We start from the raw sequence: 228,085 nt of genomic DNA, 5'->3' as shown, positions 1-228,085 counted from the left end.
CCGGACGAGCCCCAGGTCGCGGGTGTGGACGGGGCGTTGGGCGGCCGGGTGCTGGTCTGGTACGGATCGGCCCACGGCATCGCGTACGACACCGAGCCCGCCCAGCTCACCCAGAACACCTCCGGCGTCCCCGGCACCAGCGAGAAGCACGACGCCTTCGGCGGCTCCCTCGCCGTCGCCGACCTCAACCGGGACGGCCTCGCCGACATCGTCGTGGGCACCCCCTACGAGGGTGTCGCCGGCAAGAACCGCTCCGGTGAGGTGACCGTCATCCCGGGCCGGAGGACAGGCGCGCTCGGCGCCGGCTCCTACGCCTTCAACCAGTACACGGCCGGCGTCGGCGGCGGCAACGAACTCGACGACTTCTTCGGTACGACCGTCTCCGCCGGGGACGTCGACAAGGACGGCAGGCCCGAGCTGTTCGTCGGCGCGTCCGGCGAGAACAACTCCACCGGTGCCGTCTGGGTCTTCCCGGGCGGCAGCTCGGGGCCCACCGCCCGGGGAAGCCGTGTGTTCAACGCGTTCTCCGTCAACCTCACCCAGGGCAACGGCACCGGGCTCGGCGGCGAAGGACTGCTCTGGGTGATCTGACGCCGGTCGCGTCCGGGGTCACGACGGCGACGACGTGGCTCCCGGTTGCACCGCGTCGTCCGTGCCGTCGTGCGTGGCCTCGGGGTCGACGCCCATCGTGATCGTGGCGACGACGCCCTTGGCGATGGCGTTCTTGCGGTACTTCAGCTTCAGCAGGCCGCCGGCCGTACCGCTCTGGTCGTAGATCGTGTCCTCGTCCAGCGTGGTGCGGGTGGTCGTGTTGGTGGAGTACGGCTCGACCTCGGCGGAGGCCAGCACGCTCTCCTCGTCGAAGAAGAACTGGCCGGTGTGGCAGGTGGTGCCGCCCTCGTACCCGGCGTCCGTCCAGGTGCCGCTCACATGGACCTTGGTGTGGATGTGGACGCACCGGCCCTGGTACCAGCCGGGGAAGACCGTCCTGAACTCCACGAAGCCGCCGCGGTCCGTCCGCCAGGTGCCGCGCAGATAGCGCTCGTCGTCCGTCGGCTCCTGGTGGACACCGCCTCCGCCTCCGGGCGCGCCCGAGGGCTCACCGGACGGGGGTTCGCCCGTCGGCTCGCCGGACGGCGGGGTGCCGCCTCCGCCGCCACCGCCGCTGCCCATGTCCTCGTATCCGGAGTACACGCCCAGCGCGTTGCAGTGCCAGATGTCGACCGCGGCGTTCCTGATGGGCTTGCACGTCTCGGCGTCGATCACCTTCAGGCGGAGGGTGAGCGGGATGCCCTCCTGGTCCTCGGTGATGTCCTTGCGGAGCTTGTCCGCGTCGATGTAGTAGGGGCCCTCGGTGGTCTCGGAGGTCAGCTTGTAGCAGGTCTCCGACGCAGCACCGCTCGCCGTGGCCGTGGTGCTCTCCGCGCTCTTCTCGCCCGCGAAGGCGCCGGCCGCGAGGGTGCCGCCCACTCCGACCGCGACCGCCGCGCCCGCGCCGGCCACGACGACCTTGCGACGCGTGAGGTCCTTCTTGTGTTTCGGCCCTTCGGCCGTCTGGTTTCCCGTCATGTGCAGGGAAGTTAGGGACGACGCCTGTCAGGAGCTTAGGTAAGGGCTGGGTGAGAGCCCAGCATGTGCCGCATCACGAGAAGTGGCTCGGAACCGACGCCGGTTCCGAGCCACCTCACGACATGCCGCCTACTTCGGCTGCGGCTTGCGCACCGAGAGGTGCAGCTCCTTCAGCCGGGCCTCCTCCAGCTCCGTCGGCGCGCCCATCATCAGGTCCTGGGCGTTGCCGTTGAGCGGGAAGGCGATGGTCTCGCGGATGTTGGGCTCGTCGGCCAGCAGCATGACGATGCGGTCGACGCCCGGCGCGATGCCGCCGTGCGGCGGGGCGCCGAAGCGGAACGCGCGCAGCATGCCGGCGAACTTCTCCTCGACGGTCTCGCGGTCGTAGCCCGCGATCTCGAAGGCCTTCAGCATGATCTCCGGCTCGTGGTTCCGGATCGCGCCGGAGGACAGCTCGACGCCGTTGCAGACGATGTCGTACTGCCAGCCGAGGATGTCCAGCGGGTCCTGGGTCTCCAGCGCCTCAAGGCCGCCCTGCGGCATGGAGAACGGGTTGTGCGAGAAGTCGATCGCGCCGGTCTCCTCGTCCTTCTCGTACATCGGGAAGTCGACGATCCAGCAGAACCGGAAGACGCCGTCCTCGAAGTGCCCGGCGCGCTTGGCGGCCTCCACGCGGACCGCGCCCATGATCTTCGAGACCTCGTCGAACTCACCGGCGCCGAAGAACACCGCGTGACCGGCGGCCAGCGACAGGCGCTTGGTCAGCTCGGCGACGTTCTCCTCGGTGAGGAACTTGGCGATCGGGCCGGACAGCGAACCGTCCTCGCCCACGCGGACCCAGGCCAGGCCCTTGGCACCCTGCGAGACGGCGAAGTCACCGAGCTGGTCGAAGAACTTCCGGGGCTGCGCGGAGACGTCCGGCACCGGCAGCGCGCGCACGTGCTTGCCGGCGAACGCCTTGAACTCCGACCCCTCGAAGATGTCCGTGATGTCGACGAGCTCCAGCTGGGCCCGCAGGTCGGGCTTGTCGGAGCCGTACTTCAGCATCGCCTCGCGGAACGGGATCCGCGGGAACGGCGAGGTGACGTGGCGGCCGCCGCCGAACTCCTCGAACAGCTCCGTCATCAGCTGCTCGATCGGCTGGAAGACGTCCTCCTGCTCGACGAAGCTCATCTCGACGTCGAGCTGGTAGAACTCGCCCGGCGAGCGGTCGGCGCGCGCGTCCTCGTCGCGGAAGCAGGGCGCGATCTGGAAGTAGCGGTCGAAGCCGGAGATCATCAGCAGCTGCTTGAACTGCTGCGGCGCCTGCGGCAGGGCGTAGAACTTGCCCGGGTTCAGACGGGAGGGGACGACGAAGTCGCGGGCGCCCTCGGGGGAGGTCGCGGACAGGATCGGCGTCGCCATCTCGTTGAAGCCCAGCGCCGTCATCTTGTGGCGGATCGCCGAGATGACCGACGTGCGCAGCAGGATGTTCTTGTGCATGCGCTCGCGGCGCAGGTCCAGGAAGCGGTACTCCAGGCGCCGCTCCTCGTTGACCCCGTCCTCGGTGTTGATCGTGAAGGGGAGCGGGGCGGCGGCGCCGAGCAGCTCGACCTCGCCGACCTCGACCTCGATCTCGCCGGTGGGCAGTTCGGAGTTGATGTTCTCCGCGCCGCGGGAGACGACCTGGCCGTCGATCCGGACCGTGGACTCCTTGGACAGCTTGTCCAGGGCCTCGTACGCGGGGGTGCCCGGGCGGGCCACGAGCTGCGTGATGCCGTAGTGGTCGCGCAGATCGATGAAGAGGATGCCGCCCAGGTCGCGCCGATTGTGCAGCCAGCCACTCAGCCGGACGTCGGTGCCGACGTCAGAGGAGCGGAGCTCGCCGCAGGTGTGGGACCTGTACCGATGCATCGTCGTTCATCCAGTCTTCGCGGATCGGGGGCTTCGTTCCCGTGAATCAGGGGCTTTGTTTCACGTGAAACTCCCCCCAAGCCTACCGGGCACCCCAAGATCGGCTCCCCACCATTTCGCGGTGCCCTCCGGCCCGCGGGACCGGGTGCCCCGTACAGCTTCGGTGGCAGTGTGCGATCACCTCTTCTTAGAGTGGGGCAATGCGCACTGGTGAGCCCCTGCCTGCCGTGGGGGAGGTTCTGGCCGCCCTAGCGACCGGACTGTGGCACTGGAACACCGCCACGGGACTGGTCACGGTCGACGCGGAGGCCGCACGGCTGCTCGGTCTGCCCTCCGAACGGGCCACGCTCAGCCAGGCCCAGGTCCGCGCCCGGCTGCATCCGGTGGACTGGAACGAGATCAGCGGAGTGATCCAGCTGGCCGTCGCCGAGGGCACGCTCGGCGAGGCACGGGTGCGGATCATGGACGACCGGGGCCGGGTCGTCCGGGTCGGCCGCAGCCGCTTCCACGCCTCCTACGACCGCGAGAAGCGGTCGTACGAGGTCACCGGCTCCCTCCAGGAGGTCACCGAACCGGTGCCGGGTACCTCCGCCGGGCGTACGGCGGTCACCGGCGACTGGCGGCGCTCGCGGGAGGCGTTCCTGCTGGACGCGGGCCGGGCGCTGGCCGAGGCGAGATCGACGGCCGAGGTGCTGCGGGTGGCGGCCGGTCTGTCGATGCCGGGCTTCTCACCGGACGGGCTCGCGGTGTTCGGGGTGACGGGCGACCGTCTGACGATCATCGGGCACCACGGCCATCAGCCCGGTGACGAGGACCCCTTCACGCATATGGCCCTGGACACGGACTATCCGGCCGCCGAGGTGGTCCGCACCGGCCGTGCCGTCTATCTCTCCTCGCCCGAGAAGTACAAGGAGCGCTACCCGGTCACCTGGCCGCTCGCGGCGCACTTCGACCGGCAGTCCTGGGCGTTCCTGCCGCTCACCGTGGCCGGGCGCACGATGGGTGCCTGGATGGCGGCGTTCACCTATCCGGTCGCCTTCACACCGGACGAGCGCTCCGTGCTGACGACGGTGGCCCGCATGCTCGCGCAGGCCCTCTCGCGCGCCGAGGCCGCCGAGTCCGCACGGGAGCTGACGGACGGCCTCCAGCGCTCGATGCTGCCCAAGCTGGGCCCCGAGATACCGGGCATGGGGGTCGCCGCGCGCTACGTCCCGACCGGCGGGGGCCTCCAGGTCGGCGGCGACTGGTACGACATGATCCCGCTGCCCGGCGGCACCTCCCGCACGGAGTTCGGGGGAGGCCGGTTCGCCCTCGTCATCGGCGACGTCCAGGGCCATGACGTTCGGGCGGCGGGCCTGATGGGCCAGCTCCGTATCGCGTTGCGCGCCTACGCCTCCGAGGGCCACCGCCCCGACGCCGTCCTCTCCCGGGCCTCCCGGTTCCTGCACGGCATGACGTTCGGCTCCCTCGACGAGGACCCGTCCGATCTGCGCTTCGCGACCTGCCTGTACGTCGAGGTCGACCCCGCGTCCGGCCTGCTGGACATCGCGCGCGCCGGGCACCCCGACCCGGCGATCCGGATGGCCGACGGCACGGTGCTGGCGCGTCCGACGGCGGGCGGTCTGCCGCTGGGCATCGACCCGGACGCCGACTATCCGACGACCAGGATCACCCTGGAACCCGGCGAGACCATGCTGATCTGCACGGACGGGCTGATCGAGACCGGCGGCCACGACCTGGAGACCGGCTGGAAGCGCATCCGCACCATCCTGGAGGAGCACGACGGTGATCTGGAGGGCCTGGCCGACGCCCTGGTCCAGGCCGTCCACGGGCCGTCCTCCCACCACACCACCGGCCCGCTCGCCGACCGGCGCGAGGACGACATAGCGGTCCTGCTGCTGCGCCGGGAGGAGGACGGCCACGGCCCAGGTGAGGGCGCGTCCCTGCGGCCGGCGGTCCGGCGCACCGTTCTGTCGGTCGCGCAGGCCGAGCCGGAGCGGGTCGGGGTGGCCCGCCAGCAGCTGCGGGAGCTGCTGCACGACTGGGCCTGGGAGGACCAGGTCGACTCGGCGGTCCTGCTGCTGTCGGAGACGCTGACGAACGTCCTCGTGCACACCGACGCCGACGCGCTGCTGCTGGCGGAGGTGCGGGGCGAGCCCGGGGACCGACGGGTGCGCGTCGAGGTCACCGACACCAGCGACGACCTGCCGCACCGGCGCAGCCCGGGAGAGCTGGCCTCGTCCGGGCGGGGTCTGATGCTGATCGAGCTGCTGGCCCAGGCGTGGGGCGTCGACCCTCGCGGCGAGGGCAAGAGCATCTGGTTCGAGCTCTACGAGTCCGAGGGCGCCGAGGCTTCCGGGGGCGGCTCGGGCCCGGTCGCGGTCGAGGTGGACGTCGAGGTCGAGGTCGAGCTGCCGTAACGCTCCCTCAGCTCATGGGCGACGCCGAACGCGGCGGCGGTGAGCGGGACGGCGAGCAGCATGCCGAGGATGCCGGCCACGGAGGCGCCCGCGGTGATCGTCACCATGACGACGGCCGGGTGCATCTGCACGGTCCGGCTCTGGATCGCCGGCGTCAGCACATGCCCCTCCAGCACCTGCACGGCGAGCACGATCCCCAGTACCCACAGCGCGATGACGAAGCCCCGGTCCGCGAGGGCGACGAGCACGGCCACGGCCCCCGAGATGACCGCGCCCAGATAGGGGATGTAGGCGCCGACGAAGACGAGCGCGCCGAGCCCGATCGCGCCCGGCACATCGAGGATCACCAGCCCGACGGTGATACAGACGGCGTCGATGAAGGCGATGAAGGTGGTCCCCCGCATGAACCCCTCCACGGCCTGGAACGCGCGCCGGGCCATGGCCTCGACGACGTCCGCGCTCCCGTGCGGAACCATGGACCGCAGGGCTCCCGCGGCCCGGTCGGAGTCCCGCAGGAAGAAGAAGACCAGCAGCAGCGCGAGCACGCCGATGGCGATGGTCTCGCCCACGACGCTGACCCCGCTGATGAAGCCGGAGGCGGCCGTCCCGCCGAACTTGGTGAGCAGCTCCTGGGCATGGGCGGCGACGTCGTCCAGCGAGGTCCCGGCGGCCCCGAAGTGGTCCGCGATGTCCCGGCCGGCCTGCTTGAGGGAGGCCACGATCTCGTCGCCGCTGTCCACGATCGCGGCGACGACGATGTAGACGGCCCCGCCGACCACGGCCACCACGGCGACGCAGGTCAGCGCGGCGGCGAGCGACCGGTTGACCTTGGCCTTCACCAGCCGCCGGTGCAGCGGCCCGAGGAGAGCCGTCCCCAGCATCGCGAGCAGGACGGGCACCACGGCCGTACTGAACTCCACGGCCAGCCGGATCCCGACGTAGACCACCCCGGCGACGAGCAGCACGACCACGCACCAGGCGGCGAGGCGCCGTACGGGGTCGGGGAGCAGCGGGGGCGGGGCCTGCACCCTTCCAGCGGATCACGCGCGGGGCGGGGCTGTCGTGCGCGGGCGGCCGGGCGGGTGACGAGCGGATGACGAAAGGCCCGGCGCCGCACCACGCTGTGCGACGCCGGGCCTTTTCGTACCCGGGTGGATCAGCCCTCGGCCGGGCCGTCGCCGGTCATTCCGTGCACGGCCGGGACGGTGCCGAGCCGGCCCTTCTGGAAGTCCTCGAAGGCCTGCATGAGTTCGTCCTTGGTGTTCATGACGAACGGGCCGTAGTGGGCCATCGGCTCACGGATCGGCTGCCCGCCGAGGAGGACGACCTCCAGGTCCGGGGTGTGCGAGTCCTGCTTCTCGTCGGCGCGCACGGTCAGGGAGCCGCCGTCTCCGAAGACCGCCGTCTGACCCGTGTGGATCGAACGGCGCTCGGCACCCACGCTGCCGCGGCCCGCGAGGACGTACGCGAGGCCGTTGAAGTCCTCGCGCCACGGCAGGGTGATCTCCGCGCCCGGGGCGAGGGTCGCGTGGATCATCGTGATCGGGGTGTGGGTGACACCGGGACCCTGGTGGCCGTCCAGCTCACCGGCGATGACACGCAGCAGCGCGCCGCCGTCGGGGGAGGTGAGCAGCTGGACGTTGCCGCCGCGGATGTCCTGGTAGCGCGGCGCCATCATCTTGTCCTTGGCCGGGAGGTTCACCCACAGCTGGAGGCCGTGGAAGAGGCCGCCGGACATGACCAGCGCCTCCGGCGGGGCTTCGATGTGCAGCAGACCGGAGCCGGCCGTCATCCACTGGGTGTCACCGTTGGTGATGGTGCCACCGCCGCCGTTGGAGTCCTGGTGGTCGAAGATCCCGTCGATGATGTAGGTGACGGTCTCGAAGCCGCGGTGCGGGTGCCAGGGGGTTCCCTTGGGCTCGCCCGGCGCGTACTCCACCTCGCCCATCTGGTCCATCATGATGAACGGGTCCAGGTGGCGGTAGTTGATCCCGGCGAACGCACGGCGCACCGGGAAGCCCTCGCCCTCGAAACCGCTCGGTGCGGTCGTGACGGCGAGCACGGGACGGGCCACCGCCTCCGCGGGCGCGGCGACGCGGGGCAGCGTCAGCGGGTTCTCGACGGTCACTGCAGGCATGTCGGTACCTCCTTGTGCGGCCAGTTTAGTTGAGCATTGAACTTCTTGCCACCCCTAACGGGAAAAGCGCGGCAGCCATTCCCGCCGGGCACGACGAAGGCCGGCGCCCGGTACGGGCGCCGGCCTTCATCACGAGGATCCGGTGCTTCGACGGCGGCTCAGTGTGTCAGGAAGAGCCGCCGGGAGGGGGTCGGACGACGGTTCGGGCACGACGCCGGGCCAGGGGCCGCCTGCTCACAGGTGTCGTGCGGAACCGCCGAGGTCAGCCGTACATCCGGCGCATCGCGAACTCGACCATCTGCTCCACGGCCTTCGCGTCGAAGACCATGCGGTGCTCGCCCTCCATGTCCACGACGAAGCCGTAACCGGTCGGCAGCAGGTCGATCACCTCGGAACCGGTGATCACGAAGTACTTGGACTCCTTGCCCGCGTACCTGCGCAGCTCCTTCAGCGAGGTGAACATCGGGATCACCGGCTGCTGGGTGTTGTGCAGGGCGAGGAAACCCGGGTTGTCGCCGCGCGGGCAGTAGACCTTCGACGTCGCGAAGACCTGCTGGAAGTCCTCGGCGGACATCTGCCCGGTGGTGAAGGCCCGCACCGCGTCCGCGAGCGAGGGCGGGGACGGCTCGGGATAGAGCGGCGGCTGCTGGCCGTACCCGCCGACGCCACCTGCCATGGGCTGCTGCGGCGGGGCGTACTGCTGCTGTGCAGCACCGCCATCCATGGGCTGGCCGTATCCATACATGAGCGCAAGCGTACCGAGCGCGGCCGGGCCGCGGACCGGTACCGGGGGGCCGCGGCGAACCGACAGCGACTCGACAGCGACTCGACAGTCACCACGCTGGTTTCGCACCCCGCGCGCTCATAGCGTCGGGCGGGACGCGAGAAGTGCCGCGCACGGCACCGGACCGGCAAGGGGACAGCCATGCACCAGCACACCGACGAGCACGACCGAGGGCTCTCCCACGACCTCCCGGTCCTCGCCCGCCGCCGCATGATCCGGCTGATGGCGGGGGCGAGCCTGATCCCGCTGGCGGGCTGCACGTCCGAGGACGGGACCACTGCCGGCGCCTCCTCCAAAAGCTCCGGCGACCCCGCCGCCTCCTCGTCCGCCGAGTGCGCGACCATCCCGGACGAGACCGCGGGACCCTTCCCGGGCGACGGCTCAGGGGGCGTGAACGTCCTGAAGGAGAGCGGTGTCGTGCGCAGCGACATCACCGGCAGCTTCGGCGACTCCGCGGGCGGCACCGCCGAGGGCGTGCCCCTGACCGTCACGCTCACCGTGGTGGACGCCGCCTCCGGCTGCGGGACGCCGAGGAAGGGCGCGGCCGTCTACCTCTGGCACTGCGACCGCGACGGCAACTACTCCCTGTACTCGGAGGGCGTCACCGAGGAGAACTACCTGCGCGGCGTGCAGGAGACCGACGACCAGGGTCAGGTCACGTTCAAGAGCGTCTTCCCCGGCTGCTACGCGGGCCGCTGGCCGCACCTGCACTTCGAGGTGTACGGCAGCCTCGCGGACGCCACCGCGGCGACCTCGATCACGCACACCTCGCAGCTGGCCTTCCCGGAGGACGTCTGCGACATCGTGTACGCCTCGGACGGCTACGAGAGGAGCGTGGGCAACCTGAGCGGTCTCTCCCTGGAGAGCGACGGGATCTTCAGCGACGGCCACGACCAGCAGATGGCCGCCATGCAGGGGAGTGTGGCGCGGGGATACACGGCGACACTGACGGTTCCGGTGTGACCTGTCACAGATCGCGGATCGGGGTTGCGTCTTATTACTGGCGGGTAGCATCATCGTAGCTACTTGTTGGTACGTGAACTAGCGCGAGGATCCAAGTGCCTCGCCGATCCCTCTACGGAGTCGTCACCATGGGGCACTACAAGTCGAACCTCCGCGACATCGAGTTCAACCTCTTCGAAGTACTCGGACGCGACAAGCTGTACGGCACGGGTCCGTTCGAGGAGATGGACGTCGAGACCGCGAAAAGCATCCTGGAGGAGCTGACGCGGCTCGCGGAGAACGAGCTGGCCGAGTCCTTCGCCGACGCCGACCGCAACCCGCCGGTCTTCGACCCCGAGACGAACACCGCGCCCGTCCCGGCGTCCTTCAAGAAGAGCTACAAGGCCTTCATGGACTCCGAGTACTGGCGTCTCGGCCTGCCCGAGGCCATCGGCGGCACGACCGCGCCGCCGTCCCTGATCTGGTCGTACGCGGAGCTGATCCTCGGCTCGAACCCGGCCGTGTGGATGTACACCTCCGGCCCGGCGTTCGCAGGCATCCTCCACGACGAGGGCACCGACGTCCAGAAGAAGATCGCGCAGATCGCCGTCGAGCGGACCTGGGGCTCCACCATGGTCCTCACCGAGCCCGACGCGGGTTCGGACGTGGGCGCCGGCCGCACCAAGGCGGTCCAGCAGGAGGACGGCTCCTGGCACATCGAGGGCGTGAAGCGCTTCATCACCTCCGGTGAGCACGACATGGAGGAGAACATCCTCCACTACGTCCTCGCGCGCCCCGAGGGCGCCGGCCCCGGCACCAAGGGCCTGTCCCTCTTCCTCGTCCCGAAGTACCTCTTCGACTTCGAGACCGGCGAGCTGGGCGAGCGCAACGGCGTCTACGCCACGAACGTCGAGCACAAGATGGGCCTGAAGGCCTCCAACACCTGCGAGATGACCTTCGGCGACCGGCACCCCGCCAAGGGCTGGCTGATCGGCGACAAGCACGACGGCATCCGCCAGATGTTCCGCATCATCGAGTTCGCCCGCATGATGGTCGGCACGAAGGCGATCTCCACGCTGTCGACGGGCTACCTGAACGCGCTGGAGTACGCCAAGGAGCGCGTGCAGGGCCCCGACCTCGCGAACTTCATGGACAAGTCCGCGCCCAAGGTCACCATCACCCACCACCCCGACGTGCGCCGCTCGCTGATGACGCAGAAGGCGTACGCGGAGGGCATGCGCGCCCTGGTGCTGTACACCGCCTCGGTCCAGGACTCGATCGCCGTCAAGGAGGCCGCCGGCGAGGACGCCAAGGCCGAGCACGCGCTGAACGACCTGCTCCTGCCGATCGTTAAGGGCTACGGCTCCGAGAAGGGCTACGAGCAGCTCGCGCAGTCGCTGCAGACCTTCGGCGGCTCCGGGTTCCTCCAGGAGTACCCGATCGAGCAGTACATCCGCGACGCCAAGATCGACACCCTCTACGAGGGCACCACCGCGATCCAGGGCCAGGACTACTTCTTCCGGAAGATCGTCCGCAACCAGGGCGCGGCCCTGAACTCCCTCGCCGAGGACATCAAGAAGTTCCTGGCGCTCGCAGAGGGCGGCGAGGAACTGGCCGGCGCCCGCGAGCACCTCGCGAAGGCCGCCGTGGAGCTGGAGGCGATCGTCGGTCTGATGCTGACCGACCTCGCGGCCACCGAGCAGGACGTCAAGAACATCTACAAGGTCGGGCTCAACACCACCCGCCTGCTGCTGGCCTCCGGTGACGTCGTCGTCGGCTACCTGCTGCTGAAGGGCGCCGCGATCGCCGCCGAGAAGCTCCGGACGGCCTCCTCCAAGGACAAGGCGTTCTACCAGGGCAAGATCGCGGCGGCCAAGTTCTTCGCGGCCAACGTCCTGCCGGGCGTCACCGGTGCGCGCAAGCTCGCCGAGGGTGTCGACCTGGACCTGATGGAGCTGGACGAAGCGGCCTTCTAGCCGGACCGGGGCGGTGCCGCCGCCCCTTTCCAGCCAGTCGTTCCAGTCACTCACGGACATTCCACATCGCCCTTACGAGGGCCCGCTCCCCTTCTCCGGGAGCGGGCCCTCGTACGTCGTTAAGGTGAACCCATGAGCGAACCCCCCCGCTTCGACCGCGGCCACACCGACGACCTCATGTCCTTCCTGGCGGCGAGCCCGTCGCCGTACCACGCCGTGGCGAACGCCGCCGAAAGGCTGGAAAAGGCCGGATTCAGGCAGGTCGCGGAGACGGACGCCTGGGACGCGACGAGCGGTGGCAAGTACGTGCTGCGCGGTGGCGCGATCGTGGCCTGGTACGTCCCCGAGGGCGCGGCGCCCCACACGCCGTTCCGCATCGTCGGCGCGCACACGGACTCCCCCAACCTGCGGGTGAAGCCGCTGCCCGACACCGGCGGGCACGGCTGGCGCCAGGTGGCCGTGGAGATCTACGGCGGACCGCTGCTCAACTCCTGGCTCGACCGCGACCTGGGCCTCGCCGGCCGGCTGACGCTGCGGGACGGCTCGACGCGGCTGGTGAACGTGGACCGTCCGCTGCTGCGCGTCCCCCAGCTCGCCATCCACCTGGACCGCTCGGTCTCCGCGGAGGGGCTCAAGCTCGACAAGCAGCGCCACCTCCAGCCCGTCTGGGGCCTCGGCGAGGTGCGCGACGGCGACCTGATCGCCTTCCTCGAGGAGACCGCCGGGCTGGCGGCCGGCGAGGTCGCGGGCTGGGACCTGATGGTCCACTCCATCGAGGCGCCCGCGTACCTGGGCCGGGACAAGGAGCTCGTCGCGGGCCCCCGCATGGACAACCTGCTGTCGGTGCACGCCGGTACGGCGGCGCTCGCCGCGGTGGCCGGCTCCGGCGCCGGGCTGCCCTGCATCCCGGTGCTCGCCGCCTTCGACCACGAGGAGAACGGCTCGCAGAGCGACACCGGCGCGGACGGCCCGTTGCTGGGCAGCGTCCTGGAGCGCTCGGTGTTCGCGCGCGGCGGGTCGTACGAGGACCGGGCGCGCGCCTTCGCGGGCACCGTCTGTCTCTCCTCCGACACGGGCCACGCGGTCCACCCCAACTACGCCGAGCGCCACGACCCGACGCACCACCCGCGCGTCAACGGCGGGCCGATCCTGAAGGTCAACGTCAACAACCGTTACGCGACCGACGGTTCGGGCCGGGCGGTGTGGGCGGCGGCCTGCGAGAAGGCCGAAGTCCCCTTCCAGTCCTTCGTCTCCAACAACTCCATGCCCTGCGGCACCACCATCGGCCCGATCACGGCGGCACGGCACGGCATCAAGACCGTCGACATCGGCGTGGCGATCCTCTCGATGCACAGCGTGCGGGAGTTGTGCGGCGCGGACGACCCGTGGCTGCTGGCCAATTCGCTGGTGGCGTTCCTGGAGGGGTAGTTCGGGATACGTGGGGTACTCGCCTCCGACCGGAACCACCGGACAGGGAGGCGACACATATGGGCCTCGGCGGCTGCATCATCCTCATCGCCGTGGGAGCCATCCTCACGTTCGCGACCGACTGGGAGATGGAGGGCGTCAATCTCGACCTCGTCGGCGTCATCTTCATGATCGTGGGACTGATCGGCGTCACGACGTTCAGCAGCATCGCCCGGCGCAAGCGCGTGGTGGTGCCCCCGACGACCCCGGTCGTCGGGGAAGAACCGCACCACCACCCGCGCCGGGACGGATACAGCGACGGCTACGGCGTCTGAGCGTCCATCCCGGCGAGCACCAGCGGGAGGCGGTCCGCGCCCGTCTCGGCCAGGCGGACCGGCACGCCCCAGTCCTGCTGGTGCACATGGCAGGCGGGGTAGGCGTTGTCCGGGTCGTCGTCGCAGGACGCGGCCGTCGCCGAGACGTGCAGGACGCCTTCGGGCACCTCGGGGTCGAGTTCGAGGATCCTCGAGAGGCCGGTGTCCGCGCCCGCCCCGGCTCGCAGCAGCCCGGGCGGCGTCGCGGAGACCAGCAGACGGGTCGAGGGGCCGTACCGGGTGTCGAGCTTCTGGCCCGCCGGGGCCTCGAAGATCACGTCCAAGTGCAGCCTGCCGGGGGTGACTTCGGTCGTTGCGCGACGGGTGCGGTGGGCGACCGCCTCCACGCGTACGGCCTCCTCCGGCAGGCGCAGCCGGGTCAGCCGGTGCCGGGCCGACTCCACGACCACGATGTCGTCGCCGGCCAGCACCGCGTGCGACGGCTCCCTCAGGTCCGTCGCCAGGGTCGTGACCTCGCCGGTCGCCGGGTCGTAGCGGCGCAGGGCGTGGTTGTAGGTGTCGCTGACCGCGACCGAGCCGTCGGGCAGGGCCGTGACTCCCAACGGGTGCTGGAGCAGGGCCTGTCCGGCGGCACCGTCCCGGTGACCGAAGTCGAAGAGGCCGGTGCCGACCGCGGTGTGGACGGCGCCGTCGCGGTCGACCCAGCGCAGCGCCGAGGTCTCCGAGTCGGCCAGCCACAGCCGCTCCGGCGTCGCCGCAAGACCCGACGGCTGGGCGAACCAGGCCTCGGCGGCCGGGCCGTCGACGAGACCCTCGTTGGAGGTGCCGGCGGTGACGGAGACGGTGCCGGCGTCCGGGTCGTACACCCACAGCTGATGGATGCCGGCCATGGCGATCCAGACCTTGCCGTGCCACCAGGCCACGTCCCACGGTGAGGACAGGTTGACCTCGCGCGCGGGGCCGGAGGTGGCGTCGCCCCGCATCCACTGGTCGCCGGTGCCCGCGAGGGTGGTGGTGCGGCCGCTGTCCGGGTCGAAGCGCCGCAGGGCGTGGTTCACCGTGTCGGCGACGACGACCGAGCCGTCCGGCAACAGCGCGAGACCCTGCGGCTCGTTGAAGCGCGCGTGCTGCGAGGTGCCGTCGGCGAGTCCCCGGCCGCCCTCCCCGATCCGCCGGACGACGCTCTCCCCGTCCGCCTCCAGCTCCACGAGCTGATGCCGGGTGGTGTCGCTGACCAGGAAGTTCCCGCTCGGCAGAAGCAGCGCCCGGCCCGGAAAACGCAGCACCGTCGGCTCCGGCTCAGGTGCCACGTACGGTCCGTCGCCGCGCCGCAGGGTGCCCTTCGCCTCGTGCTCCGCCTCCAGCTCGGTCACCAGGCGCTCGATGGCGTGCACATGGCCCTCACCGGCGTGCTGCGCGACGACATAGCCCTCGGGATCGATCACGACGAGCGTCGGCCAGGCCCGCACCGCGTACTGCTTCCAGGTGGCGAGCTCGGGGTCGTCCAGCACGGGATGCCCGACGCCGTACCGCTCCACGGCGTCGACGACCGCCTCGTGCTCGGCCTCGTGCACGAACTTCGGCGAGTGCACCCCTACGACGACGACCGTGTCCCGGTGCTTGTGCTCCAGCTCCCTGAGCTCGTCCAGGACGTGCAGGCAGTTGATGCAGCAGAACGTCCAGAAGTCCAGGACGACGATGCGTCCGCGCAGGTCGGCGAGGCTGTACGGGTGGCCGCCCGTGTTCAGCCAGCCGCCCTTGCCGACCAGCTCGGGGGCGCGGACGCGGACGCGTCGGGGTGCGGAGTCGTTCATGCCCCCAGGGTGCCAGCCGTCACTGACAGTCAGCTCAGGGCGTGCCCGGTGGTGGCGTCCACATGCGCCGGTACCTCCTCGTGGCGGTCGCCGACCGTCAGGGTGCCGGTGGGTTCGAGGAGGAGGATGGCTGTGGGGGCGGGGGCGTACGGCTTGTGTTCGATGCCGCGGGGGACCGTGAAGACCGAGCCCTTGGGCAGGACGACGGTGCGTTCCGTGCCGGCCTCGCGCAGGGAGATGTGCAGTTCGCCGTCGAGGACCAGGAAGAACTCGTCGGTGTGGTCGTGGACGTGCCAGACGTGTTCGCCGTCGACCTTGGCCACGCGGACGTCGTAGTCGTTGACGGCCGTGACGATGCGCGGGCTCCAGGTCCGGGTGAAGGAGGCGAGGGCGGCGTCGAGCGAGATGGGTTCCATGCGCTCATCGTGCGGGGTGGTCCCGGCGGAGTGTGAGTGCTAGGAATCGCATATGGCGCATGGATCCTCTCAGCCGCTGCCCGGGCACCGGGTGGCCGTGATCGTCGACGAGGGCACCAACCCCTTCGAGGTCGGCGTCGCCACCGAGCTGTTCGGGCTGCCGCGGCCCGAACTGGGGCTCGCCGGACCGCTGTACGACGTGACGCTGTGCGCGCCCACGCGCGAGGTGCGGATGAACCACGGCTTCTTCACGATGACCGGCATCGCCGCACTGGACGCGGTCGACGAGGCGGACACCCTCGTCGTGCCCGGCCGCCCGGACAACGTCGTCCCACGCGGGGCCGCCGTACGCGACGCGATCCGGCGCACGCACGCGCGTGGCGCACGCGTGATGAGCCTGTGCACCGGAAGCTTCGCGCTCGCCGAGGCGGGGCTGCTGGAGGGACGCCGGGCCACCACCCACTGGCGCTGGGCCGACGCCTTCCGGGCGCTGCATCCGGGGGTGCTGCTGGAACCGGACGTGCTGTTCGTCGACGACGGCGACATCCTGACCGCCTCGGGCAGCGCCGCCGCGCTCGACCTGTGCCTGCACGTCGTACGGCGCGACCATGGCGCCGAGGTCGCCAACGCGGTCTCGCGCAGGCTGGTGTTCGCCGCGCACCGGGACGGCGGGCAGAAGCAGTTCGTGGAGCGGCCGCTGCCGGACGTGCCGGACGAGTCGCTGGCCCCGTTGCTGGCGTGGGCGCAGGCACGGCTGGGGGAGCCGCTGACCGTGGCGGACCTGGCGGCGCGGGCGGCGGTGTCGCCGGCGACCCTGCACCGGCGCTTCCGTGCGCAGCTGGGGACGACACCGCTGGCCTGGCTGACGGGGGAGCGGGTCACGCTCGCGTGCCGCCTGATCGAGCGCGGCGAGGAGCGCCTGGACGTGGTCGCGGCCCGCAGCGGACTGGGCACCGCGGCGAACCTGCGCGCGCGGGTGCGGCGCGAGACCGGGCTCAGCCCGTCGGCCTACAGACGGCGTTTCGGGCCGGGCGGCGGGGAACCCCTGGTGACATGAGATTCCTCGTACGCGACCGGCTCCTCGGCTTCGGTGACGACTACTGGATCGAGGACGACCAGGGCAGACGGGTGTTCCTCGTCGACGGCAAGGCCATGCGGCTGCGGGACACCTTCGAGCTGAAGGACACACAGGGAAACGTCGTCATCGACATCCACCAGAAGATGTTCGCCCTGCGCGACACGATGGTGATCGAGCGGGGCGGCGGGCCCCTGGCCACGATCCGCCGCAAACGGCTGTCCCTGCTGCGCAACCACTACCGGGTGGCCCTGGCCGACGGCAGTACCGAACTCGACGTCAGCGGCAAGATCCTGGACCGCGAGTTCGCCATCGAGTACGACGGTGAACTGCTGGCCGTGGTCTCCCGCCGCTGGATGCACATCCGCGACACCTACGGCGTGGACGTCGTCCGGGACGACGCCGACCCGGCGCTGCTGATCGCGGTCGCGGTGTGCGTGATCCACCTGGCGGAGAAGGAGCGGGGGGAGGACTGAGGACGGTCCCGGCGGCCGGCGCCGCCGGGGTCCGGGTCAGCGGCGCGGCGGTGCCAGACCCAGCATGCGGTCCTTGAGCGCCGGGAACTGATCCCGTGTCACCGCGACCTTCCCCGGGTCGAACTCCACCGTCAGGACCTGCTCCCCCGCACCGGCCTGCGCCAGCACCTCGCCCCACGGATCGACCACGATCGAGTGACCGGCCTGCGGAACTCCGGCGTGCGTCCCGGCCGTTCCACAGGCGAGCACGAACGCCTGGTTCTCCACCGCCCGCGCCTGAGCCAGCAGCGTCCAGTGCGCCCGGCGGCGCTCCGGCCAGCCCGCGGGGACGACCAGGGTCTCGGCGCCGGCGTCGACGAGACCGCGGAAGAGTTCGGGGAAACGGAGGTCGTAGCAGGTGGCGACGCCCAGCGTGGTCTCGGGCAGCCGGACCGTCACGAGGTCCTCGCCCGCGGCCATCAGCACCGCTTCGCCCTTGTCGAAGCCGAACCGGTGGATCTTGCGGTACGCGGCGGCGAGCTCACCGGAGGGGGAGAAGAGCAGAGAAGTGTTGTAGAGGAGTCCGTCGCCCGTGGCGGAGCCGCTGCCGGCCGGAACCCGCTCGGGGATCGAGCCCGCGTGCAGCCACACACCCGCCTCGCTCGCGGCCTTCGCCATCGCCTCGTAGGTCGGCCCCTGAAGCGGCTCGGCCTCGCTGCCGAACCCCTCGTAGGCGAACGCCCCGGTGGTCCACAGCTCCGGCAGCACGACCAGATCGGCCCCGGCCTGTTCCCGTACCAGCGACGCTACGCGACTACGGCGCGATTCGACCGATTCGCCCTCATTGACGTCGATCTGGAGCAGAGAGGCGCGCACATTACCACCGTCCTGGCATTCGAGCCGTCCATACGGGCCTACGATCGTCACACGAAAGCACTGCCGGGGTGCCTCACAGCAGCGTAACTTGGGGGTCCCCCTGGTTCGAGCGAAGTCGAGAACCGGGGGAGTTCCAAGACACCCGCCGCCTCCCCCACTGGCACCGCCGCCACAACCTGCCCGCGTACCGACGTACCAACCGCCGAGGGGTCCCGTTCCGTGAGTCTGCATCCCACCCTCCAGCCCTACGCCGACGCCTGGACCCACTCCATCGAAGCGATATCCGAGCTGGTGACGCCGCTCGTCGAGGGCGAGTGGAACCGGCGAACGCCGTGCCCCGGCTGGTCGGTGCGCGATGTGGTCTCGCACGTCATCGGCCTGGACTGCGAGATGCTCGGTGACCCGCGTCCCATCCACACACTGCCGCGCGACCTCTTCCACGTCACCAACGACCACCAGCGGTACATGGAGATGCAGGTCGACGTCCGCCGTCACCACACGGCGCCGGAGATGACCTCCGAGCTCGAGTACACGATCATCCGCCGCAACCGGCAGCTGCGGAACGAGTCCCGTGACCCCGGCACCAAGGTGCGCGGGCCGCTCGGCACGGAGCTCACCCTGGAGGACTCGATGCGCGGCCACGCCTTCGACGTGTGGGTGCACGAGCAGGACCTGCGCGCCGCGCTCGGCCGTCCCGGCAACCTCGACTCCCCCGGCGCGCACGTGGCCCGGGACGTCTTGCTGGCCCAGCTGCCCGAGATCGTCGCCGCCAAGGCCGACGCCCCGCGCAGCTCGGCGATCGTCCTCGACGTGCACGGCCCGATCGAGTTCCTGCGCACGATCCGCGTCGACATCCAGGGCCGCGGCACCCTCGAGACGGCCCCCGCCCTCGGCCCCGCCGCCACCCTCACCCTCGACTGGGAGACCTTCGTCCGCCTCGCCTGCGGCCGTGTCACGCCGGAGTCGGTGGCGGACCGGCTGAAGACGGAGGGCGACCCGCATCTGACGGCGGCGATCCTGCGGAACTTCACGGTCACGCAGTAGGGCGCCCGCAGCGGGGCGGGCAGGGGCGACGGGCAGGAAAACCGGTGTCGTCCGCTGCCCGGCCGCGGCTACCGTCCCGGCGTGACCGACACCGAGACACCCACCGCGTCCGCACCCACGTCCCCACCCGCCGGGCCCCCGCGGCTGACCCGACTGACCTTCCACGGCCCGCTGTCCGAGGCCCGGGCGCACGGTCTGGTTCAGCGGCTGACCCACACGGATCCTCGTACGGTCCTCGACATCGGCTGCGGCTGGGGCGAGTTGCTGCTCCGCGTCCTCGCCGCCGCGCCGCGGGCAACCGGCGTCGGGGTGGACCTCAACGTGGAGGACCTCGACCGCGGCCGGCGCAACGCCGAGGCAAGGGGGCTGGCCGAACGGGCCGAGTTCGTCGAGGAGTCCGCGACGGGTACCGCCCGCGGCCCCGCCGACCTGGTCCTGTGCGTCGGTTCGAGCCATGCCCTCGGCGCTGCCGAGCCGCCCGGGCATCTCCCCGAAGCGCTCGGTGAACTGCGCCGTCTGGTCAGCGACGACGGCCGCGTCCTGCTCGGCGAGGGCTTCTGGCAGCGTCCTCCGACCACGACCGAACTCGCCGGCATGTGGCCGCGGGCTGCGGTGACCGACCACCCCGACCTCGCCGGGCTTCTCGACGCCGTGGTCGCCGCCGGGTTCCGCCCGGAGTGGACGGAGACGGCGAACCTCGACGAGTGGGAGGAGTTCGAGTCGGCCTATCAGGCGGACGTCGAGGTGTGGCTGGCGCGGAACCCCGGGCACCCGCTGGCGGACGAGACCCGCGAGCGCCTCGACCGCCATCGCGCCCAGTGGATGAGCTCCCGCGGGGTGCTGGGGCTCGCGTATCTCACGCTCGTCCCGGCCCTCTGACACTCGCGGGCGACCCGGCTCTTCGTCAACTCACGCGCTCACCGGCTCAGGCGGGAACGTGCACCGTCTCCACCCTGCTGGCGACCAGCCGTTCCCGCTCCCTGCGCGCCGCCCGCCTGCGCAGCCGCAGGATCTGGCTGATCCCCAGGGCCTGCAGGACGAAGACGAACGAGAAGGCGACGCTGTAGTCGTCCCCGGTCGCGTCCAGCAGCACCCCGACCGCGAACAAGGTCGTCATCGAGGCCACGAAACCACCCATGTTGGTGATTCCGGAGGCCGTGCCCTGACGCTCCGGCGGATTCGCCGGGCGGGCGAAGTCGAAGCCGAGCATCGAGGCCGGTCCGCACGCCCCGAGCACCGTGCACAGCGCGATCAGCAGCCACATCGGCGCCGTCTCGCCGGGCCAGAGCAGCGTCGTCGCCCACATCGCCGCCGTCGCCGCGACGGTGCCGAGCGCCAGCGGGAGGCGTGCCTCGTGGTGCCGGGCCACGACCTGGCCGTAGACCAGGCCGACCACCATGTTGGACAGGACGACGAGGGTGAGCAGTTCACCGGCCGTGGCCCGGGACAGCCCCTGCGCCTCCACCAGGAAGGGCATCCCCCACAGCAGCAGGAAGACCATCGCCGGGAACTGCGTCGTGAAATGCACCCACAGGCCCAGCCGGGTGCCCGGCTCCCGCCAGGACGCGGCGATCTGACGTCGTACGTACGCCGAGCCCTGGTGCGGCAGCGGCTCCGGCTCGTGCCCCTCGGGGTGGTCCTTCAGGAACAGCAGGGTCAGCACGAGCACCACGGCGCCCGCGCCGGCGCTGCCCGCGAAGGCCGCCGTCCAGCCCACCCCGTGCAGCAGCCGCGCCAGCACCAGGGTGGAGACCAGGTTGCCGGCCATGCCCGCGAGGCCCGCGAGCTGGGCGATCAGCGGGCCGCGCCGGGCCGGGAACCAGCGGGTGCCGAGCCGCAGCACGCTGATGAACGTCATCGCGTCGCCGCAGCCCAGCAGCGCGCGCGAGGCGAGGGCCGTGCCGTACGACGGCGAGAAGGCGAAGCCGAGTTGGCCCGCGGTGAACAGCACCGTGCCGATGGCCAGCACCTTCTTGGTGCCGAGCCGGTCGACGAGCAGGCCGACGGGTATCTGCATGCCCGCGTACACGAGCAGTTGAAGGATCGAGAACGTCGACAGGGCCGAGGCGCCCACGTCGAAGCGGTCCGCGGCGTCGAGGCCGGCGACCCCGAGCGACGTACGGAAGATGACGGCGACGAAGTAGACCGAGACGCCTATGCCCCAGACGGCGACGGCGCGGCGGCCGCCTGGAGGGTCGCCCGGCAGCCCTGCGGACCTCATCGTTCCTCACCCCGCGCGAGGTGCGAGAACCAGTCGATGTGACGGTGGACCAGCCCGACGGCGGCCTCGGTGTCCCCGGAGCGCAGGGCCCGCAGGATCTCCTCGTGCTCGACGAGGGTCTTGGCGATGCGGTCGGGGTGGGAGTACATGACCGCGACGCCCATGCGCAGTTGCCGGTCGCGCAGCTGGTCGTAGAGCCGGGACAGGATCTCGTTGCCCCCGCTGCGGACGATCTCCGCGTGGAAGCAGCGGTCGGTGACGGCGGCTGCGGCGAGGTCGCCGGCGGCGGCCTGTTCCTTCTGCCGGGCGAGCAGTTCCTCCAGGCGCTCGATGAGTCCGGGCGGGGCGGGGACGGCCTTGCGCGCCGCGTGCTCCTCGACGAGGATCCGCGTCTCCACGACGTCCTTGATCTCCTGTGCGGAGACCGGCAGGACCAGGGCACCCTTTTTCGGGTAAAGCTTGATCAGCCCTTCGACCTCCAGGCGCAGCAGTGCCTCCCGCACCGGAGTGCGGGACACGCCGACCGCCTCGGCCAGTTCGCCCTCGGTGAGCAGCGTGCCGCCTTCGTAACGGCGGTCCAGGACACCCTGTTTGACGTGGGTGTAGACGCGGTCGGCGGCGGGTGGCTGCTTGAGGGGTGCGGGCGGGGCGGAAGGCATGCCCACAGCATAGATACAACACGTACGCATGGTGGCGGTCGTCCATCATGCGGACCTCCGGGAAACCCTCCGGCAAAGAAGCAACATTCATGCCAGCCGTGGCACAACCTTGTGTGCTACTTACGTGTCACACACATACGGCCCGGCTTTCTTCCCCTTCCAACGCGGCCGTATATTCGGGGCATTTCGACGCAATCGGGGTATTTAGTTGATCACCGCCACCAAGGGACTCCGTGTCCGCAGAGCCGTCGCCGTCGTCGCGACGGCGGGCGCCATGTTCGCCACCGGCGCCCTCACCGCGGCGCCTGCGCAAGCTGTTACGGCGCCCACCATCACCGCCCCAGGCGGGTATCTGATGAACGGCGCGACCGGTGCGACGCTGTTCACCAAGGCCGCCGACACCAAGCGGCTCACGGCCTCCACCACGAAGATCATGACCGCCAAGGTCGTGCTCTCCCAGACGAACCTGAACCTGGACACCAAGGTGACCATCCGCAGGGAGGTCAGCGACTACATCGTCTCCCGGGGCGCCTCCTCGGCCCGGCTGATCGTCGGTGACAAGGTCACCGTCCGCCAGCTGCTCTACGGGATGATGCTGCCGTCCGGCTGCGACGCCGCGATGGCCCTCGCCGACAAGTTCGGCTCCGGCACCACGGTCAAGGCCCGCACGGCCAACTTCATCGGCAAGATGAACACCATGGCCAAGAGCCTGGGCATGACCAACACGCACTTCGACTCGTTCGACGGCATAAGCAATGGCTCCAACTACTCGACGCCGCGCGACCTGACGAAGCTCGCCCGCAGCGCGATGAAGAGCACTACGTTCAAGGCCGTCGTGAAGACCAAGTCCTACACGGCCAAGACCGTCACCAGTTCCGGGTCCACCCGCACCATGGCGACCTGGTACAACACGAACACCCTGCTCGGCTGGAACGGCACGCTCGGCATCAAGACCGGCTCGGGCACCGAGGCCAAGTACTGCCTCGTCTTCGCCGCCACGCTCAACGGCGAGTCGGTGATGGGCGCCGTCCTCACCGCGTCCTCCGCGGACAACCGCACGGCGGATGTGAAGAAGCTGATCAACTACGGCTACGCCCGTATCAGCTGACGCGTACGTCACATGCAAAGGGGCGGCCACTGAGGAAGTGGCCGCCCCTTTCGCCGTCACCCGTGGCTCACGCCCAGGTGATCAGCCGCTTCGGCTGCTCCAGGATCGCCGCCACGTCCGCCAGCACCTTGGAGCCCAGCTCGCCGTCGACCAGGCGGTGGTCGAAGCTCAGCGCCAGGGTGGTGACCTGGCGGGGCTTGACCTTGCCCTTGTGCACCCACGGCTGGAGCTTGATCGCGCCGACCGCGAGGATCGCGGACTCGCCGGGGTTCAGGATCGGCGTGCCGGTGTCGACGCCGAAGACGCCGACGTTGGTGATGGTGACGGTGCCGCCCTGCATCGCGGCGGGGGTGGTCTTGCCCTCCCGCGCCGTGGCCACCAACTCGCCGAGCGCCTCCGCCAGCTGCGGCAGGGTCCTGGCGTGGGCGTCCTTGATGTTCGGGACGATCAGACCGCGGGGGGTGGCCGCCGCGATGCCCAGGTTGACGTAGTGCTTCTGCACGATCTCCTGGCCGGCCTCGTCCCAGGACGCGTTGACGTCCGGGTTGCGCTTGATCGCGACCAGCAGGGCCTTGGAGATCAGCAGCAGGGGGTTCACGCGCAGGCCCGCGAACTCCTTGTCCTCCTTGAGCTCCTCGACCAGCTTCATCGTGCGCGTCACGTCCACCGTCACGAACTCCGTGACGTGCGGGGCTGTGAACGCCGAGCCGACCATCGCCGCCGCCGTCGCCTTGCGGACGCCCTTGACCGGGATCCGGGTCTCGCGCGCGGTGTCGTAGGTGACCAGCGGCGCCGGAGCGGCGGCGGGCGCGGCGGCCGGGGCCGCGGGGGCGGCCTGCGGCACGGGTTCGGCGGCCGGCGCCGGGGCTGCCACCGCCGCGTGGACGTCCTCGCGGGTGATGATCCCGTCGGGGCCGGTCGGCGTCACCGTGGCCAGGTCGACACCCAGGTCCTTCGCGAGCTTGCGCACCGGGGGCTTGGCCAGCGGCCGGGGCGGGGCCACCTCCGGGGCGGCTGCGGGCCCGTGGCCGTTCAGCTCGGCCTGCAGGGCCTGCGCCGCGGGCTCCTGGCGCGGCACGTCCGCTCCCTTGCGGGGGCGGCGCTTCGTCGAGGTCTGGGCCACGCCGTAGCCCACCAGCACCGGCTGGCGGCCCTCGGGCTTGGGCTCCTCGTCCGCGGCCGGTGCCGGGGCCTCCGGCTGGGCCGCGGGCGCCTCGGCGACGGGTGCCGCCGCGCCGGAGACGTCCACGGCGATGATCGCCGTGCCGACGTCCACCGTCGTGCCTTCGGGGAAGCGCAGCTCACGGACCACCCCGTCGTACGGGATGGGCAGTTCCACGGCCGCCTTGGCCGTCTCGACCTCGCACACCACCTGGCCGTCGGTGACCGTGTCGCCCGGCTGGACGTACCACTTGAGGATCTCCGCCTCGGTGAGTCCCTCACCCACGTCGGGCATCTTGAACTCACGCACGGACGCGTCAGTCATCGTCGTCACGACCCTCTCCTCAGTACGCCAGGGCACGGTCGACGGCGTCGAGCACCCGGTCCAGGCCCGGCAGGTACTCCTCCTCCAGACGCGCCGGCGGATACGGGGCGTGGTAACCGCCCACCCGCAGCACCGGGGCCTCCAGATGGTAGAAGCAGCGCTCCGTGATCCGGGCGGCGATCTCCGCGCCCGAACCGAAGAACACGGGGGCCTCGTGGACCACGACCAGACGGCGGGTCTTCTCCACGGACGCCTGGATGGAGTCGAAGTCCAGCGGGGAGACCGAGCGCAGGTCCAGGACCTCCAGGCTGCGGCCCTCCTCGGCGGCCGCGTCGGCGACCTCCTGGCACAGCTTCACCATCGGTCCGTACGCGGCCAGGGTGAGGTCGGTGCCCTCGCGGACGACCCGCGCCTTGTGCAGCGGGCCCGGGATGGCCTCGGTGTTGACCTCGCCCTTGTCCCAGTAGCGGCGCTTGGGCTCGAAGAAGATCACCGGGTCGTCGCTCTGGATGGCCTGCTGCATCATCCAGTAGGCGTCCGACGCGTTGGACGGAGAGACGATCTTCAGGCCCGCCACGTGCGCGAACAGGGCCTCGGGGGACTCGCTGTGGTGCTCGACCGCGCCGATGCCGCCGCCGTAGGGGATACGGACGACGACCGGCAGCTTGACCTTGCCCAGCGAGCGGGCGTGCATCTTCGCGAGCTGCGTGACGATCTGGTCGTAGGCCGGGAAGACGAAGCCGTCGAACTGGATCTCCACCACGGGGCGGTAGCCGCGCAGGGCGAGACCGATCGCCGTGCCCACGATGCCCGACTCGGCGAGCGGGGTGTCGATGACGCGGCTCTCGCCGAAGTCCTTCTGCAGGCCGTCCGTCACACGGAAGACGCCACCGAGCTTGCCGACGTCCTCGCCCATGATGAGGACCTTGGGGTCCGAGTCCAGGGCGCGGCGCAGCGACTCGTTGATCGCCTTGGCCAGAGCCATGTTCTTGGAAGTACTGGTCTCCGCCATGTCAGGCCCCCTCTACGTCCGCGAACGACGCCTGGTAGGCGGCGAACTGGGCGCGCTCCTCGTCGACGAGCGCATGCCCGTCCGCGTACACGTTCTCGAAGATGGCGAAGTGGTCCGGGTCCGGCATGGCACGGACCGCTTCGCGCACTCGTTTGCCCAACGCCTCGCTCTCGGTCTCCAGTTCCGCGAAGAATCCCTCGTCCGCGTGGTTTGAAGCCTCGAGGTACCGGCGGACGCGCAGGATCGGGTCCTTCGCCTCCCAGGCCTCGCGCTCCTCGTCGGCGCGGTACTTCGTCGGGTCGTCGGAGGTGGTGTGGGCGCCCATGCGGTACGTGTACGCCTCGACCAGCGTCGGCCCCTCGCCGGCGCGGGCGCGCTCCAGCGCCCACTTCGTCACGGCCAGGCAGGCCAGGACGTCGTTGCCGTCGACGCGGACGCCGGGGAAGCCGTAGCCCTGTGCGCGCTGATAGAGCGGCACCCGGGTCTGCTTCTCGGTCGGCTCGGAGATCGCCCACTGGTTGTTCTGGCAGAAGAACACCACGGGCGCGTTGTAGACCGCGGAGAAGGTGAAGGACTCGGCCACGTCGCCCTGGCTGGAGGCGCCGTCGCCGAAGTAGGCGATGACCGCGCTGTCCGCGCCGTCCTTGGCGATGCCCATCGCGTAGCCGGTGGCGTGCAGCGTCTGGGAGCCGATGACGATCGTGTACAGCTGGAAGTTGTTGCTGTTCGGGTCCCAGCCGCCGTTGTTCACGCCGCGGAACATGCCGAGCAGGTTGGTCGGGTCGACCCCGCGGCACCAGGCGACGCCGTGCTCGCGGTAGGTCGGGAAGACGTAGTCGTCCTCACGGGTGGCCCGGCCGGAGCCGATCTGGGCGGCCTCCTGGCCGAGCAGCGACGCCCACAGGCCCAGCTCGCCCTGGCGCTGCAGGGAGGTGGCCTCGGCGTCGAAGCGTCGGGTGAGCACCATGTCGCGGTAGAGGCCGCGGAGCTCTTCGGGGGTGATGCCGGCGACGTACTTGTCGTACTCGGCGTTCTTGACGCGCTTGCCCTCGGGCGTCAGCAACTGAACGAGTTCGGGGTCCGTACTCGTCGTTTTCCTTGCGGTTGTGGTCTTGCCGGCCGTGCTCTTGGTACCGGCGCTGCGTCGCGTCTTTCGCGCGGCAGTGCTCTCCACGGTCACGTGTGCTCCTCCGTCGGTCCGGCTACCCGGGTTCGCCGGGTGCCAGTGCGGCTCACCTGCAGCCCTACGGACGCACAGGGTGGGTGCGGCTCGTTGGGGAACAGGCGTGACAGGTGCCCCGGCGAGCGCCCTGCAAAAGGCACGTTACCCAGTGCTCCACAATTCTGTGAAACCCCTCCTGACCTGCGATTTTGCTTGGATATCCAAGTAAATCGCGAAAGTCGGGAACAACTCCTGGTCACAGCCTTGCAGGGGGCCGGAACAACGGCACGTTATATCGGTGAGCCAGGTCACGGGAAGAGTCGCCGAGCGGCAGATCACCTGACCGGTGTGACATCGCCCTCATGGGCGAAGAAGGAAATGTCCGGGTATTCCCGCTCGGCAAAGAACGATCAAGAATTGCCGGAGGCCGCTGATCGGTCCGGCGACCGGAAGTGACTGACCGCGACTGGCAACGACTGCCTGTGACAACGCCCAGCTCACGGGATCCACCGTTGCCCTAGCATCGGCGCGTGCCGCGCTCCTGTGTACCACCGCTTGTGCCTCACGCGCCCCCTCTGGGCGTCCTTCTCCGTCAGTACTCCGCCGGGTCCGCCCTCGCCTGCGATCCCGTCGACCAGGGCCTGCTGAACCGCGGCTACCGGCTGCGTACGACCCGCGGCCGCTACTTCCTCAAGCACCACCACGACCCCGAGACCGCCGACCCGTCCGCCATCGCCCGCCAGCACCGGGCCACCCGGCGGCTGGCCGACCTCGGCGTCCCGGTGGCCCCGCCGCTGGCCGACCGCGAGGGACGTACGGTCGCCGTCGTGGACGGCCGGGCGTTCGCCCTGCACCCCTGGATCGACGGGCGGCACCGCCACGGCGAAGAGCTCACGCGCGGGCAGTGCGAACGGCTGGGGGCGCTGCTAGGTGTGGTGCACGCGAGCCTGGAGCGCGTGATGCCGGTGGCGGGGCGGGCACCGGCCGAGAGCGCCGACCCCGCCGGCACCTCCGCCCTCATCGGCGACCTGCTCGCCCGGGTCCGCCGCCACCGTCCCGCCGGCTGCTTCGACGAGCTGGCACGCCACCGGCTCGTGGAACGCCGTGAGCTCCTGGAGCGGCACGCGGGCCGGCGGCCCCCGCCGGCTTCCTCGGCCGGCTGGGTGCACGGCGACTTCCATCCCTTCAACCTGCTCTACCGGGGCGACGCGCCGGCCGCGATCGTCGACTGGGACCGGCTCGGCGTGCAGCCCCGCGCGGAGGAGGCCGTCCGCGCCGCCGCGATCTTCTTCGTACGCCCCGACGGCACGCTCGACCTCGCGAGGGCGGCCGCGTACACACGCGCGTACCGGCGCACGGCCGGCGCCACCGCCGCCGAGCTCGCGGCGGCCGTGCACCGCGTGTGGTGGGAGCGGCTGAACGACTTCTGGATGCTGCGCTGGCACTACGAGCGCGGCGACACCCGCGCGGACGCGCAGTTCCCGGCGGTCTCGGCGCTGGCGGTGTGGTGGACGCGGGAGTACGAAGCCGTGCGGGACGCCTTCACGGACTGAGCGGGGCGCGTCCCGGGCCCGTCCCCGGCGTCCGGAAACGGCACGCGCGCGTGGAGCCCGTTTCCGGGCCGCACGCGCGCGTGAAGGGTGGGTGCCGATCCGCCGTCGGCCGACCGGTCAGCCCGTGACCGGTGGCGTGGTCGGCAGCGTCGGCTCCTCGGTGGGCTCCTCCGTCGGCTCCTCGGTCGGCTCCTCCGTGGGCTCCTCCGTCGGCTCGGCCGTGGTCGGGTCCTCGGTCGGCTCCTGTGTGGGCTCCTCGGTGGGCTCCTGCGTCGGCTCCTCGGTCGGCGTGTAGTCCGGGTCGGTGCCCGTGCCGGAGCCGTCGTCCGTGACCTCCTCGGTCGGCTCCTCGGTCGCCTCGTCGGTCGGCTCGTCGGTGGCCTGGTCCTCGTCGGTGGTCTGCGAGGTGGTCGGCGTCTGCTCGGTGCCTCCGCCGCCGCCGTCACCGCCGCCGTTGTTCAGCGCCAGCGCGACACCGGCCGCGATGGCGATCACCGCGAGGACGGCGAGGATCCACAGCTTGCCGCGGCCGCTGCCCCGGTTGCCGTGCCCCTCGAAGCCGCCGTCGTCACCGCCGCCGTAGCCGCCCGGCAGGATCGGCTGCGGGATCTGCGTCGTGCCGGAGGCGGGGGTGCCCGGGTGCCCCATCACGGTCGTGTTCGCGAAGCCTGACGACGGGGTGTGCCGGCCGTCGTGGATGCCCACCGGGCCGGTGTTCCAGGTGCCGGTGTGGCCGCCCTGGTCGTACAGCATCTGCAGGCCGTACTGGACGAGGCCGCGCATCTCCTCGGCCGTCTGGAACCGGTCGTCCGGCTCCTTGGCGAGCGAGCGCATCACCAGGCCGTCGAGCTCCGGCGGCGTGGCGTCGGAGACCTCGGACGGCGGGGTCGGGATGTCCTGGACGTGCTGGTAGACCACCGACAGCGGGGTCTCGCCGGTGAACGGGGGCCGCAGCGCCAGGAGTTCGTAGAGGAGGCAGCCGGTCGCGTACAGGTCGGAACGGTGGTCGACCGCCTTGCCGAGCGCCTGCTCGGGCGACAGGTACTGCGGCGTGCCCATGACCATGCCGGTCTGCGTCATCGTCGACTGCGCGCCGTGCAGGGCACGCGCGATGCCGAAGTCCATGACCTTCACGGCGCCGTTGTTGGTGATGATGACGTTGGCGGGCTTGATGTCGCGGTGCACGATGCCGTGCTGGTGCGAATAGGCCAGCGCCTCCAGGACGCCGGAGACGATGATCAGCGCCTGCTCGGGGCCGGGTGCCTCGGCGTTGAGGAGGAGGTCGCGGATCGTGCGGCCCTCGACGATCTCCATCACGATGTACGGCACGCTGTGCGAGCCCACGACGTCCTCACCGGAGTCGTACACGGCGACGATCGCGTGGTGGTTGAGGCCGGCCACCGACTGGGCCTCGCGCGTGAAGCGGGCCTTCGACACCGGGTCCTCGGCGAGGTCGGAACGCAGCAGTTTGACCGCCACGGTGCGCCCGAGACGCACGTCCTCGGCCGCGAACACCTCGGCCATGCCGCCCCGGCCGAGTCTGCGGGTCAGCCGATAACGGCCGTCCCCGACAAGTCCGCCATTACCCCACATTTCCGGCGCGTCTGACATACCGCCGCCAGCCGCCTCGGGGTCGGACGGGCCCTGAGCGCGCTGCTGCTGCTCCATCAGTCCTCGCCGTCGTTTCTGCCCGCGGTGCGCGCGGTGTTGTTACGGTCTCCGTCGGCCACGCTACAGCCTCGGCGCAAGCCGCCGGTCCGAGACGGAGGCCCCGACCGGACGAAGGCGGACCGGCCATCAAACCGGTACCCCGTCCCCTCGTGCAAATTCTGTGCACCGACCGTACGGCCCCTGTAACGCTTCCGCGACGCTCCCTTCGCGTACGGTCACGGAACGGGCACCGCGCTTGACCTGTCAGTGCCGTGGGGCAGACTTGGCCGGGAATAGCACATTGGATCACTCGGGACCACCAGGTCCCCGGGGTCGCAGGCGCCCAAGAGGCACGGGGGACGCAGAACATGAGCCAGGACGGCGCACAGGGCACGGGCGCGGGGCGGGCGCTGGCCGGCGGCCGGTATCAGCTGCGCGATCTGCTCGGTCAGGGCGGCATGGCCGCGGTGCATCTCGCCTACGACTCCGTGCTCGACCGGCAGGTCGCGGTCAAGACCCTGCACACCGAGCTCGGCCGCGAGCAGGCGTTCCGCGAGCGCTTCCGCCGCGAGGCCCAGGCAGTGGCCAAGCTCACGCACACCAATATCGTCTCGGTCTTCGACACGGGCGAGGACACCGTCGACGGCATGACGACGCCGTACATCGTCATGGAGTACATCGAGGGCCGCCCGCTCAGCTCGGTCTTCGACGAGGACGTACGGCAGTTCGGCGCGGTGCCCGCCGACAAGGCGCTGAAGATCACCGCCGATGTGCTGGCCGCCCTGGAGATCAGCCACGAGATGGGGCTGGTCCACCGGGACATCAAGCCGGGCAACGTGATGCTGAACAAGCGTGGCGTGGTCAAGGTGATGGACTTCGGCATCGCGCGCGCCATGCAGTCCGGCGTGACGTCGATGACGCAGACCGGCATGGTGGTCGGCACCCCGCAGTACCTCTCGCCGGAGCAGGCCCTCGGCCGGGCCGTGGACGCCCGTTCCGACCTGTACTCCGTCGGCATCATGCTGTTCCAACTCGTCACCGGGCGGCTGCCGTTCGACGCGGACTCGCCGCTGGCGATCGCCTACGCGCATGTGCAGGAGGAGCCGGTGGCTCCGTCCGTCATCAACCGCGCGCTGCCGCCGGCCGTGGACGCGCTGGTCGCCCGCGCGCTGAAGAAGAACCCGAACGAGCGCTTCCCGAGCGCCGAGGCCATGCGCGACGAGTGCCTGCGCGTGGCGGCGTCCTTCCAGGCGGCGCCGCCGAGCATCGTGCCGGGTGCGCACACGCAGAGCGGGCAGGGCGTCGGCGCCTCGGTGTTCCCGCCGGTCGGCCAGACGCCGCCGCCCGGTGGCCCGGTCCAGTCGCCGTACCAGCCGACGCCGGCCCCGAACCCGTACGGCACCCCGCCGCCGTCCGCGCCCTCCCCGGCGTACGGCTACCCGCAGCAGCAGCCCGGCTTCCAGACGCCTGCGCCCGCGGCGTACTCCCCGCAGCCCGGCCTCGCGACGCCCCCGCCGTACTCCATCTCCCCCCAGACGCAGACCACTTCGGGCGGCGGCAAGAACAACCGCCCCGTCATCATCGGCTCGATCGTCGTGTCCATCGTCGCCGTGGTCGGCCTGATCGCCGCACTGGCGCTGAACGGCGGCGGCAATGAGGACGACGGCGGCGGGGGCGGAGACGCGACGGCGACGTCGGAGGTGACGAAGAAGGCGGGGTACCGCGAGGGCGACAGCACGAAGACGGTGGAGACGTCCGACTGCACGGAGCCTTCGGAGTCGTACCTGGACCCGGACAAGGCGCGCATGCCTGCCCTGAAGTTCAAGTACTGGCCGTCCGTCGAGGCATGCCTCAAGGCCGCGGGCTGGGAATACGAGAAGACCGACATCGACGAGAACACCTTCGGCCAGGGCATGGTCATGAGGCAGGAGCCCGAGGCCGGCGAGGACTTCGACCCGGAGAACCCGCCGGAGATGAAGTTCACGGTCTCGACCGGCAACCCGGAGTGACCTCGGCGATGTGAAAGGGCCCGGCAGCACCGGCTGCCGGGCCCTTCGCTGATCGTGGGCTGGTGACTACAGGTACGGCCCGCCCGAGCGGCCGCCCGGGTGCTGTTCTCCGTCCTCGCTGCCGCCGACGCCCGGCGGGAGGGCCCGGCGCATCTGCTCGAGCTGGGCCCGCGCGGCCATCTGCTGGGCGAAGAGCGTGGTCTGGATGCCGTGGAAGAGGCCCTCCAGCCAGCCGACCAACTGGGCCTGCGCGATGCGCAGTTCCGCGTCGGACGGCGTCCCCTCGTCCGTGAAGGGCAGGGAGAGCCGCTCCAGCTCCTCCACGAGCTCCGGTGCCAGGCCGTCCTCCAGTTCCTTCACCGAACTGGCGTGGATCTCCTTCAGCCGGACCCGGCTCGCCTCATCGAGGGGAGCGGCGCGCACCTCTTCGAGCAGCTGCTTGATCATGCTGCCGATGCGCATGACCTTCGCCGGCTGCTCGACCTGCTCCGTCACCGGGATCTCGCGGGAGTCCTCGTCTCCGTTGCCGCCGGTGAGCGCCATCCCGTCCTGGCCCACGACCAGGATCTGGGGGTTCTCGGGCGACCTTTCGTTCCTCGGCATCTCCATGCCGCCATTCTCTCGCACGCGTACAGCTCATCATCGTGGTGCCCCCGGTGTGGGGTGATCCACCGTTTACGTCCCCACTGTTTTCGCCCGGCCGCCCGGCGGGGCGTCCGAGTGCGTGCGGAGGACCGCTCGGGCGCCCGACCAGCGGCTCCGCACTTCGGTGCCGGGGTCGCCCGGGCCTCTCCTCGGATGTCGGTGCGCCGGATCCGGTGGGCCGGCGGCCCGTGTCGTGGCGGCATCCCCGGATCGGCCGCCGGATTGGGTCGGGTGGCGGCGCTCGGAATGCCGGGTTCGGCAGGTGCTGTGAGGGTTGTTCCATGACTTCATGGCTGGGGGCGGTGCGTGGGCGTACGCGAGCGGCGTCCGGTCGGTCGCGCACCCTATCGTGGCCCGCGGGAACGCTGACCGTGCTGGCGGCGGGGATGGCCGTAGGGCTGCCGGGAGCCGGTGTGTCGTACGGGATCGACGAGCCGCACGGTGCGCTCGCCTCGGGCCCGTCCTCCGGCTCCCCGGCGGTGTCCGGATCGTCGGGGCCGTTCTGGTCGTCCGGGTCGTCCGGGTCGTCCGGGGTGTCCGGGTCATCCGGGTCGCCATCGGAGCCGGCGGGACCGTCCACGGCGGCCTCCGGCGTGGCGCCGGGCTCCGTGGACGGCACCGAGGCCGAGCCGTCCTCCGAGCCTCCGCCGCAGGACGAGAAGCCCTCCGCGACCGCCCCTTCGCCGGGCGGGACGTCCGAGGAGCCCGTGGAGGCGACGCCGGACGAGGCCGGGGAACGGGACGGGTCCGGTGGGCGGGAGGAGTCCGAAGGGTGGGAGGGGTCCCGGAGGTGGTCCGAGGAGCGCGGGAAGCGGCCACGGGAATCGTCGACGCCCACCGCTCACGGCCCCGCCGCGTCCTCGCCCGACCCCTCCGACAAGCCCTCCCGGGCCGGCAGCCGGGCGGGAGAGGGGCGCCAGCGGCCCGGCCGGGAGAAGGGGCCGCTGGAGGACCAGGAGGCGGCACGGGACGAGCGGGACGGTGGCAAGAGGTCCGATGAACGCGACGGCTCCCGGACGCCGGACGCGGAACGTGAGGGAGAGGACGACGGCGGCACCGTGCCCGAGAGCTCGGACGACGCCGACGCCTCCGCCCAGGACCCCGCGCCCTCCACCTCACCGACCCGTCACGCGCGACCGCCCGCCCCGCACGCCGACGGGCCGGCCGAGCCCGTGCTCGAAGTGCTGCCGCTCGGCGCCGGGCTCGTGCTCATCGGTCTGGGCCTGGGCCTCGCCTTCGTGGGTCTGCGGCTGCGGCGCGGCTAGCGTCCACAGGTGGTGGACACGGCCCGGTGCGCCCTACGGCGCGACGAGCAGCACCTTCCCCACATGCCCGCTCTCCTCCACCACCCGGTGGGCCTCGGCCGCCTCGCTCATCGGCAGCTCACGGTCGACGACCGGCCGTACATGCCCGGCGTCCAGCAGCGGCCACACATGTTCGCGTACGGCCGCGACGATCGCCGCCTTCTCGGCGACCGGGCGGGCTCGCAGCGAGGTCGCGCTGATCGCGCCGCGCTTGCCGAGCAGCGCCCCGATGTTGAGTTCGCCCTTGATGCCGCCCTGCATGCCGATGATGGCCAGCCGGCCGTTGACGGCGAGCGTCTGGACGTTGCGGTCGAGGTACTTGGCGCCCATGTTGTCGAGGATGACGTCGGCACCGGCCCCGTCGGTGGCCTTCTTGACCTCCTCGACGAAGTCCTGCTCCCGGTAGTTGACCAGGATGTCCGCGCCCAGCTCGGCGCACCGGTCCAGCTTCTCCCGGCTGCCCGCCGTGACGGCGACCTTGGCTCCGACGGCCTTGGCGAGCTGGATGGCCATGGTGCCGATGCCGCTGGAGCCGCCGTGCACGAGCAGCGTCTCGCCGGGGCGGAGGTGGGCCACCATGAACACGTTGGACCACACCGTGCAGACCACCTCGGGCAGGGCGGCGGCCTGCGTCAGGCCCACACCCTTGGGCACGGGCAGCAGCTGACCGGCCGGCACGGCGACCTTCTCGGCGTAGCCGCCGCCCGCGAGCAGCGCGCACACCTCGTCGCCGACCGCCCAGCCGGAGACGCCGGGGCCGACCTCGGCGATCCGGCCGGAGCACTCCAGGCCGGGGTAGGGGGAGGTACCGGGCGGCGGGTTGTAGAAGCCCTGCCGTTGCAGGATGTCGGCGCGGTTGACGGCCCCGGCCACCACGTCGACCAGCACCTCGCCCTCACCGGCCACCGGATCGGGGACCTCGTCCCACACCAACGCCTCGGGCCCACCAGGTTCGGGAATCGTGATCGCATGCATGGGACGGACGCTACTCCCCGGGCCCCGCCCCGGTCCTAGGACCTTGTCCCCGGATCTCTCCGTCCGTGCCCCCGCGTCGCTCGGTCCTTCGACGGGTCCTTCGAAAATCCCCGGGCGCCGCCGATGAGTTTGCGCGACCGTAAAGGTCTCCCCATGCGTAGCCCAAGAACGCGGAAGGACCACCCGGAAGGACCCCGAAAGCATGAGCACGCAGACGACGTCCGGTCTCGCGATCGAGACCGCGGGCCTGGTGAAGACATTCGGCGAGACACGGGCCGTCGACGGCGTGGACCTCGCGGTTCCGGCCGGCACGGTCTACGGCGTCCTCGGCCCGAACGGCGCCGGCAAGACCACCACGGTGAAAATGCTCGCCACCCTGCTGCGGCCCGACGGCGGGGAGGCGCATGTCTTCGGACACGACGTCGTCCGCGAGGCCGACGCGGTACGCGGCCGGGTGAGCCTCACCGGGCAGTACGCCTCCGTGGACGAGGACCTCACCGGCACCGAGAACCTGGTGCTGCTGGCCCGCCTCCTCGGACACGGCAAGCCCGCGGCGCGGAAACGCGCCTCCCAACTGCTGGAGGCCTTCGGGCTGACCGACGCGGCCGGGAAGCAGGTCAAGAACTACTCGGGCGGCATGCGGCGCCGTATCGACATCGCCGCGTCCATCCTGAACACCCCCGACCTGCTCTTCCTCGACGAGCCGACGACCGGACTCGACCCGCGCAGCCGCAACCAGGTGTGGGACATCGTGCGCGCGGTCGTCGCCCAGGGCACCACGGTGCTGCTGACCACGCAGTACCTCGACGAGGCCGATCAGCTGGCGTCCCGGATCGCCGTCATCGACCGCGGCAAGGTGATCGCGGAGGGGACCAAGGGCGAGCTGAAGGCGTCCGTGGGCGCCGGGTCGGTGCATCTGCGGCTGCGTGACCCGGAGCAGCGGCCTCAGGCCGAGCGGGTGCTGCGGCTGGCCCTGGACGCGGACGTGCAGCTGGAGCCCGACCCCGTGGCGCTCACCGCCCGCGTCGGCTCCGGGGCCGCCAACGGTCAGGGCGCCGCGGAACAGGCGGGCCGCGCGCTCGCGGAGCTCGCCCGCACCGGCATCACCGTCGACAACTTCTCCCTGGGCCAGCCCAGCCTGGACGAGGTCTTCCTCGCCCTCACCGGACACGACACCCACAAGACGGACGCCGACAAGGACGAGGTGACGGCATGAGCACCGTGACGCAGACCGAGAGCAAGGACCTCGCCCCCGTCAGCGCCGAGTCGCTCGCCGCGCTGCTGGTCACCAAGGAGCGCCCGCCGCGGCCGAGTGCCCTCTCGGCCTCCATGACCTTCGGCTGGCGGGCGGTCCTGAAGATCAAGCATGTGCCGGAGCAGCTCTTCGACGTCACCGCGTTCCCGATCATGATGGTGCTGATGTACACGTACCTGTTCGGGGGCGCCCTGGCCGGCTCCCCGAAGGAGTACATCCAGTTCCTGCTGCCGGGCATCCTGGTGATGTCGGTCGTGATGATCACGATGTACACGGGCGTCTCCGTGAACACCGACATCGAGAAGGGCGTCTTCGACCGGTTCCGTTCGCTGCCGATCTGGCGTCCGTCGACCATGGTCGGCTATCTGCTGGGCGACGCCCTGCGCTACACCATCGCGTCCGTCGTGATGCTCACCGTCGGCGTCATCCTGGGCTACCGCCCGGACGGCGGGGTCATGGGAGTGCTCGCCGGGATCGCGCTGCTGGTGGCCTTCTCGTTCGCGTTCTCGTGGATCTGGACGATGTTCGGGCTGATGCTGCGCTCCGAGAAGTCGGTCATGGGCGTCAGCATGATGGTGATCTTCCCGCTGACCTTCCTGTCCAACGTCTTCGTCGACCCGAAGACCATGCCGGGCTGGCTCCAGGCGTTCGTGAACAACAGCCCCATCACCCATCTGGCCTCGGCCGTACGCGGGTTGATGGCGGGTGACTGGCCCGCCGACGAGGTCGCCTGGTCGGTGGGATGGGCGGCCCTGTTCGTGCTGGTCTTCGGGCCGATCACGATGCGGCTGTACAACCGGAAGTAGAGGTACGGGGCTTCAGCCCTGGGGCAGACGCCGGGCATCGGGTGCGACCTGAGAGCCCGGCGTCGCCCGCACGATGGTGATGAGCCGGTCCGTCAACTCCAGTGTGCCGACGGCCGAATCGTCGTAGCCGAGCACCCGGTGCCCGCGGATGACACTGACGACCAGGTCGTCGGTCTGCCGCGGGGTCTTGCCCACCTCGGCCTTTATGACGGGCCGTTCGATGATGTCGAGCCCGCTGCCCTGATGGATCAGGTCTTCGAGGACCATGCCGGCCGCGGGGCTGAGCACGGACAGGCCCAGCAGCCGCCCGGCGGCGCTGGCGCTGGTGATGACCGCGTCGGCGCCGGACTGCTTCAGCAGCGGCGCGTTCTCCTCCTCGCGGACCGCGGCGACGATCTTCGCGCCGCGGTTGAGCTGCCGGGCCGTCAGCGTCACCAGGACGGCCGTGTCGTCCCGCTGGGTCGCGATGATGATCTTCCGGGCCTTGTGCACCTCGGCACGCTTCAGGACATCGCTGCGCGTCGCGTCGCCGGTGACGCCCGCGTACCCGTCGGCGACGGCCCCGTCGATCACCTTGGAACTCGAGTCGACCACGATGACCTGGTCCCGCCTCAGGCCCGTGGCACAGACGGTCTGGATCGCCGAACGCCCCTTCGTGCCGAAGCCGACGACGACGGTGTGGTCACGCAAGGTGGACCTCCAGCGGGTCAGACGCCATTCCTCCCGGGTCCGTTCGGTGAGGACCTCGAGCGTGGTGCCGACCAGGATGATCAGGAACAGCACACGCATCGGCGTGATGACGAAGATATTGGTCAGCCGAGCGCCGTCACTGACCGGGGTGATGTCGCCGTATCCGGTGGTGGAGAGGCTGACGGTGGCGTAGTAGAAGGCGTCGAGAAGGTCGACGGAGCCGTCGGAGTTGTCGTTGTAGCCGTCGCGGTCGGCGTAGACGATCAGGGCGGCCAGCACGAGCAGCGACAGGGCCAGCAGAACTCGCTTGGCGACCTGCCGGAACGGATGCTCCACGATCTTCTTCGGGAGCCTGACGCGATAGGTGGCCACCCTCTCGTCCGCCCGGCGGGCGATCGCGTCCTGGCCCGGAAGTTTCACGTGAAACACACCTCGATACCGGCCGACGCCCAGGGCAGATCGAGCAGCTCGGCCTCCTGACCTGCGCGTGCGCCGCCCGGCGGTACGACGGCGACGGCATCGGCCGCCGCCATGCCCCGCAGCATGGCCGGTCCCTGGTAGTGCAGCGGCACGGCATGGTCACCGCGCAGCACCACGGGGATGAGCCGGGTGTCGTACGGATGCCCGTGTGCCGCGTCCTTCAGGGGCAGCGTGTACGGCTCCGGCGCCGGGCGGGCCGCGAGGGTGCGCAGCAGGGGCTCGGCGAGGGTGAGCAGGCCGGAGACGGCGGCCAGCGGATTGCCGGGCAGGCCGACCAGGTGCTGGTCCTCCTTGGTGCGGGCCAGCAGCATGGGGTGGCCGGGCCGCACCTTGACCCCGTCCACCAGGAGTTCGGCGCCGATGCGCTCCAGCGTGGGGTGGACATGGTCGACGGGGCCTGCCGCGGTGCCACCGGTCGTCACGATGAGGTCGGCGTCGGACTTGGTGAGGGCCTTGTGCAGGGCCTTCGCGTCGTCGCCGAGCCGGCGCACCGCGGTGACCTCGGCACCGAGCGCGCGCAGCCAGGGCGGCAGCATCGGACCGAGGGCGTCACGGATGAGCCCGTCGTGCGGGAGCCCTTCGGTGAGCAACTCGTCGCCCAGGACCAGCACTTCGACGCGGGGGCGGGGTACGGCGGTGACGGTGTCGTAGCCGGCGGCGGCCGCCAGTCCGAGCACGGCCGGCGTCACCAGGGTGCCCACGGCGAGGAGTTGGTCGCCGTTGCGGCACTCCTGGCCGCGAGGGCGGATGTCCTGGCCGTGCTGGATCTCCCGGGTGGCGTGGAGCTGGCCCTTGCTGTCGGTACGGCCGTGCTCGCTGCGCAGGACGGCGGTGGTGTCCGGGGGGATGCGGGCGCCGGTCGCGATCCGGACGGCCTCGCCGTCGGTGAGCGGTTCGGGCTCGGAGTGCCCGGCCAGGACGCCCTCTTCGCGTACCGCCCACGGGCCGGGGCCCGCGACCGCCCAGCCGTCCATCGCCGAGGTGTCGAAGGAGGGCAGGTCGGTCAGGGCGGTGAGCGGGGCGGCCAGGGTGAGGCCGAGCGCGGTGTCGAGGGGGACGGAGACGGGAGCGCGGCGGGCGGCACGGGTGGCACCGCGGGCGGCGTGGGCGGCGATCTCGCGGGCCTCGGGCCAGGGGGTGGCCCGGTGGTGGCGGTCGGGGTTGCCGCCGGGCCGCCGGTCGGGGCCGTCTCGGTCCGGCGTGCGCGCGCCCCGGTGCTGCGGGGTGGGCGCGGGCGTCTGGTCGCCGGAAGCACGGTGCGCGTGGTCGTTCACGAGGGCGAGCACCTCCTCGACGTCAAGGTCCTCGGCGTCCTCGTCCGTACGGATGCCGCGGGCGGTCATCCGGCGTCCGGGCGGGTGTCGGGGGTGGCGTCGGGGGCGACGTCGGACTGGGCCGCGGCGGCCTCCTCGGCCCAGCGCAGGGCCAGCGCGGCGGCCTTGCGGGAGGCCTCCGCGACGGCTTCCGGGCCTCCTTCGCCGCCCTGGGCCTGTGCCGCCGCGTACCCGACGAGGAAGGTGGTCAGCGGCGCGGCGGGCCGTGCCACGCCGTGGGCGGCGTCGCGGGCGAGGTCCAGCAGCACCTTGATGTCGACGTCGAGATCGATGCCGAGTTCGTCCTTGACTGCGGAAATCCATTCATCCAACACGTGCCCATGCTCCCTGATCCGTGCCCTGGCGGCGGCGATGTCGTCCCAGGTGTCGCAGTCGAAGGACGCGACGGGGTCGGGGACGCGGGTGAGGTCGAGCGCGCCGGTCAGCCGGCGCAGGGGAAGGCCGGTGAGGCCGTCGTGCTCCCGGGCGAGCGCGTCCAGTTCGCGGCGCAGCACGGACGCGCGGTACGCGGCGACGAGGGGCTGGTCACGGCCGTCGGCGTCGGTGAGCAGCGCGCCGTCGGCGTCGCCGGTGCGCAGGGCCGCCAGCAGGCGCAGGACCGTGTGCTCGTCGAGGAACGGCAGGTCGGCCGAGAGGACGACGATCGACTCGGCGGTGGTGTGCCGGATGCCGGCGTCGAGGGCGGCCAGCGGGCCGCCGCCGGGCGGGTCCTCGCGCGCCCAGGTGACCGGCCGCGCGGTGGGCCGGGGGCCGGCGACGACGACGGTGTTCCGCGCGTCGGCGCAGGCGGCGAGCACCCGGTCGAGCAGCGGGCGCCCGCCGACGCTGACGCCGGGCTTGTCCACGCCGCCGAGCCGCCGCGCGGCGCCGCCGGCGAGGACGACGGCGTCGTACCCGACGTCCTGTCCGGCGGTGGCGGCGCCCGGCGCGCCCGTCGGTTCGTACGCGGTCATCCCCCGAGTATGCGTGCCTGGGCGATCACAGGGAACGTGGCGGAAGCAGCCGACCGGGACGGACGGGTCAGAGTGTGCGCAGCAGCACCGCCGGCTGTTCGACGCAGTCCGCCACATACCGCAGGAAGCCGCCCGCCGTGCCGCCGTCGCAGACCCGGTGGTCGAAGGTGAGCGAGAGCTCCACGAGCTGGCGCACGGCCAGTTCGCCCTCGTGCACCCACGGCTTGGGGATGATGCGGCCGACGCCGAGCATGGCGGCCTCGGGGTGGTTGATGATCGGGGTGGAGCCGTCGACCCCGAACACGCCGTAGTTGTTCAACGTGAAGGTGCCGCCCGTGAGTTCCGCCGGGGTGAGAGTGCCCGTGCGGGCCGCCTCGGTGAGCCGGGCGAACTCCGCCGTCAGGGACTCCGCGTCCCGCGCGTGCGCGTCCCGCACCACCGGGACGACGAGTCCCCGCTCGGTCTGCGCGGCGAAGCCGAGGTGCACCTGGTCGAGCTGGACGACCTCCCTGGCCTCCATGTCGACGGTGGAGTTGAGCTCGGGGAAGCGGGCCAGGGCCGCGGTGCAGATGCGGGCCAGCAGGGCGAGAAGGGAGATCTTCGGTCCCCCGGCGGCGTTCATCGCGGTCCGTGCCCGCATGAGCTCCGTCGCGTCGGCGTCCACCCAGCACGTCGCGTCCGGGATCTCCCGGCGGCTGCGGGAGAGCTTGTCGGCGACCGCGCCGCGGACGCCCTTGAGGGGCACGCGGATGCCGCCTGCGGGCGCGGAGGAGCGGACCGGGGCCGGGGCGGGGGCCTCGGCGGGCACCGGCGCCGGCGCCGCGGCCGGCACGCGGGTGTGCGGCTCGGCCACCGACTGCGCGGTACGGCCGTGCGCCTGGGCGGCCCGCAGCGCGTACTCCACGTCGGCCCGCAGGATCAGCCCGTCCGGTCCGGAGCCGTGCAACTCGCGCAGATCCAGGCCGTTCTGGCGGGCGAGCCGGCGCACCAGCGGGGAGATGACGGGTACGGGACCCTCGGCCACCTCCTGGGCGGCGGCCCCGTTGGCGGACACCGGCTCCCCCGGCCGCACCCTTCGGCGTCGCGCGGGCGCCTCGGAGGTGCCGTAGCCCACCAGGACGTTCCCGGAGCCCTCGCTCTCGCCGTCGGCGGCCGGGGCGCCCACGGCCACCGTGATCAGCGGCGCCCCGACGGGCAGTTCGGTGCCCTCCTCGCCGAAGCGGGCCGTGACGACACCGCCGTAGGGGCAGGGAACCTCGACCATCGCCTTGGCCGTCTCGACCTCGACGACCGGCTGGTCGATCGCGACGACGTCGCCGACCTGCACCAGCCAGCGCACGATCTCCGCCTCGGTGAGCCCCTCCCCGAGGTCGGGGAGCTTGAACTCGAGCACCTGTGCCATCAGCTCTCGGCCTCCCACTGCAGACGCCCCACGGCGTCCAGGATCCGGTCCACGCCGGGCAGGTGGTGACGCTCCACCATCGGCGGCGGATAGGGGATGTCGAACCCGGCCACCCGCAGCACCGGTGCCTCCAGGTGGTGGAAGCAGCGCTCCGTGACCCGGGCCGCGATCTCCCCTCCCGGTCCGCCGAACCCGCCCGACTCGTGTACGACGACCGCCCGTCCGGTCCGCCGTACGGAGGCGGTGACCGTGTCGTCGTCGAACGGCACCAGCGAGCGCAGGTCGACGACCTCCAGGTCCCAGCCCTCCTCCCGCGCCGCCTCGGCGGCTTCGAGGCAGACGGGCACGGACGGTCCGTACGTGATGAGCGTGGCGCTCCGCCCGGAGCGCCGCACCACCGCGCGGCCGATCGGTTCAACGGTCTGCGGGTCCTCGGGGTTCCAGGAGTCCTTCGACCAGTACAGACGCTTGGGCTCCAGGAAGACGACCGGGTCGTCGGAGGCGATGGAGGCGCGCAGCAGCCCGTAGGCGTCGGCGACGGTCGCGGGCGTGACGACATGCAGCCCCGGAGTCGCCATGTAGTACGCCTCGGACGAGTCGCTGTGGTGCTCCACGCCGCCGATGCCGCCGCCGTAGGGGACCCGGATGGTGATCGGGAGCGGCATCCTGCCGCGGGTGCGGTTGCGCATCCGCGCCACGTGCGAGATGAGCTGCTCGAACGCCGGGTAGGCGAACGCGTCGAACTGCATCTCCACGACCGGGCGCAGGCCGTACATGGCCATGCCGACGGCCGTGCCGAGGATGCCCGCCTCGGCCAGCGGGGTGTCGGTGCAGCGGTCCTCGCCGAACTCCTTGGCGAGGCCGTCGGTGACGCGGAAGACGCCACCGAGGGTGCCGACGTCCTCGCCCATGACGTGCACGGACGGGTCGGCGGCCATGGCGTCGCGCAGCGCGCGCGTGAGGGCCTGCGCCATGGTGGCCGGCTTGACGGCGACGGTGGTCATCGGTGCGACCCCTCGGACTCGGCGTGCAGCTCCGCCTGCAACTGGGCGCGCTGTTCGCGCAGTTGCGGGGTGGGCTCGGCGTAGACGTGGTCGAACAGGTCCATCGGGTCGAGCGCCGGGTCCTGGTTCATGCGTTCGCGCAGGTCGGCGGCCATCTCCTCGGCGGCGTCGCGGGCGGCCTGCCTGCCGGCGTCGTCGAGCAGACCCCGCTCGGTCAGCTCGTGCTCCAGGAGCGCGATCGGGTCGTGCCCGCGCCAGGTCTCCACCTCGGATTCGCCGCGGTAGCGGGTCGCGTCGTCGGCGTTGGTGTGGGCGTCGATGCGGTAGGTGATCGCCTCGATCAGGGTGGGACCGCCGCCCGCGCGGGCGTGCCGCACGGCGTCGGCGAGCACCTCGTGCACCGCGGCCGCGTCGTTGCCGTCGACCAGCCGGCCGGGCATGCCGTAGCCGACGGCCTTGTGGGCCAGCGACGGGGCCGCGGTCTGCTTGGCGAGCGGGACGGAGATCGCGAAGCCGTTGTTCTGGACCAGGAAGACGACCGGCGCCTGCCACACGGCGGCGAAGTTCAGCGCCTCGTGGAAGTCGCCCTCGCTGGTGCCGCCGTCGCCGACCAGGGCGAGCGCGACCACGTCGTCGCCCTTGAGGCGGGCGGCGTGGGCGAGGCCGACGGCGTGCGGGAGCTGGGTGGCGAGCGGCGTGCACAGGGGGGCCACGCGGTGCTCGTGCGGGTCGTAGCCGGTGTGCCAGTCGCCGCGCAGCAGGGTCAGGGCCTCGACGGGGTCCACGCCGCGTGCGACGGCCGCGAGGGTGTCGCGGTAGCTCGGGAAGAGCCAGTCGCGTTCCTCCAGGGCGAGCGCGGCGGCGACCTCGCAGGCCTCCTGGCCGGTGCTGGACGGGTAGACGGCGAGGCGGCCCTGCTTGGTGAGCGCGGTCGCCTGCACGTTGTACCTGCGGCCCCGGACCAGCTCGGCGTAGAGCCTGCGCAGCAGGTCGGGGTCGGCCTTCGCGGCCGCCTCCGTCCCGAGGACGCGGTAGGGCTCTGCGTCGGGCAGCAGCGGCGCGGGGTCCATACGGGGCTGCCAGGCGGGCGGCGGCGAGGGCCGGTAGGCACCTCGCTGCTCCATGACCGTCATGACGGCACCTCCTCGTGGGAGTGGCTACGGAAGGCGCAGCTCCTGTGATGCGCCTCACCTACCGATTGTTCGGTCGTCGGCACATTTTGGCTACAGGCCCCCCGAGGCTGTGGACAAACGGTTCTCCACAGCCTCCAATGAACGCAGTACGTCCACGGAAGGAAGGTGGGGGGACATGGCGCCTGAACAAATGGCCGAAGGGTCGGACGACGGCATCCTCCTGCCGCCGGCCCGGCCGCTCGACGCCATAGATCAGGACATCCTCCAGATGCTCCAGGCGGACGGCCGTGCGTCGATACGGTCGGTGGCCGAGCGGGTACACGTCTCGCGTGCCAACGCCTACGCCCGCATCAACCGCCTCATCGAGGACGGCGTCATCCGCGGTTTCGGCGCCCGCGTCAACCATGAACGCGCAGGTCACGGCACATCCGCGTACATCACGCTGAAGATCGTCCAGAACTCCTGGCGCACGGTCCGCGAACAGCTCCGCCAGCTGCCCGGCGCCTCACACATCGCGCTGGTGGGCGGCGACTTCGACGTACTGCTCCTGGTGCACACCCCGGACAACCGCGCCCTGCGCGAACTCGTCCTCACCCGCCTCCAGGCGATCCCGGAGGTGCTCAGCTCGCGCACCCTGCTGGTCTTCGAGGAGGAGGACCTGGAGCCCCAGGGCTGAGCGCCGCTTCAGGCGGCCCTGCGCAGGCCCCCGAAGACCAGCCGCACCACCGTCTCGGCGACCTCGCGTTCGTTCATGCCGCGGCCGTCCGGGCGGTACCACTCCACGATGGAGTTGACCATGCCGAAGACGAGCCGGGTGGCCAGGCGGACCTCGACGTCCCCGCGGACCTCGCCCTCGGCGGCGGCCGCCCTGAGCAGGGCGGCCACCTGGTGGTCGAAGTCGCGGCGCCGCTCCAGGGCCCAGCGCTCGGTGTCGGTGTTGCCGCGCACCCGCAGCAGCAGCGTCACGTACGGCAGCTCGGCTATGAGCACCTCGACCATGCGCCGCACGACGTACTCCAGGCGGTCCGCGGCGTGCCCCTCGCGCGCGTGCTCCTCGTCGAGGATGCCGAAGAGCCCGTCGAGGGCACGGCTGACGGCGCGGCGCAGCAGCTCCTCCTTGCCCGTGACGTGGTGGTAGATCGACGACTTGGAGATGCCGGCCGCCCTGGACAGGTGCTCCATGGACGTGCCGTCGTAGCCGCGTTCGTTGAAGACCTGCACGGCGACGGAGAGCAGCGTCTCCGGGGTGTACGTGTCGCGCTTGGCGGTGGTCATGAGGTGCTGCCCTCCCGCTTGTCGGAGGCGTAGGCGTGGCGGTACAGCGCGAGGGAGGGCGCGTAGCGGCCGGAGGGCTCGCGCACGTGCAGCTCGTCCAGGAGGTCGTAGGCCCAGCCGCGGCCCAGGCGGCGGCTCCATTCGAAGGGCCCCATGGGGTAGTTCACGCCGAGCCGCATCGCGGTGTCGATGTCCTCCACGGTGGCCACGCCCTTGGCGACGGCGTCGTGCGCCAGGTCGACGATCCGGGCGACCGTGCGGGCGACGATCATGCCGGGGACGTCGCCGATGACGCTGACGTCCTTGCCGAGCGCCTGGAACAGGCCGATGGCCTCGGCGAGCGTCTGCGGCGAGGTGTCCTGCGAGGCGGACAGGGCGATCCGGGTGGCGCGGCGGTAGTCGACGGCCAGGTCGAAGTAGACGACGTCCCGGAACTCGACGGACGTCTGGCCGTCGGCGAGCGCCAGCTGGCCGCCGCTGGGCAGCACCAGACGCGTGCCGTGGTCCTCTTCCTCCTCGCGCACCGGGATGCCCGCCTCGCGGATCAGCGGCACGAGCTCGGAGGCGGGTCCGAGGTCGCCCTCGGCGACGACGTAGGCGGGCTGCTGCTGCTTCTCCGCGGTGTGCGGCTCGTCCCGCTCGGCGTCCTGCGCGTAGTCGTACCAGCCCTGTCCGCTCTTGCGGCCGAGCCGGCCCGACTCGACCAGGCGGCGCTGGGCGAGCGAGGGCGTGAAGCGCACGTCGTTGAAGAAGGCCTGCCACACGGAGTGGGTGACGGACTCGTTGACGTCCTGCCCGATCAGGTCGGTCAGCTCGAAGGCACCCATCCTGAAGCCGCCGCACTCGCGCAGCACCGCGTCGATCGTGGCCGGATCCGCCCCCTGCGCCTCGTAGACCGCGAAGGCCTCGGCGTAGAAGGGCCGGGCGATGCGGTTGACGATGAAGCCGGGGGTGTCGGCGCAGGCCACGGGCGTCTTGCCCCAGGCGCGTGCCGTCTCGTACGCGCGCGTGGCCGACGTGACGTCGGTCGCGAACCCGGAGACGACCTCGACCAGCGGCAGCAGCGGCGCGGGGTTGAAGAAGTGCAGGCCGACGAAGCGGCCCGGGTTCGCGAGGGCGCCACCGATGGCCGTGACCGACAGGGACGAGGTGTTGGTGGCGAGCAGGCAGTCCTCGTCGACGACGCTCTCCAGCTCGCGCAGCAGCTCCTGTTTGACGTCGAGGCGCTCCAGGACGGCCTCGACGACCAGGGCGCAGTCGGCGAGCTCGGCGAGGGACTCGGCGGGCAGCAGCCGGCCGCGGGCCGCGTCGCGGTCGGCGCCGCTGAGGCGGTCCTTGGCGACGAGCCGGTCGAGGCGGGCGCCGATCGCCTCCGCCGCCGCCCGGGCACGCCCGGGAACGGCGTCGTACAGCCGTACGGGATGGCCGGCGACCAACGCGACCTGGGCGATGCCCTGGCCCATGGTGCCGGTGCCGACGACGGCCACGGGGCTGCTGAGGTCGAGAGCTGTCATGAGCGCGATCCTCCCGCACGGGGTTTTCCACAGATGCGGCGGACCCCCTTGAACCGACCGATCGTTCGGTTACTCTAACTCTGTCTGGCTGTTCCTGCCCCTGTTTCTGCCCAGGTCATGAGCTCGACGGAGAGCTCTGGAATCGAGGAGTTGGTCCCGCATGGCCGCCGAACTGACCGCCCACGAGCTGATCGCCAAGCACCGGCCCACCCTCGACCAGGCGCTGGAAGCGATCCGCACCCGGGCGTACTGGTCCCCGCACCCCGAGCACCCCAAGGCCTATGGCGAGAACGGCAGCCTGGACGCGGCGGCGGGCAAGGCGGCCTTCGACGCCCTCCTGGGCGGCCGTCTCGACCTCGGCCAGCCCGGCACCGACGACTGGGTGGGCGGCGAGACGTCCCCGTACGGCATCGAGCTGGGCGTCGAGTACCCGCACGCCGACCTCGACACGCTGCTGACCGCCATGCAGGCCGGCCGGCGCGCGTGGCGCGACGCGGGCGCGGAGATGCGCGCGGTGGTGTGTGTGGAGATCCTCAAGCGGATCAGCGACCGGACGCACGAGTTCGCGCACGCGGTCATGCACACCTCGGGCCAGGCGTTCATGATGGCGTTCCAGGCGGGCGGCCCGCACGCACAGGACCGCGGCCTGGAGGCGGTGGCGTACGCCTACGTCGAGCAGGTCCGCACCCCCGACACCGCGGAGTGGACCAAGCCGCAGGGCAAGCGCGACCCGCTCGCGCTGAACAAGCAGTTCACGCCGGTCCCGCGCGGAACCGCCCTGGTCATCGGCTGCAACACCTTCCCGACCTGGAACGGCTACCCGGGCCTGTTCGCCTCCCTCGCCACCGGCAACCCGGTCCTGGTCAAGCCCCACCCGCGCGCGGTGCTGCCGCTCGCGCTCACCGTGCAGGTCGCACGCGAGGTCCTCGCCGAGGCGGGCTTCGACCCGAACCTGGTCGCGCTGGCCGCCGAGCGGCCCGGCGAGGGCATCGCCAAGACCCTGGCGACCCGCCCCGAGATCCGGATCATCGACTACACCGGCTCGACCGTGTTCGGCGACTGGCTGGAGGCCAACGCCCGCCAGGCGCAGGTCTACACGGAGAAGGCCGGCGTCAACACGGTGATCGTCGACTCCACCGACAACTACAAGGGGATGCTGTCCAACCTGGCCTTCTCGCTGTCCCTGTACAGCGGCCAGATGTGCACCACCCCGCAGAACCTGCTCATCCCCCGCGACGGCATCCGCACCGACGAGGGGCCCAAGACCTTCGACGAGGTCGTCGCCGACCTCGCCCGCGCGGTCGACGGCCTCCTCGGCGACGACGCCCGCGCGAACGCGCTGCTCGGCGCGATCGTCAACCCCGACGTCAAGGCGCGCCTGGAGGCCGCCGCCGGACTCGGCGAAGTCGCCCTCGCCTCACGGGAGATCGCCAACCCCGAGTTCCCGGACGCGGTAGTGCGGACGCCGGTGATCGTGAAGCTGGACGGCGCCAAGCCGGACGACGAGGCCGCGTACATGAGTGAGTGCTTCGGGCCGGTGTCGTTCGCCGTGGCGATGGGCTCGGCCGCCGACGCGGTGGAGCTGCTGCGGCGCACGGTGCGCGAGAAGGGCGCGATGACCGTCGGCGCGTACACCACCGACGACGAGGTCGAGGGCGCGATCCAGGAGGTGTGCCTGGAGGAGGCGGCCCAGCTGTCGCTGAACCTCACCGGTGGGGTGTATGTGAACCAGACGGCGGCGTTCTCGGACTTCCACGGGTCGGGCGGCAACCCGGCGGCGAATGCGGCGCTGTGTGACGGGGCCTTTGTGGCCAACCGGTTCCGGGTTGTCGAGGTGCGGCGGGAAGCCTAGGAGTTCGGCAGGGGCGGGAATCGCGCGGCTGCCGGTCGTCTGTGGCTCGTCGCGCGGTTCCCCGCGCCTCTCAAGGGGCGCTCGGCGAACCGGCGCTCCAGTGGTACAAGGTCATCGCCACGCTCGTCGCCAAGTTGTAGCTGGAGACCTGGGGGCGCATCGGCAGGGACAGCAAGTGGTCGGCGCGCGCCCGCAGTTCGGCCGACAGGCCGCTGCGCTCCGACCCGAAAGCGAGGACGGCGTCGTCCGGGAGCTTCACGCCCCGGATGTCGTCGCCCTCCGGGTCGAGGGCGTACAGCGGGCCGACCGGCAGCTCGGGCACCGTCAGCCGCTCGACGACGGTCGCGAAGTGCAGGCCCGCACCGCCGCGTACGACCGTGGGGTGCCAGGGGTCGAGGGTGCCGGTGGTGACCACGCCCGTCGCGCCGAAACCGGCGGCCAGCCGGATCACGGCGCCGGCGTTGCCGAGGTTGCGGGGGTTGTCGAGGACCACGACCGGGGCGGAGCGCGGGGTGTGCGCCAGCCTTCCGAGGTTGGCGGCGCGCGGCGGCCGTACCGCGAGGGCGGCCACCGCCGTGGGATGCGGGCGCGGCACCAGGGACGTGTACGTCGACTCCGGGACCTCGGTCAGGTGCGCGGCCAGGGCGTCCCGTACGTCCGGCGCCAGCTCGTCGGCGAGGGCCAGCGTGGCCTCCCGGTCCACGGCGACCGCGAGCGGGACCTCGGCGCCGAAGCGCACGGCGTGCTTGAGGGCGTGGAAGCCGTCGAGCAGGACGGAGGACTCGGCGAGCCGGTTCCAGGAGGTCAGGGTCATGCCGTGAAGCCTACGGGCGTGTGCTCGGGGTTCTCCGGCGTGCGCGGCGCCGGGGGCTCCGCGGGGTCGCCGCCGCGCCGCACCAGAGCCGTCAGCCGGCCACGCGCGCGCGCCGCCCCATCGCCCAGGCGCCGCAGGAACGACGTCGGCAGGAAGACCGCGTCCGCCGCGATCATCGCCAGGGAGAAGAACGGCAGACCGAGGACGACCGCGATCACGGCGTGCTCGGTGATCATCGCCGCGAGCAGGACGTTCTTGACCCGCCGGTTGAAGAGCGTGAACGGGAAGGCGACCTGCACCAGGACCGTGCCGTAGGTGATGAGCATCACCATCGTGCCGCTGGAGGACAGCACGTCGGCGAGCGCGGGCCAGGGCGAGAAGTAGTCGAGGTGCAGCGGGTAGTAGACGGCGGTGCCGTCCTGCCAGCGCGAACCCTGGATCTTGTACCAGCCGGCGGTCGCGTAGATCAGACACGCCTCCGCCATGATCACCAGCAGCGCGCCGTTGTGCACGACGTTGCCGATGACGTCCAGCAGGATGCGGGGCTCAGCGGTCCGCGCGCGCCGGTCCACGATCCACCGCACGGCCGGCGCCAGCCAGCTGATCCACAGGATCACCGGCACGGTCGGATCGCCGTCGAGCCGGCCCGCCGCGGTCACCGCGACCAGCATGAACCCCGACACGCTCCACAGCAGGGGGCCCACCCGGTCCGGCGCCACCCGCTCGCCGCGCGCGCGTGCCCCCCGCCCCCGCCGTGCCCGGCGCTCGTCCAGCGACCAGACCTGGCCGCAACGCGTGAAGACCAGATAGACGCACATCAGGTGCAGGACGTTGTCGCCGCCGTCGCCCATGAAGATGGAACGGTTCTGGAGCGAGAGCACGCCCACCATGAACAGCACGGACATCGCGCGGGTGCGCCAGCCGATCAGCAGCAGCACGCTGGTCAGCACGGCGAAGACGTACACCGTCTCGAACCAGAAACCGCCGCCGAACCAGATCAGTGCGGTGAAGGAACCGTTCGTCCCGATCAGCTGCTGGGCGAGGTCGAAGTCCCAGGGCCCGTCCGGGCCGTACAGCTCCTGGCGGTGCGGGAACTCGCGCAGCAGGAACAGCAGCCAGGTGGCGCTGAAGCCGATGCGGATCACGGCCGTCTGATACGGGCCGAGTGCGGACTCCGTGACGCGGGCGATGGCGGAGGAGACCGCGAGGGCGAAGCGGTTCACCGCGCGCCTCCCGTGCCGGCCGCGTCGGCGGCGGCCCGGTCCTGCGGCACCCGCCACCAGGGCAGCACCCGATAGCTCGGCCTGTCCGAGATCTGCTCGTCGCTCCACTTCGGCGGGGGCACATTGGTGGTGCGCGAGCGGACCTGGACACGTTCGACGAGGCCGCCCTCGCCGGCGGCGTCCGCGCGGTCGAGCCGCAGCTCCACTATGCGCCGCAGATACGTCTCGGACAGGGCGCCCCGCAGCCCCACGGGACGGTTCGCGGTGTCGTGCGTGGCGACGAAGAAGTCCCAGGCCCGGCGCAGCTCGTTCTGCTGGGTGTGGCTGGGCAGCAGATTGCCGTCGATGGCGTCGCCGTCCTGCGCGGAGAGGTCGTACCAGCCGGTCGTGCGGGTGCCGCCGCCGGCCGTGGCGACCTGGGCCCTGACCTGCACCGCGATGTTCTGCTGGAGCGGGTTGGGGGCGAACAGCTTCCAGTTCTGCTCGAACTCCGGGTATATCCAGTCGTCGATCGCCTGGCCGTGCGCCTTGGTGACCGTGTTCGGCGGGGCGACGTGCAGAAAGACCATCCCCGTGTGGACACAGACCGCGATGGCGACCACGGCGACGGCGAGCGCGGCGCAGATCTGGTACTTCAGCGAGAGGGCGGCCACTCCGGTGCGCGGCTCGGGATCGACGGGGGCGGGCGGCGGCGGGACGGTGAGGGGCGGCTCGCCCGGCGGGGCGGGGCGCGGCACGGGGGGCGGCTCCCGGTCCGGCCCCTGCCGGCCGGCCGAGCCTGCGTCGTACGCGTCCATCCTGCCCCGATTCCCGATTCCGGTCCGTCCTGCCTCAGCGCTCGCACGGGAACGGTACTCAGGCCGGCCCGCCGGGCACAGCCCCTGCCGGGCCGACGTTGCCCACACCTTACGGGGGCGCCGACGGGACCATTCCCTTCTTCTAGAACCTGTTCTATCTTGACGCACCGTCAGATCGCCGTGCGTGTGGAAGGGCAGGGACCGTGGACTTCACCTTCACCGAGGAGCAGCAGGCGGCGGCCGAGGCGGCGCGCGGAGTGTTCGCCGGCGTCGCGCCGGACGCGGTGCCCTCTCCCGCGCTCACTCCGGGTGCCGTGGCCGACACCTTCGACCGCCCGCTGTGGGGCCGGCTCGCGGACGCCGACCTGCTGAGCCTGCTCCTCGCGGAGGAGTACGGCGGCGCGGGCCTGGACGCCGTCGCCCTGTGCCAGGTACTGCGCGCATCGGCGAAGGTGCTGGCCCGGGTGCCGCTGCTGGAGAACAGCGCCGCGGCAGCCGTCGTCCAGTCGTACGGCGGCCCGGAACTGAAGGCGGACCTGCTGACCCGCGCGGGCCGCGGCGAGCTCGTGCTGACGGTGGCCGCGCACGGCCGCACCGGCCACGACCCCGCCGAGCTCGCCACGACCGCCCGGCGGGACGACACCGGATGGCTGCTGGACGGCGTGCAGACCGCGGTGCCGTGGGCCTACGACGCCGATCTCGTCGTCGTGCCGGCCCGTACGGAGGCGGACCTGACCGTCCTCGCGCTGGTGCCGCGCGAGGCGGCGGGGGTCTCGCTCGCCGAGCAGTTCTCGACCAGCGGGGAGCGGCTGGGGGAGCTGCGGCTGGAGTCGGTGCGGCTGACGCAGCGGGACGTCATCGACACCGAGGGGGCGTGGGAGTGGCTGCGGGAGCTGCTCGCCACGGGGACGTGCGCGCTGGCGCTCGGGCTGGGGGAGCGGGTGCTGGCGATGACGTCCGAGTACGCGAGCAAGCGGGAGCAGTTCGGACATCCCATCGCCACGTTCCAGGCGGTCGCGGTGCAGTCCGCCGACCGCTACATCGACCTGCGCGCGATGGAGGCCACCCTGTGGCAGGCCGCCTGGCGGATCACCTCGGGGGCACCGGGCGCGCTGCCCGCCTCCGGGGACGTGGCCGTGGCCAAGATCTGGGCCGCGGAGGGCGTACGACGGATCGTGCAGACGGCCCAGCACCTGCACGGCGGCTTCGGCGCCGACGTCGACTACCCACTGCACCGGTACCACGCCTGGGCCAAGCACCTGGAACTGGCGCTCGGCCCGGCCGCGGCGCACGAGGAGGCGCTGGGGGATCTGCTCGCGGCACATCCCCTGGCCTGACCTGCGGGCCCGGGTGCTCTACAGCACGTACCCGGGCTGCCCCTGGTCGTTCACCACAGGACGTCCGGCCGCCGCCCACACCTGCATGCCGCCGTCGACGTTCACCGCGTCGATGCCCTGCTGGACCAGGTACATCGCGACCTGCGCCGAACGGCCGCCGGAGCGGCAGATCACGTTGACACGGCCGTCCTGCGGGGCGGCCTCGGTCAGCTCGCCGTAGCGGGCCACGAACTCGCTGATGGGAATGTGCAGCGCGCCATCGGCGTGGCCCGCCTGCCATTCGTCGTCCTCGCGGACGTCCAGGAGGAAATCGTCGGCCTTGAGGTCCGTGACCTCGACGGTGGGCACGGCAGATCCGAAATTCATGACCCCGACGCTACCTGACCGGTACGGGGGTGTCGGCGGGCTCCCGCGCTGGGCGGGCGACCCGGCCGCCCTCGGACGGTGCGCGCCACGTCGTGGCTTGCGCCGTCCGCAGTCGTGGACATGAACAGGTCCGGGTCGCCTTCGGCAGCGGCCGGGGCAGCCGCGGCATCGGCAAGCAGGTCCGCCCCGCGTCGCGCCCATGCCGCGAAGCCGCGAACCGACACGGCCTCACGCCCCCTGAAGGGCGCTCCGCCCGGTCCCGCCCCTTACCCGAGCAGTTCCGCCAGCTCCGCTTCCCGTGCCGCGACCTGGGCGAGAAGCTGTTCGGCGATCTCGTCGAGGAGGCTGTCGGGGTCGTCCGGGGCGAGGCGCAGCATCGCGCCGATCGCGCTCTCCTCCAGATCCTTCGCGACCAGCGTGAGCATCTCCTTGCGCTGGGCCAGCCATTCGAGGCGGGCGTAGAGCTCCTCGCTGGGAGTCGGGCCCTGCTCCTTGGGCGCGGGCCCGGCGGCCCACTCCACGGCCAGCTCCCGCAGCAGCGCCTCGTCGCCACGGGCGTAGGCGGCGTTGACGCGGGTGATGAACTCCTCGCGCCTGGCCCGCTCGGCCTCTTCCTGGGCGAGGTCGGGGTGCGCCTTGCGGGCCAGCTCGCGGTAGAGCTTGCGGGCCTCGTCGCTCGGACGGACCCGCTGCGGGGGCCGTACCGGCTGTTCCGTGAGCATCGCAGCGGCCTCCGGGAACAGCCCTTCGCCGTCCATCCAGCCGTGGAACAACTCCTCCACACCGGGCATCGGCATCACCCGGGCGCGAGCCTCGTCGGCCTTGCGGATGTCCTCGGGGTCACCGGTCCGGGCGGCCACGAGCTCGGCGATCCGGGCGTCCAGCTCGTCGAGGCGGGTGTACATCGGGCCGAGCTTCTGGTGATGCAGCCGGGAGAAGTTGTCCACCTCGACCCGGAAGGTCTCCACCGCGATCTCGTACTCGATCAGCGCCTGCTCGGCGGCCCGCACGGCCCGCTCCAGCCGCGCCTCGGGGCGCTCGGCCGGCTCTTCCGGCGACTCCCCGGCCGCTGCCGCCGTGTCCTCGGCCGCTGCCGCCGCGTCCTCGGCCGTTGCCGCCGCGTCCTCGGCCGGCACCCGCGCCTCACCACCCTGATCGGCTGCGCCGACGGGCACCTCGGCACCGTCCGGTGCCCCCTCACCAGCGGGCTCGGCCTGGGACTGCTCAGCTTCCGGCGTCATCACCCGCCCAGCGTAGGCCACACCGGGCTCGACGCCTCGAGGACCGGCACCGGCACCGGGACGGACGCCGACATGGAAGGTGGCACCGGCACGGGACGGAGGCCGGCATGGGCGCCGGCACCAGCACCGGGACGGAGGCCGCAACGGACGCCGGCACAGGTGTGGGGACCTCCGCCGGGAAGCTCTCCGGCAAAGTCACCGCCACCTGCACCGCCGCGAGCACGAACACCGGCACAGTCACCGCCACCTGCACCCCCGCCACCGGCACCGGCACGGACGGCGGACCGGCGTTACGGACCCGTCCGCCGGCCGCTCCCCGAGAGGGGGAGGCGTCGGTCACACGCCCATCTCGGCCGCGATCCGCCCGTCCCTCACCGCCGTCACGAGTTCGGCGTGGTCCGCCTCCGTGCGGTCGGCGTAGGTGACGGCGAAGTTGGCGATCGCCTCGTCCAGTTCCTCGTTCTTCCCGCAGTAGCCCGCGATCAGACGGGGGTCTGCGCTGTGCGAGTGGGCACGGGCCAGGAGCGCGCCGGTCATACGGGCGTAGTCATCTATCTGGTCGGCGGCCAGCGCGGCCGGGTCGACGCTGCCCTTGCGGTTGCGGAACTGGCGCACCTGGAAGGGCAGTCCGTCGACCGTCGTCCAGCCCAGCAGGATGTCGCTGACGACCTGCATGCGCTTCTGGCCGAGGACCACGCGGCGGCCCTCGTGGTCCGGGTCGGGCGCCTCGAAGCCCGCCGTCACCAGGTGCGGGACCAGGGCGGAGCGGCGGGCCTCCTTCACCTGGAGGACCAGCGGCTCACCCCGGTGGTCCAGCAGCAGCACCACATAGGAGCGGGTGCCCACGCTGCCGGTGCCGACCACGCGGAACGCCACGTCGTGCACCGCGTGCCGGGACAGCAGCGGGTGGCGGTCCTCGGAGAGCGTCGTGACGTAGCTCTCCAGCGACGCCGCCACCGCGGCCGCTTCCTCGTCCGGCACCCGGCGCAGCACCGGCGGAGCGTCGACGAAGCTGCGGCCGCCGTCCTCGGTCGGGGCCGTCGACTTCGCGGCGAAGCGCCCGCTGGTGTTGGCCCGTGCCTTCTCCGCGACCCGCTCCAGCGTGCCGAGCAGGTCATGGGCGTCGGTGTGGGAGACCAGCTCCTCGTCCGCGATCGCGTTCCAGGCGTCCAGCACCGGGAGCTTGGCCAGCAGGCGCATGGTGCGCCGGTAGGCGCCGACGGTGTCGTGCGCGGCCTTGCGGCACTTGTCCTCGTCGGCGCCGGCCTCCCGCCCCGCGAGCACCAGCGAGGCGGCGAGCCGCTTGAGATCCCACTCCCAGGGGCCGTACAGCGTCTCGTCGAAGTCGTTCAGATCGATGACCAGGCCGCCGCGCGCGTCGCCGTACAGGCCGAAGTTGGCCGCGTGCGCGTCGCCGCAGATCTGGGCGCGGACCCGGGTCATGGGAGTGCGGGCCAGGTCGTAGGCCATGAGGCCGGCCGAGCCGCGCAGGAACGCGAACGGCGTCGCCGCCATCCGGCCCACCCTTATCGGGGTGAGCTCGGCGAGCCGGCCGAGGTTGGACTCCTCGACGGCGGCCACGGCACCGGGGCGGGAGGTGTCCAGGTCGAACACCGCGTGCTCGGCACGCGGCACCCGCCTGCGCAGGGCCTTGCCCTCCTCCTTCGGCGATCCGCCACCGGGCCACTCGGCGAATCCCCGCACACGCGGCAGTCGACGCGCCGCGGATGCCGTGCGCTCCCCGGACTCCGACGCCGCCGCAGCCGCCTCCGCCGCCACAGCCTCGGCACCGACCTCGGTCATACCGACCGCCTCCCCCGCTCACGCACGAACATCAACTCGTGCCGACGTTACAACCGGCGGCCGGAACGCGTCAGACCCTGTGGACAACTCCGCGGGTGTGGAAAACCCACATGGCGGCGCCGGTGGAGATGCCGATGGAGACGCTGACGGGGCTGCCGCGCGACCTCGCACGGCCGACGGCGGGACGGTCGGCCGAACCGGAGCACGCGGACCACACCCCCCCCGCCGAGACACCGGCCCCCGCAACGATCCTCAGCAGCCCTCCGGCCGCTCCCCGTCCCCCAGGTACTTCTTCGCCCACCCGCCCAGCTCGGCCAGCGCGGGCTCCAGTGCCGCGCCCGACTCCGTGAGCCGGTACACCACCCGCAGCGGCGGGCCCTCATAGACCTCGCGCACCACCAGTCCGGCCGCGGCGAGCTCGGTGAGCCGGTCGGAGAGCATGCGCTCGCTGATGCCGGGGATGGCCCGGCGCAGGGCGACGAAGTAGGCGGGACCCGAGGTCAGGACCGACACGATCGGGCCGGTCCAGCGCTTTCCGAGCAACTGGAAGACGCGGTTGATCCCCTCGTCCAGCCGCTTGCACTGCGCCACGTCGTGACTCTGCTCACCCGCCATGCCCTTCAGGGTACTGCCCTGGGATACGGGGGTGAAAAAAAGTAAGTGACTGTGTTATCCATAGTCGAGTACGAACTTTCAGTTCCTGCGGACAGGTACGTCCCTGCACCCGGGTTCCCCCCTGCCCGCTCCCGCCCTTCCTGGAGACCCCCATGGCCACGCTCCTGCACATCGACTCCTCGGTCTTCTCGACCGACGCCTCCTCCTCCCGCGCCGTCACCGACGCCTTCCGTCGCACCTGGGAGGAGCAGCACCCGGAGGGCACGGTGATCCACCGCGACCTCGCCGCGCAGCCGGTGCCGCACATCGACGCCCACTCCCACACGGCGGGCTTCTCCGATCCGGCGACCCACACCCCGGAGCAGGCGGCCGCCTTCGCCGAGCGCGTGAAGCTGATCGAGGAGCTGGAGAGCGCGGACGCCGTGCTGATCGGCGCCCCGATGTACAACCTGACGATCCCGTCGACGCTGAAGGCCTACCTGGACAACGTGGTCCTCATGGGCCGCACCGCGGGCGACACCCAGTCGGTCAAGGGCACCCCCGTCACCGTCGTCGCCAGCCGCGGCGGCGCCTACGGTCCGGGCACCCCGCGCGAGGGATACGAGTACGTGCAGAACTACCTGTCGGCGATCCTGGCCGACTTCCTCGGCGCCGACCTCGACTTCATCGTCCCGGAGCTGACCATGGCCCCCGCCAACCCGCAGATGGCCGAGCTGGTCCCCCTCTTCGAGGCCTCCCGCGAGCGCGCCCTCGACGAGGCCGCCACGAAGGCCAAGGAGCTCGCCCGGAAGCTCGCGGCGTAACTCCGGCGGGTCAACGGCAGCACGCACGCGTGGAGCCCGGCAGCACCCGAGAGGGCTCCACGCACGCGTGACGGTCGAAACAGCCGGCGTCACACCTCAGCCCTTCGAACCGAACCGCCCACGCCGAAGCCGGAACCGACCGGCAGCGAACACCACGCCACGAGCACCGACACCGGGTCCGGGTCCGGGTTGGGTCCGGGTTGGGTCCGGGTTGGGTCCGAGTTCGGGTGCGCGCCAGCCGCGCCCCCCAACCGACCGCCCCCCCCAACCGACCGCCCCCCCCACCGACCGCCCCGCAGCAATCCGCCCCTCAACCCCCCGGCACAATCGCCGCATGCATGCGATCTCCGTCGTTCTCGTCGCCCTCATGGCGCTGCTGCACGTCTACATCCTGGTGCTGGAGATGTTCCTGTGGCAGCGCGGCCCGGGCCGCGGCCTCTCCGGCTTCGACGCCGAGATGGCCCGCGCCACCGCACCGCTCGCCGCCAACCAGGGCCTCTACAACGGCTTCCTGGCCGCGGGCCTGATCTGGGGTCTGATCGCCGACGACCCGACCGGGCGTCAGGTCCAGATCTTCTTCCTGTCCTGCATCGTCGTCGCCGGCGTCTACGGCGCGGCCACCGCCAACCGCCGCATCCTCTTCGTCCAGGCCCTGCCCGCCGCCGTGACGCTCGCCACGGTCGTCGCGGCAGGCTGAGGCCCGCGCCGTGCCCTGAGAGCTTCATCACAGGTCACGGCGCCAAGAGGACCACGCCGCGAGGGTGGTGGAGAGCACAACGTGGCGAACACAACAGAAGAGGCGGCATCGTGTCTACGATGCCGCCTCTTCGAGAGTGCGCGAGGGGGGAGTTGAACCCCCACGCCCTTGCGGGCACTGGAACCTGAATCCAGCGCGTCTGCCTATTCCGCCACCCGCGCATTGGGTGTGTCCTCGGGGCCTTTCCTTGCGGTCCGGCGCCTTCCGACACCCAGAACATTAGCACGCCGGCCAGGGTGGGTTCACATCCCTTATCCGCAGGCAGCCGCCCGCCCAGGCCGGTCCCGGCGCCCACCAGCGCAGTCGGCGAGGGCCCTCGTGCAGTGACCGATCCGGGGTGCCCCCCGCTCCGTATCAGGGAGTACCTGTTCACGTATCAACCTCGTACCGGTCCTGGGCATCTCCCCAGTAGCCGGTCGGGGTCCACAGTCAGGTGCGGGACACTGGTTTGCGGCCGCCTCTACGATCCATGGCAAGACTGTGTCCTCGAGGAGTTCGAAGGGGAGCTCCGGAGGGAACTTCGAGGGCGTCGACACCCGTCGACCGGGCCGACAGGGGGAACCAGCCGATTTACCGGCGCGTGGATACGATCAGTAAGCAGTACCAGGTAAGGCAGTGCCCGCCCGGCGGGATGCAGGACGAAGCAGGCTACGGAGGAGGTGCCCCATGGGAGTCCTGAAGAAGTTCGAGCAGCGTCTCGAAGGTCTGGTCAACGGCACCTTCGCCAAGGTGTTCAAGTCCGAGGTCCAGCCCGTGGAGATCGCCGGCGCGCTCCAGCGCGAGTGCGACAACAACGCGACGATCTGGAACCGCGACCGGACCGTCGTACCCAATGACTTCATCGTGGAGCTGAGCACGCCGGACTTCGAGCGGCTGAGCCCCTACTCCGGCCAGCTCGGCGACGAGCTCGCCGGCATGGTCCGCGACTACGCCAAGCAGCAGCGCTACACCTTCATGGGCCCGATCAAGGTCCACCTGGAGAAGGCCGACGATCTCGACACCGGCCTGTACCGCGTGCGCAGCCGTACGCTCGCCGGCTCCACCGATCAGCAGGGCCAGCAGGCCCCCGCACCCGCCGCCCCTCCCGGGCGGCCCGGCGGTGCCCAGGGCGGCTACGGCTACCCGCAGCCCGCCGCACCCGCGGGAGCCCCGCCCATGCCGCCGTCGCCGCCCGGCGGACGACCCGGCGGCTACGGCTACCCGCAGCCCGCGGGTGGCCAGCGTCCTCCCGCCGCACCCGCGGCAGGCGGCCGCACCCGCTACTGGATCGAGATCAACGGCACCCGCCATCAGATCTCCCGCGCCACGCTCGTGCTGGGTCGCAGCACCGACGCCGACGTGCGGATCGACGACCCCGGCGTCTCCCGCCGGCACTGCGAGATCCGGACCGGAACGCCCTCGACGATCCAGGATCTCGGGTCCACCAACGGCATCGTGGTGGACGGGCAGCACACCACCCGCGCTACGCTCCGCGACGGCTCGCGGATCGTCGTGGGCAGCAGCACCATCATTTACCGGCAAGCCGAAGGGTGAAGCGGGGGCAATGTCAGAGCTGACCCTCACGGTCATGCGGCTGGGTTTCCTGGCCGTACTGTGGCTGTTCGTGATCGTGGCCGTGCAGGTCATCCGCAGCGACCTGTTCGGCACGCGTGTCACGCAGCGCGGGTCCAGGCGAGAAGCCGGACGGCAGCAGCAGGCCGCCCGGCAGGCCGCGGCGCCTCCGCAGCAGCGCGGCCAGCAGGGCGGCGGCCGCCAGCGCCGTAACGCCCCCTCGAAGCTGGTCGTGTCCGAGGGCACCCTCACCGGCACGACCGTCGCGCTCCAGGGCCAGACGATCACCCTGGGCCGGGCGCACGACAGCACGATCGTGCTGGACGACGACTACGCCTCCAGCAGGCATGCCAGGATCTACCCGGACCGCGACGGCCAGTGGATCGTCGAGGACCTGGGCTCCACCAACGGCACGTACCTCGACCGAACGCGGCTGACGACCCCCACGCCTATTCCGCTGGGCGCGCCGATCCGCATCGGCAAGACCGTCATCGAGCTGCGGAAGTAGTACGACAATGAGCGAGCGGAGCGAGCACGCAGCGGTGGCCCACACCACGGGCCCCGGCGCGCTCCCGACCGGAGGGTGGGCACCGTGCGGATGTACCCGGAGCCGACGGGCGAGGTGCGCATGAGTCTGTCACTGCGCTTCGCCGCCGGATCGCACAAAGGCATGATCCGGGAGGGCAACGAGGACTCCGGATACGCCGGACCCCGCCTGCTCGCCATCGCCGACGGCATGGGCGGCGCGGCCGCGGGCGAGGTCGCCTCCTCCGAGGCGATCTCCACGATCGTCGCCCTGGACGACGACGTCCCCGGCTCGGACATCCTCACCTCGCTCGGTACGGCCGTGCAGCGCGCCAACGACCAGCTGCGCTCGATGGTCGAGGAGGACCCGCAGCTGGAGGGCATGGGCACGACGCTCACGGCCCTGCTGTGGACCGGTCAGCGCCTCGGCCTCGTCCATGTCGGCGACTCGCGGGCCTACCTGCTGCGCGACGGCGTCCTGACGCAGATCACGCAGGACCACACCTGGGTGCAGCGGCTCGTCGACGAGGGCCGCATCACCGAGGAGGAGGCGACCACGCATCCGCAGCGCTCGCTGCTGATGCGCGCTCTGGGCAGCGGCGACCACGTCGAGCCCGACCTGTCGATCCGTGAGGTCCGCGCCGGCGACCGGTACTTGATCTGCTCCGACGGCCTGTCCGGCGTCGTGTCCCACCAGACCCTGGAGGACACCCTCGCCAGCTACCAGGGCCCGCAGGAGACCGTGCAGGAGCTGATCCAGCTCGCGCTGCGCGGCGGCGGCCCCGACAACATCACGGTGATCGTCGCGGACGTCCTCGACCTGGACACCGGCGACACCCTCGCCGGGCAGCTGTCCGACACCCCGGTCGTGGTCGGCGCGGTCGCCGAGAACCAGCAGCACCACCTGCACGACAACGGCATCATGCAGACCCCCGCCGGACGCGCCTCCGGGCTCGGCCGCCAGGTGCCCGGACAGGGCGGCGGGGGCGGCGAGTTCGGCCCGCCCGGCTCCGGTGACACCACCGGCTACGCCCCGGCGGGCGGCTTCGGCGACTACACCGACGACGACTTCGTCAAGCCCCGCAAGGGCCGCAGGTGGCTGAAGAGATCCTTCTACTCGGTCCTCGCGCTCGCCGTCATCGGCGGCGGGCTGTACGGCGGCTGGCGCTGGACGCAGACCCAGTACTACGTCGGCGCCAACGAGGAGCACGTCGCCCTGTACCGCGGGATCAGCCAGGACCTGGCCTGGGTCTCGCTCTCGAAGGTGGAGAAGGACCACCCCGAGATCGAACTCAAGTACCTGCCGCCCTACCAGCAGAAGCTGGTCGAGTCGACCATCACCGAGGGCGGTCTGAAGGACGCCCAGGCGAAGATCGACGAACTCCAGCTCCAGGCCACCGCGTGCAAGAAGCGGGCCGAGCAGCAGGCCGCCCAGAGCGAGCAGAACGCCAAGACGGGCGAGGGCGAGGCCGGAGGCACCACGGGAACCACCCGTACCTCTCTTACGTCCAAGGCGACACCGACACCGAATCCGTCGGCGTCCGGCAAGTCCCCGTCCCCCTCCACCTCCCCGACACCGACTGCGACGCCAAGCCCCGGCCCCACCCTCTCGGAGGAAGAGCAGAAGGTCGTTTCGAACTGCGGTACGCAGTAGGCAAGCCGCGAGAGGCCCCGTCACACCATGAGCAGTACTACGAACCCGCCGACGCATCACACTTCCACGATCGGCGCCATCGGTGCGCCGAGCAGGCGCAACACCGAGCTCGCGTTGCTGGTCTTCGCGGTCGTCATCCCGGTGTTCGCCTACGCCAATGTGGGCTTGGCGATCAATGACGAGGTGCCGGCCGGACTGCTCGGCTACGGCATCGGTCTGGGCCTGCTCGCAGGCATAGGTCATCTGGCCGTCCGGAAGTTCGCGCCCTACGCGGACCCGTTGATGCTGCCGCTGGCAACGCTGCTGAACGGCCTCGGCCTCGTCGTGATCTGGCGGCTGGACCAGTCGAAGCGACTGAGCAACTACGCCGACGCCGCACCGCGGCAGCTGCTGTACTCGGCACTGGGCGTCGCCCTGCTCGTGGCCGTTCTGATCTTCCTCAAGGACCACCGCGTCCTGCAGCGCTACACGTACATCTCCATGGCCGGCGCGCTGTTCCTGCTGCTCCTGCCGCTCGTGCCCGGTCTGGGCGCGGACATCTACGGCGCCAAGATCTGGATCAACATCCCCGGTCTGGGCACGGTCCAGCCCGGTGAGTTCGCGAAGATCGTGCTCGCGGTCTTCTTCGCCGGTTACCTGATGGTCAAGCGCGACGCGCTCGCCCTCGCCAGCCGCCGCTTCATGGGTCTGTACCTGCCGCGCGGCCGCGACCTCGGTCCGATCCTGGTCGTCTGGGTCATCTCGATCCTCATCCTGGTCTTCGAGACCGACCTCGGAACGTCCCTGCTGTTCTTCGGGATGTTCGTCATCATGCTGTACGTCGCCACCGAGCGGACCAGCTGGATCGTCTTCGGTCTGCTGATGTCCGCGGTCGGCGCCGTCGGTGTGGCGAGCTTCGAGCCGCACATCCAGACGCGTGTGCAGGCCTGGCTCGACCCGGCGCGCGAGTTCGCGCTCTCCCGGGCCGGCGTCCAGGACGGCATCCTCCACTCCGAGCAGGCCATGCAGGCCCTGTGGGCCTTCGGCTCCGGCGGCACGCTCGGCACCGGTCTCGGCCAGGGCAACTCCGACCTGATCGGCTTCGCCGCCAACTCCGACTTCATCCTCGCCACCTTCGGCGAGGAACTGGGCCTGGCCGGCGTCATGGCGATCCTGCTGCTCTACGGGCTGATCGTCGAGCGCGGTGTCCGCACGGCCCTCGCGGCCCGCGACCCGTTCGGCAAGCTGCTGGCCGTCGGCCTGTCCGGCGCCTTCGCCCTCCAGGTCTTCGTCGTGGCCGGCGGTGTGATGGGCCTCATCCCGCTGACCGGTATGACGCTGCCCTTCGTGGCGTACGGCGGTTCCTCCGTCATCGCCAACTGGGCGCTGATCGGCATCCTGCTCCGCATCAGCGACACCGCACGCCGCCCCGCGCCCGCCCCCGCGCCCAACCCTGACGCCGAGATGACCCAGGTGGTCCGTCCGTGAACAAGCCCCTACGCCGGATCGCGATCTTCTGCGGACTCCTTGTCCTGGCGCTGCTGATTCGCGACAACTGGATCCAGTACGTCCAGGCGGACGAGCTCAGGACGGACAAGAACAACCGCCGCGTCGTCATCGAGCGCTACGGCACGCCTCGCGGCAACATCATCGTCGACGGCAAGGCCATCACCGGCTCGAAGGAAACCGACGGCAGCGATTTCAAGTTCAAGCGCACCTACGCGAACGGCCCCATGTGGGCCCCCGTCACCGGCTACGCCTCGCAGGCCTTCGGTGCCAACCAGCTGGAGTCCATCGAGGACGGCATCCTCACCGGCAACGACGACCGGCTGTTCTTCCGCAACACCCTCGACATGCTCACGGGCAAGGAGAGGGAGGGCGGCAACGTGGTCACGACCCTCAACGCCGCCGCGCAGAAGGCCGCGTACGAGGGCCTGAAGGACCGCGGCAAGGGCGCGGTCGTGGCCCTGGAGCCGTCCACCGGCAAGATCCTGGCGCTGGCGTCCTTCCCGTCGTACGACCCCGCGTCCTTCGCCGGCAACTCCACCACGACCGACTCCAAGGCGTGGACGGCGCTGCAGAAGAAGAACAACCCCGACGACCCGATGCTCAACCGGGCGCTGCGTGAGGTCTACCCGCCCGGCTCGACCTTCAAGGTCGTCACGGCGGCCGCGGCGCTGGAGCACGGGCTGTACACGGACGCCGACGCGAAGACCAACTCGCCCGACCCGTGGGTCATGGAAGGCACCACCACCAAGCTGCCGAACGAGGGCAACATCCCCTGCAAGAACGCGACCCTGCGCGTTGCCCTGCAGTACTCCTGCAACACCGTCTTCGGCAAGGTCGGCTCCGACCTCGGCAACGACAAGATGCTGGAGACGGCCAAGAAGTTCGGCTTCACCGAGGAGCAGTTCACCCCGACCCGCACCAGCGCGTCGGTCTTCTCGGACGACATGAACCCCTCGCAGACGGCGCTGTCCTCCATCGGCCAGTTCAACACCGCCGCGACGCCGCTCCAGATGGCCATGGTCGCCTCGGCCGTCGCCAACAACGGCACGCTGATGAAGCCGTACATGGTCGACGAGCTCCAGACCAACAACCTCGACGCCATCGAGAAGACCACGCCGGAGGAGATGAGCGAGCCGCTGTCGGCGGAGAACGCTCAGAAGCTCCAGTCGATGATGGAGACGGTCGTCGAGGACGGCACGGGTAAGAACGCCCAGATCAGCGGCGTGAAGGTGGGCGGCAAGACCGGTACCGCCCAGCACGGTGTGGACAACAGCGAGAACCCCTACGCGTGGTTCATCTCCTACGCCAAGCTCGACGACGGCAGCGCGCCGGTGGCCGTGGCCGTCGTGGTGGAGGACCAGAACGCGGTCCGCGACGACATCTCCGGTGGCGGCCTCGCCGCACCCATCGCCAAGAGCGTCATGGAGGCGGTCATCAACAGCAAGAAGTGAACCTGCTCACGTCCCCTTCACATCGGTGCACGTTGCGATACCGGTCCTGTATCGGGTTACGGGCTTGGCCAGGTCACACAAGATGAGCCGGGTACGGTATGCCCGGACGGACCACCGCCACACCCACAAGGGTGAGGGCGGGACCGACGGAGAGGGCTGGTAGGTAGCTTATGGAAGAGCCGCGTCGCCTCGGCGGCCGGTACGAGCTGGGCCAGGTGCTCGGTCGTGGTGGCATGGCGGAGGTCTACCTCGCGCATGACACCCGGCTCGGCCGCACCGTGGCGGTGAAGACGCTGCGCGCGGACCTCGCGCGCGACCCGTCCTTCCAGGCCCGCTTCCGCCGGGAGGCCCAGTCGGCCGCCTCGCTCAACCATCCCGCGATCGTGGCGGTCTACGACACGGGCGAGGACTACATCGACAATGTGTCGATCCCGTACATCGTCATGGAGTACGTAGACGGCTCGACGCTCCGTGAGCTGCTTCACTCCGGCCGCAAGCTGCTGCCGGAGCGCGCCATGGAGATGACGATCGGCATCCTCCAGGGCCTGGAGTACGCCCACCGCAGCGGCATCGTCCACCGCGACATCAAGCCCGCGAACGTCATGCTGACGCGCAACGGCCAGGTCAAGGTGATGGACTTCGGCATCGCCCGCGCCATGGGCGACTCCGGTATGACGATGACGCAGACGGCCGCCGTGATCGGCACCGCCCAGTACCTCTCGCCGGAGCAGGCGAAAGGCGAGCAGGTCGACGCCCGGTCGGACCTCTACTCCACCGGCTGTCTGCTGTACGAGCTCCTGACGGTACGGCCGCCCTTCGTGGGCGACTCCCCGGTGGCCGTCGCCTACCAGCACGTACGGGAAGAGGCCCAGGCTCCGTCGGTCTTCGACCCCGAGATCACGCCCGAGATGGACGCGATCGTGCTGAAGGCCCTGACGAAGGACCCCAACTACCGCTACCAGTCGGCCGACGAGATGCGTGCCGACATCGAGGCATGCCTCGACGGCCAGCCCGTCGCCGCCACCGCGGCCATGGGTTCGGTGGGCTACGGCGGCTACCCGGACGACCAGCCGACGACGGCCCTGCGCTCCGCGGACGCCGGCGCCACGTCGATGCTGCCGCCGATGAACCCGGACGACGGCGGCTACGGCTACGACGACCGCCCGGACCGGCGCCGCCAGAAGAAGTCCAACACCTCCACGATCCTGCTGGCCGTCGCGGCCGTGCTGGTCCTCGTGGGCGCGATCCTGATCGGCAAGTGGGTCTTCGACGGCAATACGGCGAGCAACAGCCAGGTGGCCGTGCCGAGCATCGTCGGCCAGACGGAGAGCAGCGCGCGGGATCTACTGGGCAACGTCGATCTCAAGATCGGCAAGGTCACCAAGCAGGAGTGCGAGGACCAGCCCAAGAACAACATCTGCTCGCAGACCCCCGAGGCCAAGACCAAGGTCGACAAGAACACGACGGTCGACATCGTGGTGTCGACCGGGGCGCCGAAGGTGTCGGTGCCGGACGTGGAGGGTCTGCCGTTCGAGCAGGCCAAGTCCGATCTCGAGGACAAGGGCTTCGACGTCCAGCAGAAGACCGAGGAGTCCGACCGCAATCCGGGCGTCGTCATCAGCCAGGACCCCGAGGGCGGCACCGAGCAGGAGAAGGGCAGCACGATCACCCTCACCGTCGCCAAGGAGAAGGAGCAGTCCACTGTTCCGGACGTCCTCGGCAAGACGTGTGACGAGGCGAAGGCCCAGATGGAGGCCAACGACCTGTCCGGCAACTGCCAAGAGGTGGACACCCAGGACCCGAACCAGGTCGGCAAGGTCATCTCCACGTCCCCGACGGCCGGCACCCAGGCCGACAAGGGCGACACGGTGACCATCCAGATCGGCAAGCAGGCCCAGCAGCAGCAGGCCACGGTCCCGACCGTGACCCAGCTGTCGCTCAAGGACGCCAAGAAGGCGTTGGAGCAGGCGGGTCTGTCGGTCGGCCAGATCAGCGGATCCCAGGACGACAACGCGATCGTCATCAGCCAGGACCCGCAGCCGAACACCCAGGTCGCCCAGGGCACCGCGGTCAACCTGGTCGCCTTCGGCCAGGGCGGCAACAACGGCGGCGGCGACAACGGCGGCCAGATCTTCGGAGGCGTGACCGGAACCTCGGCCGGCACGGAGGACTGACCCCGAGCCTCATGACTGAGCCCCGGTTCCCGCTCAGGGAACCGGGGCTCAGTCGTTCACGGGTGCGTGCGCTCGATCAGCGCAGTTCCTCCGGCAGCGTCCGCTGCTCGTCCACCTTGTCCACGCGCTCCAGTTCGCCCCACACCACATAGCGGTAGCGGCTCGTGTAGACCGGCGTGCAGGTCGTCAGGGTGATGTAGTGGCCGGCCTTCGTCCTGCCCGATTCCTTCGGGATGCCGCCGAGGACCTGGACGTTGTACTTCGAGGTCTCGGGAAGGACGGCGTAGACCTTGTAGACGTACCACTTGTCCTTCGTCTCGAAGACGATCGGGTCGCCCTTCTTGAGCTTGTGGATGTTGTGGAACTTCGCGCCGTGGCCGTCCCGGTGCGCCGCGAGGGAGAAGTTCCCCTTCTTGTCCGAGCTCGGCAGGGTCGCCTTGACGGGGTCGGTGTAGTAGCCGGCTACGCCGTCGTTGAGGATCTTCGACGTCGTGCCCTTCTCGACCAGGATCTCGCCCTTGGTCATCGCGGGGACGTGGAGGAACCCGATGCCGTTCTTGGCGTCGAACTCGGCGGGACGGCCGGAGTCCCCGTCCTGGTGGGCCCAGATGTCACGGACCTTGTCGGCCTGTTTGTCCGCCGCCCGGTCGGCGATGACGTTCGTCCACCACAGGGAGTAGACGACGAACAGGCCCAGCACCAGGCCCGCGGTGATGAGGAGTTCGCCGAAGATGCTGACCGCCATCGCGATCGGCCCCATGCGCCGACGGCGAGCCGGGGCGCGTCGTGAGCCGGGCGCGGCCGTGTGGTCTTCCGTGCCCTCGGTGGTCGCTGCCACTTTTCATCTGCCCTTAACTGACGAGCGCATCCGGCTTGCCCTTGCTGCGCGGCCGTTCCTCGACCATCTTGCCCCAGACGATCATCCGGTACTTACTGGTGAACTCCGGGGTGCACGTGGTGAGTGTGATGTAGCGGCCCGGCCCGGTGAAACCCGACCCCGGCGGAACCGGCTCCAGCACACTCACATTGCTCGGCGACGTCACCGGCAGGATCGACGCCATCTTGTACACGTAGTACTTGTCCTGCGTCTCCACGACGATCGCGTCACCCGGGGCGAGCCGGTTGATGTAGCGGAACGGTTCGCCGTGCGTGTTGCGATGCCCGGCCAGGCCGAAGTTGCCGGTCTTGGCGTCCGGCATCGCCGTCTTCAGCTTGCCCTCGCCGTAGTGGCCGACCATGCCCCGGTCGAGCACCTTCTTGTTGCTGATGCCCTCGGCGATCGGCACGACGACGTCCAGCTTCGGGATGCGCAGGATGGCGAAACCCTGCCCCGGCTCGAAGGTCCCCGGGTTGCGTTTGCCGTTGGCCCAGTCGTCCTGGAGGCTGCTGGCTTCCTTGTCCGCCTGGGCGTGCGCCCGGACGTTGGTCCACCACAGCTGGTAGCTCACGAACAGCAGCATCAGCACGCCGGTGGTGATGAACACCTCACCGATCGCCCGGCTGGCGACGGTGGCCGCACTGGGCTTGCGCGCCCGTGCCTGCCGGCGCGCCTCCATACGGGAGAGGGGAGCGCCGGAGCTCTCCGAGTCCGTCTCGGCTGCCTCCGCCGCCGGGCGAGTGCCGCCATGTCGCCCATGACGCCGCTTGGCGGCCTTTCTGCGGGCCGCACGACCACCCGTTGGGGTTCCTGTGACGGAAGCGGCGGATGAGGCGGCAGAAGGCGATATGGACTCGCGAGAAGGCGGCGGCTCGGCAACCCGCAGAGCCACGGTCTCGTCGTCCGCCGGCGGTATGTACCGTTCCGTGTACGGTTCCTGGGCCGCGGAGGGCACCTCGTCGCCGTAGCCCTGAGCGGCGTAGCCCTCGGTGCGGTATCCGCCGGCTCCGTAGCCCTCACCGCCGTACCCGGCGCCCCCATGGGCCTCGGCGGCCTGCGCCTGGGTGACGTAGTTCTCCCCGCCGTGCCACTCCCCGAGCGCACCGGAGCCCTCGTACGGCTGCTGCCCGTACGAGGTCCCCTGGTCGCCGGCGGCGCCGTAGGAGTCCGTGAAGGACTCCCCGTACGCGGCGCCGGACTCGCGCTCGGGGCGCAGGGCGGTCACGCCGTGGCCCTGCCCACCACCGGGGCGAGCCCCGCCGACCTCGCCACCGCGCCTTCGTCACCGCACTCCACCAGCCAGTTGGCCAGCATCCGGTGCCCGTGCTCGGTCAGCACCGACTCGGGGTGGAACTGGACCCCCTCGACCGGGAGTTCGCGGTGGCGCAGGCCCATGATGATGCCGTCGTGCGTGCGCGCGGTGACCTCGAGGTCGGCCGGGACCGTCGCCGGTTCCGCCGCCAGGGAGTGGTAGCGGGTCGCCGTGAAGGGCGAGGGCAGGCCGGCGAAGACGCCCCCGCCCCCGTGCTCGACCAGTGAGGTCTTGCCGTGCAGCAGCTCCGGCGCACGGTCCACGACACCGCCGTACGCCACCTGCATCGACTGCATGCCGAGGCAGACACCGAAGACCGGCACGCCGGTCGAGGCGCAGTGCCGCACCATCTCGACGCAGACGCCGGCCTCCTCGGGCGTTCCGGGGCCCGGCGACAGCAGTACGCCGTCGAAGCCGTCCTGGGCGTGCGTCGTCGACACCTCGTCGTTGCGCAGCACCTCGCACTCGGCGCCCAGCTGATAGAGGTACTGGACCAGGTTGAAGACGAAGCTGTCGTAGTTGTCCACGACCAGAATGCGCGCGCTCACTGGTTGTCCACCGTCACATCGTTGAAGGGCAGAAGCGGTTCGGCCCACGGGAAGACGTAGTTGAACAGGACGTAGACCACGGCCATGGCCAGCGCGAGCGAGAGCAGCGCCTTCACCCACGCGTTCCCCGGCAGATGCCGCCAGATCCAGCCGTACATGCCGTCCCTTCCGTCGCACCACGGCACTCAGACTCACGCCGTACAGCCAACAGACTAACGGCGCAACGCCTCCGGTTTCCCGGCCTCCACAGGCTGGGTGGAGTCCAGGTGAGCCCACACGATCAGCCGATGACTGTGCCCCCACTCGGGATCGCACGTGGTCAGCGTCAGATAGCGGCCTTCACGCGTGTACCCCGACTTACGGGGCACAGGGTCAATCACCTCAACGTCGGCGGGCAGGGTTTTGTAGGGGCCTTTGTCGATCCGATACGTGAACCAGGTCGTTCCGTCGGTCAGCACCACCGCGTCCCCGGGCCGCAGCCTGGGAAAGTCCTTGAACGGATCGCCGTACGTGCGCCGATGACCGGCGACCGAGAAGTTGCCCTTCTGGCCGAGCTGGGCGGTGTTCGCGTAGTGGCCGAGCCCCTTCTTCAGGGTCCTGGTGGCCGTGCCCTCCAGAACCGGCTTGTTCCACGTGAAACCAAGCCGGGGGATGTACATGATCGCGAAGGGCTTGTCCGAGGCGTACGGCCCCGGCTTCGGCGGACTCGCGGTCGCACCCGGACTCGCCGCCGCACCGCCGGGAGCGGTGTCGGTCGGACGCACCGCCCCCTCGGCCCACTGCTCCTGCAACTGGTCGATCTGGTCGTTCATGACGCTGTCGGCCTTCACACCCGTCCAGAAAAGTACATAGACGACGAAAAGGACGATGACGGTGCCTGCGGTGATGCACAGCTCGCTGACGGTCCTCACCACGACGCGCACCGGCAGCTCCAAGGCAGGTCACTCCACGGGCTTGGCGTACTGCAGATCCACTGTGCCCGAGTAGCCGGGCAGAGTCACCGTCCCGTCCTCGGTGACTTTCCAGCCGAGGCCGTAGACATTCACGTAGACCATGTAGTTCTGGATCGCCGTCGAGGCGGCGAGCGCCTGCTGCATCTTCTCCGGGTCACCGACGGCCGTGATCTTGTACGGCGGTGAGTAGACCCGGCCCTGGAGGATCAGGGTGTTGCCCACACAGCGCACGGCGCTGGTGGAGATCAGCCGCTGGTCCATGACCTTGATGCCCTTGGCACCGCTCTGCCACAGCGCGTTGACCACGGCCTGGAGGTCCTGCTGGTGGATCACCAGGTAGTCGGGCTGCGGCTCGGGATACCCCGGGAGCTTGGCCGTGGCGTCCGGTGGGGCGTCGTTGAGCGTGACCGAGATGGCCTCGCCCGTCAGCTTCTGGGTGCCGGCGTTGTGCTCCAGCGCGGCCAGCTTGTCGTCCTCAGCCTTGGTGCTGCCGTCGTCCCGCTCGGCGAGCGCCTCCACGTCGTCACGCAGCGACGCGTTCGCGTCGTTGAGCTCACCGTTCTCGCGGCTGCGCTCATGGATCAGGTCCGAGAGCTTCAGCAGCGAGGTGTCCGTACGGATATTGGTGCCCTTGGCCGTGTTGAAGCTGGTGAAGAAAATCAGCCCGGCGAGAGCGAAGACCGCCGCGGTGAGCACCCGCACCGGCCGGAAACGGCCGCGAGCAGGGCTGGATCCCGTCGGGGGAGAGTCGGCAGAATTGCTCAACGTACCCTTATCTCCTTCGGCGCCGCGGAAGCACTACGCTAACGGACGCCCGGGGGAGCCATCCGAGTCCCCTTGCAAGCCCCCCGAGCCCGACCAGTTCCCTGCGCGGCCACGCAGCGCATCGACAGGAGAGACCCTCGTGCCGAAGTCACGTATCCGCAAGAAGGCCGACTACACGCCGCCGCAGTCGAAGCAGGCGACCGCCATCAAGCTGAACAGCCGCGGCTGGGTCGCGCCCGTGATGCTGGCCATGTTCATCATCGGCCTGGCATGGATCGTCGTCTTCTACGTGACCGACGGTTCGCTGCCCATCGAGGCGCTCGGCAACTGGAACATCGTGGTGGGCTTCGGCTTCATCGCCGCCGGGTTCGGCGTCTCCACCCAGTGGAAGTAGCGCCCGAACCGTCGGCCACCTCGCGGTGAACGCAGCTCTGCCCAGGGCTATCCGCTGAGTTATCCACAGCCTTGCAGCAATTTCCACAAGCTGACTGGGGAAAAGACGACGATCTGTGGATAACCCATCGGGCGTTGACGCCGGTATGACTGCCACACCGGTCATCCGATGGCACTCCGAACGTATGTACGCCCCCTGTCTGACCTGCGAAAATGCCGGTCAAAGGCAGGGGGCGTGACCGTTCCCGCACCCTACGCACAAGATCCGCCACACGCTGTGGACAACAGGGCCGCTCACGTGGATAACGTCCCGGCTCAGGTGAGCTGGGCCGTCCTGAGCACGGTCATCAGCACGACCACGGCCAGGACCAGCGCACATGTGCCGTACTGCACGAGGGCCCGGCGCTCCCGCGGGGCGTGGACCATGGCGTAGCCGATGACGACGCCGGCCACGAGGCCGCCGATGTGGGCCTGCCAGGCGATGTTGCTCCAGCCGAACGTGAAGATGAGGTTGATCACCAGCAGGGCGATGATCGGCCGCATGTCGTACTGGAGCCGGCGCATCAGCACGGCGGTCGCGCCGAAGAGACCGAAGATGGCGCCGGAGGCGCCGAGCGAGGACTGGTTCGCGGCGCCGATGAGGTAGGTCAGCGCGCTGCCTGCGAGGCCGGAGACGAAATAGAGCGTGAGGTAGCGGGCACGGCCGAGGGCCGCTTCCAGGGGGCCGCCGATCCACCACAGGCTGAGCACGTTGAACAGGATGTGGACGTAGCCGCCGTGCAGGAACATCGAGGTCAGCAGCCGGTACCACTGCCCCTCGGCGACACCCCCGACGTCGCCGAGCACGGGGATGTATGCCCGTCCGATGAGGGTGAAGCTGTCGGTGAAGCGGTTGCCGACGGACAGCTGGACCAGGAAGACGGCAAGACAGATGCCGATCAGGATCTTGGTGACCAGGCGTGGGTCGGAGGCGATGGTGCCGCCCGCGATGGTGCGGGGCTGGGCCGCGGTGGGCGCATGCCCCGTGCCGGAACCGCCGCGTACGCAGTCGGGGCACTGGAAGCCGACGGAGGCGCTGACCATGCACTCGGGACAGATGGGCCGCTCGCAGCGGGTGCAGCGGATACCGGTCTCGCGGTCCGGATGGCGGTAGCAGACCGGCAGGCTCTGGGCGTCCTGCGGGCTGCCGGCCGGCTGGTCCATGAGGTCCCCTAGGTCGTCGTCCGCGGTGCACGTCCTCAATGCACCGCCCCGCTCATCCTTACGGACGAGCGGGGCGTTTGGTTCCCTGCGGGAGGTGTCGGACTCAGCCCTCGCGGGTCTCCACGACGACCGACTCGATGACGACGTCGTTCACGGGACGGTCGGTGCGCGGGTTGGTCTGCGCGGTCGCGATGGCGTCGATGACCTTCTGGCTCGCGCCGTCGTTGACCTCGCCGAAGATCGTGTGCTTGCGGTTCAGCCACGTCGTGGGGGCGACGGTGATGAAGAACTGCGAGCCGTTCGTGCCCGGGCCGGCGTTGGCCATGGCCAGCAGGTAGGGCTTGTCGAAGGAGAGGTCCGGGTGGAACTCGTCCTCGAACTGGTAACCGGGACCGCCGGTGCCGTTGCCCAGCGGGTCGCCGCCCTGGATCATGAAGCCGCTGATGACCCGGTGGAAGACCGTGCCGTCGTAGAGCTTGGCCGTGGACTTCTCGCCGGTTTCGGGGTTCGTCCACTCACGCTCGCCCTTGGCGAGTTCGACGAAGTTCTTGACCGTCTTCGGCGCGTGGTTCGGGAGGAGCCGGACCTCGATGTCGCCGTTGTTGGTCTTCAGGGTGGCGTAAAGCTGCTCAGCCACGATCTGCCTTCCGTTGTCTTCCTGTGACACCCCGATCCTCGCACGGTCTGCGGGATCCGTCGCCCGCCACTCGTTCACCGGCGCGCAACCGGGCGCTTCTCCGGCAGAAAAGTGGGCGAGTGGGTCCGTGGCGGGGGCGCTCGACGGCGAACCGTGGCATTGTCGACGACAAGCCACCGTTGAACCACATTGGTCCGTTATTGGGTTTGATCAAGACATTCGGCACCCATATGCCCGCCCACACATGCCCCAAAGCGCTCCGGCAGGCATGATCCGTAAAAGGGTGGAAAGTCGAAATACCGTACGCCACCGAGGAGGAGGATCCCGTGACCCGCATCGACAGCGTGCGCGCCGCGACCGGCTCGGCGAAGGACAGCGTGCTGCACGCCGCGGAAGTGGTGGCGCCCTACGCCGACACCGCCAAGGACAGGGCCGCACTGTATGCGCACGAGGCACGCGTACGGCTGGCGCCGATGGTCTCGCAGGCCACCGAGCAGGCCCGCGCCCAGGCCCGTCTCCAGTACGACGCGCATCTCGCACCACGGCTGGAGCAGGCCCTTACCCACGTGCCGCCGAAGGTCGACCTAGCCGCTCATGAAGCCGCCGTCCGTACCCGCAAGGCTGCCCGGCAGGCCGCCGACTATTCCCGGCCGAAGATCGAACAGGCGGTCGCCGCCGCCGGACCCGTGCGCGACGAGGCCGCCGCACGCGGCGTCGCCGCACTGGCCGCGCTACGCGGTCAGGTCTCACCGCAGGAGATCCAGCGCCTGGTCCGCAAGCACGAGCGGCGGGCCAGGGCCGGCCGCGTGGTGAAGGTGCTGGCCGTGCTGGGTCTCGTCGCCGGTGGGGCCGTCGCCGCGTGGAAGTGGTGGGACAAGCAGGCCAATCCGGACTGGCTGGTCGAGCCGCCCGCCGCGACGGAAGTTCCCGAGTCGAACCGTCTGACGTCCGTGGACGGCAGCGGCCAGAACGGCCTGGACCCGGAGGTCCAGGCGAAGGAGGCCGAGGAGGAAGCCGCCCGCCGGGACGAGGGCCCGTGACGGACGAGAGCCCGTGACCGACAAGATCCCGTGACGGACGAAGGCCGGTGACGGACGAAGGCCGGTGACGGACGAGGGCCGGTGACGGACGAGGGCCGGTGATCTGAGGGCCTTCCCTTACGGCTTCTCGCGTACGGCTTCTCACCCGCGGCCGCAAGAGCCGTAGGCGAAGACAAGTGGTGTGTGTCCCGTGCGGCGGGCGCACACCACTTTGCCGTCCACTGCCCCGCCTCTGATGACGGCCGGTCAGAAGCACCCGCGACGCACGCACCAAAAAAAGCCCCCTGACCTGCGTTTCCGTAGGTCAGGGGGCTTGAGGTGTGGAGCCTAGGGGAGTCGAACCCCTGACATCTGCCATGCAAAGACAGCGCTCTACCAACTGAGCTAAGGCCCCTCAAAAAGAAACGTCCGGCCGGAGGAAAACCCCATACCGGCGGGCGCCCAGACCAGAGTACCCGGTCGCCCCCCGGATCCCGCAAAAGGATTGGGGGTCCCCGTAAACGACCACTCTCCGTAAGATGCTCGGCGTGGTTCGCGACAGCGAACCGCGGTTTTGGGGAAGCGATGGGGAGACGCAATGGACGCCGCACAGCAGGAAGCCACCGCAAGAGCGCGGGATCTGCAGCGGAACTGGTACGGGGAGCCGCTGGGGACGCTCTTCCGTAAGCTCATCGACGATCTTGGTCTCAACCAGGCTCGTCTCGCGGGGGTACTGGGACTGTCCGCACCGATGCTGTCGCAGCTGATGAGCGGACAGCGGGCGAAGATCGGCAATCCCGCCGTGGTCCAGCGGGTGCAGCTGCTGCAGGACTTGGCGGGGCAGGTCGCGGACGGCAGCGTGAGCGCGGCCGAGGCCACCGAGCGCATGGAGGAGATCAAGAAGTCGCAGGGGGGCTCGGTGCTCAGCAACACCACGCACACGACGAACAGTTCGGGTGCGCCCACGGTCAAGCGGGTCGTGCGCGAGATCCAGTCGCTGCTGCGCTCGGTGGCCGCCGCGGGCGACATCATCGAGGCCGCGGAGACCCTCGCCCCCACCCACCCGGAACTGGCAGAGTTCCTCCGGGTGTACGGCGCCGGCCGCACCTCCGACGCGGTCGCGCACTACCAGTCCCACCAGAACTGACCCCCTGGCCCGGTCGCCGAGGGGGTTCGGCAGCCGGGCCGACGGCGTGCGTCCTGAGCGGGCACGAGGGGGTCGTGCGGGGGAGTCCGCGAAGGACGGTCAGCGAGGGGGAGTCGTATCGCTCGTCGTGGGGGAAGCAAGGGGGGTAACCGGAGGGGGAGGAGCGACGCACAGCCATGGGTGAGGTCTTCGCCGGGCGCTACGAACTGGTCGACCCGATCGGACGCGGGGGCGTCGGCGCCGTCTGGCGTGCCTTCGACCACCGCCGTCGGCGCTATGTGGCAGCCAAGGTGCTGCAGCAGAGCGACGCGCACTCGCTGCTGCGGTTCGTCCGCGAGCAGGCTCTGCGGATCGATCATCCCCATGTGCTCGCGCCCGCCAGCTGGGCCGCCGACGACGACAAGGTCCTGTTCACCATGGACCTGGTGGCCGGCGGCTCGCTGGTCCATCTCGTAGGCGATTACGGCCCCTTGCCGCCGTCGTTCGTCTGCACCCTCCTCGACCAGCTCCTCGCGGGGCTCGCCGCGGTGCACGCGGAAGGCGTCGTCCATCGCGACATCAAGCCCGCCAACCTGCTCCTCGAAGCCACCGGCACGGGGCGTCCACGGCTCAGGCTCTCCGACTTCGGCATCGCCATGCGGCTCGGCGAGCCGCGCCTCACCGAGACCAACCTCGTCGTGGGAACGCCCGGTTATCTCGCTCCCGAGCAACTCATGGGCGCGGAACCGGACTTCCCGGCCGACCTGTTCGCCGTGGGGCTGGTCGCGCTGTATCTGCTGGAGGGTGCCAAGGCGGACGCCAAGGCGCTGGTCCAGTACTTCACCACGCACGGGACGCCGGGTGCACCCACGGGCATTCCGGAACCGCTGTGGCAGGTCGTGGCCTCGCTGCTGCAACCGGATCCGCACGCGCGGTTCCGCACGGCGACGGGGGCGCGCAAGGCCCTCGCCGCGGCCACCGAGCTTCTGCCGGAGCCCGGCCCCGACGACGAGATCATCGAGATCTTCGACCAACTCGGTCCGCTGCCGACGGGGTTCGTACCCGAGGGACCGCTCAAGCGGGCCCCGGGAATCGAAGGAGAGCGGACCGGATCCGGACAGTTCCGGGTCGGCGAGGGCTCGGTGGGGACATCGAGCCCGGCGAACGGCACCGGCCCCGATCCGAGAAGCCTCGGCTCCGTACCGAGCGGCACGGAATTCGGGGCGGCCGGTGGCGGCTATGGAGCGGCCGGTGCGGCACATGGGCCGTCCGGTGCAGGACATGGAGCGTCCGGTGGCGGGTCCGGGTCGGTCGGCGGCGGGCAGGTGGCGGGCAGCGGGCCCGGGCCGGTAGGCGGCAGACCCGGGTCGGCGGGCACGGGGCGAGGCACAGCCGGCACCGGATCCGATGCCGTATCCGGCGATCCGCGTCACGTGCCGGCTGGGCAGACACCGCCCGTTGCCGAGCCCCCCAGCTCCCCGCAGCAGCGCGACAGCGGCAGTTCGGTCAGCATGTCCGACACCGGCAGCTTCCATCTGCCGCTCCCGCAGTCCACAGGCTCCTCCCCTCAGGCACAGACGCCCCCGCCACAGCCCTACGCGGCACAAGGACCGGCGCAAGGCCCGGTACAGGGCGAGGTACGCAGGCCCGCCGGCAACCACGGCCACCCCCACGAGAACGTGCAGCATCACCCGGCCGACACCCCCCTGACCAGCAACCCCGCGACCAACACCCCTCAGGGCAGCGACCCGCCGGCCAACGCCCCCAGGACCAGCAACCCCCCGGCCAACAGCTCCCCCTACGACACCACCCATGTCCTGTCCTCCCCCCGACCACACACGCCGCAGTACCCGCCCCAGCCTCCGACGACGCCGCCACAGCACCAGCACCAGCACCAGCACCAGCACCAGCGCGTCGATGCCTCTACTGCTTCGTACACCGCTCAGAGCCCGCAGGTTCCACCTTCGGCTCCCCCGGTTCCGCAGCCGCGCCGTCGCGGCGGTCACCGAGCCGTCCGTCGAGCGGCCCGCGGCCCCGCACGCCGCCCCGGTCCACCCGCCAAGGTGGCGCTGCCGCTCCTGCTGCTGGCGCTGGCCTGCTACGCCGTCGGTTTCTGGGCCCTGGCCCAGCTCTGAGAACGGGATCCGCCCGGGCAGGGGCCAGGTCCAGGTCCTCACGCAGGCGCAGACCCGAGGGCGCCCCCGAACGTCCCGCAGAAGCCCGCGTCTACAAGGCCCCGACCCGCCGCCGAGCCACCACCATCCACACCCCCAGCACCACCAGCACCAAGGTCCCGGCTCCGATACCGCTGACCGCGAGCACGGTCATCGCAGCGTCCCCGCTGCCCCCGGCCCCGCCCCCGGCTCCGTCCGCGGCAGCCGCCTCCCGGTCGGTGGCGGAGAGCTGGAAGACGTCCCGCGGCTCGGACTCCCCCGCGTAACCGGGCCCGGCCTGCGCCGAACCGTCCTCTCGCACGCGCAGCGTCAGCTCGAACGGCCCGTCGCCGTACCGCTCGGCCACCGCGGCCGACAGATGCACGACGAGGTAGTAGGACCCCGCGAACCGCATGGCGCTGAGCCGGTCCGGCCCGGCGTACCTGTTCTCGTAGGCGACCGGGGGCAGGGGGTCGAGTTCGGCTGCCTTCACGCTGCCGTCGTAGTTGGCGCCCGCGTCGTCGACGAATCCGCGCACGGGGTTGTAGAGGGCAAGGTTCAGGGCGCCGACCGCGTAGCCGTCGCCGCCCTTCGAAGCCCCCAGCTCGGCGCCGGCATGCAGCTGGCGGCCCCAGTCGAGCGGCACCTCGTAGAAGAGGGTGCGCCCGGGTTCGATGTCGGAGGTCCACACGCCCTCACCGATCGCCACCGCCGAGGCGAAGCCGGGGCCGCCCGCACGGTGTTCGCCCTCGCCGGTGAGGGGGTCGGGTGAGGCGGAGTCCCAGGTCTCGGGGGCGCTGGTCTCGCCGGCCTGCTTCAGGGGCGACTCGGTGGCGGCGAAGAGCTCCAGGTCCCAGGTGTCCGCCGCGGACTCCGAGGTGGAGACACGCTCGACGATCACGTCGTAGCTGCCGGCGCTCTCGCAGCGGGGGCGGTCCGCCGAGATCTCGCGCACGCCCCACGCCGCGATCGGGCGCGGGCTGCGGACGATGCCGAAGGTCTCGGTGTTCTGGGAGCAGGAGCGGCCCGCGGCGTCCCGTACGGACACCTTGACGCCGTCGCCCGCGTGGATCGTGCTGCCGGCGGCGGGGACGGCGGTCACGGAGACGTACGCGTCCGAGGTGGCGTCGAGGTTGAGGCGGTAGTGGATCTCGCCGGAGCCGGGAAGGGAACTCTTGTAGGTGGTGCCGGGCGCGAGAGTCGCGGCGCCCGCCGCACTCGTCCCGCCGTCGACGGGCCGGGCGTCCGGCGCGAAGGCGTAGGGAGCGGGCGTTCCGGCGGCCAGGGCGGTCCCGGCCGGCAGGGCGCCCGTCACACACAGCAGCGCGGCGACGGCGGCCGCACGCGCGCGTACCGGCGGGGAACCGCGCCACATCCTCGCGGGACGCCACCGCACCGCACGCCGCCGCCTCATCACGCGCCACCCCTCGTCACCACTACCGGACCCCGGACTCGCCCATCCTGCCCAGCCCGGCCGGTCGCCACCCCCGCAATCCGTACGGCCGTCCGAAAAGCCCGGCTCTACGACCTCCGGTCCGCTCCCGCAACTCGAGACGGGGGCGTGCGCGGCGGTGGGTACACAAAACCCCGGCCGCCTGGGCGACCGGGGTCTGTGCGCAATCCGATGTCGTGGCTCACGAACCCGTGGGCACGGAGTCAGTCGCCTCCGTCCACAGATCCTGCTCGGCGCGATCCGCCTGGATCTGGCGGTACACGAGGAGCCCGCCGATGGCGGCCAGTGCGACCAGGAGAAGCTTCTTCACCGCGCGACCTCGTCTTTCCTTGACGTAGGGGACCTCTGGCGCCCGACTATACACACCGGCCGATACCAATCGGTGACCTGAGTCCGGGCTCAACTGCCCGCCGCCACGGCCCAGTAGAAGCGGATGCCGACGCTCCGATCGGAGGGTGATCACACCCCGACGGACGGTGACTTTTGGCCCTTTTCCTCCATCTTCGCTCACCCGTCGAGCGCCATGCGTCCATTCGAGTGCTGTTCATCTGAAGATCGACGCGCCACGGGCGTCGGTCCATGACTTCCGAGCCCCCATACACATCATTGGGAAAGTACGCAAATCGCCCAACCCGAAAGTGAGGGGCCATGACCAGGAACAAGGTCATGAACCTGTGGACCGCCATCGTCACCGCCTTCCTCGCGCTGTGCACGGCGCTCGGATTCGTCACCAACACCGCCGCGGCGGCCGTGCCGCACACCGAGACGAGCCGCCGCAGCAACGGCGACGACAACAACCGCAGCGCCGAGCTGCCGGTGCCGGCGATGCCCCAATGGGCCTGGTCCTACGCCAGAGCGCTGCCCCCCACGATGAAGCAGCGCATCCGGGCCGAGGCACACGGAAAGACCCCAAGCTGCCGCCACCGCCCGCTCACGGAGACGGAAGCGGCCACCACGGGCTCGACGACCCGAGAATGCGCCCACTCCGCGGAACCGGCGCAACCACTGGTCCCGCACCAGCGCTGAACCCCCGGCTCGACCCGAGCTGTGACCCTCTGCCTCAAAGCTTGTCGCAGGACCTGTTCCAAGAGCTGTTCCTGAACCTGTTCCACAGCAACACCACGGCGAACGCCTTCGCCCGTCCTCGTCCCCGTCTCATCGCGTATCGACGATGTGCCGGAGATAGGTCCACGGGTCGTCGAGGTATCGCCGCCAATGATCGACGAGTTCCAGATCCCGCCAGCCGGCGGGACGCATTCCGTGGTCACCCACCTCGATGATCTCGGCGCCCGGAAGCGCCGTCAGCACGGGTGAGTGCGTCGCGCAGATGATCTGTGCGCCGGAACGCCCCAGTTCGTGCAGCAGCCCTACCAGTTGAAGACAGGAAGCGAAGGACAGCGCAGCCTCCGGCTCGTCCAGGACGTACAGCCCAGGCTCCTGAAACCGCTCGCGGAAGGCCATCAGAAAGCCCTCGCCGTGGCTCATCTCGTCCGCGGCCCCGGACAGCCTTCCCGACTTCTGCTCCCGGTCCAGCGCGTCGAGCGCCGTCTCCGCCCGCAGGAAGAATCCTCTGCGGCGCGTCCGAGGCCCGCGCAACATACGCCGACCGGCCGCTGTCGCCTCGAACTTCATCCGGCCGCCCAGGGCCGACGGCTCCCGCCAGGTCGCGTACTTGTAGCCCGCGGATCCGCCCCAGGAATCCAGGCCGAAGCCCTCCGCCAGCGCCTCGACGAGGGTCGACTTCCCCGAGCCGTTCTCCCCCACCAGGAACGTCACCGGGGCCGTGAATCTCAGGCCGTCCTCCAGCAGCTGCCGCACACACGGCACCGACCACGGCCAGCCGTCGCCTTCTTCTCTCTCGTCCTCGGCGACATGCGCGTATGCCCGTTCGACGATCATGCCGAAAGGCTCTCATCCGGCACTGACAATCGGGCCCGAGCGCTCTCATGAGGTTCTCGGTGACCCGTAGGCCCCGCATGGCGACGACCCACAGTCGTGATCGACTGAGCGTCTTCCAGACTCACCCCGCCTTCGCCGGGTCAATCCCGTAAAGCGCGGCGGCGGCCACGGCCTGCATCACGCCACAAGCCTCTTGTTCGTCGGCCGGAGCGGCCCACAGCGGTATCAGTCGTGACGCGGTGGACGAGGAGTCCATACGCAGGTAGTGACAAGCACCCTTGATGCGCAGGGCCAGAACGTACACGTCGCCGCCGTCAGCCTTGCCGGAGACCACGCTCACCGTGTCCCCGGCGGCAACCAGGCGCTTGTCCTTCAGGAAATCCACGGCGCCCTGAGGGGTATGTGCGTACCCCGCGGTCGTCATCTGCCGGTACGCGAACGTGCCAGTGGGCTGCTGCGTCAGCAGCACGCCCATCTGCGCCGCAAGGCTGCCGGCCTTGCCGTCGGTCCGCAAAGCCGGGCATGCCATGCCGGACTGTTTCACGCTGTATGTGCCGAGGCCGAATGTGTAGCGGTAGCAGCGGACCGGATAGGCGTCCGCGGCGACGGTCTCCGTGCCCGGCGGTACCAGCCCCAGCATCACTTCTGCCGTGTGGACTTTGCCGGCGCCCTGACTCTGCTCCGGGCCGGCACTCAGCAGCACTCCGCCGTGCCCCTGGACCTGGGCGACGAGCGTGCCCTCGGTGAACTGTCCCCCATAGGGCTGGCCCCCCGACTGAAAGCCCGCGTTCAAGTCCGCGCGCAGGGCCTCGGCAATCTCGGCGGCCTGTGCGTCAACGGCGGACGTGTCCGGTGCGGTGGTCCGCTGGTGGAGCAAGGTGCCCGCAACGCCCATGGCCCCGGCAACGAGTGCCGTCACCGCGAACGCCAGGACCCGCAACCCGGCACCGCGCTCCCGCGCGAAACCGGGTCGTCGGTCCTGCTGAGCTCCCACAGCCTGCGTCGTCATGTCTGTCCCCTGTCGGCAGGACGTTTCCGGAAGATCACTTCGGGGCCGTGTCCTCGCAGCTCTCCGAGGCTTTCACCACGTGGTGCTCACCACGACCTCCGGCACCGACGACGCGCCGCAGGCCATTGACCGATGTCAGGAGCGTGGCGGCGAGGGCTGGTCTCAGAAGCTTGGTGGCGGTCATGTCCCCCCGGCGTGATGGCGGTTCGGAACAGTCTCCGTGACGAGCCAAGAAAGGGCACCGCTTTTGATCAACTCTGATCCGGTGGCCGTGTCCGTTCACAGTTCGGTCGGCGGGCCCCTTGGGACGAGTGCTCCCGGTCACCGTCCGCCTCGCCCGGCGTGCCTGCGGGACTCTGCTCGCGTGAGTGGGAAGCGGTCGGGATGCTCGCCGAGCTTCTGGAAGATCCGCTCATCGGCTGGTGTCAGCCGTAGATGTCAAAAGACCCCCAGCCGTTATCGACTGGGGGTCTTCCAGATGTGGGGCTAACAGGATTTGAACCTGTGGCCTCATCCTTATCAGGGATGCGCTCTAACCAACTGAGCTATAGCCCCGCCGCGCTCTGCGGTGTGTGTCCCGCGCGCTGACTCCTGAAGATTAGCGCACGACGTGGGCAGTCCCAAAATCGGTTGTCGGGGAACCGTCAGGAGAGGTTTGGAAGCGTCTCCCGACGGCAACCGTCATCCGGCCTCGGTGAACCTCACTCGTCCTCGGCGAGCGTCAGCTCGACGCCGCCCACGAAGCCCGCGGAGAGGTTGTAGATGAACGCGCCGAGCGTCGCCAGTGCCGTCGCCAGGACGACGTCGATGACCGCGATGATCGACGTGAACATCAGCACGTGCGGCAGCGACAGGAACGACTGGAGGTCGAAGCCGTTCGACTCGTTCGAGCCGGTCGCCTCGGAGATCGTGCCGCCGACCGTGGAGAAGACGCCCATGGCGTCCATGACCATCCACAGCACCGCGGACGCGACGATCGTGCAGATGCCCAGCGCGATGGAGAGCAGGAAGCTGACCTTCATCACCGACCACGGGTCGGCCTTGGCGACCCGCAGCCGCGCCTTACGGGTGCGCGGCGTCGTCCGCGCGCCCGTGCGGGGCCGGCGCACCGCGCCCGCCGGAGCGCCCGTCTGGTACGCCTGCGGCGGGTGGTAGGGCCCGGCGGCCTGCTGCGGCTGCCGTTCCCCCGGCAGGGGCGAGCCCGGCGCGGGAGCCGCCTGCTGCGCTCCCGCGGGCTGGGGCTGCGGCTGGGCGCCCGGTGCCGCCCCGGCCGCGTACTGCTGGGCCTGCGAGCCTCGGGTGTCCGTCACGGTTCCCCCCTGGGATCCGGGTGCGTCGGGCGAGGGAGACCCTTTCGCCGGCGACTTGATCGCTTTCAGCTGGGTGGTGTGCGTGTCCGTCGCAGGCGCGGCGGAGCCACGGCCGCCGCCCGTCTCCGGACCGGCCGTAGAACCGGTCGAGGTACCGGACGATCCGGCGCCCGTGGCTCCGCTCACGATGACTCTCTCCTCGTGCTACTCGGCCGAGGGTGCGTCCTCGTCCGTGCCGGCGGGTGCGGCCCCCTCGGCGGTCTCGTCGACGACCACGTCGCCGTCGACTTCCTCCGCCTCGCGTCCCGCCTCGGCGTTGCGTGCAATACCTACGACGGCATCGCGCTTGCCCAGGTTGATCAGTTGGACGCCCATGGTGTCACGGCCCGTCTCCCTGATCTCGTTGACTCGCGTACGAATCACACCGCCGCCCAGCGTGATGGCGAGGATCTCGTCGGTCTCCTCGACCACCAGCGCGCCGACGAGGGAACCGCGGTCCTCGACGATCTTGGCGGCCTTGATACCGAGGCCGCCGCGACCCTGGACGCGGTAGTCGTCGACCGCGGTCCGCTTCGCGTACCCGCCGTCGGTGGCAGTGAACACGAACGTACCGGGTCGAACAACATTCATCGAGAGCAGCTCGTCTCCCTCGCGGAAGCTCATGCCCTTGACACCCGAGGTGGCGCGGCCCATAGGGCGCAGCGACTCGTCCGTGGCGGTGAACCTGATCGACTGCGCCTTCCTGCTGATCAGAAGCAGATCGTCGTCGGGCGAAACGAGCTCGGCACCGATCAGTTCGTCATCGGAACCGTCCTCCGTCTCACGGAGGTTGATCGCGATGACACCGCCGGAGCGCGGCGAATCGTAATCCTTCAGAGGCGTCTTCTTCACAAGACCGGCCTTGGTGGCGAGCACGAGGTAAGGAGCCGCCTCGTAGTCGCGGATCGCGAGGATCTCGGCGATCGCCTCGTCCGGCTGGAAGGCCAGCAGGTTGGCGACGTGCTGCCCGCGCGCGTCACGGCCGGCGTCCGGAAGCTCGTACGCCTTCGCCCGGTACACCCGGCCCTTGTTGGTGAAGAACAGCAGCCAGTGGTGGGTGGTGGAGACGAAGAAGTGGTCGACGATGTCGTCTTCCTTCAGCTTCGTACCCCGTACGCCCTTGCCGCCGCGCTTCTGCGCCCGGTAGTCGTCCGTCTTGGTGCGCTTGACGTAGCCGCCGCGCGAGACGGTGACCACGATGTCCTCTTCGGCGATGAGGTCCTCGATGGACATGTCGCCGTCGTAGGGCACCAGCATGGTCTTGCGGTCGTCGCCGTACTTCTCGACGATCGCCGCCAGCTCCTCGCTGACGATGCCGCGCTGGCGGACCGGCGAGGCGAGGATCGCGTTGTACTCGGTGATCTTCGCCTGGAGCTCGTCGTGCTCCTGGATGATCTTCTGGCGCTCCAGGGCGGCCAGTCGGCGCAGCTGCATCTCGAGGATGGCGTTGGCCTGGATCTCGTCGATCTCCAGGAGCTCCATCAGGCCCGTGCGCGCGATCTCGACCGTGTCGCTGGCCCGGATCAGGGCGATGACCTCGTCGATGGCGTCCAGGGCCTTCAGCAGGCCGCGCAGGATGTGTGCGCGCTCCTCCGCCTTGCGCAGCCGGAAGCGCGTACGGCGTACGACGACCTCGATCTGGTGCGTCACCCAGTGGCGGATGAACGCGTCCAGGGAGAGGGTGCGCGGGACGCCGTCGACGAGCGCCAGCATGTTGGCGCCGAAGTTGGTCTGCAGGTCGGTGTGCTTGTAGAGGTTGTTCAGCACGACCTTGGCGACCGCGTCCCGCTTCAGGACGATGACCAGGCGCTGGCCGGTGCGGGACGACGTCTCGTCGCGGACGTCCGCGATGCCGCCGATCTTGCCGTCCTTCACCAGGTCGGCGATCTTCTGCGCGAGGTTGTCCGGGTTGGTCTGGTACGGCAGCTCCGTGACCACCAGGCACTGGCGGTTCTGGATCTCCTCGACCTCGACGACCGCGCGCATGGTGATGGAGCCGCGGCCCGTGCGGTACGCCTCCTCGATGCCCTTGCGGCCGACGACGAGCGCGCCGGTCGGGAAGTCCGGGCCCTTGATGCGCTCGATGAGCGCGTCCAGGAGCTCCTCGTGCGAGGCCTCCGGGTTCTCCAGGCACCACTGGGCGCCGGCCGCGACCTCGCGCAGGTTGTGCGGCGGGATGTTGGTCGCCATGCCGACCGCGATACCGGCGGAGCCGTTGATCAGCAGGTTGGGGAAGCGGGACGGCAGGACGGTCGGCTCCTGCGAGCGGCCGTCGTAGTTGTCCGTGAAGTCGACGGTCTCCTCGTCGATGTCACGGACCATCTCCATCGACAGCGGCGCCATCTTGCACTCGGTGTAGCGCATGGCCGCCGCCGGGTCGTTGCCCGGCGAGCCGAAGTTGCCGTTGGAGTCGACGAGCGGCATGCGCATCGACCACGGCTGGGCGAGACGGACCAGGGCGTCGTAGATCGAGGAGTCGCCGTGGGGGTGGTAGTTGCCCATGACGTCGCCGACCACGCGCGCGCACTTGTAGAAGCCGCGCTCGGGGCGGTAGCCGCCGTCGTACATGGCGTACAGGACGCGCCGGTGGACGGGCTTGAGGCCGTCCCGGACGTCCGGCAGCGCACGCGAGACGATGACGGACATCGCGTAGTCGAGGTAGGAGCGCTGCATCTCCGTCTCGAGCCCGACGGGCTCGACACGCAGGGTCTGTCCCTCGTCAGGCGTGACGGGAGTGTTCTCGTCGGTCATTGCTGGTGAAGGTCCTTCCTGGTGCGGTCAGCTGAGACCGACTCAGATGTCGAGGAAGCGGACGTCCTTGGCGTTGCGCTGGATGAACTGCCGGCGGGCCTCGACGTCCTCGCCCATGAGGACCGAGAACAGGTCGTCGGCCTGGGCGGCGTCGTCGAGGGTGACCTGGCCGAGGACGCGGTGCTCCTGGTCCATCGTCGTGATGCGCAGTTCCTCGGCGTTCATCTCACCGAGACCCTTGAAGCGCTGGATCGAGTCCTCGCGGACGCGCTTGCCGCGCTGACGGCCCATCTCCAGCAGTGCGTCGCGCTCGCGGTCGGAGTACGCGTACTCGACCTCGTCCCGGCCCCACTTGATCTTGTACAGCGGGGGACGGGACAGGAACACGTGCCCGGCCTCGACCAGTGGCCGCATGAAGCGGAACAGGAAGGTCAGCAGCAGGGTGTTGATGTGCTGGCCGTCGACGTCGGCGTCCGCCATCAGGATGATCTTGTGATAGCGGAGCTTCTCGATGTCGAAGTCCTCGTGCACACCCGTGCCGAAGGCCGAGATCAGCGCCTGGATCTCCTGGTTCTGCAGGATCTTGTCGATCCGCGCCTTCTCGACGTTGAGGATCTTGCCTCGGATCGGGAGGATCGCCTGGTACTGCGGGTTGCGGCCGGACTTGGCCGAGCCGCCGGCGGAGTCACCCTCGACGATGAAGATCTCGCACTTGATGGGGTCGTTCGACTGGCAGTCGGAGAGCTTGCCCGGCAGCGAGGCGCTCTCCAGCAGACCCTTACGACGGGTCAGGTCGCGGGCCTTGCGGGCCGCCACGCGCGCGGTGGCCGCCTGGATGCCCTTGCGGACGATGTCCGCCGCCTCGACCGGGTTGCGGTCCAGCCAGTCGTTGAGGTGCTCGTAGACCGCCTTCTGCACGAAGGTCTTGGCCTCCGTGTTGCCCAGCTTGGTCTTCGTCTGGCCCTCGAACTGCGGCTCGCTCAGCTTCACCGAGATGATCGCCGTCAGACCCTCGCGGATGTCGTCACCCGTGAGGTTGTCGTCCTTCTCGCGCAGCAGCTTCTTGTCGCGCGCGTACTTGTTGATCAGGTTGGTGAGCGCCGCGCGGAAGCCCTCTTCGTGCGTGCCGCCCTCGTGCGTGTGGATGATGTTGGCGAAGGAGTACACGCCCTCGCTGTAACCGCTGTTCCACTGCATGGCGACTTCGAGGGAGAGGGCCCGGTCCTTGTCCTCGGCCTCGAGGTCGATCACCGACGGGTGCACCACGTCGCCCTTGCGGGAGTTGAGGTACTTCACGAAGTCGACGATGCCGCCTTCGTAGTGGTACGTGACCTTCTTGACCTCGGCGGTCTCGTCCGCGCCGGCCTCGTCCGCACCGGACGTGGCCTTGGCCGACTCGCGCTCGTCAGTGAGTTTGATCGTCAAACCCTTGTTGAGGAACGCCATCTCCTGGAAGCGCCGCGAGAGCGTCTCGAAGGAGTAGTCGGTGGTCTCGAAGATGTCGCCGTCGGCCCAGAAGGTGACCGACGTGCCCGTCTCCTCGGTGGCCTCGTGCTGGGCGAGCGGTGCCGTGGGGACACCCATCTTGTAGTCCTGCGTCCAGCGGTGGCCGTCGGTCCGGACCTCGACGGCGACCTTCGAGGACAGCGCGTTCACGACGGAGACACCCACGCCGTGCAGACCACCGGAGACCGCGTAGCCGCCGCCGCCGAACTTGCCGCCCGCGTGCAGGACGGTCAGCACGACCTCGAGCGCCGGCTTGTTCTCGGAGGGGACGATGCCCACGGGGATGCCGCGGCCGTTGTCGACGACGCGCACGCCGCCGTCGGCGAGGATCGTGACCTCGATGGTGTCCGCGTGACCGGCCAGCGCCTCGTCGACGGAGTTGTCCACCACCTCGTACACGAGGTGGTGGAGGCCGCGCTCGCCGGTCGAACCGATGTACATACCGGGTCGCTTGCGAACCGCGTCCAGACCCTCGAGGACGGTGATGGCGCTGGCGTCGTAGGCCGTGGCGATGGCCTCGGCGACGACGGCGTCAGTGGACGGGATGTTCTCGTTGGGGTTGCCGGAATCGGCCACGAAGCGCCCTTTCTGGCACAGCACGAGCCAGGCTCGTCGGCGGGTTGCCGGAGCGGCTGCGGCATGTTGCGTTGGTAAGCCTTGATCAGCGTTGCTCAGCTTTTCCCGGACGGTCCCCACGAGTGGGGCGGGATTGGGCTCCAGTCTACCGGTAGCGCCGACAGTGATGGGGGTTTGCCGGTACCTGAGTCCGCATGTGCCGCCCTGAACCCGCCTCTTCCGACTCCCGATATACGGATGGGGGCTCCAAGAGGCTCACAGAGGCACTCAGCGCTTCCAGCCGTCAACCCTTTGCTACTTAGGAGTCAGGTCGCGATTCGCAACCGCGTGCGGTTGTACGAGGAGCAGGTCGCCGAGGTCGTTTCGTGACCGGCGACAGCCACTGATGTGATGTCGGTCACCTGTGGCCGACGGGGCTGTGGAGGCTGCTGTTACGGGGGTTCAGGAGGCTCCTGTGTGCCCGCGGAGGCTCTCCGCTCCGGAGGAACGGGGCATGAGGGCAGTCCCGAGTCCGAGGGCCGGTCACACGCCGTCGGCCGGTCCGCTCACCCGTATGTGTCGCCGGGGCCCGTGCTGCCGGGCGCGCGCAGGGGGCCGTAGCGCCGCGGGGGGCCGCCGGGACCCTGCACCTTGAGCACTTTCACCGCGCCGTGGCCGAGGTCCTCGTTGAGGCGGGCGACCAGCGTCGGGGCGAGCAGCCGCAGGTTCGTCGCCCACGCCGTCGAGTCGCAGCGCACGACCAGGACCCGCTCGTCCTCGTCGTACTTCTCCGGCACGCAGTGCTTGGCCACGTCGTCGCCGACGATCTGCGGCCAGCGGCCCATCACACCGCCCACCGCGGCCGGGGTCTCCCAGCCGCGCTCGGTGATCAAGCGGTTAATGGCGGAGCCGAGGGCCATGGGGTCGCGGCCGTCGGCACGCGCGCCGGAGCGCAGGCCGCCCCCGCGGCGCGCCTGCTTCTTCTGCTGCGCCGCGTCGCCCCGCGCACGCGCCTGTTCCTTGGCCGCTCTGAGCGCCACGCGCGCAAGGTCGACACCGGAGGGTTCCGGGGCCTTCTTGGGGCCGTCAGGGGCGTTCTCGGACGGGTTTCGGGACGGGTTCTCGCTCATACGCGCTCCACCGTCCCCTCGGCCACCGAGTACCGCGCCCCCGCCAGTACGTGCGGTACGTCGTCGTCGACCGCGGCCGTCACCAGCACCTGCTCGCCGGGCGCGACCAGCTCGGCCAGCCGCTCACGGCGTCTGGCGTCCAGCTCGGCGAACACGTCGTCGAGGACCAGCACCGGCTCGTTGCCCTCGGCCCTGAGCAGGTCGTACGACGCCAGGCGCAGCGCCAGCGCGTAGGACCAGGACTCGCCGTGCGAGGCGTAGCCCTTGGCGGGCAACTGACCCAGTTTGAGCAGCAGATCGTCCCGGTGCGGGCCCACCAGCGTGACGCCGCGCTCGATCTCCTGCTTGCGGGCCTCGGCGAGCGCGGCCATGAGCTGCTCGAAGAGGTCCTCGCGCGTGTGCGCCTCGCCGGGAGCGGACGGCTTGTAGTCCAGGGCGACGGGGCCGCCGCCGGGCGCCAGCTGCTCGTACGCCTTGTCGGCCAGCGGCTGGATCGTCGCGATCAGGTCCAGGCGCTGGGCGAGCAGTTCGGCGCCGGCACGCGCGAGGTGCTGGTCCCAGACATCGAGGGTGGACAGATCCATCGAGCGGCCGCCGTGCCGACGCGCCAGCGCGGCCGACTTCAGCAGGGTGTTGCGCTGCTTGAGGACGCGCTCGTAGTCGGAGCGCACGCCCGCCATGCGCGGGGAGCGGGCGGTGATCATCTCGTCGAGGAAGCGGCGCCGCTCGCCGGGGTCGCCCTTGACCAGCGCGAGATCCTCCGGCGCGAACAGCACGGTCCGCACGATGCCGAGCACGTCACGGGGTCTGACCTGCGAGGACCTGTTGATCCGGGCCCGGTTGGACTTGCCCGGGTTCAGCTCCAGCTCGACCAGCTGCTGCCGCTCGCCCTGGCGGACCTGCGCCCGGATGACCGCCCGGTCGGCGCCCATACGGACGAGGGGGGCGTCGGAGGAGACGCGGTGGCTGCCGAGGGTGGCGAGATAGCCGACGGCCTCGACGAGGTTCGTCTTGCCCTGGCCGTTGGGACCGACGAAGGCGGTGACGCCCGCATCGAGCGGGACTTCGACCCGGGCGTACGAGCGGAAGTCGGCCAGCGACAGATGCGTGACGTGCATGGTCGTTCGCCGACCTCCCCCAACGTGTGGTTGAACCGTCCCCAGTTGTGGACAACCGGGCCACCCCCCGAGGGTGCCAGGCCGGCATCCCCAGGGTGTGGATTACTTGTTCTCGTTTCTCGGTCCTGTCGTGCTCGGCCGTGGCCGCGCCCGGCGGGTTACTTCGTCTCCACCGCGTGGCCGCCGAACTGGTTCCGCAGCGCCGCGATCATCTTCATCTGCGGCGAGTCGTCCTGACGGGACGCGAACCGCGCGAACAGCGACGCGGTGATCGCCGGCAGCGGCACCGCGTGGTCGATGGCGGCCTCCACAGTCCAGCGTCCCTCACCGGAGTCCTGTGCAAAACCCCTGAGCCTGTCGAGGTGCTCGTCCTCGTCGAGGGCGTTCACCGCGAGGTCCAGCAGCCAGGAGCGGATGACCGTGCCCTCCTGCCAGGAGCGGAAGACCTCCCGGACGTCGGTCACGGAGTCGACCTTCTCAAGCAGCTCCCAGCCCTCGGCGTAGGCCTGCATCATCGCGTACTCGATGCCGTTGTGGACCATCTTCGCGAAGTGGCCCGCGCCCACCTTGCCGGCGTGCACGGCGCCGAAGTCGCCCTCCGGCTTGAGGGCGTCGAAGAAGGGCTGCACCTTGGCGACGTTCTCCGCGTCACCGCCGTACATCAGCGCGTAGCCGTTCTCCAGGCCCCAGACGCCACCGGAGACGCCGCAGTCGACGAATCCGATGCCCTTGGCCGCCAGTTCCTCCGCGTGCCGCTCGTCGTCCGTCCAGCGGGAGTTCCCGCCGTCCACCACGACGTCACCGGGCTCCAGGAGCTCGGCGAGCTCGTCGATCGTCGACTGGGTCGCGGCGCCGGCCGGGACCATCACCCAGATCACGCGCGGGCCGGGGAGCTTGCCCACAAGCTCTTCCAGGCTGTGGACGTCCGCGAGGTCCTGGTTGCGGTCGTATCCGACGACGGTGTGGCCCGCGCGGCGTATCCGCTCGCGCATGTTGCCGCCCATCTTGCCTAGGCCGACGAGACCGAGCTCCATCAGTTGTTCCTTAGGTTGCTGTGGCGTGTGAGGCACCTTCATGCCCACGCCAGAGCCTAAACCCGGACGCACGCGCACATCCGTGGGCATACGCGCTCATTCGTACGCCCTCACCTGCGGCTTCTCCGCGGGGCCACCGGAACGGGGCCGGACGATCCACAGACTCGGCCGGACTGTGGAGCCGGACTGTGGAGAAGATCCGCGCAAGCGCCGGGTGGACGAGCCGACGGCCGGGAAATCCACGGATTCCCCGGCCGCTGTGGACAACGTCAGCCGCTCAGGCGCACCGGCATGATCAGGTACTTGTAGGCCTCGTCCGCCTCGGCGTCCAGCGCCGGCTTGCCGCTGAGCAGCGCCGGCTTGGTGGACGTCGTGAACGACAGCTGGGCCACCGGGGAGTCGATGGCGCTCAGGCCGTCCAGCAGGAACGTCGGGTTGAAGGCGATCGAGATGTCGTCGCCCTCCAGCTGGGCGTCGACCCTTTCCACAGCCTGTGCGTCGTCGCTGGAGCCCGCCTCCAGGATCAGCACGCCCTGCTCGAAGCTGAGCCGCACCGGGGTGTTGCGCTCGGCGACCAGGGCCACACGCTTGACGGCCTCCACGAAGGGGGCGGTCTCGATCACGGCGACGGAGTTGAACTCCGTCGGGAACAGGGTGCGGTACTTCGGGAGGTCGCCCTCCAGCAGCCGCGTCGTCGTCCGGCGGCCCGCGCCCTCGAAACCGATCAGGCCCTCGCCCGCGCCGGAGCCCGAGAGCGCCAGGGTGACGCTGTCGCCGCTGGTCAGCGCCTTGGCGGTGTCCAGGAGCGTCTTGGCGGGGACCAGGGCGACCGCGGAGGCCTCCGGGTTCTCCGGCTTCCACAGGAACTCGCGGACCGCGAAGCGGTAGCGGTCGGTGGAGGCCAGCGTCACCGTGTCGCCCTCGATCTCGATGCGCACACCGGTCAGGACGGGCAGCGTGTCGTCACGGCCGGCGGCGATGGCGACCTGGGAGGCGGCGGAGGCGAAGACCTCGCCGGGGACGGTGCCCGTGGCGGTCGGCATCTGCGGCAGGGCCGGGTACTCCTCCACAGGCAGGGTGTGGAGTGTGAATCGCGACGAGCCGCAGACCACGGTCGCCCGTACACCGTCTGTGGAAATCTCCACCGGCCGGTTGGGGAGAGCGCGGCAGATGTCGGCGAGCAGCCGGCCGGAGACGAGGACGGTGCCCTCCTCCTCGACCTCGGCCTCGACGCTGACGCGAGCGGAGACCTCGTAGTCGAAGCTCGACAGGCTCAGCTGGCCGTCGTCCGCCTTCAGCAGGAGGCCGGCGAGGACAGGCGCCGGCGGACGGGCCGGGAGGCTGCGTGCCGCCCAGGCCACGGCCTCCGCGAGTACGTCGCGTTCCACCCGGATCTTCACTGTTGCCGCCTCCTGCTGTTGCCGGCGCTTCTCGGCCTGCCTGGCTTCGTCGTCTGTCTCGGTGTCGTCGGCCCCAGTGAGGGGAAGGACACCGGGAACAGTCTGACGCACCCCACTGACAGTAGGTGCCTCTCGGGGTCAAGTCGTGACGAGGGGCAGCCGGGAGCCGGACAGCGAGTTGTGCACAGGACCCTCTTCGAAACCAATTCCCAGCTCTCTCTAGTTGGGAGTAGTAGTAGGGCCTGTGGATACCGTGGATAACCACGTTTTCCCAGCTCAGAGCAGAGATTTTGTCCACGGGCCCTGTGGGCGACGGCAGTGGACAACCGGGTGTTTCTGTGGAGAACGGAAAGTTCTGCACACCCCATGCACAGCCTGAGGCGACTTCTCCCCAGTGCCGTCCCCAGGTTTACCCACCTTTCCCACAGGCCAACCCGGCACCTTTGTGTGACGCCTTTCACTCGACCCGGTGACGAGGCGCGTCGCGTTGCCGAACAGTGGACAGCGGTGTGGAGAAGCTGGGGATCACTGGGGACAACTGGCCCCAGCCTGTGGGTTGTCGGTGGACAACTTCGTGCACAGCCTGTGGATCCTCTCGTTGTCCACAGTCTGTGGAGATCGTTCGTCCACGAATCCACATGCAGTTGACCTGGTCTGATCGTCTTTCAACAGGGGCCGCTGTGGACACAGTCTGGACAACTTCCCAGTCCCCAGGGTGTGGACGCCAGAAAGTCACCGAATCTGTGGAGAGTGGCCGTAACCCGGCAGCTATTCGAACAGCTGGAGTCGGCGGCATGACGAAGGGCGCCCCGGGATCTCGTCCCGAAGCGCCCTCAGTGACGTACGAACAGGCCTCGCGGCCCGGTGCCGGCGGGCTCCGTCAGCCGTTCTTGATGCGGTTGGTGAGCTCGGTGACCTGGTTGTAGATGGAGCGCCGCTCGGCCATCAGATTGCGGATCTTGCGGTCCGCGTGCATCACCGTGGTGTGGTCGCGGCCGCCGAACAGCGCGCCGATCTTCGGCAGCGACAGGTCCGTCAGCTCGCGGCACAGGTACATGGCGATCTGCCGGGCCGTGACCAGCTGGCGGCCGCGCGAGCTGCCGCACAGGTCCTCGACCGTGAGACCGAAGTAGTCGGCGGTCGCGCTCATGATGGCCGTGGAGGTGATCTCCGGCGTGGCGTCGTCGCCGCCGGGGATCAGGTCCTTGAGGACGATCTCCGTCAGGCCCAGGTCCACCGGCTGCCGGTTGAGCGAGGCGAACGCCGTCACCCGGATCAGCGCGCCCTCCAGCTCGCGGATGTTGCGCGAGATGCGGGAGGCGATGAACTCCAGTACCTCCGGCGGGGCGTTGAGCTGCTCCTGGACCGCCTTCTTGCGCAGGATCGCGATACGCGTCTCCAGCTCGGGCGGCTGCACGTCGGTGATCAGACCCCACTCGAAACGGTTCCGCAGCCGGTCCTCCAGGGTGACCAGCTGCTTGGGCGGCCGGTCGCTGGAGAGCACGATCTGCTTGTTGGCGTTGTGGAGCGTGTTGAAGGTGTGGAAGAACTCCTCCTGCGTCGACTCCTTGTCCGCCAGGAACTGGATGTCGTCGACGAGCAGGATGTCCATCTCCCGGTACCGCTTGCGGAAGCTGTCGCCCTTGCCGTCGCGGATGGAGTTGATGAACTCGTTCGTGAACTCCTCCGAGCTCACGTACCGCACGCGCGTGCCCGGGTAGAGGCTGCGCGCGTAGTGCCCGATCGCGTGCAGCAGGTGGGTCTTGCCGAGGCCCGACTCCCCATAGATGAACAGGGGGTTGTAGGCCTTCGCGGGCGCCTCGGCGACGGCGACCGCGGCCGCGTGCGCGAAGCGGTTGGAGGCGCCGATGACGAACGTGTCGAAGAGGTACTTCGGGTTCAGCCGCGCGGTCGGCTCGCCGGGGCCCGGCGCGGGCGCCGGCTGCGCGGCCAGCGGGCCGGGGGCGCCAGTGGCCGGCAGACCGGGGCCGACGGGGCCGCCGCGGTGCACATGACCGGAGCCGACGGGCGGCTCGGGCAGCTCACGGCGGGCGTCACGGTCGTAGTCCCCGCGGTCGTAGTCACCGCGCGGCTTGTCGTAGTCGGGCCGCTTCTGCTCGTACTCGGAGCGGTGCTTGTCGTAGTCGGAGCGGTGCTGCTCGTACTCCGAGCGGTGCCCGTCGTACGACGGCCGGTCCATCGGCTGCGGGCGGTAGTCCTGCGAGGGCCCGCCGTAGGAGTCCTGCTGGTAGTGGTCCTGCGAAGGCGAGGCGTACGGGTCCCGCTCGGGGAAGCCGAGCCGCTGTTGCTGCCAGCTGTACTCGTCCTGCGTCGGCCGCGGCCAGCTGCCGGGGGCGTGCTCGGGGCGCTGGTACTCGCCCGGGTAGGCCGGGCGGGCCGTGGGCAGCTGGTCGGAGGGGCCGGACATCTGGTCGTCGGCGCGGTGGCGGCCGTAGCTCTCGTACGACGGGAGCTCGGGCTCCTCGTAGCGGGGCTGCGGCGGGGGCTGGGGCACCGGCGGGGCCGGGGGCTCGCCGGCGGAGTCGTCGACGGTGATCGCGATGCGGATCGGCCGGCCGCACTCGCGGCTCAGGGTGTCGCTGACGATCGGGGCCAGACGGCCCTCCAGTACGCCCTTCGCAAATTCGTTCGGTACGGCGAGCAGGGCGGTGTCCGCTACGAGCGCGAGGGGCTGGCAGCGCCGGATCCAGTGCTCGTCCTTGCCCTCCACGCCCTGCCCGCGGCCCTCGCCGAGAAGTTGCTCCAGAACTCGTGGCCACACTGCGGCAAGATCGGCAGGTACGTCAGCCACAGGGCACGCTCTCTCACGGGTCCCACGAACGTGTGATTGTGGGACGGGTCGGGATTCAAAGGGGTGGAGCCAGAATCAAGGGGACAAGGGAACGAATCGGAGTCCAGCCACGGTAGTCAGGGCGGCGGGTGCGGTTCAAGTTGTTCCCCAGCCTGTGGATAGTGTCTCTCAGCGACCTCTGGTTTGACCGGATGGCGTAGCCGCGCGTACCGTAACCAGGTCGAGTTGTCGATGGCTGCTGCCGCCTGCCTCCGATGGGCACAGATCACGTCAGGTGATCGGGAAGCGGTGCACTCGGGCGTAACTGCGAGCTACTCGTGGGCGCACGGTGACAGCCAGGACGGCACCCGCCAAACACCGATTTATCTCTGGAGCCCCCGAGTGAGCAAGCGCACCTTCCAGCCGAACAACCGTCGTCGCGCGAAGACCCACGGCTTCCGCCTGCGGATGCGTACCCGTGCGGGCCGCGCGATTCTCGCGAACCGCCGTAGCAAGGGTCGCGCCAGCCTGTCCGCCTGATCCTGATCAGGTCATGACGCCGTGCTGCCCACCGAGAACCGGCTGAGGCGGCGCGAGGACTTCGCGACCGCGGTACGACGGGGTCGCCGGGCAGGCCGCCCGACACTCGTCGTCCACTTTCGTAGCGGTGCCACGGACCCGCACGCGCCTGGGGAGAGCGCTCCCCCGACGCGTGCGGGTTTCGTCGTGAGCAAGGCTGTGGGTGGCGCGGTCGTACGGAACAAGGTGAAGCGCAGGCTTCGCCATCTGATGCGCGACAGAGTCGACCAGCTGCCCCCCGGTAGCCTGGTAGTCGTACGAGCGTTGCCCGGTTCGGGTGATGCCGACCATGCACAGCTGGCCCGAGACCTGGATGCCGCTCTGCAGCGGCTGCTGGGAGGGGGCGCGCGATGAAGTACCCACTGCTGGCTCTGATCAAGCTGTACCAGTGGACGATCAGTCCGCTGCTCGGACCGGTGTGCAAGTACTACCCGTCGTGCTCCCACTACGGGTACACGGCCATCGACCGGCACGGTGCGATCAAGGGCACGGCGCTCACCGCCTGGCGCATCCTGCGGTGCAACCCGTGGTCACTGGGTGGTGTGGACCATGTCCCGCCGCGCAAGCGCCCGCGCTGGCACGAGATGGTGCGCAACGCGTGGCGCGCACGGAAGGGCGGGCCCTCCGCCGCCGAGACGGCCATCGAAGGTGATGTTCCTTCGAGCCCGGCCGCAGAGACCCCGTCCCATGTCCAAGGAGCATGATTAGTGGACACGATTGCCAGCCTCTTCAGCTTCATCACGACACCCGTTTCCTGGGTCATCGTCCAGTTCCACTCGGTGTACGGCGCCATCTTCGGCCCTGACACCGGATGGGCCTGGGGCCTGTCCATCGTGTCCCTGGTGATTCTGATCCGTATCTGCCTGATCCCGCTCTTCGTGAAGCAGATCAAGGCGACCCGGGCCATGCAGACGCTGCAGCCCGAGATGAAGAAGATCCAGGAGCGCTACAAGAACGACAAACAGCGCCAGTCCGAAGAGATGATGAAGCTGTACAAGGAGACGGGTACCAACCCGCTCTCCTCGTGCCTTCCCATCCTGGCGCAGTCGCCGTTCTTCTTCGCCCTGTACCACGTGCTCAACAGCATCGCGAACAACGACACCATCGGTGTCATCAACCAGAGCCTGCTGGAGAGCGCGCAGAAGGCGCACATCTTCGGGGCCCCGCTGGCCGCGAAGTTCACCGACAGCTCTGCTGACGTCACCGCGCTGGACGCCTCGCTGACGACCGTCCGCATCGTCACCGCGGTCATGATCGTCCTGATGTCGGCGTCGCAGTTCTACACGCAGCGCCAGCTGATGACGAAGAACGTCGACACCACGGTGAAGACGCCGTTCATGCAGCAGCAGAAGATGCTGATGTACGTCTTCCCGGTCATGTTCGCCGTCTTCGGCATCAACTTCCCGGTCGGTGTCCTCGTCTACTGGCTGACCACCAACGTGTGGACCATGGGCCAGCAGATGTACGTCATCCACAACAACCCGACCCCGGGTTCCAAGGCTCAGGCCGCCTACCTGGAGCGTCTGACCAAGCACGTCACGAACCACGGCAAGACCCGCCGCCGGGGCGAGCGCGCCATCATCAAGGCCATCGTCGCCAAGGGCCGCGACCGCAACGAGTTCGAGCGCAAGTTCATCAACGGCCTGTCCAAGGCCGGCCTCGCGGCGCAGGCCGACGGCACCGTGATGAAGAGCGATGCCGCCGTCGCCACCGTGGCCGAGGACGGTACGCCGACCACCGCCACGTCCAAGCGGCAGCAGCCGAAGCGGCAGAGCAAGTCGCAGCGCCAGTCCGGCCATCCGAAGCAGGCAGGTGAGCCGACCTCGCTCGAGAAGGCCGAGCCCGAGGACGCCAAGCCCGACACCGCCAAGCCCGATGCCGCCAAGAAGGCCGCGTCCAAGCCCGGCAGTGGCGGCCGCAGCAAGGCCCAGTCCGGGCAGCGCAAGGGCGGTCCGCAGCGCCCCAAGTCCCCGTCCAAGAAGTAAGAAGGAGCCCATCCCGTGACGGAAGGCACCACCTCCGCCGCTGCCGAGGGTGTAGACACCCTGACCCGCCTGGAGCAGGAGGGCGAGATCGCGGCGGACTACCTCGAAGGTCTGCTCGACATCGCCGATCTCGACGGCGACATCGACATGGACGTCGAGGCCGACCGCGCCGCTGTCTCGATCATCAGCGACGCGGGCGGCCGAGACCTGCAGAAGCTGGTCGGGCGTGAGGGCGAGGTGCTGGAGGCGCTTCAGGAGCTCACGCGGCTGGCCGTGCACCGGGAGACCGGGGACCGCAGCCGGCTGATGCTGGACATCGCGGGCTACCGGGCCCAGAAGCGCGCGGAGCTCTCCGAACTGGGCGCCAAGGCCGCCGCCGAGGTCAAGAGCACCGGCGAGCCGGTGAAGATGAAGCCGATGACGCCGTTCGAGCGCAAGGTCGTGCACGATGCGGTGAAGTCGGCGGGCCTGCGGAGCGAGTCCGAGGGCGAGGAGCCGCAGCGGTTCGTCGTCGTCCTTCCCGCCTGATCGGTCCCCACGTTTCGTCCGGCCCCGTCTGTGCGCAGGCGGGGCCGAACTTTGTCAGCCTGTTAGTTCTGGTGGTTCTGGTGGTCGGCGCCCGGGTGCCGGCGCGGTACGGAAGGACGGTCCCCCGTGACGGAGGCTGCGGAGCTTCCCCCTGTGCCCGAACAGGCACGTGAGGTGTTCGGCGATCGCTACGCAGACGCGGTCCGCTACGCCGAGCTGCTCGCCGAGGCGGGTGTGCAGCGCGGCCTGATCGGCCCGCGAGAGGTACCCCGCCTGTGGGAGCGCCATCTGCTGAACTGCGCGGTGCTTTCGGAGGTCGTTCCCGAGGGTGTGACGGTGTGCGACGTCGGCTCGGGGGCCGGCCTGCCCGGCATCCCTCTGGCCCTGGTCCGCGAGGACCTGAAGATCACTCTCCTGGAACCTCTGCTGCGGCGTACGAACTTCCTGACGGAGGTCGTGGAGCTGCTCGGGCTCGACCATGTGACCGTCGTGCGTGGCCGCGCCGAGGAGGTCATGGGGCAGCTCCCGCCGGTGCATGTCGTGACCGCCCGTGCCGTCGCTCCACTGGACCGCCTGGCCACCTGGGGCATCCCGCTGCTGCGCCCCTACGGCGAGATGCTGGCGCTCAAGGGCGACACCGCTGAGGAAGAGCTGAAGAGCGCGGCGACCGCGCTGAGCAAGCTGGGTGCGGTGGAGACCTCGATCCTCCATGTGGGCGAAGGCGTGGTGGATCCGATGTCCACGGTCGTGCGCGTCGAGGTCGGGGAGAGCCCGGGCGGTGTGCGCTTCGCAGCGAAGCGGGCGAAGGCCGCCAGGACGGGACGGGCCCGTCGACGACGCTGATCCGTCCTGACGACGAGACGTACTCCACACAAGCTGGCAAACCTACCCATGCCGGAGTGTCGCGACAGTTCGGCCTCGGCTGCTGTGCATCGTGTTTCACGTGAAACGTCGCTCACTGCTGCACGGCATCATCAGCCGCGGCCGCGCTGCCGAACCGCGTGACCGAAAGCCCCTCGGTTCCCTCAGAGAGGGTGCTTCCGACGACTCTCCGTCCCCCTGGAGGGGCACGGAGGTTTCCACAGAGGTGGATTTCTCCACAGAACAACAGGCCTCACTGGTTCACGACCCCGAAGGCATGGGAGGCTCTGTTCATAGCGAGCCTGAAGTCGAGGAGAGTGAATCCTTGCGGTCCGACGCCAACATCGCGGGACCGATGACCGATCCGGTCCCCGGTCCCCGTACCGAGTCGATGGGGGACGATGTTTCACGTGAAACACCGCCCCCGATGGACGACACTCCCATCGGTCGTGCTGCCCAACTGGCGGTGGAGGCTCTCGGCCGCGCCGGCGAGGGCCTGCCACGGCCCGAGCAGACCCGTGTCATGGTGGTCGCCAACCAGAAGGGGGGCGTGGGTAAGACGACGACAACCGTCAACCTTGCCGCGTCGCTCGCCCTGCACGGCGGCCGGGTACTGGTCATCGACCTCGACCCGCAGGGCAACGCGTCCACTGCCCTGGGGATCGACCATCACGCCGAAGTTCCTTCGATCTACGACGTGCTGGTCGAGAGTAAGCCGCTGGCCGAAGTCGTACAGCCGGTCCCCGATGTCGAGGGTCTCTTCTGTGCCCCCGCCACGATCGATCTCGCCGGTGCGGAGATCGAGCTGGTGTCCCTGGTGGCACGTGAGAGCCGTCTCGAGCGGGCCATCCAGGCCTACGAGCAGCCGCTGGACTACGTCCTCATCGACTGCCCGCCCTCGCTCGGCCTGCTGACGGTCAACGCGCTGGTGGCCGGGCAGGAGGTTCTGATCCCGATTCAGTGCGAGTACTACGCGCTGGAGGGGCTGGGACAGCTGCTGCGCAACGTCGACCTCGTGCGGGGGCACCTCAACCCTGCCCTGCATGTCTCGACGATCCTGCTCACCATGTACGACGGGCGGACGCGGCTCGCTTCTCAGGTCGCGGACGAGGTACGCAACCACTTCGGCGATGAGGTGCTGCGGACGAGCATTCCCCGCTCGGTCCGTATCTCGGAGGCGCCGAGCTATGGGCAGACGGTGCTGACTTACGATCCAGGATCGAGCGGTGCCTTGTCCTATCTTGAGGCCGCACGAGAAATCGCGCTGAAGGGCGTCGGTGTCAGCTACGACCCGACGAACGGCCACTTCGGTGCCCAGAGCAACCCGAGCATGGTGGAGGGTATCCAGTGAGCGAGCGACGGAGGGGTTTGGGTCGTGGACTCGGCGCACTGATCCCCGCGGCACCGACGGAGAAGACGGTGCCCCCGCCTGCGGTAGGGGGAGCTGTTTCCGTCTCCCCGGCCGCGATGCCGGTGCTGACCGACCGTGGCGTGGCCGCGGCCAAGGTGGCTACGCTGCCGCCTGTTTCACATGAAACCGAGGAGCCGTTCGCGAGCGACGCCGTGGAGACGCCCAGCGCTCCCATGGGTGCTCACTTCGCGGAGATCCCTCTCGACGAGATCACGCCGAACCCGCGTCAGCCCCGTGAGATCTTCGACGAGGACGCGCTCCAGGAGCTCGTCACCTCCATCCAGGAGGTCGGTCTCCTGCAGCCGATCGTCGTGCGGCAGATCGCTCCCTCGCGCTACGAACTCATCATGGGTGAGCGTCGCTGGCGGGCATGCCGTGAGGCCGGCCTCGAAGCGATCCCGGCGATCGTGCGGGCCACGGACGACGAGAAGCTGCTCCTGGACGCGTTGCTGGAGAACCTGCACCGCGCCCAGCTGAACCCGATCGAAGAGGCGGCTGCCTACGATCAGCTGCTGAAGGACTTCAACTGCACGCATGACCAGTTGGCCGACCGTATCGGCCGTTCGCGGCCGCAGGTCTCCAACACGCTGCGTCTGCTGAGGCTCTCGCCCAAGGTTCAGAACCGGGTGGCGGCCGGGGTGCTGTCCGCCGGTCATGCCCGGGCGCTCCTCTCCGTCGAAGACCCGGAGGAGCAGGAGCGGCTGGCCTACCGGGTGGTGGCTGAGGGTCTCTCCGTACGGTCCGTCGAAGAGATCGTGACCCTGATGGGCTCGCGGCCGCAGAAGACCACGCGCTCCAGGGGACCCCGGGCTGGCTCCGTTCCTTCGCCGGCCCTGTCCGACCTCGCGACCCGGCTCTCGGATCGCTTCGAGACGCGCGTGAAGGTCGAACTCGGTCAGAAGAAGGGCAAGATCACCGTCGAGTTCGCCTCTCCGGACGACCTCGAGCGGATCCTCAGCACGCTTGCTCCGGGCGAGAAGCTCGCCTTGCAGAAGAGCCTGCTGGCCGAGGAGGGCGACGAGGAGATCGAGGACTGAGGCTCGACCGTCGGTCGCCTCTCCGACTCGTTCATGCGGGCCGTGTCCGGTGTGTACCGGAACACGGCCCGCACTTTGCTTTCTGGCGGTATCGATGGAATCGCATCGTGGATACGATGCGATCGGGTATGGCGCATCCACCTGGCAGACCTCTTAGGGGAGGCGGGGTCCATGCGAACGGTGAGCCGCACCGGACTGGTGAGCGCGGGTCTTGGGTTGGGCGCGGTCGGCGGATTCGTCGGCAGCCTGCTCAGGGAACGAAGCGCCCTGACAGCCGCTCGCGATGCCGCGGGCGAAGGAAGCGAGGATCAGCCTTCATGGGGCGTCGGCTCGTACCGCTCACGCTGGACAACCTTCCGGACCTTCCCAAGCGCTGCCGCTCGTGTGTCTTCTGGGAATTGGACCCGGTCAGCGGTGAGGCAGCGGTAAAGGCCGGTACTTCCGCGCTCGAGAAGGAAGCCTGGATCTCCGCCGTCCTGTTGGACTGGGGTTCCTGCGGGCGAGTCGTCTACGTCGACGAAGTGCCCGTCGGCTTCGTGCTGTACGCGCCCCCGGCCTACGTCCCTCGCGCGACCGCGTTTCCCACGAGCCCTGTCTCGCCGGACGCGGTGCAGTTGATGACGGCCTTCATCATGCCGGGCTATCAGGGGCAGGGGCTGGGCCGAGTGATGGTCCAGACGGTCGCCAAGGATTTGTTGCGACGGGGCTTCAAAGCGATCGAGGCCTTCGGAGACGCTCGGTGGAAAGAGCCGGCGTGTGTGCTGCCCGCGGATCATCTTCTGGCCGTGGGCTTCAAGACGGTCCGTCCGCATCCCACCTCCCCGCGTCTGCGGCTGGAGCTGCGGACGACCCTGTCCTGGAAGGAAGACGTGGAGATGGCGATCGACCGGCTTCTGGGCGCCGTACAGAAGGAACCGGTGCTGCGGCCTCTCTAAAGCGAATGGGCCAACCCAAAGGGGTTGGCCCATTCGTGTTTCACGTGAAACATCACTCGGCGATGAAGTCCTCGAGGTCGCGGAGGATCGCGGCCTTCGGCTTCGCGCCGACGATCGTCTTGGCGACCTCACCGTTGTGGTAGACGTTCAGCGTCGGGATGGACATGACGCCGTACTTGGCGGCCGTACCCGGGTTCTCGTCGATGTTGAGCTTGACGATCTCGATCTTGTCGCCGTGCTCGGCGGCGATCGCCTCGAGGGACGGCGCAATCTGACGGCACGGACCGCACCAGGCGGCCCAGAAGTCCACCAGGACGGGCTTGTCGCTCTTGAGGACGTCCTGGTCGAAGGAGTCGTCGGTCACGTTCTTCAGGGTGCCGGCCACGGCGGGCTCCTTAACTGATCGGTGCGTGGGGAGGATGGGGGGTCAGACGGAGGTCTTCTCGGGCTCGGCCTTCTCCTCGTCCGCCAGGGCGGCGAGGAAGCGCTCGGCGTCGAGGGCGGCGGAACAGCCGGTGCCGGCCGCGGTGATGGCCTGGCGGTAGGTGTGGTCGACCACATCGCCGGCGCCGAAGACGCCGGCGAGGTTGGTGCGGGTCGAGGGGGCACTGACCTTGAGGTAGCCCTCCTCGTCCAGCTCCAGCTGACCCTTGAACAGCTCGGTGCGCGGGTCGTGGCCGATGGCGATGAACAGGCCGGTGACCGCCAGGTCCGAGAGCTCGCCGGTCTTGATGTTGCGCAGCTTCAGGCCGGAGAGCTTCTGCTCGCCCTGGACCTCGGCAACCTCGCTGTCCCAGACGAACTTGATCTTCGGGTCCGCGAAGGCACGCTCCTGCATCGCCTTGGAGGCGCGCAGGGTGTCCCGGCGGTGGACGATCGTCACGGACTTGGCGAAGCGCGAGAGGAAGGTCGCCTCCTCCATCGCGGTGTCGCCGCCGCCGATCACGGCGATGTCCTGGTCCTTGAAGAAGAAGCCGTCACAGGTGGCACACCACGAGACGCCACGACCGGAGAGCGCGTCCTCGTTCGGCAGGCCGAGCTTGCGGTGCTGCGAGCCGGTCGCGACGATGACGGCCTTCGCACGGTGGACCGTGCCCGCGGTGTCGGTGACGGTCTTGATCTCACCGCTCAGGTCGACGTTGACGATGTCGTCCGGGACGAGCTCGGCTCCGAAGCGCTCGGCCTGGGAGCGCATGTTGTCCATGAGCTCGGGGCCCATGATGCCGTCCTGGAAACCCGGGAAGTTCTCCACGTCGGTCGTGTTCATGAGCGCACCGCCAGCGGTGACTGCGCCCTCGAACACCAGCGGCTTCAGCGACGCGCGCGCGGTGTAGAGCGCCGCCGTGTAGCCGGCGGGCCCGGAGCCGATGATGATCACGTTTCGGACGTCGCTCACGGCTTGATTCCTCGTCTCTGGAATACGTCGTCGGACCGGTGGGAGCCCCTTTCAGAACTCTCACCCCACCCAACGGATCCTAAGGGGCGCGCATTCCCGCTGTGTCCGGGCACACGGTGCGGCCTCACCGTAGGGGTTGCCACGCCTGGCGAAGACGAACCGTCGAACTCTCAGGGACGTGCGTAGGACTCCGTCAGGAGAACCTTGGCACTGGTGGTTGACGGGTGTGTCACACAGGTCGCGTCGACGAGATAGGCAGTGACCTTGCCGGCATCCGAGGCATCGGTGAGGACGACGAGGAGAACGTCCTTGCCCTGGAACTTGCCCTCCTGAGCGGCGAGCGCCGCGTCATCGCGGCCGATGCCCTTCTGAACGCATTCGGGCACGGTGATCTCGCGCAGGATCTTCGGGCTCTCGGTGTCGGGCCCGCCTTTCATGCCCAGGCTCTTCTCCGGAGGCTGGGGCTGGCCGACGCTGCTCTCGCTCTTGGCCAGGAGATCGTCGACCTGGTGCTCCAGCTTCGCCGCGGAGAAGGTGTCGCCTGCGGTCTGCCCACCGTCGGCCGAAGGGCCGGATCCTCCACCACCCATCAGTGAGGTCAGGAGTACCGAGCCGAGGCCCAGGGCAGCGGCCGTGAACGCTGCGCTCAGGACGGCGACCTTGCGGCGCCCCATCCTCTTGCGGCGCTTCCGGCCGGGGCCGGTGCTGGAGGAGCGGGCGTGGCCTGCCGGACGGTCCGCCGCTGTCGATGTTTCACGTGAAACACGTGTGCCGTCGTCCTCAGTGGACCTGGCGCCGTCGACAGCGGAGACCGCGTCGGCACCGCCGGAAAGGGTGGGCGCGTCGGCCTCGTGGGGTGCCGTGGCGTTGAGCAGAGCCTCCGCGGCGAGCGCGGCGTCGATGCGCTCCGCGACATCCGAGGGCATCCGGGCCGGCCCGGGCAGAGTGCCGAGCAGTCCCCGGATCTCCTCCAGCGAGGTGTGGACGTCCGCACACAGCTCGCACTCGTCCAGATGCCGGCGTACCTCGGCAGTCCTGGACGGGGGGAGGAGGCCCTCGGTGAGGTCGGAGATCTCGGCGACGTCCGGGTGCCCGGCCGTGTCTGTCGTGGATGTCACGCTCGCCCACCTCCGCCCTTCACTGCGGCTGAATCACTCGGCCCTGAATCGCGCGGATCCGTGTCCTGTGGCCTCCTGGCATCCGGACCCGCTGCCGGTGGGACGGATGTCCCCTGCGTCCGGTTCCGCCTCTCGCCGGGATCCTTGCCACCGGCGCCTTCCGGTCGCAGATGGGTGAGGAGAGGCAGGAGTCTGGCTCTGCCCCGTGCGCACCGGCTCTTGACCGTGCCCGTCGGGACGTCGAGAACCTGGGCGGCCTCGGCGACGGGGTAGCCCTGCATGTCCACCAGGACGAGGGCCGCCCGCTGGTCGGGCGGGAGTGTGCCGAGCGCTTCCAGCAGCTGGCGGTGCAGATCGTTGCGCTCCGCGGGCGCCGAGGCTGACTCGTGCGGCTCCAGGAGCTGCTCCAGGCGCTCGGTGTCGTCGACCGGGGAGGTCTTCCGGGAGGCCGCCTTGCGGGCGCGGTCCAGACAGGCATTCACCGTGATGCGGTGCAGCCACGTTGTGACGGCCGACTGGCCCCTGAAGGTGTGGGCGGCCCGGTAGGCCGAGACGAGGGCGTCCTGGACGGCGTCAGCGGCCTCCTCGCGGTCGCCCAGCGTCCGCAGCGCCACGGCCCAGAGACGGTCGCGGTGACGCCGTACGATCTCGCCGAAGGCGTCGGGGTCGCCCTCTACGTGCAGGGCGAGGAGGTCCTGATCGCTTGTGTCGCCGTATGCGTTGCCATCCGCCATCGGACCCCCTCCCTCTCTCAGCTGCTCACCTTGACATCCAAGACCCTGCCACGGAACTGGCCGTCGTCGACCTGCTTCGGCAGATTGGTCAGCCAGACCAGAAGGTAGCGGGACTTGAGGGAGTCGCCGGGCTTGAGCGTCACGGTGGTGCCGGAGCCCGAGGCCACCTTGGGGTAGCTGTCGAAGGACGTCGGCGCCGAGCCGGTGTCGCCCGAGGCGGCACGGAGTTCGACGGACGTGTCGCCCATGAAGCTGATGGTGACCTTGCCGACCGACTGGACCTTGCCGAGATCCAGGATGACTCCGACGCCCGACTTCAACCGACCGAAGTCGGCGCTGGTGTAGTAGCTCGTCTGCCAGTACGTGCCTGAGGCGGAGTCGTAGATCTTGTCTATGTCCCTCGGGTTCTCCGAGCCGTCCGAGCCGAACGGGTCGTAGTCCTGGACGCCCTCGATGGCGATCGGCTTGCTGGCGGGCTTCGCCGGGCCCTTGTCGTTGTCGTCCGTCGTCTGAGTCTGGTTGTTGTCCTCGGACTTGCCGCCCTGGTCCATGAGCGCGTCCGCGAGCTGCCAGCTGCCGAGGCCCAGCGCTGCGATGAGGAGGGCCGAGACGGCCCACTTCAGCGCCTTGCCCGTGCGGCTCTGCAGCGGGGGCGGCGGGGTCGGCACCTGCTGGGTGACCCCGGGACGCGTCTGACGGCCGTACGTGCCCTGCTGGTACGTCGTGCGCTGATAGTCCGGCGGTGCCGTGAACGAGGGCTCCGGTGGGCGGATGCGGGGCATCTCGCCGATCGCCTTCACCAGTTCCTCCGGCGTGGTGCACGCGGACTCGTGGCGGGAGGCGGTCGCGCCGTCGTTGGCCAGCGCGCGCATCGCGAGTTCGGACAGCCCGCGGTGGACACCGGCACGCACCTGGTCGGGCGCGATCAGACCGACGTCCTTGGGCAGCCCGGACAGACCGTAGGCGTCGCTCTCGTAGGGCCAGCGCTGGGTGAGCGCGGCGTACAGCAGCGCTCCGATGGCCTCCGTGTCGGTGCGCTGAGGGGTGTCGGAGCTGATGCCCCGCAGCGCGGCGTTCACGGCCAGGCCGCGGATGCGCCACTGCCCGGTCGACGTACGCAGCACCGCGTTCGGGTTGAGCCGCAGATGGGCGAGACCCTCGCGGTGGGCCGCGGCCATCGCCGCGGACACCTGGGTGACCATCTGGTAGGCGTCGTACACCTCGAGCGGGCCGGAGGCGAGAAGGGTCGTCAGTTCCGTGGCGTCGGGGAGCCATTCGTGGACGACGTAGACGAGGTCGTTCTCGTCCACGGCATCGAGCACCTGGACGAAGCGCGGGTCACCGAGCAACGCGGAGGAGCGGGCCGCGGCCAGCACGGAACGCGCCCGTACGTGATCCGCCGGCAGGATGTGCACGCCGACGGCGCGACGGAGTTTCTCGTCGACCGCGCGCCAACTGCTGAAACCGTCCAGACGGGTGACGCACTCCTCGAGGCGATAGCGTCTGGCGAGTTTGTGGCCGCTGTGCAGTTCGGGCGGTGAGGCCTTCCCGGGACCCTCGGTCCCGCCACTCCCCTGTGCCTCGTCGATGTCCGTGACCCGCTCCCGATTCTTGGCCACCCCGTCGGCCGTGGACTGGTCCGCCTGAGCGGTCAGCGGCTCGTCGCCGCTGTTGTCTGCCACGTCGACGGCAGCCGTGCTCCGTTCCGCCACCGTCGTTCCTGCCTCCCCATCCATTGCGCGCCGTTGGACCCCGAGCGCGCCGTCCGACGCCGAAACCAATTGTGCCCACAGTCCGCCGCTATGCACGACACGCGATGGCGGACGATGGTTGTGCGCGTACCCCGGTTCAGCGACCCAGACGCCCGCGAACCATGCCGACCAATGAGTTGAGCTCGTCGATGCGCATCCTGCGCGCGGCGACGAAGAAGACTCCGAGCAGTACCGCTCCACCGGCCAGCAGAGCGGCGAGGGAACCCAGCGCGCCCTGGCCGAGCGTCCGGCTGACTCCGTAGCAGGCGGCGCCGCTCAGCATCGCCGCGGGCACCGAGGCGATGCAGAGCCTCGTGTATGTCCGCATCACCCGGGTGCCGTCGAGGTCGCCGCCGAGCCGCTTGCGCAGCCGGCTCCAGGCGACACCGACGCCGATCGCGTAGGCCAGGCCGTACGAGGCGGCCATGCCGACCACGGCCCAGCGGGCCGGCAGCACGAGGAAGCAGAGCACCGACGCGCCCGCGTTGCACGCGGCCACGATGACCGTGTTGTAGAAGGGGGTGCGGGTGTCCTCGTAGGCGTAGAAGGCGCGCAGCACGACGTACTGGACCGAGTAGGGGATCAGGCCGAGACCGAAGGCCATCAGCATGTAGCCCATGTTGGTGGCTTCGCTCGTGCCCGAGGAGCCGAACATCAGCGTGCACATCGGGATGCCGAGCGCCACGAAACCGAAGGCGAGCGGCACGATCGCCACGGCTGTCGTACGCAGGCCCTGGGAGATGTCGTCGCGTACGGCGCCCGGGTCGTCCTCCGCGGCCGAACGCGAGATGCGCGGCAGCAGAGCGGCCATCAGGGACACGGTGATGATGGCCTGCGGCAGGCCCCAGATCAGCTGGGCGTTGGCGTAGGCGGCGAAGCCGGTGCCGTCTTCGTCGGAGGCGATTCCGGCGGCCGTGGACAGCTGGGTGACCACGAGCGCGCCCGCCTGGTTGGCGAGGACGAACAGGATGGTCCACTTGGCGAGCATGGCGGCCTTGCCGAGGCCGTGGCCGCGCCAGTCGAAGCGCAGCCGCAGCCGGAAGCCGGTCTCGCGCAGATACGGGATCATCGCCAGGGCCTGGACGATCAGACCGAGCAGGACACCGATGCCGAGGAGCCGCTGGCCCTCCGGCGGGATGCTCGTGACCGACATGCCGGAGTGCTCGGCGGTGCCGTACACCCACAGGAACATGCCGAGCGTCACGATGATGACGATGTTGTTCAGGACCGGGGTCCACATCATCGCGCCGAAGCGGCCGCGCGCGTTGAGGATCTGGCCCATCACCACGTGGACGCCCATGAAGAAGATCGAGGGCAGGAAGTAACGGGTGAAGGTGACCGCGACGTCGTTGGCGGCGGGGTCGTTGGCGACCTTGGTGGACAGCGCGCTGACGAGCAGCGGGGCGGCGTACATCGCGAGCGCGGTGAGGGCGGCGAGCGCCACCATCACCAGCGTCAGCAGACGGTTCGCGTAGGCCTCGCCGCCGTCCTCGTCGTCCTTCATGGCGCGCACGAGCTGCGGCACGAAGACGGAGTTGAGGCCGCCGCCGACGGTCAGGATGTAGATCATCGTCGGCAGCTGGTAGGCGACCTGGAAGGAGTCGCCGAGCAGGCCGAGGCCCAGGGCCGAGACGATCAGCATGGACCGGACGAAGCCGGTGAGCCGGGAGACCATCGTGCCGGCGGCCATGACGGCACTCGACTTCAGCAGCCCGCCGGCCCGGCCGCCCTTCTTCCCGGTGGGGGCGGGAGCGGGGGCGGGCGCGGCGGTCTCGGCGCCCGCGGGGGGCGTAGGGCCGGCGGCGGGCGCGGGAGAAGGTGCCGGGACCGTGGGCGGCGCCTGGTACTGCGGGTGGCCGCCCTGCTGCTGGTCGCGGAAGAGGTGAGCGAAGGCGTCGTGCTCCTGCTGTTCCCCGGCGGAGTGCGAGACGAGGTCGTCGACGCCCACGTACTGGGTCGTACGGGGGTCGTCACCGTACGGCAGGTACTGGGTCGGGCCCTCCGGCTCGGGTGCCGGGGTCTGGGCCCACACGTGCGGGTCGGGGGCGTACGGCGACTGGGGCGGCTGGGAGTAGAGGGGCTGCTGCGGCTGGTACGTGCCCGGCGGGGGCGGCGGGTGCGCGGCACGGTCGTACAGCGCCTCGGCGACCGGGTCCTGGGCGGAGAGCTCCTGGCCCCGGTAGGGGTCCTGGTCGTAGGCGTCCTGGAGGTACATGTCCGCGGGGTGCTGCGGCGGCACCTGGCCGGGCTCGGGCGGCGGGCCCTCGGGGTGCCCCGAGCTGCCCGCAGCCTGGCCGCGGTCACCGTCGTACGGCGCGTTCATGGCTACCCCACCTCATCGTCCCGGGCCCACCGGCCACGACATCGCTCAACGGTCCACTCTCTCACCCGTGCCGGACGGGTCGGCGCTTTCCGCTGCGGTGTCCGGGGTCGGGTCACTCGGCTGCATCGGGGCGTCTTCCCCGTCACCGGTGCCGGACTCCTCCTTGAGAACGTCCTCTGGTGTGAGACGGTCCGCGGGGTCTTCCGGGTTCTCCGGATCGTCGTCGTCCGTGTCCGTCTCCTGGGAGCCGCCCTCCTCCGCGTCCCGGGCCGCTGCGCGCTTGCGCTGCGTGTACATCCGGAACCCGGCGAGGACCAGCAACAGGAAGCCGCCGCCGATGACCAGCATCACGGTGGCCGTGAACTCGGTGACCTTCACATCGAAGGTGACGGGCAGACCGTACGCCTGGCCGTCCTCCGTGTACAGCTGGGCGATCACCCTGGCCTGGCCGTTGGCCTGGGCGGAGGTGGTGAACTTCACCGTCTGGCTGTGTCCGCCGGAGACCGAGACGGGCTGCTCGTCGTAGGTGTCGCCGCCGATCTCCAGTCGCCTCGGGCTCGTGGAGGTGAGCCGCAGCACCAGGTGCTCCACGCCCTGCACCAGGTTGTTCTGCACGGTGACGGGGATCGTGGCGCTGCGCCCCGAGAGCTTGATCTCGGACTTCTCGATCAGGGTGACCTGACCGGCCAGGGAGTTGATGTACGCCTCGACGCCGTTGCGGAAGTCGGCCGCCTCCGCGGAGCGGCCGCGCCACGACGTGGACATCTCGCGGTTCATGGCCCGGCCGAAGGGGGTGACCACGCGGGACGGGTCGCTGAGGATGACCTTGAAGTTGTCGAGCTTGTTCTGCGTGGTCGCGATCTGCTCGAAGGCCGAGCGCGGCAGCTCCTGCTTGCGCAGCGTGGAAGGGTACCTGGAAGTCGGCGGGATCTTCGTGGTGGCGCCGGAGTCCGGCTTGGCCGTGGCCGCGGCCGTGAGCTCCTGGGACTCCGACCAGGAGCCGCCCTGGAGCGCGGTCACCGCCGCGGCCATCGCCTGAGCCTGGCTTGCCGTGGGCATCCGCTGCGGGGCGAAGACGATGTTGCGCTGCCTGTCCGACTGGAGGTTCAGCGTCAGGCTCTGGGCGAGGAACCTCTGGACCGCCAGCGTCGAGCTCGACGCTCTGGTCAGGTTGCCCTGGAACGCCGTCGACATCCGTGCGTCCGCGACCACCGCGGTGGTGCCGCCGCCGATGGGACGGGCCGCCGACGGCGTGTAGGGCAGGCCGCCCGTTTCGACCAGGCTGTCGCTGCGGGCGATCACCTTGTCCGCGCCGGCGGAGGTCGCGACCTTGACGATGGACGGGTCGACGGCGCCGTTCACAGGCCAGGCGAAGTCGGTGGTCGGTTCCACATGGAGCACCGACGCGACGGTTTCGGCGGCGACGTCGGTGGCCTCCTTGAGGTGACTCAGGGAACCGGTGACGTTCGTGCCGTTGTGCGCCAGGGAGGCCAGGTCCGGGTCGGCGAAGGGCAGGGCGACGACCTCCTTGTCCTGCACCGCCTCCTGGAGGTCGGACAGCCACTGGTTGGCGACGCCCTGGTGGGTGCCCGCCGTGGTCGTGTCGCTCTCGCCCTGGACGCGGTAGCTCTCCGTCATCGCGTCCACCGAGGCCAGCAGGTCGGGGTCGATCACCCAGGTGACGTCGAGTGCCTTGCCGAGCGCCACCAGCTGCTGGAGGCGCCCGCCGGGGGCGATCTCCTTCGCGAGGTCGTCGTCGTGGAAAACCGGCGTCTGGGACTCGTCGGACCCGGTCTGCGCCGTCATGTGGGACGTGGAGATGAGCGGCCACAGAACCGTCGTCCGCGTCTTCGTGTCGGCCCCGTCCGGCTGCCACGGCAGGAAGGTCCGCTCGATGCCCAGCACGTGGTTCCAGGGCTGCGCCGACGTCTCACCGGACAGGGAGACGGCGAACGGGTAGACCCCGTCGCCGCCGAGATCGAGCTTGTCGACCGGCACAGAGATGCTGAAGCTCTGGGAGACCCCCGGGGTGAGCTTCGCGAACTCCTTGACGTACTTCCCGCCCACCGGGGACCCGTCGAGCCCCTCCTGGTAGTCGGTACGTCCGGCGACCGCGTCGATGGCCGAGCGGGTGTTCAGGGCGCCCCCGAGACGCAGGTCCACCTGCGCACCGGTGACGGTCTGCTTGCCCTCGTTGGTCACCGTGCCGGACACGGTGATCGTGTCGTCCTCGCCGGGCACGGTCGGAGTGAGCGAGTCCACAGCGACGGAGACGGCGTTCGAGTCGGAAGCGGCCTTGAGGGAGTCCTGGGCGGCGGCCTGTGAGGGCGCCGCGGCAGGCAGCTGAAGCAGGCCGGCCAGCAGGGGTGCCCCGGCGAACAATGCTCCGGTGCGCCGCAACCAGCGGCGGGCAGGTGAGGGACTCATCCCCTGGAAGTCTGCCGCCTCGGCCACGCGCTCGCCCGTCCCTCGTCGTCGTCAGTGGTCGTCGGAATGTGCGTCCACGCATGGTAACGATGCGCGCTGAGGGGAAGTGCCGCGGACTGCCCCACAAGATCGGCCCGAGGCGTCGGCCTGTCCCGTATGTGCATGTATAGAGGGAGGGCCGTCACCAAGTCGTAAAGGTCGTGACGGCTGTCATAGGGCGTGGTGGGGGAAGCGTCTGTGCGGGCCGTGTGCCCGTTTAATGGAGGCGCTCAGGCATGCCGGGGCCACGTACCCTCTTCTGTTGTGCCGAACGCCAACGAAGACAAGTCCAGTGTCCTGAGTCAGGTGCAGCATCGCGCGGTGAGTGAACTGCTGCGGGTCGCGCCTGTCGCCGACGACCTCGCCCGCCGTTTCAAGGAGGCCGGGTTCTCACTCGCCCTGGTCGGCGGATCGGTCCGGGACGCGCTCCTCGGTCGGCTCGGCAACGATCTGGACTTCACGACCGACGCCCGTCCCCAGGACGTGCTGAAGATCGTGCGCCCCTGGGCGGACGCGGTGTGGGAGGTCGGGATCGCCTTCGGCACGGTCGGCGCCCAGAAGGACGGCTACCAGATCGAGGTGACGACCTACCGCTCGGAGGCGTACGACCGAACTTCGCGCAAGCCGGAGGTGTCGTACGGCGACTCGATCGAGGAAGACCTCGTCCGGCGTGATTTCACGGTCAACGCGATGGCGGTCGCTCTGCCGGAGAAGGAGTTCGTCGACCCGCACGGCGGGCTGGAGGACCTCGCCGCGCGCGTGCTGCGGACGCCGGGTACGCCGGAGGCGTCCTTCTCCGACGACCCGCTGCGCATGATGCGTGCGGCGCGCTTCGCGGCCCAGCTCGACTTCGAAGTGGCCCCCGAGGTCGTGACGGCCATGGAGGAGATGGCCGAGCGGATCGAGATCGTTTCGGCGGAGCGGGTGCGCGACGAGCTGAACAAGCTGATCCTCTCGGACCACCCGCGCAAGGGCCTGACGCTGCTCGTGGACACCGGGCTCGCCGACCACGTGCTGCCCGAGCTGCCGGCGCTGCGCCTCGAGAGCGACGAGCATCACCGGCACAAGGACGTCTACGAGCACACGCTGATCGTCCTGGAGCAGGCGATGGCGCTGGAGGAGAACGGTCCCGATCTGGTGCTCCGCCTGTCCGCCCTGCTGCACGACATCGGCAAGCCGCGTACGCGTCGCTTCGAGAGCGACGGCCGGGTCTCGTTCCACCACCACGAGGTGGTCGGCGCGAAGATGACCAAGAAGCGCATGACGGCGCTCAAGTACTCCAACGAGCTGGTGAAGGACGTCTCACGTCTGGTCGAACTCCACCTGCGTTTCCACGGCTACGGCACCGGCGAATGGACGGACTCCGCCGTCCGCCGCTACGTCCGCGACGCCGGTCCTCTTCTGGACCGCCTGCACAAGCTGACGCGCTCGGACTGCACGACGCGCAACAAGCGCAAGGCGGCGATGCTGTCACGTGCCTACGACGGCCTGGAGGAGCGGATCGCTCAGCTCCAGGAGCAGGAGGAACTCGACTCCATCCGTCCCGACCTCGACGGCAACCAGATCATGGAGATCCTCGGCGTGGGTCCGGGGCCGGTGATCGGCAGCGCGTACAAGCACATGCTGGAGCTTCGACTGGAGCATGGGCCGATGGGTCATGACGATGCGGTGGCGGCGCTCAAGGAGTGGTGGGCCGCGCAGGGCTGAGCTTCGAGGAGTGGGGCATGTTTCACGTGAAACGTGTCCCGCCGGGAAACGCCGAGGGGCGATGTTTCACGTGAAACATCGCCCCTCAGTGTGTGGAGAGCTCAGATCAGACGTCCGAGAGGCACAGCACGAAGTTGTCGCCGTCGCCGGTCTGGGCGTAGAAGCTCGTGGCGCCGCTGACCTTGCGGCACTCCGTCTCGGCGGTGAATGAGGTGTAGGTGCCGTCGACCTTCTTGAGGACCTTGGCCTCCGCCTCCGAAGAAGAGCAGTCCACGACCTCCATCTCATCGCTCGAGGATGACGAGGAGGCGGACTTCAGGCAGTCGCCGACCTTCGCCTGGTCCGCGTCGTCCAGGCTGGCTATGTAGCCGACGACGATCGCAGTCACGACACCCACGCCGACGAGGACGTTCTTGATCGTCTTGAAGCTGACCTTGCGGCCCGGCTGCTGCGGCGGGACCGGTGCGTACGGCGCCCCCTGCTGCGGGAACCCCGGCTGGCCCGGCTGCTGCGGGTACGGGGCCTGGCCCTGCGGCGGCTGGCCCTGGGCGTACGGGTTCTGGCCCTGGGCGAATGGATTGCCCTGCGGCGGCGTTGTCACTTGGGGTCCCCCCTAGAACATGGGTGCGTGATCGCGAACAATGGCGCGATGTAAGACGGACGTAAGTTACCGGGCCCCACTGACAACTCAGTACTCGGGAGTGGCTCTGTGTCATTGATGTGACACAGCCCGATTCTCAAAGCGGGCCATAGCCACAGCAACTGCCGCGTAGATGACGGCGACCGTGACCACCAGGGGGGCTGAACGGCCGTCCGGCGGCAGTATCAGGGCGGCTACTCCGGCCGCTCCGACGAAGGCGACGTTGAACAGCACGTCGTAGACCGAAAAGGTCCGGCCACGGAAGCCGTCCTCGACCGAGGACTGCACGATCGTGTCCGTCGCGATCTTCGCGCCCTGTGTGGTCAGGCCCAGCACGAACGCCGCGACCAGCATGGGAGTTGCGGCGAAGGGCAGTCCGAGGGCGGCCACGAGGATGCCGGCGGTGCCCGCGCACACGGCGATCCACCGGCCGGGGCCGAGCCGCGCCGTGGCCCAGGGAGTCACCAGGGCGGCCGCGAAGAAGCCGGCACCGGAGATGGCCAACGCCAGCCCCAGCAGGGCGAGTCCGTCATCGGCGTCGGAGGAGAAGGCGTACCGGCACAGCATCAGCACCATGACGAGCAGGGCGCCGTAGCAGAAGCGCATCAGCGTCATCGAGAACAACGCCCAGGCGGCCTCTCGGCGGGGCGGAGCGGAGAGGTGGCGTACGCCTGCCGTCAGGTCACGTGCGGTGCCGGAGAGAGCCGTCGCGAGCCGCGGTTGCACCAACTCCTGGTCGGGCCCCAGCAGTTCCGGCGCCATGCGCTGTGCGGCCAGGCCCGCACACAGATACAGGGCGGCTCCCAGAAGCACCACGGCGGCATCGGAGTCCCAGACCACCAGCCGTACGACGAAGGCCAGGCCGGCTCCGGCGGTCGCGGCAAGCGTGCCGGCCGTTGGGGAAAGGGAGTTGGCGATGACGAGCCGCTCTTCGTCGACCACGCGTGGCAGCGCGGCGGACAGGCCCGACAGGACGAAGCGGTTGACGGCGGTGACGCACAGGGCGGAGACGTAGAACAGCCAGTCAGGGACTTCGGTGACGATCAGCGCGGCGGTCGCCGAGGCCAGCAGGGTGCGCAACAGGCTGCCGTACAGCAGGACCTGGCGGCGGCGCCAGCGGTCGAGGAGGACGCCGGAGAAGGGGCCCACCAGGGAGTACGGCAGAAGCAGCACCGCCATGGCCGAGGCGATCGCGGTGGCCGAGGTCTGTTTCTCCGGGGAGAAGACGACGTAGGTGGCGAGCGCCGTCTGGTAGACGCCGTCGGCGCCCTGGGAGAGCAGGCGTACGACGAGCAGGCGCCGGAAGTCCCGGAAACGCAGCAGGACCCGCAGGTCGCGTACGACGGACATGGGGCACAGCCTCACATACGGGAGGGTCCCCGGGCGGTACAACCCGGGGACCCTCCACGGCCCTGGCAGGAGCGTTCTGGTGCGGCGCCGTCTGCTTAGCGCTCGACCTCGCCCTTGATGAACTTCTCGACGTTCTCGCGGGCCTCGTCGTCGAAGTACTGGACCGGCGGGGACTTCATGAAGTAGCTGGAGGCCGACAGGATCGGGCCGCCGATGCCGCGGTCCTTGGCGATCTTCGCGGCGCGCAGGGCGTCGATGATGACGCCGGCGGAGTTCGGGGAGTCCCAGACCTCGAGCTTGTACTCCAGGTTCAGCGGGACGTCGCCGAAGGCACGGCCTTCGAGGCGGACGTAGGCCCACTTGCGGTCGTCGAGCCACGCGACGTAGTCGGACGGGCCGATGTGGACGTTCTTCTCGCCGAGCTCCCGGTCGGGGATCTGCGAGGTGACGGCCTGCGTCTTGGAGATCTTCTTGGACTCGAGGCGGTCACGCTCGAGCATGTTCTTGAAGTCCATGTTGCCGCCGACGTTCAGCTGCATCGTGCGGTCCAGGACGACGCCGCGGTCCTCGAACAGCTTCGCCATGACGCGGTGCGTGATGGTGGCGCCGACCTGGGACTTGATGTCGTCGCCGACGATCGGGACGCCGGCCTCGGTGAACTTGTCGGCCCATTCCTTCGTACCGGCGATGAAGACCGGCAGGGCGTTGACGAAGGCGACCTTGGCGTCGATGGCGCACTGGGCGTAGAACTTCGCCGCGTCCTCGGAACCGACGGGCAGGTAGCAGACGAGAACGTCGACCTGCTTGTCCTTGAGGATCTGGACGATGTCGACCGGGGCCTCGGCGGACTCCTCGATGGTCTCGCGGTAGTACTTGCCGAGACCGTCGAGGGTGTGGCCGCGCTGGACGGTCACGCCGGAACGGGGCACGTCGCAGATCTTGATCGTGTTGTTCTCGCTCGCGCCGATGGCGTCCGCGAGGTCGAGACCGACCTTCTTCGCGTCGACATCGAACGCGGCGACGAACTCGACGTCCTTGACGTGGTAGTCGCCGAACTGCACGTGCATCAGGCCGGGGACCTTGGACGCCGGGTCGGCGTCCTTGTAGTACTCGACTCCCTGAACCAGCGACGCGGCACAGTTGCCCACGCCGACGATGGCTACGCGAACCGAACCCATTCCGGTTGCTCCCTGTGTGTACGAGTGAGTTCCTGAGTGGATCTCACGTGGCGGTGTCGCCGGGCGTATCCGGCCGGAGGTCGTCCCCCGGCCGGGGCAGGACGCCCGGCGCTCCAGTTGTGTTGTCCTGCGAGCCGGGCCCCCCGGAGGCGGAACCCCTCAGGTCCCGTCCGGCCCGCTCGCTCTCGATGAGCTCGTTCAGCCAGCGCACTTCGCGCTCCACGGACTCCATCCCGTGGCGCTGAAGCTCAAGCGTGTAGTCGTCGAGGCGCTCCCGGGTGCGCGCCAGAGAGGCGCTCATCTTCTCCAGGCGCTCCTCCAGCCGACTGCGACGGCCCTCCAGCACGCGCATGCGCACGTCCTGGGGTGTGCGTCCGAAGAAGGCAAATCGGGCAGCGAAATGCTCGTCCTCGTACGCATCGGGTCCGGTCTGGGAGAGCAGCTCCTCGAAGTGCTCCTTACCTTCCGCCGTCAACCGATAGACGATCTTGGCGCGACGGCCCGCGAGGGGTGCGGCGAGCGCGTCCTCGGTGGTGTTCCCCGGTTCCTCGATCAACCAGCCGTTGGCGACCAGCGTCTTGAGGCAGGGATAGAGCGTGCCGTAGCTGAACGCACGGAACACGCCCAGCGACGTATTGAGTCGTTTGCGCAGCTCATAGCCGTGCATCGGGGACTCGCGCAGCAGTCCGAGTACGGCGAACTCGAGGATCCCGGAACGTCGGCTCACCCCTCGCCTCCTCGTCTTATCTCGCGCTGATGTATCGACTCGATACATCTAGACGATAGAACGGCCATCCGGGCACGACAAGTGGGGGAACCGTGAACGGGATCACATCAACGATTCATGTGGAGCGAGTTGCCTGATTTGGGGTGAAGTTCGGGGCTAGGAGGACTTTGACGGTGCGTAGTCTGTGCGCCATGTACAACACCGGGAACCGAGTGACACCTGAGGGCGTCGTCATCCTTGGTGCAGTACGGGTGAATGAGGAACGCGCCACATCCGTACTCCGGGGGGACCGGAAAACCGCCGCCGTTGCCAGGCGCCCAGGGGTGCGCCTGTCCGAGGAGTAGTCGTTCGATGAGCGAGCACCGTCGCAAACCGCCGCAGCCGCAGGGAGGCGGACGTGCCGCGGCCCGACGCGGCCAGGCCGGCTCGTCCTCCGGCCGCCGAGCGGCACCGCGAGGCGCCACCGGATCTCCCTCCGACTCGTACGGGTCGGGTTCCACCGGTTCGGTAAGCGAGGAACGTCCGTACGGCGGCCGCGCCGAAGCACGACGCGCGGCCCAGAGGGGTGCCGGTGGCCGGCGTAAGGCGCCTGAGCCGGGCAGAGGCGGCCGACGCGCCGCCCCCGGTGGGCCGAACGGCCCCGGGCGCGGCAGAGGGCGTCCTGGACCGCCGCCCAAGAAGCGGTTCATCGACTATCCCCGCGCGGGCAAGGACGGCCTGCAGCGCTGGGTGCCGTCGTGGCGCCTCGTCACAGGCGCCTTCCTCGCGTTCATGGGTGGTCTGATCGCCGCCGCGGGCATCGGGTACGCCATGGTCGGCATCCCGCAGGCCCAGGACACCGCCCTGGCGCAGAACAACGTCTTCTACTGGTCCAACGGCAAGCAGATGGCGGCGACCGGCGGTCAGACCAACCGCCAGCTCGTCAGCGACGCCGAGATCCCGCGGGAGATGAAGGACGCGGTGGTCTCCGCCGAGAACGCGTCCTTCTACGACGACAAGGGCATCGACCCGGCGGGTATCGCGCGCGCTCTTCTCAACATGGCCAGGGGCGGCGAGACGCAGGGTGGTTCGACGATCACCCAGCAGTTCGTCAAGAACACCTACCTGAGCCAGGAGCAGACGGTCTCCCGTAAGTTCAAGGAACTGTTCATCTCCATCAAGGTGGGCCAGAAGCTGTCCAAGGACGAGATCCTTGCCGGCTATCTCAACACCGCCTACTACGGCCGTAACGCCTACGGCATCCAGGCGGCGGCCCAGGCCTACTTCGGTGTCGACGCCACGAAGCTGACCACCACGCAGTGCGGCTTCCTCGCCTCCGTCCTGAAGGGTCCGAACTTCTACAACCCCGACGGTGGTGTGGGAGCGGGTGCCTCGCCGGACGAGAACACCAAGCGGGCCAAGGAGCGCTGGTCCTGGATCCTGGACCGCATGGTCGAGGTCGGGCGCATGACGCCGGCGGACCGTGCCAAGGTCGGCAACTTCCCCACGCTGAAGAAGCAGAACTCGAACCTCTCCGGGCAGTCCGGCTATCTGATCGACATCGCCAAGGAGTACGTCGCCAAGAAGGCGGGCCTCTCTCCCGAGGACCTGGAGAAGGGCGGCTACCGGATCTACACGACCTTCGACAAGGAGAAGGTCAACCAGATGGCGGCGGCCGTCGAGAAGACGCGCAAGAGCTTCCTCGACCCCAAGAAGCGGGAGAAGGACAAGTACGTCCAGTTCGGCGGGGCGTCGGTCGATCCCAAGAGCGGAGCGATCGTCGCGCTGTACGGCGGCGAGGGCTACGACAAGGGGCACTACTCCAACAACGCCAACACGTTGGGTGTGCCGGTCGGATCGACCTGGAAGCCCATCGTGCTGGCCTCCGCGATGCAGTACGGGACCTACCAGACGTCTCCCGAGCCGCTCTCGCCGATGGCCAAGTACAACGGCAACGACCTTCTGGTGATCAAGGACCAGAACGGCGACCCGATCATGGGCAACAACGGCAAGCCGTTCCGGCAGAAGAACGAGGGCACCACGGCCTGGGGCGAGGTGACGCTCAGGAAGGCCATGGAGCAGTCGATCAACAGCCCGTTCGCGCAACTGGGTATCGACGTCGGCCTGTCCAAGACCCAGAAGATGGCGAACAAGATGGGCATCTCGTCCGCCTTCTTCGACAAGGGCAACATCAGGAACGTGTCCTTCTCGCTCGGTACCTCGACCCCGAGTGCCATCCGTATGGCCGACGCGTACGGCTCGTTCGCGGCGTCGGGTAAGCACTTCGAGCCGTACTCGGTCACCAAGGTGCTCAAGGACGGCGAGCCGCTCGAAGGCTTCGAGAAGCCCGAGGGGACGACCGCCATGGACGAGAACGTCGCGAACAACGTGACGGACGTCCTGCAGAACGTGGTCAAGAACGGCACCGGTAAGAAGGTCGCGGACATCGGCTTCCCGGTGGCCGGCAAGACGGGTACGACCGACGAGAACAAGTCGGCGTGGTTCGTCGGCTACACCAGGGAGCTGTCCACGGCGGTCACGCTGTTCCGGACGGACCCGGGCAAGGGCAAGCTGCTTTCCATGAACGGCACCGGCGGTGTGACCTCCATCCACGGTGGTGACATTCCGGCGCAGGTCTGGAAGGACTACATGGCCGAGGCCATGAAGGGCATCGACTACGAGGAATTCCCCGAGGCGGAGCCCCTCGGCGAGGTGATCGAGGAGAGTCCCACGCCGACCGTGGCGCCCTCGCCCACCGAGACGGTCGAGGAGAGTCCGACGCCGACCCCGACACCTACGGAGACGGAGACGTCGCCGACGCCGACAGCCACCGAAACCTGTAGTGAGTTCGACTGGCAGTGCGACAACGGCAATGGCGGACAGAACGGCGGCACGGACGGGGGCACCACCACGTCCCCGACGCCGACGGAAACAGAGACGGACGACACCGGAGGTAATGCCAACGGCAACGGAGGCATCTTCGGTGGGCCGTCAGGCTGACCGAGACATCAGCTGACGCTGCAAGGCCGGTGGCCGGCACCCATGAGATGGGTGCCGGCCACCGGCCTTTGTCGCTTTACGAGGCTTCATCGGCGCCCGACCGGCGCGTTCACAGCCCTGACGTGCCCATGGGACGGACTGTGGCGGCGGGCTGTTTCACGTGAAACGTCGGTTTCACGTGAAACACTCAACCGCCCACCGCCCTGCTCCCTCGCACCGTTCTCAGACTGGTACGGCAGGATGGCCCCCATGCCCAGTGCAGAGACGACGCCCACGAGCGTGCACGAGCCCGACCCGGTGCGGCCGACCAAGGAGGACGAGGTCGCCGCGAACGGGAGCGAGCTGATCGGCGGCCCCATCGGACGGCGTGCCCTTCTCGGCACGTCCTGGTGGACTCCCGTACGGATCGTCGCGCTCGTGGCGATCGGCATGTTCGCCCTCGGGCTGGTCCAGAAGGCGCCCTGCTACAACGGCGCCTGGTTCTTCGGTGCCAGCTCTCAGTACACGCACGCCTGCTACTCGGACATTCCGCACCTCTACCAGGGGCGTGGCTTCGCCGACGGGCTCGTGCCGTACTTCGACAAGCTCCCCGGCGACATGGAGTACCTCGAGTACCCGGTGCTGACCGGAGTCTTCATGGAGGTCGCCTCCTGGCTCACGCCGGGCAGCGGCAGCATCCAGGACCAGGAGCAGTGGTACTGGGTGGTCAACGCCGGGATGCTGATGGTGTGCGCGGCCGTCATCGCCGTCTGCGTGAGCCGCACGCAGGCCCGCCGTCCCTGGGACGGCCTCCTGGTCGCCTTGGCGCCCGCCTACGCGCTGACCGCGACCATCAACTGGGACCTGCTGGCCGTCGCTCTGACGGCCGCGGCGATGCTGATGTGGTCCCGCGGCCGTTCCCTCGCCTTCGGGATCCTCCTGGGCCTCGCCACGGCCGCGAAGCTCTATCCGGTCTTCCTTCTCGGCCCGTTGTTCGTCCTGTGCTGGCGCGCGGGCAAATGGCGGGACTTCGGCAAGGCGCTGGGCGGCACCGCCCTCGCCTGGCTGGTCGTGAACCTTCCGGTCATGCTGCTCGCCTGGGACGGCTGGTCGCAGTTCTACCGGTTCAGCCAGGAGCGCGGCGTCGACTTCGGCTCCTTCTGGCTGATCCTGGCCCAGAACTCCTCCGACCCGCTGAGCACCGAGACCGTCAACACGCTGGCCACGCTGCTGATGCTGCTGTGCTGCGCCGGCATCGCCGCGCTCACGCTCACCGCGCCCCGGCGCCCGCGCTTCGCCCAGCTGGCTTTCCTGATCGTCGCGGCGTTCATCCTCACCAACAAGGTCTACTCGCCGCAGTACGTCCTCTGGCTGGTGCCCCTGGTCGTCCTGGCCCGCCCGAGGTGGCGGGACTTCCTCATCTGGCAGGCGTGCGAGGTCGCCTACTTCCTCGGGATCTGGCTGTACCTCGCGTACACGACCAGCGGAGACGCTCACAAGGGACTGCCGCCGGACGGCTACCACTGGGCCATCGGCGCGCACCTGCTCGGCACGCTGTACCTGTGCGCCGTCGTCGTACGGGACATCCTCATGCCGGAGCGCGATCCGGTCCGTCGTACCGGCGAGGACGACCCCTCGGGCGGTGTCCTCGACAGGGCGGAGGACGTGTTCGTGCTCGGCGCAGCGACGCATCCGCCGCGGCACGCGGCCCACTTCGAGGGGGCCCAGGTGGAGTGGGGCAACGGCGAGGCGACCACCCGTTCGCTCTGAGCGAACAGAGCGTAGGAAAGCCACGCCCAAGGACGTACGCGAGGCGAGCCGACAGCGAAAGGCCGTACACGGAGCAGTCCGGGTACGGCCTTTTCGTGGTGACTGCGTCGCCGGGCGCGGTCGATCGGCAGCCCGGTGACGCCGGATCAGCGGTCGACGATGCGGTCGAACTGCGTGGTGGTGTGCCGCAGATGGGCGACCAGCTCGTCGCCGACCTTCGGCTCCGGGGCGTCCGACGGAACGAACAGGATGGAGACCTGCATGTGCGGGGGCTCCGCGAACCAGCGCTGCTTGCCTCCCCATACGAAGGGAGAAAGGTTCCGGTTGACCGTGGCGAGGCCGGCCCGTGCGACGCCCTTGGCGCGCGGCATGACGCCGTGGAGGGCCTTCGGGGCCTCCAGACCCACTCCGTGCGACGTACCGCCCGCCACGACCACCAGGAAGCCGTCAGAGGCCGCCTTCTGCTGCCGGTAGCCGAAGCGGTCGCCCTTGGAGACACGCGTGACGTCCAGGACCGCGCCGCGGTACTCCGTGGCGTCGTGGTCCCCCAGCCACAGCCGCGTGCCGATGCGGGCGCGGAAGCGGGTCTGCGGGAACTGCTGCTGCAGGCGCGCGAGTTCCTCGGCCTTGAGGTGGCTGACGAACATCGTGTGCAACGGCAGCCGGGCCGCGCGCAGGCGGTCCATCCAGCCGATGACCTCCTCGACGGCGTCGGAGCCGTCGGTGCGGTCCAGCGGCAGATGGATGGCGAAGCCCTCCAGCCGGACGTTCTCTATGGCGGCGTGCAGCTGCGACAGGTCGTGCTCGCTCACGCCGTGCCGCTTCATCGAGGACATCACCTCGATGACGACACGGGCACCCACCAGGCCGTACACGCCGTCCACCGACGACACGGAGCGGATGACCCGGTCCGGCAGCGGGACGGGCTCCTCACCGCGCCGGTACGGCGTCAGCACCAGCAGGTCGCCGCCGAAGTAGTCCTTGATGCGTGCGGCCTCGTACGTCGTGCCGACGGCGAGTATGTCCGAGCCCAGCCGCGTGGCCTCCTCCGCGAGCCGCTCGTGCCCGAACCCGTAGCCGTTGCCCTTGCAGACCGGGACGAGCCCCGGGAACTGCTCCTGCACGTGCTTGTGGTGCGCCCGCCAGCGCGCGGTGTCGACGTAGAGCGTGAGCGCCATGGCCGGACCTGGAACCTTTCTCGTGGCTGCGGTGTATCAGAGATATGGAAGCTATCGACGGTGCAGCTGTTGACGGTATCGAAGCAGAGATTGCAAGGTCAGCGACGCGACATGTAGATGTCGAGCGCCTTGTGGAGCAGCTTGTTCAGCGGGAAGTCCCACTCGCCGAGGTACTCGGCCGCCTGGCCGCCCGTGCCCACCTTGAACTGGATCAGGCCGAAGAGGTGGTCGGTCTCGTCCAGCGAGTCGGAGATGCCGCGCAGGTCGTAGACCGTGGCGCCGAGCGCGTAGGCGTCGCGCAGCATCCGCCACTGCATCGCGTTCGAGGGCCGGACCTCACGGCCGATGTTGTCGGAGGCGCCGTAGGAGTACCAGACGTGTCCGCCGACGATCAGCATCGTCGCCGCCGAGAGGTTCACACCGTTGTGGCGGGCGAAGTACAGCCGCATGCGGTTGGGGTCCTCGGTGTTGAGGGCCGTCCACATGCGCTGGAAGTACGACAGCGGGCGCGGCCGGAAGTGGTCGCGCACGGCCGTGATCTCGTACAGGCGCTGCCACTCCTCGAGGTCCTGGTAACCGCCCTGGACGACCTCGACGCCGGCCTTCTCGGCCTTCTTGATGTTGCGTCGCCACAGCTGGTTGAAGTTCTTGTGGACCTCTTCCAGGGACCGGTTGGCCAGCGGCACCTGGTAGACGTAGCGGGGCTGGACGTCGCCGAAGCCGGCACCGCCGTCCTCGCCCTGCTGCCAGCCCATACGGCGCAGCTTGTCGGCGACCTCGAAGGCGCGCGGCTCGATGAAGTCGGCCTCGATGTCACGCAGCCGCTTCACGTCCGGGTTCTGGATGCCCGCCTTGATGGACGTGGCCTCCCAGCGCCGGATGATCACCGGCGGGCCCATCTTCACGGAGAAGGCGCCCTGCTGCTTCAGGTGCGCGAGCATCGGTTCCAGCCACTCGGTCAGGTTCGGCGTGAACCAGTTGATGACCGGGCCCTCGGGGAGATAGGCGAGGTAGCGCTTGATCTTGGGCAGCTGCCGGTAGAGGACGAGGCCCGCGCCGACCAGCTCACCGCTCCTGTCGAACCAGCCGAGGCTCTCCGAACGCCACTCAGCCTTGACGTCAGCCCAGGCCGGGACCTGCATGTGGCTCGCCGCCGGCAGGCTCTGGATGTAGGCCAGATGCTGCTCGCGACTGATCGTCCTCAGGGTCAGGCTCATTCGGGGCGCTCCTCGGGCTGGTGTGTCCCCATGGGTACAGGGGCTCCGGCTCTCGCGCCGAAGCCTACTGCGCCTTCGGAGCGCCTCGACTGGGCGTACGGCAGCTTCGCCCCGGCTTCCGCTGCGCCGGGGCGTTCGAAACTGTTCTATGCGGTGTTCTACCGGTGTTCGGGGGACGGTCTCCCCGGCCGGCGCGAGAAGGACATCGCCTCCGGCGTCAGAAGCTGAAGAGTCCGCCGTGCGCCATGCCGAGGAAGAAGCCGACTCCGGAGGCACCGAGACCCACGATCAGGCCGAAGCGCTCACGGGTCGTCTCCGAGATCCACTGGCCGTAGGCACCCGCGAGGATGCCCACCAGGCCGGTCCAGGAGCTGAGCAGGTGCAAGAAGTGGAACTGGGCCGTGATGAACGACGTGATGCCGAGCACCAGGGTCACCACGAGCAGGGTGTCCTGGATGGGATGGGACTTTCCGTCCGTGGCGAAGAGGCCTCCGACGGTGTTGGGTCGCAATGCCTGTGCCATAGGGCACCTCCTGCGGAAGGCGGCGCATCGTAGCGCCATACACACCCGATGTGTACAGATTGTGGGCGACGGCGGCCGGATTTCAACCGGAAGCGGGTGTGCGGGTAGTGTGTACCGTCTGCATCGATGTCTGCCCGGGCCGGCTCGGGGAAACCGTGAGGTCACCCCCGATTGTCAGTGCCCGCCGATACCGTTGCGTACGCATCACAACCCTCCTGCCACGGAACGACCGTGGCCGCTGAGTCCAAAGGAGGTGGGTTCCACATGCGTCACTACGAGGTGATGGTCATCCTCGACCCCGATCTGGAGGAGCGCGCTGTCGCCCCCCTGATCGAGAACTTCCTCTCCGTCGTCCGTGAGGGCAACGGCAAGGTCGAGAAGGTCGACACCTGGGGCCGTCGTCGTCTCTCGTACGAGATCAAGAAGAAGCCCGAGGGCATCTACTCGGTCATCGACCTGCAGGCCGAGCCTGCGGTCGTCAAGGAGCTCGACCGCCAGATGAACCTGAACGAGTCGGTCCTCCGGACCAAGGTCCTCCGCCCCGAGACCCACTGAGCTCTCCAGCTCAGCTGATCTCGGGATTCGAGTAGCAGCACAAGCAGCCAGCAGCAAACCCGCCGAGAGGTTCCCCCATGGCAGGCGAGACCGTCATCACGGTCGTCGGCAATCTTGTCGATGACCCCGAGCTGCGCTTCACCCCGTCCGGTGCGGCGGTCGCGAAGTTCCGTGTCGCGTCCACCCCCCGCACCTTCGACCGTCAGACGAACGAGTGGAAGGACGGCGAGAGCCTGTTCCTGACCTGCTCGGTCTGGCGTCAGGCGGCGGAGAACGTCGCCGAGTCGCTCCAGCGAGGCATGCGCGTCATCGTGCAGGGCCGGCTGAAGCAGCGGTCCTACGAGGACCGTGAGGGCGTCAAGCGCACGGTCTACGAGCTGGACGTCGAGGAAGTCGGCGCCAGCCTGCGGAACGCCACGGCGAAGGTCACCAAGACCTCCGGTGGCGCCCGTGGTGGCCAGGGTGGTTACGGCGGCGGTGGCGGCCAGGGTGGCGGCGGCTGGGGTGGAAACTCCGGCGGCGGCCAGCAGGGCGGCGGCGGTGCTCCCGCCGAGGACCCGTGGGCGACCGGCGCTCCCGCCGGTGGCAACCAGGGCGGCGGCGGTGGCGGCTGGGGTGGAAACTCCGGCGGCGGCAGTGGCGGCGGCTACTCGGACGAGCCCCCCTTCTAGACCCTCGGGTCTGGGGTGGGCCGTACCCAAACTTCTTGATCACACAGGAGAAACACCATGGCGAAGCCGCCTGTGCGCAAGCCGAAGAAGAAGGTCTGCGCTTTCTGCAAGGACAAGGTCCAGTACGTGGACTACAAGGACACGAACATGCTGCGGAAGTTCATTTCCGACCGCGGCAAGATCCGTGCCCGCCGCGTGACCGGCAACTGCACGCAGCACCAGCGTGACGTCGCCACGGCCGTCAAGAACAGCCGTGAGATGGCGCTGCTGCCCTACACCTCCACCGCGCGATAAGGGAAGGGTGACCGAAACATGAAGATCATCCTCACCCACGAGGTCTCCGGCCTCGGTGCCGCGGGCGACGTCGTGGACGTCAAGGACGGTTACGCTCGCAACTACCTGATCCCGCGGAAGTTCGCTATCCGCTGGACCAAGGGTGGCGAGAAGGACGTCGAGCAGATCCGTCGCGCTCGCAAGATCCACGAGATCCAGACCATCGAGCAGGCCAACGCTGTCAAGGCCCAGCTCGAGGGTGTGAAGGTCCGTCTGGCCGTCCGCTCGGGCGACGCCGGCCGTCTCTTCGGTTCCGTCACTCCGGCCGACATCGCTTCCGCGATCAAGGCTGCCGGTGGCCCCGAGGTCGACAAGCGCCGCATCGAGCTGGGTTCCCCGATCAAGACCCTGGGCGCCCACGAGACGTCCGTGCGTCTGCACCCCGAGGTTGCCGCCAAGGTCAACATCGAGGTCATCGCGGCCTGATCGCTGCGCTCGGCTTGAACAGCTGAATGAAGGGGCCGTACCTGCTGAGGTACGGCCCCTTCACTGTGCAGTGGGCGGGTGTGGCTCTTCCGGCCGAAGGCCGAAGCCGTCCACACGGCTCGGGGAGAGGCGACGGGCCTGTATGAGGGGCGTCCGTTTCACGTGAAACAGCGTGTTTCACGTGAAACAGTCAGCGCGTCGCGCCGGTGACGATCCAGCGCCCGGAGCGGGCACGCAGCCAAAGCGTCACCATGCGCACCGCCATCATCAGCGTCATGGCCGCCCAGACCGCCGTGAGGCCGCCCCCGACCACGGGGACGAGCAGCGCGACCGGAGTGAACACCGCCAGGGTGAGCACCATGGCCCAGGCGAGGTAGGGGCCGTCCCCCGCTCCCATCAGGACGCCGTCCAGGACGAAGACGACACCGCAGATCGGCTGGGAGAGCGCCACCACGAGAAGGGCGGGCAGCGCCGCGTCCTTGACGACCGAGTCGCTCGTGAACAGCGGCAGGAAGAGCGGCCGGGAGATCACGACGAGCAGGCCCAGGACGACGCCTGCTGCGATGCCCCACTCCACCATGCGGCGGCAGGCTGCGCGGGCGCCGTCGGCGTCGCCGGAACCGAGGTACCTGCCGATGATGGCCTGGCCGGCGATGGCGATGGCGTCCAGTGCGAAGGCGAGCAGGCTCCACAGCGAAAGGATGATCTGGTGTGCCGCGATGTCGGCGTCCCCCAGGCGGGCCGCGACGGCCGTCGCGATCATGAGGATCGCCCTCAGCGAGAGTGTGCGGACCAGCAGAGGAACTCCGGCCTGCGCGGAGGCCCGGATGCCGGCCGAGTCGGGGCGCAGGGAGGCGCCGTGCTTACGAGCGCCGCGGACGACGACCACGAGATAGATCGCGGCCATGCCGAACTGGGCGATGACCGTGCCCCAGGCGGATCCCGCGATGCCGAGGTCGGCGCCATAGACGAGGCCTACGTTGAGGACGGCGTTGGCGACGAAGCCCGCCACGGCGACGTAGAGCGGTGTCTTGGTGTCCTGCAGACCGCGCAGGACGCCGGTGGCGGCGAGCACGATGAGCATGGCCGGGATGCCGAGTGCCGAGATCCGCAGATAGGTGGTCGCGTACGGAGCCGCGGTGTCCGAGGCGCCGAAGAGTTCCACGAGAAACGGTGCTGTGGGCAGGACGACCGCGATGACGGCGACACCCAGCAGGATGGCCAGCCAGATGCCGTCCATGCCCTGGCGTATCGCGGCCTGAAGGTCGCCGGCCCCGACGCGTCGTGCGACGGCCGCTGTGGTGGCGTAGGCGAGGAAGACGAAGACACTGACGGCGGTCATGAGGAGGGCTGAGGCGACCCCGAGTCCGGCGAGTTGTGCCGTGCCGAGATGGCCGACGATCGCACTGTCGGCCATGACGAAGAGGGGCTCGGCGACGAGTGCGCCGAAGGCCGGGACGGCCAGTGCGACGATCTCTCGATCGTGCTGTCGCCGGGCAGCCTTGGGTCTCGCGGGGGCCTGTGTCATGGCCACCAATCTAATCGTCCACAGGTAAGAGATGCAATCCGCTAGTGACCCTTACCTCGCGTCTCACGGTGTGTGCTTTCGCGCACCGTTCGAAGCGATCTTGGTCCGACTGGGGAAGTTTTTCTTCTGCACAGCCGGTGGACGGTAAACCTGCAGGTCAAAAGGTGTTGTTGAGAATCACTCGGAGCTTGTTCACAGGGCTGTCCACCGGCTCGTGCACAGGTTTTGAGGAGTTCTCCACAGCATCCGGGCCGTCGTCCACATGGCCTGTGGATAACCAGATTGGCTGACGGTGCCCGCGGGCCTACCGTGGTCCGGCGCCCGCTCCGTTCGTCGGCCGTGAAAGCGTCACAAAACCGACGTGCCAGAACCGGAGTTGGGCCTCTTATTTGTCAGTGGCGTGCCGTAGAACAGAGAGGCACGGCGAGGTCCGCTCGGCGGACGGGAGGAGGTGGCTCGGTGAGCATTTCCGAGCCCTTGGACGACCCGTGGGCCGACAGCGGCCCCAGTGATCGTCTGCCCGCCTCCCGCCGACGCGGTGACGGTGGCCGAGGGCGCGACGAACAGCATGATCGCGGCCGGGACAGCGGCGAGTGGGAAGGTGGCGGTTCGACCTTCGAGCGGGTGCCGCCGCAGGACCTCGACGCCGAACAGTCCGTGCTCGGCGGCATGCTCCTGTCCAAGGACGCCATCGCCGATGTGGTCGAGGTCATCAAGGGCCACGACTTCTACAAGCCCGCGCACGAGACGATCTTCCAGGCGATCCTCGACGTCTACGCCAAGGGCGAGCCGGCCGACCCCATCACCATCGCCGCCGAGCTCACCAAGCGCGGTGAGATCAACAAGGTCGGCGGCGCCTCGTATCTGCACACACTCGTCCAGACGGTGCCTACGGCGGCCAACGCCGAGTACTACGCGGAGATCGTCCACGAGCGTGCGGTGCTGCGCCGCCTGGTCGAGGCCGGCACCCGCATCACGCAGATGGGATACGCGGCCGACGACGACGTCGACGAGATCGTCAACCGCGCCCAGGCCGAGATCTACGCCGTCACCGAGCAGCGCACCAGCGAGGACTACCTCCCGCTCGGCGACATCATGGAGGGCGCCCTCGACGAGATCGAGGCGATCGGCTCGCGTACCGGCGAGATGACCGGTGTGCCCACCGGGTTCACGGACCTCGACTCGCTCACCAACGGTCTGCACCCGGGCCAGATGGTCGTCATCGCGGCCCGTCCCGCGATGGGTAAGTCCACGCTCGCCCTGGACTTCGCGCGGGCGGCGTCGATCAAGCACAACCTGGCGAGTGTGATCTTCTCCCTGGAAATGGGGCGCAACGAGATCGCGATGCGTCTGCTGTCGGCCGAGGCGCGCGTGGCCCTGCACCACATGCGGTCCGGAACGATGACGGACGAGGACTGGACCCGCCTGGCGCGACGGATGCCCGAGGTGTCGGCTGCGCCCCTCTACATCGACGACTCCCCTAACCTGTCGATGATGGAGATCCGTGCGAAGTGCCGGCGGCTGAAGCAGCGCAACGACATCAAGCTCGTGATCATCGACTATCTCCAGCTGATGCAGTCCGGTGGCTCGAAGCGCTCCGAGAGCCGTCAGCAGGAGGTCTCGGACATGTCCCGTAACCTCAAGCTCCTCGCCAAGGAACTGGAAGTCCCGGTCATCGCGCTCTCGCAGCTGAACCGTGGCCCCGAGCAGCGCACGGACAAGAAGCCGATGGTGTCCGACCTGCGTGAGTCCGGCTCCATCGAGCAGGACGCCGACATGGTGATCCTGCTGCACCGCGAGGACGCCTACGAGAAGGAGTCGCCGCGCGCCGGTGAGGCCGACATCATCGTGGGCAAGCACCGTAACGGTCCGACGGCGACGATCACGGTCGCCTTCCAGGGCCACTACTCCCGGTTCGTGGACATGGCGCAGACCTGATCCGCGTCCCCGGCGAAATGAGTTCGACTCCCGAGCGGCCGGCGGGGTGGACTGTGGGCATGACGACATCTCAGGACGAGTTGCTCCCCACCACTCGCCGTGCGTTGCTGCACCGCATCGCCACGGCCCAGGCGGAGGGGCGCGCGCCTTCCATGGTGGCCGCGGTCGTGCGGGACGGCCGTGCGGTGTGGCACGGCGCGCGTACCTCGGTGGACGGCCACGGGCCCGACGAGCAGGTGCAGTACCGCATCGGCTCGATCACCAAGACCTTCACGGCCGTTCTCGTCCTGCGCCTGCGCGACGAGGGCCTGCTCGCCCTCGGAGACCCGCTGGAGAAGCATCTGCCGGGCACCGGTGCGGGGGAGGCCACCGTCGCCGAACTGCTCGCGCACGCGAGTGGGCTGGCAGCCGAGTCGCCCGCGCCCTGGTGGGAGCGGACCCCGGGATCCCTGCGGCCCGAACTCTCCGACGTCCTCGGTGAACAGCCCTTCCTGCATCCCTCCGGCCGTCGGTTCCACTACTCGAACCCCGGCTACACCCTGCTGGGCGCACTGGTCGAGAAGCTTCGAGGAGCTCCGTGGGAGGACGTACTCCGGCGGGAAGTGCTCGAACCCCTGGGGCTGAACCGCACCAGTGCGCGGCCGCAGGCACCGCACGCCGGTGGCTGGGCCGTGCATCCCTGGGCCGATGTGATGCTTCCCGAGCCGGTCGAGGACCTCGGCCGTATGGCGTCCGCCGGTCAACTCTGGTCCACCACAGGTGACTTGGCGCGGTTCGCCGCGTTCCTGCTCAAGGGCGACGACCGGGTACTCAGTGCCGAGTCGCTGCGTGAGATGAGGACGCCGGCGGCTCCGATGGAGGCCGCGGACGTGGCGGGCGGCTATGCCTACTGCCTGGGCCTGGAGCTCCGTCACCAGGACGGCAGGACCCTCTTCGGGCACTCGGGTTCGCTGCCGGGCTTTCTCGCCTGTCTCGCCGTCAGTGAGGAGGACGACCTCGCCGCCGTCGTCCTGGCCAACTGCACCTCCGGACCGCTGCTGTTCACGGTCGCCGCCGATCTCGTCCGGATCGTCGCCGAGGCCGAGCCTCGGATTCCCGAACCCTGGCGCCCGATGCAGTACATCGATCCGGCGGTCCTGGAGCTGGCGGGTCAGTGGTACTGGGGCACGCACGCCTTCGCACTGCGCTTGACGGCCGACGGGCTGGCGTCCTTGGAGCCGCTGTCCGGCAAGGGGCGCGGCTCGCGCTTCCGGTCCAACGGCGACGGCACCTGGACCGGTCTGGAGGGCTACTACGCCGGCGAGCTCCTGAAGGCCGTACGACGCCCTGACGGGGCCGTGGACCACCTGGACCTCGGGTCGTTCGTGTTCACGCGTCAGCCGTACGACGAGGGGGCCGCTGTGCCGGGTGGAGTGGACCCCGAAGGGTGGCGGGGGACGGGGCGGCTCTGACGGCCCGGCTCAGGGCTGGATGCCGTCCGGTACCCGTCCAACAAGGTGCCTGTTTCACGTGAAACAGGCACCTCGCTGTTTCATAGCTCCAGCTTGAAGCCCGTGTGCGAGGACGCGAACCCGAGCCGCTCATAGAAGCGGTGGGCGTCCGTACGGCTCTTGTCGGAGGTCAGCTGCACCAACTGGCAGTTCTGGCGCCGGGATTCATCGATGGCCCACTCGATGAGCCGGGTGCCCAGGCCGCTGCCGCGTTCGTCGGAGTGGATGCGAACGGCTTCGATGATCGACCTGGTCGCGCCGCGCCGGGACAGTCCGGGGATGACCGTGAGCTGGAGCGTGCCGATGACACGGCCCTCGCGGACGGCGACGACCAGGTGCTGGTTCGGGTCGGCGGTGAGCCGCTCGAACGCGGCGAGGTAAGGGGTCAGATCGTCGGGCGACTCGCGCTGCGCGCCGAGCGGATCGTCCGCGAGCATGCCGATGATCGCGGGGATGTCGTCGGTGGCGGCGGGGCGTATCTCAAGATCTCCCATGCCCGCACCCTATGCGGACGCCGGAAGCGACTCCACGACCCGTACCAGGGGAACGAGCTCAGGGCTCTTGGCGGCCTCGTCCAGGGCCTCGCGCAGGGCCTTGTCGTTGGTGGGGCGGGCTTCTTCCAGCAGTTGGAGGCCGGCGTCGGTGACGTCGGTGTAGATGCCGCGGCGGTCGGTGGGGCAGAGGTAGCGGGAGAGCAGGCCGCGGTCCTCGAGGCGGGTGACGAGGCGGGTGGTGGCGCTCTGGCTGAGGACGACGGCGTCGGCGACCTGTTTCATCTGGAGGTGGCCGCCTTCGCCGTGGTGCTGGCGGCTGAGGACGTCGAGCAGGGAGTACTCGCGCACGCTGAGGTCGTGGCGGGTCTGCAGGGCGCGTTCGATGTGCGTCTCGATCCTGCCGTGGAGCAGGGAGAGGGCGCACCAGCCCTGGGCGAGGGCGGTGAGCGCGGGGTCTGTCGCTGTCATGGCGGTTCCTCCGTCCCGGAGCGGCTGAAATCAGGGTAGAGCAGGATCGCAATAGCCTGCGCTTGCAAGTATACCGCGTCTACAAGTATTGTCTTCGAACGTAAAGCGCTCCTGCAATCTTCCGGAAGGTGTTACCCCTCCATGCCTCTCGCGCTTCTGGCCCTCGCGATCGGGGCCTTCGGAATCGGAACGACCGAGTTCGTGATCATGGGCTTGCTGCCCGAGGTCGCGGGTGACTTCGGCGTCTCCATCCCCACCGCCGGGCTGCTGGTCACCGGATACGCGCTCGGCGTGGTCCTCGGCGCCCCGCTGATGACCGTGCTCGGTACCAAGGTCTCCCGCAAGCGGATGCTGATGCTGCTGATGGGACTCTTCATCGTCGGCAACCTGCTGTCCGCCGTCGCCCCCGCCTTCGCGATCATGCTGATCGGCCGTGTGGTCGCCTCGCTCGCTCACGGAGCCTTCTTCGGCATCGGTTCGGTCGTCGCGGCCGACCTCGTCGCCCCGGACAAGAAGGCCGGAGCCATCGCGATGATGTTCACCGGTCTGACAGTCGCCAACGTGGTCGGTGTCCCGCTGGGTACGTTCGTGGGACAGTCCGCCGGCTGGCGCGTCACCTTCGGCATCGTCGCGGCCCTCGGCGTCATCGGCCTGATCGGCATCGCCAAGCTCGTCCCCGACCTGCCCAAGGCCGACGGCGTACGTCTGCGCCATGAGCTCGCCGCCTTCAAGAACGCCCAGGTCCTGCTCGCGATGGCGATGACGGTCCTCGGCTTCGGCGGCGTCTTCGCGGCCATCACCTACATCGCGCCGATGATGACCCACGTCGCCGGCTTCGCCGACGGCTCCGTCACCTGGCTGCTGGTCCTCTTCGGGCTCGGCATGGTGGGCGGCAACCTGATCGGCGGCAAGTACGCCGACCGCGCGCTGATGCCCATGCTGTACGTCTCACTGGGCGCCCTCGCCGTGGTGCTCGCGCTCTTCACGCTCACGGCACACCACAAGGTCCTCGCGGCCGTCACCATCGCGCTGATCGGCGCCCTCGGCTTCGCCACCGTCCCCCCATTGCAGAAGCGCGTCCTCGACCAGGCGCACGGCGCCCCGACGCTGGCCTCGGCCGTGAACATCGGCGCCTTCAACCTCGGCAACGCCCTCGCCGCCTGGCTCGGCGGGATCGTCATCGCGGGCGGCTACGGCTACACGTCGCCCAACTGGGTCGGTGCCGCCCTCGCCGCGTCCGCGCTGCTGCTGGCCTTCCTCTCGGCCGCCCTGGAGCGCCGCGACGGAGCCACAAGCAGCCCCGTGGTCAGGGGCAGCGCGCCCGCCGAGCAGCGAGCAGCCCTGCACCACTGAGACGACCTGGAAGCGGGGTCAGGGCCGCCCCCGTGCACCGGATTCGTACACAGCACCGCACCGCCACCGCAGGACACACAGCAAGGAGATCCACCATGAGTACCGCCACCGCAGTCGCCCCGCTGACCACGCAGGACGCCGACCTCCTCATTGCCGCCGCTCACCGCGCGGCCGAGGCGGCCGGGGTGAACGTCAGCGTCACCGTCCTGGACGCCGGAGGCCATCTGCTCGCCTTCCGCCGTGACGACCGAGCCGTTCTGATCGCCGGGGAGACCAGCACCCGCAAGGCCTACACGGCACTCCAGCTCGACACCCCCACCGCCGACCTCGTCGACGCCGTACAGCCCGGAGGGCTCTTCCACACCCTCCCCACCGCGCTCGACCGCCCGCTGCTGTTCATCGCGGGCGGCGTGCCGGTCCACCGAGACGGCCGGCTGATCGGTGCGATCGGTGTCGGGGGCGGCGCTCCGGACCAGGACCACGGGTTCGCGACGGCCGCGATCGAGGCACTCGCCTGACGTCACCCGCGCAGGGAAGAGCAAACGCCGGTCCCCATGGGGCCGGCGTTTCTCATGGCTGCGGGGCAGCAGCCCGCGGTCGGCCTCAGCCGGCCGCGACGGTCAGCGGGGCGAAGCGCCGGGTCCAGTCGCCGGGCAGCTCGGAGATGCCGTACGCCATGACCGAGTTGAAGGCCACGGAGGCCAGGCCGTGCTCCTTCGCCCAGGCCAGCAGCTCCTCGTGGCGTACGTCGATGTCCGTGCGCAGCGGGCGGTCGGTGTGGGCGGCGAGGGAGGCGATGAGTGCTTTCGCGGTCTCGGTGTCACGGGCGATCAGCGGGCCCACGACCTGGGTGTCCATGTTGGGCCAGGCACCCGTGTAGCCGATGATCCGGCCGTTCTCCTCGGCCACGCGCAGCTGGTCGGCGAAGGCGGGCAGCCGCGTGATGATGTGCGTGCGATCGGTGCCGAACACTTCCTCGTCGAGCCGCACGATGGCGCTGAGGTCCTCGGCGGTGGCGGCGCGCGTGGCGACCGAGGACACCGACGCACCCGGCGCGAAGTGTCCGCGCAGCATCTCCGCCCGCCCAGTGACCTTGAAGCCGAGTTCCTCGTACAGCGGCCGGCCGTTCGGCGTCGCGTGCAGCGTCAGCGGTGTCGTACCCATCGAGTCGACGATGTGACGCATGAACCTGCGGCCGATGCCCCGTCGGGCATGCCGCTCGGCGACCAGGACCATGCCGATGGCTCCCAGATCGGGGCGCTCCTGCGGTCCGTACTCCGTGACGACGCAGGCGCTGACGAGCCCGCCGTCGGGGTCGTCGATGCCGTAGCCCCTTCCGGCTGTGAGCAGGAACCCCCACTTGTGTTCCTCACGGGGCCAACCCCGGTCCTCGGACAAGTCGGCGCAGGCGGTGAGGTCGCGAGGCGTCAGACGGCGGATGGGCAGAGCGGCGAGGGAAGGAGTCGGCACGCAGGTCAGGCTGTCTGACAACGGCCCTGATCGTCCACCTGTTTCCGGGGAGACGTACGACCTTTTGGCCATGTCATGCGCTCCCGCACAGCACCCTGGGAGACGCTGGGTGTTTCACGTGAAACATGGGCGAACGGCGAGCATCCGCCAAAGGGCCTTCCAAGAATGTCCACCGAGAGGCGCGGCGACTGCTCGTCGAGCTCGTTCCCCTCACCAGCCCGGCCTTCAACCGAGGGGATTGGCGGCATTCGCCATTAGCCTCATGGTTCATGGCGAGACTTCACCTCTTCGACCTGGACGGCACGCTTCTGCGCGGAACATCCGCGCCCCGGGAGATCTCACGGCAGCTCGGGCTGGAGGTGGAGACAGTCGCGCTCGACCGGGAGATCTCGGCCGGGCTGATCGGCCCTCCGGAGTATGCGCAGCGCGTGCACGCGCTATGGGCCGACCTCACGGAGGTTCATGTGACGGCCGCTTTCGACGGCGCTCCTTGGATGGCCCGGATCCGGGAGGTCTGGGCGGAGATCAGGGGAGAGGGCGACTACTGCGCCGTGATCTCGCTTTCGCCCTCATTTTTCGTTGAGCGGCTGACGGGTTGGGGCGCGCACGCGGCGTATGGCTCCCGCTTTCCCGCCGTGCCGTTCAGCGAGCCTGTCGACCCGGCCGGAGTCCTCAGTGCCGAGGCGAAGGTGCGGATTGCCGACCGGCTCTGCGAGGAGTTCGGGGTGACACGAGCGGAATGTGTCGCCTATGGCGACTCGTTGTCGGACAAAGCCCTGTTCGGAGCTGTTCCGGTGTCCGTCGCGGTCAACGCGGACCGGCATCTGACCGGCCTCGCGACCCATACCTACATGGGGATGGATCTATGGGAAGCCTATGAATTGGTGCGCAGCGGCCGGTAATTGAAGGAATTAGCCGTTCGTCCCCTCGCCCATTTCGTGAGGGCACAAGGGGGGACTTGTGATCGGGGCCTCGGCCGGTAGGGTCGACTCCGGTTCGTGTCCGAGCTGTGATCCAGACTCCCCGGCGTGAACCGAGCGCGAGGCAGAGCAGCGTAATGGGACGGAGAGATCGAAGACCCGCATTCTCGGTTATGGGGCCAGGGCGCTGACGCTCGGTGGGATGCTGCGGTGAGAGCGCTGCGGCCAATGTCACACTCTCGCCTTACTTGTCCGTACTGAGTGTGGATACGGATTGAATGTGGCCGTACGGGATCGCGGCAACGAACGGGGAATGCAAGCCGTCGCGGGGGATCAGGCACCTTCCGATCGAGGAAGTGCACAGACCGACCGAGAGATGTTCGAGGCGAGGCACACCATGGACGCTCCGACCACCACGTCGGCCGACAACGGCACTTCCGGCGGCGGGGGCGGCTGGTTCACACCGCGCAAGCAGCCGGCGACGACTCCGGGCACTGAGCAGGAGGCAACCGAGGGCCGACGACTTGCCGCGATGCGGCCGGTGGGCAGGAACTCGACGAGCGAGGGCACCGCCGCGCCGGCCCAGGACGGTGACTCCGGCCCCGGTGCCGCGCGCCAGGCAGCCGGCCGCGACCACCCGCAGCACGCAGGCGACGGGGCGACGGCAGCACAACCGGGGGCATCGTCCGTGATGGCGCCCCCCGAACCCGCTGCGGGGCACGTACCACCCCCGCAGCTCCAGGTCCCGACCCAGCGCACCGCACCGGCCCAACCCGCCTCTCCGGACGCCGTACTGATCCGGCGGACGATGGCCGAGGTGGGCCCCGTGGCCGACCAGGTCACCTCGTACTTCTACGCGCTGCTCTTCGTACGCCACCCCGACCTGCGCTCGCTGTTCCCCGCCGCGATGGACACCCAGCGGGACCGGCTGCTGAGGGCCCTGCTCACCGCCGCCGAGCACATAGACAACAAGCCCGTCCTCGTCGACTACTTGCAGAACCTCGGCCGTGGCCACCGCAAGTACGGCACCCGGCCCGAGCACTACCCGGCCGTCGGCGAGTGCCTCATCGGCGCGCTCAGCAAGTACGCGGCGGGCGTCTGGAACCCCGAGATGGAGGCCGCCTGGGTCCGGGCGTACACGACGATCTCGCAGGTCATGATCGACGCCGCGGCCGCCGATGAACTGCGCGCTCCCGCCTGGTGGTACGCCGAGGTCGTCTCGCACGAGCTCAGAACGTCGGACGTCGCGGTCCTCACCGTCCGCCCCGACCAGCCCTACCCGTTCCTCGCCGGCCAGTACACGAGCGTGGAGACGCCCTGGTGGCCCCGGATCTGGCGGCACTACTCCTTCGCCTCCGCGCCCCGCTCCGACGGCCTGCTGACGTTCCATGTGAAGGCAGTGCCGGCGGGCTGGGTCTCCAACGCCCTGGTGCACCGGGCCCGGCCGGGCGACATCATCCGGCTCGGTCCGCCGGGCGGTTCGATGACCGTGGACCACACGACCGACAGCGGGCTGCTCTGCCTGGGCGGTGGCACCGGCATAGCGCCCATCAAGGCACTGGTCGAGGATGTCGCCGAGCACGGCGAGCGGCGATCGGTCGAGGTCTTCTACGGCGCCCGCACCGACCAGGACCTGTACGACATCGACACGATGCTCAGGCTGAAGCAGTCCCACCCCTGGCTGGAGGTCCGCCCCGTGGTGGACCGGCAGGGTCTGCTCCAGCTTCCCGAAGCCATACGCGAGTACGGGCCCTGGAACGAGTACGACGCCTATGTCTCCGGCCCGCCCGGCATGATCCGCAGCGGTGTCGACGTCCTGAGGGACATCGGCGTCCCGGTCAACCGCATACGCCATGACTCGGTGGAGGAACTCGTCGCCGCGATCTGACGTCAGCCCAGGTCGGGTGCGTGCATCGCGCGAACGCCCTCGATGTTCCCGTCGAGGTAGTGCCGCAGCGACAACGGCACCAGATGGACGGACGCGATCCCGACCCGGGTGAACGGCACCCGCACGATCTCGTACTCGCCGATCGGCTCGTCGACCTCGGGGCCATGTCGCAGGGACGGGTCCATGGAGCCCAGGTGGCAGACGAAGAAGTGCTGCACCTTCACGCCGGTCGCTCCGCCGTCCTCGCCGATGTGTTCCACGGTGTCGACGAAGCAGGGCACCACATCGGTGATCTTGGCGCCGAGTTCCTCGTACACCTCGCGGTGCAGGGCGTCGACGACGGTCGCGTCCGTCGGCTCGACCCCGCCACCGGGCGTGAGCCAGTACGGATCCATGCCGGGCTTGGTGCGCTTGATCAGGATCAGATCGTCGCCGTCCAGCAGAACGGCGCGTGCGGTGCGCTTGACCACGGGTCGGACGGTCATGGGAGAAATGTGGCCCGGCTGGTTCCACGTGAAACATCGCGAAACGTCACCGGTCGAGCTCACCGGGTGATGTCCCGGAAAGCCCCGCGCCGATGCGTCGAGAGCAGGTGCTCGGATCCCTCGGGTGCGGCTGCTCGGAGCGGTCGGAAGCCGCTGATCGAGTGCGGTCGGAAACCGCTGCTCAGGGCGTTGAGAGCCGCTGCTGGAGGGCGCTGGAGCCGCTGCTGGAGGGCGCTGGGAGACCGCTGCTCAGGCCCAGTCCGAGGCCGCCCGCAGCAGCCACTCGTGGGCCCGGGCGATGTGCGGCATCGCCAGCGTGCCGGTGCGGACCACCAGGAAGTACGTCCGCAGAGGCGGCACAGGAGGGTCGTGCAGGGCGACGACCTCGCCGGACTCCAGGGCCGCGGCACACAGATAGCGGGGCAGCACCGCGAGCCCGGCCCCCGCGACGGCACACGCGAGAACCGCGCGCAGGTCGGGGACGATCACCGTTCCGGGTGCGGCGGGCAGGGAGTCGTAGACCGAAGCCCAGTAACGGGAGGCGAAGGGAAGGGACTCGTGCACCTCCACCACCGGGACGTCCTCCAGGGCGTGCGCGCCCTTGTGACGCAGTTGGCCCGCACCGACGCGGTCGAGCCAGTGGGGAGCGGCGACGAGCACGTGCTCCTCGTCGCAGAGCGGAGTCGCCGTGAGCAGAGCGCCGCGTGGACGGGCCGTACTGATGGCCAGATCGTGATGCCCGGCGGCCAGCCCTTCCAGCGTCTCCTCGGCGTTGCCGAAGGACGCGCGCAACGCGAAGCCCTGGCCGTCGTCGCCGGTCAGTTCGGTGAGCGCGGGCAGCGCACGCTCGGCCGTGAACTCAGGGGGCCCGGCGAGGTGCAGGGTCCGGAGAGAGGACTCGTCGTCGAGGCCGGTCTCGGTGATCTCCACCAGGGCGTCGAGATGCGGCGCAGCCTTGTGCGCGAGCTCATCGCCGATGGTCGTGGGCGTCACCCCGCGGGCCTGCCGCAGAAACAGGGGGCGGCCCAACTGCCGCTCCAGGGTGCGGATCTGCGAGGTCACGGCCGGCTGGGACAGCCCCAGCAGCGCGGCGGCACGGGTGAAGGAGCCGGCCCGGTGCACGGTCACAAAGGTGCGCAACAAGGCCAGATCCATACCCGACGCTCCCCTTTCCCGCCCTTCTCCCCGTCCCCAGGGCAGGGCCCAACTATAAATAAGTCGATAGGTCGCTGTCGCTACGGTGATTGGACACTGACAGAGAGTCAACTAGCCTTGTTCGCGCGGTTCTTCGCGCGCGGAACCGAGGGCGGTCCGAGCCACGAGGGGGGAGGCTCGGACCGCCCGTTGCACGTCATCGGGCCATCCACGGACGCATGTCCGCCCCCGGTCGGTGCCGGTCGCAGCGGCGCCTCCCGGCCGGCGCCGGACCCGACCGCACCTCCTGACGGCGACAGGCGCTACAGCTGCCTCCCGAAGGCGACAGGCGTAGTGGTGCGGCGCGGTCACCCGGCCGACGCGTCCAGCGCGCGCAGCACATCCGCCACCAGATCCTCCGGATCCTCCGCGCCGACCGACATGCGGATGAAGCCCTCCGGCACGGCATCGCCGCCCCAGCGTCCGCGTCGCTCGGCGGTGGAGCGCACTCCGCCGAAGCTGGTCGCGTCGTCGACGAGCCGCAGGGCGGCCAGGAAGCGCTCGGCATGCGCCCGCGTGGGCAGCGTGAAGGACACCACGCAGCCATGGCGCCGCATCTGCCGTGAGGCGATCTCGTGCGACGGGTCGCCGGGCAGGCCCGGATAGCGCACCCCGAGCTCCTGGGGCCCGTCCCGCAACGCCTCGGCGACAGCGAGGGCGTTGGCGCTCTGCCGCTCCACGCGCAGCTGGAGGGTGGCGAGAGAACGGTGGGCGAGCCAGGCCTCCATGGGGCCCGGGATCGCCCCGACGATCTTGCGCCAGCGCCGTACCGCTGACATGGCCTCGGCATCGCGGCCCGTGACGTATCCCAGGAGTACGTCACCATGTCCCGTCAGCTGCTTGGTGCCGCTGGCCACGGAGAAGTCGGCGCCGAGTTCCAGCGGGCGCTGCCCGAGCGGCGTCGCCAGCGTGTTGTCGACGGCGACGACAGCGCCGCGGGCATGGGCCTCCGAGGCGAGCCGCCGGATGTCGCACACGTCCAGGCCGGGGTTGGACGGCGTCTCGATCCACAGCAGCTTCGCGCCGTCCAGGACGCCGAGCTGGGCGTCCCCGCCGGTCGGCGCCGTGCGCACCTCGATGCCGTACGCCTCCAGTTGCGCGCGCACCAGGGGCAGCGCCTGATAGCCGTCGTTCGGCAGGACGACCGCATCCCCGGAGCGCAGCTGGGAGAAGAGCACCGACGAGATGGCGGCCATGCCCGAGGCGAAGACCAGCGTCTCGACGCCGTCCTCCCCCGGCGCCTCCAGCTCGCCGACGGCCCGCTCCAGATGCGTCCAGGTCGGGTTCTCGTCCCGTCCGTAGGTGTACGGCCCCGTCGGCTCGCCCGGCAGGTGATAGTGAGCGGCGAACACCGGACCCGGCAGGGTCGGCTCGTACTTGACCGGCTCGGGCAGGCCCGCCCGCACCGCGCGCGTGCCGTCGCCGTCGTGGCCGGAAGGCGCCCCCTGGGGGCCCGGGTCGCTCATGCCGCCTGTCCCTCCACTTGTTCGCGTACCGCGGCCAGCAGGCCGGTGCTTGCCGCCTCCACCATCTCCAGACACTCCTCGAACCCGTCCCTGCCGCCGTAGTACGGGTCCGGCACGTCGAGGTCGTCGTCGGCCGCATCGGAACGGGCGTCCGAGGCATTCGTTGCGGGGTGGTGGTCGGCGTAGGAGCGGAGCATCCGTACCTTCGCCGCGTCCTCCGGCGACGGAGCCATTCGCCGCAGGGCCTTGAGATGCCCGGAGTCGAGGGCGATCACGAGGTCGAGGCGGGCGAACCAGGACGGCTGGAACTGACGGGCCGTGTGACTGCCGTCATAGCCGTGCTCCTCGAGGACGGAGACCGTGCGCGGGTCCGCCGGGTCGCCCTCGTGCCAGCCGCCCGTCCCGGCGCTGTCGACCTCGACCCGGTCGGCGAGTCCGGCTTCCTCGACGCGGGCGCGGAAGACGGACTCGGCCATCGGCGAGCGACAGATGTTGCCGGTGCAGACGAAGCAGACGCGGTAGGTCATCGGGTCCTCAGTCCCCGTCGGGCAGGGCGAGGTTGAGCGCCCAGGAGACGATGGAGATGATCAGGCCGCCGAGCACGGCGGTCCAGAAGCCGTCGACATGGAAGCTCAGGTCGAGCTGGTCGGCGAACCACGAGGTCAGCAGCAGCATCAGCGCATTGACGATCAGCGTGAACAGGCCGAGCGTCAGAATGAGCAGAGGCAGGCTGAAGAGCTTGACGATCGGCTTGACGAGGAAGTTCACCACGCCGAAGATCAGCGCGACGAGGAGCAGGGTGCCTATCTGCTTGCCCGTGCTGTCACCGGTGAGAGTGATCTTGTCGAGCAGCCAGACGGCGACCGCCAGGGCGCCCGCGTTGGCGATCGTCTTGACTACGAAATTCTTCATGTGTCTGATCGTGGCAGACGAAATCGGCCATGAGCACGGAGATGAGGGCGGACGACAGCGATGAAGGCATTCCGGCTGGACGAACTGGAGGCGGAGCGCGCCGCCAACGAGGGCGCCTACCTGCAGTTTCTACGGGAGCGGAACATGTCCGTCGGCCTGTACGCGCTCAACGCCGGTGACCACGATCCACAGAGCCCGCACAACCAGGACGAGGTCTACTTCGTTGTGAGCGGCCGCGCGCAGATCACCGTCGGCATGGAGACCACGCACGTGGCGCGCGGCAGCGTGGTCTACGTGCCGGCCGGGGTCGCGCACAAGTTCCACCACATCAGCGAGGACCTGCGGGTGCTCGTGATGTTCTCTCCGCCCGAGAGCTGACCCACGGCCTCGGGGTTCCCTAGGGGTTCGATCAGGGGAGGACAAGGGCTGCGAGGCCCCCGCGAGGGCACCTGCCCGCCCTAGCATCGAGTGCAGGGAATCAGCAGATTCACGGAAACCGGAACCCGGCACAGAACGGGCGGAGAGGTAAGGACGAGGGCGATGCGTGAGATCTTCGCGGGACTGCCGTGGTGGGTGAAGTGGATCGCGGTGCCGGTCATCGCCCTGGTCGTGTTCGGCGGGCTGATAGCCAGTGTGGTCGGCTTCGTGATCGGACTGCTCTTCAAGGTGCTGGTCTTCGTGGCGCTGGTCGGTGGACTGATCTACGTCGTACGGAAGTTCATGTCGAGCTCCTCGTCACGCAGCGACTGGTGAGGGCCGTGGGGACCGGTGGGCGGTAACAGGAATCACCGGTTCCCTCGGGCGAGGGAAGTTTCCTGGACGGGCCGTACGCGGGCGGTGGCGGGCCAATAGAGTCCGGAAATCGACGCGGGGACCGACCCCGTGAGCGGCGTACACCCCACCCGTGTTCCCGCACGGGCTGCCCCCCTCGCGCTTCGGGAGTGACCCTTGGCCAAGGTAGACACCGCACCCTCAGAACCCCACGCACCCCCGGTCCGGCCCCGCTCCGCCGTACCGCAGGTGCCGCGGCAGGCTTCCCCGGAACCCTCCGAGCCGCCGAACTCCGCGACGCTCATCGGATCCGTCCAGCGCGCGATGCGCCTGCTGGAACGCGTCGCCGAGCACGAACACGGCGCCCCCGCCAAGCAACTCGCCCGCGAGACCGGCCTGGCGCTGCCCACGGCGTACCACCTCCTGCGCACCCTGGTGCACGAGGGCTATCTGCGCCGCGACAAGGGGCTGTTCTTCCTCGGCGAGGCGGCCGTGCGGCTGAGCAGCAGCGGAGCCGAGCAGAAACGTCGCAGCACGGTCGTCGAGACCCTCGCCCAGTGCCGCGACGCCATGGGCGTGCCCGTGTACTACGCCCAGTACCGCGACGGCGAGATCGAGGTCGTGTGCGTCTCCGACACCCCCGGGAACCCGGCGGTCGAGGAATGGGCCGACTTCCGCGAGACCGGCCACGCGCACGCCATCGGCCAGTGCCTGCTGTCCCAGCTCGATGAGGACGCCCGGCGCGACCATCTCGAACGCCATCCGGTGCAGACGGTCACCCCGTACACGGTGCGCGACAGCAGATCGTTGCTCCGCCGCCTCGACCGCATGCGCCGGATGGAGCCGGTGACCGAGCGTCAGGAGTACGCGCTGGGCACGGTGTGCGCGGCGATCCCGATCACGCTGGGCACCACGGCAGCGACGATGGCCATCTCCCTGCCCGTCCAGCAGGCCGACCGACTGCTGTCGGTGGCGCGGCAACTGCAGGAGGAGGTCGGGCGGCTCCTGGGGTCACTGGCGATCTCTATCAGTATCTGAAAACTCACTCCTTGTGATCTCTCGTGTACTTTCAGCAAGATTCCACCAGGCCTGGGGTCCGGTCCCGGCCAGTCGAAGGCAACCGACGGGGTAGGCGATGCGAGAGTCCGTACAGGCAGAGGTCATGATGAGCTTTCTCGTGTCCGAGGAGCTCGCCTTCCGCATCCCGGTCGAGCTGCGCTACGAGACCTGTGATCCCTATGCGGTACGGCTGACCTTCCACCTGCCCGGAGATGCCCCGGTGACGTGGGCCTTCGGTCGGGAGCTGCTGGTGGACGGAGTGGGCAGGCCGTGCGGGGAGGGGGACGTACGCGTCTCACCTGCGGGTTCGGAGACTCTGGGCGATGTTCTGATCCGGCTGCAGGTCGGTGCCGACCAGGCGCTGTTCCGCTCCTCGGTGGCGCCGCTGGTGGCCTTCCTCGACCGCACCGACAAGCTGGTGCCGCTCGGCCAGGAGGGCGCGCTGGCGGACTTCGACGCCCATCTCGACGAGGCTCTGGACCGCATCCTCGCGGAGGAGCAGAGCGCCGGCTGAAGCGTTACGCCGGTGCCGGGTGGAGGTGGCGTAACGCTTCAGCGGCGCGCAAGGGGCGCGTGGAAGGGTTCCTTTGGCGCCGGATGTTCTTTGCGCTCCGCCGGATGGGCGAAGTCGTCCGCGACGGTTCGGGTGGCCTTCAGGGGGCGATGCGCCGCCCCCGCGTCACCTCCCGCGGCGGCCCCGACCCCGCGTCACCGCTTCCTGCGGCGGCCCCGCCCGCCGCGGCCGGGAGCCGCCTGAGGGCCGCTCTGGCCCGGCTGAGCGGCTCCCGCGCCCGGCTGGGCGCCCGCGGGGACCGGATGGGCCCCGGCCGGCACCGAGCCCGTCTCCGGGCGGTCGGCCGAGACCACCAGGGCCGCGAGAGCCGTGGTCACCGGGACCGACGCGACCAGGCCGATGGAGCCCACCAGCGTGCGCACGATCTCCTCCGCGACCAACTCGCTGTTGGCGACCGTGCCGACACCGCTCTGCGCGATCGAGAAGAGCAGCAGCAGCGGCAGGGCGGCGCCCGCGTAGGCGAGGACGAGGGTGTTCACGACGGAGGCGATGTGGTCGCGGCCGATGCGGATGCCCGCCCGGTACAGCCCGCGCCAGCCCATCGTGGGGTTGGCCTCGTGCAGCTCCCAGACCGCCGAGGTCTGGGTGACCGTCACGTCGTCGAGGACACCGAGCGAACCGATGATGATGCCCGCGAGCAGCAGACCGCTCATGTCGATCGACGGATACAGCCCGTGGATGAGCCCGGTGTTGTCGTCGGTGTTGCCGGTGAGCGCGGCCCAGTCGATGAACACCGAGCCGAGGACGCCGATCAGCACCAGCGAGATCAGCGTGCCGAGCACCGCGACCGATGTTCTCGCGGAGAGGCCGTGGCACAGATAGAGGGCGATCAGCATGATCGCGCTGGATCCCACGACCGCCACGACCAGCGGGTTCGAGCCCTGCAGGATCGCGGGCAGGATGAAGAAGTTGAGCAACAGGAAGCTTATGGCCAGCGAGATGAGCGCCATGACGCCCCGCATCCGGCCGACGAGCACCACGGCGACGGCGAAGATGCCGGCGAGCACCGACAGCGGAATGCGCCGGTTCACGTCGGTGACCGAGTACTGGAGGTCCTTGGGCGCGGAGGGCTCGTAGGCGACCACGACCTCCTGGCCCTCGTGCAGCTGGCGCGACTGGTCGGGCTGCACGATCTCCGTGAACGTACGGCCCTTGTCCTTGCCGGTGTCGACCCGGATCGTCGCCTTCTTGCAGGTGCCGCTCTCCTGCTGCACGGCTGAGGAGCCCTCGGCGGTGGAGGTGTCGCCGGTCGGCGGCACGCCCGAGGCGTTGACGTCCTTGCAGCTCAGCTCGACGACCTTGGTGACGGTGGCCTGCTGTGTCTGCCGGTCGAAGCCGACACCGGTGCGCTCGTGCCCCGGGGCGCCGCCCGGCCACAGGACCGCGAGACCCACCACCACGGCCGCGGCGAACGGGATCAGAACCGCCGCGATGACCTTGCGCAGATGGCGGGAGACGGGAGCCGCGGGGCCATGGGCGTGGCTGTGCGAGTGGCCGTGGCCGTGGCCGTGTCCCGGGCCTTCTCCGCCCCCGCCCCCGTCACCACTGCCGCCATTGCCACCGCCACCATCGCCCCCGCCCTGCCTGCCGCCGGATCCGTGGCCGTGACCATGACCACCGCCGGCACCGGCATCGGGGCCGGGACCCCCCTGTCCGGGCCCCTGTCCGTAGGGGCCGCCCGGGCCAGGTCCTTGCCCGTACGGACGACCGCCCTGACCGGATCCCTGTCCATAGGGGCCACCGCCGGGACCGGGGCCGCGGCCGTACGAGCCCCCCGAGCCGCCCGAGCCCCCCGAGCCGTGCCCACGATCCTGCGGCCCACCGAGCCGAGGACCGGGCTCATGCCACCCGTCGGCTTCGCCCCGCGGCTCCCGCATCCCGCCCGGGCGGAGGTCGCGTTCGTGCCAACCGCCGGTGTCAGCCGCGCCACCGTCGGCACCGTGCATCGAGGCACCGCCGAATGCTCCGTCGGTCTCGCCCGTCGAACCACGGCCGAATCCTGCGTCGCCACCGCCCGTCGAGCCACGGCCGAATGCTCCGTCGGAGCCGCCCGACGAGTCACGGCCGAATACTCCGCCGTATCTGCCGCCGGGGACGCCTGAACCCCGGCCGTCCGTACGGCCGTTGCCCCGTGCGGGGCCGTTTCCGGGGCCGTTTGCGGGGCCACTTCCGGAGCCCGAGCCGCGGGGCGGATCGGGCGGTGGGAACGGAGGCTCATGCGTCGTGGTCACCGCCCGATCATCGCAAGAACGGTGGGGGCCCTCTGTTCAGCGCGCCCGAATTGACGCTAGCGTGGAGCCACCTTTGTACACGCGGGAGCTCGGAGCACCGGGCTGAGAGGGCGCTGACCTCCGTCCCAGCGATGTTTCACATGAAACATCACTCATCACGAGTGATGTTGCACACGAAACGTCGGCAGACGGATACCGCTGCGTCGACCGCCGAACCTGTTACCGGGTAATGCCGGCGTAGGGAGTAGGTCTCATGACCATCAAGGACGCGCGCACGCCTGCCTCCAGCCAGGACGAGCAGCTCATTCAGGGCGAATCGTCTCCGGAGGCCGGGAAGTCCATCGGCTGGCACAAGGCGTATGTCGAGGGCTCACGCCCCGATCTGCGGGTGCCGGTCCGCCAGGTGCACCTCACCAACGGGCAGTCGGTCACGCTGTACGACACCTCGGGCCCGTATACCGATCCAGTGGCCGAGACGGACGTCCGCAGGGGGCTCAACCCGCTGCGGGAGAACTGGATCATCGCTCGCGGCGACACCGAGGAGTACGCGGGCCGTCCTGCCCGTCCGGAGGACGACGGGATCAAGCACACCTCGCCGCGCGGCGGTCTGCGCAACCTCGACGCGGTATTCCCCGGACGTCCGCGCCAGCCCCGTCGCAGCCGCGACGGCCAGGCGGTCACACAGCTCGCCTACGCCCGCCGGGGCGAGATCACACCCGAGATGGAGTTCGTGGCCATCCGGGAGAACGTCTCGCCCGAGGTGGTCCGTGAGGAGATCGCCGCGGGCCGGGCGGTACTGCCCGCCAATGTCAACCACCCGGAGATCGAGCCGATGATCATCGGCAAGCGGTTCCTGGTGAAGGTCAACGCCAACATCGGCAACTCCGCGGTCACCTCCTCCATCGAGGAGGAGGTCGAGAAGATGACCTGGGCGACCCGCTGGGGCGCCGACACGGTCATGGACCTGTCGACCGGCCGCAACATCCACACCACCCGCGAGTGGGTGCTGCGCAACTCCCCCGTGCCGATCGGCACGGTGCCGCTCTACCAGGCGCTGGAGAAGGTCGACGGCCGCGCCGAGGAGCTGACCTGGGAGATCTACAAGGACACGGTCATCGAGCAGGCCGAGCAGGGCGTGGACTACATGACCGTCCACGCGGGTGTGCGCCTGCCGTACGTCCCGCTCACGGCCAACCGCAAGACCGGCATCGTCTCGCGCGGCGGCTCGATCATGGCGGCGTGGTGCCTGGCGCACCACAAGGAGAGCTTCCTGTACGAGAACTTCGAGGAGCTCTGCGAGATCCTCGCGGCCTACGACGTGACGTACTCGCTCGGCGACGGCCTGCGGCCCGGCTCGATCGCGGACGCCAACGACGAAGCGCAGTTCGCGGAGTTGAGGACGCTCGGGGAACTCAACCAGATCGCCAAGCGTTTCAACGTACAGACCATGATCGAGGGCCCGGGACACGTCCCGATGCACAAGATCAAGGAGAACATCGACCTTCAGCAGGAGATCTGCGATGAAGCTCCGTTCTATACGCTCGGCCCGCTGACCACGGACGTCGCGCCGGCGTACGACCACATCACGTCCGGCATCGGTGCCGCGATGATCGCCTGGTGGGGCACGGCCATGCTCTGCTACGTCACGCCCAAGGAGCACCTGGGCCTGCCCAACCGTGACGACGTCAAGACCGGCGTCATCACCTACAAGATCGCAGCCCACGCGGCGGATCTCGCCAAGGGGCACCCGGGCGCGCAGGAGTGGGACGACGCGTTGTCCGACGCCCGCTTCGAGTTCCGGTGGGAGGACCAGTTCAACCTCGCCCTGGACCCGGACACGGCACGGGAGTTCCACGACGAGACCCTGCCGGCCGAGCCCGCCAAGACGGCCCACTTCTGCTCCATGTGCGGGCCGAAGTTCTGCTCGATGAAGATTAGCCAAAGCATCACAGAGCGGTTCGGGGGTGCGGCTGCTGAGGGAGCGTCCCAGGAGGAGATCGCGGTAGGGATGCTGCAGAAGTCGAAGGAGTTCGCGGCCGGCGGGAACAGGGTTTACCTGCCGCTGGCTGACTGACCGCCGCTACGGGCCACGCTGCTCTGGGAGGGGAAGGAGCTTCACAGAGCAGCGAGGTCGGGCGTCCGCATGATGGCGTTGATGCGGATCTTTGAAATCGGCCGGTGATGCTCTTCGCTCCCCAGACGGTCGCCTTGGTCAACGGGGACAAGATTCGTCCGTAGGTGAAGGCAGGGGGCTACTCAGCTCCGTCGAGGGCGCCTTCGGCCTCGCAAGCGACGGGTTGCGGCGGCCCTGGATGACTCGCCACGGGCCCAGGGCCCTGCCGGAATGGCTCCAGGCTTGAACGCTTCAGGGGCGCCAAGCTGTTGTCGGGGGTCAGGCCGCTGAGCTTGTCGGGGTTGACCTGGAAGCGCAGGTTGTGGATTCGGCCGTCACCGATGTCGAAGGAGAGGGCGCCGGCGGTGTGCCCGTCCAGGGTGGCCAGGATGCCGAGTTCGCCGTTGATGATGGCCGACTCCATGGTCATGGCCGCTAGTTCGGGCTTGGCCAGGAAGCCCAGGAGCCAGCGCGCGACATGGTCGATGCCGTGGAGGGGGCGACGGGCCGCGGTGACCTTGCCGCCGCCGTCGGACCAGGCGGTCACGTCAGGGGCGAGCAGTTCCATCATGGCGTTGAGGTCGCCGCCCGCGCAGGCCTTGAGGAACTGGGCGGTGATCTGCCGGCGCCGGTCGGGGTCGGCGTCGAAGCGGGGGCGGCGGGCCTGGACGTGCTCGCGGGCGCGGCGGGCGATCTGACGGACCGTCGGCTCGGGGCGTTCCAGGGTCTCGGCGATCTCGCTGTGCGAGTAGCCGAAGACCTCGCGGAGCAGGAAGACGGCGCGTTCGACGGGGCTGAGGGTTTCCAGGACGACCAGCATGGCAGTGGAGACGGAGTCGGCCAATTCGGCCTCCGAGGCGATGTCGGGGGAGGTCAGCAGGGGCTCGGGGAGCCACGGGCCGACGTAGGTCTCGCGGGTGGCCCGCGCGGAGGTGAGGCGGTTCAGGGAGAGGTTGGTGACCGTGCGCACCAGGTATGCCTTGGGGTTGCGGACCGTGTCGCGGTCCATGGTGCTCCACTTCAGCCAGGCGTCCTGCAGGACGTCCTCGGCGTCGGTGACGCTGCCCAGCATCCGGTAGGCGGTGGCGAACAGCAGCCTGCGGTGTTCGAGGTACGGGTCCTGCCCGGCGCCGGTGTCGATCACCGGCTCATGCTGCCAGCGTCGCGAAGCGGACGGCAAGGCGTGGATCACGGCGCTGGGATCGGGCGTGCCGGTCATGCCGCGGGCCTGCGGGTGGCGCGGCCGCCCTTGGAGACGATGGTGGTGACGTTCATGCGCTTGCTGAGTCGGTAGGTCGTGAGCGGGCTGCCGCTGACCATCTCCTTGTACGCGACGGCACTCCGGCCGGTGAGGTGCATGCGGCGGGGGGTGTCGTCGGCCTTGGTGAACTGGATGACGGCGTCGCGGCGGCCGAGGCTGACCGGCTGGTGGAAGTAGCCGAAGCGGAATGGCTTGACGGCCTTGCCGCGCACGAGCCGCGCGATGGTGTCGGCGGTGTACTGGGCGGTGGGCAGGCCGCTCTGGCAGGTGCCGTGGATCTGTCCCCAGGCCAGGCGGACGGCGGCGGCGTCGCCGGTCGCGTGGATCTCCGGGTGGGACGCCGACCGCAGCGTGGCGTCGACCAGGATGAGGCCGCGGTCGTCGGTGGCGATCCCGGCGTCGGCGGCGAGCGGCGACACCTTGACGCCGGTGGTCCACAGGCAGGCGTCGGAGCGGACGAGCCGGCCGTCGCCCAGCTCGACGGTGTCGGGCAGCACCTTGGTGACGCGGGCGCCGGTGACCAGGGTGACGCCGAGGCGGTCCAGCGAGCGGTGGAGGTAGGCGCGGGCCTTGGCGCCCATCATGCCGCCGGGCTCGTCCACGCTGATCAGCGTGACGTCCAGTCCGGGGTGGCTCTCGGCGATCTCGGTTGCCGCCTCGATTCCGGTCAGACCGCCGCCGCAGACGGTGACCGTGCCGCCGGACGCGGCGACCTCGCTGAGCCGCGCAGCGAACCGGTAGGCGATCTCCGGGCTGTTGAGGGTGAATGCGTGGGTGTCGGCGCCGGGGACCTGGCCGGTGTCGGTCCGGCTGCCCAGCGCGTAGACGAGCCTGTCGTACCCGAGGATCTTGGCGCCGTCGACGGTGATCTGTCGGGCCTCGGGGTCGATAGCGGTGGCGGTGCCCCGGACGAAGGTGACGCCGGTCCCGGCGAGCAGGTCGGGAATCTGGTGGTCGGCCAGCTCCTGCCCGGCGGCGAGCTGGTGCATCCGCAGCCGCTCGACGAACCGGCTCGAAGGGTTGACCAGGGTGATCTTCACGCCGGTCCGGCGGGTGCGGTGGGCCAGCCGGATGGCGCTGAACATGCCCGTGTAGCCGGCACCCAGCACGACGATGTGGTGGTCGCTGGTCATCTCAATCTCCCAGGGTCGGTCACCGGCTTTGGTGCCGGTGACGCCCATGGGACAAGCAACCCCCACCGGACGTGACAGACCGCCGATGTGACCTGAGTCACATCGGGCGCCATCGTTGGTGGGCCGGAAAGAATGCACCCCGCGCCCGGCTGTATCGGGCCTGGCTGAGGCGGTGCAGGATACCGGAGGCAACGGCGGCTGCCTCGGCCCAATCCCACGAACCCCTCACCCCCCGATGAAGCCGAACTCCGCGTATGACTCCAGCATCAGATCCTCGACGGCGCAGACGGATAGGCCGGCGAATCCGAAGGCGCACCGTTCCGCCTCAGGTCGGCAAGCCACAGGTGGGGATTTCGGAGCAGGTCTGTCCCACCTCCGAGCAAGAGGTGAGGAGATTCAAAGAGCCTCATCAGCGTTGCCGGACAGGTTTCTATGCTGAGCCGATGACGCTGTACTACGACCCCGTTGCACGGCTCGGCAGGGACCGTGAGGTTTTCCAAGGTCGTTGGGAGGACCGGCTCTGGCTCAACGTTCCGGGACCCTTCTACGGTGGCGAGACGGACACGTGTCGTACCGGCCGGCTCTCCGCTCCCCACCATGTCCTGTACGGCGGCGAGTACTTGACCGAGTACGTCTATCGTCAGCCCCGGACGCGGGCGGAGACGGCTCGGCTGGTCGAAGCGGCCGACTGCGATCCCTTTCTCGGGTACGGCTGCGACGGCGACTCGCGGTGGACACCCGGGGCGGTTCGGGAGTGGTGGAGCGACCGCAGACGTATTACGCACTACCTGTCCACCCAGGACTGGGAAGCCATCGACTGGCCGCAGCAACGCGTGGCCCACGCTGTTCGTGACTATGAGTCCTACCTGGCCGGGCGACTGGCGACAGACTTACGGATCTACCTCCACTGGCTAGAGGAGGGCCGGTCTCCCGCAGCGGGCGAACGGCTGCCCGACCTGTAATCGGCAGGTCAGGGGGTCCTGTGTGCTGCTTCGGGCCTGATGCTGTCCTCGATGAAGATCTCCCAGGACATCCGCCGTGCCCACGGCGGATCGCGGGAGGAGATCGAGGAGGGCATGGCTCAGAAGTCGCAGGAGTTCGCCGCGGCGGGCAACCGCGTGTACCTGCCGATCGCCGACTGACCTCGCTACCGATGCCCTGACCCGGGGCGCCACGCCCCGGTGTCGGGCGTGCTGCCCCGCGGCTGGGCCTGGCGGCCGGTTGCCGGGCGTGTGCGGCCGGCTGTTCGGCTTGCGCCTCCCCGAGGAGATGTCCCCGGGGTTCCGTCGAGGAGGTCCCCTCACAGGGGCCTTCTCATGGCGGGGGCGCAAGCCGAGGGGCTACTCCGGCTGGTGTTCCGGCCCTCCGAAGTCCGGGCTCGTGTAGTCCGGGCTCGTGTAGCTCGGACGCGGGCGCGGGGCGGCGCCGTTGTCCGGGCTGCTGAAACCCGGACGGTCGTACCCCAGGTTCGGGATCCGGCCGACCGGTGTCGTCGGTGGCGTGCGGTGCAGGGCCACCGCCGTGCCGGGGTCGGCGAGTGCCTCCCGTAGGAAAGGCAGCACACCGCGCTCCAGCAGGGCTTCGCGCCAGGCTTCCCTGGCCCGGGACACCTCTTCGCTCAGTTCGCCGTACGGCCCGGAATCGAAGGCCGGCCGGTTGCGCAGGGCGGTGAGCAGGAGTCCGACGGCCGCGACCAGGATCGCGGCCGCCGCGATGGCGCCGAACACCCATCCGGTGGTGAGCATGGTCTGGGCGAAGGCCGGCTCGGGGTTGAACATCTTCAGGATGTAGCCGACGAGCAGGAATATCGCCGCGGCCGTGCCCGCGAGGACGGGTGCCAGGACGGCGAGTACGGCGACGACACCGGGGCCGGCCGTCTCGGCGACTTCTCCCATGGTGGTGGCGAGCCCCATCGCGCCCGTGCCCGACTCGGTGGAGCCGGACTCGCGGGAGGACGACGGGGTGGACGACGCCGGCTGGCGCAGTTCCTCGCGGACCTTCACGTAGTGCTGGTACTCGGTCGCCGCGGCCGCCGTGATGAGTGCGGTGGCGTTCAGCGCCATGGTGCGCAGCTGTTCGGGGTTGAGCCGCTGTCCCACAGCGGCCAGTTCCGGGCGGTGTGGTGCGGAGCGCAGCGCCTCGTCGAGGATCCGCTCGTACTCTTGGCGGTCCTCGCTGTGCAGGTGCTGCGGAACGCTGTTCATGTGCATCCCCCGATGCTCCGTAGGGCTTGGGGCTCGCATGCCAACGAGCCGTCGGGCAGAAACGGAGGGGAGCCTGCTACGGATAAGCCGATGGTAGAGCGGTGACGGCACACGGTGACAGGGGGTTTGCCAAAATTGGGCCCCGGCCTGCGCCGTCCTCCATCCCTGCGTGGTGGGGGGACGCCTGCCCGCTGAACGTTCAGATATCCAGGGGAAGTTGCTGGACCAGCAGCTTTCCGGCCATGGTCACGCCGCCGTCCATCGCGATGGCGAGCCCTTCGGCGTAGACGTGCGGCCCCTCGACCAGGGGCCCGCTGTTGTCCTCGCCGTCCTCGGAGCCGACCTCGCCCAGCAGATACGGAATGGGGCTGTGGCCGTGAACGATGCGGGTGCCGCCGTACGTATCGAGCAGCGAACGGACATGGTCCGGGCCGCCCTCGTCGCGGAAGGAGAAGCGCTTGGTGAACTTGCGGAAGAGATCCCAGACCTCGTCGGCGTCGTTGCGCGTGAGTGCCTCGCGGACGGTGTCGTTGACCGCCTCGATCGAGTCGCCGTAGTCGAGATAGGCGGTGGTGTCCGAGTGCACGAGCAGGTGCCCGTCGACCTCCTCCATGGCGTCCAGCCGGGACATCCACTGCAGGTGGTGGTCCTGGAGGCGGTCCATGTCGGTCTTCTGGCCGCCGTTGAGCAGCCAGGCCGCCTGGAAGGTGGCGGTGCCCGCGCCGGAGTTGACGGGGGTGTCGCCGAAGCGCTTGGCGCCGATCAGCAGCAGCTCGTGGTTGCCCATGAGGGCCTTGCAGTAGCCGCCGGCCGCCGCGGCCTCGGCGGACAGCCGCATCACGAGGTCGATGACGCCGATGCCGTCCGGACCGCGGTCGGTGAAGTCGCCCAGAAACCACAGCCGTGCGGTGCCCGCGCACCAGTTCCCCGCCGAGTCGATCAGGCCCTTCTCCTGCAGGGCGGCGACCAGCTCGTCGAGATAGCCGTGGACGTCACCGACGACGAACAGCGCACCGGCGCCGCTCGTCGACTGCTGCTCCGGCAGGGCGGCGGGGTCGACCTGCACCTGGACGGTGTCGCCTCGGTTGATGACCGGCAGGTCGCGCTGCGTGGGCGTGTACCCCTCGGGATACGTCTCCTCGAGGGGCGGGGCGGCCTCGTCCGTGTGTGTGCTGTGGGCATACGGACCGGTCTCGTGGACGTAAGCGGGCACCCGGAAGTCGCGCAACGTCGCCGTGCGCTCCACCTCGGGTCCCTGACCGGCCCCCTGAGTCATCAGACCCCTCCACCATCACGCCGCATCTGCACCACATCGGACTGCCTGGTCGCAGCGGCCCGCGGTGTCGTGGGCCCATCATAGGAATGCCGATCGCGCCATGTGATGACCCAGGGGTGGTGAATCGGAGCAGGACTCCTGTTCACTGCGGCTTTCGCCCCGATTGGGCAGGGCTTCTCCCACTCGACGACCGCGCCCCTGCCCGCCTCCCGACCTGGCTTTGCCGTGCCCCTAACGCTCCTCGGGAGACCGCGGCGGACTGACCGTCGTGCGCGGCGGGCGTCGCTGGGACGAGGTACGCACGATCAGCTCCGTCGGTATCACCTGCTCGACCGGCTGGTCCGAGTCGACCCCTTCGATGGCGTCGATGAGCAGCTGGACGACCGCCGTGCCGATACGGCGCGGCTTGAGCGAGAGCGTGGTGATGGGCGGCTCGGTGTTGGCATAGACCGTTGACTCGCTGCAGCACACCAGAAGCAGGTCGTCCGGTACGCGCAGGCCGTAGCGGCGGGCGGCGGCGAGCAGGTCCGTGCCGTTCGGGTCGAACAGTCCGTAGACGGCGTCGGGCCGGTCGGGCCGGGCGAGCAGCCGGTCGGCGGCCACGGCGCCCGCGCACGGGTCGTGCGCCGGGTAGGCCTCGTACACCGGGTCCTGTCCGACCCTTTCGCACCAGCGCAAATACGCCGTGGTCGACAGGTGGGTGTACGTGTCCGTCGTGGTGCCGGTCAGCAGACCGATCCGGCGGGCGCCCGCGTCGGCCAGGTGGTCGAGGATGCCCATCACGGCGGCCTCGTGGTCGTTGTCGACCCAGGCCGTGACCGGCAGCGAGCCGGCGGGACGTCCGTCGGAGACGACCGGAAGGCCCTGTCTGACCAGTTCGCTGACCACCGGGTCCTGGTCGGACGGGTCGATGACCACCGTGCCGTCGAGGGCGACGTTCGACCACACGTCGTGGCGTGAGGTCGCGGGGAGGATCACGAGGGCGTAGCCGCGGGCGAGCGCGGCAGAGGTGGCCGCGCGGGCCATCTCGGCGAAGTACGCGAACTCGGTGAAGGTGAAAGGTTCATCCCCGTACGTCGTCACGGTCAGGCCGATGAGGCCCGACTTGCCGGTGCGGAGGGTTCGGGCCGCGGCCGAGGGCCGGTAGCCCAGCCGGTCGGCGACCTCGCGGACATGGCGTCGGGTGGCGTCGGGGAGCCGGCCCTTGCCGTTGAGGGCGTCGGAGACGGTCGTGATGGAGACTCCGGCGGCGGCAGCCACATCTCTGATGCCCGCCCGACCGGGCCGACTGCCTCGACGTGAGGTTTCCGCGCGGCTCACCTGGTGCTTCCCTGCTGCTGTCATGGCGAGCCGATAGTAGGGCTCATGCGGTGGGGTAGTGCGGACGCATATGCAGTCGTTGACAGGCACGTTTCTGCAAGGTCATAGACCGTCAGTTCCCTTTGAAAGCAAGAGAGTTGAACGATCCAATGGCAAGACGTGACTTGTCGGCGCGCATGGGCCTGCCAAGTGCCCGATGTTTCGAAGAGGTCTCAACTCACCTTCACGGGTGATGCGCGCCACGGAGTGAGCCACCGGCGCGTAGATATATGTGTGGCGCGCCCCCCGATTCGTGCGCCTTCGTACGACGATGCCCTTGATGCTGGTGTGACAGGTGTGATCAGCGGCCCGGGGCGGCCTGGCCGGTGAGCATCGGCTCTCCCTCACCTGTACGCATCGGCGCGGAATCCTCATAAGGTGAGAAGTATTGGAGCCGGCGGTGGTGATGGGCCGCCGGTGGTCGCGAGGAGGACTGCGGTGAGCGAGACGAGCCCCAAGCTGCGCGCCGAGCTGGAGGGGATCCCCACCTACAAGCCGGGCAAGCCCGCCGCGGCCGGTGGCCCGGTGGCCTACAAGCTGTCCTCCAACGAGAACCCCTATCCGCCGCTGCCGGGCGTGATGGAGACCGTGACGGCGTCCGCCGCCTCGTTCAACCGCTACCCGGACATGATGTGCACGGGGCTGATGAACGAGCTGTCCGAGAGCTTCGGTGTCCCGCTCTCCCACCTGGCCACCGGCACCGGCTCGGTCGGCGTCGCGCAGCAGCTGATCCAGGCCACCGCCGGCCCCGGTGACGAGGTCATCTACGCCTGGCGGTCCTTCGAGGCGTACCCGATCATCACGCAGATCAGCGGTGCCGCCTCCGTGCAGGTGCCGCTGACGGACGGCGAGGTGCACGACCTGGACGCGATGGCGGACGCCATCACCGAGCGCACCAGGCTGATCTTCGTCTGCAACCCGAACAACCCGACGGGCACCGTCGTGAAGCGGGCGGAGCTGGAGCGGTTCCTCGACCGGGTGCCGAGCGATGTCCTGGTCGTGCTGGACGAGGCGTACCGCGAGTTCATCCGCGACCCCGAGGTGCCGGACGGCGTGGAGATCTACCGCGAGCGGCCGAACGTCTGCGTCCTGCGGACCTTCTCCAAGGCGTACGGCCTCGCCGGCCTCCGCGTCGGCTTCGCGATCGCCCATGAGCCGGTCGCGGCGGCCCTGCGCAAGACGGCCGTGCCCTTCGGAGTGAGCCAGCTCGCGCAGGACGCGGCCATCGCCTCGCTGCGTGCCGAGGACGAACTGCTCGGCCGGGTCGGTTCGCTGGTGTGTGAGCGCAACCGTGTGGGCGAGGGGCTGCGGGCCCAGGGCTGGACGGTGCCCGAGACCCAGGCCAACTTCGTGTGGCTGCGGCTGGGGGAGCGCACGGTCGCTTTCGCTCAGGCGTGTGAGCAGGCGGGCGTGGTGGTCCGGCCGTTCCCGGGCGAGGGTGTGCGGGTGACGGTCGGAGAGGCCGAGGCGAACGACATCTTCCTGAAGGTGGCGGAAGGGTTCCGGAAGGAGCTCTAGGCTCCGCGGGCGCGGTCGGCCGGGCGTCGACGAGCTCCGTCCCGGCATGCCAGGCCGGGGGTTCCACGGGGCGCGGTCAGGCGTCCAGAGGCTCTCCGGCGGCGCGCTCGGCGCCCTGCGGCGCTATGCGGGCACGCTCACGCGTCGACCAGCTCCACGCGGGCACGTTCATGCGCCCCGCAGCGCTACGTGGGCACGGTTACGCGTCGACCAGCTCCACGCGGGCCTGCTCACGTGCCGACCAGTCCCATGCGTGCCCGCTCACGCGTCCACCAGTGCCACCCGCACAGGGTCGCCGTCGCGGACCGTCGCCAGTAGGCGGGCGTCGCCGTCGAGGCGGCCCAGGATGTTGCACGGGCTCGCGAGGCGGCACTCGGCGCCTCGCGAGATCGGTGTGGGGCCGTAGGGGAGGGCGAGCGCGTCGCCGTCCGTCCAGAAGGCGACCGTGCCCGGCTCGACCACCTGGCGGGCGTCCGTTTCACGTGAAACGGACACTCCTGTGTCGAAGTAGACCTCCTCGCCCCATGTGTGAGCAGTGGAGCTGAGCGGGAGGGCCTTGCTGAGGGCCTGTGCGGTAGGGGTGTCGTCGAGGGTTGCGGTGAGGTGCCCGGAGGGCCAGGAGATCCGTATCTGAAGCGCTGTCTGCGTCTGCATGCTGGCGATTCAACAATATGTTGAAGTCCCCGCCAAGGGGTTGGGTCGAATGAGGGACCCCCCTGTGAGGGCCTGGAATGTCCGTGCTGCATAATTGCTTGTGAATGTGAACGCTTTCACAAGCGTATGTAAGGAGCAGCGACGTGGACCTGGCTTTGGCGCCGGAGACCCTGGCGCGATGGCAGTTCGGCATCACCACCGTCTACCACTTCCTGTTCGTCCCTCTGACGATCTCGCTGGCCGCCCTCACGGCCGGGCTGCAGACCGCCTGGGTGCGCACGGAGAAGGAGAAGTACCTCAGGGCGACGAAGTTCTGGGGCAAGCTCTTCCTGATCAACATCGCGATGGGGGTCGTCACCGGCATCGTCCAGGAGTTCCAGTTCGGCATGAACTGGTCCGACTACTCCCGGTTCGTCGGTGACGTCTTCGGTGCTCCGCTGGCCTTCGAGGCGCTGATCGCGTTCTTCTTCGAGTCGACCTTCATCGGCCTGTGGATCTTCGGCTGGGACAAGCTGCCGAAGAAGATCCACCTGGCCTGTATGTGGATGGTGTCCATCGGCACGATCCTGTCGGCGTACTTCATCCTGGCGGCCAACTCCTGGATGCAGCACCCCGTCGGCTACCGGATCAACGAGGCCAGGGGACGGGCCGAGCTCACCGACTTCTGGCTCGTGCTGACCCAGAACACCGCGCTCGCGCAGGCCTTCCACACCCTGTCGGCGGCCTTCCTCACCGGTGGCGCGTTCATGGTCGGCATCTCCGCCTTCCACCTGCTGCGCAAGAAGCACATCCGCGAGATGAAGACCTCACTGCGGCTCGGCCTGGTCACCGTCGCCATCGGCGGCCTGCTGACCGCCGTCAGCGGTGACACGCTCGGCAAGATCATGTACGAGCAGCAGCCGATGAAGATGGCCGCGGCCGAGGCGCTGTGGGACGGCGAGAAGCCGGCGCCCTTCTCGATCTTCGCCGTGGGTGACGTCGACAAGGGTCACAACAAGGTCGCCATAGAGATCCCCGGCCTGCTGTCCTTCCTGGCCAAGGACGACTTCACCTCGTACGTCCCCGGCATCAACGACGTCAACAAGGCCGAGCAGGAGAAGTACGGGCCCGGCGACTACCGGCCCAACATCCCCGTCGCCTACTGGGGCTTCCGGTGGATGATCGGCTTCGGTATGACGTCGTTCGCCATCGGCCTGGCCGGACTGTGGCTGACCCGCAAGAAGTTCATGCTGCCGCAGCACCTGCGGGTCGGTGACGACGAGGTGCCGCATCTGGTGCTCCTCCCGAAGAAGGCACTCGGCCTGAAGCTGACCAAGTGGTACTGGCGCATCGCGATCTGGACCCTGGCCTTCCCGCTGATCGCCAACTCCTGGGGCTGGATCTTCACCGAGATGGGCCGCCAGCCGTGGGTCGTCTACGGCGTCCTGCGGACCCGTGACGCGGTCTCCCCCGGCGTCTCCCAGGGCGAGGTCCTCACCTCGATGATCGTCTTCACCACGCTGTACGCCATCCTCGCCGTCGTCGAGGTCAAGCTCCTCGCGAAGTACGTCAAGGCCGGACCGCCCGAGCTGACGGAAGCCGACCTGAACCCGCCCACGAAGATCGGCGGCGACTCCCCTGACGCCGACAAGCCGATGGCCTTCTCGTACTAGGCCGAGGGAGCTGCACAGTCATGGAACTTCACGACGTCTGGTTCGTCCTGATCGCCGTCCTGTGGACCGGCTACTTCTTCCTGGAGGGCTTCGACTTCGGGGTCGGCGTCCTCACCAAGCTGCTGGCCCGCAACCGGCCCGAGCGGCGGGTGCTGATCAACACCATCGGCCCCGTCTGGGACGGCAACGAGGTGTGGCTGCTCTCGGCGGGCGGCGCCACCTTCGCCGCCTTCCCCGAGTGGTACGCCACGCTCTTCTCCGGCTTCTATCTGCCTCTGCTGCTCATCCTGGTCTGCCTGATCGTCCGCGGTGTCGCCTTCGAGTACCGGGCGAAGCGGCCCGAGGAGAACTGGCAGCGCAACTGGGAGCAGGCCATCTTCTGGTGCTCGCTGCTCCCGGCGTTCCTGTGGGGCGTGGCCTTCGCCAACATCGTGCGGGGCGTGAAGATCGACCGGAGCCATGAGTACGTCGGCACCGTCCTGGACCTGCTCAACCCGTACGCGCTCCTCGGTGGGCTCGTGACGCTGTCGCTGTTCACCTTCCACGGTGCGGTGTTCACCGCGCTGAAGACCGTGGGGGAGATCCGGGAGCGGGCGCGGAAGCTGGCGCTGTGGCTCGGTCTTGCGACCGCCGTGGCGGCCGCGGTCTTCATGCTCTGGACGCAGGTCGAGAACGGCGACGGGCAGAGCCTGGTCGCCCTGATCGTGGCCGTCGCGGCGCTGGTCGCGGCTCTGGCGGCGAACCAGGTGGGGCGTGAGGGATGGTCGTTCGCCTTCTCCGGCGTCACCATCGTGGCCGCCGTGGCCATGCTCTTCCTGACGCTCTTCCCGAACGTCATGCCGTCCTCGCTCAATGACGAGTGGAGCCTCACGGTCACCAACGCGTCGTCGAGCCCGTACACCCTGAAGATCATGACCTGGTGCGCGGTGATCGCCACGCCGATCGTGATGCTCTACCAGGGCTGGACCTACTGGGTGTTCCGCAAGCGGATCGGTACGCAGCACATCGCCGAGACCGTGCACTGAGGTGTGTTTCACGTGAAACCAATCGACCCGCGTCTCCTCCGATACGCCCGCGCCACGCGCCTCTTCCTGATCGCGGTCGTGGGCCTGGGTGCCGTCGGTGCGGTCCTGGTCATCGCTCAGGCGATGCTCATCGCCGAAGCCGTGGTGGGGGCGTTCGAGCAGGGGATGTCCGCTGCCGAACTGCGCACTCCCCTGCTCCTGTTGGCGGCTGTCGCCGTCGGCCGCGCGGTGGTTGCCTGGCTCACCGAGCTGGCCGCCCACCGTGCCAGTGCGGCGGTGAAGTCGGAGCTGCGGGGACGGCTGCTGGAGCGCGCGGCCGCGCTGGGCCCCGGCCGGCTGAGCGGACAGCGGACCGGTTCGCTGGTCGCCCTCGCCACACGCGGCGTCGACGCCCTCGACGACTACTTCTCGCGCTATCTGCCGCAGTTGGGTCTCGCGGTCGTCGTACCGATCGCGGTGCTGGCGCGGATCGTGACCGAGGACTGGGTGTCGGCGGCCATCATCGTCGGCACCCTGCCGCTCATCCCGATCTTCATGATGCTGATCGGCTGGGCCACCCAGTCACGGATGGACCGCCAGTGGCAGCTGCTGTCCCGGCTGTCGGGCCACTTCCTGGACGTCGTCGCCGGCCTGCCGACCCTGAAGGTCTTCGGGCGGGCCAAGGCGCAGGCCGACTCGATCCGGCGGATCACCGGTGAGTACCGCAGGGCGACGATGCGCACCCTGCGGATCGCCTTCATCTCCTCCTTCGCGCTGGAGCTGCTCTCGACGCTCTCGGTGGCCCTGGTCGCCGTCACGATCGGCATGCGTCTCGTCCATGGCGAGATGCATCTGTACGACGGCCTCGTCGTCCTCGTGCTGGCCCCCGAGGCTTATCTGCCGCTGCGGCAGGTGGGTGCGCAGTACCACGCAGCGGCCGAGGGGCTCTCGGCTGCCGAGGAGATCTTCGAGGTCCTGGAGACTCCCGTGCCGCAGTCGGGCACGGCGACGGTTCCCCAGGGCACCGTCTCCTTCGAAGCGGTCTCGGTCCGCTACCCCGGCCGGACCGCCGACGCCGTCTCGGACGCGTCCCTCACCGTCGAACCCGGTGAGACGGTCGCTCTCGTCGGCCCGAGCGGCGCGGGCAAGTCGACCCTGCTGAACGTGCTGCTGGGCTTCGTACGGCCGACCGGAGGGCGCGTCCTGGTCGGGGGAACCGATCTGGCCGAGCTCGATCTGGCGGAGTGGCGCTCGCGGATCGCCTGGGTGCCACAGCGCCCGCATCTGTACGCCGGGACCATCGCCGAGAACGTGCGGCTGGCGCGTCCCGACGCGGACGACGACGCCGTACGGCGGGCGCTGGCGGATGCCGGAGCGCTGGAGTTCGTGGACGCGCTGCCCGCGGGCGTCGGCACCGTGCTGGGTGAGGACGGGGCCGGGCTGTCCGCGGGGCAGCGGCAGCGGCTCGCGCTGGCCCGGGCGTTCCTCGCGGACCGGCCCGTGCTGTTGCTCGACGAGCCGACGGCCGCACTCGACGGGGCCACCGAGGCCGAGGTCGTGGAGGCCGTACGGCGGCTCGCCGTGGGGCGGACGGTGCTGCTGGTCGTGCACCGGCCGGCGCTGCTGGGGGTGGCGGACCGGGTGGTGCGCCTCACCGAGGTCGCGGCACCGGTGCGGGCCGAGGGCCGGCCCAGGACATCCGTCGAGCGTCCGATCGAGGGCGCGGTGCACGACGGTTCCGGCTCGGACGACGCCGAGGCCGCGCGGCCCGGGACGGATACGCGCGGTGTGCTCGCCCGCGTCCGTGCCATGTCCGGCCCGCACCGCGGACGCCTCGTCCTCGCCCTGCTGCTCGGCAGCCTCGCGCTCGGCAGTGCCGTCGGGCTGATGGCGACCTCCGGGTGGCTCATCTCCCGGGCCTCGCAGCAGCCGCCGGTCCTGTACCTGATGGTGGCCGTGACGGCGACGCGGGCCTTCGGTATCGGGCGGGCCGTGTTCCGGTACGCCGAGCGGCTGGTGTCCCACGACGCGGTGCTGCGCATGCTGGCCGACACCCGGGTCGCCGTGTACCGCCGGCTGGAGCGGCTGGCGCCCGCCGGGCTGCGCCGCACGCGGCGGGGCGACCTGCTGTCGAGGCTCGTCGCCGATGTGGACGCCTTGCAGGACTACTGGCTGCGCTGGCTGTTGCCGGCCGCCGCCGCGACGGTCGTGTCCGCCGGGGCCGTCGGCTTCACCGCCTGGCTGCTGCCCGAGGCCGGCGCGGTGCTCGCGGCCGGACTGCTGGCGGCCGGGATCGGCGTCCCGCTCGTCACCGGTGCCGTCGCCCGCCGAGCCGAACGCAGACTGGCCCCCGCCCGGGGAGTCCTCGCGACCCGCGTGACGGATCTCCTCACCGGCACCGCCGAACTCACCGTCGCCGGCACGCTGCCCAGCCGGACGGCCGAGGCACGCCGAGCCGACGGGATCCTCACCCGGATCGCCTCGCGCGCCGCCACCGCGACCGCGCTCGGCGACGGGCTCACCGCGCTGCTCTCCGGGCTCACCGTCGCCGCCACCGCCCTCGTGGGCGCCCAGGCGGTCGTGGACGGGCGGCTGAGCGGTGTGACGATGGCCGTGGTCGTCCTCACGCCGCTGGCCGCCTTCGAGGCCGTGCTGGGGCTGCCGCTCGCCGTGCAGTACCGCCAGCGGGTGAGCAAGAGCGCCGAGCGGGTCCATGAGGTCCTCGACGCACCCGAGCCCGTACGGGAGCCGGAGCGTCCCCGGAAGGCGCCCGCATCGCCCTTCCCGGTGGCCGTCAGGGGCCTGACCGCCCGTCACTCGGGGCAGGACCGGGACGCGCTCGCCGGTCTCGACCTGACCTTGGAGGAGGGCCGCCGGATCGCCGTCGTCGGACCGTCCGGGTCCGGCAAGACGACGCTGGCGCAGGCGCTGCTGCGCTTCCTGGACGCGGACGCGGGCTCCTACACGCTGGGTGGCGTGGACGCCTGCGCACTCGACGGTGACGACGTACGGCGGCTCGTCGGGCTGTGCGCGCAGGACGCGCACCTCTTCGACAGCTCCGTGCGCGAGAACCTGCTGCTCGCCAGGAAGGACGCCACGGAGGACGACCTGCGTGACGCCCTGGGCCGCGCGCGGCTGCTGGACTGGGCCGACGGTCTGCCCGACGGGCTGGACACGCTCGTCGGCGAGCACGGGGCGCGACTGTCGGGCGGGCAGCGGCAGCGGCTGGCGCTGGCACGCGCGCTGCTCGCCGACTTCCCCGTGCTCGTGCTCGACGAGCCCGCCGAACACCTGGACCTCCCGACGGCCGACGCCCTCACCGCCGACCTGCTGGCGGCCACCGAGGGCCGTACGACCCTGCTCATCACCCACCGGCTGGCCGGGCTGGAAGCCGTGGACGAGGTGGTCGTGCTGGACGAGGGGCGGGTGGTGCAGCGGGGGCCGTACGCGGAGCTGGCCGCTGTGGCGGGACCGCTGCGGGCGATGGTGGAGCGGGAAGAGGCGGCGGATCTGTTGGTGGGGGCGCCCTAGCGCGGATGTCGGCGCGGGCGTCAACCTCCGTACTGGACCGTCCGCGTCAAATCGTCCCCCAGGTGTACGACGTGAACAGGGCCTTGACCCGACTTGCGGGTCAGGATCGCTGACATGCGCTCATATCGCGGTCGCGTCCAGGTCGTTCCGGCGCTGCTCTGTGCGCTCGCACTCCTCGTGGTGAGGCCCGCCGACGCCGTCGCCGACGACTCGGACACTCACGGCGGCAGCGGCCTCGGCCTCAGCGCACAGGTGGTGAAGCTGTACGAGGACGTGGCGCGGGCGACGAAGCGGTACGAGACGGGGCGGCAGGAGGCCGAGGGGCAGCGGGCGCAGGCGGAGCGGATCGAGGGGCTGCTCGACCGCGAGCGGCGGGAGATCAGCGTGCTGCGTGAGGACCTGGGAAGGATCGCGCGTGCCCAGTACCGCACCAGCGGCGGGATGCCGCTGACCGCGCAGCTCATCCTCGCGTCGAGCCCGGAGCAGATGATGCGCGGTCAGCATGTGTTCTCGCAGACGAACATGGCCGTCAACAACGCCATCGAGAAGAGCCGTCGCGCCGAGACCCAGCTCGCCAAGGACGAGGCCAAGGCCGCGGCCGCCTGGCACGGCCTGGAGAAGCGCAACGCGGAACTCGCCGAGCTGAAGAGCGGCATCGAGCAGAAGCTCGAAGAGGCGCGCTGGGAGTTGCAGGGGCAGGCCGACGCCTTCGTGGCCGCCGGCTCCTGCCCCGGTGCCGTGCGGCTCGACCAGAAGGACAAGGAGTTCGACGGCGCGTGGGCCACGCCCGTGGAGTCGTACGAGCTGTCCGCCTCGTTCGGCAGCGGCGGGTCGCGGTGGGCGAACCGGCACACCGGACAGGACTTCGCGGTGCCGATCGGCACTCCGGTCCGTGCGGCCGGGGACGGGCGTGTGGCCAAGGTGTCGTGCGGCGGAGCGTTCGGCATGGAGGTCGTCGTCCAGCACACGGACGGTTACTACACGCAGTACGCCCATCTCGCCTCGGTCGCCGTCGACCAGGGCGAGCGTGTCGACACCGGTCAGTGGCTCGGCCAGTCCGGAACGAGCGGCAACTCCACGGGCCCGCATCTGCACTTCGAGGTGCGGATCACCCCCGAGATGGGCTCGGCGGTGGATCCCGTGCCGTGGCTGGCCGAGCGGGGAGCGCCGCTCGGCTAGGGCCGAGGGCCCGTCCGGCGGATCCTGTCGCTCGGGCTAGCCGCGCTCGGCCAGCATCCGCTCGATGACGACCGCGACCCCGTCGTCGTTGTTGGCGACGGTCCGTCCCGACGCGGCGGCGACGACGTCCGGGTGGGCGTTGCCCATCGCGTACGACCGGCCCGCCCACGTCAGCATCTCGACGTCGTTGGGCATGTCCCCGAAGGCCACGACCTCCTCGTGCGAGATACCGCGCTCGGCGCAGCACAGCGCGAGCGTGCTCGCCTTGGAGACGCCCGGTCCGCTGATCTCCAGCAGGGCGCTGGGGCTGGAGCGGGTGACGTTGGCGCGATCACCGATGGCGAGGCGGGCCAGGGTGAGGAAGGCGTCGGGGTCGATCGTGGGGTGGTAGGCGAGGATCTTCAGTACGGGCTCGCCGGCGCCGGGAGCGTCCGGTGCCAGGAGGTCCTCGGCCGGCGCGAGATCGTCCGGTATCTCCATGTGCATCTTGGGATAGTCCGGCTCCTGGTAGAAGCCGTACGTCTGCTCCACCGCGTACCCCGTGCCAGGCGCCGCGTCCCGCAGCAGCCGCACGGCGTCCAGCGCGTTCTCCCGCGCCAGCTCCCGCACCTTCACGAACCGGTGGGCGCCGGGGCCGCCGTGCAGGTCGACCACGGCGGCGCCGTTGCCGCAGATCGCCAGGCCATGACCGTGGACATGGTCGCTGACGACGTCCATCCAGCGGGCGGGGCGGCCGGTGACGAAGAACACCTCGATGCCCGCCTCCTCCGCGGCGGCCAGCGCGGCGACCGTGCGTGGGGAGACGGACTTGTCGTCCCGCAGCAGGGTGCCGTCCAGGTCGGTGGCGATGAGCCGCGGTCGCACGGCTGCGTCCGGGTTCTGGGGCTGTCGAGTCGCTGAGGTCACCGCGTCATTCTCCCGCATATGCCTGCACGGTCGTGCGGCAGTCCGCACATCTGAGGTGGCCGCTGAGGAGAACACGCCCCTGAGTGCGCCGACGGCAGCGCCTCCACCAGCACCGTCGCGCCCGACGCACGCACCGCGGCCGTCGTACTCACCGCACCTGTGCCGCCGCTTCCATGGCGATCTGCTCGAAGACCTTCTCGTCGGCCGCGAAGTCCGAGTCGGCGATCGGCCAGTGGACCACGATCTCGGTGAATCCGAGCTCCTGGTGGCGCCCGGCGAAATCCACGAACGCGTCGAGCGAGTCCAGCACCCGGCTGCGTTCCGGGGTGAATCCGGTGAGCAGGACCTTGTCGATGTCGGCCACGTTCCGGCCGATCGCGGCGCACGCGTCGGACAGCTTCTCGGCCTGCTCACGAATGGCTTGAAACGACTGCTCCGGGGTGCCGCTCTCACTGACCTTCGGGTTGCCCGTGGTCACCCAGGCCTGCCCGTACTGCGCCGCGAGCCGCAGCCCGCGCGGCCCGGTCGCGGCCACCGCGAAGGGCAGCCGGGGCCGCTGTACACAGCCCGGGATGTTGCGGGCCTCGTGCGCCGAGTAGAAGTCGCCCTCGTAGGACACCGAGTCCTCGGAGAGCAGCCGGTCCAGCAGCGTGACGAACTCGGTGAAACGGTCGGCACGCTCACGCGGCGTCCAGGGCTCCTGGGCGAGCGTGGTGGCGTCGAAGCCGGTACCGCCGGCCCCGATGCCCAGCGTGATCCGCCCACCCGAGACGTCGTCGAGGGAGATCAGTTCCTTGGCCAGGGTCACCGGATGCCGGAAGTTCGGCGAGGTCACGAGGGTGCCCAGCCGCAGCTGGTCGGTGACGGCCGCAGCCGCGGTCAGAGTCGGGACGGCGCCGAACCATGGGCCGTCCCGGAAGCTGCGCCAGGACAGGTGGTCGTAGGTGTACGCGGCGTGGAAACCGAGCTGCTCCGCGCGCTGCCATGCCTTGCGGCCCCCTTCGGACCAGCGGCGGTACGGGAGGATCACGGTGCTCAGGCGCAGACTCATGTGTCGAGCGTATGCGGCCGAATGGGTTTCACGTGAAACGGTCACCGCACGCGGCTGCTCAGCCACGGAGTGAGGGTGATCATCGGCATGAACTCGCGGTGGGTCCGGTCGCCCGGCAGCGGCACGATCAGGAAGTAGCCCGGCGGGAAGCGGCGGGCCTTGACGTGGGCGAGGCCGTCGAAGAGGGAGCGCAGGAAGGCGGGCACGTCGTCGCGCGGGACGTCGGGGCACTCGACGCCCTCGACCGTGATCAGCGCGTCGTCCTCCGGGAAGAGCCGCACGCTCACCTGGGGCGAGCCGCCCAGATCGACGTACGCCTCGTGGGGCAGCGAGCCGTCCGGGTCCAAGGTGGTGCCGACGCCGGCCGCGCTGCGGCGGGAGGTCTGGTCGGCGCCGATGTCATGGCTCACCTCGATCTCGCGGCCGTACTCGGCGGCGAGGGTACGGAGCGCGGCGACGGCGGACTCGGTGGTGGGGAATTGGTCCATACCACTGATCATGCCGGACCGGGGGCCGGTTCGGGGCGGGGGTGAGCCTTTCCGGGCCGGGAGTCGGGGGTCGTTTCCGGGGGGTCAGTGCGTCTCGGGGAAGCGCAGGTACTCCGGCGGTACGGCCTTCGTCAGCCACACGCCGTTCGCGCTGACGTGGAAGACATGGCCGTCGCGGTGCATGGCGCCGGTGTCCACGGAGAGCACCACGGGGCGGCCGCGTCGGGCGCCGACCCGGGTCGCGGTCTCGCGGTCGGCCGAGAGGTGCACGTCGTGCCGGTTCATCGGCCTGAGCCCCTCGCCGCGGATCGCGTCCAGGTTCCCGGCCACGGTGCCGTGGTAGAGGTACGGCGGCGGGGTCGCCGGGGGCAGTCCGAGGTCCACGTGCACGCTGTGGCCCTGGCTGGCCCGGATCCGGGTGCCCACGACCGCGAAGCGTTTCTTGTCGTTGGCGGCGACCACGTGGTCCAGTTCTTCCCGGGTGAACCGGAAGCCGTGCGCGGTCGCGGCGGCGATCAGCGTGTCGATCTCGACCCAGCCGCCCTCGTCGAGGGTCAGTCCGATGCGCTCGGGCTGATGGCGCAGGTGCTTCGAGAGATACTTCGACACCTTCACGGTGCGTCTTTCGTCCATGCCACCAGCCTGCCGGGCGGGACGGGAATCACGCGAATGATTTCACTCTCGATGTTTGATCCACAACCAAGTGCGGTTATCCACAGGGGAATTGGTGATTCTGTGGACAACGAGCGGTCACTTCAAGGGGGTTTCGTCAAGATCACCTGATGGACTGTGAAATGCGGCCAGCCGGTCCAAGGTCCTTGCCCGCACCTCCCGTTCGGTGGCCAAAGTGATGAATTCCGCGGCTTGCTCCGGGCCAACCAGGGCTTCCACGGCCCGCATTGTCTCCGCTGGAATCGTCACATTTCGGTCGATTTTTTGGGATCCGGACTCTTCTGCCGCACCCAGGTGCTGACGCAGCTGCCGGCCCGCCAACAGGCGCATGGCGCGGGCCAGTTCGGCGTCCACCGTGTGCTGGGCGAGTGGGCGCAGCCGTCGTACGAGGGAGGCCGCCTCGGCCGCTTCCGCGTCCGTCGGACGATGCGGTCCGTCCAGGTAGCGGGCGAAGACGTGCTCGGTGGTGAACTCCAGGAAACGGGCCGCGATGTGCTCGACCTGCCCCCTCAACTCCCTCAGATGGCCCGCGATCGCGGAGAGTGGCACGCCCGCGGCGTACAACTCGACCGCCACCGCGAGTTCTTGAGGGCTCGGGACGACGAACGCGTCCTCGTCGCCGGGGACCGGCTCCAGCACGCCGAGCTCCACCGCGTCGGCCACCGCCGCGTCGTCCGGAGCGCCGCCGAAGCGCTCGTTCAGCTCGGCCCGGGAGATCCGCACGGCCTCCTCGTCCGTCCACGGCCCGTCCACCTCGGCGGCCAGTCCGAGCACCCCGCCCAGGCCCCGGCCGGCGTCCCAGGCCTCCAGGAGTTCCTTGATGGAGGCCAGGGTGTAGCCGCGGTCGAGGAGGTCGGCGATCTGGCGCAGCCGGACGAGATGGGCGTCGCAGTAGAGGTTGGCACGGCCACGGCGCTCGGGCCGGGGGAGCAGGCCCCGGTCCTGGTAGGCACGGATGGTGCGGACGGTGGCGCCGCTGAGGTGCGCCAGATCCTCGATCCGATAGGTCTTGTCCACGCCAGGGCACCTCCGCCCGCAGTTGTTCTCGCTACGTTCCCCACCACGACGGAACGGCCCCGTGTCACGCTCCCCCACGAACCCCGCGTCCCCGGCGCGCGGTTCCCGCCGCGCCGGTCACAACGGCGGCTCGAGCCGGGCGATCCGGCGCAACGCCCTCGGGGTGAACCGCGACATCAGATACGCCCCGCGCGCCTCCGGCGTCACCGGCACGACGGCCTCGCCCCGCACCACCGCCCGCAGGATCGCGTCGGCGACCTTCTCCGGCGGATAGTTCCGCAGCCCGTACAGCCGCGCGGACTTCTTCTGCCGTCGCTTCTCCTCCTCGGCGTCGACGCCGGCGAAGTGCGCGGTCGAGGTGATGTTGGTGTTGACCAGGCCCGGGCATATCGCCGTGACGCCGATCCCCTGCCCGGCCAGCTCCGCGCGCAGGCACTCGCTCAGCATCAGCACGGCCGCCTTGGAGGTGCTGTAGGCGGGCAGCGCCTTGGACGGCTGGTAGGCCGCCGCCGACGCGGTGTTGACGATGTGGCCGCCCTGTCCGCGCTCGGCCATCTGCTTGCCGAAGAGCCGGCAGCCGTGGATGACGCCCCACAGATTGACGTCGAGGACCTTCTTCCAGTCCTCGGGCGTGGTGTCGAAGAAGGAGCCCGACAGGCCGATGCCGGCGTTGTTCACCAGCACGTCCACCACGCCGTACTCGGCGGCCACGCGCGCGGCGAGTTTCTCCATGGCCTGCTCGTCGGAGACGTCCACCGTCTCCGCCCAGGCTTCGGGCGCCCCGATCAGCCGGGACATCTCGGCGGTGCGACCCGCGGACTCCGCGTCCCGGTCGACAGCCACCACGCGCGCGCCGGCCTCGGCGAACGCGTACGCCGTCGCCCGCCCGATGCCGCTGCCCGCGCCGGTGACCAGTACGAGCTGCCCGCCGAAGCGGTCGGCGTACTTCCCGGTCGCCGTCACCCCGGCCGGTCGCCCGCCCTCGACGGACGTCACGAACTCCGTGATCCAGGAGATCAGTTGGTCGGGCCGGGTGCGCGGTATCCAGTGCTTCGCCGACAGCGTGCGCCGGGTCAGCTGCGGAACCCACTGCTCCAGGTCGTCGTAGAGCCGCTCCGACAGGAACGCGTCCCCGAGGGGCGTGATGAGCTGCACGGGCGCGTGCGCGTACGCGTCCTGGCGCGGCCGGGACAGCCGGGACCGTACGTTGTCCCGGTACAGCCATGCCCCGCGGGCCGCGTCCGTCGGCAGGGACGCGGTCGGGTAGTCGCCGCCGGGGACCTGCTCCACGCGCTCCAGGATGCGCGGCCAGCGCTTGCCGAGGGGGCCTCGCCAGGCCAGCTCGGGCAGCACGGGCGTGTGCAGCAGATACACGTACCAGGACTTGGCGCCCTGGCCGAGCAGCTGACCCACCCGGCGCGGAGTGGGGCGCTTGACGCGCTGGTTGATCCAGTGGCCGAAGTGGTCCAGGGACGGCCCCGACATCGAGGTGAAGGAGGCGATCCGGCCCTCGGTGCGCTTGACCGTGGCGAACTCCCAGGACTGCACCGAGCCCCAGTCGTGCCCGACCAGGTGCACGGGCCGGTCCGGACTGACCGCGTCGGCGACGGCGAGGAAGTCGTCCGTCAGCTTCTCCAGCGTGAACCCGCCGCGCAGCGGCCGCGGCGGAGTGGACCGGCCGTGGCCGCGGACGTCGTACAGCACGACGTGGAAGCGGTCGGCCAGGCGCGGGGCGACCTCGGACCACACCTCCTTGCTGTCCGGATAGCCGTGCACCAGGATCACCGTCGGCTGCCCGGTCTCGCCCAGCTCGGCGACGCACAGCTCGACACCGCCGGTCCGTACGACGCGCTCGCGCGCGCCCTGAAGAGTCAACGGCACCGTCACTTCTCCTCCGCCCAGCGCCGCACGTGCGGCAGATCGTCGTCCAGCCAGAAGGCGCTCTGCTCGGGGTCCGCGGAGTCGGTGACGACCAGGATCTCCTCGAACTTCGCACCGGTGCCCCGGAAACCGAGGTGGGGTTCGACCGCCCACAAGCCCGGCTGGGGCGGATGGTCGGAGAAGCGGTACGGCGACCACAGCGGGGACCAGCCGTCGCGGTGACCGTGCAGCGCGTCGCTCGCCAGGCCCTTCAGGGACTGGGTGCCGAACCCGAACACATGCGGTGACCAGCGGCGCTCCGCGACCCGGTCGACCTTGTGCGCGATCACGCCGAAGGGATAGGCGCGGTGCCGGTTGGCGTAGCCCTGGCGGACCATGAGGCGGTCCACGTCCTCGTAGATCTCCCGAAGGGGCCGCCGCTCGCGCACCTCGCGCAGGATCAGCTCCCGGTGCGCCTCCAGGTCGGCCATCAGCTTGTCCTGGACCGGGTTGATGCCGAGCGAGCCGGAATAGCCGATGTCGGCGGTGCAGCCGTCGTACACGGGAGCCATGTCCAGGATGAACGGCATCCCGGGCTCCAGGCGGCGGTTGGTGGGGAAGAACTGCAGGGGAATCCGGAAGTTCACGAACGCCGTGCGGTCCCCGAACCAGGCGAAGGGCAGATGGAACCAGTCGCGCACACCGCGTTCGCGCAGCCACTCCCGCTGCATGCGCGCCGCCTCGCGCTCGGTGACGCCCGGCTCCAGTCGTGCCGCGACGGCCTCGGCGCATTCGTACGCCAGCCGCTGGACCCTTCTGAACCCCTGCAACTCCGCGGACGCCACCGAGAGCCCGCCCGAAACCGCCGTAGTCATGCCACCGCCCCACCTGTCCACATCGACTGCGGTACGTGTCCGTAACTTGACACCGGTGAATGTGACAGTTGTTAGAGGCTGTGTCAATAGGGCGGCCGAAGGCTGTGGAAAACCCCCATGATGTGGAAAACCGGGGCGTCGTTGTTGGACTTCAGGGTGACCCCTAGGGCCCCGTAGTCCTGGAGGTTGACTTCAAGACAGCTCTGCGGGGTGACGTCCGGCGTGGTCCGTGTCACTACCTTCGTGGTGTGACTGTGATCGCGACCGAAAGCCTGAGCAAGCGGTTCCCCAGGGTGACCGCGCTTGACCGGCTGACCATGGACATCGGGCCCGGGGTGACCGGACTCGTCGGAGCCAATGGAGCCGGCAAGTCCACCATGATCAAGATCCTGCTGGGTCTGTCTCCCGCCACCGAGGGCCGTGCCGAAGTGCTCGGACTCGACGTCGCCACCAAGGGCGGCGCCATCCGTGAGCGGGTCGGCTACATGCCGGAGCACGACTGCCTGCCGCCCGACGTCTCGGCCACCGAGTTCGTCGTGCACATGGCCCGTATGTCCGGACTGCCGCCCACCGCGGCGCGCGAGCGCACCGCGGACACCCTGCGCCACGTCGGCCTGTACGAGGAGCGCTACCGCCCCATCGGCGGCTACTCGACGGGCATGAAGCAGCGCGTGAAGCTGGCGCAGGCCCTGGTGCACGACCCGCAGCTGGTGTTCCTGGACGAGCCGACCAACGGCCTCGACCCGGTCGGCCGCGACGAGATGCTCGGCCTGATCCGCCGCATCCACACCGACTTCGGCATCTCGGTCCTGGTCACCTCGCACCTGCTGGGCGAACTGGAGCGCACCTGCGACCACGTCGTCGTCATCGACGGCGGCAAGCTGCTGCGCTCCAGCTCCACCACCGACTTCACCCAGACCACGACGACCCTCGCCATCGAGGTCACCGACAGCGACGACCACCCGGACGGCACCCGCGCGGTGCGCGACGCGCTCCACGCGCGCGGGGTGGACGTCCTCGACGGCAGCGGCGGCCTCCCCGGCGCCGGCCACGTCCTGCTGCTCACGGCGCAGGGCGAGGACACCTACGACCTGGTGCGCGACGTGGTCGCCGACCTCGGCCTCGGCCTGGTGCGCATGGAACAGCGCCGGCACCACATCTCGGAGGTCTTCACCGACGGCGAGCAGAGCGCCGACGCACAGCGTAAGGAGGCGGTCGGTCATGGCGGTTGAGCACCCCGTAGCCGCGCAGTCGGGTGACCAGACCCGGATCCACAACATCGGCTACCGCAACTACGACGGCCCCCGCCTCGGCCGCTCCTACGCGACCCGCTCGCTGTACTCGCAGTCCCTGCGCGGCTCCTACGGCCTTGGCCGCTCGGTGAAGTCCAAGGTGCTGCCGATGCTGCTGTTCGTGGTGATGTGCGTGCCCGCGGCCATCATGGTCGCCGTCGCGGTCGCCACCAAGGCCAAGGACCTGCCCGTCGACTACACGCGCTACGCGATCATCATGCAGGCCGTGATCAGTCTGTACGTCGCCTCGCAGGCACCCCAGTCCGTCTCCCGCGACCTGCGCTTCAAGACCGTGCCGCTGTACTTCTCGCGGCCGATCGAGACCGCGGACTACGTCCGGGCGAAGTTCGCCGCGCTGGCCTCCGCGCTGTTCATCCTCACCGCGGCCCCGCTGCTCGTGCTCTACGTGGGCGCGCTGCTGGCCAAGCTCGACTTCGCGGACCAGACCAAGGGATTCGCGCAGGGACTCGTCTCCGTGACACTGCTCTCACTGCTGTTCGCCGGCATCGGCCTGGTCATCGCGTCCGTCACGCCGCGCCGCGGCTTCGGCATCGCCGCCGTGATCGCCGTGATGACCATCTCCTACGGAGCGGTCTCCACGCTCCAGGCCATCGCCGACGCCCAGGCCCTCGACGACGGGGGCAGTTCCGGCGCCATCGCCTGGATCGGCCTCTTCTCGCCGGTCACGCTCATCGACGGTGTGCAGTCCGCCTTCCTGGGCGCGACCTCCGCGTTCCCCGGCGGGGTGGGCCCGAGCAACGGCGAGGGCGTCGTCTACGTCCTCGTCAGCCTGGGCCTGATCGCCGCCAGCTACGGCCTCCTGATGCGCCGCTACAAGAAGGTGGGACTGTGACCACGCTCCAGATCGACCACGTCTCCCGCTGGTTCGGCAACGTGGTCGCCGTCAACGACATCACCATGACGATCGGCCCCGGTGTCACCGGCCTCCTCGGCCCCAACGGCGCCGGAAAGTCCACCCTGATCAACATGATGGGCGGCTTCCTGGCCCCCTCCACCGGCACTGTCACCCTCGACGGCGAGCCGGTGTGGCGCAACGAGTCGATCTACAAGCACATCGGCATCGTCCCCGAGCGCGAGGCGATGTACGACTTCCTCACCGGCCGCGAATTCGTCGTCGCCAACGCCGAGTTGCACGGTCTGGGCGACAAGGCCGCCCAGAAGGCGCTCGCCACGGTCGAGATGGAGTACGCCCAGGACCGCAAGATCCAGACGTACTCCAAGGGCATGCGCCAGCGCGTGAAGATGGCGAGTGCCCTGGTGCACAACCCCTCACTGCTGCTGCTCGACGAGCCCTTCAACGGCATGGACCCGCGTCAGCGCATGCAGTTGATGGATCTGCTGCGGAAGATGGGCGACGAGGGCCGCACGGTGCTGTTCTCCTCCCACATCCTCGAAGAGGTCGAGCAACTCGCCTGGCACATCGAGGTGGTGGTCGCCGGACGCCACGCGGCAAGCGGTGACTTCCGCAAGATCCGCCGCCTGATGACCGACCGCCCGCACCGCTACCTGGTGCGCTCCAGCGACGACCGCACACTCGCGGCAGCGCTGATCGCCGACCCGTCGACGTCCGGCATCGAGGTCGACCTCGCCGAGGGCGCGCTGCACATCCAGGCCGTCGACTTCGGCCGCTTCACCACGCTGCTGCCGAGGGTGGCGCGTGACCACGGCATCCGCCTGCTCACGGTCTCGCCGTCCGACGAGTCCCTCGAGTCCGTCTTCTCGTATCTCGTCGCGGCGTAGGAGGCCGAAGATGTACGACCCCACAGTCGCCAGGCTCACCTACCGAGCCCTGCTCGGCCGCCGCCGGGCCCTCATCCTGGGCGCGCTGCCCGTCCTGCTCATCGCGATCTCGGTCGTGGTGCGCGCGCTTGCCGGAGCCGACGACCAGACCGCGTCAGACCTGCTCGGCGGGCTGGCGCTGGCCACCATGGTGCCGATCATCGGCGTCATCGCCGGTACCGGCGCGATCGGGCCGGAGATCGACGACGGCTCGGTGGTGTACCTGCTGTCCAAGCCGGTGAAGCGGCCGACGATCATCTTCACCAAGCTGATCGTGGCGATCGCCGTGACGATGGTGTTCTCCGCGCTGCCCACCTTGATCGCCGGATACATCCTCAACGGCAACGGCCAGCAGATCGCCGTCGCCTACACGGTCGCCGCGCTGGTCGCCTCCATCGCCTACGCCGCGATCTTCCTGCTGCTGGGCACGGTGTCCCGGCACGCGGTGGTCTTCGGCCTCGTCTACGCGCTCGTCTGGGAGGCCCTGTTCGGTTCCCTGGTCGCGGGCGCGCGCACGCTGAGCGTCCAGCAGTGGTCGCTGGCGGTGGCGCAGAAGGTCGCCGGCGGAGACCTGGTCACCTCGGACGTCGGCCTGACGACGGCGACGGTGCTGCTCGTCGTGGTCACCGTGCTCGCCACCTGGTACGCGGGCCAGAAGCTGCGGTCCCTGACGCTCGCCGGCGAGGAGTGAGCAGGCGGAACGTAAAGGAGCGGGCCCCTGAGCGGGCCCGCTCCTGACGGAGGCTTCACCCCCGTCACGGGCACACTGGGCCGACGGGGTGCACTGCACGAACTGGAGGACGGGGATGGCAGGCGGCAGGTCGGAGCACGAGGATCGCGAACAGTCCGGGGACGACGCCTGGGACGGCCTGGTCCTGGACGACGACTTCATCCACGCCGCCGAGACCTCGGAGCCCTCCGCCCGGGCGCGGATGCTCGCCGAGCGCTGGCGCCGGGAGGAGCCCGAACCGCAGCCGTGGCGTTCCGACGAGCCGCCCGCCGGCTGGTTCTTCAGCAAGGCCCGCCGCCGCAAGTGGCGCCGCAGGTGAGGGACGTACGGCGCCCTCCCCGGGCCCTTTAATCGGTGGCGCCCAACTCGGCCTACAGGCACAGTGGTTATGTCCACATCGCCGGACATGAGTCCGGCGCCACGTTCTGGGAGAGGAGCCGGACGATGTCCATGCACGGCAGTACGTCCAGCTCCCGTCAGGGCAGCCGGCGGCGGACTTCGGGGTAATCCCTACTCCTCCGTAGAGTCCGTACCGCACGGGGAGCTGCCCGGGGCGGCCGCTTCGAGCACGCGATGTCGCTCTCGCGTGGGTCGCCCACCCGGAGGATTGGCCGAGTGGTAAGGCACTGGCTTGCTAAGCCATGGTCGGGTTGCAAAGCCCGCGCACGTTCGATCCGTGCATCCTCCGCAATACGTTGCCACCGGGGCTGAGCCGTGGTGCTGGGGCCGGGGCCCGCTGGAAGGCGTCCCCGCGCCGCGCAGCCCGGCGTCAGGCGGCCAGCAACCGCTCCAGCACCACCGCGATCCCGTCCTCCTCGTTGGAGGACGTCACCTCGTCCGCCACCGACTTGAGTTCCTCGTGGGCGTTGGCCATGGCCACGCCCCGCGCCGACCAGGCGAACATCGGGATGTCGTTGGGCATGTCTCCGAAGGCGATGGTGTCCGCCGCCTTCAGACCCAGGCGGCGGGCCGCCAGGGACAGGCCGGTCGCCTTGGACAGGCCGAGGGGAAGCAGCTCCACGATGCCCTCGCCCGCCATCGCCACGGTGACGAAGCCGCCCGCGGCCTTGCGCGCGGCCTTGGCCAGCTCGTCGTCGCTCAGCTCCGGATGCTGTATGTAGATCTTGTTCAGCGGGGCGGTCCACAGGTCGGACGCGTCCGTGAACGGGGTCGACGGCAGGCTGCCCGTGACCGCGTAGCCGGGGCCCACCAGGACCTCGCCGTCCAGGCCGTCACGGCTCGCCGCCAGGAACAGCGGGCCGACCTCGGCCTCGATCTTGGCCAGTGCCACGCCCGCCAGCTGCCGGTCCAGGGTCACCGACGTGAGCAGACGGTGCTCTCCGGCGTGGTACACCTGCGCGCCCTGGCCGCACACCGCGAGGCCCTGATAGCCGAGGTCGTCGAGGATGTGCCGGGTCCAGGGGACCGCGCGGCCGGTGACCACGATGTGCGCGGCACCGGCCCGAGTGGCCGCGGCGAGGGCGTCACGGGTGCGGCGGGAGACCGACTCGTCGGAGCGCAGGAGCGTTCCGTCGAGGTCGGTCGCGATCAGCCTGTAGGGGAACCCGCCGGAGGGAGACGCGGTGCTCACTTCGCGACCGGTTCCAGGACCTCACGGCCGCCGAGGTACGGGCGCAGCATCTCCGGCACCCGGACGGAGCCGTCGGCCTGCTGGTGGTTCTCCAGGATCGCCACGATGGTGCGCGGCACGGCGCACAGCGTGCCGTTCAGCGTCGCCAGCGGCTGGACCTTCTTGCCGTCGCGCTGGCGGACCGAGAGGCGGCGGGCCTGGAAGCTGTCGCAGTTGGAGGCCGAGGTCAGCTCGCGGTACTTGCCCTGGGTCGGGATCCACGCCTCGCAGTCGAACTTGCGCGAGGCGGAGGCACCCAGGTCGCCCGAGGCCACGTCGATGACCTGGAAGGGCAGCTCAAGACCGGTCAGCCACTGCTTCTCCCACTCCAGGAGGCGCTTGTGCTCGTTCTCGGCGTCCTCGGGGGCGACGTACGAGAACATCTCGACCTTGTCGAACTGGTGCACGCGGAAGATGCCCCGGGTGTCCTTGCCGTAGGTGCCGGCCTCGCGGCGGAAGCACGGCGAGAAGCCGGCGTAGCGCAGCGGCAGCTGGTCGGCCTCCAGGATCTCGTCCATGTGGTACGCGGCGAGCGGGACCTCGGAGGTGCCGACCAGGTAGTAGTCGTCCTTCTCCAGGTGGTACACGTTCTCCGCGGCCTGGCCGAGGAAGCCGGTGCCCTCCATGGCGCGCGGGCGGACCAGCGCGGGGGTCAGCATCGGGATGAAGCCGGCCTCGGTGGCCTGGGCGATCGCCGCGTTGACCAGGGCCAGCTCCAGCAGGGCGCCGACGCCGGTGAGGTAGTAGAAGCGGGAGCCGGAGACCTTGGCGCCGCGCTCGACGTCGATGGCGCCCAGCGCCTCGCCGAGCTCCAGGTGGTCCTTGGGCTCGAAGCCCTCGGCGCCGAAGTCGCGGATGGTGCCGTGCGTCTCCAGGACGACGAAGTCCTCCTCGCCGCCCACGGGCACGTCGGGGTGCACGAGGTTGCCGAGCTGGAGGGCGAGGCGCTTGGTCTCCTCGTCGGCCTCGTGCTGCTCGGCGTCGGCCGCCTTGACGTCGGCGGCCAGCTGGCCCGCCTTCTTCAGCAGTTCGGCCTTCTCGTCCCCGGAGGCCTTGGGGATGAGCTTGCCGAGCGACTTCTGCTCGGAACGCAGCTCGTCGAAGCGGACGCCGGACGACCTGCGCCGCTCGTCGGCAGACAGGAGGGCGTCGACGAGCGCGACGTCCTCTCCACGGGCGCGCTGCGAGGCGCGCACTCGGTCGGGGTCCTCACGAAGCAGGCGAAGGTCAATCACGCGCTCAAGGCTACCGGGGCGGGGTGACAGCCCACGACCCGCTATTCCGAACTGCGGCTTACGTTCCGTTATGGGGGAATTGCGAGGCGTGTCAATAAAAGGCGTCTCACTCCCTGGAACGGGTAAGGCGCGCGGCCCCCGGTTGACTCGATTCCCTTGTGGAGAACGGGACTTGGGCCGCGGTTGTCCACAGGAATCCCCAGCCCCCAAAGAGTTATCCACAGGGTGTGTGGACGGACTGTGGATGCCGGAATTGATCACTCCGTAACTCGGTGATCAAGTCGAGGATTCCCAGGACAAACCCTGCCTACCCGCACTTTCGAGTGGAAAATGGTCGCCCCAAAGGATTGCCCAAAGGAAAAGAGTGGACGAAGGGTGACTTGCGCGCCGGTGGACTCGGAGGCGGCCTGGGGAGCGATTTGTCGACAGCCTCACCCTTGCTTATCGACTTGTCCCCAGGTCGAGATGAGTACCTGTGGATAACCCCTGTGGATAACGATAATAGGCTGGTAGTACTGGCGGGAAACCGGCACGGAAGCGGCCCCGGAGCAGCGGGGGAGCCGCTCAGGAGCCGCAGGTCGACCGCGGGGCCGAGCCGGTCAGAACCGCCCGTCCTGGCAGCGCGCCACCCAGTCCGCCGCCGACACGAACGCCTCGTCCGACGTCCCCAGGCGCGGCGGCTCGGCATCACCCGGCTTGATGTCCGCGCGCGGGTACGAACCCAGGAAGCGCACCTCCAGGCAGATCCGCTTGAGCCCCATCAGCGCCTCGGCGACCCGGCGGTCGGAGATGTGGCCCTCGGCGTCGATGCAGAAGCAGTAGTTGCCGATGCCCGCTCCGGTCGGCCGGGACTGGAGCAGCATCAGGTTGATGCCGCGCGTGGCGAACTCGCCCAGCAGGTCACGCAGCCCACCGGGATGGTCGTCGCGCTGCCACAGCACGACGGACGTCTTGTCGGCACCCGACGGCGCGGCGGGCCGTGCGGGCCGGCCCACGAGCACGAACCGGGTCTGGGCGTTCTCCGCGTCGTGGATGCCCGTCTCCAGCGCCTCCAGGCCGTACAGCGCGGCGGCGAACTCACCGGCGAAGGCGGCGTCGTACTGGCCCTCCTGGACCAGACGGGCGGCGTCCGCGTTCGAGGCGGCCGACTCCCAGTGGGCGTCGGGGAGGTTGTTCTTGAGCCAGTTGCGCACCTGGGGCTGGGCCGCCGGGTGGGCGGAGACCGTCTTGATGTCCGACAGCTTCGTGCCCGGCCTGACCAGCAGCGCGAAGGTGATCGACAGCAGCACCTCGCGGTAGATCATCAACGGCGCGCCCGCGACCAGCTCGTCGAGCGTGGTCGTGATGCCGCCCTCGACGGAGTTCTCGATCGGCACGAACGCGGCCTCGGCCTCGCCGAGGCGCACCGCGTCCAGCGCGGACTGCACGGACACGTACGGGATCAGCTCCCGGGTCGCGGCCTCGGGAAGGGTGCGCAGGGCGGCCTCGGTGAAGGTGCCCTCGGGGCCGAGATAGGCATAGCTCGCTGGCATGACCTCACCCTAATGGCCCTCACGAAACCCGGCGCACGCCTCTTCGCCCCGCGCCACCCCACAAGGCGACCTCAGCGTCGTACGACTGTGCCGAACCCGTACGGCTCTTTCGGTGCCGTCACCCCTCCAGCAGGCGCTGCCCCACGTACTCCCCCTCCGCGGCGCCGCCCGGCACCGCGAACAGGCCGCTGGACTCGTGGCGGATGTACTTGGACAGGGCGTCGCCGCGGTCGAGCTTGCGCTGGATGGTGACGAAGCCGCGCAGCGGGTCGGCCTGCCAGCAGATGAACAGCAGCCCGGCGTCGGGCACGCCGTCCGCGTCGATGCCGTCGTGGTAGGAGAACGGGCGCCGCAGCATCGCGGCCCCGCCGTTCTGGTCGGGCCGGGTGATGCGGGCGTGGGCGTTGATCGGGACGACCAGATTCCCTGCCTTGTCCGTCTTCTCCAGGTCCATCTCGGTCGTCTCGGTGCCGCCCGACAGCGGCGCCCCGTCGGACTTGCGGCGGCCGATGACGTCCTCCTGCGCCTTGACCGAGAGCTGCTCCCAGTCGTCGAGGAGCATGCGGATACGGCGTACGACGGCGTAGGAGCCGTTCGCCATCCAGGCCGGGTCCTTCGAACCGGACCGCGGCACGAAGATCCGCTGGTCGAAGTCGGGTTCCGCCGGCTTCGGATTGCGGGTGCCGTCCATCTGGCCCATCAGGTTGCGGGCCGTCATCGGATGCGCGGTGGCACCGGGCGAGCGGTTGAAGCCGTTCATCTGCCAGCGCACCTTGGCCGCCCGGCCCGCGTCCTTCTGGATCGCGCGCAGGGCGTGGAAGGCGACCAGCGCGTCGTCGGCTCCGATCTGCACCCACAGATCGCCGTTGCTGCGCGCCTTGTCGAGCTGGTCGGAGGAGAAGTCGGGCAGCGGGTCGAGGGCGACCGGACGCTGCTTCTCCAGGCCGGTCCGCGCGAAGAAGCTGTACCCGAAGCCGAAGGTGATCGTCAGCGACGAGGGTCCGGCGTCCCTGGCGACATCCGTGTCGCACTGCTGGGCCGCCTCGCCCGCCATCAGCCGCCGTGCCGTCTCCGACCAGCGGCGCAGCAACGCGGCCGCCTCCTTGCGGCCCGCGCCCGCCGCCAGATCGAAGGCGACGAGGTGGCCGCGCGCCTGGAGTCCCTGGAGGATGCCGGGTTGATGTTTCCCGTGAAACATCACCTGATCGGCCCCCAGCGAGGCGAGCGGCGTGGCCTCGGCGGGCCGGCTGGCGTATCCCCCGGCCGCGCCGGCCGCGCCGAGCACCAGACCGGTGGCACCCGCTGTCCCGAGCAGCCGCCGGCGCGAGAGGACACCCGCGCGGGAGGCGCCTTCGGAGGCGTCCTCGGGAGCGCCACCATTAAGTGGTGCCTCGCCCTTGGACACAGCCCTGGACGCCGTCCTGGACGTTGCCTCGGACGTCGACTTGGACGTTGCCTCGGACGACGACTTGGACGTCGACTTGGACGTTCGCTTCGACGGCCGTGGCGTGCGGGCCTCCGGAATGGACTGGTCAGCCATGGTGAGGGTCAGCCGATCTGCGCGTTCTTGGAGACAGTGGTCTGGTCGATGTCGGAGGTCCGCACGGTCACGGCGACCTTCCATTCACCGGCCACGGGAATCTGCACCCCGCTCGCCGACCAGTGTCCGGTGGTGATGTGGTCGGGGACGACCGGCAGCGGCCCGATGTCCTGCGACTCCAGGGTGAAGGCGACCTTCACCTCGGGGATGTCGAAGGCCCGGCCGTTGGGACGCTGCACGTACACGTGCATTTCGTTGCCGCCCACGCGCGCGGGGTCGAGGTCGACCCGTACGACGCCCTTGCCGTCCTCGCCGCCGGTGTCGAAGGACATGTCCAGGGTCAGAGCACCCGCCGACGACGCGTCCGCCGCCGAGGCCGAGGTGGCGGCCTTGGCCTCCTCCTCCGTACGTCCCGGCTCCGTCGACGTCAGCATGGTGGTGACGGCGAGCAGGACCACGGCGACACCCGCCTCGGCGAGCACCGAGCGGCGCAGTCCGAACCGGTTCGGGTCGGCGTCGCGCCGCTGCTTCTGCCGTGCCGTGTCGATCGCGGCCTGCTGCCGGGCGAGCTGAGTGGCCCGCTCGGAGTCGCCGCCCTTCTTGCCGGAATCGCCGCCCTTCTTGCCGGAGGCCGCGGCGCCCTTTCCGGAGGAACTCGCGTGCGCGGGCTCCTTCTCCTCGGCGCCCTCGACGGCGTCCGACGACTCCCGCGGCTTCACCACGACCGCCTCGGCCAGCCGCCCCGTCCACCGCCGCGAGACCCACGCGATGCCGACCAGCACGACCACGAGCCCGATCTTGATCAGCAGCAGCTGCCCGTACCGTGTGCCGGTGAACGCCGACCACGAACCGAGCTGCCGCCACGACTGGTAGATCCCGGTCGCGACCAGCGCCAGCACGCTGCCGAAGGCCAGGCGTGAGAACCGTCGTACGGCCGACGTGTCGAGCGGCGTGTCCGCGGGCGCCCGGTAGAGGGCGGTGAGCAGGGCCGCCAGCCCGCCGAGCCAGCCCGCGACGGCCAGCAGATGGAGGATGTCGACCGGCATCGCGATCCCCGCCTGGAGACCGGTCGAGGCGTGCTCGGACATCGCCCAGCTCGCCGCGAGCCCCGCCGACACCACGACCCCGCCGATGGCGAGCCCGAAGGTGAGGTCCCGCTTCTCCTCGTCCTCGCGCTTCTCGTACGCCCCGAACAGCACCGCGATGAACAGCGCCGCCGCGGCGAGCAGCAGCAGCCGGGACACCAGTGCCGCGCCGGTCTTGGTCTGGAGCACCTGCCCGAGCAGGTCGAGGTCGAAGATGTCACCGACCTTGCCGGTGCCGGTGTACGAGCCGCGCAGGAGCAGCAGCCCGAGCGTGGCGGAGGTCAGCGCCAGCCAGCCGCCGACGGTGAGCCGCTGCAGCGCCCGCACGCCCGCCCCGGGCTGCCAGCAGGCGAGCACGAAGGCGGCGGCGCCGACCATCACGATGAAGCCGGCGTACGACACGTAGCGCCCGAAGCCGTACAGCGTGCCGACGACTCCGCCGCCGGCGGTCTGCGCGGAGGCGGAGACGGACGTCTGGGAAGGGGCGCCGATCGAGAAGGTGTAGGCGCCGGCGACAGGATGGCTGTCCTCGGACACCACCTGGTAGGTGACGGTGTACGTGCCATCGGGCAGTCCGCCGTGCAGGTGCACGGCGTACGTCGTACCGCTGGGGTTGGCCGGGTCGCCGCGGTCGACGCGCTTGCCCTTGGGGTCGAGCACCCGCAGGGAGTCGTCGGACAGGGCGACCTTCTCCGAGAAGGTCAGCGAGACCTGCGCCGGGGCCTTGTCGACCACCGCTCCCTGCCGAGGGTCGCTGCCGGTCAGCGCGGCGTGCGCGGAGACCGGCCCGGCACCGGCGAGGAGCAGGCCGGTGGCGGCCAGGAGCAGCAGCACCAGCGTCCGGACGCGGGGCGCGATGGTCTGGGTCAAGGCGATCTCTCCCTCAGTGTCCGGTCTTCGGGCTGTACGTCGCCGACTTCACCGGCATCTTGACCGTGACGGTGCCGCTCTCGGAGAAGTGGAGCTTCACGGTCACCGTCTCGCCCTGCATCGGCTTTCGCTTCAGCTTCTCGAACATCAGATGGTTGCCGCCGCTTTTGAAGACGAGCTGACCGTGCGCGGGGACGGGGAGTTCCTTGACCTCCTGCATCGAGGAGTCGACGGTCTCGTGAGCCGTCACCTCGCCGACGTCGCTGGTCACGGAGGTCAACTCGTCCTTCGTACCGCCCTTGTTGGTGACCGTCAGGTAGCCGGCCGCCATGGAGTCGGAGACGGGCTGCGGCATGTAGGCGCCGCTGACGGACACCTCGGCCTCGGAGTCCTCGGAGCCGCAGCCCGCCAGGACGAGGGCGCCGGTCATCACCGCGGCCACGGGAACGAACCGCCTCACGGCTTCTGCCCCTTGATCAGCTTCGGGAGGTCCTTGGTGTAGTCGTCGACGGTGGCGTCCTCGGTGTAGAGGACGTACCCGGCGTCGGTCTTCGGCGAGAACGCCACGACCTGGGTGCCGTGGGTGGAGACGACCTTGCCGTTCTTGTCCTTGTGCGGCGCCTCGATGGAGATGCCGAGGGTGCGGGCGCCGGCCTGGATGGTGTCGAAGGAGCCGGTCAGGCCGACGACCTGCGCGTCGATGCCCTTGAGCCACTTGCCGAGCGCGTCAGCGGTGTCGCGCTCCGGGTCGGTGGTGACGAACACGATGTTCAGCTCGTCCTGCTCGGCCTTGGGCAGCTGCTTCTTGGCCACGGCGATGTTGTTCATCGTCAGCGGGCAGACGTCGGGGCAGTTGGTGTAGCCGAAGTAGATCAGCGTCGGCTTGCCCTGGGTCTCCTTGCGGAGGTCGTACTTCTTGCCGTGGGTGTCGGTGAGGACCAGGTCCGGCTTCTCGAACGGCTTGTCGAGCACGATGGCCGCCTTGTCCGAGCCGGGTTCCTCGGAGACGACGGTCACGGGCGAGGCGCTGTCCTCGCCGTTGCCGCAGGCGGTCAGGGTCAGGGTCGCGGCGGCGAGCAGGGCGGCCGCGGCGAAGGTCTTCTTACGCATGCCAGGTCTTCTTACACATCGGAAAACGTCCTAGTTGTTCGGGTCGGCCCATGGGTGAGGGCTCCGGCGCGCACCGGGGCGTGCCCGGTGCGCGCCGTGAAGCGAAGGGGCCGTCAGGCGTCGGTACGGCGACGGCCGGCGAGCACGCCGTACGCCACACCCAGCGCGCCGACGACGATGCCGACCACGCCCAGGATCCGGGCGGTGGTGTCGCTGCTGTCGGCGGGCTCGGCGGCCTCGGTCTTCGCGGCGGCGGCCTCGGCGTCGTCGGAGTCGGAGGCCTTGTCGGTGGAGGAGGAGCCGTGGTGGCCTTCCTCGGCGGCGGACAGCGCGAGGACCGGCGCCGGGTTCTCGGGCTCCTCCTGGCCCTCCTGCGGGACCTCGATCCAGCGCACGACCTCCTTGTTGGAGTACGTCTGGATCGCCTTGAAGGCGAGTTCGTCGGTGTCCTCGGGGAGCTGGCCGATGGAGACCGGGAACTTCTGGAAGTAGCCCGGCTCGACGCCCTTGCCCTCGGCGGTCCAGGTGATCTTGGAGACCGCCTCGGAGATCTTCTCGCCGTGCAGCTCGATCGGCTTGTCGAGCTTGGACTTGGTGACCTCGACCTTCCAGCCGGCCACGGGCTGCGGCATGGCGGAGGCCAGCGGGTGGTCGGTCGGGAAGCTGACCTCGAGCTTGGTGGTCGAGGCGTTGTCGCGCTCGTTGGGCACCTTGAAGTCGACGACCGCGTAACCGCCCTTGGCGGCGGTGCCCTCGGGCTGCACGCTGACGTGGGCGAACGCGGGCACGGACAGCGCGAGCACGGCCGTGCCGGCGACGGTGCCTACGGCGGCGATACGAGAGACCTTCATGCGGAGCACTCCACTGTGAGTGAGATTCGGATTCCGGTGGTGAAGAGGAGTACGCGCGCGTAGTGGTGCCCGATCAGCGGGAAGCCGGAAAGTCCGGCGCGGAAAGATCCCTTGAGCGGCCAACTCGCGCACGCACGCGTGCCGCACGACGGCGGCCGCTCATCCCACGGGAGTGGAAGCGCACCCCGGGCGGGCGGAGGGAGCTCACGGAAGTGGAGCGAAGGTCGCGTCGTGTCAGGCGACGAGGGCGAGCACGTCGGCCGGCGGGCCGCGTCTGATCACCGTGTGCTGGAGGGCGACGGTGCGTGGCGCGCGGCGCGCGAGGGACTCGGTGCGCAGGAAGCGCGGGCCGGCCTCGGGTGCGCCGGGGAGCCCGGCACGCAGGGCGCGCACCAGCGCGAGCGCCCCGCGCAGGGAACGTACGAAAGCCCCCTCGGCGACCGAGTGCGCCGACAGGGCGGACATCTCGACTATCCGCAGCAGGGCCAGGTCGCCGCGCCGCAGCAGCCATCCCGCGACGACCGCCGCGAGCACATGGGCGAGCAGCATCGGCAGGGACGGCAGCAGCGAGGCCGGGGTGGAGTCCGCGACGGTGGACAGAGCGTCCGCCGAGGTGTGTGAGGCATGTGCCCCCGAAGCCGGGCCGATCCGCGCCTCGGTGAGCATCCGCTGGGCCTGGGCGGGGCTGATGGCCGCCGCGGCGGTGCCGCACACGAGCCGCGCCGCCCGGGCGACGAGCGCCGCGTCGGACGTCGACGCGGAACCGGAGACCGATGCTCCGGCGGTCACGGTCACATGCTGTCCGAGCCCGAACAGCGTGTGCAGAACGGTCTGGCCGACCGCGAGCAACACCGCGATGCCGGGCAATGAACGCTCGCGCCCCGTGAACGGCAGGGCGACGACCATGACTCCGAGGAACCCGGCGCCCAGCGTCCACAGCGGAAGCGTGGCGCAGGAGCCCAGGACGTGCCCGACCCCGGCCAGCACGACACAGACCGCGGCGAACACCGCGGCCCGCAGGACCCGGAGATCGCTTCCGGAGCGCGTCGTGCGCGGGTGGGGGGCAGTCATGGCGGGCTCATCATCGCACTGGCCTTATGGCCGCCATACGGCAGGTCCGCAAGATGAGGTACGGGCGGTTGGGGGTGTACGAGAAGTACGGGGTATAGGGGGCTGTAGAACCGGAAGATCACCTTCTGGTGTGGGCCGCCACCACATACACCGATTCCGGCGTGGGCGCATCGACCATATGGGCGGCATCACGTCGAAGATGTGCTTACAGCTGGGTACTCGCGGCAATACGTAACGGTATGTCGAGCCGCGGCCAGGAGGCTGGAGCATGAGCATCTGGTGGTCACTCCATCTGCGCCGTGAAGCCGCGAGCGTTCCCCTCGCCCGGCGCCTGTTGCTCGGCACCATGGAGACGGCGGGCGTGGATCCCGACATCTCCTACGACCTCTCCGTCGCCCTCAGCGAGGCCTGCGCCAACGCGGTCGAGCACGGCGGTGGCGTCACGACGGACGGCTCCCCGCAGGCGTACCGCGTGACGGCCTATCTGGACGGCGAGAAGTGCCACATCGAGGTCGCCGACTCGGGCCCCGGCTTCACCGCGCCCCAGCGCGCCCCCCGCCCGGCGTCCTTCGACGCCGAGGACGGCCGGGGACTGTGCCTCATCAGCGAGCTCGCCGACCACGTCCAGATCGGCAACAAGCCGGACCGGGGCGGGGCGGTCGTCAGCTTCGACAAGATCCTCAAGTGGCGCAAGGACGCCCCGCTGATGGCGGTGTAGCGCCGGCGGACGGGTTCCCGCTCCGCCCGCTTCTTCAGCTTCCTCAGCACTCACAGCCGGCGCACAGCGCCACCCCACGCCCCTGATGGGTGGCGTCCCTACCTTCCTGGCCATGACGGGACATCACAGGGACGACTCGATCACCCGGCGCCGCGCCCTCGCGGTGACCGGTGGCACGGTCGCGGCGGGCGGGCTCGCCGCCGCCGGTTACCAGGCCGCCTTCGCCGACTCCGCCACGACCGCGGCCGAAGGGACGGCGACGGCCTCCGCGAGCGCTTCGGAGAGCTCGGGCTGCATGACGCTGATGTCGAGCGTCACCGAGGGCCCCTACTACCTCGACGGCGCCCTGGTGCGGAAGGACATCACCGAGGGCAAGAGCGGCGTCCCACTGACGCTGCGGCTCACGGTCGTCGACGCCACGGACGGCTGCACCCCGGTCAAGGGCGCCGCCGTCGAGATCTGGCACTGCGACGCCTGGGGGTACTACTCCGGCTACACCACGGCCAACCCCGGGGGCTCCGCGCCCGCCGAGAGCGAGGACGGCTCGACCGCCGACGACGACACGTACCTGCGGGGCTATCAGATCGCCAACGCCAACGGGGTGGTCAAGTTCGAGACGATCTTCCCCGGTTGGTACACGCCGCGTACCTGCCACATCCACCTCAAGGTGCACACCGGCGGTCAGAAGGCGGACGGCACCTACGAGGGCGGCAAGGTCAACCACACCGGCCAGCTCTTCTTCGACGACGCGATCGCCGAGGAGATCTTCACGCTGGAGCCGTACGCGCGGCACTCCGGCAGCTACACCACCCTCGACGACGACATGGTCTACGACGGCGGCGGCGCCCACAGCGGCCTGCTGACCCTTGAGGCCGTGCACAAGAAGGACCCCTCCAAGGGCTACAAGGGGTTCCTGACCGTCGCCGTCGACCCCGACGCCGAGAACACCGGAGCGGGCAGCGGCGGCGGTGGCGGGACACCGCCCGGAGACGCACCGAGCGACGCGGCCAGCGGGACCCCGTCGGCCTCGGCGTCCTCCTGAGGGGCCGGCCATGAGCAGCCGCGAGGACGAGGCGCTGGCACGGGCGGCCGTGACCGCGCTCACCGGACAGCTGGCCCTGGCCCCCAAGCCGGGCCTGCCCGACCCGCGGGACCTCGGCGCCCGCGTGAGCCGCAGGGACCACCGCATGCTGCGCTGGTCGGCGAAGGCGCTCGCGCCGGGCCTCGCGGCGATGGCCGCGGCCGCCCGGCGCACCGGCGAGCCCACCCCCGGCCTCCGCTGCGAACTGGGCGCGATCGGCAGGTGCACCGAGCACTCGGTGCACCTCGCGGGTGGCGGTCACCGGGGCGCCCTGTGGACCCTCGGCCTACTGGTCGCCGCGAGCGCGCTCGACCCCCGGGCCGGGGCGAGGGACGTCGCCGCGACCGCCAAACGCATCGCCGCGCACACCGACCGGCGCGCCCCGCGCAGGCCCTCCCGGGGTTCCTCGGTGTCCGCGAAGTACGGTGCCGCGGGCGCCCGCGGCGAGGCACGGGCCGGATTCCCGCATGTGCGGCGGGCGTTGGACGCCCTGAACAGGGCCCGCGCGTCCGGCGCCACCGAGGAACAGGCCCGCCTGGACGCCCTGCTCACGGTGATGTCCACCCTCCAGGACACCGAACTGCTCTACACGGCGGGCCCCCTGGGGCTGCGCCACGTCCAGGCAGGCGCCCGCGCGGTCCTGGAGGCGGGCGGCACGTCGGCCGAGGCAGGCGCGGCGGCCTCGGCGTCCCTCGACGCCGACCTGCACACCCGCGCATGGAGCCCACGAGGCAGCGCGGGCCTCCTGTCGGGCGCACTCTTCCTGGACTCCTTGCCGGTCCCAGCCCACCCCACATAACGGCAACGCCCGTATGGGGGCGCGGGGAACTGCGCGATGAGCCCCCAGGACCCGCAGAACACGACGCAGGGCGGGGCCCCGGTCCTTAGGGGCGCGGGGAACTGCGCGGTCAGCCCCCACGGCCCGCAGAACACGACGCAGGGCGGGGCGCGGGTCCTTAGGGGCGCGGGGAACTGCGCGATCAGCCCCCACGGCCCGCAGAACACGACGCAGGGCAGGGCCCGGGTCCTTAGGGGCGCGGGGAACTGCGCGACAAGCCCCCACCACCCGCAGAACACGACGATGGCCGGGCACCCCGCAGGTACCCGGCCATCGATCCGACGTCAGCCCTTCAGCGAGGCCATCCAGCTCTCGACCTCATCCGACCGACGCGGCAGCCCGTCGCTCAGGTTCCGGTTGCCGTCCTCGGTCACCAGGATGTCGTCCTCGATCCGCACCCCGATGCCCCGGTACTCCTCCGGCACCGTCAGATCGTCGGCCTGGAAGTACAGCCCCGGCTCGACGGTCAGCACCATGCCGGCCTCCAGCGTGCCGTCGACGTACGACTCCACGCGCGCGGCGGCGCAGTCGTGCACGTCCATGCCGAGCATGTGCCCGGTCCCGTGCAGCGTCCAGCGCCGCTGGAGCCCGAGCTCCAGCACCCGCTCCACCGGCCCCTCGACGAGCCCCCACTCGACCAGCTTCTCGGCGAGCACGCGCTGCGAGGCGTCGTGGAAGTCCCGGTACTTCGCGCCCGGCTGCACGGCCGCGATGCCGGCCTCCTGGGCCTCGTACACGGCGTCGTAGATCTTCTTCTGGATCTCGCTGTACCGGCCGTTGATCGGCAGCGTCCGCGTGACGTCGGCGGTGTAGTACGTGTGCGTCTCGACGCCCGCGTCGAGCAGCAGCAGGTCACCGGAGCGCACGGGTCCGTCGTTGCGCACCCAGTGCAGCGTGCAGGCGTGCGGACCGGCGGCGCAGATGGAGCCGTAGCCGACGTCGTTGCCCTCCACGCGCGCGCGGAGGAAGAAGGTGCCCTCGATGTAGCGCTCGGAGGTCGCCTCGGCCTTGTCGAGGACCTTCACGACGTCCTCGAAGCCGCGCACCGTCGAGTCGACGGCCTTCTGCAGCTCGCCGACCTCGAAGTCGTCCTTGACCAGCCGCGCCTCGGAGAGGAAGACGCGCAGTTCGGCGTCCCGCTCGGCGGTGACCTTGTCGGTCAGCGCGGCCTCGATGCCGGCGTCGTAGCCACGCACGACCCGGACCGGGCCGGTGGCCTCGCGCAGGGCGTCGGGCAGCTCGCGCACGTCGGAGGCCGGGATGCCGTACAGCTTCTCCGCCTCGGTCAGCGAGTGCCGGCGGCCGACCCACAGCTCGCCCTGGCCGGAGAGCCAGAACTCGCCGTTCTCCCGGTCGGAGCGGGGCAGGAGGTAGATCGTCGCCTCGTGGCCGTCCGCGACGGGTTCCAGGACCAGGACGCCGTCCTCGGTCTGGTTGCCCGACAGGTAGGCGTACTCGACCGACGCGCGGAAGGCGTACTCGGTGTCGTTCGAGCGGGTCTTCAGGTTGCCCGCGGGGATCACGAGACGCTCGCCCGGGAACCGTGCCGACAGCGCGGCGCGCCGCGCGGCGGTCTCGGCGACCTGGGCGATCGGCTGCAGGTCGTGCAGCTCCGTGTCGGCCCAGCCGGACTTCATGTTCTCGGCGAGCTCGTCGGACACGCCCGGGTACAGGCCGTTCTTCCGCTGCTTGATCGGCTCTTCGGACTCAGTCTCCGGGTCCGCTGCGGTGGCAGCAATGGACTCGGCCGGGGTGAGCTCGTCGGCCACGGTCATCCTCCTCGATACGGCACTGGACCTCATCCATCGTACGGTCGTACGGGATGGAGCCCGGGGCCGCCGGACGGCATGCCCGCCGGTGTTATGGCGCAGACGACGTGCTTGTTATGGCTGACCACGGCCCTGACACGGGCGGCCGACCTCGGCCCTGTCACGGGCGGCTGTCCTCGCCCTTGTCACGGCCGGCCGACCATGGCCGGCCCCGTCACGGCCCGACCACCGCGGCGCGCAAGGGCCGTCACTCGAAGCGTGCGGCAAGCAGGACGACGTCCTCGTCGCTGTCCGCCAGGTCCGCCCCCTGCGGCAGCACGGTCCGCAGGACGTGGTCGACGACGGCGTCCGGGTCGTGCCGGACGGCTCGCGGCACCCCGGCGGCCGCCGCGTGCAGCCGGGCGAAGGCGCGGTCGGTGGCGTCGCCGGTGCGGTGCAGCAGCCCGTCGGTGTACAGCAGAACCGTCTCTCCGGCTTCAGCGGTGATCTCCACGCTCGGCGCCTCCCAGCAGGCCAGCATGCCGAGCGGAGCGGAGACGGAGGTCTCCACGAACTCGGTGCGCCGGTCCCCGATCAGCAGCGGCGGGGTGTGCCCGGCTCCGGCGAGCGTGATCTTGCGCAGGGCGGGCTCGCAGTAGGCGAACAGCGCGGTGGCGGAGCGGGCCGGCTCGGTGAGCCGGAGCAGCAGCTCCAGGTCGGACAGGACCGCCACCGGGTCCTCGCCCTCCATCACGGCGTACGCCCGCAGGCTGGCCCTGAGCCGGCCCATCGCGGCGACCGCGCTCGGGCCGGACCCGGTCACCGAGCCGACCGCGAGTCCGAGCGCGGCGTCCGGGAGCGGCAGCGCGTCGTACCAGTCGCCGCCCCCGCGCGGGCCGGTGCGGTGCCTGGCGGCGAGCTGCACGCCGGCCATGCGCGGCAGCCGGGAGGGCAGCAGTTCCTCGGCCATCGTCCGCATGCAGGCGCGGGTGCGCTCGACTTCGAGGAGCCGGGCCAGGTGCTCGGTGGCGTAGCGGGTGTACAGGCCGATCAGATGACGCTGGCGCTCGGCCGGCTCCGCGGGCTCGTCGTACAGCCAGACGGCGGCGCCGAGACGCCCCGCGGCGTCCGTGGACAGCGGCAGGGCGTAGCTCGCGGCGTAGCCGAGGCGGGCGGCCACCTCGCGGTGACGGGGATCGAGGCCGTCCTCGGAGAGCAGGTCGGGCTGGGCGATCTCGCCGTCGGCGCCCGGCAGCCCGTCGAGGATCCTGCCGTACGACATCGCGCTGCGCGGCACCGTCTCGATGTGCCCGAGGTCGGCGCGGGCGAGGCCGAGGCCGATGGTCGTGTCGGGGCCCAGTCCGTCCGCGGGCTCCAGGACGACGAGCCCGCGCCGGGCGCCGACGAGGGCGGAGCCGGCGCGCAGCAGTTCCTCCAGCGCGTCGGCGAGGGTGGCCGTACGGGCCAGGCGTTCGGTGAGTTCGTGGAGCGTCGTGAGGTCCGAGACCCAGCCGGCGAGGCGGTCCTGGAGCAGGGCGCCGGGTGCGCTCGGCGGGGTGACCGCTGAGGCCCCCGAGGTCGCGGGCGCGGGCGCGACAGTGTGTGCGGGCGAGGGAACCGTCGAATCGATTCCGGCCACTTTCGGAGGGTGAGGAGCGTTCATGGCGTCCGGCTTTCCGACCGGTGCGTATTGCTCAAAAGCATCGCAAACCCCCATGTCATTCTGCGCCGCTAGCAGTGTCTCCACATGTACACGCACTCGTAAGGGGATGTCCAGCATTGTCCTGCTGGGATTCCTGGTGTCCGTGGGTCGCCGGAGCACTCCTGGTAGACCTCTTGCGTAAAGGCAAAGTTGGCTTAAAACTGCCTCAGGGAACGGGGTATTGCGGTCGACTGGTTTCGTTCCACGGAGCGTCACAGCGGTCGTGATGGGTACGTACTCGGTGAAGGCCAGGGGTGGTTGACAGTCACCCGGAACCTGGCGACGGACCCGGGCGTCTTAGCCACCGACGATCGTGCCCCATCCTCCCGTGGCGGAGGCGACGAGAAATACGCGCGACGGCAAAACGCCAGACTTCGCCACCCCACGCCACGCCCATGCTTTTGATAGACGCAGTATGGACGAGGCTGCCGCGGAAGCAGCCAACGCTCGGCCCATAGGGGTTTCCCTTGCTCTCGGCAGGGGTGTGATGCGCCAACAGGTACGCACAGTGAAGTGATCGACACATGGTGTGATGTGGACCACGGTGTTGCCAGCGGTGCAACGGAAAGGAACGAGCGCTCATGCGCGAGATCCTCGGAAGGCGACGCAGGCTCCTGCGCGGTGACGGGAGGCCTGAGCTGATCAGCGCGGCCCTGACCTTCGCGACGGAATGGCAGTGGCCCGTACTCCCGGGAGTGACGACGCACCCGCAGGGGCATTCCCGCTGCGGCTGCCCGGACCCGGACTGCACGGTTCCCGGTGCCCACCCCTTCGACCCCGGACTCCTCGCCGCCACCACCGACGAGCGCATGGTGCGCTGGTGGTGGACCAACCGGCCCGCGGCGCCGATCATCCTCGCCACCGGAGGCACCGCGCCGTGTGCGGTCAGCCTCCCCGCCCTGCCGGCCGCTCACGCACTGACCGCACTCGACCGCATGGGCATGCGCCTCGGCCCGGTCGTCGCCTCGCCCGCCCGCTGGGCGATCCTCGTGAAGCCGTACTCCATGGAGCAGCTGGGCGAACTGCTCTACGCCAAGGACTTCGTCCCCGGTTCGCTGCGCTTCCACGGCGAGGGCGGCTATCTCGCACTGCCCCCCTCCGAGACGGGTCAGGGTTCGATCAGCTGGCAGCGCGCCCCGCTGCCCGGCTCGGCCTCCCCGTGGGTGCCCGATGTGGAGGCCGTCGTCGACGCCGTGGTCGAGGCGCTCACTCGTACGGGTGTGAGCGCGCCCGAGTTGTAGGGGTGTCCGGCGCGCGCGGAAGGGCGCACCCGCGCGCGGTCGTTATCTTCCGGATATGCCGCGTCATTCCAGGGGAAACAGGGCACCGTCGTCACATCGCCGCGGGCCGAACCAGCGAAGAGTCCGACTGATCGCCCTCGCGTCCGTCGCGGCGGCCGCGATCGCGCTGCCGCTCGCCTGGGCCGCCGCGGGTCAGGTGGTCGAGGCGGGCCGCGCCGCCGTGGGGGGCGCGCCCGCGCGTGACGCCGTACGGTCCTCCCCGCAGGCCCCGAAGGGCGGCGCGCACCGTCCGACCCCGCACGGCGACGCCAAGGCGCCCACGGCCACGCCGTCCGACTCCCCGGCCCTGCTCGACCTGGGGCTCTCGACCGCCGTGCGCTGCGGTCCCGAACTCACCTCGCCGGAGGGCGTCGAGGCGCAGACCTGTGTTCTCACCCAGGGCGAGGACACCTGGGCGCGCACCTACTTCCGCAACGCGACCGGCGGTGCGCTGGACTCCGTACTGAGCCTCATGGGGCCCGGGGGGCGCACGATGCAGATGCGCTGCGAGGTGACCGCCGAGGACGAACCGGGCACCTGCGAGACGCCCCGGCAGCGCACGCGCGGGGGGCTGGACGCCTACACCGCGGTCACGGAGTTCGCGGAGCGGGCCGGTGGCGGTGCGCTGCTGCTGCGTTCCGCGAGCAACTCCGCGCCGGACAAATCGGGGACGCCCACGGACGGTTGACGGTCGACGTCATTCCGTAAAGAAGCGTGCACATGGAAAGACCCGGTTGCTGGCGACGGGGGATGCACCAGCAACCGGGCTAATGGAACGGTAACAAGAGATCGGCGGTTCGCAAATTCGATCCGGGCTTTCAAGTCACGGATTCCCTTGCTCCGTAGGGGAGTTGTGATCGGATTCACCTCTCCCGAACGGCCCGGTTCGGCTGAACGGCCGTTCAGCCGAACCCGATCTTCGCTACGCGTGTCAGCTGAGCGTGACCTGCCGGTTGGTCAGCCCGCCGCGCGCGCGACGCTCGTCCGGCGTGAGCGGGGCGTCCGTGGCCAGGGCCGCGGCGAGGCGTTCGGCGAATTCGGCCGCCGGCTTCTCCACGTCCTCGGCGCCGACACCGCTCGGCAGGTCCCAGACCGGCACGGTCAGGCCGTGAGCACGGAAGGAGCCCACCAGCCGGGTGCCCTCGCCGAGGTTCGAGCGGCCCGCCGCGTGCAGCCGCGCGAGGGCGTCCAGAAGCTGCTCCTCGGGGTGCGGCATGACCCAGCGCAGGTGGTTCTTGTCCGGCGTCTCGCACCAGTAGGCGGCGTCCACACCGGTCAGCTTCACGGTCGGGATCGCCGCGGCGTTCGCCCGCTCCAGGGAGGCCGCCACTTCCGGAGTGGCGTTCTCCGCGTCCGGGACCCAGAACTCGAAGCCCGTGTGCACAACTGGCTCGAACGCGCCTTCGGGGTCGAGCAGATCCTGGAGCCGGGGACCGTCGGCCGGGGCGCGGCGGCCCTGGACCGGGGTGCCGGGCTTGGCGGTGAGGGCCTGCTGCAGGGTGTCGGCGAGGTCGCGGCTGATGTCGCCCGACGCCGTGTCGTTCTGCAGGCCGAGCAGCACCGAGCCGTCGTCGCGGCGCAGGGCCGGCCAGGCCATCGGCAGCACCGTGGCCAGCGTGACGGACGGAACGCCGTCGGGAAGGCCGCCCTTCAGGGGCAGTTCGACGGTGGCGGCCGGGACCAGCTCACGCAGGGCCACCCAGTCGCACTCGCTGGGCAGTCCCGCGAAGGGGCGCTGCACCAGCTCGGTCACCGCGTGTGCGGCGGCCCGGCCGTGACAGGCCTTGTAACGCCGGCCGCTGCCGCAGGGGCAGGGTTCGCGCGCGCCGACCACCGGGATCTCTGCGTCGCTGAGCTGCGGGCGCTTGGCCTTGGTCTGGACTCGCTTCTTGGCCATCGTGGGTGTCTCCCGGTTACGGCTCGTCTGGTACGGGCGCGAGCCTAGCCGTTCACGCCATGGCCGACGGGAGGCTGTGGACAACGCAGCGGGTCGTGCCGGGCGTCCGGGGACGAACCGTCCGTGGACACACCGCCGCCGGTGCCCGCCGGGAGCGGAGCCCGGCCCGTGTTTCAGTCGCGGTCGTCGAAGGCGTCCGCGAATTCGAGGCCGGATATCGCGCGTACCGACGGGGCAGCGACGCGCGTAGCGAAGTCGTCCCGGAGGTGCCCGGCATCGGGATCGTGCACGTCGTCGTGGACCACGACCCAGACCGTGACCTCGCCCCGGGCGTCGTCCCGTACGCCCCAGTCGTCGGCGAGTGCGGTGATGATGTTCAGCCCGCGGCCGCCGTGTGCGGTGACCGAGGGCGTGGCCGGAGCAGGGCGGGTGGGTCCGCCGCCGTCCGTCACCTCCACCGTGAGCCTGCCGCCGGAGTCCACGCGCCATGCGGCCCGGACGTCGCCGTCCCCGGCCAGCGCGTCACCCAGCGGTCGGCCGTGCTTGCACGCATTGCTCAAGAGTTCGGAAAGAATAAGTACGGCGTCGTCGATGACCGATTCCGCAACGCCACCCGTGCGCAGTTGTTTGCGCATCCGGTGTCTTGCTTCCCCCACGCCCGCAGGACCATGGGGTACGGCCATGCTCGACGACGTGGGCACCTCCTGTGCCACCACCAACGCCACCCCCGAGACCTCCTTTGCCCCACGCCACGGTGTGGATGCCCCATTGGCCTGTACCGGAAACCGGCCAATCAACGTCCGGCGACGCATTCGCAACGATCGAATACGGACCGAACGCGCCGGAGCACTCCCTGTAATCGAGATGGCTGGAATTCTTCGGTGTGGCCGAGAGTGGAGGATGGGGCTGGAGGGGCGGCGGGGTCAAGAGGTTGTACAGGGATTCAAGGGGATATAGGGGTTTCCCGGTGCGCGGACCCGCTCCGCGAGCGCGCGTGGTTCAGCGGCCGAGCTGGTGCAGCACCGCGCGGGGGCGGTTGGTGATGATGGCGTCGACGCCCAGCTCGACACAGAGGTCGACGTCCTCCGGCTCGTTCACGGTCCACACGTGCACCTGGTGGCCGGCCTGCTTCAGGCGGTGCACATAGGCCGGGTGGCTGCGCACGATCCGGATCGAGGGACCGGCGATGTGGACCCCCGCGGGCAGCCGCCCGTCGCGCAGCCTCGGTGAGACGAACTGCATCAGGGAGACCGTCGGCAGGGTCGGCGACGCGGCACGCACGCGATGCAGCGAGCGCGCCGAGAAGCTCATGACCCGCACCGGGGACTCGGCCATCGAGACCGGCGTATCGAGGCCGAAACGCTTCAGCAGAAGCAGCAGCCGCTCCTCGACCTGGCCCGCCCACCGGGTCGGATGCTTGGTCTCGATGGCCATCTCCACGCGCCGCCCCGCGTCGGCGACGAGCTCCAGCAGGCGCTCCAGGGTCAGCACGGAGGTGTCCTCGGGGTCCTCGGGCCGGACCTCCCAGTCGGGCTCCTCGGCCCGGTTCTTCCACGAGTCACGGTTCTTGCGCGAGCCGAAGTCGAGGGCGGCGAGCTCGGCGAGCTCCAGTGCCGAGACCGCGCCGCGGCCGTTGGACGTACGGTTGACGCGGCGGTCGTGCACGCAGACGAGATGGCCGTCCGCGGTGAGGCGTACATCGCACTCGAGGGCGTCCGCACCGTCCTCGATCGCCTTCTTGTACGCGGCCAGGGTGTGTTCCGGAGCGTCCTCGGAGGCTCCGCGGTGGGCGACGACTTGGATCCGGTGCTGCCGTGCGTGGGTCACCGCGTCATGGTGCCACCGCACCCGGGTAGTCGTGCGACCGGAGCAGGATCCGGAGCATTGGGATTGCGCCCGTTTCGTCGCGGATGACCTATATAAAGAGTGGCCGTGGACGCACAGGCACCGCTTATGGTGCTCTGACGGCCCGTGGGAAAAGCTGACGACATACAAAAGACATGCACAGCTGAAGCGCACCGGCCATGAACAGACGTGAACGGGCGTGACCGAGTGCGACCGACAACACCAGCCGTGGATCTATAGGAGAGAAGCTGTGAGCACCGAGAACGAGGGCGCCGCGGTCCCCCCGGCCCCGTCCGCACCCCCCGTGCCGGCGGATGCTCCTGCTGCTCCGGCACCCCAGGAGCACCCCGCTCCGCGGGCCGACGCCGAACCCACCACTGAGCTGCCGCCGGTGCCGGGCACCGCGCCGGCGAGCTCGAACGGCACCCAGCCGTACGGTCCGCATCCCTACGCCGCGCAGGCCGCCGCCAACGGGGCGCAGCCGCCGGCCGACGGATCGCAGCCGCCCGCCTCCCAGGGCTCGGCCCCCGACGCCTCCTGGCCGCCTCCGCCGCCGCCCGGCACGCCGTACGGCGACGGCGGTGCCGGTGCGGGTGGCGCGGGCGGGGGTTCGGGCTGGGGAGCCGGCTACCAGCAGCCCGCGCCGAAGTCCGGCCGCGGGCGCGGGGGTCTGCTCGCCGCTGTCCTCATCGCCGCGCTGGTCGCGGGCGGCCTGGGCGGCGGTCTCGGCTACACCCTGGCCAAGAACGACGACAACACCTCCTCCACGACCGTCTCCGCGTCCGACAGCGGCGGCTCGGTCAAGCGCGACCCGGGCACCGTCGCGGGCGTGGCCGGCAAGGCGTTGCCCAGCACCGTCACCATCCAGGCCGAGAGCAGCAGCGGCGAGGGCGGAACCGGCACCGGCTTCGTCTTCGACACCGAGGGTCACATCGTCACCAACAACCACGTGGTGGCCGACGCGGTCGACGGCGGCAAGCTCACGGCGACGTTCCCGAACGGCAAGAGGTACGACGCCGAGGTCGTCGGCCACGCCCAGGGCTACGACGTGGCGGTCATCAAGCTCAAGAGCGCCCCGTCGGACCTCAAGCCCCTCACGCTCGGCGACTCCGACAAGGTGGCCGTCGGCGACTCGACGATCGCCATCGGCGCCCCCTTCGGCCTGTCCAACACCGTCACCACGGGCATCATCAGCGCCAAGAACCGCCCGGTCGCCTCCAGCGACGGCACCGGCAGCAACGCCTCCTACATGAGCGCCCTCCAGACGGACGCCTCCATCAACCCCGGCAACTCCGGCGGCCCGCTGCTGGACGCGCAGGGCAACGTCATCGGCATCAACTCCGCGATCCAGTCCGCCGCCAACGGCCTGGGCGGCACCAGCCAGTCCGGCTCGATCGGCCTCGGCTTCGCCATCCCGATCAACCAGGCGAAGTACGTCGCCCAGCAGCTGATCAAGACCGGTAAGCCGGTGTACGCCAAGATCGGCGCCTCCGTCTCCCTGGAGGACACCGGCGACGGCGCCAAGATCACCGAGCAGGGCGCCAGCGGTTCGGACGCGGTCGAGGCGGGCGGCCCCGCCGCCAAGGCCGGCCTCAAGCCGGGCGACGTCATCACCAAGCTCGACGACTCGGTGATCGACTCCGGTCCCACCCTGATCGGCGAGATCTGGACCCACCAGCCCGGCGACAAGGTCACGATCACCTACGAACGCGGCGGCAAGACTCACACCGTCGAACTGACCCTGGGCGCCCGCACCGGCGACAGCTGACGCGACGGGGACAGGCACGCGCGCGGGCGCGGCTCTCTTGGGAGCCGCGCCCTTGTCGTGCGGTGGGTTCGTGGGGGCCGTGCTTAGGGGGCGCGGTTGGGGTGGGGGGTGCTTGTCGGGTGCCGTCGGGGTGGGCCGTGGCTATCGGGCGCGGTCGGCCGGGGCCGTGCCTATCGGGTGCGGTCGGGGTGAGCCGTGCTCATGGGGTGCGGTCGTGGTGGGCCGTGCTCAGTGGGTGTGCCGCGTCCGGGTGAGTGCGCACCAGTGCCGAGTCCGGGCGGGTGCTCACCATGTCCATGCACCCTTATGGACTATCGTGCGTTCTCGACCTGGACTGTTCGCGATTGGGAAGCAACGCGCGAACGGGGTACGGAGAAGGGGGCGGTCTCGCGGTGTCCGATCTTGGGCGGTTGGTCGCCGACCGGTACCTGCTGGTGGAGCGGGTGGGCAGCGGCGGCATGGGCACCGTGTGGCGGGCCGAGGACACGCTGCTGGGCCGTCATGTCGCCCTGAAGAAGCTGCACATCCCGCCGCACCTCCAGGACGACGAGGTACGGACCCTCTACGAGCGCACCCGCCGCGAAGCCCGCAGCGCCGCCCGGATCGCCCACCCCAACGTGATCGTGGTGCACGACGTGCTCGACGACGAGGGCCTGCCGTGCATCGTCATGGAGTACATACCCTCGCTCACCCTCAGCGACGTCCTGAAGCAGCGCGGCGCCCTGCCGCCCACCGAGGCCGCCCGGATCGGGCGCGCCATGGCATCCGCCCTGCGCGCCGCCCATGACGCCGGGGTCCTGCACCGGGACGTCAAACCCGCGAACGTCCTCCTGGGCGAGTCAGGACGGATCGTCCTCACCGACTTCGGGATCGCCATGGAGTCCGGGACGTCCTCCCTGACCAAGCCGGGCGAACTGATCGGCTCCATCCGCTACCTGGCGCCCGAGCGACTCAGGGGCGCGCACCCCGAGACGGGTCCGGCAAGTGACCTCTGGGCGCTCGGGGCGACGCTGTACCAGTCGGTCGAGGGACGCGACCCCTTCCGCCGCGCCACCGCGATCGAGACGGCGTACGCCATCGCCACCGACCCCTACGATCCCCCGCGCAACGCCGGTGAACTGGCCCCGGTGATCGAGGGTCTGCTCGTCAAGGAGCCCGACGGGCGCATGGACGTGCACGAGGTCGAACGCCGCTTGGCGGACGTGACGGACACGCGTACGACCCGCGTCGAGCCGACGGTGCGACGGGAGAGGGCCGACGACCCGACGGTCCTCGAACGCACGCGCACGGAGAGGGCGGAGTGCACGAACGGCCCCGCACACGACGGACCTGAGCGACCTGAGCGACCTGAGCAACTTGAGGGACCCGACCGGCTTGAGGGACCCGAGCGGCTTGAGGGACTCAACCGGCTTGAGGGACCCGACCGGCTTGAGGGACCCGACCGGCCCGAGGGACCCGACCCACTCGACCGCACCGGCCGTCTCGATCGACCTGACCGCCTCGGCCGTCCGGGCAGCGGCAACCGCCGCCGTACGGTGATCCGGTCTGTCCTTGCGCTGGTGCTCGTCGCCTGTCTGGCGGGCGGGACCCTGTGGTGGCTGAAGGGGGGCGGGACCGACCGGTCGTCGGCTCACGGCTCCGGTGCCGACACACCCACGTCATCGGCGAGCGCGCCGAGTTCGGGCGTGACCACTCCGCCGCCCGTGCCGGCCGGATACCACCTGGAGGACGCGGGCAGCGGCATGTCCGTGCCCGTGCCGGACGGCTGGGAGCCCACGACGCTGCCCGGCGGCGAACTCGCGTACATCGACCCGACCGGCCTGGTGGGCCTGCGGGTCAACGTCGTGGAGTTCGCGGGCACCGACCCCGTCGAGCACTGGCGGGAGACGGAGGAGGAGCAGACCCGTCGCGACAACCCCGGCTACGAACGGGTGCGGATGGCGTCGACGACGTTCCGGGGACGACCCGCCGGGTACTGGGAGTTCACCTTCGACGGCAAGGCGCGGAAGTTCCGTGCGGCGGAATTGGCCTTCGCGAGCGAGGACGGCACCCAGTACGTGATCTACCTGTCCGCGCCGGACGCGGAGTGGCACGAACACCGCGCGGTCTTCGAGACCGCGACCAACGGGGCCCGCGTCGACAGCGACAAGCCCTGAGGCAGCCTCCCTCCCCTCCACGACCCCACTGAACGCACAGACCTCACCGCCCACACGGACCACACACCCGCGCACCGCGCGAGGCCGGTACTCTGTACCCGCTCCGCCCCTGGTGGACCGGAGCACGGGTGGGTTGCCCGAGCGGCCTAAGGGAACGGTCTTGAAAACCGTCGTGGCAGCGATGTCACCGTGGGTTCAAATCCCACACCCACCGCGCAGGTCAGATGACATGCAGGTCAGAAGGGGTGCCCCTGGTCGAGGGGCACCCCCTTGCGCTTTCACCGTGTCTCACCCTGGCTCGCCGGTTTCCCACGTCTGACCAGCGCGTGCGGCCAACCCGCGGCCAGGATCTGAACCAGCCCCGGTGAGTGGTTAGGGCGTCTGCGTGCCCATCGACCTAGAAGGCCCCGCCTGTAGCTGGTGGCCCGCACGCTGAGCCCATGCCCCAACTTGTTCCTTTAGTTCCCTTTCGCTTCTGAACAGTGCATTTTCATCACAATGGCCACCGCCGCCGAGGTGCTCTACGAAGTCGTCGTAGCCGCTGATGAGGCGGGTTGCCATGTCAGTCAGTGTTTCGACCGCATCCACTTCGCTGATGTCGACGGTGAGGTGAAGGGTCGCTTGCGCCAGCAGCAAGTCCTTGTGCTGTTGGTGCAAGGCTTCTTTGGCTGCCTGACCTTGGGCCGCAGTGTCACGGCCTTCCACATAGTGGGCTTCTGCCAGCCCCACTGCATGATTGAACGTGACGCGCAGATGCTCAATGGTCGATAGGTACGCGGCGAAGGCTTCACGCCTAGCGGCCCACAGGGCAAAGTCACGTTCGCCGACCAGCTGACGCTCCACTCCGTCAAGCATGCCTTTGGCCTGAGCCTTACCAGCGAGTAGACCGCCGACTGCACCAATGGCTCCACCTAGAACCGTGCCGGCCACAGCGATAGCAGCGGCCCAAACTGATGCAACCCCCGGATCCATGTCGGGATCCTGGCAGAGACGCAGGCCCTTCGCTATGGCTGCGATTCCCGCCTGGGGCGCTCGTCCTGCTCTGGACGCGCACCGGCTACTTGGAGGATCGGCCGATCCGGTGCACGGTTACCACCTTCCGGGGCGACTCGCCGGCCGTCCGAACCCCGTCGTCTGACCGTCACTGATCACGAGGGCCCGCCGACTGACGGTCGGTGGGCCCACACCGTCAGGCCATCGACCCCAGCTGATCGAGTTCGCTGCCGATCGCATCCCGCAGCACATCGTGCTGGGAGCCGAGACCGAACCGCTCGTCAGTCCAGCGGTCACGCGGATACAGCCACACAGGCTTGCCCACCAGCTCGGCCGGCTCCCAGTCGAACCTCGGCCACACGTGCGCATGCAGGAACGGGTCCGTGTTGCCGAGGATCTCCAGGTTGACCCGGCGGAAGCCGGGGTCGATCCGGCGACAGGCCCGCTCGACCGCTTCTCCCAGTTGGTCCATGTCGGACAGGAACGACAGTCGCTTGGCCCTGGGCAGGTCAGACAGCCGCTGAACATCCGGTTCGTCCGTGAGGAGTACCGAGTACCCGGGCAGGAACTGAACGTCGCCGATCGCCGCGAAGCCAGACTCAAGTTGCCGCAGCACGGTCGGGTTCTCACCCCGCAGAGCAGTCCCGACCCTGTCCGTCCGCCAGTCGCCGCTCATGGACCGAGCCTACCCATCAGTGATCGCTCACGACGCCTGTCACGCATGGGATGCGTGTCCAATTAGCGCCTATGCGTTACGCATATGCGCAGCTACTCTGCGTGTCCATGGGGAAAGTAGTGCGTCTGTACTGGGGATACATGGTGGCTGCCGGCTTGGTCGTTGCTTGGAGCCAGCAGTGGGCCTTGCCGGTGATCGTGGCTCTGTCGCTCGGCGTCTCGGTCTATGCCGCCTTCCAGGTGCCGGTCTGGTGTGGAGCGGTCAACCGAGATGGGCAGACCTACTGCCGCAACAACGCTTATGGCGTGTTGATGGGGTGCTCGAAACGTCAGCACAGGTGGCAGAAGCTCAAGATGATCGTTCTGCGCAGCAAGGTCGGGAACGTGAGTCGCTCCGTCTTTCCCACGGCCAAAGAGAAGTTCAATGGCGTCCTCGCCGTAGGAGGGCTGCTGTCGGCTGTCGCCGCAGTGATCGTTCCCGCTGTCACTGGTGGCTGAGCCGGCGCTAGGGGGTACCTGGCGTCGTGTCGAGGCGCAAGCGGGAGTGGCCCGGTACTTCGCAAGTCTTGAACGTGTTCAATTTGCATGCCAAGGTGGCTGCGAAGAGCACACGGCGAGGGAGCGGGGAATCGGGATGGGGGTCGCTCGGCTTGGCAGAGTGCTCGGTGTCTCGCTGGTCGGCGGCGTGTTGTGCGCGGCGCTCTCCGGTTGCTACAGCCTCGCCGCTGCGATCCATGACCCTCCGCAGCCTCCCGGCACGCCCCAGGTCGTGACCGACGGCCAACTCGTGGGCACCTGGAGGGATGAAGCGGGCGGCAGCATCACCTTCGCCGCGAACGGAACCTTCGCCGCCACGGAGATCTGCGGCGAATTCCTGGACTGGTCGGGAGACGGCCCCGGGCAGGAGGACTCCCGTCCGAAGACCGGGAACGGAACGTGGGAAGCGCTGACTCCGGCCCCCTTCGAAGAGTCCACGTCCCGTACTGAAGTGACCATCCGGTTCTCCGGCTCAGACGTGCGCGCCGAGTACGAGGCTGCGGGGACTTCGCGGTATCCCGAGCTCTGGACGTACGTAGGAGAACTCGATGACTACAACCTGTGCACCTTGAGCCAGCGCTCATCACCGTCCAGTGCAGGCGGCTGAGGCCTCCGGTCGGCAGGAAACGGGTGCGGGGCCCGGGAGCATGAACCGAATCCTGGCCGTGTGCGTCGTGTGGGGAGGGAAGGCGGGCCGAGGCGGCCGCCGGTCCCCGTGAACCTGCGGAGGAAGCATGGTGATGAGCACGGGCGTGTGGCTCTGTGCGCTTGCGGGGGCGGCGTGCATGGGCGCCGCGATCCGGGAGCGAACCGTGGTGAGCAGGCTGCGCCGGAACGGCACGCGGACGGAGGGCACCGTGGTCAGGGTGCTGGTCGACTCGGCGGAGGGGACCCAGACGCCGGTCATCCGGTTCACCGACGCGGGCGGCCACCTGATCGAGTTCACCCCGAGCGCGAGCGGCATAGGACTCGGCCTTGCCGCCGGCACCACCGTTCCGGTCGTCTATCCGCTCGGCAACTCGCACGAGGCGCGCGTGTTCACCGCACGGCACCGGGTGCTCCCGTCCCTGCTCAGCGCATTCGTGGGCGCCATCTTCCTGGGCGTGGCCGTGGTGATCGCCCTGACGGACTGAACCGCTCGGGCGGGACCATCGTCGGCTGGAAGTCGGCTCCCACTGCGCGCAAGCCGGGCCTCTCCCCGTACCCGCCCACCGCATCCGCCTGCGCGCCGGGCCTCTCGGCGTCCCCGCCACCCCATCCGCCCGCGCCCCCGCCCTACAGCTCGAAGTCCCGCGCCAGTCCCTCCCAGTCGACCTCCCGCAGCGCGTCCTCCGCGTCGCAGCCCGAGGGCACGCGGGTCGTGGGCTGGAACCAGATGATCGTCAGGGCGGAGCGGTGCAGGACGGGGTCGTGGGCCGGGTCGAGCGCGGTGGAACGGAACGCGCCCACGCACGCCACCTGCGGCAGCACCTCGACCGGGCCGAACGCGCCGGCGTACTGGTCGGGATACTCGCGCGGCGGCGGCACGAGGTGCACCGGTGCCAATGGGTGGGCCCGTTCCGCCGCGCTGACGAGGCCCTTGATCTTCATCTCGTTGACGGGCTTGCACGGGTAGCCCTCCAGCAGGCCGCCGTACGTCGAGGAGAGCCGCAGCTCGGAGAGGTCGAGCGAGCGGCCGGACGTGAGGACGACCCTGGTCAGCGACATGGTCGGCACTCTAGGGCGGTGGTGCATCGAGCTCCCGTGAATTTCAGGGCCGGTCAGTCGCCCGACACCGTGGAGGTCGGCGGCCTCACGCCGTCGGGGCGATCGTTCGCGTGCGGGGGCGGGGGCGGCTGCTTGCGTACATCCGCGAGGGCGGTCAGTTGCATGTGCGTTTCAGATGGGCGGTCGGCCGCATGTGCTCGTCAGATGGGGCTATCGGTCGCATGTGCGCTTCAGATGAGCCGTCGGTCGTATGTGCTCGTCAGATGGGCGGCTGTCCGTCTCCGTGGGGTGAAGGTGGTCTCCGTGGGGTGAACGGGGTCTCCGTGGGGTGAACGTGGTCGGGTGCGTCCGTCGGTCAGGCCGTGCACGCGCGCGTGCGGCTGTACGAGGGGCTCGCGCACGGACGTCCGTCGACGCGACGCGGCGCGACGCGGCGACGCGTCGACGGACGTACGTCAGGGCCGATGCCCCGTCATCCGTGCCGCCGACGCGATCGTCGCGCGGGCCTCGCGTTCGGTCAGGCCGGTGTTGAGGGCCGCCTCGACGAGCGGTTCGACGAGGGCGGAGCCGATGCCGTCCTCGTAGGCGCGGCAGGCCGCCCAGAACAGGCGGGTGTTGCGCTGGCCCTCGTGCGCGGCCAGTACGAACTGGACCAGGCCCTGGCCGTGACCGCCGGCCGACGGGGGCGCGGGGTGGTGCGTGCGAGGTGGGGGGAGCAGTAGGCGCAGGAGGGCGCGCGGGCAGCGCGCGGGGGCGATGTGGGCAGTGCCGGGCGCGGTGCTGTAGACGCCGTGGTCGGTGCGGGAGCCGGGGCCGACGAGATAGCCGCCGGCGCCCCGGATGTCGATGCCCGGTGCGAGGCGGCCCGCCGAGTTGGGGACGACGACGTCGGGCGGGCCGGTCAGCCAGAGGTGGCGGCCGCCGCTCGGGGTCAGGACGACCACGGTGGGCGGGATCGTGAAGAGGTGGCGCAGCGCCAGTTCGCGCAGGGCGGCGGAGGAGTCCGTACCGGATTTGGTGTCGAGGTCGACGCCGATCAGGTGGTGCGGTGGCAGCCCGCAGGCGATGCCGTAGCCGGTCGCCCAGGGGGCGGCGGCGAAGAGTTCGCGGATGCGGGCGGGGTCGGTGGAGGCGTCGTAGACGCCGTGCCCGAGGCGGCCGCACTCGCCGTGGCAGGGCGCGGGGTCGGGGTCGTCGCGGTGGGGGGAACGCAGGGCCGGGAGCTTCGTCCGGGACAGGGGGATGACGGCCAGGCCGCGTTCGGCGGCTGACAGGGCGTGTGCGAGGGCCAGCGTCGTGGCCTGCCGGTCGGTGGTGGCCATGCCTCCATGTTCGTACGGATGTTCGAAAAAGGAAAGGGGGATGGGCCGCGACCCGCCGACGACTCGCCGGTGGGCGGAGATTGGCCGGAACCGCGCCGGAACCTTTCACCCCTTGTGGCGCTTGAGGTGGACCTGTCCGTACTGCCCCGTACGGGGAGTTGGGAGTGGTGAAAGGGGTTTATCGACTTGTCATCACGCTTGAGGGCGAATCACCGCTTCCGGGGTGGTTCGCCGGGGATTCGGTGGGCAACTCTGATCTCGCGACGTCGTGAACGACTCCGGGGCGGTCGGCCAACTGCCCGGGAAGAAGCCGTACTTCATGCACCACAAAAGCGTCCGGCGGGGAGCCTGGGCGCACCTGTTCTGGAGGAACAACATGGCAAGCATCCGTACTGCCCGCGTCATCGCAGCCGTCTCCGCCCTTCCGCTCGCGGTCGCCCTGTTCTCCGGCGTCGCGACGGCGGACAACGGCGCCATCGCGGACAACGGATCCAGCGCGGCTGTCACGAACGCCGCTCAGGGCCTCATCGGCAGCGGGGTCGGCGGCGACAACTGGGGCAACTCGTCCACCACCCAGCAGCAGGCGACCGGCTCCGGTGCCTCGAACCAGAGCAACACCGCCCAGGTCAACGGCTCCGCCTTCACGTCCGTCAACCAGGGCAACGACAACACGTCGGTCAACTTCACCCCGCTCTGGTGGTGAGCTGAGGGGGTCGGTGCCCCGGTGCTCAGGCATCGGCCCCCTCGGAACTGTGGGTGTGCTGTGGGGTGTAACGCGTCTGCGCGGCGGTACTTCGGTACCGCCGCGCAGGCGTTTTCGGCTGTTGTGGCGCCGGTCCTTCGGGGGCTGCGGCCCGGGCGCGACCCGTCGGCCTTGACAGTCCACTGCATCTGACGGACAGTCAGAAATCTTGCTGTGCCGGGCGAAAGTTCCGCGGAACTCGTGGGAACCGGATCGGCGGTCGCGGTGTACCAGAAGTGTCAGTGCGATGCGCCGTGGGGCGATGAGGACGAGGGGGCGACAGTGGGTTACGGGCCGGGGGTGCGCCACGAGGTGGCGGCGGACGACGAACTCGACACGCGGTTGAAGGCCTTCGAGGGCCGCCCCGCCGCGGTGGCGCGTGCGGGCAAGGACCCCGTGAACGCGGCCATGATCCGGCACTGGTGCGAGGCGATGGGCGACACCAACCCGGCCTACCGCGGCCCGGACGCCATCGCACCGCCCACCATGCTCCAGGCGTGGACGATGAGCGGCCTCACCGGCCAGCCGGGCCGCGCCCACGCCTACGACGAGCTGCTCGGCCTCCTCGACGAGGCGGGCTACACCTCGGTGGTCGCCACCGACTGCGAGCAGGAGTACCTGCGGCCCCTGCGCCCCGGGGACGAGATCACCTTCGACTCGGTCGTCGAATCGGTGTCGGAGAGGAAGACGACGAAGCTCGGCACCGGCTACTTCGTCACGACCCGCATGGACCTCCATGTCGGCCCCGACCTCGCCGGCACCCACCGCTTCCGCATCCTCAAGTACAGGCCCGGACGGCCGGCGGGACAGCCGCAGCCCTCCCGTGACCGTCAGCAGCGGCCGGCCCGCCCCCGCCCCGTCGTCAACCGGGACAACGCCGGCTTCTGGGAAGCTGTCCAGCAGCGCAGACTGCTCATCCAGCGCTGCACCGCCTGCGGCACCCTGCGCCACCCCTGGCTGCCCGGCTGCAACGCCTGCGGGGGCCTGGAGTGGGACACCGTCGAGGCGTCCGGCGAGGGGACGGTCTACTCGTACGTCGTGATGCATCACCCCCCGTTTCCGGCCTTCGACCCTCCTTACGCGGTCGGCCTGATCGAGCTCGCCGAGGGCGTGCGGATGATCGGCAATGTGCTGGGGGTGCCGTACGAGAAGGTGCGGATCGGGATGCCGGTGCGGCTCGCATTCCACCCGTACGACGAGGAGTCGGTGCTGCCCGTCTGGCGTGCCCCCGACGCCGAGGAGGCTGTCGCATGAGCGGCGACGAGGGGACGGCGGTGCACCGGATCAGGGCCGGTGAGGAACTGGCGCCGCTGGAGATCCCGATCACCCGCACCCTGATCGTCGCCGGCGCCATCGCCTCCCGCGACTACCAGGACGTGCACCACGACCCGGAGTTGGCCCACCGGAAGGGCTCTCCCGACATCTTCATGAACATCCTCACGACGAACGGCCTGGTCGGCCGGTACATCACCGACCACTTCGGACCGACGACCGTCCTGCGCAAGGTGGCCATACGACTCGGAGCACCCAACTACCCGGGAGACACGATGGTGTTGACGGGCCGTGTCGAGGAGGTCGACGGTGACACGGCGACGGTTCGGGTGGTCGGGGCCAACGGCATCGGCAAGCACGTGACCGGCACGGTGACCGTCACCGTGCCGGCGGGTGACCCGTCCGGCACCGCGTCCGCGGAGGGCCCGGCATGAGCGTGCGCGAGCGGGACGCCCTCGGCGGCAGGGCGGCGATCGTCGGCATCGGGGCCACCGAGTTCTCCAAGGACTCCGGACGCAGCGAGCTCCGGCTGGCCGTGGAGGCGGTACGGGCCGCGCTCGACGACGCGGGGCTCACGCCGGGGGACGTGGACGGGCTGGTGACGTTCACGATGGACACCAGCCCGGAGATCACCGTGGCGCAGGCGTGCGGGATGGGGGAGCTGTCCTTCTTCTCCCGCATCCACTACGGCGGCGGCGCGGCCTGCGCGACCGTGCAGCAGGCGGCCCTCGCGGTGGCCACGGGGGTCGCTGACGTGGTGGTCTGCTACCGGGCCTTCAACGAACGGTCGGGCCGCAGGTTCGGCTCGGGCGTGCAGCAGCGGGAGCCCTCGGCGGAGGGCGCGGCGCTCGGCTGGTCACTGCCGTTCGGACTGCTCACCCCGGCGTCCTGGGTGGCGATGGCGGCGCAGCGCTATCTGCACACGCATGGGCTGATGCCGGAGGCGTTCGGGCATGTGGCGGTGGTGGACCGCAAGTACGCGGCGACGAACCCGGCCGCCTACTTCCACGGCAGACCGATCACCCTCGCCGACCACGCGGCCTCACGCTGGATCGTCGAGCCGCTGCGGCTGCTGGACTGCTGCCAGGAGACCGACGGCGGCCAGGCCCTGGTCGTCACGTCCGTCGAGCGGGCCCGGGACCTCCCGCACGCGCCGGCCGTCATAGCAGCCGCGGCCCAGGGCGCCGGCCGGGGGCAGGAGCAGATGACGAGCTTCTACCGGGACGACCTCACCGGCCTGCCGGAGATGGGCGTGGTGGCGCGGCAGCTGTGGCGGACGGCGGGCCTGGGACCCGGGGAGATCGACGTGGGGATCCTCTACGACCACTTCACGCCGTTCGTGCTGATGCAGCTGGAGGAGTTCGGGTTCTGCGCGAAGGGGGAGGCCCCGGGCTTCGTGGCCGAGGAGCGGCTGCCGCTCAACACCCACGGAGGACAGCTCGGGGAGGCGTATCTGCACGGGATGAACGGCATCGCGGAGGGGGTGAGGCAGGTGCGGGGGACGTCCGTGAACCAGATATCCGGGGCCGAGCGGGTACTGGTGACGGCCGGGACAGGGGTGCCGACCTCAGGGCTGGTGCTGGCTGCCGACGGGTGACCCTCAGGGGTAATCCCGCAGTAGGTATCCCTCCCTCGTCCACCTTCAGGAGGTGGAGCCGGCCCCACCCCTACAACCTGAGGCGGACGCGGCTTCGGCACCTGCGGCCGATCCGCAGAAGCAGGGCTCGCTCATAGCGTGGAGCCATGACCACACCCGTCTGCACCCGCGCTTCCGACGCCGCGACGCGGTCCCATCCGAGCGCGACGTATCCCTCCTTCACGTCGTACGTACGGGCCCGCCAGCCGGTGCTGCTGCGTACCGCCCGCTCGCTCACGGCGAACCCGAGCGACGCTGAGGATCTGCTGCAGACCGCGCTGACCAAGACCTACGTCGCCTGGGAGCGCATCGAGGACCATCGTGCCCTCGACGGCTATGTGCGCCGGGCGCTGCTCAACACCCGCACGTCGCAGTGGCGCAAGCGCAAGGTCGACGAGTTCGCCTGCGACGAGCTGCCCGAGCCGGAGCCGCTGCCCGGCCAGGACGCCGACCCCGCGGAGCAGCAGGCGCTGCACGACGCGATGTGGCGCGCGATCATGCGGCTGCCGGCGCGGCAGCGGGCGATGGTCGTCCTGCGGTACTACGAGGACCTCAGCGAGATGCAGACGGCCGAGGTGCTCGGGGTCTCCGTGGGCACCGTGAAGTCGGCGGTGTCGAGAGCGCTCGGCAAGCTGCGCGAGGACCCGGAGCTCGTGCTCGTCCGCTAGGGACGGCACACGGCCGCTGGTGAGCCCCTCCCCCTCGCCACCCTTAGCGGCACAGCTCTGTGAACGCAACGTGACATGATCGATCGCCCGGCCCTAGTGACATACCGCGCGGTATGCGCGCAGAATCTCCGCAACCCTTACCACCGCGTAGGCAATGTCGCCCCCGGGAGGACGCCGTGCTGAGCACCATGCAGGACGTACCGCTGCTGATCTCGAGGATCCTGGCCCATGGGTCGACGATCCACGGCACATCGCAGGTCACCACCTGGACCGGTGAGGCAGAGCCGCACCGTCGTTCCTTCGCCGAGGTCGGTGATCGTGCGGCCCAGCTGGCGCATGCGCTGCGCGAGGACCTGGGCGTGACCGGCGACGAGCGGGTCGCGACCCTGATGTGGAACAACGCCGAGCACGTCGAGGCATATTTCGCGATCCCGTCCATGGGCGCGATCCTGCACACCCTCAACCTGCGCCTCCCCGCCGAGCAGCTGGCCTGGATCGTCAACCACGCCGCCGACCGCGTCGTGATCGCCAACGGTTCGCTCCTCCCCCTGCTCGCCCCGCTGCTCCCGCACCTCAAGCCGGTCGAGCACGTGGTCGTGGCCGGCCCGGGCGACCGTTCCCTCCTGGAGGGCGCCTCCGTCCAGGTCCACGAGTACGAGGACCTGATCGACGGCAAGCCGACCACGTACGACTGGCCGGAGCTGGACGAGCGGCAGGCCGCCGCCATGTGCTACACCTCCGGCACCACGGGCGACCCGAAGGGCGTCGTCTACTCGCACCGTTCGATCTACCTGCACTCCATGCAGGTCAACATGACCCAGTCGATGGGCCTGACGGACCAGGACACCTCGCTCGTGGTGGTGCCCCAGTTCCACGTCAACGCCTGGGGCCTGCCGCACGCCACCTTCATGACCGGCGTCAACATGCTGATGCCGGACCGCTTCCTGCAGCCCGCACCGCTCGCCGAGATGATCGAGCGCGAGAAGCCGACGCACGCGGCCGCGGTGCCCACCATCTGGCAGGGCCTGCTCGCCGAGCTCACCGCGAACCCCCGGGACGTCTCCACTCTCGGCCAGGTCACCATCGGCGGCTCGGCCTGCCCGCCCTCGCTCATGGAGGCGTTCGACAACCTCGGCATGCGGGTCTGCCACGCCTGGGGCATGACGGAGACCTCCCCGCTCGGCACGGTCGCCCGGCCGCCGGCCCACGCGGTCGGCACGGACGAGGAGTTCGCGTACCGGCTCACCCAGGGCCGCTTCCCGGCGAGCGTCGAGGCCCGGCTCACCGGTCCCGGCGGCGAGCGCATCCCGTGGGACGGCGAGTCGGCGGGCGAGCTGGAGGTGCGCGGCCCGTGGATCGCCGGCGCCTACTACAACGGCCCCGACGCCGAACCGCTGCGGCCCGCGGACAAGTTCAGCGAGGACGGCTGGCTGAAGACCGGCGACGTCGGCACCATCTCCTCCGACGGCTTCCTCACCCTCACCGACCGCGCCAAGGACGTCATCAAGTCCGGCGGCGAGTGGATCTCCTCGGTCGACCTGGAGAACGCGCTGATGTCCCACCCGGACGTCGCCGAGGCCGCCGTGGTCGCCGTCCCCGACGAGAAGTGGGGCGAGCGCCCGCTGGCCACGGTCGTCCTCAAGGAGGGCGCCGACACCGACTTCGAGGCACTGCGCAGCTTCCTCGCCGACGAGGGCAAGATCGCCAAGTGGCAGCTGCCGGAGCGGTGGACGGTCATCGCGGCGGTGCCGAAGACGAGCGTCGGCAAGTTCGACAAGAAGGTGCTGCGCAGGCAGTACGCGGAGGGCGGGCTGGACGTCACCAAGCTCTGACGGAGGGCGTCAACCAGCTCTGACTGAGGACGTCAACCAGCTCTGACTGAGGACGTCACGGAGCTCTGGCGGAACGTCGTCACCGAGCTCTGGCGGAACGTCGTCGCGGGGAACTGTCGTTGGTCGGCCGCGGGTTGTCCGTGGCTGGTCGCGCAGTTCCCCGCGCCCCTTTTCGGGGCGCCTCCAGCGGGGCCTAGTTGGTCCCGATCCGGGACAGCAGGTCCACGATCCGGGCCTGTACCTCGGGGCTCGTCGAGCGCTCCGCCAGGAACAGCACCGTCTCGCCGGAGGCCAGCCGAGGCAGGTCGGCCTGGTCGACGGCGGCCGTGTAGACGACGAGCGGGGTGCGGTTCAGCCGGCCGTTCGCGCGCAGCCAGTCCACGATCCCGGCCCGGCGCCGGTGCACCTGCATCAGGTCCATCACGACCAGGTTCGGCCGGAAGTCCCCCGCCAGCATCACCGCGTCGGTGTCACTCGCGGCCCGCGCCACCTGCATCCCACGCCGCTCCAACGTCGCCGTCAGCGCCAGCGCGATCTCCGCGTGCTCCTCGATCAGCAGGACGCGCGGCGGGTGCTGCTCGCTGTCCCGGGGGGCCAGCGCCTTCAGCAGTACGGCGGGATCGGCGCCGTACGCCGCCTCCCGCGAGGCCTGTCCGAGCCCCGCCGTCACCATCACCGGCACCTCGGCCGCCACGGCCGCCTGCCGCAGCGACTGAAGCGCGGTCCGGGTGATCGGCCCGGTCAGCGGGTCCACGAACAGCGCGGCCGGGAACGCCGCGATCTGCGCGTCGACCTCCTCGCGCGAGTGCACGATCACCGGCCGGTAGCCACGGTCGCTCAGCGCCTGCTGGGTCGTCACATCCGGCGCCGGCCACACCAGCAGCCGCCGCGGGTTGTCGAGCGGCTCCGGCGGCAGCTCGTCGTCCATCGGCTGCGGACGCGGGGTGTCGGCCACCTCGACGGCACCGCCCGGCCCGTCCAGGGGCTCGGGGCCCTCGGCGGCGTTCTCGTCCGGCGCGCCTATGGCGTACGACCGTCCGGCCGCCTCGGCCGCCGGTGCGAGCCGCGACTGTCCGGCCATCGACGGCTGCGGCTGGGGCTGCCCGGCCGTCGACGGCTGCGGCTGGGCCGCGGGCGCCGGCTGCTCGGCCGACGGATGCGGCCGCGCCGCCTGCTCCACCGAGCCACCGGCGCGCGTGGCGGGGTCGGGCGGCGTACCCAGCTTGCGGCGGCGTCCGCCGTTGGTCTGATGCGGGGGAGGCGTTGCCGACGACTGCGCTGCGGGCGCGGGCTGCTGCACCTGAGCGGCCTGCCGGGTGAAGGGCACGCCCTGCCCCAACGTCCGCACACTGATCGCCCGGCCCTGCGTCGAGTTCGGGTCGACGGAAGCACCGGAAGCACCGGGCCCGGCGGGAGCGGCGGCCTCGGCCGGAAGCGGCTGCGCGGCCCGCTGCCGCCCACCCGCTGCGGCCTCCGGCGGCAGGGGAGTTCCCGGAGCGGGCGTGCCCTGCCCCTGCTGCGCCGGGCCCGGCTGCGCGGCCGGTGCCGGCTGCGGAGCGTTCGGAGTCGGCGGAACGGGGGCGGCGGCACCGTGTGGCGCCATGGGAGTCCCCGCGCCCGGGGTGTCGTCGGCGGCAGGCCACGGCTGCGGGGCCGGGAGACCCTGAGCGGGGACGCCCTGCGCGGGTGTGCCCTGAGCGGGGACGCCTTGCGCGGGTGTGCCCTGGCCCGGGACGCCCTGACCGGGAGCCGCCTCGGCGGGCAGCGGTCGGGGAGCGGGCTGGGCCTGAGCCACGGCCTGGGCGGGCTGCCCGGGCGCCGGCAGGGCCTGCGCCTGCTGTGCCGGTACCGGCTGCCCCGGAGCGACCTGGCCCGGTGCGACTTGACCCGGAGCGACCTGGCCCGGAGCGACCTGGCCCGGAGCGACCTGGCCCGGCGCGACTTGACCAGGAGCGACCTGCGCCGGGATCTCCTGCGCGGTGGCGCCACCCGCCGGTGCGGGCGGGGCCACGGCACGTCGGCGACGCCCGGTCGGTGCACTGGTGGGGTGCGGCTGCGGCGGGGTGTGGTCCTCGGCCTGATCGTGCGGCACGGCATCGTGCCGGCCCTCGTCGCCCCGTACGCCTCCCGGCGTCCCCTGCCCCGGAATGGGAGCAACGGGCGAAGCCGGAGTCATCGCGGAAGCGGCAGCGGGACTCTGAGCCGGTTCGGCCCGGCCCGGTGCCTCCGGCGTCTCGGCGGGCGCACGGTCGGCCTCGGCCGGCGGCAGCGCGAACACCGTGCGGGGGCCCGCCTCCTGAGCCGCCTGCGCGGCCGCACTCCGTTCGGCCGCGGCGGCCAGGGCGCGCCGGCGCCGCCCGGTCGGCTGGGAGGCGTCGCCCGAGCCGCCCGCAGCGGACCCGGCACCGGCCGGGGTCGCGTCGGCGGCCGGTGCGGGCAGGGCGGGCGGCAGCGCGTGCTGCTCCCCGCCGTCCCGCCGGGCACGTCGTCCGCCGCCGGGGGCGGGCACGCCCTGCGGCGGTACGGTGCCGCCCAGGCCGTTCCCGGTCGCCGCGGCCCCTGCGGCGTGCTCGGCGGCCGTCACGACGGCGCCCTCGGAGACATCGTCGCCGCCGGCGTCGGCGGGCCGTCCGCGGCGCCGTCCGGTGCCGCCGGAGACCTCACCGCCACCGTCACCCGCGCCCGCGGGCAGCTCGGGAGCGGCCGCGGCCGCACGCCTGCGTCGTCGTCCGGTGGGCGCGGCGGCCTCGCCCTCGGCGGCGGCACCCTCGGCGTCGCCGCCCTCGGGCGCTTCGCTCTCCAGGAAGGCGTCCACGGAGGACCGCCGGGCCCGCCGCCGCCCGGTGCCACCACCGGCGGCACCGCCCTCGGTCCCGTTCGCCCCATGGGCCCCGTCGGACCCGTCGGACCCGTCCCCGGCCGTCTCGCCGACGGCGGGAACGGCGGCAACGGCGGCAACGGCCCCCGCCCCGCCTCCGATGGGCACTTCGAGGACGAACGCGCTGCCGCTCATCCCGGGCACCTCGTGCGTCTGCAGCACACCGCCGTGCGCCCGCACGATCCCGCGCACGATCGGCTCGTGCACCGGGTCTCCCCCGGGATACGGCCCGCGCACCTCGATCCGTACGACCTCGCCGCGCTGCGCCGCGGCCACCACGACGGTGTTGTCCATGTAACCGCCCGCCGACACGGGCGAGTTGCCGGTCGCGTCGACCCCGGCGACGTCCGCGACGAGATGCGCGAGCGCGGTGGCCAGACGCTGCGGGTCGACCTCGGCCTCGATGGGCGGCGCGTGCACGGCGAACTGCACGCGCCCCGGGCCGATGAGCTCGACGGCCCCGTCGACACCCGCGGCGACGACGGCGTCGAGCATCACCTTCGTACGGACGACCTGATCGGTACCGGAGTCCAGCTGCTGGTAGCCGAGGACGTTGTCGATCAGCGTCGTGATCCGCGAGTAGCCGGCCGAGAGATGGTGCAGCACCTGGTTGGCCTCGGGCCACAACTGCCCCGCGTCGTCGGCGGCGAGCGCGGCCAGCTCGCGGCGCAGCTCGTCCAGCGGCCCGCGCAGCGATCCGGCGAGCAACGTCAGCAGCTGGTCGTGCCGGCCGGACAGCGCCTCGTACCGGTCCTTCTCGCGCTCGCCGAGAGCGGCGTAGCGGTCCTCGCCGGCGGCGAGTTCCTCGGCGTGCCGCTCCAGGAGCTCCTCGACCTCGGTGACGTGCTTCTGCCGCAGGGCGGTCAGCTCGGAGGCGTGCTCCTCGGCGAGCCGTTCGAGTGCCTCCTCGTGCTGCTTCTGCGCGGCGTCCTTCTCCTCGGCCAGCGTGTCGTAGGGCCGCCGGTCGGTGAAGGTCATCACGGCGCCGACGAGCTGGTCGCCGTCGCGCACGGGCGCGGTCGTCAGGTCGACGGACACCTTGGAGCTGTTCTTGGACCACAGCACCTGCCCGCGCACCCGGTGCTTGCGGCCGGACCGCAGGGTGTCGGCGAGCGGGGACTCCTCGTACGGGAAGGGCGACCCGTCGGCGCGCGAGTGCAGGACGAGCGTGTGCAGCTCGCGTCCGCCGAGGTCGCTGGCCCGGTAACCCAGTATCTGGGCGGCGGCCGGGTTGACGAGGACGATCCGCCCGTCGGTGTCGGTGCCGACGACGCCCTCGGACGCGGCGCGCAGGATCATCTCGGTCTGCCGTTGCGAACGCGCCAGCTCGGCCTCGGTGTCGACGGTGCCGGAGAGGTCCCGCACGACGAGCATCAGCAGCTCGTCGCCGGTGTAGCCGTAGCCGTCGTAGGCCTGGCCGCCGTTCTCCAGATTCGCGGACGTGACCTCGACCGGGAACTCGCTGCCGTCGGTGCGCCGGGCCATCATCCGGGTGGGCTTGGTCCTGCCCTGCGGGTCCATGTGATCGGGCCGCCGCATGGACCCCGGGATCAGCTTGGAGTCGAACTGCGGCAGCAGATCGAGCAGCCCGCGCCCCACCAGAGCGGTCCCCGGGGCCTCGAAGGCCTCCAGGGCGATGGTGTTGGCGTTCACGACGGTCCCATTGGCGTTGACCAGCACCAACGCATCGGGCAGCGCGTCGAGTATGGCTGCGAGGCGAGCAGCGCCTCGGGATGGCCTGCTGCTCACGAGACGCTTCCTCCCTGTTACCGCACCTTGCCGACCGCTCGGGCCATCTTGCCAACCGGCCCGCGGCGTGTCACGCGAGGGAGTCTAAGGGCTGGGGTTGCGCTCGCGACGCCGGATGAGAGGGAGGTCGCACGACGAAGTGACCCAGAACGTATGACCGCCTGTGCCGCCGTCCTTCCCGTGTCCGCCCGGTGTCCATGCCGACTTCGCGAGACCTTCGCGGGACTTTTGCGGATCCGGTGCGTCCGGTATGGAAAGCCTGTGCGACGGGGGACGCGTGACGCCGATGCCGGACCGCACATCGGACCGTCGTCTCATCGACGTCCGCTCAGCACCGATCGACGGCCTTCGCCGCCGCTCTACGCCCGCTGTCCTTGCGCCCGGAGGTCGGGAAGGAGCGGCACGAGGCGGTTCCAGCGGGCGATCTCGCACCCGTCGCTGCGGTCGAAGCGGGCGTCGACGGGGCGTCCCGCCCACCTCCCGGTGACGTGGGCGGTGGCCGACCCGCCGTACTGCATGGTGCAGAGGGTGTCCTGCGGTACGGGGGCGAAGGCGTCCTCGCCCCAGCGGGTGCCGCGGTCGAGCGCGGCGCAGGCGTCGGCGGCGTCGGGGTGGTCGCCGCCGGCCGGATGGCAGGTCAGCTCATGGGTCCCGTCGGCTCCGCCGCCGGCGCCGCGGACGGTGACGGTGAGGTGGTCGTCGGCACGCGCCGGGCCCTGGAGGGACGGGACGGCGGAGGGCGCGGCGGTGGCGGGCGCGACGGCGGTGAGGCCGGCGGCCGCGAGCGTGCCGGTGGCGGTGAGGAGGGTCCGGCGGAGGCGTCCGGCCCGGGCGGAACGGTTGACCTGCAACATGACCTGACTAACGCCCCACACCGTCGGACGTTGCGGCCCCTCGCAGCACACCGGGTAGGGCTTTGCCCTGCGACCTCTCCGCCTAGTACCGTGGGAGTCGATTGGTGACAGCACGCTCGACTGTGTCATCATCTGCACGCACCACTCGCGCTCGCGCGGGCGGCTGTGCTGGAGGCGTCGCCTAGTCCGGTCTATGGCGCCGCACTGCTAATGCGGTTTGGGCCTTAAAGCCCATCGAGGGTTCAAATCCCTCCGCCTCCGCGCTCGATCACGAAGCCCCGGTTCCTGGAACCGGGGCTTCGTCGTTCACGCAGCTCGGACCACCCGTCCGCCGCCTGCCCGTCGAGCGCCTCAGAAGGCGTTTTCGCAGGTCACAAGGGGTGGGCCAAACGGATTTCACATGGCGGCGGCAGTCATGTAATGTTCTTCCTGTCGCCGCGAGCGGGCCGGAAGGGCCGGGAGCGGCGGGAAAACACAACAAGCACTCGTAGCTTAACGGATAGAGCATCTGACTACGGATCAGAAGGTTGCAGGTTCGAATCCTGCCGAGTGCACACAGAACAGAGGCCCCGGAGAAATCCGGGGCCTCTGTCGTTGTGCGTGAAGTGCCGGGGTGCGGCCCACCGTTCGGTGGGGATGAGGCCGACCGGCGGTCGGTGGGGGCTACTTGTCGTCCTTGTCGTCCTCCAGCCGCAGGGCCGCGTGGTGGTCCAGGGGCCGGTCCGGGACCAGGCGGGTCAGGGCCTCCGTGAGGCGTTCGCAGGCTTCTCTCAGGGCGCGGACCGTGTGGTTGCGTTCGGCGATGGTGGCGGACAGGAGCAGGGACGTCAGGGCCACGGTGCCGTTGAAGGCCTGGAGGATGACCATCTTCGCCAGGAGGTCCTGGCCGGAGAACGGGCCCACGTCCTCCGCGCCGGCGATGATCGCGACCACCGAGGTGATCAGTGCGCAGGGTGCGGCGCCCTGGAGTTGGAAGCGGAAGGCCGCCCAGATCAGGAAGGGAACGACGAGGAAGAGGAGGTTGAGCGGGCTGCGGGTGGCCACGAGGGAGGCCACGGTCGTGCCGGCCAGCAGGGCCGCCGCCTCGACCCAGCGCAGCACGGGCACGTCATGGGGCCGGCGCAGGGTGCGTGCGGCCAGCAGCAGGGGTGCGATGACCAGGACACCCATCGCGTCGCCCGTCCACCACACCGACCAGGTCGGCCAGAAGTCGTCGGCCGTCAGCGCCTCGGAGGCCACGAGGACCCCCGTGCCGATCGTCGCGCTGATCAGCATTCCGCCCAGGGCGCCGAGGAAGATCAGGGCCAGGGCGTCCTGGAGCCGGTCCAGCGCGAGACGGAACCGTACGCGGCGCAGCAGGAGGCAGGCGCAGACCGGGGCGATCGTGTTGCCGGCGACGATGGCGAGCACGGGCAGGATCGACGGTCCGAGCGGCGCGTTCACGACGAACGCGCCGAGCGCGATGCCCGGCCACATGCGCAGGCCCCACATCAGCAGGGCGACCAGGGCGATACCGGTGGGCGGCCAGAAAGGCGTGACCTGGCCCCGTACCAGCTGCTGCTCCAGACCCAGCTTGGCGCTGCCGTAGTAGGCGGCCGTGACGAGGGCCAGGCGCAGGGCGTGCTCGGCGTAGTCGCGGAGCCGTGGGCCCTGCGTCTTCTGCGAGGTCATGGGGGCGACCAGCCCGTACATGCCGCTCACCCTTCGCCGTAGTCGCCGTAGTCGCCGTCGTCGCCGAAATCTCCGTAGCGCAGGACGAGGACCGCGGCGTCGTCGCTGTGGCCGGTCAGGTCCGCGACCTTGATCACGCGGGCGGCCAGGTCCTCGGGCTCGGCGTCGCAGCCGTCGCCGACCAGGTCGGCCACCCGCTTCAGACCGTCGTCGATGGGATAGCCGGGGCCCTCCACCACGCCGTCGGTGAGCAGGACGAACGAGCCCGTCCCGGTCAGCCGCCGACGGGACGACGGATAGCGCTCGCCGGCGTTGATGCCGAGCGGCAGACCCCCGTCGTTCAGGACGATCTCGCAGCGGCAGCCGGGCGTGGCCCAGACCGCCGGGACGTGTCCGGCACGGGCGTCGCACAGCTCCTTGGTGGCCGGGTCGAAACGCAGGAACGTGCAGGTCACGAAGAGCTCGGAGGCCATCGCGACCAGCAGGTCGTTGGTGTGCGCCAGCACCTCGGCGGGATCGGTGGTGGCGGTGGTGACGGCGCGCAGACAGGTGCGCACCTGGCCCATCAGCGCCGCGGCGTCGACGTCGTGGCCCTGGACGTCCCCGATCGCGAATCCCACCGAGCCGTCCGGCATGCGGAAGCCGTCGTACCAGTCGCCGCCGATGTCCAGACCGATCCGCGCGGGCGTGTACCGGCCCGCCGCCCGCAGGCACGGCATGTCCGGCAGCTCGGCGGCGAGGACCTGGCGCTGGAGTGCGGCGGCGAGCTCGACCCGTGCCTGGTGGAACTTGATCTGGTCCAGTATCCGGCCGGTGAGATCCCCGAGCTCCTGGAGCAGCTCTCTGGTGGCACCGGCCGAATCGGTGCGGCGGTGGGCCATGGCATCACACCCCGGGTTCCTGCGGAGCGCAATATGCGGCGATACGTCGCATATGTGGCGCTTTCACGGTACCCCGCGGCGAGGGGAGGGTCCTGCCTGGCCGGAGAAGCGATTCAGTCCTGGTCGCCGAAGGTCAGCGCGTCCAGGTCCCCGTCGAAGTCCTCCCCCAGTCCCGGCAGACTCAGGAACATCCGCTCCAGCGGGTCGGGCGCCGGTTCCCGCGGCGCGTCCGGTACGGCGTCCGGTGCCGTCGGGAGGGTCTGCTCCGTCCAGATGCACTTGCCGGTCGGCGTGTACCGGGTTCCCCAGCGCTGCGACAGCGCGGTGATCAGCTGGAGTCCGCGGCCCCCCTCGTCCGTCTCCGTCGCCCGGCGTATGCGCGGCATGGTCAGGCTGCCGTCGAAGACCTCGCAGATCAGGGCGGCGCCGTGCAGGAGCCGCAGTCGCAGCGGGCCCTTGGCGTGGCGGATGACGTTGCCGACGAGCTCGCTCGCCAGCAGTTCGGTGGTGGGGGTGAGGGCCTCCAGGCCCCAGGCCGCCAGCTGCTTGCGGATCAGGGTGCGGGCCTGGCCCGCCGCCCTCGGGTCCTTCGGAAGCGGCCAGGACGCGATGCGGGAGTCGGGCAGCGCGTGCAGCCGGGCCAGCAGCAGGGCCGCGTCGTCCGCGGTCTGCTGGCCGGCGGGCAGCAGAGCCGAGGTGACCTGCTCGCAGAGCCGTTCCAGATCGGTGACCGTGCCGTCGGTGTGGGCGGTGCGCAGCACCTCGGCGAGGGCCGCCATGCCCTCGTCCATCTCCCGCTTCGACGACTCGACCAGTCCGTCGGTGTACAGCGCCAGCACGCTGCCCTCGGGGACCTTGATCTCCGTCGTCTCGAAGGGGGGCTCGGCCGCGCCGAGGGGCGGGTCGGCCGACAGGGCCGGGAAGACGACCGTGCCGTCCGGGTGCAGCAGGGCCGGCGGCGGATGTCCGGCCCTCGCTATGGAGCAGACGCGGGTCGTGGAGTCGTACAACGCGTACAGACACGTCACGTACGACTCCTCGCCCAGGGCGCCGACGATGTCGTTGAGGCGGCTCATGATCTCGTCGGGCGGCAGTTCGAGGTCGGCCAGGGTGTGGACGGCCGTGCGCAGGCGGCCCATGGTCGCCGCCTCCGGCAGGCCGTGGCCCATGACGTCGCCCACGACCAGGGCGACCTGGCCGCCGGACAGCGGGATGATGTCGTACCAGTCGCCGCCCACGTCCATGCCCTGGCCGGCCGGCAGATAGCGGGCGGCGGCCGTGCACGCGGGCAGGGCCGGCAGGCCCCGGGGAAGCAGGCTGCGCTGGAGCTCACGGGAACGGGTGTGCTCGGCGTCGAAGAGGCGGGCCCGCTCCAGGGCCTGGGCGACCAGGGCGCTGGTCGCCGTCAGCAGGGTGCGCTCCTCGTCGGTGAGGCGGCGCGGGTGGTCGAAGGTGACCGCGCAGATGCCGAAGGTGTGGCCGGAGGCCGTCAGCGGGAGCAGTGCCCAGGACTGCTTGCCGGCGCGGGCGGGCAGGTCGGCCAGTTCGGGGTAGTGGGCGGAGAACTCCTGCGGGGTGGACAGGAACAGGGGCGTGCCCGCCAGGATCGCGTCCCACAGCGGGCTGGCCTGCGTGCGCTCACGGCCGTCGAGCACGGCGAGGACGTCGTCCGGGTAGCCGACGGAGCCGACGGTGTGCAGTCGGTCGCCCTCCACGGTCTGCACGACGAGACCGGACGCCTCGAAGGGCGGCAGCACCCCGCGCGCGACCGCGTCCACCACGTCCGTCGACGTCGTCGCCTTGGCGAGGGCCGCGGTCAGCTCTCCTATCCGGGCGGCGCGTTCGGTGGCCGCCCGTTCGGCGGACCGGCGCTCCTCCTCCAGCCGCCGTCTCTCGGTGACGTCGGTGAAGTAGATGGTGCGGCCGTCGGGGCCCGGCACCAGCCGCAGATGGCACAGGCGCCCGTTCGGCAGCCGTACGTCGAAGCTCACCGACTTCTCCGCGGCGGCGGCCTGCCGGCAGCGGATCTCCAGGCCGGGCACCTGCTCGGCGGCGGGCAGGTCCCACAGCAGACAGCCGAACAGCTCCTCCTCGGAGAAGCCCAGGGTGCGCTCGGCCTCCAGGTTGGCGAAGGTGATGCGCCAGTCGTCGTCCATCGCCAGGAAGCCGTCGCTCATGTGGCGCAGGGCCCGGCTGAGCGCGTCCCGGGCGGAACGGGGTTCGCTGCTGTCCCAGCCCACCCCGATCATCCGGTGGGGTTCGCCCTGTTCGTCGAAGGTCGGTCTGGCGCGGGCCTGGGTCCAGCCCCAGGTGCCGTCCAGTTTGCGGACCCGGTACTCGGCCTCGAAGACGCCGCCGGTGCGGATCGCGCGATCCACCGCGGCCAGCGTCGGCGGCAGGTCGTCGGGGTGGACGCACCGCATCCAGTTCTCGACCTTGCCGGTGTAGTCCTGCGGGAGGGTGCCGTACAGCTCCAGGGCGGCCTCGTCCCAGATCAGTTCGCCGGTACGGATGTTCCAGTCCCAGGAGCCGACACTGACCTCCTTCAGGGACTGGCGCAGGCGCTCGCCGTGGTGCTCCGGCTGCCGCGCGGGCCGCACCGGGCCGGTCGGCGGCGGTGCCTGGCCCATCCGGTCCTCGGTCCAGGAGACGACGGCCCGCAGGAACTCCCAGTGGCCGGGGCCCGGTTCGCCGTGCCCGTCCATCAGGACGCTGAGGGCGCCCGTGCCCCGGTTGCCGCTGTACAGCGGCAGTGCGACGAGACCGGTGCCGGGCCAGGCGGCGTCCGGGGAGTGCGTGGCGCCGGCCGGGCTCAGCGGAACCCACACGCCGTCGCCCTCGCGGAGCGCGCGGGCCGGGGCCAGGGGGCCGTCCTGGCCGACGATCTCCCAGGACCGGGTGAGGGTCGGCGGGAGCCCGGCGGTCGACACCAGGCGCAGCGCGGACATCGGGCCCCGCAGGTGGATCATGCCGCCCAGCGCGCCCAGCTCGCCAACCGCGTGCTGGAGGGCCAGCCGGAAGACCTCGCTTTCCGCGACACCGGGGGTCACGGCGCTGAGCAGTGCCAGCCGAGCGTTCATGCCGCGGACTTTACCGTTCCGGCCTTGGGCAAAACCCCCGCTTCGCAAGATCCTCACGGGCACCGTGACGTGCGGCGACGGCCGTCAACAGACCGTGAAAGAAGCGGAGTTGGGCATTCGGGAGCGGGGTTGTGCGGCGTGGGCCGTTTCCGCGTCTCGGTGGCTAGGCGGCGGATGTGATCAACTCGGTTTGGACAGAGACCAGTTGACAGTGGACGGCCCGCACGTCCGTGCTCTTCCGGGGGGTCGCCACGGGCCGCGCCTGCGGCACGGTCCGTTCGCCTCGTACGGGCCGCGCGTTCGGCACGGTCCGTTCGCCCGGGACGGGTTGCGTCTGCGGCACGGTCCGTTCGCCCCGGACGGGCCGCGCGTTCGGCATGGTCCGTACGTCCCGGACGGGCCGCGCGTTCGGCATGGTCCGTACGTCCCGGACGGGCCGCTCGTCCGGCACGGTCCGTTCGTTCCGCTCGGCGAACACGAACAGCCGCAGGACCAGGAAGCGGCCGACGCCGGCCAGGCCGGAGGCGGTGAGGTAGACGCCCTGCTCCCAGAGCATGCCGGGCGAGTGCTGGACGGCGTGCAGGACGAACATCGCGGCGGTCGTGGCCAGATACGCGGCGGCGGCCGACCCGGAGGACTGCAGGTGGCGCCGCCAGTCGGGGCGCCGACCGGTGCCGAAGGTGAACAGGGCGTGCAGCTCGGTGCACAGCAGTGTGCCGGCGACGGTGACCAGGGCGTTCGCGACCGCCCAGGGCATCGCCGCGGCCAGCATCGGCACGGCCGCGCTGGAGAGCAGCCCGATGCCGCCGCCGCACACCACGAACCGGAGGAACGAGGAGAGGGGACCCGGCCTCGACGGGTTCGAGGGCGTCGGGCTCGGCCCGGACCGGCTCTGCGACTCCATGGCGGCTTCCTTCCGGGCGGGCGGCATCCTCAACGGGATCCAGCTCATCCCGGCCCGGCTTCAGCGCGCCCTCAGGCGGGCTTCAGCGGGTATCGCCCGGGTTTCAGCCGGGGCCGGCACCGACGAGGTTCGCCCGGGACCGACCGGTGCCAACGATGCCGTCGCGTACGGGCGGAGACGATGCAGTGGCCTACCGGATCGAGGGTGGGGCAAGCCCCCGGCCCGCCTGCCCGGCCTGCCCTGCCTGCCTGGCCTGCCCTGCCTGCCTGCCTGGCCTGCCTGCCTGGCCTGCCTGCCTGGCCTGCCCTGCCTGCCCGGCCCGCCTGCCCGGCCCGCCGCCCGGCCCCCC

Annotated in this window: 198 protein-coding genes, 7 tRNA genes, 2 pseudogenes and 1 riboswitch (1 of these 208 cut by a window edge); of the genes and pseudogenes, 92 read left to right on the top strand and 115 right to left on the bottom strand. The window is 70.1% G+C overall.

Going from position 1 to position 228,085, the window contains the following annotated elements:
• Positions 1–591, top strand: the 3' portion of a protein-coding gene (locus ACGFW6_RS12115; RefSeq protein ID WP_393507326.1) for an FG-GAP repeat protein. 819 nt of this gene lie to the left of the window's left edge; the window shows 591 of its 1,410 coding nt (coding positions 820–1,410); its start codon lies beyond the left edge, outside the window; its stop codon occupies positions 589–591.
• A gap of 18 nt (positions 592–609) precedes the next feature.
• On the opposite strand, the gene ACGFW6_RS12110 is transcribed toward ACGFW6_RS12115, so the two are convergent.
• A complete protein-coding gene (locus ACGFW6_RS12110) occupies positions 610–1,569 on the bottom strand; it encodes an intradiol ring-cleavage dioxygenase (RefSeq protein WP_393507324.1) in 960 nt (319 codons plus the stop codon).
• 129 nt (positions 1,570–1,698) lie between these two features.
• A complete protein-coding gene (gene aspS, locus ACGFW6_RS12105; RefSeq protein ID WP_393507322.1) occupies positions 1,699–3,462 on the bottom strand; it encodes an aspartate--tRNA ligase in 1,764 nt (587 codons plus the stop codon).
• Between the two features lie 200 nt (positions 3,463–3,662).
• Here aspS and ACGFW6_RS12100 point away from each other — a divergent pair, with 200 nt between their 5' ends.
• Positions 3,663–5,882, top strand: a complete 2,220-nt coding sequence (locus tag ACGFW6_RS12100; RefSeq protein ID WP_393507320.1) for a SpoIIE family protein phosphatase — start codon at positions 3,663–3,665, stop codon at positions 5,880–5,882.
• Here ACGFW6_RS12100 and ACGFW6_RS12095 read toward each other — a convergent pair.
• The 3 genes from ACGFW6_RS12095 to ACGFW6_RS12085 all read right to left on the bottom strand — a co-directional run bounded on the left by ACGFW6_RS12095 (position 5,792) and on the right by ACGFW6_RS12085 (position 8,764).
• Positions 5,792–6,910: an AI-2E family transporter gene (locus ACGFW6_RS12095; RefSeq protein WP_393507318.1), complete on the bottom strand. Its 1,119-nt coding sequence runs from the start codon at positions 6,908–6,910 to the stop codon at positions 5,792–5,794. The genes ACGFW6_RS12100 and ACGFW6_RS12095 overlap by 91 nt on opposite strands.
• Before the next feature lie 128 nt (positions 6,911–7,038).
• Positions 7,039–8,019: a pirin family protein gene (locus tag ACGFW6_RS12090; RefSeq protein ID WP_393507317.1), complete on the bottom strand. Its 981-nt coding sequence runs from the start codon at positions 8,017–8,019 to the stop codon at positions 7,039–7,041.
• 262 nt (positions 8,020–8,281) lie between these two features.
• On the bottom strand, positions 8,282–8,764 hold the full coding sequence (locus ACGFW6_RS12085) for an SseB family protein (RefSeq protein WP_030951249.1): 483 nt from the start codon (positions 8,762–8,764) through the stop codon (positions 8,282–8,284).
• Positions 8,765–8,944: 180 nt separating this feature from the next.
• On the opposite strand from ACGFW6_RS12085, the gene ACGFW6_RS12080 reads away from it, so the two are divergent.
• From ACGFW6_RS12080 to ACGFW6_RS12065, 4 genes are all read left to right on the top strand, one after another.
• A complete protein-coding gene (locus ACGFW6_RS12080; RefSeq protein WP_393507315.1) occupies positions 8,945–9,766 on the top strand; it encodes an intradiol ring-cleavage dioxygenase in 822 nt (273 codons plus the stop codon).
• Positions 9,767–9,894: 128 nt separating this feature from the next.
• Positions 9,895–11,721: an acyl-CoA dehydrogenase gene (locus ACGFW6_RS12075; protein WP_393507829.1), complete on the top strand. Its 1,827-nt coding sequence runs from the start codon at positions 9,895–9,897 to the stop codon at positions 11,719–11,721.
• A 132-nt stretch (positions 11,722–11,853) separates the two neighbouring features.
• On the top strand, positions 11,854–13,149 hold the full coding sequence (locus ACGFW6_RS12070) for a M18 family aminopeptidase (RefSeq protein ID WP_393507313.1): 1,296 nt from the start codon (positions 11,854–11,856) through the stop codon (positions 13,147–13,149).
• Positions 13,150–13,208: 59 nt separating this feature from the next.
• A complete protein-coding gene (locus ACGFW6_RS12065; protein ID WP_393507311.1) occupies positions 13,209–13,463 on the top strand; it encodes a DUF6458 family protein in 255 nt (84 codons plus the stop codon).
• On the opposite strand, the gene ACGFW6_RS12060 is transcribed toward ACGFW6_RS12065, so the two are convergent.
• Positions 13,451–15,277: an NHL domain-containing thioredoxin family protein gene (locus ACGFW6_RS12060; RefSeq protein WP_393507309.1), complete on the bottom strand. Its 1,827-nt coding sequence runs from the start codon at positions 15,275–15,277 to the stop codon at positions 13,451–13,453. The two genes, ACGFW6_RS12065 and ACGFW6_RS12060, sit on opposite strands and share 13 nt — an antisense overlap.
• Positions 15,278–15,306: 29 nt before the next feature.
• Positions 15,307–15,693: a cupin domain-containing protein gene (locus ACGFW6_RS12055; RefSeq protein ID WP_393507307.1), complete on the bottom strand. Its 387-nt coding sequence runs from the start codon at positions 15,691–15,693 to the stop codon at positions 15,307–15,309.
• A gap of 52 nt (positions 15,694–15,745) precedes the next feature.
• On the opposite strand from ACGFW6_RS12055, the gene ACGFW6_RS12050 reads away from it, so the two are divergent.
• Entirely contained in the window at positions 15,746–16,750 is a 1,005-nt protein-coding gene (locus tag ACGFW6_RS12050; RefSeq protein WP_393507305.1) for a helix-turn-helix domain-containing protein, read from the top strand.
• Positions 16,747–17,244 carry an LURP-one-related/scramblase family protein gene (locus ACGFW6_RS12045; protein WP_393507303.1) on the top strand — a complete coding sequence of 166 codons (498 nt, stop codon included), beginning with the start codon at positions 16,747–16,749 and terminating at the stop codon, positions 17,242–17,244. Before ACGFW6_RS12050 ends, ACGFW6_RS12045 begins: the two co-directional genes overlap by 4 nt.
• A gap of 36 nt (positions 17,245–17,280) precedes the next feature.
• Here ACGFW6_RS12045 and ACGFW6_RS12040 read toward each other — a convergent pair whose 3' ends face one another.
• Positions 17,281–18,099, bottom strand: a complete 819-nt coding sequence (locus tag ACGFW6_RS12040) for a carbon-nitrogen family hydrolase (RefSeq protein ID WP_393507301.1) — start codon at positions 18,097–18,099, stop codon at positions 17,281–17,283.
• Positions 18,100–18,318: 219 nt separating this feature from the next.
• Here ACGFW6_RS12040 and ACGFW6_RS12035 point away from each other — a divergent pair, with 219 nt between their 5' ends.
• Positions 18,319–19,143 carry a maleylpyruvate isomerase family mycothiol-dependent enzyme gene (locus tag ACGFW6_RS12035; RefSeq protein WP_393507299.1) on the top strand — a complete coding sequence of 275 codons (825 nt, stop codon included), beginning with the start codon at positions 18,319–18,321 and terminating at the stop codon, positions 19,141–19,143.
• A gap of 81 nt (positions 19,144–19,224) precedes the next feature.
• Entirely contained in the window at positions 19,225–20,022 is a 798-nt protein-coding gene (locus ACGFW6_RS12030) for an SAM-dependent methyltransferase (protein WP_393507297.1), read from the top strand.
• A gap of 46 nt (positions 20,023–20,068) precedes the next feature.
• On the opposite strand, the gene ACGFW6_RS12025 is transcribed toward ACGFW6_RS12030, so the two are convergent.
• Positions 20,069–21,364, bottom strand: a complete 1,296-nt coding sequence (locus ACGFW6_RS12025) for a nitrate/nitrite transporter (protein WP_393507295.1) — start codon at positions 21,362–21,364, stop codon at positions 20,069–20,071.
• Complete coding sequence (locus tag ACGFW6_RS12020) at positions 21,361–22,023, bottom strand: GntR family transcriptional regulator (protein WP_393507293.1); 663 nt, start codon at positions 22,021–22,023, stop codon at positions 21,361–21,363. The genes ACGFW6_RS12025 and ACGFW6_RS12020 overlap by 4 nt, the downstream gene beginning before the upstream one ends.
• 208 nt (positions 22,024–22,231) lie before the next feature.
• Between ACGFW6_RS12020 and ACGFW6_RS12015 the strand changes: the two genes are divergently transcribed.
• Positions 22,232–23,131 (top strand): D-alanyl-D-alanine carboxypeptidase family protein, encoded by a 900-nt coding sequence (locus ACGFW6_RS12015; RefSeq protein WP_393507292.1) that lies wholly within the window; start codon positions 22,232–22,234, stop codon positions 23,129–23,131.
• Between the two features lie 67 nt (positions 23,132–23,198).
• On the opposite strand, the gene ACGFW6_RS12010 is transcribed toward ACGFW6_RS12015, so the two are convergent.
• The 3 genes from ACGFW6_RS12010 to pdhA (ACGFW6_RS12000) are packed head-to-tail and all read right to left on the bottom strand — an operon-like array spanning position 23,199 to position 26,809.
• Complete coding sequence (locus ACGFW6_RS12010; protein WP_393507827.1) at positions 23,199–24,617, bottom strand: dihydrolipoamide acetyltransferase family protein; 1,419 nt, start codon at positions 24,615–24,617, stop codon at positions 23,199–23,201.
• A gap of 19 nt (positions 24,618–24,636) precedes the next feature.
• The gene (locus ACGFW6_RS12005) at positions 24,637–25,629 is read right to left on the bottom strand and encodes an alpha-ketoacid dehydrogenase subunit beta (protein ID WP_393507290.1); all 993 of its coding nucleotides are present in this window, start codon (positions 25,627–25,629) and stop codon (positions 24,637–24,639) included.
• Position 25,630: 1 nt separating this feature from the next.
• Positions 25,631–26,809 (bottom strand): pyruvate dehydrogenase (acetyl-transferring) E1 component subunit alpha, encoded by a 1,179-nt coding sequence (gene pdhA / locus ACGFW6_RS12000; protein WP_393507288.1) that lies wholly within the window; start codon positions 26,807–26,809, stop codon positions 25,631–25,633.
• 539 nt (positions 26,810–27,348) lie between these two features.
• On the opposite strand from pdhA (ACGFW6_RS12000), the gene ACGFW6_RS11995 reads away from it, so the two are divergent.
• Positions 27,349–28,344: a phosphotransferase gene (locus ACGFW6_RS11995; protein WP_393507287.1), complete on the top strand. Its 996-nt coding sequence runs from the start codon at positions 27,349–27,351 to the stop codon at positions 28,342–28,344.
• A 117-nt stretch (positions 28,345–28,461) separates the two neighbouring features.
• Here ACGFW6_RS11995 and ACGFW6_RS11990 read toward each other — a convergent pair whose 3' ends face one another.
• A complete protein-coding gene (locus ACGFW6_RS11990) occupies positions 28,462–30,012 on the bottom strand; it encodes a protein kinase (protein WP_393507285.1) in 1,551 nt (516 codons plus the stop codon).
• A 350-nt stretch (positions 30,013–30,362) separates the two neighbouring features.
• Between ACGFW6_RS11990 and ACGFW6_RS11985 the strand changes: the two genes are divergently transcribed.
• On the top strand, positions 30,363–32,003 hold the full coding sequence (locus ACGFW6_RS11985) for a protein kinase (RefSeq protein ID WP_393507283.1): 1,641 nt from the start codon (positions 30,363–30,365) through the stop codon (positions 32,001–32,003).
• A gap of 66 nt (positions 32,004–32,069) precedes the next feature.
• On the opposite strand, the gene ACGFW6_RS11980 is transcribed toward ACGFW6_RS11985, so the two are convergent.
• Entirely contained in the window at positions 32,070–32,612 is a 543-nt protein-coding gene (locus ACGFW6_RS11980) for a bacterial proteasome activator family protein (protein WP_393507281.1), read from the bottom strand.
• Positions 32,613–33,019: 407 nt separating this feature from the next.
• Here ACGFW6_RS11980 and ACGFW6_RS11975 point away from each other — a divergent pair, with 407 nt between their 5' ends.
• The gene (locus tag ACGFW6_RS11975) at positions 33,020–33,913 is read left to right on the top strand and encodes a hypothetical protein (protein WP_393507279.1); all 894 of its coding nucleotides are present in this window, start codon (positions 33,020–33,022) and stop codon (positions 33,911–33,913) included.
• Between the two features lie 33 nt (positions 33,914–33,946).
• On the opposite strand, the gene ACGFW6_RS11970 is transcribed toward ACGFW6_RS11975, so the two are convergent.
• The gene (locus tag ACGFW6_RS11970) at positions 33,947–34,927 is read right to left on the bottom strand and encodes an NAD(P)H-quinone oxidoreductase (protein WP_393507277.1); all 981 of its coding nucleotides are present in this window, start codon (positions 34,925–34,927) and stop codon (positions 33,947–33,949) included.
• A 202-nt stretch (positions 34,928–35,129) separates the two neighbouring features.
• On the opposite strand from ACGFW6_RS11970, the gene ACGFW6_RS11965 reads away from it, so the two are divergent.
• Together ACGFW6_RS11965 and ACGFW6_RS11960 are read left to right on the top strand one after the other, a co-directional pair.
• Positions 35,130–36,143 (top strand): ATP-binding cassette domain-containing protein, encoded by a 1,014-nt coding sequence (locus tag ACGFW6_RS11965; RefSeq protein WP_393507275.1) that lies wholly within the window; start codon positions 35,130–35,132, stop codon positions 36,141–36,143.
• Positions 36,140–36,988, top strand: coding sequence for an ABC transporter permease (locus ACGFW6_RS11960; protein ID WP_393507273.1), 849 nt, complete (start codon positions 36,140–36,142; stop codon positions 36,986–36,988). The genes ACGFW6_RS11965 and ACGFW6_RS11960 overlap by 4 nt, the downstream gene beginning before the upstream one ends.
• A gap of 12 nt (positions 36,989–37,000) precedes the next feature.
• Here ACGFW6_RS11960 and ACGFW6_RS11955 read toward each other — a convergent pair whose 3' ends face one another.
• The 6 genes from ACGFW6_RS11955 to pdhA (ACGFW6_RS11930) all read right to left on the bottom strand — a co-directional run bounded on the left by ACGFW6_RS11955 (position 37,001) and on the right by pdhA (ACGFW6_RS11930) (position 43,984).
• Entirely contained in the window at positions 37,001–38,098 is a 1,098-nt protein-coding gene (locus ACGFW6_RS11955; RefSeq protein WP_393507272.1) for a potassium channel family protein, read from the bottom strand.
• Positions 38,095–39,501 (bottom strand): molybdopterin molybdotransferase MoeA, encoded by a 1,407-nt coding sequence (locus tag ACGFW6_RS11950; RefSeq protein WP_393507270.1) that lies wholly within the window; start codon positions 39,499–39,501, stop codon positions 38,095–38,097. The genes ACGFW6_RS11955 and ACGFW6_RS11950 overlap by 4 nt, the downstream gene beginning before the upstream one ends.
• Complete coding sequence (locus ACGFW6_RS11945; protein ID WP_393507268.1) at positions 39,498–40,445, bottom strand: NTP transferase domain-containing protein; 948 nt, start codon at positions 40,443–40,445, stop codon at positions 39,498–39,500. Before ACGFW6_RS11945 ends, ACGFW6_RS11950 begins: the two co-directional genes overlap by 4 nt.
• Positions 40,446–40,512: 67 nt before the next feature.
• Positions 40,513–41,847, bottom strand: coding sequence for a dihydrolipoamide acetyltransferase family protein (locus ACGFW6_RS11940; RefSeq protein WP_393507266.1), 1,335 nt, complete (start codon positions 41,845–41,847; stop codon positions 40,513–40,515).
• Positions 41,847–42,851 carry an alpha-ketoacid dehydrogenase subunit beta gene (locus ACGFW6_RS11935; RefSeq protein ID WP_393507264.1) on the bottom strand — a complete coding sequence of 335 codons (1,005 nt, stop codon included), beginning with the start codon at positions 42,849–42,851 and terminating at the stop codon, positions 41,847–41,849. Before ACGFW6_RS11935 ends, ACGFW6_RS11940 begins: the two co-directional genes overlap by 1 nt.
• Positions 42,848–43,984: a pyruvate dehydrogenase (acetyl-transferring) E1 component subunit alpha gene (gene pdhA / locus ACGFW6_RS11930; protein WP_393507262.1), complete on the bottom strand. Its 1,137-nt coding sequence runs from the start codon at positions 43,982–43,984 to the stop codon at positions 42,848–42,850. The genes ACGFW6_RS11935 and pdhA (ACGFW6_RS11930) overlap by 4 nt, the downstream gene beginning before the upstream one ends.
• 175 nt (positions 43,985–44,159) lie before the next feature.
• On the opposite strand from pdhA (ACGFW6_RS11930), the gene ACGFW6_RS11925 reads away from it, so the two are divergent.
• On the top strand, positions 44,160–44,660 hold the full coding sequence (locus tag ACGFW6_RS11925; protein ID WP_393507260.1) for an Lrp/AsnC family transcriptional regulator: 501 nt from the start codon (positions 44,160–44,162) through the stop codon (positions 44,658–44,660).
• 8 nt (positions 44,661–44,668) lie between these two features.
• Here the strand turns inward: ACGFW6_RS11925 and ACGFW6_RS11920 are convergent, their stop codons facing one another.
• Together ACGFW6_RS11920 and ACGFW6_RS11915 are read right to left on the bottom strand one after the other, a co-directional pair.
• Positions 44,669–45,259 (bottom strand): TetR/AcrR family transcriptional regulator, encoded by a 591-nt coding sequence (locus ACGFW6_RS11920; protein WP_393507258.1) that lies wholly within the window; start codon positions 45,257–45,259, stop codon positions 44,669–44,671.
• Complete coding sequence (locus ACGFW6_RS11915) at positions 45,256–46,773, bottom strand: 3-hydroxyacyl-CoA dehydrogenase (protein WP_393507256.1); 1,518 nt, start codon at positions 46,771–46,773, stop codon at positions 45,256–45,258. The genes ACGFW6_RS11920 and ACGFW6_RS11915 overlap by 4 nt, the downstream gene beginning before the upstream one ends.
• A 160-nt stretch (positions 46,774–46,933) precedes the next feature.
• Here ACGFW6_RS11915 and paaN point away from each other — a divergent pair, with 160 nt between their 5' ends.
• Positions 46,934–48,625: a phenylacetic acid degradation protein PaaN gene (paaN, locus tag ACGFW6_RS11910; protein WP_393507254.1), complete on the top strand. Its 1,692-nt coding sequence runs from the start codon at positions 46,934–46,936 to the stop codon at positions 48,623–48,625.
• A gap of 70 nt (positions 48,626–48,695) precedes the next feature.
• Here the strand turns inward: paaN and ACGFW6_RS11905 are convergent, their stop codons facing one another.
• From ACGFW6_RS11905 to ACGFW6_RS11895, 3 genes are read right to left on the bottom strand one after another with little or no spacing between them, the layout of a single operon-like run.
• Complete coding sequence (locus ACGFW6_RS11905; protein WP_393507252.1) at positions 48,696–49,439, bottom strand: TrmH family RNA methyltransferase; 744 nt, start codon at positions 49,437–49,439, stop codon at positions 48,696–48,698.
• Positions 49,436–50,662 carry an HTTM domain-containing protein gene (locus ACGFW6_RS11900; RefSeq protein ID WP_393507251.1) on the bottom strand — a complete coding sequence of 409 codons (1,227 nt, stop codon included), beginning with the start codon at positions 50,660–50,662 and terminating at the stop codon, positions 49,436–49,438. The genes ACGFW6_RS11905 and ACGFW6_RS11900 overlap by 4 nt, the downstream gene beginning before the upstream one ends.
• Entirely contained in the window at positions 50,659–51,459 is an 801-nt protein-coding gene (locus ACGFW6_RS11895; protein WP_393507249.1) for a DUF5819 family protein, read from the bottom strand. Before ACGFW6_RS11895 ends, ACGFW6_RS11900 begins: the two co-directional genes overlap by 4 nt.
• Before the next feature lie 203 nt (positions 51,460–51,662).
• Here ACGFW6_RS11895 and ACGFW6_RS11890 point away from each other — a divergent pair, with 203 nt between their 5' ends.
• Positions 51,663–52,796 (top strand): acyl-CoA dehydrogenase family protein, encoded by a 1,134-nt coding sequence (locus ACGFW6_RS11890; RefSeq protein ID WP_393507247.1) that lies wholly within the window; start codon positions 51,663–51,665, stop codon positions 52,794–52,796.
• Positions 52,797–52,814: 18 nt separating this feature from the next.
• On the opposite strand, the gene ACGFW6_RS11885 is transcribed toward ACGFW6_RS11890, so the two are convergent.
• The 4 genes from ACGFW6_RS11885 to ACGFW6_RS11870 form a co-directional block, all read right to left on the bottom strand.
• Positions 52,815–53,144: a rhodanese-like domain-containing protein gene (locus ACGFW6_RS11885; protein ID WP_393507825.1), complete on the bottom strand. Its 330-nt coding sequence runs from the start codon at positions 53,142–53,144 to the stop codon at positions 52,815–52,817.
• Between the two features lie 284 nt (positions 53,145–53,428).
• A complete protein-coding gene (locus ACGFW6_RS11880) occupies positions 53,429–54,406 on the bottom strand; it encodes a hypothetical protein (RefSeq protein WP_393507245.1) in 978 nt (325 codons plus the stop codon).
• 333 nt (positions 54,407–54,739) lie between these two features.
• Positions 54,740–56,206: a DUF2252 domain-containing protein gene (locus ACGFW6_RS11875; RefSeq protein ID WP_393507243.1), complete on the bottom strand. Its 1,467-nt coding sequence runs from the start codon at positions 56,204–56,206 to the stop codon at positions 54,740–54,742.
• A gap of 252 nt (positions 56,207–56,458) precedes the next feature.
• A complete protein-coding gene (locus ACGFW6_RS11870) occupies positions 56,459–56,821 on the bottom strand; it encodes a winged helix-turn-helix transcriptional regulator (RefSeq protein ID WP_393507241.1) in 363 nt (120 codons plus the stop codon).
• A gap of 152 nt (positions 56,822–56,973) precedes the next feature.
• On the opposite strand from ACGFW6_RS11870, the gene ACGFW6_RS11865 reads away from it, so the two are divergent.
• Complete coding sequence (locus tag ACGFW6_RS11865; RefSeq protein WP_393507239.1) at positions 56,974–57,624, top strand: FMN-dependent NADH-azoreductase; 651 nt, start codon at positions 56,974–56,976, stop codon at positions 57,622–57,624.
• A 334-nt stretch (positions 57,625–57,958) separates the two neighbouring features.
• Positions 57,959–58,321: a DUF1304 domain-containing protein gene (locus ACGFW6_RS11860; RefSeq protein ID WP_393507237.1), complete on the top strand. Its 363-nt coding sequence runs from the start codon at positions 57,959–57,961 to the stop codon at positions 58,319–58,321.
• Between the two features lie 137 nt (positions 58,322–58,458).
• Here the strand turns inward: ACGFW6_RS11860 and ACGFW6_RS11855 are convergent.
• Positions 58,459–58,542 (bottom strand) — tRNA-Leu (locus ACGFW6_RS11855).
• A gap of 505 nt (positions 58,543–59,047) precedes the next feature.
• On the opposite strand from ACGFW6_RS11855, the gene ACGFW6_RS11850 reads away from it, so the two are divergent.
• From ACGFW6_RS11850 to pknB, 6 genes are all read left to right on the top strand, one after another.
• Complete coding sequence (locus ACGFW6_RS11850; protein WP_107904942.1) at positions 59,048–59,914, top strand: DUF3662 and FHA domain-containing protein; 867 nt, start codon at positions 59,048–59,050, stop codon at positions 59,912–59,914.
• Between the two features lie 10 nt (positions 59,915–59,924).
• A complete protein-coding gene (locus tag ACGFW6_RS11845; protein WP_190070995.1) occupies positions 59,925–60,440 on the top strand; it encodes an FHA domain-containing protein in 516 nt (171 codons plus the stop codon).
• Between the two features lie 120 nt (positions 60,441–60,560).
• A complete protein-coding gene (locus ACGFW6_RS11840) occupies positions 60,561–62,111 on the top strand; it encodes a Stp1/IreP family PP2C-type Ser/Thr phosphatase (RefSeq protein WP_393507235.1) in 1,551 nt (516 codons plus the stop codon).
• A gap of 27 nt (positions 62,112–62,138) precedes the next feature.
• Complete coding sequence (locus ACGFW6_RS11835) at positions 62,139–63,578, top strand: FtsW/RodA/SpoVE family cell cycle protein (RefSeq protein WP_393507233.1); 1,440 nt, start codon at positions 62,139–62,141, stop codon at positions 63,576–63,578.
• Positions 63,575–65,050, top strand: coding sequence for a peptidoglycan D,D-transpeptidase FtsI family protein (locus ACGFW6_RS11830; RefSeq protein ID WP_393507231.1), 1,476 nt, complete (start codon positions 63,575–63,577; stop codon positions 65,048–65,050). The genes ACGFW6_RS11835 and ACGFW6_RS11830 overlap by 4 nt, the downstream gene beginning before the upstream one ends.
• A gap of 170 nt (positions 65,051–65,220) precedes the next feature.
• Entirely contained in the window at positions 65,221–67,224 is a 2,004-nt protein-coding gene (pknB, locus tag ACGFW6_RS11825) for a Stk1 family PASTA domain-containing Ser/Thr kinase (protein ID WP_393507229.1), read from the top strand.
• A gap of 76 nt (positions 67,225–67,300) precedes the next feature.
• Here pknB and ACGFW6_RS11820 read toward each other — a convergent pair whose 3' ends face one another.
• From ACGFW6_RS11820 to ACGFW6_RS11795, 6 genes are read right to left on the bottom strand one after another with little or no spacing between them, the layout of a single operon-like run.
• Positions 67,301–68,062, bottom strand: coding sequence for a class E sortase (locus ACGFW6_RS11820; protein ID WP_393507227.1), 762 nt, complete (start codon positions 68,060–68,062; stop codon positions 67,301–67,303).
• 13 nt (positions 68,063–68,075) lie between these two features.
• Positions 68,076–69,326 (bottom strand): class E sortase, encoded by a 1,251-nt coding sequence (locus ACGFW6_RS11815; protein WP_393507225.1) that lies wholly within the window; start codon positions 69,324–69,326, stop codon positions 68,076–68,078.
• Positions 69,323–69,961, bottom strand: coding sequence for an aminodeoxychorismate/anthranilate synthase component II (locus tag ACGFW6_RS11810; RefSeq protein ID WP_393507223.1), 639 nt, complete (start codon positions 69,959–69,961; stop codon positions 69,323–69,325). Before ACGFW6_RS11810 ends, ACGFW6_RS11815 begins: the two co-directional genes overlap by 4 nt.
• Positions 69,958–70,119: a hypothetical protein gene (locus ACGFW6_RS11805; protein ID WP_030945481.1), complete on the bottom strand. Its 162-nt coding sequence runs from the start codon at positions 70,117–70,119 to the stop codon at positions 69,958–69,960. The genes ACGFW6_RS11810 and ACGFW6_RS11805 overlap by 4 nt, the downstream gene beginning before the upstream one ends.
• Positions 70,120–70,173: 54 nt before the next feature.
• The gene (locus ACGFW6_RS11800; protein ID WP_393507823.1) at positions 70,174–70,884 is read right to left on the bottom strand and encodes a class E sortase; all 711 of its coding nucleotides are present in this window, start codon (positions 70,882–70,884) and stop codon (positions 70,174–70,176) included.
• Between the two features lie 18 nt (positions 70,885–70,902).
• A complete protein-coding gene (locus ACGFW6_RS11795) occupies positions 70,903–71,679 on the bottom strand; it encodes a DUF881 domain-containing protein (RefSeq protein ID WP_393507221.1) in 777 nt (258 codons plus the stop codon).
• A gap of 139 nt (positions 71,680–71,818) precedes the next feature.
• On the opposite strand from ACGFW6_RS11795, the gene crgA reads away from it, so the two are divergent.
• Positions 71,819–72,073 (top strand): cell division protein CrgA, encoded by a 255-nt coding sequence (gene crgA / locus ACGFW6_RS11790; RefSeq protein WP_393507219.1) that lies wholly within the window; start codon positions 71,819–71,821, stop codon positions 72,071–72,073.
• Between the two features lie 314 nt (positions 72,074–72,387).
• Here the strand turns inward: crgA and ACGFW6_RS11785 are convergent, their stop codons facing one another.
• Together ACGFW6_RS11785 and ACGFW6_RS11780 are read right to left on the bottom strand one after the other, a co-directional pair.
• Entirely contained in the window at positions 72,388–73,275 is an 888-nt protein-coding gene (locus ACGFW6_RS11785) for a rhomboid family intramembrane serine protease (RefSeq protein ID WP_393507217.1), read from the bottom strand.
• Positions 73,276–73,378: 103 nt separating this feature from the next.
• On the bottom strand, positions 73,379–73,912 hold the full coding sequence (locus ACGFW6_RS11780) for a peptidylprolyl isomerase (protein ID WP_381448887.1): 534 nt from the start codon (positions 73,910–73,912) through the stop codon (positions 73,379–73,381).
• 326 nt (positions 73,913–74,238) lie between these two features.
• On the opposite strand from ACGFW6_RS11780, the gene ACGFW6_RS11775 reads away from it, so the two are divergent.
• Positions 74,239–74,952 (top strand): DUF5324 family protein, encoded by a 714-nt coding sequence (locus ACGFW6_RS11775; protein ID WP_393507215.1) that lies wholly within the window; start codon positions 74,239–74,241, stop codon positions 74,950–74,952.
• A gap of 321 nt (positions 74,953–75,273) precedes the next feature.
• On the opposite strand, the gene ACGFW6_RS11770 is transcribed toward ACGFW6_RS11775, so the two are convergent.
• Positions 75,274–75,346, bottom strand: a tRNA-Ala gene (locus ACGFW6_RS11770).
• A gap of 183 nt (positions 75,347–75,529) precedes the next feature.
• Here ACGFW6_RS11770 and ACGFW6_RS11765 point away from each other — a divergent pair.
• Together ACGFW6_RS11765 and ACGFW6_RS11760 are read left to right on the top strand one after the other, a co-directional pair.
• Positions 75,530–76,078 (top strand): DNA-binding protein, encoded by a 549-nt coding sequence (locus tag ACGFW6_RS11765; protein WP_030945501.1) that lies wholly within the window; start codon positions 75,530–75,532, stop codon positions 76,076–76,078.
• Between the two features lie 176 nt (positions 76,079–76,254).
• Positions 76,255–78,192 (top strand): serine/threonine-protein kinase, encoded by a 1,938-nt coding sequence (locus tag ACGFW6_RS11760; RefSeq protein ID WP_393507213.1) that lies wholly within the window; start codon positions 76,255–76,257, stop codon positions 78,190–78,192.
• Between the two features lie 91 nt (positions 78,193–78,283).
• Here the strand turns inward: ACGFW6_RS11760 and ACGFW6_RS11755 are convergent, their stop codons facing one another.
• Positions 78,284–79,624 (bottom strand): hypothetical protein, encoded by a 1,341-nt coding sequence (locus tag ACGFW6_RS11755; protein ID WP_393507211.1) that lies wholly within the window; start codon positions 79,622–79,624, stop codon positions 78,284–78,286.
• A 220-nt stretch (positions 79,625–79,844) separates the two neighbouring features.
• Positions 79,845–79,973 carry a DLW-39 family protein gene (locus ACGFW6_RS11750; protein WP_003999697.1) on the bottom strand — a complete coding sequence of 43 codons (129 nt, stop codon included), beginning with the start codon at positions 79,971–79,973 and terminating at the stop codon, positions 79,845–79,847.
• Between the two features lie 338 nt (positions 79,974–80,311).
• Here ACGFW6_RS11750 and ACGFW6_RS11745 point away from each other — a divergent pair, with 338 nt between their 5' ends.
• The gene (locus ACGFW6_RS11745; RefSeq protein ID WP_380849811.1) at positions 80,312–80,689 is read left to right on the top strand and encodes a DUF6344 domain-containing protein; all 378 of its coding nucleotides are present in this window, start codon (positions 80,312–80,314) and stop codon (positions 80,687–80,689) included.
• 129 nt (positions 80,690–80,818) lie between these two features.
• Here the strand turns inward: ACGFW6_RS11745 and ACGFW6_RS11740 are convergent, their stop codons facing one another.
• From ACGFW6_RS11740 to dnaA, 11 genes are all read right to left on the bottom strand, one after another.
• On the bottom strand, positions 80,819–81,562 hold the full coding sequence (locus ACGFW6_RS11740; protein ID WP_393507209.1) for an AAA family ATPase: 744 nt from the start codon (positions 81,560–81,562) through the stop codon (positions 80,819–80,821).
• Between the two features lie 121 nt (positions 81,563–81,683).
• Positions 81,684–82,571, bottom strand: coding sequence for a hypothetical protein (locus ACGFW6_RS11735; RefSeq protein ID WP_393507207.1), 888 nt, complete (start codon positions 82,569–82,571; stop codon positions 81,684–81,686).
• A gap of 481 nt (positions 82,572–83,052) precedes the next feature.
• Positions 83,053–83,126 (bottom strand) — tRNA-Ile (locus tag ACGFW6_RS11730).
• Positions 83,127–83,272: 146 nt separating this feature from the next.
• Positions 83,273–84,067: a DUF3566 domain-containing protein gene (locus ACGFW6_RS11725; RefSeq protein ID WP_393507205.1), complete on the bottom strand. Its 795-nt coding sequence runs from the start codon at positions 84,065–84,067 to the stop codon at positions 83,273–83,275.
• Between the two features lie 18 nt (positions 84,068–84,085).
• Positions 84,086–86,671: a DNA gyrase subunit A gene (gyrA, locus tag ACGFW6_RS11720; protein WP_393507204.1), complete on the bottom strand. Its 2,586-nt coding sequence runs from the start codon at positions 86,669–86,671 to the stop codon at positions 84,086–84,088.
• 42 nt (positions 86,672–86,713) lie between these two features.
• The gene (gene gyrB, locus ACGFW6_RS11715) at positions 86,714–88,777 is read right to left on the bottom strand and encodes a DNA topoisomerase (ATP-hydrolyzing) subunit B (RefSeq protein WP_393507202.1); all 2,064 of its coding nucleotides are present in this window, start codon (positions 88,775–88,777) and stop codon (positions 86,714–86,716) included.
• A gap of 521 nt (positions 88,778–89,298) precedes the next feature.
• Complete coding sequence (locus ACGFW6_RS11710) at positions 89,299–89,862, bottom strand: DUF721 domain-containing protein (RefSeq protein WP_393507200.1); 564 nt, start codon at positions 89,860–89,862, stop codon at positions 89,299–89,301.
• Positions 89,859–90,980: a DNA replication/repair protein RecF gene (recF, locus tag ACGFW6_RS11705; RefSeq protein WP_393507198.1), complete on the bottom strand. Its 1,122-nt coding sequence runs from the start codon at positions 90,978–90,980 to the stop codon at positions 89,859–89,861. The genes ACGFW6_RS11710 and recF overlap by 4 nt, the downstream gene beginning before the upstream one ends.
• 158 nt (positions 90,981–91,138) lie before the next feature.
• The gene (gene gnd, locus ACGFW6_RS11700) at positions 91,139–92,014 is read right to left on the bottom strand and encodes a phosphogluconate dehydrogenase (NAD(+)-dependent, decarboxylating) (RefSeq protein ID WP_393507196.1); all 876 of its coding nucleotides are present in this window, start codon (positions 92,012–92,014) and stop codon (positions 91,139–91,141) included.
• 269 nt (positions 92,015–92,283) lie between these two features.
• Positions 92,284–93,414, bottom strand: a complete 1,131-nt coding sequence (gene dnaN, locus ACGFW6_RS11695; RefSeq protein WP_030967521.1) for a DNA polymerase III subunit beta — start codon at positions 93,412–93,414, stop codon at positions 92,284–92,286.
• A gap of 880 nt (positions 93,415–94,294) precedes the next feature.
• Positions 94,295–96,226 (bottom strand): chromosomal replication initiator protein DnaA, encoded by a 1,932-nt coding sequence (gene dnaA, locus ACGFW6_RS11690; RefSeq protein WP_393507194.1) that lies wholly within the window; start codon positions 96,224–96,226, stop codon positions 94,295–94,297.
• 381 nt (positions 96,227–96,607) lie between these two features.
• Here dnaA and rpmH point away from each other — a divergent pair, with 381 nt between their 5' ends.
• The 9 genes from rpmH (at position 96,608) to ACGFW6_RS11645 (ending at position 103,541) form a co-directional block, all read left to right on the top strand.
• The gene (gene rpmH, locus ACGFW6_RS11685; RefSeq protein ID WP_005482975.1) at positions 96,608–96,745 is read left to right on the top strand and encodes a 50S ribosomal protein L34; all 138 of its coding nucleotides are present in this window, start codon (positions 96,608–96,610) and stop codon (positions 96,743–96,745) included.
• A 21-nt stretch (positions 96,746–96,766) separates the two neighbouring features.
• Positions 96,767–97,138: a ribonuclease P protein component gene (rnpA, locus tag ACGFW6_RS11680; RefSeq protein ID WP_392855800.1), complete on the top strand. Its 372-nt coding sequence runs from the start codon at positions 96,767–96,769 to the stop codon at positions 97,136–97,138.
• Positions 97,135–97,488 (top strand): membrane protein insertion efficiency factor YidD, encoded by a 354-nt coding sequence (gene yidD, locus ACGFW6_RS11675; protein ID WP_030947151.1) that lies wholly within the window; start codon positions 97,135–97,137, stop codon positions 97,486–97,488. Before rnpA ends, yidD begins: the two co-directional genes overlap by 4 nt.
• A gap of 3 nt (positions 97,489–97,491) precedes the next feature.
• Positions 97,492–98,769 carry a membrane protein insertase YidC gene (gene yidC, locus ACGFW6_RS11670; protein WP_393507192.1) on the top strand — a complete coding sequence of 426 codons (1,278 nt, stop codon included), beginning with the start codon at positions 97,492–97,494 and terminating at the stop codon, positions 98,767–98,769.
• Positions 98,770–98,784: 15 nt separating this feature from the next.
• Positions 98,785–99,297: a protein jag gene (locus tag ACGFW6_RS11665; RefSeq protein WP_393507190.1), complete on the top strand. Its 513-nt coding sequence runs from the start codon at positions 98,785–98,787 to the stop codon at positions 99,295–99,297.
• A 126-nt stretch (positions 99,298–99,423) separates the two neighbouring features.
• Positions 99,424–100,140 (top strand): 16S rRNA (guanine(527)-N(7))-methyltransferase RsmG, encoded by a 717-nt coding sequence (gene rsmG, locus ACGFW6_RS11660; protein ID WP_393507188.1) that lies wholly within the window; start codon positions 99,424–99,426, stop codon positions 100,138–100,140.
• A 295-nt stretch (positions 100,141–100,435) separates the two neighbouring features.
• Positions 100,436–101,509 carry a ParA family protein gene (locus ACGFW6_RS11655; RefSeq protein ID WP_393507821.1) on the top strand — a complete coding sequence of 358 codons (1,074 nt, stop codon included), beginning with the start codon at positions 100,436–100,438 and terminating at the stop codon, positions 101,507–101,509.
• A complete protein-coding gene (locus ACGFW6_RS11650; RefSeq protein ID WP_393507186.1) occupies positions 101,506–102,606 on the top strand; it encodes a ParB/RepB/Spo0J family partition protein in 1,101 nt (366 codons plus the stop codon). Before ACGFW6_RS11655 ends, ACGFW6_RS11650 begins: the two co-directional genes overlap by 4 nt.
• Positions 102,607–102,923: 317 nt before the next feature.
• Positions 102,924–103,541, top strand: coding sequence for a GNAT family N-acetyltransferase (locus ACGFW6_RS11645; RefSeq protein ID WP_393507185.1), 618 nt, complete (start codon positions 102,924–102,926; stop codon positions 103,539–103,541).
• A gap of 52 nt (positions 103,542–103,593) precedes the next feature.
• Here the strand turns inward: ACGFW6_RS11645 and trxA are convergent, their stop codons facing one another.
• The 7 genes from trxA to ACGFW6_RS11610 form a co-directional block, all read right to left on the bottom strand.
• Positions 103,594–103,926, bottom strand: coding sequence for a thioredoxin (gene trxA / locus ACGFW6_RS11640; protein WP_380849767.1), 333 nt, complete (start codon positions 103,924–103,926; stop codon positions 103,594–103,596).
• A gap of 42 nt (positions 103,927–103,968) precedes the next feature.
• Complete coding sequence (gene trxB / locus ACGFW6_RS11635) at positions 103,969–104,937, bottom strand: thioredoxin-disulfide reductase (protein ID WP_393507182.1); 969 nt, start codon at positions 104,935–104,937, stop codon at positions 103,969–103,971.
• Positions 104,938–105,107: 170 nt separating this feature from the next.
• Positions 105,108–106,055, bottom strand: a complete 948-nt coding sequence (locus ACGFW6_RS11630; protein WP_393507181.1) for an anti-sigma factor family protein — start codon at positions 106,053–106,055, stop codon at positions 105,108–105,110.
• Positions 106,052–106,789 (bottom strand): RNA polymerase sigma factor SigM, encoded by a 738-nt coding sequence (sigM, locus tag ACGFW6_RS11625; protein WP_393507179.1) that lies wholly within the window; start codon positions 106,787–106,789, stop codon positions 106,052–106,054. The genes ACGFW6_RS11630 and sigM overlap by 4 nt, the downstream gene beginning before the upstream one ends.
• A 17-nt stretch (positions 106,790–106,806) precedes the next feature.
• On the bottom strand, positions 106,807–108,501 hold the full coding sequence (locus ACGFW6_RS11620; RefSeq protein WP_393507177.1) for a protein kinase family protein: 1,695 nt from the start codon (positions 108,499–108,501) through the stop codon (positions 106,807–106,809).
• Positions 108,502–108,637: 136 nt separating this feature from the next.
• Positions 108,638–110,863: a murein biosynthesis integral membrane protein MurJ gene (gene murJ, locus ACGFW6_RS11615; protein WP_393507175.1), complete on the bottom strand. Its 2,226-nt coding sequence runs from the start codon at positions 110,861–110,863 to the stop codon at positions 108,638–108,640.
• A 45-nt stretch (positions 110,864–110,908) separates the two neighbouring features.
• Positions 110,909–113,317 (bottom strand): DUF6049 family protein, encoded by a 2,409-nt coding sequence (locus ACGFW6_RS11610; protein ID WP_393507173.1) that lies wholly within the window; start codon positions 113,315–113,317, stop codon positions 110,909–110,911.
• A gap of 276 nt (positions 113,318–113,593) precedes the next feature.
• Here ACGFW6_RS11610 and ACGFW6_RS11605 point away from each other — a divergent pair, with 276 nt between their 5' ends.
• Positions 113,594–115,036, top strand: coding sequence for a CCA tRNA nucleotidyltransferase (locus ACGFW6_RS11605; RefSeq protein WP_393507171.1), 1,443 nt, complete (start codon positions 113,594–113,596; stop codon positions 115,034–115,036).
• A 106-nt stretch (positions 115,037–115,142) separates the two neighbouring features.
• Here the strand turns inward: ACGFW6_RS11605 and ACGFW6_RS11600 are convergent, their stop codons facing one another.
• From ACGFW6_RS11600 to ACGFW6_RS11585, 4 genes are all read right to left on the bottom strand, one after another.
• On the bottom strand, positions 115,143–115,637 hold the full coding sequence (locus ACGFW6_RS11600; RefSeq protein ID WP_393507169.1) for a hypothetical protein: 495 nt from the start codon (positions 115,635–115,637) through the stop codon (positions 115,143–115,145).
• Between the two features lie 111 nt (positions 115,638–115,748).
• The gene (locus ACGFW6_RS11595; protein ID WP_393507167.1) at positions 115,749–117,026 is read right to left on the bottom strand and encodes an MFS transporter; all 1,278 of its coding nucleotides are present in this window, start codon (positions 117,024–117,026) and stop codon (positions 115,749–115,751) included.
• Positions 117,027–117,121: 95 nt separating this feature from the next.
• Positions 117,122–118,204, bottom strand: coding sequence for an inositol-3-phosphate synthase (locus tag ACGFW6_RS11590; protein WP_393507165.1), 1,083 nt, complete (start codon positions 118,202–118,204; stop codon positions 117,122–117,124).
• A 43-nt stretch (positions 118,205–118,247) separates the two neighbouring features.
• The gene (locus ACGFW6_RS11585; RefSeq protein WP_393507163.1) at positions 118,248–118,931 is read right to left on the bottom strand and encodes a PadR family transcriptional regulator; all 684 of its coding nucleotides are present in this window, start codon (positions 118,929–118,931) and stop codon (positions 118,248–118,250) included.
• A 351-nt stretch (positions 118,932–119,282) separates the two neighbouring features.
• Between ACGFW6_RS11585 and ACGFW6_RS11580 the strand changes: the two genes are divergently transcribed.
• Positions 119,283–121,910, top strand: a complete 2,628-nt coding sequence (locus ACGFW6_RS11580; RefSeq protein WP_393507161.1) for a transglycosylase domain-containing protein — start codon at positions 119,283–119,285, stop codon at positions 121,908–121,910.
• A gap of 249 nt (positions 121,911–122,159) precedes the next feature.
• Positions 122,160–123,659, top strand: coding sequence for a glycosyltransferase family 87 protein (locus ACGFW6_RS11575; RefSeq protein WP_393507159.1), 1,500 nt, complete (start codon positions 122,160–122,162; stop codon positions 123,657–123,659).
• A gap of 146 nt (positions 123,660–123,805) precedes the next feature.
• On the opposite strand, the gene ACGFW6_RS11570 is transcribed toward ACGFW6_RS11575, so the two are convergent.
• The 3 genes from ACGFW6_RS11570 to ACGFW6_RS11560 form a co-directional block, all read right to left on the bottom strand.
• Positions 123,806–124,837, bottom strand: coding sequence for an alanine racemase (locus tag ACGFW6_RS11570; protein ID WP_393507157.1), 1,032 nt, complete (start codon positions 124,835–124,837; stop codon positions 123,806–123,808).
• Between the two features lie 98 nt (positions 124,838–124,935).
• Complete coding sequence (femX, locus tag ACGFW6_RS11565) at positions 124,936–126,054, bottom strand: peptidoglycan bridge formation glycyltransferase FemX (RefSeq protein ID WP_030951926.1); 1,119 nt, start codon at positions 126,052–126,054, stop codon at positions 124,936–124,938.
• Positions 126,055–126,271: 217 nt separating this feature from the next.
• Entirely contained in the window at positions 126,272–126,577 is a 306-nt protein-coding gene (locus ACGFW6_RS11560; RefSeq protein WP_393507155.1) for a hypothetical protein, read from the bottom strand.
• Positions 126,578–126,841: 264 nt separating this feature from the next.
• On the opposite strand from ACGFW6_RS11560, the gene rpsF reads away from it, so the two are divergent.
• The 4 genes from rpsF (at position 126,842) to rplI (ending at position 128,562) form a co-directional block, all read left to right on the top strand.
• A complete protein-coding gene (gene rpsF, locus ACGFW6_RS11555) occupies positions 126,842–127,132 on the top strand; it encodes a 30S ribosomal protein S6 (RefSeq protein WP_005482942.1) in 291 nt (96 codons plus the stop codon).
• Positions 127,133–127,209: 77 nt separating this feature from the next.
• Complete coding sequence (locus ACGFW6_RS11550) at positions 127,210–127,803, top strand: single-stranded DNA-binding protein (protein ID WP_393507153.1); 594 nt, start codon at positions 127,210–127,212, stop codon at positions 127,801–127,803.
• Positions 127,804–127,860: 57 nt separating this feature from the next.
• Entirely contained in the window at positions 127,861–128,097 is a 237-nt protein-coding gene (rpsR, locus tag ACGFW6_RS11545; RefSeq protein WP_006381652.1) for a 30S ribosomal protein S18, read from the top strand.
• 18 nt (positions 128,098–128,115) lie between these two features.
• Positions 128,116–128,562, top strand: coding sequence for a 50S ribosomal protein L9 (gene rplI, locus ACGFW6_RS11540; protein WP_380849707.1), 447 nt, complete (start codon positions 128,116–128,118; stop codon positions 128,560–128,562).
• Positions 128,563–128,752: 190 nt separating this feature from the next.
• On the opposite strand, the gene ACGFW6_RS11535 is transcribed toward rplI, so the two are convergent.
• Positions 128,753–130,090 carry an MATE family efflux transporter gene (locus tag ACGFW6_RS11535; RefSeq protein WP_393507151.1) on the bottom strand — a complete coding sequence of 446 codons (1,338 nt, stop codon included), beginning with the start codon at positions 130,088–130,090 and terminating at the stop codon, positions 128,753–128,755.
• 459 nt (positions 130,091–130,549) lie between these two features.
• Here ACGFW6_RS11535 and dnaB point away from each other — a divergent pair, with 459 nt between their 5' ends.
• Complete coding sequence (gene dnaB / locus ACGFW6_RS11530; protein ID WP_393507149.1) at positions 130,550–132,028, top strand: replicative DNA helicase; 1,479 nt, start codon at positions 130,550–130,552, stop codon at positions 132,026–132,028.
• 59 nt (positions 132,029–132,087) lie between these two features.
• Positions 132,088–133,479: a serine hydrolase domain-containing protein gene (locus ACGFW6_RS11525; RefSeq protein ID WP_393507147.1), complete on the top strand. Its 1,392-nt coding sequence runs from the start codon at positions 132,088–132,090 to the stop codon at positions 133,477–133,479.
• Positions 133,480–133,559: 80 nt separating this feature from the next.
• Here ACGFW6_RS11525 and ACGFW6_RS11520 read toward each other — a convergent pair whose 3' ends face one another.
• Together ACGFW6_RS11520 and ACGFW6_RS11515 are read right to left on the bottom strand one after the other, a co-directional pair.
• Positions 133,560–134,012, bottom strand: coding sequence for a GNAT family N-acetyltransferase (locus ACGFW6_RS11520; protein ID WP_393507145.1), 453 nt, complete (start codon positions 134,010–134,012; stop codon positions 133,560–133,562).
• Positions 134,013–134,021: 9 nt separating this feature from the next.
• Positions 134,022–134,480, bottom strand: coding sequence for a MarR family winged helix-turn-helix transcriptional regulator (locus tag ACGFW6_RS11515; RefSeq protein WP_393507143.1), 459 nt, complete (start codon positions 134,478–134,480; stop codon positions 134,022–134,024).
• A gap of 141 nt (positions 134,481–134,621) precedes the next feature.
• Here ACGFW6_RS11515 and ACGFW6_RS11510 point away from each other — a divergent pair, with 141 nt between their 5' ends.
• Entirely contained in the window at positions 134,622–135,833 is a 1,212-nt protein-coding gene (locus tag ACGFW6_RS11510; protein ID WP_393507142.1) for an MFS transporter, read from the top strand.
• A 95-nt stretch (positions 135,834–135,928) separates the two neighbouring features.
• Positions 135,929–136,351 (top strand): heme-binding protein, encoded by a 423-nt coding sequence (locus tag ACGFW6_RS11505; protein ID WP_393507140.1) that lies wholly within the window; start codon positions 135,929–135,931, stop codon positions 136,349–136,351.
• Positions 136,352–136,436: 85 nt separating this feature from the next.
• Here the strand turns inward: ACGFW6_RS11505 and ACGFW6_RS11500 are convergent, their stop codons facing one another.
• On the bottom strand, positions 136,437–137,303 hold the full coding sequence (locus ACGFW6_RS11500; RefSeq protein ID WP_393507138.1) for a GNAT family N-acetyltransferase: 867 nt from the start codon (positions 137,301–137,303) through the stop codon (positions 136,437–136,439).
• A 269-nt stretch (positions 137,304–137,572) separates the two neighbouring features.
• Here ACGFW6_RS11500 and ACGFW6_RS11495 point away from each other — a divergent pair, with 269 nt between their 5' ends.
• Together ACGFW6_RS11495 and ACGFW6_RS11490 are read left to right on the top strand one after the other, a co-directional pair.
• Positions 137,573–138,205, top strand: coding sequence for an HAD family hydrolase (locus ACGFW6_RS11495; protein ID WP_393507136.1), 633 nt, complete (start codon positions 137,573–137,575; stop codon positions 138,203–138,205).
• A 394-nt stretch (positions 138,206–138,599) separates the two neighbouring features.
• On the top strand, positions 138,600–140,111 hold the full coding sequence (locus ACGFW6_RS11490; RefSeq protein WP_393507134.1) for a globin domain-containing protein: 1,512 nt from the start codon (positions 138,600–138,602) through the stop codon (positions 140,109–140,111).
• 2 nt (positions 140,112–140,113) lie between these two features.
• On the opposite strand, the gene ACGFW6_RS11485 is transcribed toward ACGFW6_RS11490, so the two are convergent.
• From ACGFW6_RS11485 to ACGFW6_RS11465, 5 genes are all read right to left on the bottom strand, one after another.
• Positions 140,114–140,596 (bottom strand): NUDIX domain-containing protein, encoded by a 483-nt coding sequence (locus tag ACGFW6_RS11485; protein ID WP_393507132.1) that lies wholly within the window; start codon positions 140,594–140,596, stop codon positions 140,114–140,116.
• 249 nt (positions 140,597–140,845) lie between these two features.
• Complete coding sequence (locus ACGFW6_RS11480) at positions 140,846–141,751, bottom strand: LysR family transcriptional regulator (RefSeq protein ID WP_393507130.1); 906 nt, start codon at positions 141,749–141,751, stop codon at positions 140,846–140,848.
• 347 nt (positions 141,752–142,098) lie between these two features.
• Positions 142,099–143,256, bottom strand: a complete 1,158-nt coding sequence (locus ACGFW6_RS11475; RefSeq protein ID WP_393507128.1) for a cystathionine gamma-lyase — start codon at positions 143,254–143,256, stop codon at positions 142,099–142,101.
• Positions 143,253–143,783 carry a low molecular weight protein-tyrosine-phosphatase gene (locus ACGFW6_RS11470; RefSeq protein WP_393507126.1) on the bottom strand — a complete coding sequence of 177 codons (531 nt, stop codon included), beginning with the start codon at positions 143,781–143,783 and terminating at the stop codon, positions 143,253–143,255. Before ACGFW6_RS11470 ends, ACGFW6_RS11475 begins: the two co-directional genes overlap by 4 nt.
• A 7-nt stretch (positions 143,784–143,790) precedes the next feature.
• On the bottom strand, positions 143,791–144,168 hold the full coding sequence (locus ACGFW6_RS11465; protein WP_393507124.1) for a phage holin family protein: 378 nt from the start codon (positions 144,166–144,168) through the stop codon (positions 143,791–143,793).
• A gap of 60 nt (positions 144,169–144,228) precedes the next feature.
• On the opposite strand from ACGFW6_RS11465, the gene ACGFW6_RS11460 reads away from it, so the two are divergent.
• From ACGFW6_RS11460 to ACGFW6_RS11445, 4 genes are all read left to right on the top strand, one after another.
• Positions 144,229–144,546 carry a cupin domain-containing protein gene (locus tag ACGFW6_RS11460; protein ID WP_393507122.1) on the top strand — a complete coding sequence of 106 codons (318 nt, stop codon included), beginning with the start codon at positions 144,229–144,231 and terminating at the stop codon, positions 144,544–144,546.
• Between the two features lie 162 nt (positions 144,547–144,708).
• Positions 144,709–144,921, top strand: a complete 213-nt coding sequence (locus ACGFW6_RS11455) for a DUF5326 family protein (RefSeq protein WP_030820182.1) — start codon at positions 144,709–144,711, stop codon at positions 144,919–144,921.
• Positions 144,922–145,116: 195 nt separating this feature from the next.
• Entirely contained in the window at positions 145,117–145,977 is an 861-nt protein-coding gene (locus tag ACGFW6_RS11450) for an IclR family transcriptional regulator (protein ID WP_393507120.1), read from the top strand.
• Between the two features lie 97 nt (positions 145,978–146,074).
• Complete coding sequence (locus tag ACGFW6_RS11445; RefSeq protein WP_030957553.1) at positions 146,075–146,512, top strand: SsgA family sporulation/cell division regulator; 438 nt, start codon at positions 146,075–146,077, stop codon at positions 146,510–146,512.
• A 194-nt stretch (positions 146,513–146,706) separates the two neighbouring features.
• On the opposite strand, the gene ACGFW6_RS11440 is transcribed toward ACGFW6_RS11445, so the two are convergent.
• Positions 146,707–147,972: a YibE/F family protein gene (locus ACGFW6_RS11440; protein ID WP_393507118.1), complete on the bottom strand. Its 1,266-nt coding sequence runs from the start codon at positions 147,970–147,972 to the stop codon at positions 146,707–146,709.
• A gap of 72 nt (positions 147,973–148,044) precedes the next feature.
• On the opposite strand from ACGFW6_RS11440, the gene ACGFW6_RS11435 reads away from it, so the two are divergent.
• A complete protein-coding gene (locus tag ACGFW6_RS11435) occupies positions 148,045–148,674 on the top strand; it encodes a hypothetical protein (RefSeq protein ID WP_393507116.1) in 630 nt (209 codons plus the stop codon).
• A 200-nt stretch (positions 148,675–148,874) separates the two neighbouring features.
• Positions 148,875–149,064, top strand: a riboswitch (TPP riboswitch).
• A complete protein-coding gene (thiC, locus tag ACGFW6_RS11430; RefSeq protein WP_393507114.1) occupies positions 149,057–150,877 on the top strand; it encodes a phosphomethylpyrimidine synthase ThiC in 1,821 nt (606 codons plus the stop codon). Its footprint overlaps the riboswitch before it by 8 nt.
• A gap of 178 nt (positions 150,878–151,055) precedes the next feature.
• Here thiC and ACGFW6_RS11425 read toward each other — a convergent pair whose 3' ends face one another.
• Positions 151,056–152,060 carry an RNA polymerase sigma-70 factor gene (locus tag ACGFW6_RS11425; RefSeq protein WP_393507112.1) on the bottom strand — a complete coding sequence of 335 codons (1,005 nt, stop codon included), beginning with the start codon at positions 152,058–152,060 and terminating at the stop codon, positions 151,056–151,058.
• A 71-nt stretch (positions 152,061–152,131) separates the two neighbouring features.
• Positions 152,132–153,310 carry an NAD(P)/FAD-dependent oxidoreductase gene (locus ACGFW6_RS11420; protein ID WP_393507110.1) on the bottom strand — a complete coding sequence of 393 codons (1,179 nt, stop codon included), beginning with the start codon at positions 153,308–153,310 and terminating at the stop codon, positions 152,132–152,134.
• A gap of 443 nt (positions 153,311–153,753) precedes the next feature.
• On the opposite strand from ACGFW6_RS11420, the gene ACGFW6_RS11415 reads away from it, so the two are divergent.
• Both ACGFW6_RS11415 and ACGFW6_RS11410 read left to right on the top strand, forming a co-directional pair.
• Positions 153,754–154,272: a ferredoxin gene (locus ACGFW6_RS11415; protein WP_393507109.1), complete on the top strand. Its 519-nt coding sequence runs from the start codon at positions 153,754–153,756 to the stop codon at positions 154,270–154,272.
• Between the two features lie 42 nt (positions 154,273–154,314).
• Positions 154,315–154,452 (top strand): annotated as a pseudogene (locus tag ACGFW6_RS11410) (thiamine biosynthesis protein ThiC); the annotation flags it as partial.
• A 198-nt stretch (positions 154,453–154,650) separates the two neighbouring features.
• Here ACGFW6_RS11410 and ACGFW6_RS11405 read toward each other — a convergent pair.
• The 3 genes from ACGFW6_RS11405 to ACGFW6_RS11395 all read right to left on the bottom strand — a co-directional run bounded on the left by ACGFW6_RS11405 (position 154,651) and on the right by ACGFW6_RS11395 (position 158,134).
• Complete coding sequence (locus tag ACGFW6_RS11405) at positions 154,651–155,520, bottom strand: hypothetical protein (RefSeq protein WP_393507107.1); 870 nt, start codon at positions 155,518–155,520, stop codon at positions 154,651–154,653.
• 193 nt (positions 155,521–155,713) lie between these two features.
• Positions 155,714–156,790: a metallophosphoesterase gene (locus ACGFW6_RS11400; protein WP_393507105.1), complete on the bottom strand. Its 1,077-nt coding sequence runs from the start codon at positions 156,788–156,790 to the stop codon at positions 155,714–155,716.
• Positions 156,791–157,021: 231 nt separating this feature from the next.
• Entirely contained in the window at positions 157,022–158,134 is a 1,113-nt protein-coding gene (locus ACGFW6_RS11395) for a LacI family DNA-binding transcriptional regulator (protein WP_393507103.1), read from the bottom strand.
• A 453-nt stretch (positions 158,135–158,587) separates the two neighbouring features.
• Here ACGFW6_RS11395 and hisC point away from each other — a divergent pair, with 453 nt between their 5' ends.
• On the top strand, positions 158,588–159,667 hold the full coding sequence (hisC, locus tag ACGFW6_RS11390; RefSeq protein ID WP_393507102.1) for a histidinol-phosphate transaminase: 1,080 nt from the start codon (positions 158,588–158,590) through the stop codon (positions 159,665–159,667).
• A gap of 261 nt (positions 159,668–159,928) precedes the next feature.
• Here the strand turns inward: hisC and ACGFW6_RS11385 are convergent, their stop codons facing one another.
• Positions 159,929–160,321: a cyclophilin-like fold protein gene (locus ACGFW6_RS11385; RefSeq protein WP_393507100.1), complete on the bottom strand. Its 393-nt coding sequence runs from the start codon at positions 160,319–160,321 to the stop codon at positions 159,929–159,931.
• Positions 160,322–160,464: 143 nt separating this feature from the next.
• Here ACGFW6_RS11385 and ACGFW6_RS11380 point away from each other — a divergent pair, with 143 nt between their 5' ends.
• From ACGFW6_RS11380 to ACGFW6_RS11365, 4 genes are all read left to right on the top strand, one after another.
• The gene (locus ACGFW6_RS11380) at positions 160,465–161,973 is read left to right on the top strand and encodes a cytochrome ubiquinol oxidase subunit I (protein ID WP_393507098.1); all 1,509 of its coding nucleotides are present in this window, start codon (positions 160,465–160,467) and stop codon (positions 161,971–161,973) included.
• 20 nt (positions 161,974–161,993) lie between these two features.
• Entirely contained in the window at positions 161,994–162,998 is a 1,005-nt protein-coding gene (gene cydB, locus ACGFW6_RS11375; RefSeq protein WP_393507096.1) for a cytochrome d ubiquinol oxidase subunit II, read from the top strand.
• Positions 162,999–163,010: 12 nt separating this feature from the next.
• Positions 163,011–166,508 carry a thiol reductant ABC exporter subunit CydD gene (gene cydD, locus ACGFW6_RS11370; protein ID WP_393507094.1) on the top strand — a complete coding sequence of 1,166 codons (3,498 nt, stop codon included), beginning with the start codon at positions 163,011–163,013 and terminating at the stop codon, positions 166,506–166,508.
• Positions 166,509–166,622: 114 nt separating this feature from the next.
• Entirely contained in the window at positions 166,623–167,687 is a 1,065-nt protein-coding gene (locus ACGFW6_RS11365; RefSeq protein WP_393507092.1) for a M23 family metallopeptidase, read from the top strand.
• Positions 167,688–167,723: 36 nt separating this feature from the next.
• Here the strand turns inward: ACGFW6_RS11365 and ACGFW6_RS11360 are convergent, their stop codons facing one another.
• The 7 genes from ACGFW6_RS11360 to ACGFW6_RS11330 form a co-directional block, all read right to left on the bottom strand.
• A complete protein-coding gene (locus ACGFW6_RS11360) occupies positions 167,724–168,611 on the bottom strand; it encodes an HAD hydrolase family protein (RefSeq protein ID WP_393507090.1) in 888 nt (295 codons plus the stop codon).
• Positions 168,612–168,741: 130 nt separating this feature from the next.
• Entirely contained in the window at positions 168,742–169,644 is a 903-nt protein-coding gene (locus ACGFW6_RS11355; RefSeq protein ID WP_393507088.1) for an LLM class flavin-dependent oxidoreductase, read from the bottom strand.
• 41 nt (positions 169,645–169,685) lie between these two features.
• Entirely contained in the window at positions 169,686–170,132 is a 447-nt protein-coding gene (locus ACGFW6_RS11350; RefSeq protein ID WP_393507087.1) for a hypothetical protein, read from the bottom strand.
• Positions 170,133–170,216: 84 nt separating this feature from the next.
• A complete protein-coding gene (locus tag ACGFW6_RS11345) occupies positions 170,217–170,765 on the bottom strand; it encodes an RNA 2'-phosphotransferase (RefSeq protein ID WP_393507085.1) in 549 nt (182 codons plus the stop codon).
• 117 nt (positions 170,766–170,882) lie between these two features.
• Positions 170,883–171,821: a MerR family transcriptional regulator gene (locus tag ACGFW6_RS11340; protein ID WP_393507083.1), complete on the bottom strand. Its 939-nt coding sequence runs from the start codon at positions 171,819–171,821 to the stop codon at positions 170,883–170,885.
• Positions 171,822–171,938: 117 nt separating this feature from the next.
• Positions 171,939–173,696 (bottom strand): SDR family oxidoreductase, encoded by a 1,758-nt coding sequence (locus tag ACGFW6_RS11335; protein ID WP_393507819.1) that lies wholly within the window; start codon positions 173,694–173,696, stop codon positions 171,939–171,941.
• Between the two features lie 8 nt (positions 173,697–173,704).
• Positions 173,705–174,556 (bottom strand): M24 family metallopeptidase, encoded by an 852-nt coding sequence (locus tag ACGFW6_RS11330; RefSeq protein WP_393507081.1) that lies wholly within the window; start codon positions 174,554–174,556, stop codon positions 173,705–173,707.
• Positions 174,557–174,810: 254 nt separating this feature from the next.
• On the opposite strand from ACGFW6_RS11330, the gene ACGFW6_RS11325 reads away from it, so the two are divergent.
• The 6 genes from ACGFW6_RS11325 (at position 174,811) to ACGFW6_RS11300 (ending at position 179,066) form a co-directional block, all read left to right on the top strand.
• The gene (locus ACGFW6_RS11325) at positions 174,811–175,788 is read left to right on the top strand and encodes an ABC transporter ATP-binding protein (protein ID WP_393507817.1); all 978 of its coding nucleotides are present in this window, start codon (positions 174,811–174,813) and stop codon (positions 175,786–175,788) included.
• A complete protein-coding gene (locus tag ACGFW6_RS11320; protein ID WP_393507079.1) occupies positions 175,778–176,701 on the top strand; it encodes an ABC transporter permease in 924 nt (307 codons plus the stop codon). The genes ACGFW6_RS11325 and ACGFW6_RS11320 overlap by 11 nt, the downstream gene beginning before the upstream one ends.
• Positions 176,698–177,609 (top strand): ABC transporter ATP-binding protein, encoded by a 912-nt coding sequence (locus ACGFW6_RS11315; protein WP_393507078.1) that lies wholly within the window; start codon positions 176,698–176,700, stop codon positions 177,607–177,609. The genes ACGFW6_RS11320 and ACGFW6_RS11315 overlap by 4 nt, the downstream gene beginning before the upstream one ends.
• Before the next feature lie 10 nt (positions 177,610–177,619).
• A complete protein-coding gene (locus ACGFW6_RS11310; RefSeq protein ID WP_393507076.1) occupies positions 177,620–178,339 on the top strand; it encodes an ABC transporter permease in 720 nt (239 codons plus the stop codon).
• A 115-nt stretch (positions 178,340–178,454) separates the two neighbouring features.
• Positions 178,455–178,697: a hypothetical protein gene (locus ACGFW6_RS11305; RefSeq protein ID WP_393507074.1), complete on the top strand. Its 243-nt coding sequence runs from the start codon at positions 178,455–178,457 to the stop codon at positions 178,695–178,697.
• Positions 178,698–178,979: 282 nt separating this feature from the next.
• Positions 178,980–179,066, top strand: a tRNA-Ser gene (locus ACGFW6_RS11300).
• Positions 179,067–179,147: 81 nt separating this feature from the next.
• Here the strand turns inward: ACGFW6_RS11300 and ACGFW6_RS11295 are convergent.
• From ACGFW6_RS11295 to ACGFW6_RS11255, 9 genes are all read right to left on the bottom strand, one after another.
• The gene (locus ACGFW6_RS11295; protein ID WP_393507072.1) at positions 179,148–179,969 is read right to left on the bottom strand and encodes an HAD family hydrolase; all 822 of its coding nucleotides are present in this window, start codon (positions 179,967–179,969) and stop codon (positions 179,148–179,150) included.
• Positions 179,966–181,243 carry a serine--tRNA ligase gene (gene serS / locus ACGFW6_RS11290; protein WP_393507070.1) on the bottom strand — a complete coding sequence of 426 codons (1,278 nt, stop codon included), beginning with the start codon at positions 181,241–181,243 and terminating at the stop codon, positions 179,966–179,968. Before serS ends, ACGFW6_RS11295 begins: the two co-directional genes overlap by 4 nt.
• Before the next feature lie 599 nt (positions 181,244–181,842).
• Complete coding sequence (pheA, locus tag ACGFW6_RS11285; RefSeq protein WP_393507068.1) at positions 181,843–182,775, bottom strand: prephenate dehydratase; 933 nt, start codon at positions 182,773–182,775, stop codon at positions 181,843–181,845.
• 118 nt (positions 182,776–182,893) lie between these two features.
• A complete protein-coding gene (gene efeB, locus ACGFW6_RS11280) occupies positions 182,894–184,315 on the bottom strand; it encodes an iron uptake transporter deferrochelatase/peroxidase subunit (RefSeq protein WP_393507066.1) in 1,422 nt (473 codons plus the stop codon).
• A gap of 8 nt (positions 184,316–184,323) precedes the next feature.
• Positions 184,324–186,270 carry a copper resistance CopC/CopD family protein gene (locus ACGFW6_RS11275; RefSeq protein WP_393507064.1) on the bottom strand — a complete coding sequence of 649 codons (1,947 nt, stop codon included), beginning with the start codon at positions 186,268–186,270 and terminating at the stop codon, positions 184,324–184,326.
• A 13-nt stretch (positions 186,271–186,283) separates the two neighbouring features.
• Positions 186,284–186,700, bottom strand: a complete 417-nt coding sequence (locus ACGFW6_RS11270) for a copper chaperone PCu(A)C (RefSeq protein WP_393507815.1) — start codon at positions 186,698–186,700, stop codon at positions 186,284–186,286.
• A gap of 26 nt (positions 186,701–186,726) precedes the next feature.
• Positions 186,727–187,380: an SCO family protein gene (locus tag ACGFW6_RS11265; protein WP_393507062.1), complete on the bottom strand. Its 654-nt coding sequence runs from the start codon at positions 187,378–187,380 to the stop codon at positions 186,727–186,729.
• 113 nt (positions 187,381–187,493) lie between these two features.
• Positions 187,494–188,231 (bottom strand): YcnI family protein, encoded by a 738-nt coding sequence (locus ACGFW6_RS11260; RefSeq protein ID WP_393507061.1) that lies wholly within the window; start codon positions 188,229–188,231, stop codon positions 187,494–187,496.
• A gap of 234 nt (positions 188,232–188,465) precedes the next feature.
• A complete protein-coding gene (locus ACGFW6_RS11255) occupies positions 188,466–189,302 on the bottom strand; it encodes a hypothetical protein (RefSeq protein ID WP_393507059.1) in 837 nt (278 codons plus the stop codon).
• A gap of 268 nt (positions 189,303–189,570) precedes the next feature.
• Between ACGFW6_RS11255 and ACGFW6_RS11250 the strand changes: the two genes are divergently transcribed.
• The 3 genes from ACGFW6_RS11250 (at position 189,571) to ACGFW6_RS11240 (ending at position 191,900) form a co-directional block, all read left to right on the top strand.
• Positions 189,571–190,020, top strand: coding sequence for an ATP-binding protein (locus ACGFW6_RS11250; protein ID WP_393507057.1), 450 nt, complete (start codon positions 189,571–189,573; stop codon positions 190,018–190,020).
• Between the two features lie 112 nt (positions 190,021–190,132).
• Positions 190,133–191,062, top strand: a complete 930-nt coding sequence (locus ACGFW6_RS11245; RefSeq protein ID WP_393507055.1) for an intradiol ring-cleavage dioxygenase — start codon at positions 190,133–190,135, stop codon at positions 191,060–191,062.
• Positions 191,063–191,072: 10 nt separating this feature from the next.
• Positions 191,073–191,900, top strand: a complete 828-nt coding sequence (locus tag ACGFW6_RS11240) for a triphosphoribosyl-dephospho-CoA synthase (RefSeq protein WP_393507053.1) — start codon at positions 191,073–191,075, stop codon at positions 191,898–191,900.
• 323 nt (positions 191,901–192,223) lie between these two features.
• On the opposite strand, the gene ACGFW6_RS11235 is transcribed toward ACGFW6_RS11240, so the two are convergent.
• Both ACGFW6_RS11235 and ACGFW6_RS11230 read right to left on the bottom strand, forming a co-directional pair.
• Positions 192,224–193,714 carry an aminopeptidase P family protein gene (locus ACGFW6_RS11235; protein WP_393507051.1) on the bottom strand — a complete coding sequence of 497 codons (1,491 nt, stop codon included), beginning with the start codon at positions 193,712–193,714 and terminating at the stop codon, positions 192,224–192,226.
• A gap of 241 nt (positions 193,715–193,955) precedes the next feature.
• A complete protein-coding gene (locus ACGFW6_RS11230) occupies positions 193,956–195,467 on the bottom strand; it encodes a PP2C family protein-serine/threonine phosphatase (protein WP_393507049.1) in 1,512 nt (503 codons plus the stop codon).
• A 503-nt stretch (positions 195,468–195,970) separates the two neighbouring features.
• Between ACGFW6_RS11230 and ACGFW6_RS11225 the strand changes: the two genes are divergently transcribed.
• Both ACGFW6_RS11225 and ACGFW6_RS11220 read left to right on the top strand, forming a co-directional pair.
• A complete protein-coding gene (locus ACGFW6_RS11225) occupies positions 195,971–196,630 on the top strand; it encodes a bifunctional DNA primase/polymerase (protein WP_393507047.1) in 660 nt (219 codons plus the stop codon).
• Between the two features lie 55 nt (positions 196,631–196,685).
• Positions 196,686–197,357 (top strand): hypothetical protein, encoded by a 672-nt coding sequence (locus ACGFW6_RS11220; RefSeq protein WP_393507045.1) that lies wholly within the window; start codon positions 196,686–196,688, stop codon positions 197,355–197,357.
• Between the two features lie 243 nt (positions 197,358–197,600).
• On the opposite strand, the gene ACGFW6_RS11215 is transcribed toward ACGFW6_RS11220, so the two are convergent.
• From ACGFW6_RS11215 to ACGFW6_RS11205, 3 genes are all read right to left on the bottom strand, one after another.
• Positions 197,601–198,566, bottom strand: a complete 966-nt coding sequence (locus ACGFW6_RS11215; protein ID WP_393507043.1) for a DUF5926 family protein — start codon at positions 198,564–198,566, stop codon at positions 197,601–197,603.
• 173 nt (positions 198,567–198,739) lie between these two features.
• On the bottom strand, positions 198,740–199,378 hold the full coding sequence (locus ACGFW6_RS11210; RefSeq protein ID WP_393507041.1) for an ATP-binding protein: 639 nt from the start codon (positions 199,376–199,378) through the stop codon (positions 198,740–198,742).
• A 187-nt stretch (positions 199,379–199,565) separates the two neighbouring features.
• On the bottom strand, positions 199,566–200,393 hold the full coding sequence (locus ACGFW6_RS11205) for a glycerophosphodiester phosphodiesterase (RefSeq protein ID WP_393507039.1): 828 nt from the start codon (positions 200,391–200,393) through the stop codon (positions 199,566–199,568).
• A gap of 268 nt (positions 200,394–200,661) precedes the next feature.
• Between ACGFW6_RS11205 and ACGFW6_RS11200 the strand changes: the two genes are divergently transcribed.
• The 3 genes from ACGFW6_RS11200 (at position 200,662) to ACGFW6_RS11190 (ending at position 204,549) form a co-directional block, all read left to right on the top strand.
• Positions 200,662–202,179 (top strand): S1C family serine protease, encoded by a 1,518-nt coding sequence (locus tag ACGFW6_RS11200; protein WP_393507037.1) that lies wholly within the window; start codon positions 200,662–200,664, stop codon positions 202,177–202,179.
• 392 nt (positions 202,180–202,571) lie between these two features.
• A complete protein-coding gene (locus ACGFW6_RS11195; RefSeq protein ID WP_393507035.1) occupies positions 202,572–204,335 on the top strand; it encodes a serine/threonine-protein kinase in 1,764 nt (587 codons plus the stop codon).
• Between the two features lie 127 nt (positions 204,336–204,462).
• Positions 204,463–204,549, top strand: a tRNA-Ser gene (locus tag ACGFW6_RS11190).
• Between the two features lie 158 nt (positions 204,550–204,707).
• Here ACGFW6_RS11190 and ACGFW6_RS11185 read toward each other — a convergent pair.
• Entirely contained in the window at positions 204,708–205,178 is a 471-nt protein-coding gene (locus tag ACGFW6_RS11185) for a hypothetical protein (RefSeq protein ID WP_393507033.1), read from the bottom strand.
• A 346-nt stretch (positions 205,179–205,524) separates the two neighbouring features.
• On the bottom strand, positions 205,525–206,004 hold the full coding sequence (locus ACGFW6_RS11180; RefSeq protein WP_393507031.1) for a diadenosine tetraphosphate hydrolase: 480 nt from the start codon (positions 206,002–206,004) through the stop codon (positions 205,525–205,527).
• A 107-nt stretch (positions 206,005–206,111) separates the two neighbouring features.
• Between ACGFW6_RS11180 and ACGFW6_RS11175 the strand changes: the two genes are divergently transcribed.
• The 3 genes from ACGFW6_RS11175 (at position 206,112) to ACGFW6_RS11165 (ending at position 207,673) form a co-directional block, all read left to right on the top strand.
• Complete coding sequence (locus ACGFW6_RS11175) at positions 206,112–206,501, top strand: hypothetical protein (protein WP_393507029.1); 390 nt, start codon at positions 206,112–206,114, stop codon at positions 206,499–206,501.
• A 160-nt stretch (positions 206,502–206,661) separates the two neighbouring features.
• On the top strand, positions 206,662–207,147 hold the full coding sequence (locus ACGFW6_RS11170; protein WP_393507027.1) for a hypothetical protein: 486 nt from the start codon (positions 206,662–206,664) through the stop codon (positions 207,145–207,147).
• A gap of 133 nt (positions 207,148–207,280) precedes the next feature.
• Positions 207,281–207,673, top strand: coding sequence for a DUF3592 domain-containing protein (locus tag ACGFW6_RS11165; protein WP_393507025.1), 393 nt, complete (start codon positions 207,281–207,283; stop codon positions 207,671–207,673).
• A 142-nt stretch (positions 207,674–207,815) separates the two neighbouring features.
• Here the strand turns inward: ACGFW6_RS11165 and ACGFW6_RS11160 are convergent, their stop codons facing one another.
• Entirely contained in the window at positions 207,816–208,247 is a 432-nt protein-coding gene (locus tag ACGFW6_RS11160) for a hypothetical protein (RefSeq protein ID WP_393507024.1), read from the bottom strand.
• Between the two features lie 455 nt (positions 208,248–208,702).
• Positions 208,703–209,569, bottom strand: a complete 867-nt coding sequence (locus ACGFW6_RS11155; protein WP_393507022.1) for a bifunctional DNA primase/polymerase — start codon at positions 209,567–209,569, stop codon at positions 208,703–208,705.
• Between the two features lie 376 nt (positions 209,570–209,945).
• Here ACGFW6_RS11155 and ACGFW6_RS11150 point away from each other — a divergent pair, with 376 nt between their 5' ends.
• From ACGFW6_RS11150 to ACGFW6_RS11125, 6 genes are all read left to right on the top strand, one after another.
• Positions 209,946–210,272: a hypothetical protein gene (locus ACGFW6_RS11150; RefSeq protein ID WP_393507020.1), complete on the top strand. Its 327-nt coding sequence runs from the start codon at positions 209,946–209,948 to the stop codon at positions 210,270–210,272.
• A 321-nt stretch (positions 210,273–210,593) separates the two neighbouring features.
• Complete coding sequence (locus ACGFW6_RS11145; RefSeq protein ID WP_393507018.1) at positions 210,594–211,565, top strand: bifunctional MaoC family dehydratase N-terminal/OB-fold nucleic acid binding domain-containing protein; 972 nt, start codon at positions 210,594–210,596, stop codon at positions 211,563–211,565.
• A 29-nt stretch (positions 211,566–211,594) separates the two neighbouring features.
• The gene (locus tag ACGFW6_RS11140; RefSeq protein WP_393507814.1) at positions 211,595–212,017 is read left to right on the top strand and encodes a MaoC family dehydratase; all 423 of its coding nucleotides are present in this window, start codon (positions 211,595–211,597) and stop codon (positions 212,015–212,017) included.
• Positions 212,014–213,180: a lipid-transfer protein gene (locus ACGFW6_RS11135; RefSeq protein WP_393507016.1), complete on the top strand. Its 1,167-nt coding sequence runs from the start codon at positions 212,014–212,016 to the stop codon at positions 213,178–213,180. Before ACGFW6_RS11140 ends, ACGFW6_RS11135 begins: the two co-directional genes overlap by 4 nt.
• A gap of 146 nt (positions 213,181–213,326) precedes the next feature.
• The gene (locus ACGFW6_RS11130; protein WP_393507014.1) at positions 213,327–213,887 is read left to right on the top strand and encodes a SigE family RNA polymerase sigma factor; all 561 of its coding nucleotides are present in this window, start codon (positions 213,327–213,329) and stop codon (positions 213,885–213,887) included.
• Positions 213,888–214,075: 188 nt separating this feature from the next.
• Positions 214,076–215,719 (top strand): long-chain fatty acid--CoA ligase, encoded by a 1,644-nt coding sequence (locus ACGFW6_RS11125; RefSeq protein ID WP_393507812.1) that lies wholly within the window; start codon positions 214,076–214,078, stop codon positions 215,717–215,719.
• A gap of 193 nt (positions 215,720–215,912) precedes the next feature.
• On the opposite strand, the gene ACGFW6_RS11120 is transcribed toward ACGFW6_RS11125, so the two are convergent.
• A complete protein-coding gene (locus ACGFW6_RS11120; protein ID WP_393507012.1) occupies positions 215,913–220,346 on the bottom strand; it encodes a PAS domain-containing protein in 4,434 nt (1,477 codons plus the stop codon).
• 359 nt (positions 220,347–220,705) lie between these two features.
• Positions 220,706–221,200, bottom strand: coding sequence for an SSI family serine proteinase inhibitor (locus tag ACGFW6_RS11115; protein WP_393507010.1), 495 nt, complete (start codon positions 221,198–221,200; stop codon positions 220,706–220,708).
• A gap of 170 nt (positions 221,201–221,370) precedes the next feature.
• On the opposite strand from ACGFW6_RS11115, the gene ACGFW6_RS11110 reads away from it, so the two are divergent.
• Positions 221,371–221,461, top strand: a tRNA-Ser gene (locus ACGFW6_RS11110).
• Between the two features lie 220 nt (positions 221,462–221,681).
• A tRNA-Arg gene (locus ACGFW6_RS11105) sits at positions 221,682–221,754 on the top strand.
• Between the two features lie 109 nt (positions 221,755–221,863).
• Here the strand turns inward: ACGFW6_RS11105 and ACGFW6_RS11100 are convergent.
• The 4 genes and pseudogenes from ACGFW6_RS11100 to ACGFW6_RS11085 form a co-directional block, all read right to left on the bottom strand.
• Entirely contained in the window at positions 221,864–222,892 is a 1,029-nt protein-coding gene (locus tag ACGFW6_RS11100; RefSeq protein ID WP_393507008.1) for an MASE1 domain-containing protein, read from the bottom strand.
• 5 nt (positions 222,893–222,897) lie between these two features.
• The gene (locus ACGFW6_RS11095; protein ID WP_393507007.1) at positions 222,898–223,752 is read right to left on the bottom strand and encodes a PP2C family protein-serine/threonine phosphatase; all 855 of its coding nucleotides are present in this window, start codon (positions 223,750–223,752) and stop codon (positions 222,898–222,900) included.
• Between the two features lie 113 nt (positions 223,753–223,865).
• A complete protein-coding gene (locus tag ACGFW6_RS11090) occupies positions 223,866–226,832 on the bottom strand; it encodes a SpoIIE family protein phosphatase (RefSeq protein ID WP_393507005.1) in 2,967 nt (988 codons plus the stop codon).
• Between the two features lie 433 nt (positions 226,833–227,265).
• A pseudogene (locus ACGFW6_RS11085) lies at positions 227,266–227,736 on the bottom strand (GtrA family protein); the annotation flags it as partial.
• Positions 227,737–228,085 lie beyond the last annotated feature (349 nt).

It is taken from the genome of Streptomyces sp. Y7, assembly GCF_043195415.1.
Lineage (GTDB): Bacteria > Actinomycetota > Actinomycetes > Streptomycetales > Streptomycetaceae > Streptomyces.
The sequence above is the reverse complement of the archived record's forward strand: the minus strand, read 5'-3'. Positions and strand labels throughout refer to the sequence as shown.

Coding starts and splice junctions, on each gene's coding strand:
- ACGFW6_RS12110 (WP_393507324.1), bottom strand. CDS start 1,569: ATGACGGGAAACCAGACGGCCGAAGGGCCGAAACACAAGAAGGACCTC.
- aspS (WP_393507322.1), bottom strand. CDS start 3,462: ATGCATCGGTACAGGTCCCACACCTGCGGCGAGCTCCGCTCCTCTGAC.
- ACGFW6_RS12100 (WP_393507320.1), top strand. CDS start 3,663: ATGCGCACTGGTGAGCCCCTGCCTGCCGTGGGGGAGGTTCTGGCCGCC.
- ACGFW6_RS12090 (WP_393507317.1), bottom strand. CDS start 8,019: ATGCCTGCAGTGACCGTCGAGAACCCGCTGACGCTGCCCCGCGTCGCC.
- ACGFW6_RS12085 (WP_030951249.1), bottom strand. CDS start 8,764: ATGTATGGATACGGCCAGCCCATGGATGGCGGTGCTGCACAGCAGCAG.
- ACGFW6_RS12080 (WP_393507315.1), top strand. CDS start 8,945: ATGCACCAGCACACCGACGAGCACGACCGAGGGCTCTCCCACGACCTC.
- ACGFW6_RS12075 (WP_393507829.1), top strand. CDS start 9,895: ATGGGGCACTACAAGTCGAACCTCCGCGACATCGAGTTCAACCTCTTC.
- ACGFW6_RS12070 (WP_393507313.1), top strand. CDS start 11,854: ATGAGCGAACCCCCCCGCTTCGACCGCGGCCACACCGACGACCTCATG.
- ACGFW6_RS12065 (WP_393507311.1), top strand. CDS start 13,209: ATGGGCCTCGGCGGCTGCATCATCCTCATCGCCGTGGGAGCCATCCTC.
- ACGFW6_RS12060 (WP_393507309.1), bottom strand. CDS start 15,277: ATGAACGACTCCGCACCCCGACGCGTCCGCGTCCGCGCCCCCGAGCTG.
- ACGFW6_RS12055 (WP_393507307.1), bottom strand. CDS start 15,693: ATGGAACCCATCTCGCTCGACGCCGCCCTCGCCTCCTTCACCCGGACC.
- ACGFW6_RS12050 (WP_393507305.1), top strand. CDS start 15,746: ATGGCGCATGGATCCTCTCAGCCGCTGCCCGGGCACCGGGTGGCCGTG.
- ACGFW6_RS12045 (WP_393507303.1), top strand. CDS start 16,747: ATGAGATTCCTCGTACGCGACCGGCTCCTCGGCTTCGGTGACGACTAC.
- ACGFW6_RS12025 (WP_393507295.1), bottom strand. CDS start 21,364: ATGAGGTCCGCAGGGCTGCCGGGCGACCCTCCAGGCGGCCGCCGCGCC.
- ACGFW6_RS12020 (WP_393507293.1), bottom strand. CDS start 22,023: ATGCCTTCCGCCCCGCCCGCACCCCTCAAGCAGCCACCCGCCGCCGAC.
- ACGFW6_RS12010 (WP_393507827.1), bottom strand. CDS start 24,617: ATGACTGACGCGTCCGTGCGTGAGTTCAAGATGCCCGACGTGGGTGAG.
- ACGFW6_RS12005 (WP_393507290.1), bottom strand. CDS start 25,629: ATGGCGGAGACCAGTACTTCCAAGAACATGGCTCTGGCCAAGGCGATC.
- ACGFW6_RS11990 (WP_393507285.1), bottom strand. CDS start 30,012: ATGGAGCAGCAGCAGCGCGCTCAGGGCCCGTCCGACCCCGAGGCGGCT.
- ACGFW6_RS11985 (WP_393507283.1), top strand. CDS start 30,363: ATGAGCCAGGACGGCGCACAGGGCACGGGCGCGGGGCGGGCGCTGGCC.
- ACGFW6_RS11980 (WP_393507281.1), bottom strand. CDS start 32,612: ATGGAGATGCCGAGGAACGAAAGGTCGCCCGAGAACCCCCAGATCCTG.
- ACGFW6_RS11970 (WP_393507277.1), bottom strand. CDS start 34,927: ATGCATGCGATCACGATTCCCGAACCTGGTGGGCCCGAGGCGTTGGTG.
- ACGFW6_RS11965 (WP_393507275.1), top strand. CDS start 35,130: ATGAGCACGCAGACGACGTCCGGTCTCGCGATCGAGACCGCGGGCCTG.
- ACGFW6_RS11960 (WP_393507273.1), top strand. CDS start 36,140: ATGAGCACCGTGACGCAGACCGAGAGCAAGGACCTCGCCCCCGTCAGC.
- ACGFW6_RS11950 (WP_393507270.1), bottom strand. CDS start 39,501: ATGACCGCCCGCGGCATCCGTACGGACGAGGACGCCGAGGACCTTGAC.
- ACGFW6_RS11945 (WP_393507268.1), bottom strand. CDS start 40,445: ATGACCGCGTACGAACCGACGGGCGCGCCGGGCGCCGCCACCGCCGGA.
- ACGFW6_RS11940 (WP_393507266.1), bottom strand. CDS start 41,847: ATGGCACAGGTGCTCGAGTTCAAGCTCCCCGACCTCGGGGAGGGGCTC.
- ACGFW6_RS11935 (WP_393507264.1), bottom strand. CDS start 42,851: ATGACCACCGTCGCCGTCAAGCCGGCCACCATGGCGCAGGCCCTCACG.
- pdhA (WP_393507262.1), bottom strand. CDS start 43,984: ATGACGGTCATGGAGCAGCGAGGTGCCTACCGGCCCTCGCCGCCGCCC.
- ACGFW6_RS11925 (WP_393507260.1), top strand. CDS start 44,160: ATGGCGCCTGAACAAATGGCCGAAGGGTCGGACGACGGCATCCTCCTG.
- ACGFW6_RS11920 (WP_393507258.1), bottom strand. CDS start 45,259: ATGACCACCGCCAAGCGCGACACGTACACCCCGGAGACGCTGCTCTCC.
- ACGFW6_RS11915 (WP_393507256.1), bottom strand. CDS start 46,773: ATGACAGCTCTCGACCTCAGCAGCCCCGTGGCCGTCGTCGGCACCGGC.
- paaN (WP_393507254.1), top strand. CDS start 46,934: ATGGCCGCCGAACTGACCGCCCACGAGCTGATCGCCAAGCACCGGCCC.
- ACGFW6_RS11905 (WP_393507252.1), bottom strand. CDS start 49,439: ATGACCCTGACCTCCTGGAACCGGCTCGCCGAGTCCTCCGTCCTGCTC.
- ACGFW6_RS11895 (WP_393507249.1), bottom strand. CDS start 51,459: ATGGACGCGTACGACGCAGGCTCGGCCGGCCGGCAGGGGCCGGACCGG.
- ACGFW6_RS11875 (WP_393507243.1), bottom strand. CDS start 56,206: ATGACCGAGGTCGGTGCCGAGGCTGTGGCGGCGGAGGCGGCTGCGGCG.
- ACGFW6_RS11870 (WP_393507241.1), bottom strand. CDS start 56,821: ATGGCGGGTGAGCAGAGTCACGACGTGGCGCAGTGCAAGCGGCTGGAC.
- ACGFW6_RS11865 (WP_393507239.1), top strand. CDS start 56,974: ATGGCCACGCTCCTGCACATCGACTCCTCGGTCTTCTCGACCGACGCC.
- ACGFW6_RS11860 (WP_393507237.1), top strand. CDS start 57,959: ATGCATGCGATCTCCGTCGTTCTCGTCGCCCTCATGGCGCTGCTGCAC.
- ACGFW6_RS11850 (WP_107904942.1), top strand. CDS start 59,048: ATGGGAGTCCTGAAGAAGTTCGAGCAGCGTCTCGAAGGTCTGGTCAAC.
- ACGFW6_RS11845 (WP_190070995.1), top strand. CDS start 59,925: ATGTCAGAGCTGACCCTCACGGTCATGCGGCTGGGTTTCCTGGCCGTA.
- ACGFW6_RS11840 (WP_393507235.1), top strand. CDS start 60,561: ATGAGTCTGTCACTGCGCTTCGCCGCCGGATCGCACAAAGGCATGATC.
- ACGFW6_RS11835 (WP_393507233.1), top strand. CDS start 62,139: ATGAGCAGTACTACGAACCCGCCGACGCATCACACTTCCACGATCGGC.
- pknB (WP_393507229.1), top strand. CDS start 65,221: ATGGAAGAGCCGCGTCGCCTCGGCGGCCGGTACGAGCTGGGCCAGGTG.
- ACGFW6_RS11805 (WP_030945481.1), bottom strand. CDS start 70,119: ATGTACGGCTGGATCTGGCGGCATCTGCCGGGGAACGCGTGGGTGAAG.
- ACGFW6_RS11785 (WP_393507217.1), bottom strand. CDS start 73,275: ATGGACCAGCCGGCCGGCAGCCCGCAGGACGCCCAGAGCCTGCCGGTC.
- ACGFW6_RS11765 (WP_030945501.1), top strand. CDS start 75,530: ATGGACGCCGCACAGCAGGAAGCCACCGCAAGAGCGCGGGATCTGCAG.
- ACGFW6_RS11760 (WP_393507213.1), top strand. CDS start 76,255: ATGGGTGAGGTCTTCGCCGGGCGCTACGAACTGGTCGACCCGATCGGA.
- ACGFW6_RS11755 (WP_393507211.1), bottom strand. CDS start 79,624: ATGAGGCGGCGGCGTGCGGTGCGGTGGCGTCCCGCGAGGATGTGGCGC.
- ACGFW6_RS11745 (WP_380849811.1), top strand. CDS start 80,312: ATGACCAGGAACAAGGTCATGAACCTGTGGACCGCCATCGTCACCGCC.
- ACGFW6_RS11740 (WP_393507209.1), bottom strand. CDS start 81,562: ATGATCGTCGAACGGGCATACGCGCATGTCGCCGAGGACGAGAGAGAA.
- ACGFW6_RS11735 (WP_393507207.1), bottom strand. CDS start 82,571: ATGACGACGCAGGCTGTGGGAGCTCAGCAGGACCGACGACCCGGTTTC.
- gyrA (WP_393507204.1), bottom strand. CDS start 86,671: ATGACCGACGAGAACACTCCCGTCACGCCTGACGAGGGACAGACCCTG.
- ACGFW6_RS11710 (WP_393507200.1), bottom strand. CDS start 89,862: ATGAGCGAGAACCCGTCCCGAAACCCGTCCGAGAACGCCCCTGACGGC.
- recF (WP_393507198.1), bottom strand. CDS start 90,980: ATGCACGTCACGCATCTGTCGCTGGCCGACTTCCGCTCGTACGCCCGG.
- gnd (WP_393507196.1), bottom strand. CDS start 92,014: ATGGAGCTCGGTCTCGTCGGCCTAGGCAAGATGGGCGGCAACATGCGC.
- yidD (WP_030947151.1), top strand. CDS start 97,135: ATGAAGTACCCACTGCTGGCTCTGATCAAGCTGTACCAGTGGACGATC.
- ACGFW6_RS11655 (WP_393507821.1), top strand. CDS start 100,436: ATGGGAGGCTCTGTTCATAGCGAGCCTGAAGTCGAGGAGAGTGAATCC.
- ACGFW6_RS11645 (WP_393507185.1), top strand. CDS start 102,924: ATGGGGCGTCGGCTCGTACCGCTCACGCTGGACAACCTTCCGGACCTT.
- sigM (WP_393507179.1), bottom strand. CDS start 106,789: ATGGCGGATGGCAACGCATACGGCGACACAAGCGATCAGGACCTCCTC.
- murJ (WP_393507175.1), bottom strand. CDS start 110,863: ATGAACGCGCCGTACGACGGTGACCGCGGCCAGGCTGCGGGCAGCTCG.
- ACGFW6_RS11595 (WP_393507167.1), bottom strand. CDS start 117,026: ATGTCCGTCGTACGCGACCTGCGGGTCCTGCTGCGTTTCCGGGACTTC.
- ACGFW6_RS11590 (WP_393507165.1), bottom strand. CDS start 118,204: ATGGGTTCGGTTCGCGTAGCCATCGTCGGCGTGGGCAACTGTGCCGCG.
- ACGFW6_RS11580 (WP_393507161.1), top strand. CDS start 119,283: ATGAGCGAGCACCGTCGCAAACCGCCGCAGCCGCAGGGAGGCGGACGT.
- ACGFW6_RS11575 (WP_393507159.1), top strand. CDS start 122,160: ATGCCCAGTGCAGAGACGACGCCCACGAGCGTGCACGAGCCCGACCCG.
- ACGFW6_RS11570 (WP_393507157.1), bottom strand. CDS start 124,837: ATGGCGCTCACGCTCTACGTCGACACCGCGCGCTGGCGGGCGCACCAC.
- femX (WP_030951926.1), bottom strand. CDS start 126,054: ATGAGCCTGACCCTGAGGACGATCAGTCGCGAGCAGCATCTGGCCTAC.
- ACGFW6_RS11560 (WP_393507155.1), bottom strand. CDS start 126,577: ATGGCACAGGCATTGCGACCCAACACCGTCGGAGGCCTCTTCGCCACG.
- rpsF (WP_005482942.1), top strand. CDS start 126,842: ATGCGTCACTACGAGGTGATGGTCATCCTCGACCCCGATCTGGAGGAG.
- ACGFW6_RS11550 (WP_393507153.1), top strand. CDS start 127,210: ATGGCAGGCGAGACCGTCATCACGGTCGTCGGCAATCTTGTCGATGAC.
- rpsR (WP_006381652.1), top strand. CDS start 127,861: ATGGCGAAGCCGCCTGTGCGCAAGCCGAAGAAGAAGGTCTGCGCTTTC.
- rplI (WP_380849707.1), top strand. CDS start 128,116: ATGAAGATCATCCTCACCCACGAGGTCTCCGGCCTCGGTGCCGCGGGC.
- ACGFW6_RS11535 (WP_393507151.1), bottom strand. CDS start 130,090: ATGACACAGGCCCCCGCGAGACCCAAGGCTGCCCGGCGACAGCACGAT.
- ACGFW6_RS11525 (WP_393507147.1), top strand. CDS start 132,088: ATGACGACATCTCAGGACGAGTTGCTCCCCACCACTCGCCGTGCGTTG.
- ACGFW6_RS11520 (WP_393507145.1), bottom strand. CDS start 134,012: ATGGGAGATCTTGAGATACGCCCCGCCGCCACCGACGACATCCCCGCG.
- ACGFW6_RS11515 (WP_393507143.1), bottom strand. CDS start 134,480: ATGACAGCGACAGACCCCGCGCTCACCGCCCTCGCCCAGGGCTGGTGC.
- ACGFW6_RS11510 (WP_393507142.1), top strand. CDS start 134,622: ATGCCTCTCGCGCTTCTGGCCCTCGCGATCGGGGCCTTCGGAATCGGA.
- ACGFW6_RS11505 (WP_393507140.1), top strand. CDS start 135,929: ATGAGTACCGCCACCGCAGTCGCCCCGCTGACCACGCAGGACGCCGAC.
- ACGFW6_RS11495 (WP_393507136.1), top strand. CDS start 137,573: ATGGCGAGACTTCACCTCTTCGACCTGGACGGCACGCTTCTGCGCGGA.
- ACGFW6_RS11490 (WP_393507134.1), top strand. CDS start 138,600: ATGTTCGAGGCGAGGCACACCATGGACGCTCCGACCACCACGTCGGCC.
- ACGFW6_RS11485 (WP_393507132.1), bottom strand. CDS start 140,596: ATGACCGTCCGACCCGTGGTCAAGCGCACCGCACGCGCCGTTCTGCTG.
- ACGFW6_RS11480 (WP_393507130.1), bottom strand. CDS start 141,751: ATGGATCTGGCCTTGTTGCGCACCTTTGTGACCGTGCACCGGGCCGGC.
- ACGFW6_RS11475 (WP_393507128.1), bottom strand. CDS start 143,256: ATGAGCGACCCGGGCCCCCAGGGGGCGCCTTCCGGCCACGACGGCGAC.
- ACGFW6_RS11470 (WP_393507126.1), bottom strand. CDS start 143,783: ATGACCTACCGCGTCTGCTTCGTCTGCACCGGCAACATCTGTCGCTCG.
- ACGFW6_RS11465 (WP_393507124.1), bottom strand. CDS start 144,168: ATGAAGAATTTCGTAGTCAAGACGATCGCCAACGCGGGCGCCCTGGCG.
- ACGFW6_RS11460 (WP_393507122.1), top strand. CDS start 144,229: ATGAAGGCATTCCGGCTGGACGAACTGGAGGCGGAGCGCGCCGCCAAC.
- ACGFW6_RS11455 (WP_030820182.1), top strand. CDS start 144,709: ATGCGTGAGATCTTCGCGGGACTGCCGTGGTGGGTGAAGTGGATCGCG.
- ACGFW6_RS11445 (WP_030957553.1), top strand. CDS start 146,075: ATGCGAGAGTCCGTACAGGCAGAGGTCATGATGAGCTTTCTCGTGTCC.
- ACGFW6_RS11435 (WP_393507116.1), top strand. CDS start 148,045: ATGGGCGTGGCTGTGCGAGTGGCCGTGGCCGTGGCCGTGTCCCGGGCC.
- thiC (WP_393507114.1), top strand. CDS start 149,057: ATGACCATCAAGGACGCGCGCACGCCTGCCTCCAGCCAGGACGAGCAG.
- ACGFW6_RS11420 (WP_393507110.1), bottom strand. CDS start 153,310: ATGACCAGCGACCACCACATCGTCGTGCTGGGTGCCGGCTACACGGGC.
- ACGFW6_RS11415 (WP_393507109.1), top strand. CDS start 153,754: ATGACGCTGTACTACGACCCCGTTGCACGGCTCGGCAGGGACCGTGAG.
- ACGFW6_RS11405 (WP_393507107.1), bottom strand. CDS start 155,520: ATGCACATGAACAGCGTTCCGCAGCACCTGCACAGCGAGGACCGCCAA.
- ACGFW6_RS11400 (WP_393507105.1), bottom strand. CDS start 156,790: ATGACTCAGGGGGCCGGTCAGGGACCCGAGGTGGAGCGCACGGCGACG.
- ACGFW6_RS11395 (WP_393507103.1), bottom strand. CDS start 158,134: ATGACAGCAGCAGGGAAGCACCAGGTGAGCCGCGCGGAAACCTCACGT.
- ACGFW6_RS11385 (WP_393507100.1), bottom strand. CDS start 160,321: ATGCAGACGCAGACAGCGCTTCAGATACGGATCTCCTGGCCCTCCGGG.
- cydB (WP_393507096.1), top strand. CDS start 161,994: ATGGAACTTCACGACGTCTGGTTCGTCCTGATCGCCGTCCTGTGGACC.
- ACGFW6_RS11365 (WP_393507092.1), top strand. CDS start 166,623: ATGCGCTCATATCGCGGTCGCGTCCAGGTCGTTCCGGCGCTGCTCTGT.
- ACGFW6_RS11360 (WP_393507090.1), bottom strand. CDS start 168,611: ATGCGGGAGAATGACGCGGTGACCTCAGCGACTCGACAGCCCCAGAAC.
- ACGFW6_RS11355 (WP_393507088.1), bottom strand. CDS start 169,644: ATGAGTCTGCGCCTGAGCACCGTGATCCTCCCGTACCGCCGCTGGTCC.
- ACGFW6_RS11350 (WP_393507087.1), bottom strand. CDS start 170,132: ATGGACCAATTCCCCACCACCGAGTCCGCCGTCGCCGCGCTCCGTACC.
- ACGFW6_RS11345 (WP_393507085.1), bottom strand. CDS start 170,765: ATGGACGAAAGACGCACCGTGAAGGTGTCGAAGTATCTCTCGAAGCAC.
- ACGFW6_RS11330 (WP_393507081.1), bottom strand. CDS start 174,556: ATGACTACGGCGGTTTCGGGCGGGCTCTCGGTGGCGTCCGCGGAGTTG.
- ACGFW6_RS11320 (WP_393507079.1), top strand. CDS start 175,778: ATGGCGGTTGAGCACCCCGTAGCCGCGCAGTCGGGTGACCAGACCCGG.
- ACGFW6_RS11310 (WP_393507076.1), top strand. CDS start 177,620: ATGTACGACCCCACAGTCGCCAGGCTCACCTACCGAGCCCTGCTCGGC.
- ACGFW6_RS11305 (WP_393507074.1), top strand. CDS start 178,455: ATGGCAGGCGGCAGGTCGGAGCACGAGGATCGCGAACAGTCCGGGGAC.
- pheA (WP_393507068.1), bottom strand. CDS start 182,775: ATGCCAGCGAGCTATGCCTATCTCGGCCCCGAGGGCACCTTCACCGAG.
- efeB (WP_393507066.1), bottom strand. CDS start 184,315: ATGGCTGACCAGTCCATTCCGGAGGCCCGCACGCCACGGCCGTCGAAG.
- ACGFW6_RS11270 (WP_393507815.1), bottom strand. CDS start 186,700: ATGACCGGCGCCCTCGTCCTGGCGGGCTGCGGCTCCGAGGACTCCGAG.
- ACGFW6_RS11265 (WP_393507062.1), bottom strand. CDS start 187,380: ATGCGTAAGAAGACCTTCGCCGCGGCCGCCCTGCTCGCCGCCGCGACC.
- ACGFW6_RS11260 (WP_393507061.1), bottom strand. CDS start 188,231: ATGAAGGTCTCTCGTATCGCCGCCGTAGGCACCGTCGCCGGCACGGCC.
- ACGFW6_RS11255 (WP_393507059.1), bottom strand. CDS start 189,302: ATGACTGCCCCCCACCCGCGCACGACGCGCTCCGGAAGCGATCTCCGG.
- ACGFW6_RS11250 (WP_393507057.1), top strand. CDS start 189,571: ATGAGCATCTGGTGGTCACTCCATCTGCGCCGTGAAGCCGCGAGCGTT.
- ACGFW6_RS11245 (WP_393507055.1), top strand. CDS start 190,133: ATGACGGGACATCACAGGGACGACTCGATCACCCGGCGCCGCGCCCTC.
- ACGFW6_RS11240 (WP_393507053.1), top strand. CDS start 191,073: ATGAGCAGCCGCGAGGACGAGGCGCTGGCACGGGCGGCCGTGACCGCG.
- ACGFW6_RS11235 (WP_393507051.1), bottom strand. CDS start 193,714: ATGACCGTGGCCGACGAGCTCACCCCGGCCGAGTCCATTGCTGCCACC.
- ACGFW6_RS11230 (WP_393507049.1), bottom strand. CDS start 195,467: ATGCTGGACATCCCCTTACGAGTGCGTGTACATGTGGAGACACTGCTA.
- ACGFW6_RS11225 (WP_393507047.1), top strand. CDS start 195,971: ATGCGCGAGATCCTCGGAAGGCGACGCAGGCTCCTGCGCGGTGACGGG.
- ACGFW6_RS11220 (WP_393507045.1), top strand. CDS start 196,686: ATGCCGCGTCATTCCAGGGGAAACAGGGCACCGTCGTCACATCGCCGC.
- ACGFW6_RS11215 (WP_393507043.1), bottom strand. CDS start 198,566: ATGGCCAAGAAGCGAGTCCAGACCAAGGCCAAGCGCCCGCAGCTCAGC.
- ACGFW6_RS11210 (WP_393507041.1), bottom strand. CDS start 199,378: ATGCGTCGCCGGACGTTGATTGGCCGGTTTCCGGTACAGGCCAATGGG.
- ACGFW6_RS11180 (WP_393507031.1), bottom strand. CDS start 206,004: ATGAGCGGCGACTGGCGGACGGACAGGGTCGGGACTGCTCTGCGGGGT.
- ACGFW6_RS11175 (WP_393507029.1), top strand. CDS start 206,112: ATGGGGAAAGTAGTGCGTCTGTACTGGGGATACATGGTGGCTGCCGGC.
- ACGFW6_RS11165 (WP_393507025.1), top strand. CDS start 207,281: ATGAGCACGGGCGTGTGGCTCTGTGCGCTTGCGGGGGCGGCGTGCATG.
- ACGFW6_RS11160 (WP_393507024.1), bottom strand. CDS start 208,247: ATGTCGCTGACCAGGGTCGTCCTCACGTCCGGCCGCTCGCTCGACCTC.
- ACGFW6_RS11155 (WP_393507022.1), bottom strand. CDS start 209,569: ATGGCCACCACCGACCGGCAGGCCACGACGCTGGCCCTCGCACACGCC.
- ACGFW6_RS11150 (WP_393507020.1), top strand. CDS start 209,946: ATGGCAAGCATCCGTACTGCCCGCGTCATCGCAGCCGTCTCCGCCCTT.
- ACGFW6_RS11135 (WP_393507016.1), top strand. CDS start 212,014: ATGAGCGTGCGCGAGCGGGACGCCCTCGGCGGCAGGGCGGCGATCGTC.
- ACGFW6_RS11130 (WP_393507014.1), top strand. CDS start 213,327: ATGACCACACCCGTCTGCACCCGCGCTTCCGACGCCGCGACGCGGTCC.
- ACGFW6_RS11125 (WP_393507812.1), top strand. CDS start 214,076: ATGCAGGACGTACCGCTGCTGATCTCGAGGATCCTGGCCCATGGGTCG.
- ACGFW6_RS11115 (WP_393507010.1), bottom strand. CDS start 221,200: ATGTTGCAGGTCAACCGTTCCGCCCGGGCCGGACGCCTCCGCCGGACC.
- ACGFW6_RS11100 (WP_393507008.1), bottom strand. CDS start 222,892: ATGTACGGGCTGGTCGCCCCCATGACCTCGCAGAAGACGCAGGGCCCA.
- ACGFW6_RS11095 (WP_393507007.1), bottom strand. CDS start 223,752: ATGGCCCACCGCCGCACCGATTCGGCCGGTGCCACCAGAGAGCTGCTC.
- ACGFW6_RS11090 (WP_393507005.1), bottom strand. CDS start 226,832: ATGAACGCTCGGCTGGCACTGCTCAGCGCCGTGACCCCCGGTGTCGCG.